The organism is Ruegeria sp. AL2, from assembly GCF_056540845.1.
Genome location: NZ_JBQFXM010000006.1, coordinates 1 through 190,678, shown reverse-complemented (window position 1 = coordinate 190,678; position 190,678 = coordinate 1). Strand labels below are relative to the sequence as shown.

The 190,678-nt window shown below is 58.6% G+C and carries 180 protein-coding genes, 2 tRNA genes, 6 pseudogenes and 1 riboswitch; of the genes and pseudogenes, 95 read left to right on the top strand and 93 right to left on the bottom strand.

The genetic code is table 11. From position 1 onward, the window contains the following. Nucleotides 1-547 precede the first annotated feature (547 nt). Nucleotides 548-739: riboswitch (cobalamin riboswitch) on the top strand. A gap of 153 nt (nt 740-892) precedes the next feature. The 3 genes and pseudogenes from ACR0ID_RS10950 to ACR0ID_RS10940 all read left to right on the top strand — a co-directional run. Further along, the gene (locus ACR0ID_RS10950) at nt 893-1,897 is read left to right on the top strand and encodes an ABC transporter substrate-binding protein (protein ID WP_480475675.1); all 1,005 of its coding nucleotides are present in this window, start codon (nt 893-895) and stop codon (nt 1,895-1,897) included. Next, entirely contained in the window at nt 1,894-2,943 is a 1,050-nt protein-coding gene (locus ACR0ID_RS10945) for a FecCD family ABC transporter permease (RefSeq protein WP_480519006.1), read from the top strand. The genes ACR0ID_RS10950 and ACR0ID_RS10945 overlap by 4 nt, the downstream gene beginning before the upstream one ends. Beyond that, a pseudogene (locus ACR0ID_RS10940) lies at nt 2,940-3,450 on the top strand (ABC transporter ATP-binding protein); the annotation flags it as partial. The gene ACR0ID_RS10945 and the pseudogene ACR0ID_RS10940, both read left to right, overlap by 4 nt. An 891-nt stretch (nt 3,451-4,341) precedes the next feature. Here the strand turns inward: ACR0ID_RS10940 and ACR0ID_RS10935 are convergent. Beyond that, nucleotides 4,342-5,292 (bottom strand): GlxA family transcriptional regulator, encoded by a 951-nt coding sequence (locus tag ACR0ID_RS10935; protein WP_480605338.1) that lies wholly within the window; start codon nt 5,290-5,292, stop codon nt 4,342-4,344. Nucleotides 5,293-5,458: 166 nt separating this feature from the next. Between ACR0ID_RS10935 and ACR0ID_RS10930 the strand changes: the two genes are divergently transcribed. Genes ACR0ID_RS10930 through ACR0ID_RS10915 form a run of 4 tightly spaced genes read left to right on the top strand, consistent with a single transcriptional unit; the run spans nt 5,459 to nt 9,933 of the window. After that, complete coding sequence (locus ACR0ID_RS10930) at nt 5,459-6,169, top strand: GntR family transcriptional regulator (RefSeq protein ID WP_480605337.1); 711 nt, start codon at nt 5,459-5,461, stop codon at nt 6,167-6,169. Between the two features lie 7 nt (nt 6,170-6,176). Beyond that, the gene (locus tag ACR0ID_RS10925; RefSeq protein WP_480605335.1) at nt 6,177-7,094 is read left to right on the top strand and encodes a dihydrodipicolinate synthase family protein; all 918 of its coding nucleotides are present in this window, start codon (nt 6,177-6,179) and stop codon (nt 7,092-7,094) included. A 5-nt stretch (nt 7,095-7,099) separates the two neighbouring features. Beyond that, nucleotides 7,100-8,596, top strand: a complete 1,497-nt coding sequence (locus tag ACR0ID_RS10920) for an aldehyde dehydrogenase (RefSeq protein WP_480605334.1) — start codon at nt 7,100-7,102, stop codon at nt 8,594-8,596. Beyond that, nucleotides 8,593-9,933, top strand: a complete 1,341-nt coding sequence (locus ACR0ID_RS10915; protein WP_480605333.1) for an NAD(P)/FAD-dependent oxidoreductase — start codon at nt 8,593-8,595, stop codon at nt 9,931-9,933. The genes ACR0ID_RS10920 and ACR0ID_RS10915 overlap by 4 nt, the downstream gene beginning before the upstream one ends. Before the next feature lie 9 nt (nt 9,934-9,942). Here ACR0ID_RS10915 and ACR0ID_RS10910 read toward each other — a convergent pair whose 3' ends face one another. Further along, on the bottom strand, nt 9,943-11,490 hold the full coding sequence (locus tag ACR0ID_RS10910) for a trimethylamine methyltransferase family protein (protein ID WP_480519012.1): 1,548 nt from the start codon (nt 11,488-11,490) through the stop codon (nt 9,943-9,945). A gap of 228 nt (nt 11,491-11,718) precedes the next feature. Between ACR0ID_RS10910 and ACR0ID_RS10905 the strand changes: the two genes are divergently transcribed. From ACR0ID_RS10905 to ACR0ID_RS10895, 3 genes are all read left to right on the top strand, one after another. Further along, entirely contained in the window at nt 11,719-13,185 is a 1,467-nt protein-coding gene (locus ACR0ID_RS10905; protein WP_480605332.1) for a flavin-containing monooxygenase, read from the top strand. After that, the gene (locus ACR0ID_RS10900) at nt 13,186-14,187 is read left to right on the top strand and encodes an alpha/beta fold hydrolase (RefSeq protein WP_480605330.1); all 1,002 of its coding nucleotides are present in this window, start codon (nt 13,186-13,188) and stop codon (nt 14,185-14,187) included. Nucleotides 14,188-14,242: 55 nt separating this feature from the next. Further along, nucleotides 14,243-14,319 (top strand) — tRNA-Met (locus tag ACR0ID_RS10895). Between the two features lie 58 nt (nt 14,320-14,377). Here ACR0ID_RS10895 and ACR0ID_RS10890 read toward each other — a convergent pair. Next, nucleotides 14,378-14,935, bottom strand: a complete 558-nt coding sequence (locus ACR0ID_RS10890; protein ID WP_480605329.1) for a ZrgA family zinc uptake protein — start codon at nt 14,933-14,935, stop codon at nt 14,378-14,380. A gap of 248 nt (nt 14,936-15,183) precedes the next feature. On the opposite strand from ACR0ID_RS10890, the gene ACR0ID_RS10885 reads away from it, so the two are divergent. The 10 genes from ACR0ID_RS10885 (at nt 15,184) to speB (ending at nt 26,215) form a co-directional block, all read left to right on the top strand. Then, nucleotides 15,184-16,455 (top strand): imelysin family protein, encoded by a 1,272-nt coding sequence (locus ACR0ID_RS10885; protein ID WP_480605328.1) that lies wholly within the window; start codon nt 15,184-15,186, stop codon nt 16,453-16,455. Nucleotides 16,456-16,548: 93 nt separating this feature from the next. After that, nucleotides 16,549-16,842 (top strand): (2Fe-2S)-binding protein, encoded by a 294-nt coding sequence (locus ACR0ID_RS10880; RefSeq protein WP_480476910.1) that lies wholly within the window; start codon nt 16,549-16,551, stop codon nt 16,840-16,842. Next, nucleotides 16,790-17,275 carry a bacterioferritin gene (gene bfr / locus ACR0ID_RS10875; protein WP_480475650.1) on the top strand — a complete coding sequence of 162 codons (486 nt, stop codon included), beginning with the start codon at nt 16,790-16,792 and terminating at the stop codon, nt 17,273-17,275. Before ACR0ID_RS10880 ends, bfr begins: the two co-directional genes overlap by 53 nt. Continuing rightward, a complete protein-coding gene (locus ACR0ID_RS10870; RefSeq protein ID WP_480605326.1) occupies nt 17,235-18,782 on the top strand; it encodes a di-heme oxidoreductase family protein in 1,548 nt (515 codons plus the stop codon). Before bfr ends, ACR0ID_RS10870 begins: the two co-directional genes overlap by 41 nt. A 3-nt stretch (nt 18,783-18,785) precedes the next feature. After that, entirely contained in the window at nt 18,786-19,796 is a 1,011-nt protein-coding gene (locus tag ACR0ID_RS10865; RefSeq protein WP_480605325.1) for an imelysin family protein, read from the top strand. Nucleotides 19,797-19,799: 3 nt separating this feature from the next. Continuing rightward, the gene (locus tag ACR0ID_RS10860; protein WP_480605323.1) at nt 19,800-20,885 is read left to right on the top strand and encodes a DUF1513 domain-containing protein; all 1,086 of its coding nucleotides are present in this window, start codon (nt 19,800-19,802) and stop codon (nt 20,883-20,885) included. 100 nt (nt 20,886-20,985) lie between these two features. Then, a complete protein-coding gene (gene speA / locus ACR0ID_RS10855) occupies nt 20,986-22,875 on the top strand; it encodes a biosynthetic arginine decarboxylase (RefSeq protein ID WP_480605322.1) in 1,890 nt (629 codons plus the stop codon). A gap of 22 nt (nt 22,876-22,897) precedes the next feature. Beyond that, complete coding sequence (locus ACR0ID_RS10850) at nt 22,898-24,121, top strand: saccharopine dehydrogenase family protein (protein WP_480605321.1); 1,224 nt, start codon at nt 22,898-22,900, stop codon at nt 24,119-24,121. An 85-nt stretch (nt 24,122-24,206) separates the two neighbouring features. Then, nucleotides 24,207-25,376 carry a carboxynorspermidine decarboxylase gene (gene nspC, locus ACR0ID_RS10845; protein ID WP_480605319.1) on the top strand — a complete coding sequence of 390 codons (1,170 nt, stop codon included), beginning with the start codon at nt 24,207-24,209 and terminating at the stop codon, nt 25,374-25,376. After that, nucleotides 25,373-26,215, top strand: coding sequence for an agmatinase (speB, locus tag ACR0ID_RS10840; protein WP_480605318.1), 843 nt, complete (start codon nt 25,373-25,375; stop codon nt 26,213-26,215). Before nspC ends, speB begins: the two co-directional genes overlap by 4 nt. On the opposite strand, the gene ACR0ID_RS10835 is transcribed toward speB, so the two are convergent. Beyond that, nucleotides 26,212-26,802, bottom strand: coding sequence for an HD domain-containing protein (locus ACR0ID_RS10835; protein ID WP_480605317.1), 591 nt, complete (start codon nt 26,800-26,802; stop codon nt 26,212-26,214). The genes speB and ACR0ID_RS10835 overlap by 4 nt on opposite strands. Nucleotides 26,803-26,903: 101 nt before the next feature. On the opposite strand from ACR0ID_RS10835, the gene ACR0ID_RS10830 reads away from it, so the two are divergent. Further along, a complete protein-coding gene (locus tag ACR0ID_RS10830) occupies nt 26,904-27,737 on the top strand; it encodes a LysR family transcriptional regulator (protein ID WP_480605316.1) in 834 nt (277 codons plus the stop codon). Between the two features lie 2 nt (nt 27,738-27,739). Here ACR0ID_RS10830 and lptF read toward each other — a convergent pair whose 3' ends face one another. Further along, nucleotides 27,740-28,879: an LPS export ABC transporter permease LptF gene (gene lptF / locus ACR0ID_RS10825; RefSeq protein ID WP_480519043.1), complete on the bottom strand. Its 1,140-nt coding sequence runs from the start codon at nt 28,877-28,879 to the stop codon at nt 27,740-27,742. 442 nt (nt 28,880-29,321) lie between these two features. On the opposite strand from lptF, the gene ACR0ID_RS10820 reads away from it, so the two are divergent. Next, nucleotides 29,322-29,534, top strand: coding sequence for a hypothetical protein (locus ACR0ID_RS10820; protein WP_480493678.1), 213 nt, complete (start codon nt 29,322-29,324; stop codon nt 29,532-29,534). A gap of 164 nt (nt 29,535-29,698) precedes the next feature. Here ACR0ID_RS10820 and ACR0ID_RS10815 read toward each other — a convergent pair. After that, nucleotides 29,699-29,774, bottom strand: a tRNA-Trp gene (locus tag ACR0ID_RS10815). Nucleotides 29,775-29,915: 141 nt separating this feature from the next. On the opposite strand from ACR0ID_RS10815, the gene ACR0ID_RS10810 reads away from it, so the two are divergent. Continuing rightward, on the top strand, nt 29,916-30,620 hold the full coding sequence (locus ACR0ID_RS10810; protein WP_480475628.1) for a lysophospholipid acyltransferase family protein: 705 nt from the start codon (nt 29,916-29,918) through the stop codon (nt 30,618-30,620). On the opposite strand, the gene ACR0ID_RS10805 is transcribed toward ACR0ID_RS10810, so the two are convergent. From ACR0ID_RS10805 to ACR0ID_RS10785, 5 genes are all read right to left on the bottom strand, one after another. Beyond that, nucleotides 30,617-30,862 (bottom strand): MoaD/ThiS family protein, encoded by a 246-nt coding sequence (locus ACR0ID_RS10805; RefSeq protein ID WP_480519045.1) that lies wholly within the window; start codon nt 30,860-30,862, stop codon nt 30,617-30,619. The genes ACR0ID_RS10810 and ACR0ID_RS10805 overlap by 4 nt on opposite strands. Further along, nucleotides 30,855-33,110 carry a xanthine dehydrogenase family protein molybdopterin-binding subunit gene (locus ACR0ID_RS10800; protein ID WP_480519047.1) on the bottom strand — a complete coding sequence of 752 codons (2,256 nt, stop codon included), beginning with the start codon at nt 33,108-33,110 and terminating at the stop codon, nt 30,855-30,857. Before ACR0ID_RS10800 ends, ACR0ID_RS10805 begins: the two co-directional genes overlap by 8 nt. Further along, the gene (locus ACR0ID_RS10795) at nt 33,110-33,589 is read right to left on the bottom strand and encodes a (2Fe-2S)-binding protein (RefSeq protein ID WP_209504694.1); all 480 of its coding nucleotides are present in this window, start codon (nt 33,587-33,589) and stop codon (nt 33,110-33,112) included. Before ACR0ID_RS10795 ends, ACR0ID_RS10800 begins: the two co-directional genes overlap by 1 nt. Next, entirely contained in the window at nt 33,586-34,452 is an 867-nt protein-coding gene (locus ACR0ID_RS10790) for an FAD binding domain-containing protein (RefSeq protein ID WP_480605313.1), read from the bottom strand. The genes ACR0ID_RS10795 and ACR0ID_RS10790 overlap by 4 nt, the downstream gene beginning before the upstream one ends. Nucleotides 34,453-34,577: 125 nt before the next feature. Continuing rightward, nucleotides 34,578-37,790 carry a reductive dehalogenase gene (locus ACR0ID_RS10785; protein WP_480605311.1) on the bottom strand — a complete coding sequence of 1,071 codons (3,213 nt, stop codon included), beginning with the start codon at nt 37,788-37,790 and terminating at the stop codon, nt 34,578-34,580. Between the two features lie 75 nt (nt 37,791-37,865). Between ACR0ID_RS10785 and ACR0ID_RS10780 the strand changes: the two genes are divergently transcribed. Next, nucleotides 37,866-38,768, top strand: a complete 903-nt coding sequence (locus tag ACR0ID_RS10780; protein ID WP_480482132.1) for a LysR family transcriptional regulator — start codon at nt 37,866-37,868, stop codon at nt 38,766-38,768. Nucleotides 38,769-38,899: 131 nt separating this feature from the next. Next, on the top strand, nt 38,900-39,601 hold the full coding sequence (locus tag ACR0ID_RS10775) for an SDR family oxidoreductase (RefSeq protein ID WP_480605309.1): 702 nt from the start codon (nt 38,900-38,902) through the stop codon (nt 39,599-39,601). A 2-nt stretch (nt 39,602-39,603) separates the two neighbouring features. On the opposite strand, the gene ACR0ID_RS10770 is transcribed toward ACR0ID_RS10775, so the two are convergent. The 3 genes from ACR0ID_RS10770 to ACR0ID_RS10760 all read right to left on the bottom strand — a co-directional run bounded on the left by ACR0ID_RS10770 (nt 39,604) and on the right by ACR0ID_RS10760 (nt 42,915). Beyond that, nucleotides 39,604-40,875, bottom strand: a complete 1,272-nt coding sequence (locus ACR0ID_RS10770; RefSeq protein ID WP_480605307.1) for an NAD(P)/FAD-dependent oxidoreductase — start codon at nt 40,873-40,875, stop codon at nt 39,604-39,606. 176 nt (nt 40,876-41,051) lie between these two features. After that, entirely contained in the window at nt 41,052-42,209 is a 1,158-nt protein-coding gene (locus ACR0ID_RS10765; protein WP_480605305.1) for an acyl-CoA dehydrogenase family protein, read from the bottom strand. A gap of 142 nt (nt 42,210-42,351) precedes the next feature. After that, nucleotides 42,352-42,915: a TetR/AcrR family transcriptional regulator gene (locus ACR0ID_RS10760; protein WP_480493663.1), complete on the bottom strand. Its 564-nt coding sequence runs from the start codon at nt 42,913-42,915 to the stop codon at nt 42,352-42,354. A 303-nt stretch (nt 42,916-43,218) separates the two neighbouring features. On the opposite strand from ACR0ID_RS10760, the gene ACR0ID_RS10755 reads away from it, so the two are divergent. After that, the gene (locus tag ACR0ID_RS10755; RefSeq protein WP_480605303.1) at nt 43,219-43,683 is read left to right on the top strand and encodes a nuclear transport factor 2 family protein; all 465 of its coding nucleotides are present in this window, start codon (nt 43,219-43,221) and stop codon (nt 43,681-43,683) included. An 11-nt stretch (nt 43,684-43,694) separates the two neighbouring features. Next, nucleotides 43,695-44,315: a pyridoxamine 5'-phosphate oxidase family protein gene (locus tag ACR0ID_RS10750; protein ID WP_480605301.1), complete on the top strand. Its 621-nt coding sequence runs from the start codon at nt 43,695-43,697 to the stop codon at nt 44,313-44,315. 220 nt (nt 44,316-44,535) lie between these two features. On the opposite strand, the gene ACR0ID_RS10745 is transcribed toward ACR0ID_RS10750, so the two are convergent. Beyond that, nucleotides 44,536-45,198, bottom strand: coding sequence for a TetR/AcrR family transcriptional regulator (locus ACR0ID_RS10745; RefSeq protein ID WP_480605299.1), 663 nt, complete (start codon nt 45,196-45,198; stop codon nt 44,536-44,538). Between the two features lie 65 nt (nt 45,199-45,263). Between ACR0ID_RS10745 and ACR0ID_RS10740 the strand changes: the two genes are divergently transcribed. The 8 genes and pseudogenes from ACR0ID_RS10740 to ACR0ID_RS10705 all read left to right on the top strand — a co-directional run bounded on the left by ACR0ID_RS10740 (nt 45,264) and on the right by ACR0ID_RS10705 (nt 56,250). Continuing rightward, complete coding sequence (locus ACR0ID_RS10740; protein WP_480605297.1) at nt 45,264-46,580, top strand: flavin-containing monooxygenase; 1,317 nt, start codon at nt 45,264-45,266, stop codon at nt 46,578-46,580. After that, nucleotides 46,577-47,479 carry a bile acid:sodium symporter family protein gene (locus ACR0ID_RS10735; RefSeq protein ID WP_480605295.1) on the top strand — a complete coding sequence of 301 codons (903 nt, stop codon included), beginning with the start codon at nt 46,577-46,579 and terminating at the stop codon, nt 47,477-47,479. Before ACR0ID_RS10740 ends, ACR0ID_RS10735 begins: the two co-directional genes overlap by 4 nt. Further along, nucleotides 47,416-48,408, top strand: coding sequence for an SDR family oxidoreductase (locus ACR0ID_RS10730; protein WP_480605293.1), 993 nt, complete (start codon nt 47,416-47,418; stop codon nt 48,406-48,408). Before ACR0ID_RS10735 ends, ACR0ID_RS10730 begins: the two co-directional genes overlap by 64 nt. Further along, nucleotides 48,405-49,169 (top strand): SDR family NAD(P)-dependent oxidoreductase, encoded by a 765-nt coding sequence (locus ACR0ID_RS10725; protein ID WP_480605291.1) that lies wholly within the window; start codon nt 48,405-48,407, stop codon nt 49,167-49,169. Before ACR0ID_RS10730 ends, ACR0ID_RS10725 begins: the two co-directional genes overlap by 4 nt. A gap of 79 nt (nt 49,170-49,248) precedes the next feature. Further along, on the top strand, nt 49,249-51,717 hold the full coding sequence (locus ACR0ID_RS10720; RefSeq protein WP_480605289.1) for a heavy metal translocating P-type ATPase: 2,469 nt from the start codon (nt 49,249-49,251) through the stop codon (nt 51,715-51,717). Continuing rightward, nucleotides 51,714-52,103, top strand: a complete 390-nt coding sequence (gene cueR / locus ACR0ID_RS10715; RefSeq protein WP_209504709.1) for a Cu(I)-responsive transcriptional regulator — start codon at nt 51,714-51,716, stop codon at nt 52,101-52,103. Before ACR0ID_RS10720 ends, cueR begins: the two co-directional genes overlap by 4 nt. Before the next feature lie 95 nt (nt 52,104-52,198). Further along, nucleotides 52,199-53,077 (top strand): annotated as a pseudogene (locus ACR0ID_RS10710) (NAD(P)-dependent oxidoreductase); the annotation flags it as partial. A 107-nt stretch (nt 53,078-53,184) separates the two neighbouring features. Beyond that, nucleotides 53,185-56,250, top strand: a complete 3,066-nt coding sequence (locus ACR0ID_RS10705; RefSeq protein WP_480605287.1) for an aminotransferase class III-fold pyridoxal phosphate-dependent enzyme — start codon at nt 53,185-53,187, stop codon at nt 56,248-56,250. Between the two features lie 49 nt (nt 56,251-56,299). On the opposite strand, the gene ACR0ID_RS10700 is transcribed toward ACR0ID_RS10705, so the two are convergent. Further along, on the bottom strand, nt 56,300-56,776 hold the full coding sequence (locus ACR0ID_RS10700) for a hypothetical protein (RefSeq protein ID WP_480605285.1): 477 nt from the start codon (nt 56,774-56,776) through the stop codon (nt 56,300-56,302). Beyond that, a complete protein-coding gene (gene hemP / locus ACR0ID_RS10695; protein ID WP_209504713.1) occupies nt 56,773-56,940 on the bottom strand; it encodes a hemin uptake protein HemP in 168 nt (55 codons plus the stop codon). The genes ACR0ID_RS10700 and hemP overlap by 4 nt, the downstream gene beginning before the upstream one ends. Nucleotides 56,941-57,157: 217 nt before the next feature. Here hemP and gph point away from each other — a divergent pair, with 217 nt between their 5' ends. Together gph and ACR0ID_RS10685 are read left to right on the top strand one after the other, a co-directional pair. Beyond that, nucleotides 57,158-57,817: a phosphoglycolate phosphatase gene (gph, locus tag ACR0ID_RS10690; RefSeq protein ID WP_480553963.1), complete on the top strand. Its 660-nt coding sequence runs from the start codon at nt 57,158-57,160 to the stop codon at nt 57,815-57,817. 329 nt (nt 57,818-58,146) lie between these two features. Next, nucleotides 58,147-59,850, top strand: a complete 1,704-nt coding sequence (locus ACR0ID_RS10685) for a SulP family inorganic anion transporter (protein ID WP_480605283.1) — start codon at nt 58,147-58,149, stop codon at nt 59,848-59,850. A 19-nt stretch (nt 59,851-59,869) separates the two neighbouring features. Here ACR0ID_RS10685 and ACR0ID_RS10680 read toward each other — a convergent pair. Beyond that, a pseudogene (locus ACR0ID_RS10680) lies at nt 59,870-60,046 on the bottom strand (D-lactate dehydrogenase); the annotation flags it as partial. A gap of 34 nt (nt 60,047-60,080) precedes the next feature. Continuing rightward, nucleotides 60,081-60,374, bottom strand: a pseudogene (locus ACR0ID_RS10675) (integrase core domain-containing protein); the annotation flags it as partial. Between the two features lie 138 nt (nt 60,375-60,512). On the opposite strand from ACR0ID_RS10675, the pseudogene ACR0ID_RS10670 reads away from it, so the two are divergent. After that, nucleotides 60,513-61,771, top strand: a pseudogene (locus tag ACR0ID_RS10670) (IS110 family RNA-guided transposase). Between the two features lie 233 nt (nt 61,772-62,004). On the opposite strand, the pseudogene ACR0ID_RS10665 reads toward ACR0ID_RS10670, so the two are convergent. The 3 genes and pseudogenes from ACR0ID_RS10665 to ACR0ID_RS10655 all read right to left on the bottom strand — a co-directional run. After that, nucleotides 62,005-62,160 (bottom strand): annotated as a pseudogene (locus ACR0ID_RS10665) (IS3 family transposase); the annotation flags it as partial. Between the two features lie 116 nt (nt 62,161-62,276). After that, a complete protein-coding gene (locus ACR0ID_RS10660) occupies nt 62,277-62,843 on the bottom strand; it encodes a tetratricopeptide repeat protein (protein ID WP_480519080.1) in 567 nt (188 codons plus the stop codon). A 30-nt stretch (nt 62,844-62,873) separates the two neighbouring features. Further along, entirely contained in the window at nt 62,874-63,356 is a 483-nt protein-coding gene (locus ACR0ID_RS10655) for an Lrp/AsnC family transcriptional regulator (protein WP_480475581.1), read from the bottom strand. Nucleotides 63,357-63,464: 108 nt separating this feature from the next. On the opposite strand from ACR0ID_RS10655, the gene putA reads away from it, so the two are divergent. Together putA and ACR0ID_RS10645 are read left to right on the top strand one after the other, a co-directional pair. Further along, on the top strand, nt 63,465-66,863 hold the full coding sequence (gene putA, locus ACR0ID_RS10650; protein WP_480605280.1) for a bifunctional proline dehydrogenase/L-glutamate gamma-semialdehyde dehydrogenase PutA: 3,399 nt from the start codon (nt 63,465-63,467) through the stop codon (nt 66,861-66,863). A 42-nt stretch (nt 66,864-66,905) separates the two neighbouring features. After that, a complete protein-coding gene (locus tag ACR0ID_RS10645) occupies nt 66,906-67,649 on the top strand; it encodes a rhomboid family intramembrane serine protease (protein ID WP_480605278.1) in 744 nt (247 codons plus the stop codon). 18 nt (nt 67,650-67,667) lie between these two features. On the opposite strand, the gene ACR0ID_RS10640 is transcribed toward ACR0ID_RS10645, so the two are convergent. Next, on the bottom strand, nt 67,668-68,453 hold the full coding sequence (locus ACR0ID_RS10640; RefSeq protein WP_209598002.1) for an inositol monophosphatase family protein: 786 nt from the start codon (nt 68,451-68,453) through the stop codon (nt 67,668-67,670). Nucleotides 68,454-68,550: 97 nt separating this feature from the next. Beyond that, complete coding sequence (locus ACR0ID_RS10635; RefSeq protein ID WP_480605276.1) at nt 68,551-69,456, bottom strand: LysR family transcriptional regulator; 906 nt, start codon at nt 69,454-69,456, stop codon at nt 68,551-68,553. A 94-nt stretch (nt 69,457-69,550) separates the two neighbouring features. On the opposite strand from ACR0ID_RS10635, the gene metF reads away from it, so the two are divergent. Further along, nucleotides 69,551-70,417 (top strand): methylenetetrahydrofolate reductase [NAD(P)H], encoded by an 867-nt coding sequence (gene metF, locus ACR0ID_RS10630; RefSeq protein WP_480605274.1) that lies wholly within the window; start codon nt 69,551-69,553, stop codon nt 70,415-70,417. A gap of 229 nt (nt 70,418-70,646) precedes the next feature. Continuing rightward, complete coding sequence (locus ACR0ID_RS10625; RefSeq protein WP_480487636.1) at nt 70,647-71,312, top strand: DnaJ domain-containing protein; 666 nt, start codon at nt 70,647-70,649, stop codon at nt 71,310-71,312. Between the two features lie 49 nt (nt 71,313-71,361). Here the strand turns inward: ACR0ID_RS10625 and ACR0ID_RS10620 are convergent, their stop codons facing one another. Beyond that, nucleotides 71,362-71,880 (bottom strand): YHS domain-containing (seleno)protein, encoded by a 519-nt coding sequence (locus ACR0ID_RS10620; protein WP_480519093.1) that lies wholly within the window; start codon nt 71,878-71,880, stop codon nt 71,362-71,364. 248 nt (nt 71,881-72,128) lie between these two features. Between ACR0ID_RS10620 and yghU the strand changes: the two genes are divergently transcribed. After that, nucleotides 72,129-73,007: a glutathione-dependent disulfide-bond oxidoreductase gene (yghU, locus tag ACR0ID_RS10615; RefSeq protein WP_480605272.1), complete on the top strand. Its 879-nt coding sequence runs from the start codon at nt 72,129-72,131 to the stop codon at nt 73,005-73,007. Nucleotides 73,008-73,066: 59 nt separating this feature from the next. On the opposite strand, the gene ACR0ID_RS10610 is transcribed toward yghU, so the two are convergent. Then, entirely contained in the window at nt 73,067-73,855 is a 789-nt protein-coding gene (locus ACR0ID_RS10610; RefSeq protein ID WP_480605270.1) for an SseB family protein, read from the bottom strand. Beyond that, nucleotides 73,848-74,435 carry a uracil-DNA glycosylase family protein gene (locus tag ACR0ID_RS10605; RefSeq protein ID WP_480605268.1) on the bottom strand — a complete coding sequence of 196 codons (588 nt, stop codon included), beginning with the start codon at nt 74,433-74,435 and terminating at the stop codon, nt 73,848-73,850. The genes ACR0ID_RS10610 and ACR0ID_RS10605 overlap by 8 nt, the downstream gene beginning before the upstream one ends. A 249-nt stretch (nt 74,436-74,684) precedes the next feature. Here ACR0ID_RS10605 and ACR0ID_RS10600 point away from each other — a divergent pair, with 249 nt between their 5' ends. The 4 genes from ACR0ID_RS10600 to ACR0ID_RS10585 are packed head-to-tail and all read left to right on the top strand — an operon-like array spanning nt 74,685 to nt 79,256. Then, a complete protein-coding gene (locus ACR0ID_RS10600; RefSeq protein WP_209504732.1) occupies nt 74,685-75,344 on the top strand; it encodes an ABC transporter ATP-binding protein in 660 nt (219 codons plus the stop codon). Continuing rightward, nucleotides 75,322-76,905: a capsule biosynthesis protein gene (locus ACR0ID_RS10595; protein WP_480605266.1), complete on the top strand. Its 1,584-nt coding sequence runs from the start codon at nt 75,322-75,324 to the stop codon at nt 76,903-76,905. The genes ACR0ID_RS10600 and ACR0ID_RS10595 overlap by 23 nt, the downstream gene beginning before the upstream one ends. A gap of 5 nt (nt 76,906-76,910) precedes the next feature. Continuing rightward, the gene (gene kdsA, locus ACR0ID_RS10590) at nt 76,911-77,744 is read left to right on the top strand and encodes a 3-deoxy-8-phosphooctulonate synthase (RefSeq protein ID WP_480475557.1); all 834 of its coding nucleotides are present in this window, start codon (nt 76,911-76,913) and stop codon (nt 77,742-77,744) included. 15 nt (nt 77,745-77,759) lie between these two features. Further along, the gene (locus ACR0ID_RS10585; RefSeq protein WP_480605264.1) at nt 77,760-79,256 is read left to right on the top strand and encodes a phosphomannomutase/phosphoglucomutase; all 1,497 of its coding nucleotides are present in this window, start codon (nt 77,760-77,762) and stop codon (nt 79,254-79,256) included. Nucleotides 79,257-79,303: 47 nt separating this feature from the next. On the opposite strand, the gene ACR0ID_RS10580 is transcribed toward ACR0ID_RS10585, so the two are convergent. Next, nucleotides 79,304-81,259 carry an AsmA family protein gene (locus ACR0ID_RS10580; protein WP_480605262.1) on the bottom strand — a complete coding sequence of 652 codons (1,956 nt, stop codon included), beginning with the start codon at nt 81,257-81,259 and terminating at the stop codon, nt 79,304-79,306. A 95-nt stretch (nt 81,260-81,354) separates the two neighbouring features. Here ACR0ID_RS10580 and rimO point away from each other — a divergent pair, with 95 nt between their 5' ends. Then, entirely contained in the window at nt 81,355-82,743 is a 1,389-nt protein-coding gene (rimO, locus tag ACR0ID_RS10575; RefSeq protein WP_480605260.1) for a 30S ribosomal protein S12 methylthiotransferase RimO, read from the top strand. A gap of 137 nt (nt 82,744-82,880) precedes the next feature. Here rimO and ACR0ID_RS10570 read toward each other — a convergent pair whose 3' ends face one another. Further along, complete coding sequence (locus ACR0ID_RS10570) at nt 82,881-83,069, bottom strand: hypothetical protein (RefSeq protein ID WP_209504738.1); 189 nt, start codon at nt 83,067-83,069, stop codon at nt 82,881-82,883. Between the two features lie 226 nt (nt 83,070-83,295). On the opposite strand from ACR0ID_RS10570, the gene ACR0ID_RS10565 reads away from it, so the two are divergent. Then, nucleotides 83,296-83,538 (top strand): CDGSH iron-sulfur domain-containing protein, encoded by a 243-nt coding sequence (locus ACR0ID_RS10565; protein WP_480475549.1) that lies wholly within the window; start codon nt 83,296-83,298, stop codon nt 83,536-83,538. Here the strand turns inward: ACR0ID_RS10565 and ACR0ID_RS10560 are convergent, their stop codons facing one another. The 5 genes from ACR0ID_RS10560 to ACR0ID_RS10540 form a co-directional block, all read right to left on the bottom strand. Beyond that, nucleotides 83,539-83,799, bottom strand: coding sequence for a DUF6455 family protein (locus ACR0ID_RS10560; protein WP_480475547.1), 261 nt, complete (start codon nt 83,797-83,799; stop codon nt 83,539-83,541). Next, the gene (locus ACR0ID_RS10555) at nt 83,799-84,068 is read right to left on the bottom strand and encodes a DUF6455 family protein (protein ID WP_480605258.1); all 270 of its coding nucleotides are present in this window, start codon (nt 84,066-84,068) and stop codon (nt 83,799-83,801) included. Before ACR0ID_RS10555 ends, ACR0ID_RS10560 begins: the two co-directional genes overlap by 1 nt. A gap of 14 nt (nt 84,069-84,082) precedes the next feature. Next, nucleotides 84,083-84,334 carry a DUF6455 family protein gene (locus ACR0ID_RS10550; RefSeq protein ID WP_480605256.1) on the bottom strand — a complete coding sequence of 84 codons (252 nt, stop codon included), beginning with the start codon at nt 84,332-84,334 and terminating at the stop codon, nt 84,083-84,085. A 68-nt stretch (nt 84,335-84,402) separates the two neighbouring features. Beyond that, on the bottom strand, nt 84,403-84,771 hold the full coding sequence (locus ACR0ID_RS10545; RefSeq protein WP_480475541.1) for a YigZ family protein: 369 nt from the start codon (nt 84,769-84,771) through the stop codon (nt 84,403-84,405). Further along, nucleotides 84,768-85,475: a M48 family metalloprotease gene (locus tag ACR0ID_RS10540; protein ID WP_480493647.1), complete on the bottom strand. Its 708-nt coding sequence runs from the start codon at nt 85,473-85,475 to the stop codon at nt 84,768-84,770. The genes ACR0ID_RS10545 and ACR0ID_RS10540 overlap by 4 nt, the downstream gene beginning before the upstream one ends. 121 nt (nt 85,476-85,596) lie before the next feature. Between ACR0ID_RS10540 and ACR0ID_RS10535 the strand changes: the two genes are divergently transcribed. Continuing rightward, nucleotides 85,597-85,836 carry a hypothetical protein gene (locus ACR0ID_RS10535; protein ID WP_480493646.1) on the top strand — a complete coding sequence of 80 codons (240 nt, stop codon included), beginning with the start codon at nt 85,597-85,599 and terminating at the stop codon, nt 85,834-85,836. On the opposite strand, the gene ACR0ID_RS10530 is transcribed toward ACR0ID_RS10535, so the two are convergent. After that, nucleotides 85,833-86,108, bottom strand: a complete 276-nt coding sequence (locus ACR0ID_RS10530) for a DUF167 domain-containing protein (protein WP_480605254.1) — start codon at nt 86,106-86,108, stop codon at nt 85,833-85,835. The genes ACR0ID_RS10535 and ACR0ID_RS10530 overlap by 4 nt on opposite strands. Before the next feature lie 134 nt (nt 86,109-86,242). On the opposite strand from ACR0ID_RS10530, the gene ACR0ID_RS10525 reads away from it, so the two are divergent. Both ACR0ID_RS10525 and ACR0ID_RS10520 read left to right on the top strand, forming a co-directional pair. After that, nucleotides 86,243-86,821, top strand: a complete 579-nt coding sequence (locus ACR0ID_RS10525) for a nitroreductase family protein (protein ID WP_480605252.1) — start codon at nt 86,243-86,245, stop codon at nt 86,819-86,821. After that, complete coding sequence (locus ACR0ID_RS10520; protein ID WP_480605250.1) at nt 86,818-87,516, top strand: EI24 domain-containing protein; 699 nt, start codon at nt 86,818-86,820, stop codon at nt 87,514-87,516. The genes ACR0ID_RS10525 and ACR0ID_RS10520 overlap by 4 nt, the downstream gene beginning before the upstream one ends. Before the next feature lie 6 nt (nt 87,517-87,522). Here the strand turns inward: ACR0ID_RS10520 and ACR0ID_RS10515 are convergent, their stop codons facing one another. Together ACR0ID_RS10515 and mce are read right to left on the bottom strand one after the other, a co-directional pair. Next, nucleotides 87,523-87,795, bottom strand: a complete 273-nt coding sequence (locus tag ACR0ID_RS10515; RefSeq protein WP_480475531.1) for a DUF1467 family protein — start codon at nt 87,793-87,795, stop codon at nt 87,523-87,525. A 24-nt stretch (nt 87,796-87,819) separates the two neighbouring features. Then, nucleotides 87,820-88,224 (bottom strand): methylmalonyl-CoA epimerase, encoded by a 405-nt coding sequence (mce, locus tag ACR0ID_RS10510; RefSeq protein ID WP_480475529.1) that lies wholly within the window; start codon nt 88,222-88,224, stop codon nt 87,820-87,822. 136 nt (nt 88,225-88,360) lie between these two features. Here mce and ACR0ID_RS10505 point away from each other — a divergent pair, with 136 nt between their 5' ends. Then, complete coding sequence (locus tag ACR0ID_RS10505) at nt 88,361-89,080, top strand: response regulator (RefSeq protein ID WP_480605340.1); 720 nt, start codon at nt 88,361-88,363, stop codon at nt 89,078-89,080. Between the two features lie 180 nt (nt 89,081-89,260). On the opposite strand, the gene aspS is transcribed toward ACR0ID_RS10505, so the two are convergent. The 4 genes from aspS to ACR0ID_RS10485 all read right to left on the bottom strand — a co-directional run bounded on the left by aspS (nt 89,261) and on the right by ACR0ID_RS10485 (nt 93,363). Continuing rightward, nucleotides 89,261-91,036: an aspartate--tRNA ligase gene (gene aspS / locus ACR0ID_RS10500; protein ID WP_480493641.1), complete on the bottom strand. Its 1,776-nt coding sequence runs from the start codon at nt 91,034-91,036 to the stop codon at nt 89,261-89,263. Between the two features lie 79 nt (nt 91,037-91,115). Beyond that, nucleotides 91,116-91,637: a CPBP family intramembrane glutamic endopeptidase gene (locus ACR0ID_RS10495; protein WP_480605248.1), complete on the bottom strand. Its 522-nt coding sequence runs from the start codon at nt 91,635-91,637 to the stop codon at nt 91,116-91,118. Further along, on the bottom strand, nt 91,634-92,281 hold the full coding sequence (locus ACR0ID_RS10490) for an aminotransferase class IV family protein (protein ID WP_480605246.1): 648 nt from the start codon (nt 92,279-92,281) through the stop codon (nt 91,634-91,636). Before ACR0ID_RS10490 ends, ACR0ID_RS10495 begins: the two co-directional genes overlap by 4 nt. Beyond that, a complete protein-coding gene (locus ACR0ID_RS10485) occupies nt 92,236-93,363 on the bottom strand; it encodes an aminodeoxychorismate synthase component I (protein WP_480605244.1) in 1,128 nt (375 codons plus the stop codon). The genes ACR0ID_RS10490 and ACR0ID_RS10485 overlap by 46 nt, the downstream gene beginning before the upstream one ends. 178 nt (nt 93,364-93,541) lie before the next feature. On the opposite strand from ACR0ID_RS10485, the gene carB reads away from it, so the two are divergent. Beyond that, entirely contained in the window at nt 93,542-96,895 is a 3,354-nt protein-coding gene (gene carB, locus ACR0ID_RS10480; RefSeq protein WP_480475517.1) for a carbamoyl-phosphate synthase large subunit, read from the top strand. Nucleotides 96,896-96,960: 65 nt separating this feature from the next. Here carB and ACR0ID_RS10475 read toward each other — a convergent pair whose 3' ends face one another. Genes ACR0ID_RS10475 through ACR0ID_RS10465 form a run of 3 tightly spaced genes read right to left on the bottom strand, consistent with a single transcriptional unit; the run spans nt 96,961 to nt 101,521 of the window. Then, nucleotides 96,961-100,008: an efflux RND transporter permease subunit gene (locus ACR0ID_RS10475; RefSeq protein ID WP_480605242.1), complete on the bottom strand. Its 3,048-nt coding sequence runs from the start codon at nt 100,006-100,008 to the stop codon at nt 96,961-96,963. Nucleotides 100,009-100,019: 11 nt separating this feature from the next. Further along, a complete protein-coding gene (locus tag ACR0ID_RS10470) occupies nt 100,020-101,057 on the bottom strand; it encodes an efflux RND transporter periplasmic adaptor subunit (RefSeq protein WP_480605240.1) in 1,038 nt (345 codons plus the stop codon). Continuing rightward, nucleotides 101,054-101,521 (bottom strand): MarR family winged helix-turn-helix transcriptional regulator, encoded by a 468-nt coding sequence (locus ACR0ID_RS10465; RefSeq protein WP_480493635.1) that lies wholly within the window; start codon nt 101,519-101,521, stop codon nt 101,054-101,056. Before ACR0ID_RS10465 ends, ACR0ID_RS10470 begins: the two co-directional genes overlap by 4 nt. A gap of 160 nt (nt 101,522-101,681) precedes the next feature. On the opposite strand from ACR0ID_RS10465, the gene ACR0ID_RS10460 reads away from it, so the two are divergent. Continuing rightward, nucleotides 101,682-102,806 carry a beta-ketoacyl-ACP synthase III gene (locus ACR0ID_RS10460; protein WP_480605238.1) on the top strand — a complete coding sequence of 375 codons (1,125 nt, stop codon included), beginning with the start codon at nt 101,682-101,684 and terminating at the stop codon, nt 102,804-102,806. A 26-nt stretch (nt 102,807-102,832) separates the two neighbouring features. Here the strand turns inward: ACR0ID_RS10460 and ACR0ID_RS10455 are convergent, their stop codons facing one another. Further along, on the bottom strand, nt 102,833-104,635 hold the full coding sequence (locus ACR0ID_RS10455; protein ID WP_480605236.1) for a hypothetical protein: 1,803 nt from the start codon (nt 104,633-104,635) through the stop codon (nt 102,833-102,835). A gap of 159 nt (nt 104,636-104,794) precedes the next feature. Continuing rightward, on the bottom strand, nt 104,795-105,256 hold the full coding sequence (locus ACR0ID_RS10450) for a hypothetical protein (RefSeq protein ID WP_480475505.1): 462 nt from the start codon (nt 105,254-105,256) through the stop codon (nt 104,795-104,797). Between the two features lie 355 nt (nt 105,257-105,611). Between ACR0ID_RS10450 and ACR0ID_RS10445 the strand changes: the two genes are divergently transcribed. Beyond that, nucleotides 105,612-106,190 carry a thymidine kinase gene (locus ACR0ID_RS10445; RefSeq protein ID WP_480605234.1) on the top strand — a complete coding sequence of 193 codons (579 nt, stop codon included), beginning with the start codon at nt 105,612-105,614 and terminating at the stop codon, nt 106,188-106,190. Here ACR0ID_RS10445 and ACR0ID_RS10440 read toward each other — a convergent pair. From ACR0ID_RS10440 to ACR0ID_RS10420, 5 genes are all read right to left on the bottom strand, one after another. After that, a complete protein-coding gene (locus ACR0ID_RS10440) occupies nt 106,187-107,137 on the bottom strand; it encodes a 2-hydroxyacid dehydrogenase (protein WP_480553933.1) in 951 nt (316 codons plus the stop codon). The two genes, ACR0ID_RS10445 and ACR0ID_RS10440, sit on opposite strands and share 4 nt — an antisense overlap. After that, nucleotides 107,137-107,475: a tRNA-binding protein gene (locus ACR0ID_RS10435; protein WP_267362951.1), complete on the bottom strand. Its 339-nt coding sequence runs from the start codon at nt 107,473-107,475 to the stop codon at nt 107,137-107,139. The genes ACR0ID_RS10440 and ACR0ID_RS10435 overlap by 1 nt, the downstream gene beginning before the upstream one ends. After that, on the bottom strand, nt 107,468-108,283 hold the full coding sequence (proC, locus tag ACR0ID_RS10430) for a pyrroline-5-carboxylate reductase (RefSeq protein ID WP_480519138.1): 816 nt from the start codon (nt 108,281-108,283) through the stop codon (nt 107,468-107,470). The genes ACR0ID_RS10435 and proC overlap by 8 nt, the downstream gene beginning before the upstream one ends. A 39-nt stretch (nt 108,284-108,322) precedes the next feature. Beyond that, the gene (locus ACR0ID_RS10425) at nt 108,323-108,823 is read right to left on the bottom strand and encodes a type III secretion system chaperone family protein (protein WP_209598027.1); all 501 of its coding nucleotides are present in this window, start codon (nt 108,821-108,823) and stop codon (nt 108,323-108,325) included. Nucleotides 108,824-109,144: 321 nt separating this feature from the next. After that, nucleotides 109,145-109,393: an accessory factor UbiK family protein gene (locus tag ACR0ID_RS10420; RefSeq protein ID WP_171669487.1), complete on the bottom strand. Its 249-nt coding sequence runs from the start codon at nt 109,391-109,393 to the stop codon at nt 109,145-109,147. A gap of 97 nt (nt 109,394-109,490) precedes the next feature. Here ACR0ID_RS10420 and lgt point away from each other — a divergent pair, with 97 nt between their 5' ends. The 5 genes from lgt (at nt 109,491) to ACR0ID_RS10395 (ending at nt 113,711) form a co-directional block, all read left to right on the top strand. Continuing rightward, entirely contained in the window at nt 109,491-110,381 is an 891-nt protein-coding gene (gene lgt, locus ACR0ID_RS10415) for a prolipoprotein diacylglyceryl transferase (RefSeq protein WP_480605232.1), read from the top strand. Then, the gene (locus ACR0ID_RS10410; RefSeq protein WP_480605230.1) at nt 110,378-111,445 is read left to right on the top strand and encodes a class I SAM-dependent methyltransferase; all 1,068 of its coding nucleotides are present in this window, start codon (nt 110,378-110,380) and stop codon (nt 111,443-111,445) included. The genes lgt and ACR0ID_RS10410 overlap by 4 nt, the downstream gene beginning before the upstream one ends. Then, a complete protein-coding gene (pgeF, locus tag ACR0ID_RS10405) occupies nt 111,442-112,200 on the top strand; it encodes a peptidoglycan editing factor PgeF (RefSeq protein ID WP_480553930.1) in 759 nt (252 codons plus the stop codon). Before ACR0ID_RS10410 ends, pgeF begins: the two co-directional genes overlap by 4 nt. A 270-nt stretch (nt 112,201-112,470) precedes the next feature. Continuing rightward, nucleotides 112,471-112,599, top strand: a complete 129-nt coding sequence (locus tag ACR0ID_RS10400) for a hypothetical protein (protein WP_267362961.1) — start codon at nt 112,471-112,473, stop codon at nt 112,597-112,599. Between the two features lie 329 nt (nt 112,600-112,928). Then, a complete protein-coding gene (locus ACR0ID_RS10395) occupies nt 112,929-113,711 on the top strand; it encodes a Hint domain-containing protein (RefSeq protein ID WP_480605228.1) in 783 nt (260 codons plus the stop codon). Between the two features lie 119 nt (nt 113,712-113,830). Here ACR0ID_RS10395 and ACR0ID_RS10390 read toward each other — a convergent pair whose 3' ends face one another. Beyond that, nucleotides 113,831-114,331, bottom strand: coding sequence for an Lrp/AsnC family transcriptional regulator (locus ACR0ID_RS10390; RefSeq protein WP_480475487.1), 501 nt, complete (start codon nt 114,329-114,331; stop codon nt 113,831-113,833). 227 nt (nt 114,332-114,558) lie between these two features. Between ACR0ID_RS10390 and trxB the strand changes: the two genes are divergently transcribed. The 4 genes from trxB to ACR0ID_RS10370 all read left to right on the top strand — a co-directional run bounded on the left by trxB (nt 114,559) and on the right by ACR0ID_RS10370 (nt 119,640). After that, nucleotides 114,559-115,500 carry a thioredoxin-disulfide reductase gene (gene trxB, locus ACR0ID_RS10385; protein WP_267362965.1) on the top strand — a complete coding sequence of 314 codons (942 nt, stop codon included), beginning with the start codon at nt 114,559-114,561 and terminating at the stop codon, nt 115,498-115,500. Between the two features lie 3 nt (nt 115,501-115,503). Then, nucleotides 115,504-115,953: an RES family NAD+ phosphorylase gene (locus tag ACR0ID_RS10380; protein WP_480493622.1), complete on the top strand. Its 450-nt coding sequence runs from the start codon at nt 115,504-115,506 to the stop codon at nt 115,951-115,953. An 80-nt stretch (nt 115,954-116,033) separates the two neighbouring features. Further along, nucleotides 116,034-117,725, top strand: coding sequence for an adenylate/guanylate cyclase domain-containing protein (locus ACR0ID_RS10375; protein WP_480605225.1), 1,692 nt, complete (start codon nt 116,034-116,036; stop codon nt 117,723-117,725). A gap of 196 nt (nt 117,726-117,921) precedes the next feature. Then, a complete protein-coding gene (locus ACR0ID_RS10370) occupies nt 117,922-119,640 on the top strand; it encodes a bifunctional sulfate adenylyltransferase/adenylylsulfate kinase (RefSeq protein WP_480519148.1) in 1,719 nt (572 codons plus the stop codon). A gap of 101 nt (nt 119,641-119,741) precedes the next feature. On the opposite strand, the gene ACR0ID_RS10365 is transcribed toward ACR0ID_RS10370, so the two are convergent. The 3 genes from ACR0ID_RS10365 to ACR0ID_RS10355 all read right to left on the bottom strand — a co-directional run bounded on the left by ACR0ID_RS10365 (nt 119,742) and on the right by ACR0ID_RS10355 (nt 121,366). Further along, complete coding sequence (locus ACR0ID_RS10365; protein WP_480605223.1) at nt 119,742-120,629, bottom strand: PhzF family phenazine biosynthesis protein; 888 nt, start codon at nt 120,627-120,629, stop codon at nt 119,742-119,744. Nucleotides 120,630-120,722: 93 nt separating this feature from the next. After that, nucleotides 120,723-120,947, bottom strand: a complete 225-nt coding sequence (locus ACR0ID_RS10360) for a DUF1150 family protein (protein ID WP_480475477.1) — start codon at nt 120,945-120,947, stop codon at nt 120,723-120,725. 5 nt (nt 120,948-120,952) lie between these two features. Continuing rightward, the gene (locus ACR0ID_RS10355) at nt 120,953-121,366 is read right to left on the bottom strand and encodes an Hsp20 family protein (protein WP_058275530.1); all 414 of its coding nucleotides are present in this window, start codon (nt 121,364-121,366) and stop codon (nt 120,953-120,955) included. A 163-nt stretch (nt 121,367-121,529) separates the two neighbouring features. Between ACR0ID_RS10355 and ACR0ID_RS10350 the strand changes: the two genes are divergently transcribed. The 4 genes from ACR0ID_RS10350 to ACR0ID_RS10335 all read left to right on the top strand — a co-directional run bounded on the left by ACR0ID_RS10350 (nt 121,530) and on the right by ACR0ID_RS10335 (nt 124,138). Continuing rightward, nucleotides 121,530-121,754, top strand: a complete 225-nt coding sequence (locus tag ACR0ID_RS10350) for a YdcH family protein (protein ID WP_209504778.1) — start codon at nt 121,530-121,532, stop codon at nt 121,752-121,754. 76 nt (nt 121,755-121,830) lie between these two features. Next, nucleotides 121,831-122,316, top strand: a complete 486-nt coding sequence (gene purE, locus ACR0ID_RS10345) for a 5-(carboxyamino)imidazole ribonucleotide mutase (RefSeq protein ID WP_209504779.1) — start codon at nt 121,831-121,833, stop codon at nt 122,314-122,316. Continuing rightward, nucleotides 122,313-123,068, top strand: a complete 756-nt coding sequence (locus ACR0ID_RS10340) for an NAD(P)-binding domain-containing protein (protein WP_480605220.1) — start codon at nt 122,313-122,315, stop codon at nt 123,066-123,068. The genes purE and ACR0ID_RS10340 overlap by 4 nt, the downstream gene beginning before the upstream one ends. Before the next feature lie 2 nt (nt 123,069-123,070). Beyond that, a complete protein-coding gene (locus ACR0ID_RS10335) occupies nt 123,071-124,138 on the top strand; it encodes a 5-(carboxyamino)imidazole ribonucleotide synthase (RefSeq protein WP_480605218.1) in 1,068 nt (355 codons plus the stop codon). A 65-nt stretch (nt 124,139-124,203) separates the two neighbouring features. On the opposite strand, the gene ACR0ID_RS10330 is transcribed toward ACR0ID_RS10335, so the two are convergent. From ACR0ID_RS10330 to ACR0ID_RS10305, 6 genes are all read right to left on the bottom strand, one after another. Then, nucleotides 124,204-125,355, bottom strand: a complete 1,152-nt coding sequence (locus tag ACR0ID_RS10330) for an alpha-D-ribose 1-methylphosphonate 5-triphosphate diphosphatase (protein ID WP_480605216.1) — start codon at nt 125,353-125,355, stop codon at nt 124,204-124,206. Beyond that, a complete protein-coding gene (locus ACR0ID_RS10325; protein ID WP_480605214.1) occupies nt 125,352-126,125 on the bottom strand; it encodes an alpha/beta fold hydrolase in 774 nt (257 codons plus the stop codon). Before ACR0ID_RS10325 ends, ACR0ID_RS10330 begins: the two co-directional genes overlap by 4 nt. A 29-nt stretch (nt 126,126-126,154) precedes the next feature. Next, nucleotides 126,155-127,006, bottom strand: a complete 852-nt coding sequence (locus ACR0ID_RS10320) for a DMT family transporter (protein ID WP_480519158.1) — start codon at nt 127,004-127,006, stop codon at nt 126,155-126,157. A gap of 246 nt (nt 127,007-127,252) precedes the next feature. After that, a complete protein-coding gene (gene groL, locus ACR0ID_RS10315; protein ID WP_480475465.1) occupies nt 127,253-128,890 on the bottom strand; it encodes a chaperonin GroEL in 1,638 nt (545 codons plus the stop codon). Between the two features lie 53 nt (nt 128,891-128,943). Further along, on the bottom strand, nt 128,944-129,231 hold the full coding sequence (gene groES / locus ACR0ID_RS10310; protein WP_209504786.1) for a co-chaperone GroES: 288 nt from the start codon (nt 129,229-129,231) through the stop codon (nt 128,944-128,946). 152 nt (nt 129,232-129,383) lie between these two features. Next, nucleotides 129,384-130,058, bottom strand: coding sequence for a DUF2161 domain-containing phosphodiesterase (locus tag ACR0ID_RS10305; protein WP_480605211.1), 675 nt, complete (start codon nt 130,056-130,058; stop codon nt 129,384-129,386). A 109-nt stretch (nt 130,059-130,167) separates the two neighbouring features. Between ACR0ID_RS10305 and ACR0ID_RS10300 the strand changes: the two genes are divergently transcribed. The 4 genes from ACR0ID_RS10300 (at nt 130,168) to ACR0ID_RS10285 (ending at nt 133,791) form a co-directional block, all read left to right on the top strand. Continuing rightward, nucleotides 130,168-131,148, top strand: coding sequence for a TraB/GumN family protein (locus ACR0ID_RS10300; protein ID WP_480605209.1), 981 nt, complete (start codon nt 130,168-130,170; stop codon nt 131,146-131,148). A 110-nt stretch (nt 131,149-131,258) separates the two neighbouring features. After that, the gene (locus tag ACR0ID_RS10295; RefSeq protein WP_480475459.1) at nt 131,259-132,179 is read left to right on the top strand and encodes a manganese-dependent inorganic pyrophosphatase; all 921 of its coding nucleotides are present in this window, start codon (nt 131,259-131,261) and stop codon (nt 132,177-132,179) included. A gap of 191 nt (nt 132,180-132,370) precedes the next feature. Then, nucleotides 132,371-133,246, top strand: coding sequence for a TIGR01459 family HAD-type hydrolase (locus tag ACR0ID_RS10290; protein ID WP_480605207.1), 876 nt, complete (start codon nt 132,371-132,373; stop codon nt 133,244-133,246). A 101-nt stretch (nt 133,247-133,347) separates the two neighbouring features. Further along, the gene (locus ACR0ID_RS10285; protein WP_267362989.1) at nt 133,348-133,791 is read left to right on the top strand and encodes a MaoC family dehydratase; all 444 of its coding nucleotides are present in this window, start codon (nt 133,348-133,350) and stop codon (nt 133,789-133,791) included. 75 nt (nt 133,792-133,866) lie between these two features. Here the strand turns inward: ACR0ID_RS10285 and ACR0ID_RS10280 are convergent, their stop codons facing one another. Continuing rightward, nucleotides 133,867-134,856 carry a methylenetetrahydrofolate reductase gene (locus ACR0ID_RS10280; protein ID WP_480519163.1) on the bottom strand — a complete coding sequence of 330 codons (990 nt, stop codon included), beginning with the start codon at nt 134,854-134,856 and terminating at the stop codon, nt 133,867-133,869. Further along, a complete protein-coding gene (locus ACR0ID_RS10275; protein WP_480519165.1) occupies nt 134,853-135,434 on the bottom strand; it encodes a methylenetetrahydrofolate reductase C-terminal domain-containing protein in 582 nt (193 codons plus the stop codon). The genes ACR0ID_RS10280 and ACR0ID_RS10275 overlap by 4 nt, the downstream gene beginning before the upstream one ends. A gap of 260 nt (nt 135,435-135,694) precedes the next feature. Here ACR0ID_RS10275 and ACR0ID_RS10270 point away from each other — a divergent pair, with 260 nt between their 5' ends. Genes ACR0ID_RS10270 through ACR0ID_RS10260 form a run of 3 tightly spaced genes read left to right on the top strand, consistent with a single transcriptional unit; the run spans nt 135,695 to nt 138,131 of the window. After that, nucleotides 135,695-136,627 (top strand): bifunctional riboflavin kinase/FAD synthetase, encoded by a 933-nt coding sequence (locus ACR0ID_RS10270; protein ID WP_480519267.1) that lies wholly within the window; start codon nt 135,695-135,697, stop codon nt 136,625-136,627. Continuing rightward, nucleotides 136,624-137,097: a YcgN family cysteine cluster protein gene (locus ACR0ID_RS10265; protein ID WP_480519167.1), complete on the top strand. Its 474-nt coding sequence runs from the start codon at nt 136,624-136,626 to the stop codon at nt 137,095-137,097. Before ACR0ID_RS10270 ends, ACR0ID_RS10265 begins: the two co-directional genes overlap by 4 nt. Beyond that, the gene (locus tag ACR0ID_RS10260) at nt 137,097-138,131 is read left to right on the top strand and encodes a threonine aldolase family protein (RefSeq protein WP_480605204.1); all 1,035 of its coding nucleotides are present in this window, start codon (nt 137,097-137,099) and stop codon (nt 138,129-138,131) included. The genes ACR0ID_RS10265 and ACR0ID_RS10260 overlap by 1 nt, the downstream gene beginning before the upstream one ends. On the opposite strand, the gene ACR0ID_RS10255 is transcribed toward ACR0ID_RS10260, so the two are convergent. Together ACR0ID_RS10255 and ACR0ID_RS10250 are read right to left on the bottom strand one after the other, a co-directional pair. Then, entirely contained in the window at nt 138,118-138,933 is an 816-nt protein-coding gene (locus tag ACR0ID_RS10255) for an alpha/beta fold hydrolase (protein ID WP_480519171.1), read from the bottom strand. The genes ACR0ID_RS10260 and ACR0ID_RS10255 overlap by 14 nt on opposite strands. A gap of 14 nt (nt 138,934-138,947) precedes the next feature. Next, nucleotides 138,948-139,550 carry a DsbA family protein gene (locus tag ACR0ID_RS10250; RefSeq protein ID WP_480519173.1) on the bottom strand — a complete coding sequence of 201 codons (603 nt, stop codon included), beginning with the start codon at nt 139,548-139,550 and terminating at the stop codon, nt 138,948-138,950. Between the two features lie 107 nt (nt 139,551-139,657). On the opposite strand from ACR0ID_RS10250, the gene ACR0ID_RS10245 reads away from it, so the two are divergent. Together ACR0ID_RS10245 and rpiB are read left to right on the top strand one after the other, a co-directional pair. Beyond that, nucleotides 139,658-140,677, top strand: a complete 1,020-nt coding sequence (locus ACR0ID_RS10245; RefSeq protein WP_480475441.1) for a ribose-phosphate pyrophosphokinase — start codon at nt 139,658-139,660, stop codon at nt 140,675-140,677. A gap of 105 nt (nt 140,678-140,782) precedes the next feature. Continuing rightward, nucleotides 140,783-141,232 carry a ribose 5-phosphate isomerase B gene (rpiB, locus tag ACR0ID_RS10240; RefSeq protein WP_480476904.1) on the top strand — a complete coding sequence of 150 codons (450 nt, stop codon included), beginning with the start codon at nt 140,783-140,785 and terminating at the stop codon, nt 141,230-141,232. A gap of 28 nt (nt 141,233-141,260) precedes the next feature. On the opposite strand, the gene ACR0ID_RS10235 is transcribed toward rpiB, so the two are convergent. From ACR0ID_RS10235 to ACR0ID_RS10205, 7 genes are all read right to left on the bottom strand, one after another. Further along, nucleotides 141,261-141,611, bottom strand: coding sequence for an H-type lectin domain-containing protein (locus ACR0ID_RS10235; RefSeq protein WP_480493596.1), 351 nt, complete (start codon nt 141,609-141,611; stop codon nt 141,261-141,263). 114 nt (nt 141,612-141,725) lie between these two features. After that, nucleotides 141,726-142,136 carry a F0F1 ATP synthase subunit epsilon gene (locus tag ACR0ID_RS10230; RefSeq protein ID WP_209504801.1) on the bottom strand — a complete coding sequence of 137 codons (411 nt, stop codon included), beginning with the start codon at nt 142,134-142,136 and terminating at the stop codon, nt 141,726-141,728. A 12-nt stretch (nt 142,137-142,148) separates the two neighbouring features. Next, entirely contained in the window at nt 142,149-143,573 is a 1,425-nt protein-coding gene (gene atpD / locus ACR0ID_RS10225; RefSeq protein ID WP_480475437.1) for a F0F1 ATP synthase subunit beta, read from the bottom strand. Nucleotides 143,574-143,593: 20 nt separating this feature from the next. Beyond that, on the bottom strand, nt 143,594-144,469 hold the full coding sequence (locus ACR0ID_RS10220; protein ID WP_480475434.1) for a F0F1 ATP synthase subunit gamma: 876 nt from the start codon (nt 144,467-144,469) through the stop codon (nt 143,594-143,596). Between the two features lie 12 nt (nt 144,470-144,481). Further along, entirely contained in the window at nt 144,482-146,020 is a 1,539-nt protein-coding gene (gene atpA, locus ACR0ID_RS10215; protein WP_480475432.1) for a F0F1 ATP synthase subunit alpha, read from the bottom strand. Beyond that, entirely contained in the window at nt 146,021-146,581 is a 561-nt protein-coding gene (locus ACR0ID_RS10210) for a F0F1 ATP synthase subunit delta (RefSeq protein ID WP_480493594.1), read from the bottom strand. 302 nt (nt 146,582-146,883) lie between these two features. Further along, nucleotides 146,884-147,618 carry a class I SAM-dependent methyltransferase gene (locus ACR0ID_RS10205; RefSeq protein ID WP_480493592.1) on the bottom strand — a complete coding sequence of 245 codons (735 nt, stop codon included), beginning with the start codon at nt 147,616-147,618 and terminating at the stop codon, nt 146,884-146,886. 61 nt (nt 147,619-147,679) lie between these two features. Between ACR0ID_RS10205 and gloB the strand changes: the two genes are divergently transcribed. Together gloB and clpA are read left to right on the top strand one after the other, a co-directional pair. Beyond that, a complete protein-coding gene (gene gloB / locus ACR0ID_RS10200) occupies nt 147,680-148,447 on the top strand; it encodes a hydroxyacylglutathione hydrolase (protein WP_480605199.1) in 768 nt (255 codons plus the stop codon). Between the two features lie 174 nt (nt 148,448-148,621). Next, a complete protein-coding gene (gene clpA / locus ACR0ID_RS10195; RefSeq protein ID WP_480605197.1) occupies nt 148,622-150,946 on the top strand; it encodes an ATP-dependent Clp protease ATP-binding subunit ClpA in 2,325 nt (774 codons plus the stop codon). A gap of 244 nt (nt 150,947-151,190) precedes the next feature. Here the strand turns inward: clpA and ACR0ID_RS10190 are convergent, their stop codons facing one another. From ACR0ID_RS10190 to ACR0ID_RS10180, 3 genes are all read right to left on the bottom strand, one after another. Continuing rightward, complete coding sequence (locus tag ACR0ID_RS10190; protein WP_480605195.1) at nt 151,191-152,933, bottom strand: peptidoglycan -binding protein; 1,743 nt, start codon at nt 152,931-152,933, stop codon at nt 151,191-151,193. A 3-nt stretch (nt 152,934-152,936) separates the two neighbouring features. Beyond that, nucleotides 152,937-154,115, bottom strand: a complete 1,179-nt coding sequence (locus tag ACR0ID_RS10185) for a biopolymer transporter ExbB (protein ID WP_480482292.1) — start codon at nt 154,113-154,115, stop codon at nt 152,937-152,939. A gap of 69 nt (nt 154,116-154,184) precedes the next feature. Beyond that, nucleotides 154,185-154,715 (bottom strand): gamma-glutamylcyclotransferase, encoded by a 531-nt coding sequence (locus tag ACR0ID_RS10180; RefSeq protein WP_267365629.1) that lies wholly within the window; start codon nt 154,713-154,715, stop codon nt 154,185-154,187. A gap of 67 nt (nt 154,716-154,782) precedes the next feature. On the opposite strand from ACR0ID_RS10180, the gene ACR0ID_RS10175 reads away from it, so the two are divergent. After that, nucleotides 154,783-155,784: a DUF2125 domain-containing protein gene (locus ACR0ID_RS10175; protein ID WP_480605193.1), complete on the top strand. Its 1,002-nt coding sequence runs from the start codon at nt 154,783-154,785 to the stop codon at nt 155,782-155,784. On the opposite strand, the gene ACR0ID_RS10170 is transcribed toward ACR0ID_RS10175, so the two are convergent. The 4 genes from ACR0ID_RS10170 to ACR0ID_RS10155 form a co-directional block, all read right to left on the bottom strand. Further along, complete coding sequence (locus ACR0ID_RS10170; RefSeq protein ID WP_480605191.1) at nt 155,781-156,632, bottom strand: extensin-like domain-containing protein; 852 nt, start codon at nt 156,630-156,632, stop codon at nt 155,781-155,783. The genes ACR0ID_RS10175 and ACR0ID_RS10170 overlap by 4 nt on opposite strands. Beyond that, nucleotides 156,629-157,549 carry a prephenate/arogenate dehydrogenase family protein gene (locus ACR0ID_RS10165; protein ID WP_480605189.1) on the bottom strand — a complete coding sequence of 307 codons (921 nt, stop codon included), beginning with the start codon at nt 157,547-157,549 and terminating at the stop codon, nt 156,629-156,631. The genes ACR0ID_RS10170 and ACR0ID_RS10165 overlap by 4 nt, the downstream gene beginning before the upstream one ends. After that, entirely contained in the window at nt 157,546-158,631 is a 1,086-nt protein-coding gene (hisC, locus tag ACR0ID_RS10160; RefSeq protein WP_480605187.1) for a histidinol-phosphate transaminase, read from the bottom strand. Before hisC ends, ACR0ID_RS10165 begins: the two co-directional genes overlap by 4 nt. Before the next feature lie 64 nt (nt 158,632-158,695). Continuing rightward, nucleotides 158,696-160,111, bottom strand: a complete 1,416-nt coding sequence (locus tag ACR0ID_RS10155) for an aminotransferase class V-fold PLP-dependent enzyme (protein ID WP_480605185.1) — start codon at nt 160,109-160,111, stop codon at nt 158,696-158,698. Between the two features lie 102 nt (nt 160,112-160,213). Here ACR0ID_RS10155 and ACR0ID_RS10150 point away from each other — a divergent pair, with 102 nt between their 5' ends. After that, nucleotides 160,214-160,675 carry an Lrp/AsnC family transcriptional regulator gene (locus tag ACR0ID_RS10150; RefSeq protein ID WP_480475410.1) on the top strand — a complete coding sequence of 154 codons (462 nt, stop codon included), beginning with the start codon at nt 160,214-160,216 and terminating at the stop codon, nt 160,673-160,675. On the opposite strand, the gene ACR0ID_RS10145 is transcribed toward ACR0ID_RS10150, so the two are convergent. Further along, nucleotides 160,676-161,548, bottom strand: coding sequence for a LysR family transcriptional regulator (locus ACR0ID_RS10145; protein WP_480605182.1), 873 nt, complete (start codon nt 161,546-161,548; stop codon nt 160,676-160,678). A 93-nt stretch (nt 161,549-161,641) separates the two neighbouring features. Here ACR0ID_RS10145 and ACR0ID_RS10140 point away from each other — a divergent pair, with 93 nt between their 5' ends. Continuing rightward, a complete protein-coding gene (locus tag ACR0ID_RS10140) occupies nt 161,642-161,923 on the top strand; it encodes a DUF1330 domain-containing protein (protein WP_480519196.1) in 282 nt (93 codons plus the stop codon). 58 nt (nt 161,924-161,981) lie between these two features. On the opposite strand, the gene rpsD is transcribed toward ACR0ID_RS10140, so the two are convergent. The 3 genes from rpsD to ACR0ID_RS10125 form a co-directional block, all read right to left on the bottom strand. Then, a complete protein-coding gene (rpsD, locus tag ACR0ID_RS10135; RefSeq protein WP_480519198.1) occupies nt 161,982-162,602 on the bottom strand; it encodes a 30S ribosomal protein S4 in 621 nt (206 codons plus the stop codon). Between the two features lie 271 nt (nt 162,603-162,873). Beyond that, nucleotides 162,874-163,317 carry a hypothetical protein gene (locus ACR0ID_RS10130; RefSeq protein WP_480605179.1) on the bottom strand — a complete coding sequence of 148 codons (444 nt, stop codon included), beginning with the start codon at nt 163,315-163,317 and terminating at the stop codon, nt 162,874-162,876. A 325-nt stretch (nt 163,318-163,642) separates the two neighbouring features. Further along, complete coding sequence (locus tag ACR0ID_RS10125) at nt 163,643-165,925, bottom strand: adenosylcobalamin-dependent ribonucleoside-diphosphate reductase (protein WP_480605177.1); 2,283 nt, start codon at nt 165,923-165,925, stop codon at nt 163,643-163,645. A gap of 114 nt (nt 165,926-166,039) precedes the next feature. Here ACR0ID_RS10125 and ACR0ID_RS10120 point away from each other — a divergent pair, with 114 nt between their 5' ends. Next, nucleotides 166,040-166,471 (top strand): DUF1489 family protein, encoded by a 432-nt coding sequence (locus ACR0ID_RS10120; protein ID WP_480605175.1) that lies wholly within the window; start codon nt 166,040-166,042, stop codon nt 166,469-166,471. On the opposite strand, the gene hisG is transcribed toward ACR0ID_RS10120, so the two are convergent. Genes hisG through hisS form a run of 3 tightly spaced genes read right to left on the bottom strand, consistent with a single transcriptional unit; the run spans nt 166,472 to nt 169,737 of the window. After that, complete coding sequence (gene hisG, locus ACR0ID_RS10115; RefSeq protein WP_480605173.1) at nt 166,472-167,161, bottom strand: ATP phosphoribosyltransferase; 690 nt, start codon at nt 167,159-167,161, stop codon at nt 166,472-166,474. It abuts the gene before it with no gap. Further along, nucleotides 167,158-168,246, bottom strand: a complete 1,089-nt coding sequence (locus ACR0ID_RS10110; RefSeq protein ID WP_480605171.1) for an ATP phosphoribosyltransferase regulatory subunit — start codon at nt 168,244-168,246, stop codon at nt 167,158-167,160. The genes hisG and ACR0ID_RS10110 overlap by 4 nt, the downstream gene beginning before the upstream one ends. A 3-nt stretch (nt 168,247-168,249) precedes the next feature. Then, complete coding sequence (gene hisS / locus ACR0ID_RS10105; RefSeq protein WP_480605169.1) at nt 168,250-169,737, bottom strand: histidine--tRNA ligase; 1,488 nt, start codon at nt 169,735-169,737, stop codon at nt 168,250-168,252. Between the two features lie 131 nt (nt 169,738-169,868). Here hisS and ACR0ID_RS10100 point away from each other — a divergent pair, with 131 nt between their 5' ends. Next, a complete protein-coding gene (locus ACR0ID_RS10100) occupies nt 169,869-170,063 on the top strand; it encodes a SlyX family protein (protein ID WP_480484821.1) in 195 nt (64 codons plus the stop codon). A gap of 4 nt (nt 170,064-170,067) precedes the next feature. On the opposite strand, the gene ACR0ID_RS10095 is transcribed toward ACR0ID_RS10100, so the two are convergent. The 3 genes from ACR0ID_RS10095 to dnaE all read right to left on the bottom strand — a co-directional run bounded on the left by ACR0ID_RS10095 (nt 170,068) and on the right by dnaE (nt 174,255). Further along, a complete protein-coding gene (locus ACR0ID_RS10095; RefSeq protein WP_480605167.1) occupies nt 170,068-170,439 on the bottom strand; it encodes a hypothetical protein in 372 nt (123 codons plus the stop codon). An 11-nt stretch (nt 170,440-170,450) separates the two neighbouring features. Further along, nucleotides 170,451-170,669: a YMGG-like glycine zipper-containing protein gene (locus tag ACR0ID_RS10090; RefSeq protein ID WP_480475390.1), complete on the bottom strand. Its 219-nt coding sequence runs from the start codon at nt 170,667-170,669 to the stop codon at nt 170,451-170,453. A gap of 85 nt (nt 170,670-170,754) precedes the next feature. Continuing rightward, nucleotides 170,755-174,255 (bottom strand): DNA polymerase III subunit alpha, encoded by a 3,501-nt coding sequence (gene dnaE / locus ACR0ID_RS10085; protein WP_480605165.1) that lies wholly within the window; start codon nt 174,253-174,255, stop codon nt 170,755-170,757. A gap of 345 nt (nt 174,256-174,600) precedes the next feature. On the opposite strand from dnaE, the gene xdhA reads away from it, so the two are divergent. The 7 genes from xdhA to ACR0ID_RS10050 all read left to right on the top strand — a co-directional run bounded on the left by xdhA (nt 174,601) and on the right by ACR0ID_RS10050 (nt 183,985). Further along, nucleotides 174,601-175,962, top strand: coding sequence for a xanthine dehydrogenase small subunit (xdhA, locus tag ACR0ID_RS10080; protein WP_480519208.1), 1,362 nt, complete (start codon nt 174,601-174,603; stop codon nt 175,960-175,962). Then, nucleotides 175,959-178,361, top strand: coding sequence for a xanthine dehydrogenase molybdopterin binding subunit (gene xdhB / locus ACR0ID_RS10075; RefSeq protein WP_480605163.1), 2,403 nt, complete (start codon nt 175,959-175,961; stop codon nt 178,359-178,361). Before xdhA ends, xdhB begins: the two co-directional genes overlap by 4 nt. Beyond that, entirely contained in the window at nt 178,361-179,296 is a 936-nt protein-coding gene (gene xdhC, locus ACR0ID_RS10070; protein WP_480605161.1) for a xanthine dehydrogenase accessory protein XdhC, read from the top strand. The genes xdhB and xdhC overlap by 1 nt, the downstream gene beginning before the upstream one ends. Beyond that, the gene (locus ACR0ID_RS10065) at nt 179,293-180,810 is read left to right on the top strand and encodes an ABC transporter ATP-binding protein (protein ID WP_480496423.1); all 1,518 of its coding nucleotides are present in this window, start codon (nt 179,293-179,295) and stop codon (nt 180,808-180,810) included. The genes xdhC and ACR0ID_RS10065 overlap by 4 nt, the downstream gene beginning before the upstream one ends. 63 nt (nt 180,811-180,873) lie before the next feature. Beyond that, entirely contained in the window at nt 180,874-181,956 is a 1,083-nt protein-coding gene (locus ACR0ID_RS10060; protein WP_480605159.1) for an ABC transporter permease, read from the top strand. 2 nt (nt 181,957-181,958) lie between these two features. After that, nucleotides 181,959-182,879 (top strand): ABC transporter permease, encoded by a 921-nt coding sequence (locus tag ACR0ID_RS10055; RefSeq protein WP_209598075.1) that lies wholly within the window; start codon nt 181,959-181,961, stop codon nt 182,877-182,879. A 32-nt stretch (nt 182,880-182,911) separates the two neighbouring features. Next, entirely contained in the window at nt 182,912-183,985 is a 1,074-nt protein-coding gene (locus ACR0ID_RS10050) for a BMP family ABC transporter substrate-binding protein (RefSeq protein WP_480475376.1), read from the top strand. A gap of 119 nt (nt 183,986-184,104) precedes the next feature. Here the strand turns inward: ACR0ID_RS10050 and ACR0ID_RS10045 are convergent, their stop codons facing one another. Genes ACR0ID_RS10045 through ACR0ID_RS10035 form a run of 3 tightly spaced genes read right to left on the bottom strand, consistent with a single transcriptional unit; the run spans nt 184,105 to nt 186,163 of the window. Further along, nucleotides 184,105-184,902: a metal ABC transporter permease gene (locus ACR0ID_RS10045; protein ID WP_480605157.1), complete on the bottom strand. Its 798-nt coding sequence runs from the start codon at nt 184,900-184,902 to the stop codon at nt 184,105-184,107. Further along, nucleotides 184,902-185,648, bottom strand: coding sequence for a metal ABC transporter ATP-binding protein (locus ACR0ID_RS10040; protein ID WP_480605155.1), 747 nt, complete (start codon nt 185,646-185,648; stop codon nt 184,902-184,904). The genes ACR0ID_RS10045 and ACR0ID_RS10040 overlap by 1 nt, the downstream gene beginning before the upstream one ends. A 2-nt stretch (nt 185,649-185,650) precedes the next feature. Further along, nucleotides 185,651-186,163, bottom strand: a complete 513-nt coding sequence (locus ACR0ID_RS10035; protein WP_480605153.1) for a Fur family transcriptional regulator — start codon at nt 186,161-186,163, stop codon at nt 185,651-185,653. A gap of 57 nt (nt 186,164-186,220) precedes the next feature. Between ACR0ID_RS10035 and ACR0ID_RS10030 the strand changes: the two genes are divergently transcribed. From ACR0ID_RS10030 to ACR0ID_RS10020, 3 genes are all read left to right on the top strand, one after another. After that, nucleotides 186,221-187,192 (top strand): zinc ABC transporter substrate-binding protein, encoded by a 972-nt coding sequence (locus ACR0ID_RS10030; RefSeq protein ID WP_480605151.1) that lies wholly within the window; start codon nt 186,221-186,223, stop codon nt 187,190-187,192. 151 nt (nt 187,193-187,343) lie between these two features. Further along, a complete protein-coding gene (locus ACR0ID_RS10025; protein ID WP_480605149.1) occupies nt 187,344-188,747 on the top strand; it encodes a sensor histidine kinase in 1,404 nt (467 codons plus the stop codon). Beyond that, complete coding sequence (locus ACR0ID_RS10020; protein ID WP_480475364.1) at nt 188,744-189,391, top strand: response regulator; 648 nt, start codon at nt 188,744-188,746, stop codon at nt 189,389-189,391. The genes ACR0ID_RS10025 and ACR0ID_RS10020 overlap by 4 nt, the downstream gene beginning before the upstream one ends. Nucleotides 189,392-189,464: 73 nt before the next feature. Here ACR0ID_RS10020 and ACR0ID_RS10015 read toward each other — a convergent pair whose 3' ends face one another. Next, nucleotides 189,465-190,217, bottom strand: a complete 753-nt coding sequence (locus ACR0ID_RS10015; RefSeq protein WP_480605147.1) for a hypothetical protein — start codon at nt 190,215-190,217, stop codon at nt 189,465-189,467. Between the last annotated feature and the right edge of the window lie 461 nt (nt 190,218-190,678).

Below are 190,678 nucleotides of genomic sequence, written 5' to 3'. Positions count from 1 at the left end.
AACATTGACCACAACATAAACGCTGAGACATAAACAAAGGTGGGTCAAATCTCGGTGAAAATACCGGGTCACTTCTCAGCGGAAATCAACACAATAGGGAGTCATCGAAAAAGTCTTCGAGATGCAATGCTCGCGAAAGCCCGTCAAGTCTCGGATGTCCTAGTGTAGTTTCAATACTTACGGCATGCGCTTGCACTTCCAGTGGTGTTGTTCTTTGTTCTACATTTGCACGCTTATGCTTCCTGATTTTATGCTTGCATGCTTATGCTTCATGCGGTGCACGGTTATGGTGTCTCACTAAATTCGATTCCAATTATAATATTGTTTTAAAACGATATTTTTGCACAACCTATGCAAGAAAACTCTGATTCGTGCACGCTTATGCTCAATTTGCATATATATCACACACCGACGTCCTCGGGGCGGATTGTAGCGCCTTCTCAGCGGCTTGTCTGACGTCAGCACCATGTTGAGACGCGCAGGTTCATGCCCTTGGGAGAAAATGGGAAAGACCCCCGAGTTTTTTCTTGCCGCAGAGTAAGTGTTAAGGTACCCGCGTTTTACCGGTCCCGATGTGGCTAAGAGGGAATCCGAGGTGCCTTTTGGTGCCAACCGGAACTGCCCCCGCAACTGTAGGCGGCGAGCGCTGTCCATTCCGTCACTGGGCCATTTCGGTCTGGGAAGACAGGACAGACAAAGACCCGTCAGTCAGGAGACCTGCCGGTATGAAACCGAAACACACCGGGCGGGGTTGTCCGGGGAGGTTGCCGAAGAAACGCGCCGGGCGGGCTATGTACCACTCTGCGCTCACAGCAGGCAGAAAAGCGTCTGTTGCTTCGGTAAATGCCCATTCACCCGTTCTCTGGTCATTGACACATGGAGATCGATTGTCATGTTTCTACGCACTGGCCTGATTGGCCTTTCCTTGCTGGCTACCAGCGCTGCCGCCGAAGGAAACTTTCCCTTAACCATCGAAAACTGCGGTCACTCGGTCACGTTTGACGCGCCAGTGACGTCGTCAGTCACGGTCGGCCAAGCCGCGACCGAGGTGCTTTATGCGCTGGGTCTGAGTGAGCAGGTTCTTGGAACTTCGGTCTGGTTCAACGAGGTGCTGCCTGAATATGCCGAGGTGAATGCCAAGGTAGAGCGTCTGGCAGACAATGATCCCAGCTTTGAAAGCGTTGTTGCCAAGCGGCCGGGACTGGTCGCAGCGCAATATGAATGGCATGTCGGACCCGAGGGCATCGTCGCCACGCGTGAGCAATTTCACGAACTGGGTATTCCAACTTACGTGATGCCTGCGGATTGCGTCGGCAAAGACAATACGGTCGGCGGCGATGGCACCCGCCTGCAAGCGTTCTCGACCGATACGCTGTATCAGGGTATCGAAGAACTGGCGGCAGCCTTTGATGTGTCCGAACGCGGCACGGACCTGGTTGCCGAGTACAAGGCCCGTGAAGCCGCAGCCGTCGCCAAGGCGCAAGCCGTGAAGCTGGACGATGTGTCCGCCGTATTCTGGTTTTCCTCTCCTGAAATGGAAAGCGATCCGTTTGTGGCCGGGCAGAAGGGCGCACCGGGATACATGATGAGCACATTGGGCATCCGCAACGTCGTCGAGACGGATGAAGAATGGCCAACAGTGGGCTGGGAAACCATTGCCAAGGCCAATCCGACGGTGATCGTGATTGCCAAGATGGACCGCCGTCGCTTTGCTGCGGACGACTACCTGAAAAAGCTGGAGTTCCTGCGCGCTGATCCGGTGACCAGCCAGATGGATGCGGTCAAGAATGACCGGATTGTCGTTATGGATGCGCAGGCCATGGACGCCACCATCCGCGCAATCCCGGCACTGGAGGATCTGGCCGAGAAGCTGGATACCATCGGAAACAACTTGTGAACGAGGTCGCCGCAATCTTTCGGCAGGGTTTCAAGGCCGCGTGCCTAACTGTGCCACTGTTGATTGCGGCGGTCCTTGCGGGCGCGATGATCGGGGAAACCTCGTTGTCGCCCGATTTGGTTCTCTCCGTTCTGGTCAACAAGCTGGCCGGAGCGGACCTGCCCGTCGACCCAATTGATCAGGGTATTATCTGGAGCTACCGGATTCCTCGCGCTCTGGTCGCTGCGTCCTGCGGTGCCGGTCTGGCTGTCGCAGGGGTCGTGTTGCAGGCATTGCTGCGAAACCCGTTGGCTGACCCTTATATTTTGGGCATTTCTGCCGGGGCCTCGACGGGTGCCGTTGCTGTTACCATCGCTGGTTTGGGCGGGGGAGCTTTGTCGCTGTCTTTTGGCGCGTTCAATGGCGCGCTTTTGGCTTTCGGTTTTGTCGCGTTGCTGGCCCGAGCCTCCGGCGCAGGCGGCGGGCGGGCTGCGACGGCGCAAATCGTTTTGGCGGGAATTGCCGGGTCTCAGTTGTTCAATGCGCTAACGGCCTTCATCATCGCCAAATCCGCCAATGCCGATCAGGCGCGCGGGATCATGTTCTGGCTGATGGGAAACCTCAGTGGCGTGCGCTGGCCGGATGTATATCTGGCCATTCCGGTGGCCCTTGCCGGCTGGCTTATTTGCCGCTTTCACGCCAGAGCTTTGGACGCATTTATTTTCGGCACTGATTCAGCGGCCTCGCTGGGCATACCGGTGCGGCGGGTGCAGGCAACCCTGATCTTCGCCACCGCGCTGACAACAGCGGTCATGGTTTCGATCGTCGGGTCCATCGGCTTTGTCGGGCTGGTCATCCCTCATGCTGCCCGGTTCCTTGTAGGACCGGGGCATCGCAGGCTTATCCCAACGGCCGCCTTGATCGGAGCGGTCTTCCTGATCGGCGCCGATATAGTGTCGCGCATCATCATCCCGGGTCAGGTTCTGCCGATTGGGGTGGTTACCGCCCTGATCGGTGCGCCTGCCTTTGCCGTAATTCTGGTGCGCGGCCAGAGGAACGCCCAATGAAGATCGAGGCGCAAAACCTGACATTTTCGGTTCGCGGCAAGACTTTGCTGTCAGACGTATCGTTTGTCGTGGAGCCCGGCGAAACACTGGCTTTGGTCGGACCCAACGGTTCGGGCAAATCAACTCTGATGCGCCTGTTGGCGGGTTTGGCACGTCCGGTTTCGGGAAAAGTCGTCATAGCGGGCCATCCCGTTTCGCATTTGTCGCGCAGACAGATTGCCCAACGGATTGCCATTGTTGAACAACAGGCTGATACAGCCGAACGCGTAACTGCACGGTCCGTGGTCGAGCTGGGCCGCACGCCCTGGCTGTCGGCCTTACGGCCCTGGCGCGCCGAAGATACCAGACAAGTCGACAAAGCTCTGCAAACTGTGGAAATGGCCGATATGGCACACAGAGAATGGGCAACATTGTCTGGAGGAGAGCGCCAGCGGTTGCACATCGCGCGTGCATTGGCGCAGCAACCGGGCCTTTTGCTTTTGGACGAACCGACCAACCATCTGGACATACATCACCAACTGTCGATCCTGGACTGTGTTCGAATTCTAAAAGTGACAACGGTGATGGCACTGCACGATCTGAATCAGGCAATGGCCTGTGATCGCGTGGCTGTTTTATCAGAAGGACAGCTGGTTTCTCTTGGCCCGCCTGAACAAGCCTTGTCTTTGCAAACCGTTTCAGAAGTTTTCGGTGTCAAAGCACAGTGGGGGTATAGTGCCGGCGGGACGGAACGGTTTCTGTCCTATCATCTGGACTGACGGATCCCGATCGCTTCTGGTCGCACAGGATATCAGCGTCGTCAGCGCGCCATACCAGATAAGTACAATCTGCGGCCTCGAAGGCGTATTCCGACGGCGAGCAAGCTTGATCTGGGTTTCCTCACAAACTGCAAAATTGCTCGTCGAATGCTGTCTTGATTCTAACAGAAATAGGATTCGTTCGTTTTCTTGCCTTCCAAGATGATCGGCAGGCGCGTCGTCCGAGCGTCGGTCGACCAAACCCTTGTGGTGTGTTCACTACTTGTTTTGAACCGTGAATCAGATTCCTTTCGGAAACCACTGGGACCTGACCCAAATCTCGAAACGCCATCAGCTTGAACAGATCGCGGCGACCGCACGTCGATATTGCAGATTACCCCCAATCAAAGCCTCAACTTGAGCCTTAAATTAACGGTAGATTAACGAAACAGGGCACAACAAATCTCTGGATGACAAGTTCTTGATATACTTATGCCTATATCGAGATTTATTGGTGGGTAATCCTGCCGGTCTGTTGACTAGTCCAGTTTTTAACGAGGGGGTATCCCGGCAGGATCAGGGGGTGCCAGATCGGGCCAGTTCGAGGCCAACAGATCGCGGCACCCCCGCCGGTAAGCGCGAAACAGCAACTCATCTTTCTTCAGTTGATCTTGTTGCGCTGCGCGTGGGGTGTGATGCCAAAACTGGATCGGTATACCCGAGAGAAATGCCCCGGATTTTCGAAGCCGCAGGCCACGGCGACTTCGGTAACCGACGCCTCGGTTTGCAAAAGCAGTTTCCGGGCCCGTTCCAGCCGCATCTCCATAAAGTACCTTTTGGGGGAAGTATTAAGGTATTTGCCGAACAACCGTTCCAGTTGACGGGTGGAAATACCCAAAACATCGGCAATGAAGGATGGTGAGACAGGGGTTTCGAGACTGTCCTGCATAATGTCTATCGCCTTTGCCAGATGGGCATTGCGCATTCCATTGCGCGATTGCAGCGAAACGCGCTGCTTGGCGGTCGCATTACGCACAGTGTTATAGACCATCTGATCCGCAACATCAGTGGCCAGTTCTTCGCCATGGTCGCGTTCGATCAGATGCAGCATCAGGTCTGCGGTCGCGGTTCCACCTGATGCGGTAATGTGTTTTTCGTCGGCGACAAAGACGCTGCGCACCAGATTGACATCCGGAAACGCCTCCATGAATGCGTCGTGGTACTCCCAATGGATCGCCGCCTGCATACCATTGAGGAACCCGGCCTCGGCCAGCAACCACGCCCCGGAACACAATGCCCCGATCCGCGTTCCGCGCGCGCGTTCGCGCCGCAGTGCAGCCAGAAGGGAACGAGTCACGTGGTCACGCATGTGAATGCCCGACAAAACAAAGAGTTGATCGCACTTGGGCAGTTCCTCAAGTCCGGAATGCACAAGAGTGACGGATCCATTGGAAGACACGGCCTGCTCGCCCTGTTCGGATACAAAAGACCAGCGATACAGCTCATCGCCACTCACTAGGTTGGCGATCCTCAGCGGTTCGACCGCACAGGAAAAGGCGAGGTGCGAAAACTCCTCGACCAGGATGAAGGCGAAGTGCTGCGTCTGAAGCATGAGCAGGACCATTTCCAAACTGGGCCGACGCCCAAGCGTGAGTCTATTTTGCAGACACCCATGCTGCACGAGATTTTTTTGTATACAAGTTGTATTTTTTAGAAATACAAAAATACGACCACCGCGATTCGGACACGGCAGCCAGAGGACATAGTGAGGCCAAAGGATGAAAGACGAAGCCAAGTCGCGCAAAAATGCGCTCAGAGAACACCTGAAGATGTCCATCCTGACGCTGCGCCTTCGTCCAGGTGACGATCTGGATGAGGCGCATTTGTCCGATGAATTCGGCCTGTCGCGCACGCCTCTGCGCGAGGTGTTTCGTCAACTGGCAGGCGAAGGCTATCTGGATCTGCGAAAAAACCGCAGCGCCCGTGTTTCGGAAATGTCCTACACCACACTGCGCGATTTCTTCCTTGCCGCGCCGATGGTCTACGGGGCCATCCTGCGTCTGGCGGCAGTGAACGCGACTAACGTGCAAATCGAAGAATTGAAAGCGGCTCAGCACGCGTTCAAAGCTGCCCTTCGTTCAGGGTCGGTCGAGGATCGCGCACTTGCCAACAACCGTTTTCATGACGTGACCGGCGAGATGTCCGGCAATGTCTACCTGCTTCCGTCATTCAACCGGCTGCTGATCGATCATGCACGGATTGGCATGACGTTTTATCGGCCGCAGACAGTTGAAATGTCGGAAAACCTATCGCTGGCCAGCCAACAGCATGACGCGATCATCGCAGCCATCGAGGCACGCGATGAAGCTGCAGCGGCGAAACTGGCCGAGGATCACTGGAACCTGTCCCGGGATCAGATCGGGATGTTCGTGATGCCTGACGCACTGGATGTCGCAATGGGTATCCCGCCACTTTCGAAGCCCGCATGAGGACGAAATGAACCCGATTTTCAAGTTCGAAGGAATTTATACTCCTGTGGTCACCCCCTATCACGACGATGGCAGCGTGAACTGGGACACCCTGTCCGACGTGATCGAATACCTGATCGAAAATGGTGTGCACGGCCTGATTTCCGGCGGATCCACGGGTGAGAATTATGCCCAGACCGTGCCGGAGCGGCTGGAACTGGCCAAATTCACGCATAAGCAACTGAAAGGGCGGTTGCCCTTGGTCGTTGGCACGGGCGCGATGCTGACTTCGGACTCGATTGCGCTGGCCGCTGGCGCGCGCGATATCGGCGCGGACGCCATCCTGTTGGCCAGCCCGCCCTATTCGGTGCCGACGGATCGCGAAAACGCGCTGAATGCACTGGCCATCGACAAGGCCGCCGACCTGCCGGTGATGCTGTACAACTATCCGCACCGTACCGGCACAATGATGGGGGAAGAGTTCCTTGACCGCGTTGGCCGTAGCCGCAATTTCTGCGGCATCAAGGAAAGCTCGGGCGATATCAACCGGGTCCATTTGCTGGCGCGGGATTATCCGCATGTCCAGCTGGGCTGCGGCATGGACGATCAGGCACTTGAGTTTTTCGCCTGGGGCGCACCATTCTGGGTGTGTGGCGGTTCGAACTTCCTGCCAGCGGAACATGTGGCGCTGTATCAGGCCTGCGTGATCGAAGGCAACTTTGCCAAGGGGCGTCGGATCATGTCAGCGATGATGCCGCTGATGCGGGTGCTGGAACAGGGCGGCAAGTTTATCCAGACCATCAAGCATGGCGTCACCATGAACGGTATCGACGCGGGTATCATGCGGCCTCCGCTGAAGGGCCTGAACAAAGATGACAAGCGCGCGCTAGAACAGGTGACGCGCGTGCTGAGAAAGACAATCGCCGACATCGTGGCTGAGGGGTGACAAACATGGATCTGCTGACACAGGACGAGTACAAATCCATCGCCGCAGGTCTGAGCCTGCCGACAGGCGCCTTTATCGACGGCGCGTTTCGTCCGGCGGTTTCGGGCCAGACCTTTGCGACAGAGAACCCTGCAACCGGTGAAAAGCTGGCCGATATCGCATCCTGTGGCGCGGAGGATGTGGACTTTGCCGTCAAGAAAGCTCGTGAGGCGTTCGACTATGGCCGCTGGTCCAAACTGCACCCCGCCGAGCGCAAGGATGTGCTGATCCGGCTGGCCAAACTGATGGCTCGCAGCGCCCGTGAACTGGCGGTAATGGAGAGTATCGACAGCGGCAAGACCATCTACGACTGCGAAACTGTTGATGTGCCCGAGACAATCCACTGCCTGAAGTGGCACGCCGAGGCGATTGACAAGATTTACGATCAGGTTTCACCCGCCAGCGACGATCACATCGCCATGGTGGTGCGCGAGCCAATCGGCGTTGTAGGGTTGGTTCTGCCGTGGAACTTTCCGCTGCTGATGTTGGCATGGAAGATCGGGCCAGCGCTGGCGGCAGGCTGTTCTGTTGTTGTAAAACCGGCGATGGAAACCACTTTGACGGCCCTGCGCCTTGCCGAATTGGCGATGGAGGCCGGCTTGCCGCGCGGTGTCTTGAACATCGTTCCCGGTGGCGGGGCCGAGGTGGGCGAACCCATTGGGCGGCACATGGATATCGACATGGTGTCCTTCACAGGCTCAACCGTGACCGGCAAACGTTTTCTGACCTATTCGGCAGAAAGCAACGCCAAAGAGGTGGTGTTGGAGATGGGGGGCAAGAACCCTGCTATCGTCATGGAGGATGCCGAAAACCTCGACCGTGTGGCGGCGCATATCGTCAATGGCGCATTCTGGAACATGGGTGAGAACTGCTCGGCCTCGTCACGCCTGATCGTGCATAAGAAAGTGAAGGCTGAGCTGCTGGAGCGCATCGCGCATCACGCCAAACAATGGAACATCGGCGACCCGCTCGACCCCGAAACCCGCATGGGCGCACTGGTGAGCGAAGACCACTACACCAAGGTTTGTGGCTATCTGGATCAGGCCGAGAACGTGGTGATCGGTGGCAAAGCGGACAACGGGTTTGTCGAGGCCACCGTGGTCGAAGTGCCCGGCAATGACGCTACTTTGGCGCGCGAGGAAATCTTTGGCCCTGTCTTGTCGGTAATTGAAGTCTCGGGCTTTGATGAAGCGATCCAGATCGCGAACGACACCGACTATGGCTTGTGCGCCTCAATCTTTACGGCCAATGTCAAACGTGCCATTCGTGGTGCGCGGATGATCCGCGCAGGCACCGTGACAGTGAACAGCTTCGGCGAAGGTGACATCACGACACCTTTCGGTGGCTACAAGCAATCGGGATTTGGTGGCCGTGATAACTCGATCCATGCTCATGACCAGTACACACAGTTGAAAACCATCTGGATCGATCTGGCCGATGACGCGGATGAGGCCGTCGGTTGAGCCGACACGACGCCAAAAGGCTACCCCGGCAGACAGGCCCGTCGGGATGGAATACGATTCTGCCGCCCCAAACACCTCTGGCGGTGCTGGAACGGGACCTGACCGCGGATATCACAATAGTTGGTGGCGGGTTTGCCGGGCTCAGCGCGGCGCGGCGGCTGCATCAATTGGATCCTTCTCTGAAAATCGTTCTGCTGGAAGCCGGTCGTTTCGCGGAGAGCTCGGCAGGCCGGAATTCTGGGTTCATGATCGACCTGCCCCATGACTTGGCCTCGGACAACTACGCAGGCAAGGGGTCGGACGCGGATCGCGCCATCATTGCGCTGAACCGCAAGGCCATTGCCTTTGCGACAGAAGTGGCCTCCGATTGCGGGCTGCCACAGGAAATGTTCGACCCCTGCGGCAAATACAATGCAGCCGCCACCAAAGCGGGCGACGCGTATAACCGCGCCTTTGCCGCGCATCTGACCAAACTGGACGAGCCGCATAAGCTTTTAGATCAGCAGCAGATGCAAGAGGTCACGGGCAGCCCGCACTATACCTCGGGGCTTTATGCGCCGGGGACAGTGATGATTCAGCCGGCGGCATATGTGCGAGCGCTGTCCGCCCGTCTGGCCGGGCAGATCGAAGTGTTCGAGCATTCACCCGTTACCGGTTTGGAACAACAAGGCGCAGGCTGGGTGGTCAGCACCAACAAGGCCAAGGTGAGCACCGGGCAGATAATTCTGGCCAATAACGGCCACCTGGAGAGCTTTGGGTTCTACCAGCGGCAATTGATGCACATTTGCCTTTACGCCTCGCTCACAGCCCCGCTGAACGAGGCGCAGATCAAGACACTGGGCGGGAAGTCGCGCTGGTCGGTGACGCCAGCGAACCCGATGGGGACGTCAGTACGGCGCATTTCCGGCAGCTATGGGGATCGCATCCTGATCCGCACCTGCTCCAGCTTTCATCCAACAATCGAGACCAGTCCAATGCGACTGCGCAATGCAGGCTGGGTGCATGACCGAAAGTTCAGGGAACGCTTCCCGAATCTGCCGGATGTGCAGATGGAACATCGCTGGGCCGGGATGCTTTGCCTCAGCCGCAATGGATCGGCCGCGTTCGGTGAGCTTGAGGACGGTGTCTACTCTGCCTGTTGCCAGAACGGTCTGGGCATCGCACGGGGAACACTGCAAGGCATGGGCATCGCTGAACTGGTGCTGGACCGGCGGTCTGACATCGCCGATCATTTTCTGGCGCAGCCGGACTTGCCGCGTTTGCCGCCCGAGCCATTCGCCTCGCTTGCCGCCAACAGCTATCTGATCTGGAAAGAGTGGCGATCCGGCAAAGAATGAACTTGACCGTCAGTAATTCTGGTTCAACTCATCCGCGGCCGGGATTTCTCTCTCGCGGCGGGCGATATAGTCCAGAAGGGCGTCGTTCTTGGCCTCATCCAGCTTGGGTTCCTGATACTCGGCCAAAAGCTTCCTCGCGTAGTTCAGGGCGCGCTCGGTGATTTCAACTTCGCCTTCCGCCACCCATTGTTCGATCGAGTTGTTGTCAAACAGTTCGGGCATGAAAAAAGCCGTCTGAAAATTCTCCTGGGTGTGCGGATGCCCCAAATAGTGCCCGCCGGGACCTACATCCGGAATTGCGGCCAAGCCTTCGTCAAAATCATGCCATTTAGGCCCCTCCGCCATCCGATAGGCCATCGCGCACTGTTCCGCGTCCACAACAAACTTGGCGACCGAACAATGCATCCCCGCCTCGTTCCAGCCTGCCGAATGCCAGATGTAGTGGGCCCCTGCATGCAGAACAGCGCCCAGAGTTGTCGCGGATTCGTACCCGGCCTGCGCGTCAAACGTCTTGGCCCCGCCCAGCGTGTTCGAGGTGCGCCATGGCACATCGTAAAAGCGCGCCATCTGGCCAATCATGAAATTCATCAGACTGATTTCAGGCGTCCCTGCCATCGGCGCACCGGATTTCATCGAAACGGTTGACAGATAGTGCCCCCAAATCGCCGGACAGCCCTTGCGGATCACCTGCGTATAAGCCAGCGCCGAAAGCGCCTCAGCGGTCAGCTGTGCCACGGTTGCGGGTACCGATGCGGGCGTATTGGCACCGCCCAGAACGAAGGGCGAGCACAAAACCGGCTGATTCCGGCGGCAGAAGGCGCGCATTGCACCCAGCATGGTTTCATCCCAGACCAGCGGGCTGTTGCCATTGCAGTTGCCCGTTGTAACCGGGTGGTCATCAATGAACCCTTCGCCGAAAAGGATATCGCACATGTCCATCACGTCTTCGGCATTCCTGGGCGAGGTGGTCATTCCCATGAAGGTTTTGTCCGAGTATTTCATCGACGAATAAGTGATGCGCAGGTGCCGCTGGCTGATCGGGTGATCGTAAGGTTCGACGATATGATGGGCCGAACTGTGCAGTGCGGGCATCATGTGCGACAGTTTATGAAACATCGCCAGATCGTCCAGCGTCGGGTTCCGGCGCACGTCGTCAAGATCACGCAGAAACGGCGCGCCGGTCATCGGCACGAAGATCGAGTGCTTGCCGCCGAGAGCGAGGTTCTTTTGCGGATCGCGTGCGTGATAGGTGAATTGCGCCGGAATGGTCGCGATCAGCTCGCGCACCATGTTGCGGTCCAGAAAGACCAGCTCTCCGTCAACCTTCGCGCCCGCTTTTTTCCAGTCTTCCACTGCGGTCGGGTCGCGAAACTGGACACCAACGTTCTCCAGAATATTCATGGCGGCCTTGTCGATAAGCTCAATCTGGCTTCCGTTCATAACTTCGCAATGCGGGATGCCGCGGGTCAAACCCGGCAGCATGTCGAAGTTCGGCGCGGTGCGAAGAGCGCGGCGCGCCGAACGCCCACCGGCGCGTGCAAGAGTACGGGTCGACAAGGGGCAATCCTCCTGTTTTGAATCAGACTGACGGAAATACGCCGCGTTCACCTCTCTGATTGCGATATGTGTTTGCAGGAAGCGACACCGCCCTGATGACGGTTTTTCGCCGCGCCTGTTCACGTAAGGTCGTTCGGTCATTTTATCTTGTGTGACCTACTTCACTGCCAATCACGTGCAGACATCTGCAACAGAAATCCATAAAGTTGTTTCAGGAGGGGCACTTCAATGCACCACGCGACAGAGATGCTGATCATCGGTGCCGGGTTCTCAGGGCTGACGATGGCGCTTGAGGCACGCAAACACGGCATCAAAGATATCGCCATTCTGGAAAAGGCTGAAGATATCGGTGGCACGTGGCGCGAGAACACCTATCCTGGCGTCGCCTGCGATGTGCCTTCACATCTGTATTCCATGGCGACCCACCCTAATCCGTACTGGAGTCGCGCCTATGCCGGTGGCGCAGAGATACAGGAATATCTGCAAAATGTCGCGCATCAGGAAGGATTGTATGATCTTTGCCATTTTGGGCAGGAGTTGAAATCGGCGAGATGGGATGGCACGCATTGGCAGGTTGAAACCACGGATGGCCAGATCTGGTCAGCCAAGTTTCTGGTCTCGGCCATCGGCGCGCTGCATCATCCCAGCATTCCGGACATTCCCGGCACCGACAGCTTTCCCGGCCCCTGTTTTCATTCGGCCAAATGGGATCACACCGTCGATCTGACAGGAAAGCATGTGGCCGTTGTCGGCACCGGGGCGTCAGCCGTTCAGTTCGTGCCAGAGATTGCCAAGATTGCGCGCCACGTCACCGTTTTTCAGCGCAGCGCGCCTTACGTTATGCCGCGCCCTGACGGCCCGATCGCGCCATGGGTGCGCAAACTTTATGCCTACCTTCCCCTGCTTCCCCGCATCCGGCGCAAACTGATTTTCATGTTCTTCGAGTTCCGTCACCGCGTGTTCAGGGGCGAGGAACGCGCGATGAACTTTGCCCTAAAAATGTGGCGCAAGTCACTGGAAGGCGCGATTGCGGACCCCAAAGATTGGCGCATTCTGACCCCGGACTATCGAATTGGGTGCAAACGCATTCTCAGTTCAAATGACTGGTATCCGGCCCTGGCCCGCGACAATGTCAGCGTCATTCCGCACGGCGTGGCCAGTATCGATGGAAACAGCATCCTGGCGACAGATGGCACCAGGGCAGAGGCAGACGCGCTGATCTGGGGTACCGGGTTTCAGGTCACAAATGTCGTAGAAAGGTTGGATATCACCGGCACAGATGGGCTAACGCTGCGGTCGGCCTGGGCGAATGGGATGTGTGCACATCTGGGTACAGCGATAGCCGGTTTTCCCAACTTTTTCATCCTTCTGGGGCCTCATACCGGGCTGGGGCATAATTCGGTCGTGTTGATGATTGAAGCTCAGGTCGGGCATATCGGCCGGGTTCTAAGCGAGATGCAACGCAAGGAACTGTCGGTGATCACTCCCGATGCGGTGAAACAGGCGGCCTTTACGCAGGAAATGCTTGACCGCCACGCGGACAGTGTCTGGCAGATCGGAGGCTGTACATCCTGGTACATTGATGCGGAAGGGCAAAACACGACGCTTTGGCCCGGAACAGTTGCCGAGTTTCAGAAACGCATGGCACAATCAGGATTGGAGCAATACAACTCCGTTAGGACCGGAGACAGCTAGATGACACTTATTCTTAGCGTGGTTACGGCCTTTGCCGTCTTTCTTCTGGCCATGGCCCTGTGGACCCGGCGTATAACCCGTCAGGGGCTAAAAACCGTGCCGCAGATGGGCCAGATCGTGCCCGTGCAGGGCGGCAGCATCCACTATGTGGAAATGGGCAATCCGGACGCGCAGACGGTTGTTCTGATTCATGGCCTGGCTGGGCAGTTACAGCATTTTACCTACGCGTTGGCGGATCAACTGGCCGAGGATTACCGCGTCATCGCGTTGGATCGCCCCGGTTGTGGATATTCAACCCGGGATACGGCAGAACTCGCACAATTGCCGCAGCAGGCCGCGATGATTGCTGAATTTCTTGAAACCAAGGGCGTGGATCAGGTCGTGGTGGTGGGGCATTCACTGGGCGGTGCGGTGTCGCTGGCGCTGGCTTTGGACCACCCCGAGCGGGTATCCGGCCTCGCTCTGCTGGCGCCACTGACGCACAGGCTGCCTGAAACACCGGTGATCTTCAAACCGCTCGAGATCCGGACCAAATGGCTGCGCAGCCTGATTGCCAACACGATTGCGGTTCCCATGGCCTCAAAAACAGCACCGCACAGTCTGGGTGTGGCATTTGACCCTGAAACCCCTCCAAATGACTTTCTGGACCGTGCGGGTGGTGCGCTAGGGCTGCGCCCGTCGGCCTTTGTCACGGCCTCGCAGGACGTTATCGGGTTGGATGCCAGCTGCGATGTGCTGGTGGCCAGATACCCCGAGCTGTCGGTCCCCGGCGGGATATTGTATGGAAGTCAGGACGCGCTTCTGTCCCCTGCCCGTCACGGACCGCCGATGGCCAAATATGGTCTGAGCTATGAAGAGCTTGACGGTCTGGGCCATATGATCCTGATCACAGAACCGGAGATATGCGCCGCGTTTATCCGCAGGATGGTGGACGCCACGATATTCCGTCAGACGCCCTTGCAGGACCCGGTGACAGAGCCCGTGAAAGAATTCCCCGGTTAGGGCGATTTCCCTCTTGACCCTCCCCGGCCCCTCGCTTACATCGCCTCTCACTCACGGCGGAGTAGCTCAGTTGGTTAGAGCAGCGGAATCATAATCCGCGTGTCGGGGGTTCAAGTCCCTCCTCCGCTACCAAAATCCCCCGACCTTCGAACTAAAACATCACTTCTGGTTTCTCCTTGAATTTCAGCGTTCATCGATCCAGCCGAAGATCGAGATATGGTGCCGCGCGTGTAATTTCGACAGCGTCCTGAACCCCGCTCGTATTCAAGTGGATGTTCAGCTGGTCAGTCCCACTGAACCGCGCGAAATAGGCGAACTCGATCATGTTCAGCCCACCCATATCTTGACACTGAATGACATAGTCTGCCTGAAACTCCGAGTGACTCTCTGCCGTTGTGGAGCCTGTGACTGCGTTCGCCTCACCTTTCTGCTGTGTGATGCCGTATGTCAGAACCACATGGGCGGCCACCGTAGAGCACCCAGCTTCGGGCGGGGTTACGAACAGGTCTAGCGGGTCGGAAAGTTCTGACATTGCTATGGCCACACGCGTGCGGTTGTCATCGTTTTCAACCGGGGATTCAAACCCGACGATGTCCATGCTTGGCACCCTCAGCGCCAAGGCGAACCCTGTGTCCGAAAACACGATATCGATCTGGCCCGAACCATGGTGATGAGGCGTGGAAATCTGCGTTGCTTGCGCTGCAAGTGCCGCAGGAAACAGGAACAAGGCCAGAACCACGCGCTTCATGAACCACAAACCACCTACAAAGAATCACTTGGCTGATTTTAGCCCGAAACATGTACCGCACAATGTCATCCGCCGGATCAAGATCTCGTCAGATATGGGGATGGTGACCACCAGGCCAGCAACTCCATTTCCCGATAAAAAAACTCAGATTGACAATGTTGACTTTTTAACTCAGTTATTTCAGCGAAAGCCGCCGCGGGAACAAACCCGCCTGATCTGACAGTTCTGACAAGAAAGTAACGACCTCAATGACCAAGTTGTTTGCAACAGCCAGCGCTTTGACATTTACGACAGCCTCTTTTGCTTTTGCCGGGGATGTGCCTGCAAAAGCGGATATTCTGGAAACCTATGCCGATATTGCCGAAGCTAAGTATGACGACAGCCTGATTGCGGCAAATGCTTTGCGGGATGCAGTCGGTGCGCTGATTGCCGAACCCTCGGACGCGACCCTGACTGCGGCACGAGCAGCATGGGTTGCAGCGCGTGTGCCCTATCAACAGACCGAAGTTTATCGCTTTGGCAATGCAATCGTTGATGACTGGGAAGGCAAAGTAAACGGTTGGCCGCTGGATGAAGGTCTGATTGATTATGTCGACGCGGCCTATGGTGGCGCGACGGATGAGAACGAATTTGCGGTTCTGAATGTCATCGCCAACCCCAGCTTCGTACTATCGGGCGAAACCATTGACGCCAACACGATTACTCCGGAACTGCTGAGCGAAACCCTGCACGAAGCTGATGGTATCGAAGCCAATGTCGCAACTGGCTACCACGCTATCGAGTTCCTGCTGTGGGGTCAGGACATGAATGGCCACGGGGCAGGTGCAGGCAACCGTCCAGCCACTGATTATGCAAACGGCGATGCCTGCACCGGTGGCAATTGCGACCGTCGTGCCCAGTATCTGAGCGCCGCAACCGACCTGTTGGTCAGCGATCTGACCTGGATGACCGATCAGTGGAAACAAGGCGGCGCGGCGCGCACGGCGCTGATGGAAAATGAAACGGCGGGTGTCAGTGCGATCCTGACCGGTATGGGTTCACTGTCCTACGGTGAACAGGCGGGTGAGCGGATGCGTCTGGGCCTGATGCTGAACGACCCGGAAGAAGAGCATGATTGCTTTTCGGACAACACCCACAACAGCCATTACTACGATGGGCTGGGCGTTCAGAACGTCTATCTGGGCAGCTATACCCGCATCGATGGAACACCTGTATCGGGCGCATCACTGGCCGAATTGGTAAACGCAACAGACCCGGAACTGGACGCCGAGATGAAAGCGAAACTGGCCGTCACGATGCAAGCCCTTGGCAGGATCAAATCGACCGCGGAAGCAGGGTTTGCCTATGACCAAATGCTGGAACGCGGCAACGAAGGCGGTGAAACCCTGATCATGACCGGCGTCAACGGCCTGATCGATCAGACCAAGACAATCGAGCGCATCGTGACCGCACTGGAACTGGACCAGATTGAATTTGAAGGATCAGACAGTCTGGATTACCCCGATGCGGTATTCCACTAAACAAGAACGCGCGCCGGGGGCTTGCCTGCCCCCGATACACTCAACACGCTGACCCGCCAGCCCACTGAGCCACACAAACTCAAGCCAACATCCATGATTGTCTGCCACTGCACCAACATCTCGGACCACGACATCCGCGCCGCCATCGACTGGATGCGGACAGCCGACCCCCGAACCATCATCACCCCGGGCAAGGTTTACCGTGCTCTTGGAAAATCGGCGGATTGCGGCGGATGCATGCCTCTGTTTCTGGACACGATGCGGTCAAGCGATAATCTCGAAGTACCCATGCAACTCCGCGCCCTGCGCGCGGCAGTATCACAGGAGAGTGCAGATGAAGGGCGATCCAAAAGTCATCGAATATCTCAACAAATCTCTGCGGCATGAACTGACTGCTGTCAGCCAATACTGGCTGCACTACCGGTTGCAGGAAGACTGGGGACTTGGCCACATGGCTAAGAAAAGCCGCGAGGAAAGCATCGAAGAGATGGGCCACGCGGACATGCTAATCGAACGGATCATCTTTCTGGAAGGCCACCCCAACCTTCAGAAGCTAGACCCGCTTCGGATAGGTCAAACACCAAAGGAAACGCTGGAATGTGACCTTGCGGCCGAGATCGATGCACGGGCCTTGTACAAGGAAGCGCGCGAATACTGTCGGGATGCCGGCGACTATGTCTCGATGTCGCTGTTCGAGAAGTTGATGTCCGATGAAGAGGGTCATATCGACTTTCTCGAAACGCAGCTCGACCTCTATGAAAGGATCGGCGAAGCCAATTATGCGCAACTCAACGCATCGAAAATGGACGAAGGCGAATAGATTTGTCGCCCTGTCGGTGGTCGCCTTTGCGGCCACCCCTTCCCTGTCAGCCGAACTGGTGGATCTGCATCTGAACGTCACCCCCCGCACTGACGATGAACGCGCCCGGATTGCCGTTGTCACGGCGCCGCCCCAGGATTTCAACGCACCGCAGCAATTTGAAGAACTGCCCGCCGGGGCCGCGACAGTTCGGGTTCATACGGACGCGGATGCATTCTCGCAACCCTCAGACAACTTGAGCTTTGAACAGGAGCTGAATTTCAAGGTCGGAAACGGGCTGTTCAAGAAGGTTTGGGTTTCGTCGCCCTCATCGACGCTCGCCTCTGACGGGTTGGGGCCGCTCTATAACGCGCGGTCATGCCAGCGCTGCCATATCAAGGATGGGCGCGGGCACACGCCAAACGGGCCCGATGACAACGCGGTTTCGATGTTCCTGCGGGTCTCGATCCCCGGCACGTCGGAAGATGGCTATGCAGCGATCGAAGAATACATCGCCACTGTGCCCGAGCCTACCTATGGTGGGCAGATGCAGGATTTCGCACTGGCAGGTCATCCAGCGGAATACCGGCTGGACATCTCGTACGAAGAAATCCCGGTAGCGCTTTCTGACGGTGAAACCGCCTCACTGCGCCGCCCGACTTATCAGGCAGCCGGTCTGGGTTATGGTCCGCTGCACCCGGACGCGATGCTAAGCCCACGGATCGCGCCGCAGATGATCGGGCTTGGCCTGTTGGAAGCGATCCCGGTCGAAGACCTGCTTGCCAGGGCCGACCCCGACGATTTGGATGGGGACGGCATATCGGGTCGCCCGAATATCGTCTGGTCGGTCGAGTTTGACACCCCAATGATGGGCCGGTTCGGTCACAAGGCGGGGATGCCGACAGTTATGGAACAATCGGCTGCTGCTTTTGCCGGGGATATCGGCATATCGAACCCGCTCTACCCTGCTCCGCACGGGGACTGCACCAATGTGCAGGTGAACTGCATCAAAGCCCCGCACGGCGACGATGATGAGCGCGGCTTTGAGATCGATCATCAGGGTATGGATCTGGTCGCTTTCTACAGCCGCAATCTGGGCGTGCCGGGTCGCCGCGACTTGGACAACCCCAAGGTTTTGCGCGGCAAAGAGGTATTCCATACGACCGGCTGCGCGTCATGCCACACACCGTCACATGTAACTCATCGGATGGAAGACCGGCCCGAGCACAGTTTTCAGTTGATCTGGCCCTACACCGACCTGTTGCTGCATGACCTGGGCGAAGGTCTGGCCGACAATCGCCCCGAGGCCCGAGCGACAGGCCGGGAATGGCGCACGCCGCCTTTGTGGGGCGTTGGCCTGACCGAACGCGTCTCGGGCCACACGGAGTTTCTGCATGACGGGCGGGCGCGCACCTTGCTAGAGGCGATCCTGTGGCATGGCGGTGAAGCGCAGGCTGCCCGTGATGCCGTAGTCTCGATGCCCAAGGCAGACCGTGACGCCCTGATCAAATTTCTGGAAAGCCTGTGACCCATGCGTTTTCTTACCCTTGTTGCAGTGTTGTTGATGCCACTTGCCGCGCAGGCACAGGATCGCGCACCGATCCTGATGGACGTTGCCGAGACACATATCCTGCCCCGGTTCGAGACCCTTCCGGAAACGACCGGCGCGCTTGTCAGCGCATCATTGGTTGAGTGCGATCCGACCTCACCGGCGCTGCGCGCGGCCTACGATGCGGCTTTCGACAGCTGGATTTCAGCCAGCCACCTGCGGTTTGGTCCGACCGAGGTCGATGACCGCGTTTTCGCCCTGGCTTTCTGGCCCGACACGAAAGGGTTCACATCCAAAACTCTGTCCCAGCATATCGAGGCTCAGGATGATGCCGTGCAAAGCCCGGACGCCTATGCCGAAACGTCAATCGCAGGGCGCGGGTTCTTTGCCTTCGAACGGATGTTGTTCGATCCCACCTTCGCGGAACAGGGCAATGCCGAATATCGCTGCGCGCTGATCAGGGCGATCACGGCGGATATCGATGCCAATGCCCGCGCGATGGCGCAGGACTGGCACATCTATGCCCCTAGCCTTACCCAACCCGGAGAAAATAGCCGCTACCGGACGCAGGACGAAGCGATGCAAGAGTTGTTCAAGGCCCTGTCCACAGGTCTTGAGTTCACGGCTGACACTCGGCTGGGTCGCCCCATGGGGACATTTGACCGCCCCCGTCCGAACCGGGCAGAAGCGTGGCGGTCCGGGCGGTCTTTACGCCATGTAGAACTGTCGCTGATATCCTTGCGAGATTTAGCCGCACGGCTGTCTTTTGATCACCCCGAAATCGCGTCGGAACTGGACGCTGCGTTTGCACGTGCCATCCAGAACGCTCAATCCATTGACGATCCCTCGCTGGCCGGGGTTTCAGATCCCCAGGCCCGGTTCCGGATCGAGGCGCTTCAACAGTCGATCCACGATATCAGCACCATCGCCGTGACCGAGCTGGGTCCGACATTGGGGATCAGCGCAGGATTCAACTCGCTGGACGGAGACTAACCCATGACGTCACGCCGCCATTTTCTTGCCGGTCTTGCCGCGACCACGATTTCCCCGATCCGCGGGTGGGCCTCGGCCGGTTCGCCTGATTTTCTGGCTGCAGGGCTGTTTCCCGACGGGTCCTTTCGACTTGCCGGGTTGAGCACATTGGGCGCGATCGTGTTCTCCGTGCCTCTACCCGGACGCGGACATGCGGCCGCTGCCCACCCGCACAAAGCTCTGGCGGTCGCGTTTGCCAGGCGTCCGGGCACCTTTTCCATCGTCATCGATTGCGCAACCGGCGCGCAGATTGCGCAGCTAAAGGCCCCTGAAAGCCGACACTTCTATGGCCACGGCACATTCTCGGCGGATGGCGCGTATTTTTATGCCACCGAGAACGACTACGAAGCCGGGACAGGTATTATCAGTGTCTGGGACGCAGAAAGTTTTTCGCGTCTGGGTGAGTTTTCATCGGGCGGAATAGGCCCGCATGACATGCGCCTGATGCCCGACGGGGAAACGCTGGTGATTGCCAATGGCGGGATCGAAACGCACCCCGAAACCGGGCGCACAAAGCTGAACCTGCCGACGATGGCACCCAACCTGAGCTATCTCACCCTGTCGGGCAGGATCCAAGAGCAGGTGTCGTTACCTGACGAGCTTCACAAGAACTCGATCCGCCATCTGGCGGTGCGGAGCGACGGTCTGGTTGGCTTTGCCATGCAATGGCAGGGCAGCAAGTCCGAACACCCGCCCCTGTTGGGCCTGCATCGTCAGGGCGAAGCCCCGCGCCTGCTTGCCGCGCCGGATCACGAACAAAGCATGTTGCAGGGATACGCTGGCAGCATCGCATTTTCAGCCGACGCCGAGACGATCGCAATCACCTGTCCGCGCGGCAATGCGCTGCACCAGTTTGACACAACCAGTGGCACATTCATCGGCGCCTTCGCGCTTGAGGATGTCTGTGGGCTTGGGGCCGGTGCGAACGGGTTGGTCTTTACCACGGGAACAGGCGCCTTCGGGACACTGACGGGCGCGCGCCCAGCTGTTCGAACCCGCGCCGAATGCCTATGGGACAATCATCTGATCCCAATCCACCCGTCCGCGTAAAATTCGGAATCCCCAATCAGATAGTTTACACTTGGAAGAATCAAACTGCTGCCGTATTGGCGGGCGCGAAACTGGCACCCTACGTTAAGGACCGACTTGATTGAAACAGACGCCCGACGCACCGCATTCCATCTACGGAGTTGAGAAATGGGGCAAAGGCCTCATCGAGGTGACCGAACAGGGCGAGATCGGTCTGCGCAATCCCATGGCCCCCGAGGCAGCGGCGATTAGCCTGCCCGGTATCCTCAGCGATCTGGACGACCGCGGAATCAAGGCACCGATGGTCCTGCGCGTCGCGTCTTATCTGGAACACGAAATCGCCCATCTGAACGAAAGTTTCCAAGATGCGATTACGCGCGTGGGCTATAATGGCAGCTATCGCGGCGTATTCCCGATCAAGGTAAACCAACAGGCCCAGGTTGTTGACCGGATCGTCGAGTTTGGGAAGAAATACAACTATGGGCTCGAGGCAGGCTCCAAACCCGAACTGGTGATTGCGCTGGCGCATCGTCTGGCCCCTGACGCGCTGATCGTGTGCAACGGCGTCAAAGATGCCGAGTTCATCCAACTGGCGATTCTAAGCCGCAAGATTGGGTTCAACACGGTCATCGTTCTGGAAAGCCCGAAAGAGGCCGACACGGTAATAGAAGTTTACAACGAACTGGGCATCGAGCCCCTGATCGGTGTTCGGGTGAAGCTGACCAACCAGATCAGCGGCAAATGGGAAGAAAGTTCGGGCGACCGCTCGGCCTTTGGGATGAACACTGATCAGCTTATCGCCACGGTAGACAAGCTGAAAGACGCAGGCTTGCTGCATTGCCTCAAGCTGCAGCATTCACATCTGGGCAGCCAGGTTCAGGATGTCAACGATGTGCGCCGCGCTGTGGGCGAAGCCTGTCGCTATTACACCGAGCTCACTCGCGAAGGCGTTCCATTGACTCACCTGGATCTGGGTGGCGGCATGGGGGTCGATTACACCGGCGAAAAGAAAGCTGCCGAAAACTCGATCAACTACACGGTCGAAGAATACTGCGCCAATGTCGTCGAAACCGTGGCCTACGCCATGGACGAGGCAGAGGTGGGCCATCCGACACTGGTCACGGAAAGTGGGCGCGCGGTGGTGGCGACGTCCTCGATGCTGGTCTTCAACGTGCTCGAAAGCACGCTTTACGATGCGCCCAATGGCCCCGAGGTTGATCCGGATGACCACCACTTGGTCTCGGACCTCGCCGCGGTGCACGGATACCTCTCCCGCGACCGTCTGCAGGAATGCTGGAACGACGCCACCTTCTATCGTAACGAGCTGCGCGCCCTGTTTCGTCGCGGCTATGTCGACCTGCGTCAGATGGCGCGGGCCGAACGGATATACCTGTCGCTGATGGCCCGGCTCAAGGCATTGGCCGCGTCAGAGGATCTGGAAACGGACCTGAATGACCAGCTTGAAAAGGTTGCTGATATCTATCACTGCAACTTCTCGCTGTTCCAGTCGTTGCCAGATGTCTGGGCCATCGACCAGCTGCACCCGATCGTGCCGTTGCAATATCTGAACCAGATCCCCGACCGTCGCGCCGTGCTGTCCGATATCACCTGCGACAGCGACGGCAAGATCGACCGGTTCATTCTGGCCGACGGTGTTTCCCCCAGCCTGCCGGTGCATTCCCTGCCCGAAGAGGACGAATACTTCATGGGTGTCTTCTTCGTCGGCGCCTATCAAGAGACCTTGGGCGATCTGCACAATCTCTTTGGTGACACCAACGTCGTCACCATCGACCTGCGTCGGGACGGTGGCTTTGACCTGCTGCACGAACAAGAGGGCGACACGATCAGCCAGGTTCTGTCATATGTCGAATTCGACCCGCAGGATTGCGTCGCCGCCTTCCGCAAAATGGTGGATGAGGCGATTTCGACCGGCACCCTGAAAGCCAAGGACCGCAAAACCCTGATGAGCGCTTACCGCGACTCGATCAATGGTTACACCTATTACGAATAACCCCTGAGAGGAGATCACCCCCATGGGAACTTTGAGTGGCAAAACACTGGTTGTCGGCGCAGGTGGCGTATCCCACGCTGCCGTGCACAAGATGGCAATGAATTCAGATATCTTCACCGAAATCACGCTGGCCAGCCGCACGAAATCGAAATGCGACACTATCGCCAAGTCGGTGAAAGACCGTGTGGGCGTTGATATCGCGACCGCCGAGTTGGACGCCTACAAGGTCGAAGACACTGTAAAGCTGATCAAGGAAACTGGTGCTGAAATCCTCGTAAACCTCGCCCTGCCCTATCAGGATCTGGTGCTGATGGACGCATGCCTTGAGGCGGGCATTCATTACGTTGACACCGCGAACTATGAGCCCGAGGACGAGGCCAAGTTCGAATACCACTGGCAATGGGCCTATCAGGAACGGTTTAAGGCGGCCGGTTTGACAGCCATCCTTGGTTCGGGCTTCGATCCCGGGGTCACATCGGTCTTTGCCAAATGGTTGAAAAAGCACAAGCTGGACACCATCCGCCAGATCGACGTGCTTGATGCCAATGGCGGTTCGAACGATCAGGAATTTGCCACCAACTTCAACCCCGAAATCAACCTGCGCGAAGTACTGGCCGAAGTGCGCCACTGGGAAAACGGCGAATGGAAACATTCTCCCGCCATGACTCACAAGGTCGAGTTCGATTTCCCCGCCATCGGCCCCAAGAACATGTACCTGATGTATCACGAGGAACTGGAATCGCTCTCGACCCACTTCCCCGAGATCGAGCGTGCCCGTTTCTGGATGACATTCGGCGACGCCTATATCATGCATGCCAAGGTCTTGGAAAACGTAGGCATGACCCGCATCGACCCTGTGATGCATAACGGTAAGGAAATCATTCCGATCCAATTCCTGAAAACCCTTTTGCCTGATCCCGGTGATCTGGGCGCGGAAACCAAGGGCAAGGCCTGCATCGGCGATATCGCCACAGGTCAGGCCAAGGATGGCTCAGGCGAGAAGACCTATTACATCTACAATATCTGCGATCATCAGGAATGCTATGCGGAAGTCGGCAGCCAGGCCGTCAGCTACACCACCGGTGTCCCCGCCATGATCGGCGCGGCGCAGGTGCTGAAAGGCAACTGGACCGAGCCCGGCGTATGGAACATGGAACAGCTCGACCCGGACGACTTCATGGCCATGCTGAACGAACATGGCCTGCCATGGCAGGTCCATGAACTCGACGGCCCGGTCACCTTCTGATCCGCTTCAGCTTCATCTGGCCCTAAATATCCCGGGGGTCCGGGGGCAGCGCCCCCGGCCTCTCCACCAAACGGAGACGCCGGTTATGTCCGACATGATGACCACACAGGCCGGAGACGCCGGTGCCTTCCGCAATTTCAACCTCTCCCGTGTACCCAGCCCTTGCTTTGTGGTCGACGAAAAAGCGGTTGAACGGAACCTGAAAATCCTCGCTGATGTCGGAACCCGTTCCGGCGCGCATGTTCTCAGCGCGCTCAAGGCGTTTTCAATGTTCTCACTGGCCCCGTTGGTGCGCCGACACCTTGTGGGCACCTGCGCCTCGGGTATCTATGAGGCCCGGCTGGGCCGCGAGGAATATGGCGGAAAGGTCGCCACCTTCTGCGCCGGGTACAAAGACGCGGATTTCGACGAAATCCTGTCGTTGTCCGATCACGTCATATTCAACTCCCCTGCCCAAAAGGATCGGTTTCTCGCCAAAACCCAAGCCGCCAAAGTGCACGTTGGCCTGCGCATTAATCCGGAACATTCCGAAGGCGAGGTTCCGAAATACGATCCCTGCGCCCCGTGCTCGCGCCTTGGCACACCGGTCATCCAACTGACCGCCGACACCCTGCGCGGTGTTGACGGGCTGCACATGCATACGCTTTGTGAACAAGGGTTTGCGCCTTTGCAGCGCACCTGGGACGCTGTCGAACCGAAGCTCAAACCGTACCTTGATCAACTCAAGTGGGTGAACTTTGGCGGTGGCCACCACATCACCCGCGACGATTATGACCGCGACGGGCTGGTGGCCTTCCTCAAGGACATTCGTGAAACCTATGGCATTGATGTTTATCTCGAACCCGGCGAGGCTGTGGCGCTGGACGCAGGTATTCTGATCGGTGAAATCCTCGACCTGCCGACCAACGGCATGAACCTCGCGATCACCGATATTTCGGCCACATGCCACATGCCCGACGTGATCGAGGCCCCCTATCGCCCTGCCCTGATGGATGAGGCCGAAACAGGCCATGCCTATCGCCTTGGCGGCCCGTCTTGTCTGGCGGGTGACGTTATTGGCGACTACACCTGGGACAAGCCGCTGGAGATCGGACAGCGTTTTGCCTTCCTCGATCAGGCACATTACTCGATGGTCAAGACAAACACCTTCAATGGCGTCCCCTTGCCCACAATCGCCCTGTGGAACAGCGAAACGGACGAGCTGAAGATCATCCGGCAGTTCGGATATGACGACTTCAAGGACAGACTCTCATGAGCATTTTTCTCGACAGCGAATTGACCACATCCGAACGCACCGAAGATGCCCGCTTTCGCGTGATCCCGGTGCCTTTGGAGCGCACGGTCTCTTACGGTTCCGGCACGGCCAACGGCCCCGAAGCGATTATCGAGGCCAGCAATGAACTGGAACGCATCACCGGTCACGCGGAGCCCTGTGTCGAAGGGATTTTCACCGAAGAACCGCTGAATTGTGACGGCCCGTTGCCCGAGGTGATGGAACGCCTTGCGCACCGCACCGAGGCTGCAATTCGGGCCGGAAAGGTGCCGGTCACTTTGGGCGGCGAGCATTCCCTCAGCTATGGCGCAGTAATAGGTGTAGCCCGTGCGCTAAACCAACCCATCGGCATCGTCCAGATCGACGCCCATGCCGACCTGCGCAACGCTTATCAGGGCGAAAAACACTCCCACGCCTCAGTGATGCACCTGCTTGCCGAAGAAGGCGTGCGGCTGGCCCAGTTCGGTGTACGCGCTTTTTCAACTGAAGAGGCCCAAAGCCGACTGAAAAACCACGTTTTTCACGTAGATGCCGAGGAACTGGTGACAGGTAACATCCATTCGGTTGACCTGCCTGCAGACTTCCCCGAGCTGGTCTATGTCAGCTTCGACGTTGATGGGTTGGATCCATCGCTGATGCCCGCCACCGGAACACCGGTGCCCGGTGGGTTGGGCTATTATCAGGCACTGCGGCTGGTCGAACACGCGCTCAAGGGACGCAGATGCGTGGGCTTCGACGTGGTTGAGCTGGCCCCGGACGGCAATGCCGCCTGGGACTTCACCACAGCTCAGATTGTCTATCGCCTGATGGCCGCCTGTTAATCTTCGGCAGTTTCGTTCAGCTCCATATGGCCTTCGCCCTTGCTCAGGATGCGGCGCAGCATGGGTTCAAAAAACTCCAGCGGTTTCGTCGGATAGTCTGGGTCAAACGCCTTCTGATCATATTCATGGCAGAAATAGCGACAGTCTTCCCAATGGGGGCTGTCGCGATACTTGTCGCGCGCGTTGCGGTCGCCGCCAAGGTGGTGGTTGTAGTAGTAACCCTGAAACACGCAATGGTGTTTGAGTATCCAATAGGTTTTCTCGCTGACATACGGCTTCATCATCGCCGCTGACAGCTCTCCATGGTTGTAGGGTGACAGAATATCGCCGGTATCGTGGATCAGAGCGGCGACCACCAACTCCTCATCCGCGCCATCCTCATAAGCCCGGGTCGCGGCCTGAAGGCTGTGCTGATACCGGTTGACCGGATAGGGTGTCCATTCCTCGTCCAACGACCGAATAGCGTCGAGGATGCGATCCGGCAGAGCCGCATTATACGCCTCTTCATAATCCATAACGGCGTCCCAGTCGGCCTTGGTGGCATTCTCAAAACTGGTCCAGGTCGGTTTGTGGCTTTTGTCCAGCATGGCTGATCCCTTGGCGTGTTTCCTGAAGTCGACAATATTACGAGTCGCAACTTCAAAAAAATAAATTGATTTTATCACAATGATCAAAAAATACTCTCGATATGCGAACCAAAGCTTTGGAAACCTTTCTATGTGTGGCAGAAACGGGTGGTTTTCATGCCGCTGCCCGTAAGCTGAATGTGACTCAAACGGCCGTCAGCGCGCGCATTCATCTGATCGAAGAAGAAACCGGCAAACCACTGTTTACCCGCGGCGCCGGTGGTACGGCGTTGACCGAGTTTGGCAGACAATTCAAACCGTATGCAGAACAAATATTGTCCCTTTGGGCCTTCGCGTCGCGCGATTTACCGTTGCAGACACAGAACCGTCCGGCGCTGCGGTTAGGTGGTCAGCTCAGCATCTGGGACCCTTTGCTCGTGGATCTGGCTGTTCGGTTCGAACAGCGCTTTGACAAACTGCTGCTGACACTGAATTACGATCACGATCTGAACATGGTTGAAGCTGTGGCGACCCATGTGCTGGACGTGGCGATCACGCATGAAACGCCATCAGACCGACGCGTCACCTATCACGAACTGGAACCGGAGCTTCTAACCCTCGTCAGAACCCCGCAAGCAGCAACGGCAGAAAACGATTTGGTTTTCGTCAATCTTGAACTTGGAGAGATCTACCAAGATCACGTTAGATCGGCTGCGCGACGTGCCTCAGGGCAGACCTTGTTTCTTGGCAATTGCATGATGGCGCTACGATATGTCCTGCAAAGAGGCGGATGCGGCTACTTCCCCGACTACGTCATTTCGCAACATCTGGCTTCGGGTGCGCTCGAACGGGTCGAAGACAGTGTAAGCCTGCCGTTGCCGATGTATTTGGTCGCCCGTGGCGATCGCGAAGAATTCGACGACATTCGTTGTTGTCTGAAAGAACTTCGAACCTGAAATCAAGCGGGTGTTGGGATGACCTCGGACCCGCGCGCACGTTTCCGCAAAAGCGGACGACCTGCGACAAGCAGAAAACAGCACGAGATCAACACACCCATAACGGCAGGAAGGTAAAGCAGTGCCCAAAGCTTCGGGTCATCGATCACAACCGGGGACACAAACCCGCGTACGCCTTCAAGCAGCACAAGAATGGTAAAGGCACCCAAAATCTGAGGCCACAATCCAAACCGTGAAAAGCTGCCCAGCATCAGGGTTGAATACCCCGCCAGCGACACGGCGATGCAAATGGCTATCCAGGAAAATCGCTGATGCAGTTCTTCGATCAACTTACCCTGGCTGAACCCCTCGGTTTCTGAAATCGTATCCCGGTTGAGGATCAGATCAGAGGTCGGAATGGCTTCGAGGCTGCGGTTCGTCAACGGGCTTGCGTTCGTCAGTTGCGAAATGTCGTATGATGCGTCCTGAAACAGGGTCGAGGAGAGAACCCTGCCCGCCTTGTTCAGGCGCAGCGCCACCCCGTCGACCATCACCAGATGAATTCCCGCGTCGTTATTGACCAGATAGGCCGTCACACTGGAATAGCTGACTGCGTTTTCCGGGTCGCGCCGATCGGATACGAACACCTCGTGCAACGTACCGTCCAAATCGATGCCACCGATGTAAACCGTAACATCTTCGGCGGGGTGCAGAAATTCGCCTTCATTCAACAACTGCGCTGTCACATCTCCTGCTACTTCGGCTTGCCGGTATTCCAATTGTTGGACCGATGCAGGGCGCAGGAACACACTGATGGCAGCCATCATCAGACCGGTGATCACACCGAACAAAACAACGGCCCGCGCTAGTCGCCACGGGCTTGACCCGGTTGCCAGCATCACTGTCATCTCGCTTTCGCGACTCAATCTGTTGGTCGCATAGACGGCAGCCGCAAATACCGCCATCGGCATAACCGTACGAACAAGCGTTGGCAGGGTAAGCGCGGTGAATTCAAGAAACACCATAGCGGACTGGCCACCGCTGATGACTTTGTCAAACAGGCTGACAGAACGGGTGATCCAGAAGACACCCACCAGGACGAGGGTGAAGAAGCCGAATAAAACCAGCAATTGCCGCAGAAAATATCCATCAAAACGCGACATATATCCTCATCCGGCTGATTGCGTCGTGGCCGGACAATAAGTCAATCGCCCACCCAAGGAAACCTCGATTACCGCCTCAGAACCGGCATCGACGGCAACCTAGTTATTCGGACATAGGAAGGGCGCGCTCAACCACAAGCGCGCCCCGGCCACAGGAGGGAAAAACAAAACAGCGTCATGTACCGAACGTGAGCGCCAACTCGTAACAGTTGTAAGTAAAGCGGGATTCTAGTGATTGGTCTGTGATTTAGTTCACCTTTGAACCGGTCACATGAACACTCTTATGGACAAGAACCCCAGCAAAAAGTTAACGACACGTTAACGCCTTGTTTCCAGCCCATTCACTGTACTACCCACATAGTGATACCTGTCGGTTTTGGGAATGTCCGTGACAGGACGATTGCAAATAACAGTATCAGTTGGCACAAGGGGTCCGATGGCAATGCATAAACCTTCGACATCAGAAGCCGCTGCACTGAATGCGCAATTACTGAAAAAGACCGACTCGGATTACGATGTCGCTATGTGGGCCGCGTGTGCATTGATGGCGCTCCACTCAGACAAACCAGCGGTGTTTCAAGAATATCAGAATATGTGGGCTGAAAAACTGGATGCGGTACGCCCGCACGAAAAAACAGGTGCCAACAAAAGATAACAACAGGTCACGATGGCCTCGCGCCATTGTAGCAGTGTTGTCGAAGCCAATGCTGCGACTAGTATTGATCCAAGCGCGAAATAGCTGAAGACAGGTATAGCGAACTCAAAGGCTGAAACCCGTTCATCCTTGGAAATCACAACTTAGTATTCGGACAATTTCAATGGCAGGGGCAGCAGGGTTCGAACCCGCGACCTACGGTTTTGGAGACCGTCGCTCTACCAACTGAGCTATACCCCTGTAGTGAGCCCCAGATATGCCAGCCGCGCGGCGGACTCAAGAGGCTTTTTCAGATTCCGATCCACGAAATGTCCGGACAAACAAGTTGCGCAAAATGCGTGGTGCGCTAAGACAAGGACCGGTTAGCAGAAGGAACCCGGCGTGAACCTCCGTAAGAAGATTGCAGACAGCGAAGCTGTGCTAAACTGGGTGGCGCGTCGGATTGCAAATTATATTCGGCTGGTACACCGCAACACACGTTGGCAGCGCATCGGCTATGAAGAACTGGACCAGTTGGCTGAACAGGGTGAGCCGGTCATCGTTGTTCTCTGGCATCAACGGCTGGCGCAGTCGCCTTATTTTTTCCCGCTGGACAAGGGGCGCATCTGTTCGATTACATCTTCTGCGCGGGCTGGCAGCATGGTGGGTCGCGTGCAAAAGTTGTTTGGAATGGACACCATTGCCATGGCCAGCAAGGCACGCCATGTCGCCCTGTCGCGACAGGTATTAGGCAAAATGAAACAGGGGATATCCATTGGCATAGCGGCGGACGGCCCCCGTGGGCCAGAGCGGGTTTTGTCGACGGTTCCGCTGGTTTGGGCGCGAACATCGGGTAAACGTGTTTTTGGTATTACCTTTTCGGCGAAACATGGGCGAGAAGCAGGAACATGGGATCATCTTTTGATGCCCCGCCCATGGGGTAACGAGGGGGTTTTTCTGTGCCGAGAATGGACAGAAACAGTTCCGCGGAAAGCCAGCGAAGACGAAATAGAAACGCTGCGTTTGAGTCTCGAACAACACATGAACGATATCACGGCCGAAGCAGACCGAATGGTCGGGCGCGAGCCTTGGTCGCCTGACGCTTAACCGCCCCTCAGCCTTTGCATCAAATAGACTTCACTGCCTTCGGGAATCGGTTCGGTCAGCCCGGTCGCGATCACGCGCCCGTCGACAGCGATAGATACGCCAGCGTCGATGGGTGCTTGAAGCTGCGGATACGCACGCACGAGCGCACGCAGCAACTCTCCGGTGGTTTTGGCCTCGACCTCAACCACCTGCTGGCCCCCGGTCAGTGACCGGAGGCCGGACCAGAGGTGAACCTCAACCATTGCCCTTGAGAGCGGCCAGAATGCGTGGCGGCGACATCGGCAGCCGCTTCATTCGCACGCCAGCCGCGTTGGACACAGCGTTGGCGATGGCGGCCAGTGGCGGCACGATACCCGTTTCGCCCACACCGCGAACTCCAAACGGGTGGCCCGGATTCGGAACCTCGACGATCACGGTGTCGATCATCGGCAGGTCGCTGGCCACCGGGATGCGGTAGTCGAGAAAGATCGAGTTCTGCAATCGACCGTCTTCGCCGTAGATATATTCCTCGTTCAGGGCCCAGCCGATACCTTGCGCGGCACCGCCCTGATACTGGCCTTCGACATAGGTCGGGTGGATCGCTTTGCCCGCGTCCTGAATGACCGTGTAGCGGGTCACACTGGTCTTACCGGTTTCCGGGTCAACCTCGGCATCGACGATGTGGGTGCCAAAGGACACGCCAGCACCTTCGGGGGTTGCCTCGAAATGGCCCGAGATCGGACCACCGGTTCGGCCCATATCAGCGGTGATATCGGCCAGCGGCATCGGATCGAAATCGCCTGCATTCGGGCCTGAGGGCACCGCACAGCCGTTTTCCCATTTCACCGCATCAACCGGGATGCCCCATTTGGCCGCAGCCCGTTCGCACAGTTTCTCGACCGCGTGCCTCGCAGCCTTGATAGTTGCCAGCCCTGACGCATAGGTCACGCGAGAGCCATGGCTTACGTCATTGTAGCCCAGTGTGGCCGTATCGGCGATGGTCACCCGGATATTCTCATACGGGATGCCCAGAACCTCGGCCGCCATCAGGGCCATCGATGCGCGCGAACCACCGATATCAGGCGTTCCGACCATCACCTGAGCCGAGCCATCCTCTGACAAGGCAAGCGACACGCTGGTCTCGCCACCATGGTTGAACCAGAAGCCACAGGAAATACCGCGCCCCTGCCCCGGCTTCAGCGGAGCCGAATAATGAGGATGCGCCTTGGCTGCTTCTAGCGTTTCGACAAGACCGATGCGCTCGTAGGTCGGTCCATAGCTGGCCTTCGTGCCCTCATGCGCGGCGTTTTTCAGGCGTACCTCAACGGGGTCGAGACCCAGCTTGTTGCACAACTCGTCAATCACCGACTCGACCGCAAAGGCACCCATCGGTGCACCCGGCGCGCGGTACGCTGCCTGCTTTGGGCGGTTGGCCATAACGTCATAGCCGATCTGCTTGACGTTGGTCAGGTTGTACGGCGCAAAGGCACACATGGCAGTCATGTCGCCCGGCGCGCCGGGAAAGGCTCCGCCCTGAAGGCGGAAGATGCCCTGAGCCGCCGAGATCGTGCCGTCTTTCTTCATGCCGATTTTGACGTCCATCGAGGCAGACGAAGTCGGACCAGTAGCCCGGAACACCTCGGACCGGGTCATCACAAGCTTGACCGGGCGATTGGCCTTACGGCTGAGCGCTAATGCGACGGGTTCGATGAAAACGGTTGTCTTACCGCCAAACCCTCCGCCGATCTCAGACGCAGTGACACGCAACTGCGAGGTTTCGATCCCCAGAAGCGCGGCACAGGTTTTCTGCGCAATCCAATGCCCCTGCGTCGTGCACCACAACTCACCCTTACCGTCATTACCCAATATGGCCAAACAAGCGTGCGGTTCGATATAACCCTGATGCGTCGCTTCGGTGACGAAACTGTCTTCGATGACCAGATCAGCTTCGGCAAATCCGGCCTCGACATCGCCGTGACCGCTTTCATGGTAGCGGACAACGTTCGGGTGCATTCCTTCCGGCACGGAATAATCCGCAGCTCCTTCGCGGATGACAGGCGCATCCGGTGCCATCGCCTTATCCACATCGGTGACGTGGGGCAGCACTTCGTACTCGACCTCGATCAGCTTGAGCGCGTCACGAGCCGCCAATGCCGAAGTCGCAGCAACCGCTGCAACCGCGTGCCCGTCATATAGCGCTTTCTCACCGGCCATAACGTTTTCCAGAACGTTATAGAATTCGCCTTCCAGACCGGGTTTGAACGGCACGTCAGCAAAGTCGGCACGCGTTACAACAGCTTTGACATCCTTATGCGCCTCGGCTTTCGACGCGTCGATCTTCACAATCCGCGCATGAGCATGAGGTGAGCGCAGGATCGCGCCATGCAGCATTCCCGGGGCGTAGGCATCCGCACCGAATTTGGCGCGACCTGTCACCTTGTCCAGACCGTCCGGGCGGTTGGGGCGGGTGCCGACAAAAGTGAAATCTGATTTACGATCGTCCAGAGCCATTACGACGCCTCCCGCATCTCAGCCGCCGTATCCATCACGGCGCGAATGATCTTGTCATATCCAGTACAACGGCAGAGGTTGCCTGCCAGCCAATACCGCGTTTCTTCCTCGGTCGGGTTCGGGTTTTTCTCCAGCAGAGACTTGGCCGCCACCAGAATGCCTGGCGTGCAGATGCCGCATTGCAGGGCGGCGTATTCGATCATCTTCTTTTGCAGCGGATGCAGAATATCACCGTCGGCAATGCCTTCGACGGTTTCGATCTGCTTACCCTCGGCCTCGACACCCAGCATCAGACATGAACAGACCAGACGGCCATCAACGGTGACCGAGCATGCGCCGCAATCGCCGGTGCCACACCCCTCTTTCGCGCCTGTCAGGTTCAACTTGTCACGCAGACAATCCAGCAGGGTTTCACGCGGATCACACAGGTATTCGACCGCATCGCCATTCACGGTGGTGGTTACGTGGAACTTTTTCATGCGTCTTCTCCCTTCGCGCGGGCATAAGCAATTTTTGCGGCGCGCTTGGCCAGAACGCCTGCGACCTCGGTACGGAACGCGATCGTGCCGCGCTTGTCGTCAATCGGGTTACAGGCGGCAGAGGCGGCGGCGGCCAGCGCTTCCAGGGCTGCATCTTCCAGCGTGCTGCCGATAATGGCCTTGGCACAGTCTTCGACCAGCAGAACGGTCGGGGCCACAGCGCCCAGTGATACACGGGCCTCGGTGATGGTGTCGCCGTCAAGACGCAGGTTCACGCCAACGCCAACCACAGCGATGTCCATTTCGGTGCGGGGGATGAACCGCAGATAGGCATCGCCGCCGTTTTCTCCACGTGCCGGGATATTGACCGCCGAGATCAGCTCGCCTTTGGCCAGCGAGGTTTTGCCGGGGCCGGTCGGAATATGCTCGACCGCGACTTCGCGAGTACCGTCCGGACCGGTCACGGTGACGGTCACACTAGCTGCGACCATGGCGGGCACGGAATCAGCCGCAGGTGAGCCGTTACACAGGTTACCGGTCGGTGTTGCGCGCCCCTGCACCTGGGTTGATCCGATCAGGTCCATCGCCTCGACCACACCGGGCCAGTCACGACCCAACTCAGGATGCTCGCTCATTTCGGCACCGGTTGCGGCAATTCCCAACGTCCAGCTTCCATCAGCGTTGCGGGTGATGTCGTGTACACCGTTGATTTTCTTGATGTCGATCAGCGTATCAGGCGTCACCAACTCCGAGCGCAGCTGCACCAATACGTCAGTGCCGCCCGCCAGAAAGCGCGTGATGCCCGTCGCATTTGCGGCCAGAGCCGAAGCCTCGGCAAAGCTGGCGGGGCTGTGATAATCCATAATGCTACCTCGCACCTGTTGGTCAGGGATATCTGGGTTCCGGGCGACGTTAATTCACCACCCACCTGACGTCCATGGGCCGAGCGACCAAATTTCACCGTCCAAAGGTCGCTTTCTGACCATGCTTACAGATCGAGCTCGATCACACCATCCGGCGCCACAGCGCGGCTTTGGCACAGAATCATGGCCCCTTGGCGCTGCTTTTTGGACAGCACGAAATCCCGATGCTCGACCTCGCCCGAAAGGACACCACATTTGCACACACCACAGATACCATCGGCACATTTCACATCCACGTGGAAACCCGCCTCGTTCAGAACCTGCGCGGCATCCTTGTCTGCGGGCACCGGCAGCGTTCTACCAGAACGCGCGAGTTTCAGGGTAAATGGGTGATTCTCGTATTCCGGGGTTTCCGGGACAGAGAAATATTCAAGATGTCGGGCCTCTTCGGGGAAACCCTGATGTTCGGCCGCCTGCATGACGCCATCCATGAACCGATCAGGCCCGCACGTATAGACGTGCCATCCCTGCTGATACCCCGAAAGGATCGCATCCAGATCAGCGCGCGTGCCTTCATCCGAGAAATGGTAGTGGACGCGGTTCGCCCAGGGCATCCCCGCCAGATCATCCAGATACCCCGCACCGCCCCGCGTCCTGGCCGAGTAGTGCAACTCGAAATCCATGCCCAATGCATGCAGGCGATGAGCAAATGCGATCATCGGAGTGATTCCGATACCTCCCCCCATCAAAAAGGTTTTGGACGCCCCTTCGTTCAGTTCGAAATGGTTGATCGGTTTCGAGATGAAAACCTTGCGCCCTTCGTTGAAAATTCGGTGCAGCAAGGCCGAGCCACCCCGCCCTTCATCCTCGCGCAGAACACCGATCTGATAAGACCCCCGTTCCGACGGGTCGCCAGACATGGAGTATTGGCGCAGGAACTCTGGCGCGACAAGCACATCCAGATGCGCACCTGCGGACCATTCAGGAAGCGGCGCACCGTCAAGGGAGGAAAACTCATACTTGGTGACATCCGAGGTCATCTTGTCGACCTTGGTCACAGCGACACGCATCACCGGCGCGTCACCTGCGACCTGATAACGATGAATGATCGACATATCCCCCGCAGCTTTACGCGCCTTGTACTCTTCGGCTGTCACCAAGGCCTCATAGGCGGCAATTCCTGCCTCGCGATCCATTGCAAACGGATAGGGCCAGGGGTGCGGGGCCAGATAGGCCGGGTAGACCGCCAATGTCTGATCTTCGTATCTAAGGTACAGATCCTTTTGCAGATCGCGCCGGTTCAAAGGGTGTGTTGTTGGCCGATACGCCCCGTCGGGCTGCAACTCGATATCCCACCACCATTTCTTGGTGTCGTTCAAACCGCCATTGCCAACCGCATCATCCAGCTTGGCCAATGCAGGCGCCGCCGAGGGGATGTTCATCGCGGCCCAACGGAACGGGCGCTCCTTGAAGATACCCTCAAGGTTCCAGGGGCAGGTCTTCATGCACCGCCCGCACATTGCGCCTCCCGGAGTGGTCACGCGGTAGGTCGCGCATTTCTGGCTGTCGGATTTCCAGATTTCATAGCCGTTGAACATCAGCTTTGGCCCAGCCGTGATCGCGCCCGATGGGCATTCGCGCGCGCATTTGTTGCAAGACTCGCAAAAGCTTTGCAGACCGAAATCGATGGGCCTGTCATGCACGATCGGCATATCCGTGGTCACCACGCCTGATTTCAGTCGCGGCCCAAGATAGGGGTTCAGGATCACTTCGCCGATCCGGCTGACTTCGCCCAGACCGGACAGCAACAAAAGCGGAGGTTGCAGAACTTCGCCATCCATCACCGTATGCGCCTTGGCCTTGTAGCCAAGATTGCGGATCTGCTGTGCAATCACGCCACCCAGCAGCGAAAATCGCAGATAGGCGCGCATCGATTGGGCGACGCTGATCCAGTCGTCGCCGCTGGCACCCTCCATCGTTTCATAACCCTGATCGATGATCATGCTGACGGCCTGATCATGGGGCGGCACGATTTCTTCGCCCGTCGCGTCATGGGAATACCAGGCCCATTCCGGGCAGCGGCTGAGACCCACCGCATCGACCCCCAGAAAATAGGTCGCAGCCTTGATGTTTGCTGCGTTGCGTTGTGCGTCAGATGGCTTGGGCGCGTCAGCGCTTTCACCGTCCTGCAACAGTACAAACGCACCCAAAGCACGGCGTTGGGCAAAACTCGGCGCTGCCTTGCGGACGTAATACCCGCCTTTGGCCGCATCCTGTAGCGACTTGCCCATATCTCCGAACTGCGCCCGGGCAAACATATCTGCACGCTTGGGCACACGAGCGACATTCTCTTCGTCAATAAAGGTCGTTGGTGTCTCGACCCGTTTGAGTTTCTCAAACGGATGCGCCCCGTCCACATAGCGCCGTTTGGCATATTGGTCACGGTTGAGGGCGTTCTTGGCAAAGCCCGTGCCCAACCACCATGCCGGCCCCTGCGTCCGGAACCAGGGCTGATCGGCCATAGGCTTCAGCGGTTTGTCATGGGCGATCGGCATGTCAGTCGTCACGGCGGCCAAACCAAAGCGCTTGCCCAGCCAGGGCACGACAACCTCTCCATCCTCGACCGAAGCCAACCCGGCGGTGACCGCCAGCTTGCCCAAATCAACGTCGGTTGACATCATGCTGTGCGCCCGTGCGTCAAAGCCCAAAAGGCGGATGTAATTGGCGATGACCACCGCATTCTCGGTCGCCAGCAGACAGGCGCGATGGTCCTGCGCGTCGACTATCCAATCAGCGCCGGGTTCGGACGGGTCGGGATCGCGGTTGTGTTCATAAAGAAAGACAATGCTGTGCCGATGGCTGTCGATCGGCTTGGGCGCAGCCTCCATACTGTCTTTCAGATCAGCCATGATGACGTCGATCCCGGATGCCAGCGTTTTGGTCTGACGGGTGCGCAACGCGTGGGCAAGCCGGTCAATATCGGGATTGCGGCGGGCCTCAAGCAACAGGGCGTCAGATGGCAATGGACCGCACCCCATCATCGACGCATCGTTGAAGTAGCCGAACGCTTTTATGTGGTTGGCCCGTTCCTGCGGGTCCGATGGAATCTCGGACGCAACCGGGTTCACCATTCCGTCGCGGATGGCGTCCATCATCGCCTGAAACTCACCCATCGCATTGACGATGCTGTCAGGGTGTTCCGGTCGGTGGAAACTCAGCTCGGCCAAAGCGGGCACAAGCGACAGATCCGGCATGTCATCTTGCCGGGCCAAACGCTCCAGCGGGTAGCCGCCCATATGAACGGGCCGGTTTCTGTCCGAGAATAAACGGATCCCCATCGAATATCTCCTGTTGATGCCCGTCCCGTACCCCGCCATGGACAGCAAAACCATTCATGATTAATCATAAATGGTATGAGCAAATTCGATTTCATTGACCTCGACGGCAAGGTTCTACGCACTTTTTTGACGATACTCGAGGAAAACTCGGTCTCGAAAGCCGCAGATCGGCTGGGGGTTACGCAATCTGCGATCAGTCATACTCTGGCCAAACTGCGGCAGGTCCTGGGCGACCCGCTGTTTGTTCGCTCAGGTCAGGGTCTGACGCCAACCGAACGCGCCCTGTCCCTGAAAGAGCCTGCGCAAAAGGTACTGGACGGGATGCGCGCGCTGACCGACGGCCGGCCGTTCGATCCTTTGTCGGAACAGATCAACATCCGCATCGCCACCAATGACATGCCACGAGAGCTGATCTTTCCATGGTTGCTGCGTGACACACGCGCCGAAGGCGCGCGCCTGCGGTTGGAATTCATCCCATCGGGTGTGCCCGACCCCGAATTGTTGCGCAGCGACCGGTGCCAGTTGATGCTAACCCCGCTGCCGCCCGACGGACCGGATATTTTCCAGAAAAGACTGATCGAAAGCCCGCTGATGGTGTTCTACGACGCCACGCAACGCACGCCCCCGGACAGCTGGCAGGACTATTGCCACAGCGACCATGTCGAAGTGCGCTTTGCCGATGGCCGAAACGCCCGTGCCGTTATGCGCGGCGTTGATCAAAGCCAGATCAATCCTGCGGTTGTAACCCTGCCGCATTTCAACGCGATCCCGGCCTTTGTGCAGGGCAGCGACCTGATCTCGACAGATACGGCACTGATGAAACAGGGCCCACTTGCCGCGCTGGATTGCGCACCTTTACCCTTCGCCTGTCCCCCTGTGTCCATCTACATGGTCTGGCATCAAAGATCGGCCAATGACCCCGCCCACCGCTGGTTACGCGACCGGATAGAAGCCATCGCAGCGTCCCTTCAGACCTGAGACAGCCGTCAGCTGCGCATAACAAAGGCCAGGTTCGGCTGCGGGACACGGTCACGAGTACTCAACAAAACTGATTGGTCAAACCGCAATTCATTCGCCATCCTGAAACCAAATCAAAACGGAGATCTCAGATGGAGAAAGTAGCACTAATAACAGCAGGCGGCAGCGGCATGGGCGCGGATTCCGCTCGGCGGCTGGCCGCCGACGGTTTCAAGGTCGGGATACTGTCATCCTCGGGCAAGGGCGAAGCGTTGGCGCATGAGTTGGGAGGCGTCGGTGTAACCGGCTCGAACCAGTCTACGGTGGATCTGCAAAAGCTTGTTGATGCGGCCATGGCCCATTGGGGGCGCATTGACGTCTTGCTCAATTCCGCCGGCCACGGCCCCCGTGCTCCGATCCTTGAGTTGACGGACGAGGATTGGCACACCGGTATGGACGTCTACTTTATGAATGCGGTCCGCCCCACGCGGCTTGTGACACCGATCATGCAGGCGCAGGGCGGTGGATCGATCATCAATATCTCGACCTTCGCTGCATTCGAACCTGACCCGGTTTTCCCGACCTCAGGTGTGTTTCGCGCCGGGCTGGCCGCGTTCACCAAACTGTTCTCGGACAAATACGCTGCCGAAAACATCCGCATGAACAACATCCTGCCCGGTTTCATTGACAGCCTGCCCGAAAAAGAAGAATTCCGCGCGCGCATTCCCATGGGGCGCTATGGGCGCAGTTATGACGAGGTCGCCTCGGTCGTGGCCCTGCTGGCATCCGAAGGCGGTGGCTACATCACCGGGCAGAATATCCGGGTTGATGGTGGCATCACCCGCTCGGTCTGAATTCAGATCCGCGCCTTTATCAGATGCGTCAGCGCCGCGCCGGATTCAAAAAAGGCGCGGCGCACGCGCGTCCAGCTTTCGCGATGCTCATGCACCGCAGGAACGGGCAAAAGCGAAGGCTCACCTGCAAGAAGACTTTCGGCCATCATTCGCCCGAACACCGTGCCAGGGCCGATACCACGGCCGGAATATCCGTGCGCGGCCAGGGCGTTGGGGCCAATCTGCGTGATTTTCGGGATATGGTCCGAGGTCATGGCAATCCGCCCGTGCCAACCCTGTTCAAACGGCTGATCGGCAACCTGAGGATAAAGCTCAGCCAGTTTGCGTCGGACCCATCCGGTATGCGCGCTGCGTCCTGCATTCCCCAGATCGCCCATGCCGCCAATGATCATCCGCCCCGCCTGATCCAGCCGGAAGGACGTCATGATCAGCCCGGTATCCCAGCATCCTTCTGCCTGCGGCAGAATGCTGGCGCGCAGATTATGCGACAGCGGGGCCGTAGCGTATTGAAAGTAATAAACGGGAACATAGGCGGGCGCAGTATCTGGCAAGCCAAGGTGATAGGCGTTGGTTGCCTGAATGACGGATTTGGCCCTGACAGTCCCGCCCGGTGTGGTCAACACCCATTGCCCACCTTCGTGCCGAAGGGTCTGCACTGCGCTTTGTTCATGGATCTGCACCCCGGCCTGAGACGCGGCACGCGCCAATCCCATGACATAAGCCAAGGGTTGTATTGTTCCTGCGCGAGGGTCGAACAACGACCCATGAAAAGCATCGCTGCCGGTCCGGTCACGGGCCTGATCCGCCGACAGCAGCGCTACCGGCGCGCCAGACCCGCTTAGCTGCGCATGTCGCGTTTGCAGGTCCTTCAGGCCCGAGGCGGAATGCGCGCAATGCAGGGTTCCGTTGCGAATGGGCTCACATGTGATGCCGTGTTCTTCGATCAGGGAAAAAACGTCTGACGGTGCTTTGCCCAGCAGATCGATCAGGCGATCACCAGCCTCTGCACCGATATGCGCGCGGATCTCATCCGGTGGCAGCCACAGCCCGGCATTGACCAGACCGACATTGCGCCCTGACCCGCCAAACCCGATCTTCTGCGCTTCAAGCAAACAGACCGAAGCGCCGGTACGGGCTGCCGTCAAGGCAGCTGAACACCCGGTATATCCGCCACCTATAATGGCCAGATCGACAGTTTTGTCACTGCTCAGCGGCAGAGCAGTGACTGCTTCGGTACATGTAGTCCGCCACAAGGCTTGTTCGGGATCGTTCACGTCAGACCTCTGAGTCTTTTCGGCGGATCATCATACCGCTGCACGTCCTTTGCAAGTGGGCAACTGTGGTCGGGTCAACAACGAAAAAACCCCGCAAGCACGGGCCTGCGAGGTCCAACAGAAGCGAGCATTCCGTCAGGAATGATGACATCAGGCAAGAGGCCGCCCGGATACCTTCAAACGTCAAGCGACCGTGCGATCACCTCTTTCATGACCTCGTTGGTGCCGCCGTAAATCATCTGCACGCGGGCGTCTGCGTAGAGACGGGCAATTGGGTACTCCATCATAAAACCGTATCCGCCGAACAGTTGCAGGCACTCGTGCATGATTTCGTTCTGCACCTCCGAGCCCCAGTATTTGGCCATCGAGGCGGTGGCCGCGTCCAGTTCGCCTGCCTCCAGCTTGCCGATACAGTCATTGACGAAACTGCGCAGAACCTCGGCCTTGGTCTTGCATTCTGCAAGTTTGAAACGCGTGTTCTGGAAATCCATCACCCGCTGACCGAACGCTTTGCGCTCCTGCACGTACTTTACCGTTTCGGCAATGGCAAAATCGATCGAACCCAGCGCCATGATTGCGATATTCAGCCGTTCCCATGGCAGTTGCTTCATCAGCTGATAAAACCCCTGACCTTCCTCAGCCCCCAGCAGGTTCGTCATCGGTACTTTGACATCTTCAAAAAACAGCTCGGCCGTGTCGTTGCCCTTCATCCCCAGTTTTTTGAGGTTGCGCCCCCTGCGAAACCCCTCGGCCCCTTCGGTTTCGACCACGATCAATGACACACCCCGCGCGCCCTCGGACTTGTCAGTCTTGGCGGCCACGATGATCAGATCCGCCGTCTGGCCATTCGTGATGAAGATTTTCGAGCCATTCAGCCGGTAGGAGTTTCCGTCTTTCTCGGCCGTTGTGCGCACAGCCTGAACATCCGAGCCGGTGCTGGGTTCCGTCATGGCAAGTGCACCGACCATTTCGCCCGAAGCCAGTTTGGGCAGCCATTTCCGTTTTTGATCTTCGCTGCCATAGGCGGTAAGATAATGGGTCACGATCGACTGAATACCATAGCCCCAGCCGGCGTCGCCCCGTGCGCCCTGTTCGTACGCGGTGATGGCGTCAAAGCCCATACCACCGCCGACGCCGCCATATTCTTCGGGGATTGCACCAGCCATCAGGCCGGTTTCACCCGCTTTGCTCCAGAAGTCGCGATCAACGGCCCCGTTTTCAACCCAGGTTTCGATATTCGGCGACAGTTCGTCATCCATGAACCGGCCAGCCATATCCGCGAACATGCGGTGTTCGTCGGTGACCCATGCCGCGGTCGAAGTGAAAAGTGACATCAAAGGCTCTCCAAACAGTCTTTCGCAAAAGCCTAACGGTCGGCCCGATTCCCGCCAATCCACGTGACGTGGCGTTCCGACTTCGAACAACGCAACGTTTCTTTGCTAAGTAACTAAAAGAACCTGCTTGTTTTTAAGGAAATTAACTCAGCGCCAATGCCAGCAATTGCTGTGCTGCATCCCTGGCGTCTTCCGCAGGATCACAATTCTTGAGCAAAACCGCGGACACGATTGCCCCTTCCTGCAACAACACGATCTGGCTGGCGAGTTTCTGAGGATCACGCGCACTAGCCTGTTCAGCGACGGACGTGAAATGCTCCAGCAACAGCTGCTTATGTTCGGCAGCCTGCACATGGATCGGATGATCTGTATCCTGATATTCAGCCCCGGCCTTGATGAACATGCAGCCCCGGAACCCATCCTCCTCGAACCATTCCTTCAAGGCATCAAAACTAGCGATGAGTTGCTCGGCCGGTGTTTCTGCCATCTCTTCGATGCGCCGATAGAACCACTCGCGAAAATTCTCATCCCGCAGGCGCAGAGCGGCTACGATCAGGTCTTCCTTGGTGCGGAAATGTTTGTACATCGACGTTTTCGACACGCCCGTTTCCGCCACCAGCTTATCCATGCCGGTCGCGTGAAACCCGTCGCGGTAAAAAACCTTCAGGGCTTTGCTGACAAGTTCATCCCGTTTGTTTGGACGCATGATTCGGCTCCATGGTGTACCGTTCTGTACATATTACCCCGAAACATGAAGTACAACCGGCCTAACACAAATCATTGTTTTCATTAGAATTCACGGCTCGCCTTGAAACGCGCGGAAAATTTTCTGCTTTTCCCCTTGCAAAAGTTAACAGATCGGTACACCTTATTAGAAAGTTAACCGATCAGTACACCAGAGGATTTGACCGATGAAACGTCGCGCCAGCATATTCCCCCCTCAGTACGTTCCATTTCTTTTGACACTGGCCATCCTTGCCGCCTCTCTGACCTGAAAGCCCCCTGCACCATGTCCCGCCCCCCACTTCCCCCCTTCACGTTCGAAACTGCCACACAAAAAGTACGCATGGCCGAAAACGCCTGGAACAGCCGCGATCCCGACCGCGTCACCCCCGCATACACAGATGACAGTCAGTGGCGTAACCGGGCGGAATTTCTGTCAGGACATGGCGAAATTCACGCCTTCCTAAGCCGTAAATGGCACAAGGAGCTGGACTATCGACTGATCAAGGAACTCTGGGCCTTTACCGGTAATCGCATCGCCGTGCGTTACGCTTACGAGTGGCACGACGATAGTGGCCAGTGGTTCCGGTCATATGGCAACGAGAATTGGGAATTTGTCGAAGACGGGCGCATGTCGCATCGGCATGCCTCGCTGAACGATCACCCCATAGCCGAAAGCGACCGCTTGTTCCATTGGCCATTGGGTGAACGCCCCGATGACCATCTCGGGCTTTCTGAACTGAGTCTTTGAAAGGACATACCGTGCCGCGTGCGTTTTCCGAACTGACCTTCACCCCTACCGTCCGTGCCCATCAGGAGCGGATGGGATCGGCAAAAACCTATGCCAAATTCATTGAAGGTGGCCCGCAACAGGGCCATTTGATCGGCGAGCCGGAAAAACAGTTCATTCAGGCGCGCGACGGGTTTTATCAATCCTCGGTGTCTGAAACAGGCTGGCCGTATGTACAGTATCGCGGCGGTCCGGTCGGGTTTCTGAAAGTACTGGGGCCGCAAACCATCGGATATGCCGATTTTTCGGGTAACAAACAGTATATCTCGCGCGGGAATCTGGACGGCAACGAACGGGTCGCGATGATCCTGATGGATTACGCCAATCAACGTCGCTTGAAGATCCTGGGGCGTGTCGAATTCACGGAGGGTCAAGCCGCCGCTGCCAGCTTGTATCCAGAAGAGAGCGAAGCCCCTGCAGAGCGGGCGGTGATCATACGTGTTGAGGCGCTTGACTGGAACTGCCCGCGCCACATCACGCCGCGTTTCACCGAAACCGAACTGCGCCCGCATCTGAACAGTTTGGGCCAGCAATTGGCGCAGTTGCAGGCTGAAAATGAAAGGCTGAAACAAGAGCTGTCAAAGCTTTCGTGACGCGTAAGACACCACAGATTTTATTGAGTATAAACAGGGAATAAGCCAATGGTTCGTTCGGTCTTTCAGCTTTCTGCGGCGTGCCTTGCCGGAGCGGCCCTGATCCTTATGATCATGATGTTTGGTTTTTTTGCTTCGCCCAGCGCCGTCCGAACATCACCACCTTCTGTGTTCAGCACCATCCTGTTCAACCATTTGCAGCAATAGCAATGCTGTGCGTTCAACCGCGACTGGTCTGAACCATCGCTTCGATACCGGCTGTACAAAAATCGATCAGGCGTTCCACTTCTGACACCCCGCCGCCTTGCGACAGGGCCCCGACCCGCCAGCCACTGTTGAGATGCGCCAGCATTGCCGAAACGGAATAGACCTGGCCGCTGGCCAGCAGCGCAGGGTCAACGTCTGGATAAAGAGCAGCGATTTCGTCGATAAAAAGCCGGGCGGTCGGATCGAAACATTCAGCCGCGATTTCGCGCCAGCGCGGATCGACCGAGACATGCGCCACAAGGCGCCCATAGGCCATCCATCCCGAACCGCCTGTTTCTGCCAGTTCCACATAAGGCCGGATAAAACTGTCCAAGATTCCGCGCAGTGTCAGTGGACCCGCCCCTTTGGCCCTGTTCAGCGCATCGGTTCTGATCTGTGCCAGCTTGCCAGCACGACGTGCTATGGCGCGAAAAAACAGCTCCTCCTTGCCGCCGCCATGGTGATGAACAAGGCCAACCTGAACGCCTGCAAGCGCAGCGATATCGCGGATCGACGCACCTTCGAATCCGCGTTCAGCAAAGACTGTTTCGGCGGCATCCATGATCCGCGCTTTGGTTTCCAAAGACCGCTTGGACGGTGCCCTTTGTCTTGGTTTTTCTACGTTTTTCAGCGTCATGAATTTCATCTTGCCTTATTTTGGTCGTTCGTTCAATTTAAACCTCACGAACTTTGGGAGGGTTCATGACAGAAACGCGCGACGAATTCGCCCTGATCGGGGCGGGACCAATGGGTTTGGCCGCGGCCAAGGTGCTGAAAGAACAGGGGATCGCATTCCAGGGGTTTGAGTTGCATTCGGATGTTGGCGGTCTGTGGGATATCGATGCCCCAAGATCTACCATGTACGAGTCGGCGCACCTGATCTCTTCCAAACGCATGACCGAATTTGCGGATTTCCCCATGGATGACGCAGTCGCCGAGTACCCCTCGCACCGGGCGATGCGCGACTATTTCCGCGCATTTGCGGATCGTTTCGGGTTGCGTGAGAATTACAAATTCCATGCAGAAGTCACTCAGGTCTCTCCGCTGGGCAATCCGGGTGACGGTTGGCGCGTGTGCTGGCGGGATCAGGATGGCGACCATCAGGCCGAATATGCCGGCGTACTCATTGCGAACGGCACCCTGTCGGAACCGAATGTACCCAGCTTTCCGGGTACGTTTGACGGCGAGTTGATCCATGCCTCACAATACCGGTACCCCAGTCAGTTCGACGGCAAGCGTGTGTTGGTCGTGGGCGCAGGTAATTCCGGCTGTGACATCGCAGTGGACGCGATCCATCACGCGAAACGCTGCGATCTGTCGATGCGGCGCGGGTACTATTTCGTCCCGAAATACGTCTTTGGCAAACCCGCTGACACAATGGGCGGAAAGATCCGTCTGCCGATGTGGCTGAAGCGTAAGGTCGACAGCCTGATCCTTGGCTGGTTTGTCGGCGATCCGCAGAAGTACGGCTTTCCCAAACCGGATTACTGGCTGTACGAAAGCCACCCCGTGGTGAATTCGCTGGTTCTGTATCACGCAGGCCATGGCGATCTGAGAATCCGCCCGGATATTAGACGGCTGGAAGGCCACACCGTGCATTTCAAGGACGGCTCCTGCGACGACTATGACATGATCCTCGCCGCGACCGGATACAAACTGCACTACCCGTTTATCGACAAGGACCTGCTGAACTGGCGCGGCGATGCCCCGCATCTGTATCTGAACACGATACATCCCGAACGGGACGATCTGTTCGTGCTGGGCATGGTCGAGGCCACGGGCCTGGGCTGGCAAGGCAGGCACGAGCAAGCCGAGATGGTGGCGCGCTACATCAAGGGGCTTCGAAACGGCTGCCCCGTGGCAGCCGATCTGCACGAAGAAAAGCAAAAAGACTATACGCGCGCCACCGGAGGTATGAACTATATCGACCTGCCCCGCATGGCCTATTACGTTGATAAGAATACCTACAGAAGGGCTGTCACCGGCTGGATCGACCGGCTGCGGAAGGCCGCCGCATGAGTGGTATTGACCAGATCACACTGAATTTCAGTCCGGCGTCTCTGACGCTGTTGAATGCTATTCTGGCAATCGTGATGTTCTCGATTGCCATCGACCTGACGCCTCGGGATTTTGACCGTTTAAGGCGCGCACCCAAACCTGTGATTGTCGGATTGTTTTCACAACTCGTCGTCCTGCCAGCACTGACCTTTGTGATGGTGTGGATTGCAGCACCGCAACCATCAATTGCGCTTGGCCTGATCCTTGTGGCGGCTTGCCCAGGGGGCAATATCTCGAACTTCATTACCCACCGCGCGGGCGGAAATGCAGCGCTTTCGGTGTCGATGACAGCCTTCGCCACCATCTGTGCGATCTTTATGACACCTTTCAATATTGCGCTTTGGGGCGGGCTTTACCAACCAACCCGCGCAATCCTGCAACAGACCCAGATCGACCCAATGCAGATCGCGATCCTGGTCGGTCTGATGCTGATCCTGCCGCTGGTTCTGGGAATTACGCTGAATCAACGCCTCCCCGCCTTGACGGCACGTTTACGCGCACCGCTGCAACTTCTGTCGATGGGTATTTTTGCTGGGTTTATCGTACTTGCTCTGGCTGCCAACTGGGGGTTTTTCCTTGGGTTTGCCGGGGCTGTTGCCGGGCTTGTGATCCTTCACAACGCCCTGGCGCTGGGGGGCGGTTGGGTTGTGGCCACTCTGACCCGGCTGTCCCCCTTTGATCGCCGCGCCATCACCATTGAGACCGGAATTCAGAACTCCGGACTTGGGCTCGTCCTGATCTTTGCATTCTTCAACGGTCTGGGCGGCATGGCCGTGGTCGCTGCATTCTGGGGAGTATGGCACGCTATCTCGGGCCTGGCTTTGGCGTCGGTCATGGCGCGAACCGAGGCTGCGCGATGACCCGCATCCTGATAACCGGCGCTGCCGGGATGGTCGGGCAAGCGCTGTTGCCCGCATTTGTTGGGCACGAGGTCTTTGCAACCGATCTGAAACGCCCGGTTAACCTGCCGGAAGACGCCTCATTTTTGTCCATGGATGTTACAACCGACGCTCCTGCACGTGTGATTGCCAAGGTGAATCCGGATGTGATTGTGCATTTGGCTTCTGTCGTAACGCCGCCGCCGAAGATGGGGCGCGCGACAGCCTATGCTGTCGATGTCGAAGGCACGCGAAATGTGGTGAATGCCGCCATCGCAAACGGGGTGCGCAGACTGGTCGTTACGTCTTCCGGTGCCGCTTATGGCTATCATGCAGACAGTCCTGTGCCGTTGCGCGAAGACGACCCATTGCGCGGCAACCCCGAGTTTCCCTATTCAGATCACAAGCGTCAGGTCGAAGAGATTTTGGCCGAAGCCCGCAGTGCCGCCCCGGATCTTGAGCAGGTTGTTTTGCGCGTTGGAACGGTTCTGGGGGCTGGAACCGAAAACCAGATCACCGCCCTGTTTCGCAAACCCCGTTTGCTGGCGGTGTCCGGCAGCGAAAGCCCGTTTGTCTTTATCTGGACCCAGGATCTGGCACGCATCCTTCAGCGCGCAGCAACCGACGGGCCAGCCGGGATTTACAACGTCGCCGGTGACGGAACGATGGGCGTGACCGACCTGGCCTACGCTATGGGAAAACCGGTTCTGCGTCTGCCCGCATGGGTGCTGAAAGCGGCCCTAGCCGTGGCGCGCCCACTGAGTTTATCTCGCTATGGGCCGGAACAGGTACGGTTCCTTCAATATCGGCCAGTTCTGGATAATTCCGCCCTGAAATCTGAATTCGGCTATGTGCCCGAAAAATCCAGCGCCGAGGTTTTTGCGCTCTGGCAACGGCAGGCCGGGTTATGAAGACCGCAGTCATCTCTGGCGGTGCGGGCGGTTTGGGACAAGCTTTGAGCCGTGCACTGCAAGCCCGTGGGTGGCGGGTGGTGCTGTTGGATCTTGATGTATCCGGTCTGCAAACAGAACCGAACCAACTGCCAATTACTTGTGATCTGACAGACCCCGAACAGCTTGCCAACGCAATTCAAAGGGCGATCACGTCAAGCGACAGCATTGATCTGGTCATCTACAACGCCGGGGTTACGCAAATTCGGGGGTTTGACCAGTCTGACACGGCCAGTCACCGTGCACTGTTCGATATCAACTATTTTGCAGCCGTTGAGATGGCTCGTGCATTCTTGCAGCCTCTCCGCGTGTCAAAGGGAACGCATCTGGCTATCTCGTCGGTGGCTGGATTCGCTCCGCTCTGCCATCGCACGGCTTATGCAGCCTCGAAACACGCGCTTGAGGGTTTTTTCAAATCGCTTCGATCCGAAGAAAAGCCACATGGCGTTCAGGTTCAGATTGCAGCGCCGTCTTTTGTTGCCACCAACCCCGACAACGCAATGGAGCAACCCGACGGAACCGCGCGCCCCGGATCGGCCAAGGACGGAATGGACGAAATGAGCCCCGAGAGCGCCGCCGTGGCGATCCTGCGCGGACTGGACAAATCGCAGCCCATGATCCCGGTCGGACGCGTTGCACACATATCGTGGTGGCTCAACCGTCTGTCACCACGCCTGTATCAGCGCTTAATGGAGCGTAACATGCGCGGGCCGGGATCGTAGAATTTTGCCGCGACCCCCTTGACCTTCCTGTCACTGGAACCCCCATCTGGAGGGCAGAAAACCACGTGGGATGAGTCGCATGGCGCAAAAAGCACTGACAGAACTGAAAGTCACCGGCATGGGATGCGCGTCCTGTGTGGGCCGTGTCGAGGCTGCGCTGCGTAATGTATCTGGTGTTGATGCGGCCTCGGTCAATTTCGCGACCAAGACGGCGCAGGTGGAATTTGACGGGCCGGTTTCGTCCCTGACTGCGGCGCTGGATGCAGCCGGCTATCCGGCTGAAACAAGTCATGCGGATCTGAGCATCGAGGGCATGAACTGCGCATCCTGCGTTGGCAAGATCGAGCGCGTGTTGGCGTCCACCGCTGGCGTGATCGAAGCGCAGGTCAATCTGGCAACTCGGACGGCTTCGGTGACTTACGCCACAGCTGCAACTACGCCCGAGGCGCTGGCTCAGGTTGTTACCGGAATTGGATACCCCGCGCGTATCCAAGGCGTTGCCGAACCAGAAAGCCGGGAAGACAATGAAATTCAGCGGCTGGTTCGTTCCACAATACTGGCAGCGGCACTGGCCCTGCCCGTATTCATTCTTGAGATGGGCGGGCACGTGATCCCCGCCTTCCACCATTGGATACAGGCGACCATAGGAACGCAGACGAGCCATTTGATTCAATTTGCCCTGACCTCGGCTCTGCTGATCGGACCGGGGCGTGTGTTTTACCGCAAAGGTATCCCGTCGCTGGTACAGGGCACGCCGGACATGAACGCGTTGGTAGCACTTGGGACCGGCGCGGCTTATCTGTACTCGGTCACGGCCACTTTCGCGCCCGATCTGTTGCCGCAAGGTACGGCCAATGTCTATTTCGAAGCGGCCGCGGTGATCGTGGTTCTGATCCTTCTCGGCCGGTTGATGGAGGCACGCGCCAAAGGCAAAACAGGGGCTGCGATCCGAAAACTGGTGGGTTTGCAACCAAAAACCGCACGGGTCGAACTAGACGGACAGATACAGGACCGGCCAATCGCCGAAATCGTTGTCGGAGATATCCTGCACATCCGCCCCGGCGAGCGTGTGCCGGTGGATGCCGAAGTGCTTGAAGGCACCTCTTACGTCGATGAGAGCATGATCACGGGCGAGCCTGTGCCTGTTGGCAAGTCGGTGGGAGCGCCTGTTGTCGGCGGCACCGTGAATGGCACCGGCGCTTTGCGGGTAAGCACCACCCGGGTCGGTGGCGACACGGCTCTGGCACAGATCATTCGTATGGTGCAGCAGGCGCAGGGCGCGAAACTGCCTATTCAGGGGTTGGTGGATCGGATTACCTATCGCTTTGTTCCTGCGGTCATCGCTGTTGCGGTGATCACCGTCGCGCTCTGGCTGATCTTCGGCCCCAGCCCGGCCCTTCCTCTGGCGCTTGTCGCTGGCGTTTCAGTTCTGATCATCGCCTGCCCCTGCGCAATGGGGTTGGCGACCCCAACCTCGATCATGGTGGGCACCGGGCGGGCGGCAGAAATGGGCGTTTTGTTCCGCAAGGGGGATGCGTTGCAACAGCTTCAGCAGGCGCGCGTCGTCGCGTTGGACAAGACCGGAACCCTGACGCTGGGACGCCCCGAACTGGACAGCGTGACAACTGCGAAGGGGTTTGACCGGGAGGAGGTTCTGCGGCTGACCGCAGCCCTTGAGGCAAGGTCGGAACACCCGATCGCTTCCGCCATCACCCGAGCGGGGCCCGCGACACTGCCAGAGGCATCGGATGTCCGTTCGCTTACCGGGCTTGGCCTGCAAGGGTTGGTCGAAGGCCGCGACGTGTTAATCGGGTCGCACCGGTTGATGCAGCAGAGTGGGATCACCCTTGGAGCTCTGACGGATGAGGCCGAAACCCGTGCCGCTCAAGGGGCAACTCCTCTGTTCGTGGCTCTGGATGGGCAGGCGGCGGCCACTTTGTTCGTTTCTGACCCGATCAAGCCCGGCACAGTGGAGGCGCTGGACCGGTTGCACCAAATGGGGCTAACCGTGGCCATGATCACCGGTGACAACGCGCGCACGGCGCAGGCTCTGGCCGACCGGCTGGGGATTGATCATGTCACTGCCGAGGTACTGCCTGATGGCAAGGTAGATGCAATAACGGCTTTGCGGGACCGGTTCGGAGTGCTGGCCTTTGTCGGTGACGGGATCAACGATGCCCCCGCTCTTGCGGCGGCTGATATCGGCATCGCCATCGGTACCGGCACGGATGTGGCCATCGAAACAGCCGACGTTGTCCTCATGTCCGGTGATTTGCGGGGCGTCGCGAATGCGACCGAGATCAGCCGCCGGACAATGAAGAATATTCGCCAGAATTTGGGCTGGGCCTTCGGATACAATGTCCTTCTGATACCGGTGGCTGCCGGTGCGCTGTACCCGTTTGGCGGCTATCTGCTATCCCCTGCACTGGCGGCTGGTGCAATGGCACTGTCGAGCGTTTTTGTGGTCTCGAATGCGCTGCGCCTGCGCCGCATTCGCGCCAGCCTGCCGGAAACATCAGGTACGGCCACCAAAGAGGTGCACGCATGAACATCGGAGATGTTTCCGCCCGCACTGGCCTGCCCGCCAAGACGATCCGGTATTATGAGGACATTAACCTGATCAAACCAATGCGCGACGACAATGGCTATCGCCGGTTTCGCGACCAGGACGTGCATAAGCTGAACTTTCTGGGTCGCGCCCGGGCGCTTGGGTTCACCATCGAGGATTGCCGGACCCTGCTGGCACTCTACGAAGATGAGACCCGTGCCAGTGCCGACGTGAAACAGGTTGCACGCGACCATCTTGTTCAGATCGAAACCAAGATCGCAGACCTGAACGCCATGCGCGATACGCTAAGTCACTTGATCGACGCCTGCGCCGGGGACGACCGGCCCGATTGCCCAATCCTACGAGATCTGGGTGGGAAAGGCTGACTTGGGGTTGCCCTTTGGGCGCAGCTTTGCTTTGTCTTCGCCAGAGATTTCGGTCAGGCCTGTTTCGCTGAAGCCGACCGAACAGCGGAGAGGATCACAAAATGGCAAAAGTCGCGTTCCTTGGCCTTGGTGTCATGGGCTATCCCATGGCCGGACATCTGCAAGCCGCAGGCCATGACGTCACCGTTTACAACCGTACGACCACCAAGGCCGAGGCCTGGGTCGCGCAGCATGGCGGCGCGATGGCGACCACTCCGGAAGACGCCGTCACGGGTGCTGAGTTTGTCATGGCCTGCGTGGGGAATGACGACGACCTTCGCGCGGTTTGCACCGGAGAGGGCGGCGCGTTTCAGGGCATGTCCGAAGGGGCCATTTTTGTCGACCACACGACAGTTTCGGCAAAGGTCACGCGCGAACTTTATGCGGCTGGCCAATCTGAGGGTATCGCTTTTGTGGATGCCCCCGTTTCGGGCGGTCAGGCGGGCGCTGAAAACGGCGTTCTCTCAATTATGTGTGGCGGCGATCAGGCAGCTTATGATGCGGCTGAACCGGTGATGAACGTCTATTCCAAAATCTGCCGTCGACTCGGAGCCAGCGGCGCGGGCCAGATGACCAAGATGTGCAACCAGATCGCGATTGCCGGACTGGTTCAGGGTCTCAGTGAAGCATTGCACTTTGCCGAAAAAGCGGGCTTGGACGGAAAGGCCGTTGTTGAGGTGATCAGCCAGGGTGCGGCGGGCAGCTGGCAGATGGCAAACCGGTATGAAACCATGCTGGATGATCAGTTCGAACATGGCTTTGCTGTTGACTGGATGCGCAAGGATCTGGGGATTTGTCTGGATACGGCCAATGAAACCGGTGCGTCTCTGCCGGTGACCGCTCTGGTCGATCAGTTCTACAAGGACGTGCAGAAACTGGGCGGCGGGCGATGGGATACGTCATCGCTGTTCAAACGTTTGCGTGCCTTGGATTGAGGGGCCAGGGGGCTGTCTGCCCCCTCTTGTCCCTTTGGGCCAATTCACCCCCGAGGATATTTCCGGCCAGATGAAGAGGATCCCGGATGAGCGGGACGGAGAAAGAAATGAGCGATTTGGTGAACTTCTGGGCAGACGTGCTGCGCCAACACTGGGGGCTGGACGCACGGTTGACCCGGCTGGATGGCGAGTATGACCTAAACTTTCTGGCGCAGGCCGGAAATGGCCAGGACTATGTGCTGAAAGTCATGCGCGCAGGGTGTGACGCGGGCCTGGTAGATCTTCAAATCGAAGCGCTTGCGCATATCGCCTCGGAAGCACCGGGGTTGCCGTTTCCCAAGGTGTTGCCGGCGTTGAACGGCGCAATGTTGCCGGAAATTTCCGATTCCGAAGGGAAATCGCGGCTGGTGTGGTTGCAGGAACGCCTGCCCGGGCGCTGCTATGCACAAGCGAAGCCGAAATCCGAAGAACTGATCCTTAAATTGGGTCGTGTTCTGGGCGCAACAGATCGCGCTCTGGAGGGGTTTCAGCATGAAGCTTTGCACCGCCCAGATTTCAAATGGGACCTGACACAAGCGGGTTGGATCAGTGACAAACTGGGCGCCATCAGCGATCCCGCGCGTCAGGCGTTGCTTCGGGATATCTGCAACGAATTCACGGCGATCACGGATAGGCTTGAGGGCCTGCCGAAACAGGCCATTCACAACGACGCCAATGACTATAACGTTCTGGTTGAAGGCGAATTGGGCGAGCGGAGGCAGGTTTCCGGCCTGATTGATCTGGGTGACATGTGTGCAGCACCGCGCGTCTGTGATCTTGCGATCGCCGGGGCCTATGTGGTGCTAGATCATGCCAGACCCGAGCGGGCATTAACTGCCCTTGTGCGGGGGTACCATGCCGCAAACCGGCTGCAAGCCGAGGAGATCGACCTGATCTGGCCTCTGCTGCGGATGCGACTGGCAGTATCTGTCCTCAACTCGACCCTGATGGCGGTCGAAAACCCGGACGACCCATATGTGACAATCTCGCAGGCACCTGCGTGGCGGTTTCTTGAGAATGCATCCGTCAACGGCGGACTGATGTCTGCGCGTCTTCGGGCAGCGTGCGGGCTGCCGGTCGTGGACGGCGCAGAACGCATCCATGCGTATCTGCAAGAACATCGCGGCCGGTTTTCCCAACTGTTCGGTCAGGACCTAAGCGATGTTCCTATGGGGTCGTTGTCGGTTGAAAATTGTGTGTGGCCCCAGAACCCTTTCCACATGCCATTGGCCGAGGCCGCACATGTTGGTGAAGAATACGGCGAAGGGCTGTGGCTGGGCTATTACAACGAACCCCGCCTGATCTATGCCGAGCCGGGATTTCGCAAAGGGCCTTGGAAAGCCTCGGATCGGCGAACAGTGCATCTGGCGGTAGATGTGTTTGCACCTGCCGGGACAGTGCTGCATGCGCCAATGAGCGGGCGGGTCGAAGTGGTCGAGAACCGAGATCAGCACCTCGATTACGGTGCGGTGATAATCCTGCACCATGGAACGCCGGATGGCGATCCGTTCTACACGCTCTATGGTCATCTGGACCCGGAATGCTGTGACCGGTTGAAACCCGGCGATCCGGTGGCACAGGGGGCGGCGTTCGCCCGGTTGGGCGACGCCAGCCAGAATGGCGGATGGGCACCGCATGTGCATTTCCAGCTGGCGCTGACAACCAATGGCATGGAGGCGGATTGGCCCGGTGTCGGCGATCCGGATGAGATGGAGTTGTGGCACGCAGTCTGCCCGAACCCGGCGGCCTTACTGAACCTGCCGGATGACAAGGTTTTCTACCAACCCACCGACAAACAGGCGATCCTGCAGGGTCGCCGCGATCACTTTGGCGGCAACCTGTCGCTGACTTATGATGACCCTGTCATGCTCGTACGCGGGTGGAAACATCACCTGTTTGACGAATGGGGCCGCCCCTATCTGGACGCCTATAACAACGTCCCTCATGTGGGTCATGCGCATCCCCGCATTCAAGCTGTAGCGGCGGATCAGTTGAAGCGGATGAACTCGAATACCCGCTACCTGCATCCGGCACAGACAACTTTTGCTGACAAGATCCTGTCCAAACTGCCCGATCACTTCGAGGTCTGCTTCTTCGTCAATTCCGGAACTGAAGCGAACGAACTGGCCCTGCGGCTTGCCCGTGCCCATACCGGCGCCAAGGGGATCGTGACGCCAGACCATGGCTATCACGGCAATACGAATGCGGCTGTGGCGATATCGGCCTACAAGTTCAACAAACCCGGTGGCATCGGGAAAGCCGACTGGGTCGAACTGGTCGAGGTTGCGGACGACTATCGCGGTTCGTTCAAGCGTGACGATGCGGATCGGGCACAGAAGTTTGCCGATCTTGTGGACCCGGCCATTGCTGCCTTGCAGGACCGGGGTCAGGGTCTGGCCGGGTTCATCGCTGAAACTTTCCCGTCTGTCGGTGGACAGATCATTCCGCCCAAGGGTTACCTGCCTGCGGTTTATGAAAAAATCCGTGCCGCCGGGGGTGTCTGCATTGCAGATGAGGTGCAAACGGGTCTGGGTCGCCTGGGTGAATATTACTTTGGCTTTGAACATCAGGGCGCGCTTCCTGATATCGTGGTGATGGGTAAGCCAATTGGTAACGGGCACCCTCTGGGTGTGCTGGTCACGACGCGGGCGATTGCCGACAGCTTCAATAACGGGATTGAATTCTTCTCGACCTTTGGCGGATCGACGCTGTCTTGCCGGATCGGCAAGGAAGTATTGGATATCGTCGATGACGAGGGCCTGCAGGACAATGCACGTCAGATGGGTGACCGCCTGATGACCGGGCTGCGCCAGATCGAAAGCGACTTTGGTTGTGTTGGCGATGTACGGGGCATGGGGCTGTTTCTGGGTGTTGAGCTGATCAATCCCGACGGAACCGAAGGAACTGAGATTTGCAGCTATGTCAAAAACCGGATGCGCGATCATCGAATTCTGATCGGCAGCGAGGGACCAAGGGACAACATCCTTAAAATCCGCCCACCGCTGACGATTGAGGCCGAGGATGTGGACATGATCCTGTGGGCCCTAAGGGAGGTCCTGTCCGAGGTGGGTGACTTCTCCCCTGCCCCGGTTTGTGATCACGACCGTCACCATGCGAAATGCGGGTGCTGCTGAAGGATAAACCCCGGCGCTTTGCCGGGGTTTGATCGTCCCGCTAGCACAGTCAGTGCAAAACGGCAGGGGGGGTATCGTGGCCTGTCGTCGGAATCGCATTTCCCGTTGCCATACGCCGGAACGTCAGGCCCAGTTCCTCCGCCAGGGATGCCAGAGCAGGCGCAAAATCCGGGCGCACGATCAGTGACGCCATCATCATCGCGTCTTCGCGTGCCCCTTCGGATGCGGCGGCAATCATCTGGGCAAAACAACTCTCATCCGCGCCCAGACATGCACAACCCAGACCGTGCCTGATTAACGGACGTCGACAGTGCGTAGCGCAAAGCGAACACAGACGATCCAGCGTCAGCATGGCGGCACGCCCATAATCTGATCCCAGCGCTATGCGAAAATCGCTCGCGACATCAGCGCGACCCATTTCGCCCTGACTCCACATCCGCAGATACATCACCGCACCCGCTTCGACTGGATCAAGATCCGCCAGACGGCCGACCGCGGCACCGCCGCGCAATGAATGCGCGCTCATTTCGTAAGGATCAGTTTACCTGCACGGGTGATGCGCAGGGTATACAATTGGTCGCCCAACTCGATATGGGCCAGGTGGCCACCCTTGGTCAAATCCTCGGCCTTGTGCGCAGGCAACATCGAGACAGCATAACCTTGGGTTGGGGTCGGGTTCTGTACATTCATCGGGGCATCTCCAGAGCGAGTCGGCATGGTGCCATACCTGTTGCGTTTCGTTTGATCTGGCTGACCCGAGAGGGTTGGCTTTCCGTTTTTGACATTAAATCTGATTGTTTTAGTAAGGTATGTCAAGCGCTGTTTCAAATCAGGTGTCATTGAGCCGATTGCGCCCTTGAAAACGACGGGTTAAGACTTGGGACAAGTATTGAAAGGCAAGCAAAACGTGACCGCAGCAGTTGTTTTTGATCTGGATGGAACGTTGGTCGACAGCGTCGGGGACCTGGCAGCAGCGGCCAATAAAACGCTGAATGGCGTCGGTCACGATCCTATACCCGTTGATGTGATCAGAGGGTTTGTTGGCAATGGCCTTCCCAAACTGGTTGAGCGCCTGATGCGACACTGTGATTTGCCCATGGATCGCCACGCGGAACTCACACAACAGACACTGAAGCATTATAATGCGGCCGTCAGTGCAACGACCGTGCCTTATCCCGGAGTTCCCGAAGCCCTGGAAAAACTGAAACAGATGGGGTGCGTTCTTGGTATCTGCACCAACAAACCCGAAGCACCCGCACGTCACGTGCTGGAGGCGCTCAACCTATCCCGGTTCTTCGACGTTGTTTTCGGCGGTGATACATTGCCAATTCGCAAACCGGATCCGGGCCACCTGCTGGAAAGCTTCAAAGCACTTGGGACCTCGGGCACACGCTTGTATGTCGGCGACAGCGAAGTCGACGCAGAAACAGCTGTAAACGCCAGGATACCGTTTCTGTTGTTCACGGAAGGGTACCGCAAAACCCCGGTGGCCAGTATACCGCACACCGTTGCGTACAGTGCGTCCGAAACACTGCCGACACTCGTAACCAAATTGATCCAAAACTAAGTACGTTCACACGATGTCAGTTATCAAACGAATGGCTTGGGCTTTCGCGAACCCCTAAAAGTTAAGAGGGGCCGGTCGAGGGGGTGTGACCAGCCCCTCATCGGGGAAAGTATATACCGTGTTTGTGTGTGGTAAGTACGGTAAGTCATGTGTACCCCCGATCGGCAGCCAGCGAAATTGGGGGATTCCCGTAGTTCGGCGAAAATAACTGTAAAACTGGAAAAAACAGCAATTCAGGCCACCCAATTTACCTGTGAAAATTTGCCTATAAGATGGCTTGACGGTTCGAACATTCAGTTCGCAAGCTGAATGCGGGTGAAAGGTAACCCTTGGAAAAACAGGCCAGAAATCAGAGAGCGGCGCATCTGCAAGTCCTGCAGGGCATTCTGCCTTTTGACTGTGCGCGCCTTCCGGCGGAAATGCTGGCTGGTCTGAGTTTTGCCTGTCTCGCGATCCCCGAAGTCATGGGTTACACCAAAATCGCCGGCACACCGGTCATGTCCGGGCTGTATACAATCCTGATTCCCATGGCTCTGTTTGCGCTGTTCGGCTCGTCCCGACACCTTGTTGTCGGTGCCGATTCGGCGACAGCAGCCATCACCGCCTCGGGGCTGGCGGGCTTGGCGGTGTCCGGAACCTCCGAGTATCTGGCACTTGCGTCCTTGCTGGCACTTATGGCTGCCATGCTTTTGATAGGTGCGCGTGTCATAGGACTAGGGTTTCTGGCCGATTTCCTGTCCAGAACGGTATTGGTCGGCTTTCTGACCGGCGTAGGCATTCAGGTTGCGACAGGTCAAATCCCCGGATTGTTGGGCATCGAATCCGCTGGGCACGGAACACTTGCGAGATTGAAGGACGTTTATTTCAACATATCCAACATCAACTGGCCAACCGTGATTGTCTCATCAGCCGTGCTGGGCATTGTCCTAGGATGCACAAGACTTTCGCGCAAAATCCCGGGGCCATTGGTTGCCATAGTCGGGGTGGTCCTGTGCAGTTGGGCCTTTTCATTCGGCACTTCCGGAATCTCGGTGTTGGGAGAAGTCGCCGGCGGTTTGCCCTCCTTCTCGATCCCGGACGTGCAGTGGAACTGGACCTTGTTTAAACAACTGCTTCCCACGGCCCTGTCCATCTTCGTTGTCATTCTGGCACAAAGCGCCGCCACATCGCGGGCATACGCCTCCAGATATGATGAGACATTCAACGAAAACACGGACCTGATCGGACTGGGTCTTGCAAATTTTGGGGCTGCATTCACGGGAACATTTGTGGTCAATGGCAGCCCCACAAAGACTGAGATGGTCGCCAGCGCCGGAGGGCGCAGCCAGGTAGCGCAACTGACAACAGTGGTAATAGTCCTGTTGGTTATCCTGTTTATGACCAAGCCTTTAGCCTATCTTCCCACAGCAGCACTGTCGGCCATCGTTTTCCTGATCGGTCTCAAGCTGATCGACCTGCACGGAATGGCAACAATTTACAGGCAGGCCCGGTCCGAGTTCTGGGTTGCCACGGCAACTGCCACCGTGGTCGTTCTGGTTGGGGTCGAGCAAGGCGTCATTTTTGCCATGGTCCTGTCTCTGGTCGACCACACGCGCAGGGGATATCACCCAAAGAATTCGGTAGTATTGCGCACCGAGTCCGGTGGCTGGCGTTCAAAGGGATTGGAAGCGCCAAACCAGTTCGAACCCGGTCTGGTAATCTACCGGTTTTCACACGGTATGTACTACGCGAACATGCAGATTTTCACCGAGGAAGTGACAACAATCGTTCAGAACGCAGACGGCAAACTGACATGGTTCTGCATCGACGCCTCGGCAATTGACGTTGTCGATTTCACAGCCGGGTTCACTTTGTGCAGTATCGCCAATTTCCTGCGATCCAAGAGGATACGGCTGGTTTTCACGCTGGTCGAGCCAGATGTGAAAGCCGAGCTGGATCGCTACGGCATCACAGAACTGATTGGTGAAACTGCGTTTTATGAAAACGGCAAAGCCCTGCTGGATGCCTATCACACGCGCCCAAATCCCATGTGACCGTTAATCACCTGCAGCTTCACGCCCTGGACATCTTCCCGTTCCCCGGATTGAAAGAGTTGGCCGGATCGCGGCATTTGTAATGCGCAGCCAAATCGGGTTTGGCTTTGTACATGTGCCCCACACATTTTTCGGCAGAATTTTCCGCACCGCACTCGTCAAACAGGGCCAGCATTGCCGCCTTCAGCGCGCTCGGTCGCGTGCCCCTATCGGGTAGTCCGGTTTGTTTGTTAGTGCATCGTGGGCCTCTGGTCTATCGGGACGATGCTTTCGGGCGCAGGCGGGCAGGAGCCCAACGCACTGTGCGGCCTGACGGTGTTGTAGTGGAAACGAGATTGCTCGATCAGCGTTTGCGCCTCCTTTAGGCTTTAGAAGATTTCGCCGTTGAGCAGCTCATCCCGGAACCGGGCGTTGAAGCTTTCGCAATGACTGTTCTCCTAGGGTGATCCCGGTTCGATGTAAGCCGTCTTCGCCCCGACAGCTGCAATCCACTCCCGCACCTTCTGGGCGATAAATTCCGGCCCATAACACCTTCGGAATGATGTTAATGCAGAGGCTATGATTTCCTGCGCAGCCCTCAAATAGCGCAGCAGGTGATCATAGCCGGTTCTCAGGTCTCTACAGTGGTTTTGCGACAAACCACACCGAAGAGGAGACCGACTATGACCGACACCATTATTACACAGTCAGAAGCCGTTTTAGTGGCGATTGATATTGCCAAATCCCGCCACGAGGTTCTGCTTCAGATCCCTGGGACGAAGCGCCGACGCCGTTTCACCATTCTGAACCAGCTTGACGACTTCAATCGGTTGATCGCCATACTCACGGATTATGGCTGCCCTGTCCGCGTGGCGTTTGAAGCTACGGGCAATTACCACCGCGCTCTGGCTTATCAGCTTGGCATCGCTGGTTTCGAGGTGAAGCTGGTATCTTCCGTGGCCTTGGCGCGCACCCGCGAGGCCCTGAACAACAGCCGGGACAAGAACGACCCAAAAGACGCGCAGGTCATCCTGCACATGATGCAAATCGGGAATGAGCAATTCTATCACGATCCATTGCTGAGCGGCACAAATGACTTGCAGGAACTATCCAAAACACACGACATCGTCTCTCGTTGTAAAACCGAGTTATGGCACCGGGTGATGACCCATTATCTGCCACTGTATTTTCCTGAAGCAGAGCGCTTCCATCGCAGCTCGCGCAGCGACTGGTTCTTCGCCTTCCTGGAGCGCTATCCGTCACCGCATTTCATCTCTGCCATGGATCAAGATGCGTTCATTGCCGACGCATGGGAGGTTGTCGGCCGCAAAGTCTCAAAAGAACGTTTGCTTGCAGACATTTATCAGACCGCCAAGGCCTCGGTTGGCTTGCCAATCGCATCGGATTCTGACGCGGCCAAGATGTTTCGTTTGGTCTTGGGTGAAGGGCGCAGCCTGATTGCCCAGCGTAATGAGATTGAGGATCGCGCCGTCGAGCTACTCAAGAACAACAGCGACTACAAACTCCTGACTTCGATCCCGGGGATTGGGCCCATCAACGCCCTGACCATTCTGGCAGAGGCTGGCGACCTGCGCCGCTTCCGGCATCACCGGCAGTTTCTCAAATTCTGCGGGATGGACCTCGCGACCATCCAGTCCGGCACCTTCCGGGGCCAGACCAAACTCTCCAAATACGGCAATGCCAGATTGCGCCGCACGCTATGGATGGCTGGTCAGGTAGCTATCATGCAGCCAACCAACAGCTTTCGTGACAAGTTCGAACGTTACATCACGAAGGATCGGCATAACGCCCATCTGCGCCGAAAGGCGTATACCGCAATCGCCGCCAAGATGGCCCGCACAGTTCATGGGATCATCAAAAGCGGAGAACCGTATCGCCCCTTCTTTGAGGGGTGATCGACAGCAGAAGGACCCTTCTCTGACAGGGCCGTAGAGGCAGCTTTCTGACCTCGTAGATAATGTTCAGGCCTTCTGCTCAACGACCCGAAGATCTCGTCTTAAGGACGGTGAGAGCCTCAAAAGCGTACTCTGTGTTTGTTATGGGAGAGACACGTTGTTGACCAAAACGCCGAACTGACACACATTCAACCATGCTGGAACACCCAGCATGACAGTGACCTGATGCCAAATCTGACGATCGTTCCGCATATAGGACGTTGTCGGATCTTATGAATGCCGGCGGGCCGCGGAGGATGAACAGGTCAGTCAATGCATTCAGCACATCTGTTGAGTTGAGCTTACGATCGACGCGGATCATCAGCGCCTCGCTGGTGTATTCGACAATGATGTTCAGCGTCCGATACACGCGCCCGACAGCCAGAACCCATACCACTGGATAGCCAGCCAACAACTCCGAAGGGGTCCAACACAACCAGTTTGCCCGCAAAAAGGTTCGGTTTCCCTTGCGGTTCTTTCGAAAACCCGGCGTCAGATATCTTGACCGGGCGGTTCCAAAAGACCGCCGGGTTCTAACAATGCCCGCTCTGACAGCCATGGGTTAAGTTCTAGCGCCTCGGCAAGGGCAGCGCGCGCGTCGTTAAGGCGCTTCAGACCCAACAATGACAAGGCGCGACCGCTCAGCGCACCTATATGGTTCGGCGACAACTCGATCGTGACATTCAGATCCTGCAAAGCAGCAGCGAAGTCTTGTCTGAGGTAGTTCACAAACGCACGCTGATTGTAGCCTTCGGCGTAGTTCGGGCAGTAATCGACAAGCTGGTCAAGCTCTTCCAACGCGCCCAGTAAATCCCAAGCCTCCCGCCGTGCCATTCCCCGGTCCAGCAAGCCTTGCGCACGCGCATCCGGCGCGTCCGTCCAAAGCTCCCACATCTGGTTGGAAATGGCGCGCGCATCAATTTGCGATTCTGCCTTCTGAACCTGATTGATTAGCGCATCCACACCTTCTGAATGATCCGGAGCATCAGGGCAGGACTGGGCGTGCGCCGCACAAGACAAGGCAACAACAGAAAGAGCAGAGAGGAAAGCGTGTGTCATGTACCAAGGATGGCTCGTAATCCTGATCCGTCAAGCCTGATGCTCGAACCCACCCAAACTGCCAGCTTCCTTAACCGCCTCCATCGCCACAAAGGTCGAGGTGCTGGCGACATGCGGCATGGATGAAATCTTTTCGGCCAGAACACGACGATACTCTGACATCGTGGCTGTGCGGACCTTCAACAAATAGTCGAAATTCGAAGCAATCATATGGGCTTGCTCGACCTCGGCAGTTTTTCGGACAGCCGCATTGAACTCGGCCAGTGCCTTTTCGCGAGTATCGGTCAGGCGCACTTCGACAAAGGCAACGTGGTCCAGCCCCAGTCTGATCGGATCCAGCATCGCCCGGTATCCTTTGATCACCCCGCTTGCTTCAAGCCGTTTCAGGCGCGCCTGTGTCGGTGATTTCGACAGACCAATTTCGCGCGCAAGATCGGCGACCGAAATGCGCCCATCCTCGGCCAGAATTCTCAGAATCGACCGGTCAAACCGGTCCAGGTCAGGAAAGTTCATTTGTGCTGCTCTCTGGCGAAATTTCAGGTGTTCCGCCTTCAATTATCGTAAACTCAGGCGATTGTCCTGAGTTTTCGCAGGTATATTGGCACAAAGACCGGAGGACTCATGTCTCATACCCTGCGTACATTAATCGACACCTCAACCTATGCTGACCAGTCGGCGATCCTTGAAACCCTGATCTCTCAGGCAAGCCTGAGCGCCACAGACCGCAGCGCCATCAGCGCCGCCGCCGCGCAGCTTGTGCGCGACATCCGCTCCAGCACGTCTCCGGGGTTGATGGAGGTGTTTCTTGCCGAATACGGCCTGTCCACCGACGAAGGCGTCGCCCTGATGTGCCTGGCCGAAGCGCTGTTACGCGTGCCGGATGCCGACACGATTGACGCGTTGATTGAAGACAAAATCGCCCCTTCGGACTGGGGCAAGCATCTTGGGCACTCGTCTTCATCCTTGGTTAACGCCTCAACCTGGGCCCTGATGCTGACGGGCAAGGTTCTGGACGAAGGCAAGGCCTCGCCTGTTGGCGCCCTGCGCGGGGCCATCAAGCGATTGGGTGAACCCGTGATCCGTACCGCCGTGTCGCGTGCGATGAAGGAAATGGGGCGGCAATTCGTGTTAGGTGAGTCCATCAACGCCGCGATGGAGCGTGCGCGCGGGATGGAAAACAAGGGATATACCTACTCCTACGACATGCTGGGAGAGGCCGCGCGAACCGAGGCGGACGCCGCACGATATCACCTGTCGTATTCACGCGCCATCTCGGTCATCGCCGAAGCCTGCACCCATGAGGATATCCGCGCCAACCCGGGAATTTCAGTCAAGTTGTCAGCCCTGCATCCCCGTTATGAACTGGCGCAGGAAAAGCGCGTGATGGATGAACTGGTTCCCCGACTGCGGGCGCTGGCCCTTTTGGCCAAGGCCGCTGGTATGGGGCTAAACGTCGACGCCGAAGAGGCGGATCGCCTGTCTTTGTCATTGCAGGTGATTGAAGCGGTGATGTCCGATCCGGCTCTGGCCGGCTGGGATGGGTTCGGCATCGTAGTTCAGGCTTATGGGCCACGCGCGTCGCTGGTTCTGGACACGCTCTATGACATGGCGGAACGCCACGATCGCAAGCTGATGGTCCGTCTGGTCAAAGGCGCCTATTGGGATACCGAGATCAAACGCGCGCAGGTCGAAGGTGTGGACGGCTTTCCCGTCTTCACCCACAAGGCGGTCACCGATGTGTCCTATATCGCCAATGCGCGCAAATTGCTGGGCATGACAGACCGGATCTATCCGCAATTCGCCACCCACAACGCCCATACAGTCAGCGCCATCCTGCACATGGCCGAAGGTCAGCCTTTTGAGTTCCAGCGCCTGCACGGCATGGGCGAGACATTGCATCAGCTTGTGATGAACAGGCAGAAGACCCGCTGCCGCATTTATGCACCGGTTGGCGCGCATCGTGACCTGCTGGCCTACCTTGTGCGGCGTCTGCTGGAAAACGGAGCGAACTCATCCTTCGTCAACCAGATTGTCGACGATAACGTCCCGCCGGAAGTGGTTGCCGCAGATCCGTTTGTTACTGTTCAAACGCCTCCGCCCCCGCTGCCCACTGGCCCCGAACTGTTCCAGCCGGATCGCCCCAATTCCAAGGGCTTCGATCTGCACCACACCCCGACGCTGGACAAGGTTGACGCAGCGCGGGACCAGTTCCGCGCGTATCACTGGTATGCACAACCCTTACTGGCTGACGCTGCCAAACCCCAAGCGGATGAGCAGGTAATCAACCCGGCGAATCCTGCCGACAAGCCCGGCGCGGTGGCTCCGGCGAGTGAAGCAGATGTGGAACTGGCGCTGGCTTCGGCAAAGCCATGGCAGGCCCCGGCAGTCGAACGTGCCCGTATCCTGAACTCTGCCGCCGATCTTTATGAAACGCATTACGGCGAGTTGTTCGCCCTGCTGGCGCGTGAGGCTGGTAAATCGCTGCCCGACGCGGTGGCGGAACTGCGTGAGGCGGTGGATTTCCTACGTTACTACGCCGCCAACATTCCTGATGCCGAGCCCGCTGGCATATTTACCTGCATCAGCCCGTGGAACTTCCCGCTGGCGATTTTTTCCGGGCAGATTTCGGCTGCTTTGGCGACCGGAAATGCCGTCCTGGCTAAGCCTGCACCGCAGACACCCCTGATCGCGCACCGCGCCATTCAATTGCTGCATGAGGCTGGTGTGCCGCGCGACGCGCTGCAATTGCTGCCGGGTGGTCCGGCCGTGGGCGCGGCGCTGACATCGGATGCGCGCGTCTCGGGCGTGGCCTTCACCGGTTCAACGGCAACCGCTCTCAGGATACGGTCGGCAATGGCTGGGTCCATGCGCCCCGGCACCCCGCTGATCGCGGAAACCGGCGGCCTGAACGCCATGATCGTTGACAGCACTGCACTTCCGGAACAGGCCGTGCAATCGATCATTGAAAGTGCCTTTCAATCCGCAGGCCAGCGGTGTTCGGCACTGCGATGCCTGTACCTGCAACAGGATATCGCAGATGACGTGCTGACCATGCTCAAAGGGGCAATGGATGCCCTGCGCATCGGGGACCCCTGGCTGATCTCTACCGATTGCGGCCCGGTGATCGACGCGCAGGCCCGGCAGGTCATCGCCGATCACGTCGCTACGGCACGGGCCGAAGGACGCGTTCTGAAAGAGCTGCCGCTGCCGCCCGAAGGCATCTTTGTTGCCCCAACGTTGATCGAAATCTCGGGCATTGCCGCGCTGAAGCGTGAGATTTTTGGCCCCGTGTTGCACGTGGCAAGATTCAAAGCGCAGGAGATCGACAAGGTCATCGCGGATATCAACGCAACCGGATACGGGCTGACCTTTGGCCTGCAAACCCGGATCGACGACCGGGTGCAGCATGTGACCGAAGCTATCCATGCCGGAAACATCTATGTAAACCGCAATCAGATCGGTGCCATCGTTGGCTCCCAACCTTTTGGCGGTGAAGGGCTGTCAGGCACCGGCCCGAAGGCGGGCGGCCCGAATTATATGGCCCGGTTCTGTGCACCGGATCGGCAAATCACAGATGAGATTTGGGACGACTTAGCAGACTTGCCTGGCCCTCAAGGCCAGCCTGCCCCAATCCAATCCCGTTCTCTGCCCGGCCCAACCGGAGAATCGAACCGGCTGAGCGAATATCCCCGCTCGCCTCTTTTGTGCATGGGGCCGGGGGAAACGGCAGCGCGCGCGCAGGCTGAAGCCGTACAGGCGCTGGGTGGAACGGCCATTCAGACAACCGGAATGCTTGACCTTCACCGGTTGGAGAACCTGACCGGTATCTCGGGTGTCCTTTGGTGGGGCGACGTTGAAACCGCGCAGCAGATCGAACAGCACCTGGCCCGCCGGAACGGTCCCATTGTGCCCCTAATTCCGGGTAGACCCGACCGCGCGCGTGTGCTGGGTGAACGCCATGTGTGTGTCGATACGACCGCAGCCGGCGGAAACGCTGCGTTGTTGGGAGGTGCGGCATAAGCTTGCCTTGACGCTGGGCGCGCAAAAGCCCAGCGTCACCTCATGTTTCCGATACGTGACCATAACCCCTCAGGGCGCACGCCTTATGTTGTCTACGTCTTATTGGCGGCCAACATCCTGATCTTCCTCAGCTATGTGGGGATCATGGATGATGCGCCACTGATAAACCGGTTGTTCTTCGACTATGCCATCATCCCGGCGCGGGTCAGCGACGGGGTTGGCCTGGAAACCCTTGTGACATCCATGTTCCTGCATGGGGGCTGGATGCATCTTGCCGGGAACATGCTGTTCTTATGGATATTCGGCGACAATCTGGAAGACGAAATGGGCCATCTGCCCTTTTTGCTGTTCTATCTGGTCGCAGGTATCGGCGCAGGTCTGATCCATGTGATTACAGGGCCGGACTCTCAGGTGCCTACCGTCGGCGCCTCGGGCGCGATTGCGGGTGTCATGGGTGGATACCTGCTGCTGTTTCCCAAGGCGCGTGTGGATATTCTGCTGATCCTGGTTGTCTATTTCAGGGTCTTTACCATCCCCGCCTTCATCATGCTGGGCTTATGGCTGGCGATTCAGTTCTTTGGCAGCGTCACCAGCAACCCGGACGAAGGCGGTATCGCCTACTGGGCCCATACCGGCGGGTTTGCCGTGGGGTTGATCTTATGCGTACCATTGTGGCTGCGGCGCGGCGGCGTGCAATTCTGGAACCGCACGCACGGGCATCCGCCCCACCCAGAGACAAAGTACAAGCTTTCGCAGTCTCGTATACCGCGCGTTCCGCGTCGATAAAGCTGGGCTAAGGGGCGATCAGCCCCGGATGACTTTGGAGAATTGATCAAAGATCGGTTCATTCGAACAGATCACTTCACCATCTTCCAGCGCGTTGCCTTCAGGGTTCAGGGCCTGCACGAAGCCGCCCGCCTCTTTCACGATGATGATACCGGCGGCGATATCCCAGGCGTTCAGGCGGCGTTCCCAGAAACCTTCGTACCTGCCCGCAGCCACATATGCCATGTCAAGCGCCGCAGCACCCCAACGGCGCACACCGGCGCAGGCGGGCATCAGACGCGCCAGATCCTGCAGGGTTGCAGGCAGGTCAGATCGACCGCCAAAAGGCAGGCCGGTTGCAAAGATCGATTCAATCATGCGGTGACGCCCTGACACACGAATTCGGGTGTCGTTCATCCACGCACCTTCGCCTTTTTCAGCAAAGAACATCTCATCCTTGGCAGCATCATAGATCACGCCGGCAACGATCTTGCCCTTATGTTCCAGTGCAATCGAAATTGCCCAATGGGGCAGGCCATGCAGAAAATTGGTGGTGCCGTCCAGCGGATCTACGATCCAGCGGCGGGTCGGGTCTTCTCCGTCGATGGAACCGCCCTCTTCGGCCAGCCAGCCATAGGTTGGGCGTGCGCCCAGCAATTCGTCCTTCAGGATGGCTTCGGCCGCGATATCGGCCTTGGAGACAAAATCGCCCGCGCCCTTCATCGACACCTGCAGATTCTCGACTTCACGAAAGTCCTTGACCAAAGAACGCCCCGCCTTGCGCGCGGCCTTGATCATGATGTTGAGATTTGCACTGCCAACCATTGTAAAAGGGCTCCTGTCCGGTCAAGCCGCGCGTATACTGCCGCAAGGCTTCCTTGCCAAGAGGAATGATCGCATAACAGACCCGCAGAAAACGCCTCTACCGGGATTGCAGCTTGCGCGCCTCTTCGCGGGCCAGTTTCACCAGTTCCTGAACATAGGGCTTGTCCAGATCTTCTGATCGGACCGCTGCATAAAGGCGACGCGTAATCCCCTCTTTGGTCAGGGGCCGGGTCACATAGTCCGAATTGTATTTGACCTCGCGCACGACCCAATCCGGCAAAACCGAGATGCCCCGGTTTGATGCCACCAGAAGCAGGATGACAGCTGTCAATTCCACCTGCCTGATCGAGGCGGGTTCGACGCGTGCAGGGATCAACAATTGGCTGAACACATCCAGACGTGTGCGTTCCACCGGGTAGGTGATCAGGGTCTGGCCTCGGAAATCCTCAGCCTCGACATAGGCTTTTTCCGCCAGTGGATGGGCTGATGCAGCGACAAAGACGGGGTTGTAGTCAAACAGCTCCACAAACTCGACACCCGGCAGGTCTTCGGGATCGGATGAGACCACCAGATCAACCTCTTCCTTCTGCAAGGCTGGCAGGGCGTCGAAGGCCAGACCGGGTCGGATATCGACATCCACGTCGCCCCAGGATTTCCTGAAGGATTCAAGAACCGGAAACAGCCATTCGAAACACGCGTGGCATTCGATGGCGATATGCATCCGCCCGGTACGCCCGTCCCGCAGCGATGAAAACTCATTCTGTGCCGCCTCGACCTGCGGCAGGATCTGCTCGGCCAACCGCAGCAGACGCAAACCGGCGGCTGACAGCTTCATCGGCTTTGAACGTCGCAGAAACAGCTCGACCCCGGCCTGATCCTCCAACCCTTTGACCTGATGACTCAATGCGGATTGGGTGATGTTCAATTGGTCGGCAGCGCGTGCCAACCCACCACATTCATGGATCGCCTTGATGGTTCGCAGGTGCCGGAATTCAATGTGCATCTCAAGTATCGTTCATGTTGTTGTTGAATAATATGAGTTTGTCTCACAATGCCTGTCATGGCACAAGATAGTCAGTTGATCCAGTGAGGCATCCATGTCCAAACCCGAAATTTCATTCGAGTTCTTTCCGCCCAAAACTCTGGAGGCTTCTTTCCGCCTTTGGGATACGGTCCAGACATTGGCACCGCTGGAGCCTCGTTTTGTTTCCGTCACCTACGGTGCAGGCGGTACGACCCGGGAACTGACGCGCGACGCGGTCGCAACCCTGCATAAATCGTCTGGCCTGAACGTCGCCGCGCATCTGACCTGTGTCGACGCTTCGCGGCAGGAAACGCTGGAAATCGCCGACACATTCGCACGTGCGGGCGTGCAGGACATCGTGGCCCTGCGGGGCGACCCGCCGAAAGGGCACGACCGGTTCGTCCCGCACCCAGAAGGCTTTAACAGTTCGATTGAATTGATTGAGGCGCTGGCTGAAACCGAAATGTTCAGCATCCGTGTCGGGGCCTATCCTGACAAGCACCCTGAAGCTGAGGACATGTCAGCAGACGTGGACTGGCTGAAGGCCAAACTTGACGCGGGCGCTGACGAAGCGCTGACGCAATTCTTTTTCGAGGCCGAAACCTTTTTCCGTTTCCGTGACGCCTGCGCCAAGGCGGGCATCGACAAACCGATCGTTCCGGGCATTCTGCCTATTGAAAACTGGGCAGGCGCGCGCAAGTTCGCCAAAAGCTGCGGCACGCATATTCCCGATTGGGTCGAACAGGCCTTTGAAAAGGCCGTGCGCGACGGGCGTGAGGATCTGCTGGCAACTGCGATCTGCACCGAGTTGTGCTCGGACCTGATCGAAGGTGGCGTGGACAAGCTGCATTTCTATACCCTCAACCGTCCCGAACTGACGCGCGATGTGTGCTTTGCCCTTGGAATTACGCCACAGGTCGATCTTCAAAACGTCGCCTGACATCTGAAAAATCCAATGATTCGCCCGGGTTACGAATTTTCCCGGGCGTTTTCCTTTTCTTATGCGTGACCTGTTTCACAGTTACATCCGCGAATTCACGCCTTTGCGGAACAATGGAATCTTCGCATCGCGATTGTTGTCAGCTTCCCTCTCAATCAACCATGAAATTTGACAAAACCATGCCCTCGGCAACACTAGGGCTGTGTAGTTTTTAATGAGTGTTTTGAGTATGGAACCTGTCGATAAGGTCAGGGCACGCACGGATGCCCTGGCAGATCTGGGCCTGAACCCGTCTGCCAATTCCAGTGAAATACGAGAGGCCTGGCGTCACATCGCCTTTCACACGCATCCTGATCACAAGGAAGGCGACAGTTCCGGGTTTTCGCGCGCCAAGGCAGCCTATGATTTTCTACGCAAAGAAGGGCTGGCGACAAAGGGCGGTGCCGCTGCTGGCCCGCCACAACCACGTCGGGCACGGTTGAAGAAACGTATCATCGAGCTTCCGCAGGAAGATATTGCCGCCTGTGAGGCAATGCTGAATCCGGGGCAAGCGCTGTCGCATATGAACAGTCAGCCTGGTATTCAACCCAAATGCGGCAGCGGTGTTGCTGACCATGTTCCCGACGCGGTCGGATGCTTTGGGCGGCACCTGACTTACTTCGTCACGACACCCGTCAATCAAGGCGCAAATCGTGTGGCTTTGCCAACGACCGTTCTGACCAGTGCGCGGCACACCACAGCGGAAATCCTGAGCTTTCAATCCAGCGATACGGGCGCTGGGGAAGTCGTCATTCCCGATACGATCCGAGAACGCAAATTTCCGGGTGCCAAGAGCGTCAGGATCCGGTTTGACGCCGACCAGACGATACGGGATCAGTTCTGGCTTGCTGGCTGAACGAAAAGGCCCGGCTGGGTAAGCCGGGCTTTGTGCAATTTTGGCCGGGTCAGTTTTTCACCGGACCTTCCGAGGTAAATTTCGGGATCACGCTGGTCGAGGCGTCAGACGGCTCGATACCCGGCCAGTTGCCTTCAGCAAGGTTGATGTTGCCCGGAATGTCTTCTTCGAAGAACCCGACGACCACATCCGTGATGTTGAGATACAGCTTGTCGTCAACGATCCGCCACAAGTTCGGGTTTGCCGGAACCTTGCCGCCGCGCGACACACCATAGGCGCAGTGCCCATCATATTGCGGGGCATAATAGGCCGGGTTTTCCAGAAATTTGTCGCGGTTTTCCTCGGACGAGAATGCCCAGGTTGCACCATTGTACTCGGCAGTGATGCTGGCCTTGCCACGCACGCCTTCGTGCTGCGGCTGTCCTACCGGTACCTGATCCAGGTTGCGATAGGCGACCACATCATACCCCGAGACGGCAAACCCCGTGCCGTCAATATATTGCGGCCCGGCAAATGCCGGAACGGCCAGGGCCAGGGCCGCAGCAAAGGTCAAAGCAAAGCGTTTCATGTAGTTTATCCTTTTCGTACCAGCGGTATCGGTGACGCCGTGATGGCGGGTCTGGCAAAACAATATGCGATTCTCATTCTGTTCGTAGCCCTCCTCGCGCCGCTGTGACCCCTCTCGAGCAAACGTGAGAGTTTGGTCGCGGATTATTACAAATTAAGCCGGAAAAGCTGGGTTGGACTCGGCGGATTGCAACACTACCTGTAAAACTGCACCGAACGCGGCCCGGACAAAGGCATGAAAGGCAAGACATGAGCGACCAATCTTCGTATACCCCTCCAGCAGTCTGGACATGGGACAGTGAATGTGGCGGGCAGTTCGCCAACATTAACCGACCTATTGCCGGCGCAACCCATGACAAGGACTTGCCGGTTGGACGCCACCCTTTGCAGTTGTATTCCCTTGCCACGCCCAACGGTGTCAAAGTCACCGTAATGCTGGAAGAGTTGCTGGCATTGGGTCACGACGGCGCTGAATACAACGCCTGGCTGATCAACATCGGCGAGGGCGACCAGTTCGGTTCAGGGTTTGTCGAGGTCAACCCAAACTCGAAAATCCCCGCCCTTTGGGATCGCTCTGGCGACAAGCCGGTTCGGGTGTTTGAAAGCGCCTCGATCCTGTTTCATCTGGCTGAGAAGTTCGGAGAGTTTCTGCCCGCGTCCGGGCCGGAACGGACCGAAGTCATGAACTGGCTATTCTGGCAAATGGGCAGCGCCCCTTATCTGGGCGGCGGGTTTGGCCATTTCTACGCCTACGCGCCTGAAAAGTGGGAATACCCGATCAACCGCTTCGCGATGGAGGCAAAACGCCAGTTGGACGTTCTGGACAGGGAATTGGCGAACAAGACCTATATCGCGGGCGAGGAATATACGATCGCCGACATGGCGATCTGGCCGTGGTACGGTCAGCTGGTTCTGGGCCGACTTTATAGCGCGGCAGAGTTCCTTGACGCGGAATCCTACAAGAACGTGGTGCGTTGGGCCAAGGCGATTGACGCGCGGCCTGCGGTTCAGCGTGGCCGTATGGTCAACCGCGCCTTTGGCGAGCCGCACACGCAGCTTCACGAGCGCCACGACGCCAGCGATTTCGAAACACGCACGCAAGACAAACTGGAAGCTGCTGCGGAATAGCAGCGTCCCATCCTAGTGCCACGCGGCGCAATATGCGCCGCGTGTTTGCGTTTTGGTCGTTACTTCAGAATTGGTGGTTTCGCGGGATTGCTGCCCGGTACCTCGCGCACCAGATCTGCAACCTGCGGTTCGGGCAGGTCAAAGCGAAGCCCCGTCTTCGCCAGCAGCGCGGCAGCGGCGTCATCTGTGGCAAAGAACCCGACATCCATCGCCCCCGCCTCGATCCCTGAAAACGTCAACGCCTCCGAAGCTGCCTTGGCCAGCGCTGGCTCGGCCCCATCAACCGCTCCGACAAACCCCAGCAAATGACCCTGAGCGCCCGCTTCTGATTTCGTGGCGACCAGATAGGCCGCACTGGCAAGGCCGCCAGCAGATGCCAGCTTTGCATCAAGGGCGGTCAACAGGCTGTCTGGCAAACCGGCGGGCGGCATGAACTCAGCAAGCTTTTCCTCGACCTCTTCCGGGCCATGCAACAACGTTTCGGCCAGCCAGCCCAAGGCCTCGGCAGGCACCAGCATGGATGATGGGGCAGTTTCCAGGTTCAGGCCCAGCCCGATCTCCTGCCCTGCCAGCATCGCCGACAACACACGCCCCGACAGCGCAACATAAGGCACAGGCCTCCCCGCAAACTGCGCCAATCGTTCCTCGCGGTCGAAAGCCAACACAAAGCGCCCGTCGGCCACATCGAACACTTCGGGCGAGATGTTTTCGCCCACCGCTTCTTCGGTCAGCATCAAGAACAGCTCACTATCAGCAAGCCGTTCAAAAAACCGCAGACGGGCAGCATCGTTCTGCGGATCTGCCAGCATCGCGGCATGCGCCGTGTCCAACGCTGTGGTTTCAGTCATTCAGCACCTCTTGGACCCGCGCGCGCAGAACCGGCAGCAGTTCTGCCTCGAACCACGGGTTTTTCTTTACCCATGCCGTATTCCGCCAGGACGGATGAGGCAAGGCAAAGACCCGCGGCGCATGGTCCTGCCAGTTCCGAACGGTGTCCGTCACCGACCCCCGCGCCCCCAGATGATATTTATGCACATGACCACCGACCAACACCGTCAACGGCACCTGCCCCAGTTCCTGCATCACCCTGTCATGCCAAGTTTTACCGCATATCGCGGGCGGAGGAAGGTCAGAACCGCGGGCATCATAGCCGGGGAAACAGAATGCCATGGGCACAATCGACACGAGGTCACGATCATAAAAAACAGGTTCATTGACCCCAAGCCATTGGCGAAGCCTGTCGCCTGACGGGTCTGTAAAGGGCCGCCCTGACTCGTGCACGCGCGCACCCGGGGCCTGCCCCGCGATCAGGATGGGTGTTCCGCGCCGAAACCAGACCACCGGGCGGGGTTCATGAGCAGTTTTGGTTTGCGCAAAGGACGCAGCGCACAGGCGGCACGCGCGGATTTCGCCATCTAGATTTACCATCTGGTTGCGTAACCTCCCAAAGCTGTTTTGCAAAGATCAGGTGTGAAACCACATAATAAAGGTGCGGCAGATTACCAGAAGTGCAGCGGAATTGCCGACAACCGATCAGTTGTTTGCGGGTTTGGCAGCAACGCATTGAACATTTGTTTCATAATTCGACATAATGTAGCCAACATGGATTGGTAAAAACCATCCTTTCTGACCGCCTGAAAGCGCGGCGACACAACGGAAACGAGCAGCAGGCCCCGAATGCTAGAGTTCGACAATGTCAGCAAGTCCTTCTGGACCGGGACGCGCCGCAAGGTGATCCTGGACAGGGTCTCGTTCCGTGTCGAACTGGGTACGTCGCTGGGCGTTCTGGCCCCGAATGGTACTGGCAAAACCACACTGATCAACATGATGGCCGGTCTGGAAAAGCCCGACGAAGGTGTGATCCGCCGCGAATGCCGGGTCTCTTTTCCCATGGGTTTTACCGGGGGTGTAACCGGCAAGTTGTCAGCGCTTGAGAACGCGCGATACATCGCCAAGATTTACGGCATGGACCCGGACTATGTTGAGGCGTATTGCAAATGGCTCTGTGGCTTGGGTGAATATTTCGAACAGCCGTTGTCCACCTATTCTTCGGGGATGCGATCACGATTCACGTTTTCTTTGATGCTGGCGCTGGATTTCGACATGTATCTTGTCGATGAAGGGATGCCAGCATCTACCGATGTTGAATTCAATGAAAAGGCAGGGGCGATCCTGAAGGAAAGGTTGCGCACTACGACTTTGGTGATCGTGTCGCACAGCCCGACTGTATTGGAGAAATTCGCTCAGCAAGCCGCCGTTCTGCTGGACGGGCAATTGTACATGTTTGACTCCTTGGAAGAGGCAAAGCAGCTATATGACTACGAAACCCAAGGTTAGAAAGTACAACTGGCGCAACAATCGTCAGGTGGAAGATTCGGCCGAGGCGCGTGCGGATGCAATCTCTCGCATACGGGGCGCGACGCAAGGCCAGGCACCAGCGGCCGAGGCTCAGCCAGGCACGCAAATTGACGACATCAAGCGCGAAGGCCTGACAGGCCGCCAGTTGCGCATCGCGCGAAAACTGGCGCAGAAACACGGACTGGCAGCAACATCGGACTATGATGCGGTGCGCTTGCTGCGCAAGAAAGGCATTGATCCGTTTCAGCGCACGAACCTTCTTGATCTTGCCGCAGCAAAGCCCTCGGCACAGGGCGACAGTTCGAAGGTCAAAGACAAGATCCGCATTCAGTTGCCGCAATCCATTGGCGCAAGCACACCGAACCTTCCGGGACCCGAGCTCAGCCCGGCTGAGCGGCGCAACCTTGAAATCGGTCAGATTCAGAAGGACATCGCGCGTCGACGCAGGCGTAAGCTGTTTGGCCTTTTCGCACGTTTGGCCGCTTTTGTGTTCCTGCCGACCTTTGTTGTGGGGTTCTATTTCTATCGCATCGCCACCCCGATGTATGCCAGCGATTCCGAGTTTCTGATCCTGCAAGCCGATGGCGGGCCAGGCTCTATCGGCGGGCTGCTTGCCGGGACGCAATTCGCCACCACGCAGGATTCCATCTCGGTTCAGTCTTTCCTGGAGTCGAAAGAGGCTTTGTTGCTGCTGGATCGGGACGCAGGGTTTTCCGATGTCTTCAGGCAGGAAAAGATTGATCCGATTCAAAGGCTGTCGCCCGACGCCACGCTGGAAGACGCATACAAGCTGTTCAAACGCATGATCACCATCGGGTATGACCCAACCGAAGGGGTCATTCGGATGGAGGTTGTAGCACCGGACGCACAGACCTCGACCGAGTTCTCGGAGCGTTTGATCTCTTACGCCGAAGATCGGGTGAATGCCCTGTCCGGCAAGAAGCGCGAAGACCAGATGCGCGATGCATTGGAAAGCTTTGAAGCGGCGCAGGAGGCGCGGCGGCAGGCGCAGGAGGAATTGATCGAGCTTCAGCTTCAAGGGGCGGTGCTGGACCCCGAGAATGTCATTGCCAGCCTGCGCGCCCGCATCAACGAGATTGAGATATTGGTGCAGGACAAAGAGCTTGAACTTGCCGCCCTGCAGGACAACCTGCGACCGAACAAAGCCAAGGTTGACGGTGTCAAGGCTGACATTGCCCGGCTTGAAAAGGTGCTGGAACAACTGAATGCCGAGATGCAAGATGCTTCCGATGGCGAAAACTCGCTGGCGCGGTTGAGCGTGCGCATCCAGATCGCTCAGGCGGATCTGGCGGCGCGGGACATGATGCTGCAAACGGCAATGCAGCAAATGGAATCGACCCGATCCGAAGCCAACCGGCAGGTGCGTTATCTGACCGTCTCGGTGAACCCGATCCCCAGTCAGGAACCCAGCTATCCGCGCAAGTTCGAAAATACGATTTTGGCATTCCTGTTGTTTGCTGGTATCTACCTCATGATCTCGCTTACCGCGTCGGTCCTTCGTGAACAGGTATCCTCATAAGACTCATGAAACATGTAAAAATCTCCGACCTGACAGTCGGCAACGACCTTCCGCTGACCATCATTGCAGGCCCCTGCCAGCTTGAAACGGCAGACCACGCGCAGATGATTGCTGGCAAGATGAAAGAGGCCTGCGACGCAGCCGGTGCGCAATATGTCTTCAAAGCATCTTATGACAAGGCAAACCGGACCTCGCTGTCCGGCAAGCGCGGCATGGGCATTGATGCGGGGTTGCAGGTTCTGGATAGCATCCGCAAATCGATGGGCATTCCGGTCCTGACCGATGTTCATACCGAAGCGCAGTGCGCCATCGCCGCCGAGGCGGTAGACGTCCTGCAAATCCCGGCGTTTTTGTGCCGCCAGACGGATATGCTGCTCGCTGCGGGCAATACCGGCGCAGTGGTCAATGTAAAAAAGGGTCAGTTTCTCGCGCCGTGGGAGATGCCCAATATCGTGTCCAAGATCGAAAGCACGGGGAATCATAATATCTTGCTGACCGAACGTGGCACTTCGTTCGGCTATAACACGCTGGTGGCTGATATGCGGTCCCTGCCGCAAATGGCCCAAACCGGTTATCCGGTGGTGATGGATGCGACCCATTCCGTACAGCAACCGGGTGGAAAAGGTGGCTCCTCGGGCGGGCAACGCGAATTTGCTCCGGTCATGGCGCGCGCCGCCGTGTCGCTGGGTATTGGCGCGGTGTTCATTGAAACACACCAAGATCCGGACAATGCCCCTTCGGATGGGCCCAACATGATTCCGTTGGATCAGATGCCCCAACTCATTGACACTTTGATGCGCTTCGATGCGCTGGCCAAAGCTGATCCTATTCAGATTTAACGATTGAGACTTGTTATGACCAAACCGATTCCCGAGGTAACACCAAACACCTGGAGCTTTCTCCGCGACGCAATGATCAAACCCACCGGGTTTCGCGAATACGACGCCCGATGGAAGTATCCGGAAGAGATTAACCTGCCGGGCATGACGGCGCTTGGCCTAGGGCTTGGCACGCAAATGCGCAGGCGCGGGATCGAGCCCGTGATCGCTGTAGGAAACGATTACCGTGACTATTCACTGGCGATCAAAAACGCCCTGATCCTGGGATTGATACAGGCCGGTATCCGCGTGAAAGACATTGGCCCTGCGCTTAGCCCGATGGCCTATTTCGCACAGTTTCATCTGGATGTACCGGCCGTGGCGATGGTTACGGCGAGCCACAATCCAAACGGCTGGACTGGGGTCAAAATGGGCTTTGATCGCCCTTTGACCCACGGCCCCGACGAGATGTCTGAATTGCGCGACATCGTTCTGAATGGCGAAGGTCAGACGCATGCGGGTGGATCTTGGGAATTCGTCGAGGGCGTGAAAGAAGCGTATATCGACGACCTCGTCGGCGATTTCAAAGTGTCCCGCCCGCTAAAGGTTGTCTGCGCAACCGGAAACGGCACCGCTTCGGCCTTTGCGCCCGAAATCTTCGAACGGATGGGGGTTGAGGTCGTCCCCAGCCATAACCGGCTGGATTACACTTTCCCGAATTACAACCCGAACCCCGAAGCGATGGAAATGCTGCATGACATGGCGGCAACGGTAAAATCCAGCGGTGCCGATCTGGCACTTGGGTTTGACGGTGACGGTGATCGTTGCGGCGTCGTCGATGATGAAGGTGAAGAAATCTTTGCCGACAAGGTGGGCGTGATCATGGCCCGCGATCTGGCCAAGCTGCACCCCGGATCGACCTTTGTCGCAGATGTGAAATCTACCGGCCTGTTTGCCAGCGATCCCGAGCTACAGGCCCTTGGCGTCAAGGTAGATTACTGGAAAACCGGCCACAGCCACATGAAACGGCGCGTCAAGGAAATCGGTGCGCTGGCTGGGTTTGAAAAGTCGGGCCATTACTTTCTGGCCGAGCCGGTCGGGCGCGGTTATGACTGCGGAATGCGCGTCGCGGTCGAGATCTGTAAACTGATGGACCGCAACCCGGATCAAAGCATGTCCGACCTGCGCAAAGCTCTGCCCAAGACTTGGTCGACGCCCACCATGTCACCCTATGCGGCAGATACCGAAAAATACGATATCCTGCAGCGACTGGTCGACAAGCTGGTTGCCAAAAGCGAAGCTAATGAGACATTTGCTGGCCGCGCGATCAAGGAGGTCGTTACGGTGAACGGCGCACGTGTGATTCTGGACAATGGCAGCTGGGGGCTGGTGCGGGCTTCATCCAACACACCCAATCTGGTGGTCGTGTGTGAAAGCAGCGAAAGCGAAGCTGAGATGCGTGCGATCTTTGCCGATATCGATGCGGTGATCCGAACCGAACCCAGTGTTGGCGATTACGACCAGACCATCTGAAGAAAACTGCTTGGGACATATCTGATTGCCCCAAGCGCAACACTTGCTCAGTTGCCGCCAAACAGTTTGAGCAGCCCTTTCTTCGCCTCTTCTTCAAGCTTGTTCTTGAGCGCATCTTCGATCTGATCGCTGTCCGTGATGGTGGTGTCCAGCTCGTTTCCAACCTTCTCGAAAACTTTCTGTTTCGCGTCGTTTTCCAGCTCTTTGACCTTCACATCTGCCGCCGCTTCGATGACCTTGGACAGGTCCGGCTTGATTGACGGGTTGCTCCACGGGCCAACGATGCGCACAGGCACCGAGATGCCCTGCCCCGAATTGGCACGCAAAGCTACAGGCGTGAACAGATAATCGATATTGCGCGCACCCAGCCCCACGACCCCCTGACCATCGGCACGGTAATTCTTGAGCGACATAAGCAGATCGTTATTCGTCAACACACCCTGATCAATGGTAAAGCTGGCCGACAGGCTGTTGAACACCGTTGTTCCGCCCGATCCGGTCCCCTGCCCCATAAGTCGATCCAGATCGAAACCGGATATTACCCCCGTCCCGACATCCAGATTTCCCTTACCGCTGAGAGACCGCATGATCTGATCCTCAGACTGACCGACACCCAGAAACTCAATGGTTCCTGCCGCGCTTCCCGACAGGCGTTCGACACCGGCCAACGTTGACAATGCCTGTTTCAGATCAATCTCACTTGCCGTCACCTTGCCGCCCACGGACAGGCCATTGCGATTATTGGCAACCACCTGCCCGTTCAACTGACCCGAAAACAACGTCGCCGGATGCATCGCAAGAACCGCCCGCGCGTGATCCAGTGTCAGCGTCAGGTCACTTTTCCCAAACGTCATGCCGGGAACTGCAATTGAGTTGGCCGTCAGGCGAATATTGCCATTCGCCAAAGCCAACGCGGATGCGTCGATTGGGTCTTTTGACCAGCCCTCCTGAACTGGTGAGGCAGATTGAGACGCGCCACCTAGCCCAGCGCCGGTTTCAGATATCTTCGACAGGTCCAGATCGCCCGCATCCAGGCGTGCGACGATCTGAGGGGGATCGGAAATGGTGATATCCGCCTCTCCGACAAACCGGTTGCCATCCAACTGCGCTGTCATATTTCGCAGGGAAATCCGACCGTCCCGCGTATAGGTCATTTGCGCAGAGATATCGGCAACGTTACCCAATCCAGACGGCACAGTCACCCCCGCCTGACCGAAGGCCGCCAGCATCTTTTCTGTATCTTGGGTGATGATCTTTGTGGTTCCGTCCATCTCTCCGGCCAGATTGACGTGGCCGTCAAAGCCGATCTTGCCGCCCGGTGCAGTCAGGGCCAATTCAAGCGCGGTTACGGACCCTGCGGCAAAGGCTGGCAAGTCCGGAATCTTCAGATCGACCTGAACAGCACCTCCGGGTACAGGCATTGATGCCTCCATTACCATCGGTGCAGTGACCTGAGGCCAACTGGCCGACAAGGTTACATCAGGAAAGTCCATCTGCGTGGCACCGTCTTCCACATAGATCAGTCGCGCATTATTAAGCTGCAACTCTTCCAAAGTTACGGCCGACGATGCGCTGGCCGGAACCGTCCCTGCAGACGGTGTGGCCGTCGCGGTGGTCACAGGCGCGCTCAGCTCCCAGTTTCCGCGCCCTTGCGAACGCTCCAGCCGCAGCACCGGGTTTTCCGCGAAAACGCGTTTGATCCGCAGATCCCCATTCAAAAGCGCAGCAGCATCCACGCCCACGGCAAGGCTATCAGCGCTCAGCATCGGCTCTGGCCCGGCCCAGCTGGCGTTCCCAAAACGCACGGGCCCGGTTTCCATCCCCAGCACCGGCCAGAACGACAGGCGCACGTCGCCGCTCAATCTCAGTTCGCGCCCGGTCTGGGCTTTGACCTGCTCAGCCAGAATCGCGCCAAGCTTGTCTCCGGGCATCAGCAAAAGCGCGCCAATTACCAGCGCAATCACCGCCACAACAATAAACAGGATGCGTATCAGCCATTTCATGATCTGCTCTCCGCCTTTTGGCTTGTCTTTGCCGCGATCATTCAAATCGCACGTCACATTTGCAAGAGGAAGCTTTCCCCACTATATGCCGCGCCATGACGACGAACCCGCCAAACCTCCGCCCCGACCTGGCTCCGGCCGCCCGGATCACCGAGACACCCCGTTCAAACCAGCCGACGATCGGCATGGTGTCGCTGGGCTGTCCAAAAGCTTTGGTCGACAGCGAACGCATTCTGACCCGGCTTCGTGCTGAAGGATACGGCATTTCGCCCGATTATGCCGGGGCCGATGCCGTCATTGTGAACACTTGCGGGTTCCTCGACAGCGCCAAGGCAGAATCGCTGGATGCGATCGGAGAGGCGCTGGTTGAAAACGGCAAGGTCATCGTCACCGGCTGTCTGGGCGCCGAACCGGATTACATCCGCGAACACCACCCCCGCATCATGGCGGTCACCGGTCCGCATCAGTACGAGCAGGTTATGGATGCGGTTCACGCCGCCGTTCCCCCTGACCCTGACCCGTTCGTTGATCTGCTGCCCGCCAGCAGCGTTCGATTGACCCCCCGCCACTACAGTTATCTGAAAATCTCAGAGGGCTGTAACCACAAATGCAAGTTCTGCATCATCCCTGATATGCGGGGAAAACTGGCCAGCCGTCCGGCCCATGCGGTTCTACGCGAGGCGGAAAAGCTGGTCGAAAACGGCGTGCGCGAACTGTTGGTGATCTCGCAGGATACTTCGGCCTATGGGCTGGACCGGAAATACGATGTGAACCCGTGGAAAGACCGCGAGGTCCGCAGCCACATCACCGATCTGGCCCGTGAACTGGGTCAGATGGATGCCTGGGTGCGGCTGCACTATGTCTATCCCTATCCACATGTGCGCGAGTTGATCCCCCTGATGGCGGATGCCGGGTCCAACATATTGCCGTATCTGGATATCCCGTTCCAGCACGCCCACCCGGATGTTCTGAAACGGATGGCCCGCCCCGCCGCAGCGGCCAAAACTCTGGACGAAATCCAAGCCTGGCGCGCAATCTGCCCCGATATCACCCTGCGTTCGACCTTTATCGTTGGCTATCCGGGTGAGTCCGAGGCCGAATTCCAAGCCCTGCTGGACTGGATGGACGAGGCGCAACTGGATCGTGTCGGCTGTTTTCAATACGAAAACGTGGACGGTGCGCGCTCAAACGACCTGCCCGATCACGTCCCGGCCGAAGTCAAGCAAGAGCGGTGGGATCGCTTCATGGAAAAGGCTCAGGCCATTTCAGAAGCCAAGTTGCAGGCTAAAGTCGGACAAACGCTTCAAGTAATCGTCGACGACGTGGATGACGAAGCCGCCACCTGCCGCACCAAATCGGACGCTCCCGAGATCGACGGCAACCTGTTCATTGACGAGGGCTTCGAAGGCTTCAAACCCGGCGATATCGTCACCGTCGAAGTGGACGAGGCGGGGGAATACGATCTGTGGGGGAAACCCGTTTAACGCCAGTAGCCTGCCCCATAGTGTTTTCGGGTCAATAGTTACGAAGTACAGCTCAGGTAGAAAAAACCGCCATGAATGGCGGTGAAAATTCCTGAAAATGGTGCAGGCGGTCCGTAGTCAAACCGCCTGCGAAAAGCTTACTGAGAAACCGGGTTGCAGACGGTTTGACCTGCTTCGGTTGTTGCCAGTTCATAGCCTGCCGAGCAGCTGGCCGAGCCATACTTGTCATAGTCGGGTTGTACGTAAACAGGGGTCGGTTCTTCCTGCTGCGCACAAGCGGTCAGGACCAGGGCAAATGCGCCAACGGCTGCAAGTTTCAGTTTCATGTCCGTCAATCCTCTATTACTTTTCTGATATTGCCCAGCTTTTCGGGCCGCTTCCAGAGTACGGGCTGAACGGCAATCTGGCAACTAAAACGGTCACTTCCTTGTGAGGAAGAGCGATTCCATGCCAGTTCGAAGCCCAAACGATGATCCTTGCGGCATTACAGCTACCTTTTTGTCTGCATCGTCCTAAACTGTGTGACGTTTCAGCCAAATACGGAGAAGCCACATGTCAGACACACCCGTTATTGCCCAGAAAACCCCTTTTCCAGTCGAAGTTGCCGAAGGAAAAACCTATTTCTGGTGCGCGTGTGGAAAGTCGAACCGGCAACCCTTTTGCGATGGCTCACATAAAGACAGCGGGTTCGAACCGGTGAAATATACGGCCGAGGCCAGCAAAAAGGTCTTTTTTTGCGGGTGCAAACACAGTGCAAACGCGCCGTTGTGCGATGGAACGCATAAAGACCTTTGATCAGCCCTTCAATCTGTTCAGCGTCTCTGAATTTGCACAGAAATCCGGGGCCGTTTCCGCTGGATTCTGCCGCTGAGCCAGCCAGTTGGCGCATTGCGCATCACAGCCCGAGGCGCGACAGCGCGTGACCAGCTCAGCGTATCCTTCGGGCGACAACCGCCCTTCGGCCATGGCTTCGCTCAGTGAAATTCCCATGCTGCGGGAAACAGAGCGCGTCAACCAAAAGTGCTTTTCGACCTCACCCAGAATATCCCGAGGCATCACGCGTCCTCCGCTTGCAAAGCTTTGATGGCCTTGAATCGACCGCGGTTCGGGCATGTGCACGGGGCATGATCAATCTGTTCGCGCCGTTCCAGCCACTCCGGACAGGTTCTGGCCCAGGTACAGCCACGACACTGTTGCACGATCTCGGCCCAATCCTCATGTTTCAGGTGACCATCCCGATAGGCTGCGGCCAAGTCGGTTCCTGTGACCTGACCCATCCGCAGTACCAGACGAAGATGGGCCATGATTTCACCGAGTCGTGGCATGGCGAACCTGACAGTTAAGGCATCAATTTGTGCAGTAACTCCTGGTTACGGCAGTATTCCGGTGTCCGCCCAGCGCTCGCCATTTTGTTGAGCAGATCCTGACAATGATCCGGGTTTGGACAATCGGTACATCGCAGAACTGCCTCGGAAATCTGGTCGAAAGACACCTTGCCACCAATGGCTGCTTCCTCAAGATCGATGTCCAGCATTCTGGCCATGTCGTCCACCAATCCGGCATGAAGCCTCAAGGACTCTCGGGTGGGCATGCTGTATCCTTTCCCTTTCGCGCTTTACGAAATCGTAGCGCATCCGGGGCGTCATACTTTGACACAGGTCAAAATTGGGCGCCGATGTGATCCAGATAGGCCCGGGTTGCATCCTGAACGCGGCGAAAGCGGTCCCCGCCCAGCTTTTTGCCTCCGTACCAGCGGGTGACGATGATCACGTGATTGTCCAGCCCTGCACGCTCGATCATCCGCAGGATTACCATACCGGCCCCGCTTTCCCCATCATCGGCCTTCAGTGCACCGGTCGGCAAAGAGGCGGCCCAGGTGTTATGTGTGGCCTTGGCATAGGATTTATCGGACTTCAGTTGATCCAGAACCGCGTCAACTTCCGCGCGCGACGCCACAGGCGCGCCAGATACCGCATATTTCGACCCGCGATCCGTCAAAATTACGCCAAGGCGCACAAGATCGGTCATTGCGTCAGCCCCAGTTGCGTGGCGGTTTCAAGCACGATGTGCACGCGCTGCGCGTTTGGTGGGTGGGTGCCCAGAAACCTGTCGCCAGGATCCGGAATCCGGTCAAAGAACTTCGCCCCAACCAGCGGGTTGTAGCCCGCATTATGTGTAATGATCGTTCCCATCTGGTCAGCTTCAAGTTCAAAAGCCTTCACATAAGCCTGAACACCAACCTGCGCGCCCACTTTCTGAGCCTCTTCTATGTCGGCGGCGTCACCCCCGCGCAGCTTTTCCGCCTTTCCAAACTCAGTGGCGCTTGCGCTGGCATTTTCGCTTTGCCGTGCGATGTGCCCCAGAACGTGATGGGCCGCCTCATGTCCCATGACAAAAGCCAGTTCGTCTGCGTTTTGCGTAGAACGGATCATCGCAACGGTAAAAATGATGGTAGGTTGCCGCTGGTCGTCCAATGTCTGAAAGGCATTGGCGGATGCGCGCGGATTCAGGTCAACGAGAATCTGGAAATCGCATTTCTGAGGCCTTGGTTGCTTCAAACACTGGCTGCGGGCCTCAGCCACGATGTTCTGGCTGACTTCGCGAAAGGTCTGGGCAACATCCTCAGAACCCGGCCCTTCACCCAGCCAGTCCGCGGCAGGCTGCAAGCGCAATGCACCTTCCGCACAGGCCGCAAGCAGCAGGGGAAACACCAAAACAAAGCGTCTGCGCATGTTACATCCTTCGGCTCGGTCTGACTGCGATTTCAACATAGTACCTGCCGCTCAGAGTGACTACACAATGCTTTGAAACGAACGTCTTGCATTGCGCGTCGACGGCTTGCACTCTGTCCTTATGTTTTCGATTGAGCATGAATTCGACTCGACGGTCATAACGCTTGTGGACGAAGGTGAAAAACCCTTGCAGGAAGATGTTGTGATCAACAATTTCGCCGAATGCGTCACGCTGGAACAGTTTGATCCGCGAACCGACCAGGTGCAAAAGATCACCTTGTCGCCCGAACAGGTCCGCGATCTGGCCGCAGCGCTGGACCTGCCCGAGGGTGTTTACCAGATCCGTGAAACGGAACCTTAGGGCACATAGACAAACACCTTGTTGCGCGCGGTTTGCCCCTGCTTGAGTGTCAGTGTCGAATGGGCAACGCCAAGACATTTCGCAAGGATCGCCTGAACTGCATGATTGGCTTTGCCACTGTCAGGCGGAGCCGTGACAAATACCCTGATCTGCCCGCCTTCCACGATCACCCGGTCGCGCGCGGCCTTAGGTGTTACTTTCAAGTGAAACACTGCCCCAGCGTGCGCCTGCGCGCTGAGATCCGGCAGATCTCGTAGTTTCGATTTCGCCATTGTCGCCCCTTCCCTCAATAGTCTTGCATGATGGGCGGTGGGATGAAATTGATCCACGCGATCCGTCGCCGCGCCCTTGAAACCCTCGGCATGCCGACCAAGATACAGAGACGTGATGTAAAGGAAGTTAACATATGTCCATGAAAAACCCCGCTGCTCTGGAGTTTTTGCAGTCGCGCCGGTCCCGACCCGCCAAGACACTGGTGGCCCCGGCCCCGACACGGGACGAGTTGCGCCCCTTGCTGATCGCAGCTGCACGCAGCCCCGATCACGGAAAACTGGAACCCTGGCGATTTATCGTTCTGGAACAGGGGGCCATGGCAAGACTGGCAACCCTGACCGAGACCTGCGGGCAAAGGCTGAAGAAAAGCCCGGAAGATATTGCAAAAGCGCGCAGCCAATTCGACATGGGGCATCTGGCCGTAGCCGTAATCGAAGTACAAAAACCGTCTGAGAAAATACCCGCAATCGAACAAACCTATTCTGCGGGCGCGGTCTGTCTGGCCCTGCTGAATGCCGCGCTGGCCGCGGGCTGGGGTGCAAACTGGCTGACAGGTTGGCAAACCCACGACCACGACTTCTGTGTCGACGCCTTTGGCCTTGCCAAGAACGAGCGTGTCGCCGGGCTGATACATATCGCCACCGAAGGAACAGCCCCACCCGAACGCCCGCGGCCCGATGTGGCAGCCATAACGGAATGGATCACAGAATGATCATCCTGAACGCCTTTTTCAGCGCACTAAGCCAGATCGGAGATCCCAAGTTCCGTGCCGTTCTGCTGCGCGGTGTAGGTTTGACCATCCTGTTGCTGGGTCTTGCATGTGCCGGTGCGATCAAGTTGATCAACTGGTTGTCGGGCAGTGAAATCTCGCTGCCATTTGTCGGAGCTGTCCCGTGGCTGAACGACGTTCTGAACTATTCAGGTATCGTTCTCGTCCTGGTCCTGCCTGTTTTCCTGATGGTACCGGTGGCGTCAGCCATCACATCGATCTTTCTGGACGAAGTGGCGCAGGCGGTCGAGGACAAGCATTTTCCAGCCTTGCCACCTGCACGACGCATCCCGGTGTCGGAGGCCCTGATGGACGGCCTCAGCTTTCTTGGCGTGCTGATTGTAGCAAACCTGCTGGCGCTGATCCTCTATGCGTTCTTCACCCCGTTTGCGCCCTTCATATTCTGGGCCATGAACGGGTTCCTGTTGGGGCGGGAATACTTCACGCTGGCCGCCATACGCCGGATCGGGCGGGATGGCGCGCGCCAATTGCGGGCCCGACATTCGACCACGATCTGGGTCGCCGGAACCCTGATGGCCATTCCGCTGTCTATACCGCTGTTGAATCTGGTGATCCCGATCCTTGGCGCGGCAACATTCACCCATATTTATCATGCTGTGTCAGGCCAAAAGGTCTGACACAGATTACCGCGGCTCCAGTTGGTTCAACCAGTCGAGGTCCCGCACTGAAATCACACCGGAAATGATGATCCCGGCAATGATAGCCCACAAAACCACAGCAATGGCGGTGGTGATCCACATCTTGGCTTTCAGGTGATGGACTTCCGGCGCACCCGCATGTGTGCCCGGAACGATATCGTTCAGGTCACCCTGAGTTTTGATGCGAATGGGCAGCACCACAAGCAACGTCATGAACCAGATGACGGCGAACAGCACCAATGCAGCAGTAATGGTCACTTCAGGCCCCCCGGGTTTTGCGGATCATACCTGTTCCAGCTCGACAAGGCAGCCGTTGAAGTCCTTGGGATGCAGGAACAACACTGGTTTGCCATGTGCGCCGATCTTGGGCTCACCCGACCCCAAAACACGGGCGCCGGTCGCTTTTAGATGATCACGAGCGGCGATGATGTCTTCGACCTCATAGCATATGTGGTGAATGCCGCCGGCCGGATTCTTTTCCAGAAACCCGTTGATCGGGCTGTCGTCGCCCAGCGGGTACAAAAGTTCGATCTTGGTGTTGGGCAGTTCGATGAACACAACCGTGACGCCATGATCCGGCTCGTCCTGCGGCGCGCCGACCTTGGCGCCCAGCGCATTGCGGTACTGCTCGGATGCCGCCTCAAGGTCGGGTACGGCGATGGCAACGTGGTTCAGACGTCCAATCATGTCACACTCCTGATGTCCTGCTTTGCGTGGGTTATGGGGGTTGCTCTGCAAAAGGACAAGTGCGCCAAATCGCGCGTTAACGTCGTGTTAGCCACAAGTTCCTAGCGTGAAGCATCTGCTGGATAGGAGAGCTGCCATAGACGATTCGGGCCTCATTGCCACCACCGCCGCCACGCCCACCGCAACGCGGCCCTTGCTGGGACAGACAATTCTGGTTGTTGAAGACAGCCGATATGCCTGCGACGCGATCCGCCTGATGTGCCTGCACAGCGGCGCACGCATCCGACGCGCTGACTGCCTGAAATCGGCACGGCGACACCTGCAGATCTATCGCCCGTCGGTCATTCTGGTCGATATGGGCCTGCCTGACGGATCCGGAGCTGACCTGATCGCCGAACTGGCCGACGCTTCACCACGGATCAGCGTGATCATGGGCCTGTCGGGCGACGACGCCACCGAAGGTCTGGCGCACGCAGCCGGGGCGGACGGATTTCTTTCCAAGCCAATAAAATCATTGTCTTATTTTCAGAAGTCCATTCTGGAGCGCCTGCCCGAGGATCGACAACCAAGCGGGCTCCACTCGGTTCGAGATGAAGTCATCCGCCCCGACCCGATGGCCTATCAGGACGATATGGCGCATATCGCCGATGTCCTTACCGGGCCCAACGATCATCGCACGTGGGATTACGCTGCCCAGTTCCTGCAAGGGGTCGCACGGGAAGCCGATGACAGGCCCTTGGCAGAAGCCGCCCGAAAGCTGGCGCTGTCACGGGCGAACGGCGCACCGATCACGGCGCAGGCAGCGCAGGTCGCCGGCATGGTGCAGAACCGCCTGGAACAAAGAAAGGCGATTTGACGTGATTGCAGCCTACTTCATCACTGCAACGCTTCTGTGCATCTGGGCCTATCGCCAAACACGGCATGCTGCACGTTCAATTCGTGTCAACCGAGGTGATTTAAACAACCCGTTGGACTGACCCGCAAATACTCGCTGGCATCAAAATGAATCCGCCCGCTAAATGCGGGCGGCTGTTGTTCAGTCTTGCGGAATGAGGCGCAAACCCAGTTCCATCAGTTGATCTGACGTCGGGTCCGACGGCGCATGCATCATCAGGTCTTCGGCCCGCTGGTTCATCGGGAACATCATGACCTCGCGGATATTGGCCTCATCCGCCAACAGCATCACGATCCGGTCGATCCCTGCAGCGCAGCCACCGTGCGGCGGCGCACCGTAGTGGAAGGCGTTGAACAGGGCACCAAATCGGGATTTCACTTCATCCTCGCCATAGCCCGCCAGTTCAAAAGCTTTCAGCATGATTTCCGGCTTGTGGTTCCGGATCGCACCCGACACCAGTTCGTATCCGTTGCACGCCAGATCGTATTGATAGCCACGCACATCCAGCGGATTGCCCTGCAGCGCTTCCATGCCGCCTTGCGGCATCGAGAATGGGTTGTGCTCAAAGTCAATCGCGCCAGTTTCTTCGTCTTGTTCGTAGATCGGGAAATCAACGATCCAGGCAAAGGCAAAGCGGTCTTTCTCGGTCAGGCCAAGCTCGTCGCCGATCACGTCGCGCGCCTTGCCTGCAACCTTTTCAAAGGCTTTCGGCTTACCACCCAGGAAAAATGCAGCATCGCCGACCCCCAGACCCAATTGCTGGCGGATCGCCTCGGTTCGTTCGGGGCCGATGTTCTTGGCCAGCGGACCTGCGGCCTCCATCCCTTCGCCCTGATCACGCCAGAAGATGTAGCCCATTCCCGGCAGACCCTCTTTCTGGGCAAAGGCATTCATACGGTCACAGAACTTGCGGCTGCCACCGGTTGGCGCGGGGATAGCGCGAATTTCGGTACCTTCCTGTTCGAGCAGTTTTGCGAAAATCGCAAAACCAGACCCACGGAAGTGGTCAGAGACCACCTGCATTTTGATGGGATTCCGCAGGTCGGGCTTGTCCGTGCCGTACCACAGCGCCGAATCCTTGTAGGAAATTTGCGGCCAGTCCTGATCAACCTTGCGGCCACCGCCGAACTCTTCGAAGACGCCGGCCAGAACGGGCTGGATCGTGTCGAACACATCCTGCTGCTCGACAAAGGACATCTCGAGGTCGAGCTGGTAGAAATCGGTGGGCGAGCGGTCGGCGCGCGGGTCTTCGTCGCGGAAGCAAGGCGCAATCTGGAAATATTTGTCGAAACCCGACACCATGATCAGCTGCTTGAACTGCTGCGGGGCCTGCGGCAGGGCGTAGAACTTGCCCGGATGCAGGCGCGACGGCACCAGAAAGTCACGCGCGCCTTCGGGCGAGGATGCGGTGATGATCGGCGTCTGATACTCGCGGAACCCCTGATCCCACATACGCTTGCGCATGGAGGCCACAACGTCCGAGCGCAGGGTCATATTCTGCTGCATCGCCTCGCGCCGCAGGTCGAGGTAACGATAACGCAGGCGCGTTTCCTCGGGGTATTCCTGATCGCCGAACACCATCAGCGGCAGTTCCTCGGCAGCCCCCAGAACTTCCAGCTCGCGCACGTAAACCTCGATCTCGCCGGTGGGCAGTTTCGGGTTCACCAGTTCGGCGGCACGCGCCTTGACGGTTCCGTCGATGCGGATGCACCATTCGGAACGCACCTTTTCCAGCGCAGCAAAAGCGGCGCTGTCGCCATCGCACAAAACCTGTGTCACACCAAAATGATCGCGCAGGTCGATGAACAGGACGCCCCCGTGATCTCGGACCCGATGCACCCAACCGGACAGGCGAACGGTTTCACCGACATTGGCGGCGGTCAGTGCGGCGCAGGTGTGGCTGCGATAGGCGTGCATGGATCATATCCCTTCGGGCGCAGAATTCGTCGCGCCGATACACCCTGTCAGGCCCGGAAAGTCAAGGCGGGTCGCCCTGTCAAAACGGCCTTTGCACGTTGCCTGAGTAGAAATAGACACCCAGCCCGACCGCAAAGATGATATTACCCACAATCACGTGCAACAGCACCGCATAGAAGAACGAGCCGCGCTGCCTGTAGGCCCATGTAAACAGCAGCCCGCCCGCAAATGTCATGAGGGCGACAATCCAGCTCCAATACATCAGATGCGCGAACGAGAAGATGGCAGCATTTAGCACATAAGCCGCGCGCCCCTCTGGCAAGATCGCGTGATAACGATGGAAGAACAGTGGGCGGAACAGCACAACTTCGCGAAGCGACCAGTTGGCCCAATCATAGCGCAGCTCGGCCCATTGAAAGCCTGGTGTCCAATGCAGCAGCAATATCCCCATCCCGGTCAGGGCAAACAGTGCCGGAAACATCCTGTTCATAGGAAACAAAACCGCGATGACCAGCGGCGGGACAATATTAAACAGGCCGAACTCAACCCTTAACCGCGGCAATGCAACCGGAGACCCGACCATCGCGCCGTCTTTGATCACGTGTCTGTCAGCTCCACCCGGATCAGCCCGCGCAGTGAATTGCCCATGTAGACAGTTTGCGCATTTTTCAGGTCGCTTAGGGTCAGCACGGCCTCGGACACTGTTTCTTTATCCAGCAACTCTTCGCGCAATATGCCAGGCAACAGACCGCTGGACAGCGCAGGCGTCAGAATACGGCCATCCCGCTTTTCGACGAAAAGGTTGCTGATGGTGCCCTCACACAGTTCATCAAGCTCATTCAGGAATAACACTTCGTCTATGCCATCCGTCAGCGCGGCGCGGGCATCGTCATATAGGGCGCGGCGGCTTGTCTTGTGACGCAGCCAAAGATCATTGGAAGCCAGCCGCTGATCAGACAGGGCTATGCGCCAGACCGGAGGGTTGCTGGCCAGAACCCCGGTCGTCAATTCGAATGCACCCGATGCATCCAACGTCAAACGACACCGCAAGGGGGTGTCGCCCAACGCGCCATCCAGCGCGGCGGTCGCTGCATCCGGGTTGAAGGGAAGGCCAAAGGCCGTAGCGGTTCGGGCCATGCGCGCAAGGTGACGGTCTTTTCGGACAAAGCCCTGATCTGGCCGAAACGCCAGCGTTTCGATCAGGCGGAAATCAGGCTCAGCTGGCGGGCGAAGCGGGCTTTCCATAGCGCCTCCTCATATTCTGCCGGGGCGGTGCTGTCCCAGACAAGGCCCCCGCCCACGTTCAGGGTGGCCTGATCGCCTTCCAGCATCAGCGTACGAATGGCCACGTTGAACTCGGACCGGCCATCAGGCGCGGCCCAGCCGATGGTGCCACAATAGATGTCGCGCGGCCAGGGTTCCAGCCCGGCCAGAATTTCCATGGCGCGAATTTTGGGGGCGCCCGTGATCGAGCCGCAGGGAAACAACGCCATCAATATATCGCTGAGCCCTGCGCATTTGAGCAACTGGGCACGGACAAGTGAAACCATCTGATGCACGGTCGCATAGGTTTCGACCTTAAACAGTTCAGGTACATGAACGGAACCGGGCAGCGCGACACGGCTGATATCGTTGCGCAGCAGATCGACGATCATCAGGTTTTCCGCCCGGTTCTTTTCGTCCGTGGTCAGAAACGACCGGCGCCGCATATCCTCATCCGGGTCTTCGCTGCGCGGCTGGGTACCCTTCATCGGTCGTGTTTCGATCTTTCCATCCGTGTCCGTGCGGAAGAACAACTCCGGCGAGCGGCTGAGCAAATCGGGCAACCCGACCTGCTGCACCAGCGCGCCATGCCCAACGGGCTGCCCCGCTGCCAGTGCCGCATAAAGGGCTTCACTGCTGCCCGAGACGGTCAGATCAATCGGAAAGGTCAGGTTCGCCTGATAGATATCACCAGCACCGATGGCATCATGCACCACTTGAAAGGCTTCGCCATAACGCGCCTCATCCCAGCGCGGCTGAAACACGCGCACCTCGCCCGCAGGCGTCGGTAAAGCAACCCGATCCGGTGCGCCGTAAACCCCAAAGCACAGCAGGGGCAACCGACGCGCATCCGGCAAAAGATCGATCAGCCGGGGTTCAAGCACATATCCCAGTTCATAACTGGCATAGCCAGCCAGCCAGGCCCCGTCCGCGCGCGCCTCATCCAGCGCCGCCAGAGCCTGGGGCACGTCCTCCGCAGTATCTGCGCGGATAATCCGAGACGGGCGCTGAAACCGGGCTCCGCGACCGGCTGGTCCCTGATCAAAACGAATACGCAATTGCATCCTCTTTTGCCGTGAAGGGCGATATAGAGAATACTCTGGCAGGGGAAAGGGGGGAAAGCGGCAATTTCGCTTCTGTTTCCGATACCCCTTGAACCTTTCTGCGTGGTCCCTATAACCCACGACAATTTGGGCGCTTGGGCGGTGCCCGCGACTCGTGCAAAATCGAAGGGGCCAGGCCATGCCGAAGAGAACCGACATCAAGTCGATCATGATCATCGGGGCGGGTCCCATTGTTATCGGTCAGGCTTGCGAGTTCGACTATTCTGGAGCGCAGGCCTGCAAAGCCCTGCGCGAAGAAGGTTACCGGGTTATTCTGGTCAACTCGAACCCGGCGACAATCATGACTGACCCCGGACTTGCCGATGCCACCTATATCGAGCCGATCACGCCCGAGGTCGTCGCCAAGATCATCGAAAAGGAACGCCCTGATGCCCTGCTGCCCACAATGGGCGGGCAAACCGGTCTGAACACCTCGCTCGCGCTGGAAGAGATGGGGGTGTTGGACAAGTTCGGTGTCGAGATGATCGGTGCCAAACGCGACGCCATTGAGATGGCCGAGGACCGCAAATTGTTCCGCGAGGCGATGGATCGGCTGGGGCTGGAAAACCCTAAAGCCACCATCGTGACCGCCCCCAAGAAGGCCGACGGCTCTGCCGATCTGGACGCAGGTGTCCAGATCGCTCTGGACGAGCTGGAGGAAATTGGCCTGCCTGCCATCATCCGCCCGGCCTTTACCTTGGGCGGCACAGGCGGCGGCGTGGCCTATAACCGCGAGGATTATATCCATTTCTGCCGCTCGGGCATGGATGCCTCGCCTGTCAACCAGATCCTCGTCGATGAAAGCCTGCTGGGCTGGAAAGAATACGAGATGGAAGTGGTGCGCGACACCGCCGACAACGCCATTATCGTCTGCTCCATCGAAAACGTCGACCCGATGGGCGTGCACACGGGTGACTCGATTACCGTGGCCCCTGCCCTGACGCTGACCGACAAGGAATACCAGATCATGCGCAACGGCTCGATCGCCGTGCTGCGCGAGATCGGAGTGGAAACCGGTGGCTCGAACGTGCAATGGGCGATCAACCCCGATGATGGCCGCATGGTTGTGATCGAAATGAACCCGCGCGTGTCGCGCTCTTCGGCGCTGGCCTCCAAGGCGACGGGTTTCCCGATTGCCAAGATCGCTGCGAAACTGGCCGTGGGTTACACGCTGGACGAGCTGGACAATGACATCACCAAGGTCACGCCTGCGTCGTTCGAACCTACCATCGACTATGTCGTCACCAAGATCCCGAAATTCGCGTTTGAGAAATTCCCCGGCTCTGAGCCTTATCTGACCACTGCAATGAAGTCGGTGGGTGAGGCGATGTCCATCGGCCGCACCATTCACGAGTCCATGCAAAAGGCGCTGGCCTCGATGGAGTCCGGCCTGACCGGGTTTGATGAGATCGAAATTCCGGGGCTGAGCATCGGCCTGTGGGATGAGGTCGAAAGCAGCGACGACAAGGCACATGTCATCAAAGCGATCAGCAAGCAGACCCCCGACCGCCTGCGCACTATCGCACAAGCCATGCGTCATGGCCTGACCGACGACGAAATCTTCGGCGTTACCAAGTTTGACCCCTGGTTCCTGGCCCGCATCCGCGAGATCACCGAGGCAGAGCGCACTGTGCGCAAGGACGGTTTGCCAGTGACCGAAGAAGGCATACGAAAGCTCAAGATGCTGGGCTTTACCGATGCGCGTCTGGGCAATCTGTCTGGCCGCAGCGAAGATAACGTACGCCGCGCCCGCCACAATTTGGGCGTTACCGCGGTTTTCAAACGCATCGATACCTGCGCCGCCGAGTTCGAAGCGCAGACACCCTATATGTACTCGACTTACGAAGCGCCGATGATGGGCGATGTCGAATGCGAGGCACGCCCAAGCGACCGCAAGAAGGTCGTTATTCTTGGTGGTGGTCCGAACCGGATCGGTCAGGGGATCGAGTTCGATTATTGCTGCTGCCACGCCTGCTATGCGCTGACCGAGGCCGGGTACGAGACCATCATGGTCAACTGCAACCCCGAGACGGTTTCGACCGACTATGACACATCGGACCGTCTGTATTTCGAACCGCTGACCTTTGAACACGTCATGGAAATCCTGACGAAGGAACAGGAAAACGGCACGCTGCACGGCGTGATCGTTCAGTTCGGTGGTCAAACACCGTTGAAGCTGGCCAACGCGCTTGAGGCAGAGGGTATTCCGATTCTGGGTACCACACCGGACGCAATTGACCTGGCCGAAGACCGTGAACGGTTCCAGGCGCTGGTCAATGAACTGGGCCTGAAACAGCCCAGAAACGGCATTGCCTCGACCGACGAAAAGGCGCTGGAGATTGCGGAAGAGATCGGTTTCCCGCTGGTCATCCGCCCCTCTTACGTTCTGGGCGGCCGTGCGATGGAAATCGTGCGCGACATGGATCAGCTGCGACGCTATATCAACGAGGCCGTTGTGGTCTCGGGCGACAGCCCCGTACTGCTGGACAGCTATCTGGCGGGCGCGGTCGAACTGGACGTAGACGCCCTGTGTGACGGCACCGATGTCCACGTCGCGGGCATCATGCAGCATATCGAAGAGGCGGGCGTCCACTCGGGCGATTCCGCCTGTTCGCTGCCGCCCTATTCACTGTCGAAAGAGATCATCGGGCAGATCAAGGATCAGGCGTTCAAGCTGGCCAAGGCTCTGAATGTTGTTGGCCTGATGAATGTGCAATTCGCGATCAAGGATGATGAGATCTATCTGATCGAAGTGAACCCGCGCGCGTCGCGCACCGTACCGTTTGTTGCCAAGGCCACCGACAGTGCGATTGCATCGATTGCTGCACGCATCATGGCGGGCGAGAAGCTGGCCAACTTCCCGATGCGCCCTCCCTATCAGGAAGGCAAGGACACCAAGATCGCGGACCAGATGACGCTGGCCGATCCGGACATGCCGTGGTTCTCGGTAAAAGAAGCTGTCATGCCCTTCGCCCGTTTCCCCGGCGTTGACACCATCCTTGGCCCGGAAATGCGCTCGACCGGCGAGGTGATGGGCTGGGACCGTGACTTCCCACGTGCGTTCCTCAAGGCGCAGATGGGCGCGGGCATGGTGTTGCCGTCCTCTGGCCGTGCGTTCATTTCGATCAAGGATGCCGACAAGGGCAAAGCCATGCTGGAAGCGGCACAGGTTCTGGTTGACCAGGGCTTTACGCTTGTGGCCACGCGCGGCACCCAAAGCTGGCTGGACGAACAGGGTGTTGCCTGTGACGTTGTGAACAAGGTGTACGAAGGCCGCCCGGATGTTGTGGACATGCTGAAAGACGGTCAGGTGCAGCTGGTGATGAACACCACCGAAGGCGCGCAGGCGGTTGAGGACAGCAAGGCCATCCGCTCGATCGCGCTGTATGACAAGATCCCATATTTCACCACCGCAGCAGGTGCCAACGCCGCTGCACTGGCGATCAAGGCGCAGGCTGAAGGCGACGTCGAGGTGAAATCGCTACAGGGGTAAAGACCCCTGACCCAAACGAAAAAGCCCCAGAGGAAACTCTGGGGCTTTTCTTTATTTCCAATGCCTTACGCAAGCGATTCCGTCGTTTTCTTTCGTTCGTCACGGGCGAAAAACAACAGGTAAAACACCGGTGCCGCAACCATTGTCAGAACGGTGGCAAATGCCAGACCGCCCATGATCGTCACTGCCATCGAGACGAAGAACGCATCCGTCAGCAGCGGCGCCATGCCCAGAATGGTCGTGACAGCCGCCAGCATGACGGGCCGCAAACGCGACACGGATGCTTCGATGATTGCATCGCGCAGGGGCTTGCCGGTGGCGCGGACCAGATCGATTTCCTCAACCAGAACAATGCCGTTCTTGATCAGCATACCCGACAGGCTGAGCAGGCCCAGAAGTGCCGTAAAGGTGAAGGGCAGCCCTGTTCCCAGCAGGCCGATCACCACGCCGTTCACGGACATCGGCACCAGCAACCAGATGATGATCGGCTGGCGGATCGCGTTGAACAACAGGACCGAGATTAACACCATGATCAGCAGGCTCAGCGGCAATTGTCTGCCCAGGCTTGCCTGTGCTTTGCGCGAGTTTTCGAACTCTCCACCCCATTCCATCTTGTAGCCGGGTGGCAGATCGATGGCCTCGATGGCGTCGCGCACTTCGGCGTGGACCTGTGCCGCTGTCAGGTCGGGCGGGATGTCGGCGCCGACGGTGATGGTCAGAACCCGATCACGACGGTGAACCAACGTATTGAGCGATTTGTACTCGAATCCATCCACCATTTGTTCAATTGGTACAAACTTTTCCGACTGGTCCGAGTACACGACCTGATCGACAATCGAGTAATCTCCGTCCGCGGGTCGGCGCAGGATAATCGGGATCAGGCGGTCGCGCTCACGGAACACACCACCCGTGATGCCGTCGGTCGAGAATTGCAGAGTGGCGGCGATATTTTCGCGCGTGACACCTGCTGTCTGCGCCCGTTCTGTTGCATAGATCGGTTGCAGCGCCAGTTCCTGTTCGCGCCAGTCGTGATGAACCAGCAGCGCGTTCGGCGATGCGGCTGCCATGCGCTGCACCGCCTCATCGGCAAGCTGGCGCAGCACGACCGGGTCGCTGCCCGAGAAGCGGGCCTGAATCGGATCACCACCGCCGGGGCCAAAGACCAGACGCTTGGTACCGAACTCACCTTCGGGGAATTGGACAGACCCAAACGCTTCAAGATCTGCTTGCAGCGCCGGGATGTCGTCCAGGCTTGCTGTGCGGATGACCATGTGCCCATAGCTGGGGTTCGGCTTTTCGGCTGAATATGTCAGCATGAAACGGGTAGCCCCCTGGCCGACAAAGGTCGTGACCGAGACGACGTCGTCGCGTGCTGCCAGCCACTCTTCGAACACCGCCATGTCTTCGGCTGTTCGTGCAATCGGTGTGCCCTGCGGCAGTTTGTAGTGCACGAAGAATAAAGGCGTGTTGGAGTTGGGGAAGAACTGCTGCTTCATCAGCCCAAACCCGGCATAACACACCACGGTTACGCCGACGAGACCAGCAACAACCAGCCAGCGGAAGCGCAGCGCAAAGCGCAGAATCGCACCATAGATGCGGAACAGGAGGCCGCCATAAGCGTCGATCTCGCCTGCTTTGCCCTGTTTGAAGAAGTAATGCCCCAATAGCGGCGTGACGGTGATCGCTAAAACCCAGCTGAGCAACAGTGAAATGCCGATCACGGCGAACAGAGAGAACAGGAATTCTCCGGTTGCGTCAGGGCTGAGTCCAATGCCCGCAAAGGCCATGATGCCAATCACGGTCGCACCCAGCAACGGGATCTGGGTTTTTGACGCCACATCGTCGGCCGCATCGCGCGAGGACTGGCCGCGCAACATGGATATTTGCATCCCTTCAGCCACCACGATGGCGTTGTCCACCAGCATCCCCATGGCGATGATCAGGGCACCCAGTGAGATTCGCTCCATCTCGATCGAGAAGAGCGACATGAACAGAAGCGTGCCGACCACGGTCAGCAGCAAGGTCGAGCCGACAACAATGGCCGCGCGCCAGCCCATGAAGATGCCCAGCACGGCGACCACGATGGCCACCGACATGGCAAGGTTCACGAGAAAGTCGTTCGAGGCCTGCTCGACCACCACATGTTGCTGATAGATCGGCAGGATTTCGACACCGAAGGGAATGCTTGTATTCAACTCCGCGAATTTGGCGTCAGCGCGTTTGCCAACCTCGACAATGTTTTCAGTGGCCAGACCCGCGATGCCCAAGGTGAAAGCCTCGGTCCCGTTGTAGCGGATGATAATGTCGGGGTCGTTCTGACGGGCGCGATAGACATCGGACATGTCAAAGAGGTTGATCACCTGCCCTTGCGAACCGACAGACAGGCCCGCAATGGCCGACACGCTGTCCGACCCTTCGGCCGTCAGGATGGTGGTCCGGTCGTTGTCAGAGCGCAAGGACCCTGAGGAATTGACCGAATCCGCATTGGCGATGGCCTGGTTGATTGCTTGCAGCGGGACATTCTGGTTCACCGAAATCGCCAGATCGGGTTCGACAAAGATCGCCTCGTCCGGCAGGCCCTGAACCTCGACATCCGCAACGCCGTCAACGGTCAGCAGTTCACGCCGCAGGAAGGTTGCCAGTTCGTGCTTTTCAGCGTCCGAGAACCCTTGGGCGGTCACCGCATAGAACAGGCCGAACACGTCGCCGAACCCGTCATTCACAAACGGTTGGCCGACGCCCGATGGCAGGCCGCGCGCGGCGTCGCGCACCTTGGCCCTGAGCCGGGTCCAGATGGCGGGCAGTTCGGTGCCGTCGTATGTCGACTTGATCTCAACCTCGATCAGGGACCGTCCGGGTTGATTGACCGAGGTGATGACGTCCACCTCGCCCATCTGCTGTATGGCGGATTCCAGCGGTTCCGATACTTCCAGCGCCACCTGTTCGGCGGTGGCGCCGGGGTATTGCGTGATGACAACCGCGTTCTTGATTGTAAAGGCCGGGTCTTCCAGACGGCCAAGCGATGTGAACCCCCAGATGCCTCCAATGAGGGCAATGAGAATGACCAGCCATGTGTAAAGCGGCCGGTCGATTGAGGCGCGGGTGATGTTCATCTGTCAGCCCCTCAGTTCGCGAAACCGGCGAACCGGCGCACCGTCTGACCATCCGTCAGCACAGCGCCCCCGGCCACAACGAACTCATCCCCATCTGACAGGCCCGTCAGCACCCGGACTTCGCCGGTTTGCGTGGGCTCGATGGTCACCGGGACGCGGCGCACGGTGCCCTCATCCGCCCCGACCGGGGAAAACACCATGACGTTCAGCGCGCCGTTTGCGTCAGCGACTACGGCGGTCGCCGGGACGACGATGCCTGTGCGGTTGTCCTGCACCTGAACGTTGACGGTAACGGAAGAACCGGGAAAGATTTGCAGCCCCTTTGGCGGGGTCAGGCCAAACTGGATGCGGAAAGTTTGACCGACGCTGGAGGTTTCCGCGTCGAATTCACGGATTTCCAGCGGGAAGACTTCGTCACTGACCGGGAATTTCGCGGTGATGAAGAAGTCGTCATTCTGGCCAGAGCGTTGAAACAGGATCTCGGGCACATCGACCACGATGCGAAGTTCCGACATGTCGTGAATGCGGACGATGGGGGTGCCCGCCGAGACGGTCGTAAACGCCTCGACCGAGCGGCTGGAGACCAGCGCGTCAAACGGCGCGGTCAACGTGGCGTGTTCCAGTTCATATTCCGCGTCGCGCAGGGCGATTGCGGCCAGCTGCGCCTCGGTCTCGGCGTCGTCCACGGCCACCTGGCTGGCGGTTGTACCGCGCAGGCGCGACAGGCGGGCGACGGTGCGGTCGGCCTGTTCCTTTTGCAGCCGCGCCCGATCAAGGCGCAGCTCGAACGGTTCCTGATCCAGGCGGGCAATCAGACCATCCTTGGGAATCATGAAGCCTTCGTTGATGGGCATCTCGACAATCTGGCCGGCAACCTGAAAGGCAAGATCAACGGTCTGGCGCGCGGCGACGCGGCCAAAGAACTGCCGCGTGAAACCCGGCGCGGTTTCGCGCACCTGCATGAGTTTCACCGGTTTCGGGGTATCTTGAGCGGCAATCGGGGTTGCCAGAATGGCCAGTGCAAGGCCCAGAGAGGTCAGGAGTTTCATTTCTTCAATCCCTCGGGAATTCCCGTTTTCAATACGTTGTCGCGGATTTTGCGCGCCAGTCGCGCGAATTCGGCAGTTTCTTGTTCGTTTAGGCCCGAGGCCCTGTGAAACAGGTCCCCGGCGGCGGCGACCAGCATGTTGCGGGCCTCTTCGCCCTGCTCTGTCAGCACCAGCAACCAGGCCCGGCGGTCTTCGGGGTCACGCCGCCGCGTCAGGTAGCCCGTTTTTTCAAGGGCATCGGCTGTGGCGGTGATCGTTGACGGGACGCTTAACATATCAGCGGCCAGAACGCCCATGCGCTTGGGCTGATCCAGTTTGATCAGCATGTGGCATTCCGGGTGGTTCAGGTCTGTTTCGATACAGTCGAAGGTCTCTTCCAGTTTCCAGTAAAGGGCATAGACGCCCATGATCGCCTGAATCTCGGGGCTGAGGCGGCCCAGTCTGGCGCTGATATCGTCTGGCATTGGGGGGTCTCCGCGCGGGTTACGGGGCGATATACTTCAATTTCTGAACTATTCAAGATATGAAACTGCGCCCCGGAACGAATTCCCTTAGGTCAACATATCTTGATCAAATCACGCCATGACTGCATTTTGGGCGAATCCGAAACATTCAGGACCCGCCATGTATACCCCCGCCATCACCGGTACCGGTGTCTTCACCCCGGAAAACGTCATCACCAACGCGGAGCTTGTTGAAGCGTTCAACGCCTATGCCGACAAGCAGAACGCGAAGAATGCCGAGGCCATCGCAGCCGGGCAGATGGAGGCGATGCAGCATTCCTCGGAAGAGTTCATCGTCAAGGCGTCGGGCATTCAGAACCGCTACGTGATGGACAAGTCCGGGGTGCTGAACCCGGACGTGATGCACCCGACGCTGCGCCAGCGCAGCGATGACGAGCCCGGGATCATGACCGAGATGGCAGTGGATGCCTGCAGAAAGGCGCTGGCGCAGGCGGGGCGCACGGCGGCGGATGTCGATCTGGTGATCTGCGCGGCCTCGAACCACGAGCGCGCCTATCCGGCGATTGCAATCGAGATTCAGCAGGAACTGGGCATCGACGGGTTTGGCTTTGACATGAATGTCGCCTGTTCTTCGGCCACGTTCGGCATTCAGGCGGCGGCGGATATGGTGCGGTCCGGGTCGGTGCGCGCGGCGTTGGTGGTGAACCCTGAAATCTGCTCGGGCCATCTGGAATGGCGCGACCGGGATTGTCACTTTATCTTTGGCGATGTGGCAACGGCAACGCTGATCGAGCGGATCGAAGACGCCAAAGGCCCGCATTTCGAAATCCTGTCGACCCGCTGTGCCACCGCCTTTTCAAACAATATCCGCAACAACAACGGGTTCCTGCGCCGGTCGCGCCCCGATGGCGTGATTGACCGCCGCGACATGCAGTTCATGCAGAACGGCCGGAAGGTGTTCAAGGAAGTGTTGCCGATGGTCAGCAAGCATATCAGCGACCATATGGAAGCCGAAGGGGTCAGCAATACCGACCTCAAACGCCTGTGGCTGCATCAGGCCAACAAGACGATGAACGACTTCATCGGCAAGAAGGTTCTGGGCCGCGAACCCGAGGCGGGCGAGCAACCCAATATCCTTCAGGATTATGCGAACACCTCATCCGCAGGGTCGATCATTGCGTTTTCGAAATACTCTGACGATCTGCAAGAGGGCGATCTGGGGCTGATCTGTTCTTTTGGAGCCGGGTATTCGGTTGGTTCGGTGATCGTCAAGCGTCACGCCTGATCGGCATTCCGCAGAGCGCTGACGGCCTAGAGATCGGCCGCCAGCTGAAAAACCTGGAACGCGGCCCCTTCCCCACGATCAATCCGGCTGAGATAGGCGGGGGTTTCACCTTTTGCCAGTTGGGATTGCAGCCCGCGCCCCTGAGACGCCCAGTCCCAGAATTCGGCACGGGGCGCGGCGGTGCAGAGCAGCACATAGCTTACACCCAGCGCGGCAAGACGCGGACCGGCCTGGGACGCATCCATACGCAAAACCGCGATCTGCGCCTGAATTCCGGCCCGGTTGCGGTGATAATTCCCCGCCAGAACCGAATGATCGGTATAGCGCAGCACTTCTGCCGCATAATCAAAATCGACCAGAACCATTCCGGCTGGCAGGTCTTGCAGGGCCGCGTAGGCCTCGGGCGCTTTGCAGGGGGCGCCGATGTTTTGCGAATCCTGCGCGGCCTCGGCGACGGGTGCCGCAAGGGAGGGGCGCGCAAACCGTTCCAGCTGTTTTTCCACGCTGCTACCGATCTTTGGCGAGACGCAGACGATAAAGCCTATCATAGCCAAGCCGGAGAGCGTGCGGCCATGGCTTCTGTAACTGACGTAAAAGGCCCGCAGCATCTGAGCCTGAACAGCCACAAGAGACACGCCCAGAAACGTCATCATCCGGGACTGGTACAGAAACATGGAAAACCCGGTCACAATCAGCGCCAGAAACAGGAAGTAATCCATTTTGTCTTGCGACTGGCGGGCAAAGAACAAGGCTGCCACCGCCGTGATGACGGACATGGCGATCAGGGCCGCAGCCTCGCCCCGATGTCGTTCCAGCACGACGGTGATATTCTGTGCTTCGGCAACCTGGCTGAGCCAGAAGTCGCGCATGTCCTGAGGCAGGTCCGCAATCGGGTTTTCAAGGCAGTAGGGCGCAAATGCGTAAGCGCAGCCAAGTGTTACAGCGCCTGTCGCAAGACACGCGCCGATGCGCCCCCAATAGGACCAGCCCAACCCGACCCAGGCTGATGTACACAGGCACAGGGCCGCGATCCCGGCCGGCAGGGCCACACTGATCGTCAGGGCATCGCAGCTTGGGAACAGAAAGCCCTGACGCCCCGTTGTTGCAACGCTGGCCAACAACAGGGTCAGCGCCAGCCCGGCTCCAAACACCATGGTGTTGCGGCGGGCGGCTGTGCCGGTCACGATCCAGTCAATCGTGAAGAACACCGCGATAATCGCGACCTGCACGATCGATTCGGTTCCGATGGACACCGAAAGGGCCAGACAGACACCCAGCCATCCCGCAGCAGAGGGTTTGGCCTTGCGCAGGACAAAGAACATGAGGGCCGCTGCAAACAGCAGAATCTGAACATTGTGGTGGTCAAACGAGAAATAGTCGAACTTCCGATAATGTTCGAGCGTCAGCACGCCGACCACCAGTGCCGAAACCGCGCCATTGCGCCCGCCCAAAGCTCCACCGGTGACAGCAAAGGCCCACAGGGTCAGCCCCGCCAGCAGCACCGGCCAGACAAACGCAGTCACTTGCAAAGCGCTGTCGGGTGGCACGACCATCGCGGACAGTGTGTAGAGCCCGGCAATCGGCGCATCGACAAGCCGGGACCAGTGCATCAGCGTGCCGTCACCCGGCCCCAGCCGATGCTGATAGGCGTCAAACCAGCCCTGCCCCGCCAGCAGGTCCTGCACCATGACCCAGCGCATCGCGTCATCGGGGCCTTCCTGATAAGCACCAAACAGCACCGTGGCCAGAAAAAGCGTATAGACAAACAGGAACGACCGCCAAACCATATGGTCTGCGAGAACGCTGTAATTTCCCTGCATTTTCTGCATGGTTTACTGCCCTTGACGATCTTGCCTGCGCCGCAGCTTATCGGAAAGACGTGACTGAATTGAGGCACAGGGTCCGGTTGGTGATCATTCCACAAAGCGCACGACATCTGCTGCAATCCGGGCAGGCGGAATTTGGCCGGTTACGGACCGCGGTCAAGCCTAGCTGACGCTTTCTTCTTCCAGGTGCAGTTTCATTTCAATCAGGACCTGCTGAAGCAAACTGGTTTCTTTCAGCAGCCTTTTTGCTTCGTTCACCGTGATGATGCCATCTTCGATTGCGGACTGATATTCAGTCATCAGCATTGCAAACCGCTGGCTGAGCGCGATGACATCCGAATTCACCCCGCCTGTGCGAGGATCCTCGGTGTTGCGTTCGCTGTAGGACAAGGTGATGTTTTTCAGATCCGCCAGCGCGGATGTCACATGCGGATAAGTTGCTGCGTTTTCAAGCCGAGCCACTGCATCCACGGGCATGAACCTGTCCGCGTGTTCGGCATTGTCCGAATAATACCGGCCCAGGGTCGCCTTGGATTTTCCGGTGATTTCACAAGCAGCTTCTATTCCGACATCTTTGACCAGCGCTTCTGTGTGTTTCTTCAGATAGGCCCCGATATCTGCCATTGATTTACCTTTATTACCTGCAAACGCCCGCCCGGTGTCCAAACCGGGGAAAGCGTCGGGAAATTTCCCATACCTGAGTCATAATTGAAATGTCATACATTGACTATCCCTCAGATAAGCGGGGGATTTTGTGAGTGAGTGGCGGCAGTTCAAGCCGGTAAAGAGTGATTGCAGGGCGGTATTGTTGGGCCTTGCTTTGTTTTGGCCACATGTTGGCCGACGGCGTCGCTGTTGCAGACGCGGGGGTTCCATCCCCTACGAGCCCAGCTCGGCCTCTGCACACGCAACGGCGACGTCGCTTCTTACGACCGATTGCTCTCTTGTTCCTTTTCGTCGGGCGTTTTAGACCCACGCCATGGCAAAGCTGTATTTCAACTATTCCACCATGAACGCGGGCAAGTCGACCGTGTTGCTACAGGCGTCGCACAACTATCGCGAGCGCGGGATGCAGACCTATCTGATGACCGCCGCCCTTGACCGGCGGGCGGGTGCGGGGCGGATTGCATCGCGCATCGGCATATCGGAGCAGGCTGACACGTTCACACCCGAAGATGATGTCTTCGCCATGATCCGGACCCGGCTGGACAAGGGTTTAGTGGCCTGCGTTTTCATCGACGAGGCGCAGTTCCTGTCCGAGGCACAGGTCTGGCAACTGGCCCGTGCAGTGGACGATCTGGATGTGCCGGTGCTGGCTTATGGGCTGCGGGTGGATTTTCAGGGCAAACTGTTCCCCGGTTCCGCCGCCCTGCTGGCCCTTGCCGACGAAATGCGCGAGGTGCGCACGATCTGTGAATGCGGTCGCAAGGCCACGATGGTGATTCGGCGGGATGAAACCGGCAAGGCCATCACCGAAGGGGCGCAGGTGCAGATTGGCGGGAACGAGACCTATGTCTCGCTCTGCCGTAAACACTGGCGTGAGGCGGTGGGCGACTAGACCGGGTTGGGCAGCGCCCTGCCCGCGACAAAGGCCGCCACGTTATCCAGCGCCATGTGACCCATGCTGCTGCGCACCTCTTCGGTGGCTGTACCCAGATGGGGCAGCAGGGTGACGTTTTCCATATCGCACAGGGATTGCGGCACTTTGGGTTCGAATTCGTAGACGTCCAGCCCCGCCCCCGCGATCTGACCGGTTTGCAGCGCCGTAATCAGCGCGGCCTCGTCCACCACCTCGCCACGGGCGATGTTGACCAGAATAGCCGAGGGGTTCATCGCCTCAAGAACCTGCGCATTGATCAGGTGGCGGGTTTCCGCACCGCCAGGAACAGCAAGCACAAGGAAATCGACCGAGGCGGCGAGTGTTTCAAAGTCAGGTTTGAATTCCGCCGGGAAATCCAGATCTTTTGCATTGCGGGACTGATAGGCCACCTGCATTGCAAACCCGAAATGACAGCGGCGCGCGATGGCCTGCCCAATGCGGCCCATGCCGACGATGCCCACGCGCTTGCCGGTCACATGATGGCCCAGCATCTGCGTCGGGTGCCAGCCCTGCCACTGACCCGACCGCACCAGCCTCTCACCCTCACCGGCGCGCCGGGCTGTGGTCAGCAGCAGGGTCATGGCGATATCAGCCGTGGCGTCGGTGACTGCGCCGGGGGTGTTGGTTACGTCAATTCCGGCCGCGCGTGCCGCATCCACGTCGATATGGTTGAAGCCAACACCGAAATTGGCCAGCAGCTTGCAGCGCGGCTGACCTGCATCCGCAAAGACCTGAGCCGAGAACTGATCGCCCAGTGTCGGCACGACCACGTCATAGTCGGCCAGAGCGGCCAGCATCTCCTGCCGTGACATGGGCAGGGTGTTTTCCCGGATGGTCACATCGAAATCGGCGCGGGCGCGCGATTCGACTGCCGGAGTCATCGGGCGCGTGATCAGCAGTTTCATCAGTGCATCCGCCCGCCGGTTGGAACCTTGCCGTCGGGGCCGATCAAAACGATCTCGCCGCTGTCATCGGGCAGACCCAGCACCAGAACCTCGGACATGAACTTGCCGATCTGGCGCGGAGGGAAGTTGACGACAGCCATGACCTGTTTGCCGACCAGAGTGGCCGGATCGTAATGCGCGGTGATCTGGGCCGAAGTCTTGCGCTCGCCAATCTCGTCGCCAAAGTCGATCCACATCTTGATCGCGGGTTTGCGGGCCTCGGGATAGGGTTCGGCGCGGATCACCTCGCCCACGCGAATATCGACCTTGAGGAAGTCATCAAACGAAATTTCACTCACGCGAGAGCTCCTTGGACCGGTCGGTTGCGGCCTTGACGGCACGATGCAGCAGGTCGGGAAAGCCGGTTTCCTGATGCATCAGCACCTCAAGCGCGGCTTGTGTGGTGCCGTTCGGAGAAGTCACGTTGATGCGCAGCTGTGCCGGGTCTTCGTCGGACGCCATGGCCAGCGCCCCGGCACCGGCCACTGTGGACTTGGCCAGTTTCATCGCAAGCTCGGCAGGCAGGCCGTGCGCCTCGCCCGCAGCGGCCAGAGTTTCGATCAGATGGAACACATAGGCCGGGCCGGACCCGCTGAGCCCGGTGACGGCGTCCATCTGTGCCTCATCCTCAAGGCGTACGGTCTGACCCACTGCTGCCAACAGGTTTTCGGCCTGTTCCATATCGGCCTCGGAGGCGTGTGCGTTGCCGATCAGTGCCGTGATGCCCTGACGGATGGCGGCGGGCGTGTTGGGCATGGCGCGAATGATCGGGGTGTCACCGCCCAGAACAGATTCGAAGGTGGCAATCGAGGTGCCAGCCGCAACCGAAATGAACAGGCTGGACCCACCGCCCAGTGCCTGAAGGGCAGGCAGGGCTTCGCCCATCATCTGCGGTTTGACCGCAACCAGCACCACGGCGGGGGATTCGGGCAACGGTGCGTTGATATTGACGCCCTGCGCCTTCAGCCAATCTGACGGGTAGGGATCGATGACCCAAACGGAAGCTGGCGGAAGGCCGTGTTCCAGCCATCCCGCCAGCATTGCGGACCCCATCTTTCCGCACCCCAGAAGCACAAGCCCCTGTTCGGCCACTCGCGTCATGTCCATTTGCCCCTCCCGCATTACATATCGGTTCGGAGCAAAGGTTTACGCGCGGCCGTAGGCCTCTGCAATGGCCACTTGCATGGCTTCTTCTGGCCCTCTGTTGCCCCAGGTCACCAATTGGATCGCGGGGTAGTACCGCTCGGCGCTCATGACGGCGGCATTGATCATCGTGTCGATCTGGTCAGCGCTGGCCGTTTGCCCGCCTGCAAGGACCAGACCATAGCGATAGACCATCAGCTTCTGGTTTGCCCAATAGGTAAACGCGCCTGCCCAGCACTGGTCGTTCATCTTGTTGAGCAGCTCATAGAGCTGCATTTCACGCTCGGCCGGTGGTTCCATTTCGAAGCTGCACACCATGCGCAGCGTTTCGTCATAGTTGGACCAGGCCAGTGTGATCGAGTAGGTGCGCCACTGCCCTTCAACGGCCATGGCAATCTGATCGTCCCCAATGCGATCAAAATCCCAGTCGTGATGTTCGGCCAGATGCTCAACAATGTCGATCGGATGAATGTCTTCTTCGAGATACTGCTCGGAAAGGGCCATAATGCCACCTCACTAATCTCTAGCATTTCGGGGCTGGCAGCGCCCCAGCGCTAGTTGCCTGCTCTACAAACCGGGCTTCCCCCATAGGCCTGTACTAAATATGGTGCGATGTGGCGTAAGTTCTGGCAACCCTAATTATTGGGGATAACAGCAATAAGTTGTGGACAGAAAGCAACGGCGATCAAAATATTGGTGCCAGAGTCAGCTTTATCTTGAATAAATTATGCGACGCGTCAGAATACACAGCACCGCACAATCCGGGCTGGATTGCGCGACTGAATGCTTTGTCCAAAAATTGTGAAAACAGGGAACGCCGGGGCGTTATTTTTCCAGTTTTGCCTCGAGCGCGGCGATGCGGGCTTCGAGTGCAGCGTTTTCTTCGCGTGCCTTCTGGGCCATGGCGCGCACGGCGTCAAATTCTTCACGGGTAACGAAATCGCGGTCGGCCAGCCAGCGGTCGATCATCGACTTCATCGCGTTTTCAGCCTCTTCCCGCGCGCCCTGCGCCACGCCCATGGCGTTGGTCATCAGTTGGGACACGTCATCCAGGATCTTGTTGCGGGTCTGCATATCTGTTCTCCGATCTCGCGGTTTACATGTATATGGGCAAAGAATGGCGCGGGCTCAAGGTTGACTTGACCTGCAAACCCCGGGCAATGAGACGCACATGCAGGCTGTTCTGAATTTCCCCGATCTGTCGCCCGAACTGTTCTCGATCCCGCTGTTCGGGATGGAGTTCGCGTTAAGGTGGTATGCGCTGGCCTATATCGCGGGCATCCTGATCGCGTGGCGGCTGGCCGTTGTGGCGTTGCGCCGCCCAACGCTCTGGCCTGCGGATGGCCCGCCGATGAAGCCCGAGCAGCTGGAGGATCTGGTCACCTGGATCATTCTGGGCGTGATTCTGGGCGGACGGCTGGGCTTTGTGCTGTTCTATCAGCCGGCTTATTACCTGTCGCACCCGCTGGAGATCGTGAAGGTCTGGCAAGGCGGCATGGCCTTTCATGGCGGATTGCTGGGCGTGATCCTTGCGTCGTACCTGTTTGCACGACGGCACCGGATCCCTGCCCTGTCGCTGGGGGATCTGGTCGCCTACACCGTTCCGCCCGGATTGCTGCTGGGGCGGCTGGCCAATTTCGTCAATGCCGAGCTGTGGGGCCGCCCGAGTGAGCTGCCCTGGGCCGTCATTTTTCCAGGATTTGCTGCGCAGGATTGCCCCGACGTGGTCGCAGGCATGTGCGCCCGGCACCCGTCGCAGCTGTATGAGGCCGCGCTGGAGGGTGTTTTGCTGGGGGCGGTATTGCTGTGGCTGGTCTATCGGCGCGGCGGTTTTCGCACACCGGGCCTTGTCATGGGGACGTTCCTGGCGGGCTACGGCGCGTCGCGCTTTATCGTCGAGTTCTTTCGCCAGCCGGATGCGCAGTTCGTATCGCCCGGCAATACACTGGGGCTGGCCTGGCATGTGGGCGGGTACGGGCTGACCATGGGGCAGTTCCTGTCGCTGCCGATGATCGCGCTTGGTCTGTGGTTTGCCCTGCGGGCGCGGCGGCGGGCGGCATGAGCCTGACCGATCACCTGATCGCCCGCATCCGGCAGGATGGACCGCTGAGCGTGGCGGATTTTATGGGCGAATGCCTGCTGCATCCGACGCTGGGCTATTACACGACCCGTGATCCGCTGGGGGCTGCGGGGGATTTCACCACAGCGCCGGAAATCAGCCAGATGTTCGGGGAGCTGGTCGGGCTGTCTCTGGCGCAGAGCTGGATGGATCAGGGACAGCCCGCACCGTTTACCCTGTGCGAGCTGGGGCCGGGGCGCGGTACTCTGATGGCCGATATTCTGCGCGCCACACAGTCAGTACCCGGATTTCACGAGGCGGCGCAGGTTGTTCTGGTTGAAGCATCGCCTGTATTGAAACAGGTGCAGGCGGCAACGCTGAAGGATTACGAGGCGGTCTGGATTGAAACGATCGTCGACCTGCCCGACCAGTCACTGTTGCTGGTTGCCAACGAGTTCTTTGATGCCCTGCCCATCCGCCAGTTCCAGCGTGACGGTACGGGTTGGCGCGAGCGTCTGGTGGGCGAACGCGACGGCGCGTTGATGTTCGGACTCGGCCCGAACGGGCCGCAGGTGGCGTTGAATGACAGGCTGTCGGACACCAAGGACGATGATCTGGTCGAACTATGTGCTGCTGCAATTCCCATTCTGACCGTGATCGCGGGGCGGATCGCCAGCCATGGCGGCGCAGCGCTAATTACCGACTATGGTGACTGGCATTCGCTGGGCGATACTTTGCAGGCTCTGCAAAACCACGAACATACCGATCCTCTGGCATCGCCCGGTCAGGCCGATTTGACCGCGCATGTGGATTTTGAGCCTTTGGCTATTGCGACCCGTGCCTGTGGTTGCAGGCATTCCCGCCTGACACCGCAGGGCGTCTTCCTTGAACGGCTGGGGATCACCGCCCGCGCGCAAGCCCTGTCCAAGGCGCTGAGCGGTTCCGAGCTGGATGCGCTGATTGCCGCGCATCGGCGGTTGACGCATCCTGATGAAATGGGAAATCTGTTCAAGGTGATGGGCCTTTTCCCGGCCTATGCAGCCCCACCACCAGGATTGGAACCATGACGCTGGAAATTCTGACCTCGGACCTTCTGTCGCCATTTCGCCATGGGTTCTTTACCCGTCGCGGCGGCGCGTCTTCTGGAATTTTCAGCGGCTTGAATTGTGGTCAGGGGTCCTCGGATCAAACCGAGATTGTCGCGCTGAACCGGCGACGGGTGGCCGACGCGATGGAGGTTGAACCCGAGGCAATGGTCGCGGTGCATCAGGTTCATTCGCCAACGGTTCTGACAGTCAAAGCCCCGGTTGAAGGTGAAAAGCCCAAAGCGGATGCCATTGTCACAGCAACACCCGGTCTGGCCCTGACGATCCTGACGGCCGATTGCCAGCCGGTTCTGTTCGCCGATCCCGACGCGCATGTGATCGGTGCCGCCCATGCCGGGTGGCGCGGCGCGCTGGACGGTGTTCTGGAGGCAACGCTGGACGCGATGGAGGCGCTGGGAGCCGACCGCAGCAATATCTGCGCCGTGATCGGACCCAGTATTTCCCAGCGCGCTTACGAGGTGGGGCCAGAGTTTCTGGACGCGTTCCTTGCGGATTCGCCGGACAACAGCCGCTTTTTTGCCAATGGTGAAAGTGACCGCCTGCAATTTGATCTGCCCGCCTTCGGGCTGCACCGGCTGCGGCAGGCGGGAATCGGACAGGCCGAGTGGACCCGGCACTGCACATATTCCGACCCCGACAGGTTCTATTCCTATCGCCGATCAACGCACGCGAACGAGGTCGATTACGGGCGGCTGATCTCCGTCATAAGATTGTGATCTTCGTCCAGATTTAGGTGTCCTGCCACTTTTCCGCCACATTTGTTGTGTTGATTGGGCATCAGAATCGTAACGAGTTTTTGCCAGTAATCAGATCGGTATCTGACGTTCGAAAATCGGGCGCTGGCGTGTTGAGTGGGAGGTCCGTCTGACTTCATTTTTCTGTCCGCAAATCATCCCGGATAAGCCTTATCCCTGCCGCAAACGCGCGTCACAAAAGGTTTACAGAGGATGTGGGGAAATACGCCCCGCTCAGAGCAGGACCAAAAAATGAAAACCAAATCACGCTTTCTGAAAGCCATGGTCGAGGCCACTCGGGACCAGAACCTGGAAATGCCGTGGAAGCGGGTAACAAGCAATTCTGTCAGGGTCGCCAGTCGCATCGCGGCACGACGCTGAGACAGAAAAACCCAGAGACCAAGCTGCCGGTCTTATCTGGGTCAACGCGTATCAGGTTTGCTCCGGCCTGATGTATCGCGCGTCACGAACGAGGGGTTCGTGACTTTTACGGAGTTGTGTGTGCGGGCAATTTCGCCCGTGAAGTACGAGTTTGTCTGGGGGGTCAATGTGTTGACCATTGGAAAGCGAGCTTTAGTCGCGTTGCGGGACCGTTCCGGTCGTCGCCCGGGGGTCACCCATTTGTTTCAAGACAAAGAACCAGTTCGCCGGGCGCGTCTGTACGGGGGTACGCCGCGCCTGACCGAACATTTTGAGGGGACGGAATATTAATGACTATTCCAAATTCACTGGCCCGCGCGGCCAGAAATGCAATCGAAACTTCGGCCATGCTGCGAGAAATACCGCGGCCAGTTTCAAAGCCAAAGGCCCAGCTGCGCCGCTATGAAGTCAGCAGCCTGCTAAAGAATGGAGATGTGGTTCAGACCCGCCATATCGCGCCCGCCTTGCCGATGTTTGAAGACGCGTTTTGTGCCTTCACACGTGGATCTTTGGTGGAAACAGAACATGGACCGATGGCAATCGAGGATTTGATGCCTGGGGATACGGTCCTGACGCAGAATGGCGCATCGGAAACCGTGTTGTGGAAGGGATCTGTCACGTTGATCCCCGGACGCGCGGATTCACGTGGCCGGACGCGACCGCTGACGCGGATCATGGCGGATACGTTCGGGATGCAAAAGCCAATGTCGGGTGTCATTGCCGGCCCGGCGGCGCGAATCGTGGGAACACCTGCGCAATTGCGGCACCTGCATGGGGGACAGCCGATTCTTACACCCGTGTCCGAATTTCAGGACGGGATGGGTGTCATTGAAACAATGCCGCCTACCCCCGTTGAACTGTTTCACATTTGTTTAAAACGCCATTCCGTTATTCGCGTAGATGGATTACAGTTCGAAACATATCATCCAGGTGTGAACGCGGTTCGCATGATCAGCCACTCGCTTCGGTCGATCTATCTGAACCTGTTCGCGCATATCGAGTCGCTGAACGATTTTGGCCCGCTGCTGATGCCGCGCGCCGGAGATGGTGAGATCGACGCGATGACGGCCTGAGCATGATTGTGATTACTGCATTATGGGGGGCATCATGCAGCTGGTAATAAGTTGGGTTCTATCCCTTGCGGTGGCAGCACTGTTGCCACCAATCACCGCGCAACCAAAACGTGTTGGGGTCACGCCATCCGGTTCATACGTTCTTCCAGAACGTCGAACGGTACGCCTGGCTCGTCTTTTGCGCCGCGAATAACGAGCGATGTCTTGACGCTGGCCACGTTTGGCGTGGTCAGCAACTCGCCCGTCAGAAACTGCTGAAAGCTGCTCAGGTCAGGTGCAACGCATTTCAGAATGAAATCCACTTCGCCGTTCAGCATGTGGCATTCGCGGACCAATGGCCAATCGCGGCAGCGGCCTTCGAACGCGCGCAGTTCGACTTCGGCCTGGCTGTCCAGACCTACCATGGCAAATACCTGAACCTCGAACCCCAACTCGCGTGAGTTGACCTCGGCGTGGTAGCCGGTGATGAAGCCGGATTCTTCGAGTGTGCGCACCCGGCGCAGACAGGGCGGGGCCGAGATTCCGACCCGTTTTGCCAGCTCGACATTGGTCATACGACCGTCCGCCTGCAGTTCCGCCAGAATCTTGCGATCAATATCATCCAGCCGAGTCGTGACCATCAAATGCTCCTGATTTTTTCGGTTCTTATATCAGCACCCCACACGCGCGCAATAATGTTTCGCAGATGCGCAATTTTCTTTGTTTCCTTTTCGCCTTCTTCCCGTAAACACAAGGCACCCCGGCCCGAGGGGGCCTGAACAGTAAGGGGCTTTAAGCCGGGCCAGTCGGTCGCTATATCGGGGCGACGGGCCGCGGGCCCAATTCAGGCAATTCGAGCGGGGGCACCATGGCCGACACAAGACACACTAAGGTTCTGATCATCGGGTCAGGGCCCGCAGGGTACACCGCAGGCGTTTATGCAAGCCGCGCCATGCTGGAACCCATTCTGGTACAGGGCATCGAACCCGGTGGTCAGCTGACAACGACGACCGAGGTCGAAAACTGGCCCGGCGACACCGAGGTGCAGGGCCCGGACCTGATGGTGCGGATGCAGGACCATGCGAAGGCCATGGGATGTGAGGTGATTGGCGATATCATCAGCGATCTGGACCTCAGCAAGCGCCCCTTCACCGCCAAGGGCGACAGCGGCACCACCTATACCGCTGATGCGGTCATTCTGGCCACAGGCGCGCGTGCAAAATGGCTGGGTCTGCCCTCGGAAGAGAAGTTCAAGGGCTTTGGCGTCTCGGCCTGCGCCACCTGTGACGGGTTCTTCTATCGCGGGCAGGAAATCGTGGTGATCGGTGGCGGTAACACAGCCGTGGAAGAAGCCCTGTTCCTGACCAATTTCGCCAGCAAGGTGACCCTGATCCACCGCCGCGATGAGTTGCGGGCGGAAAAGATCCTTCAGGATCGCCTGTTGAAGAATGAAAAGATCGAACCGCTGTGGTTCCACCAGCTGGAAGAAGTGATCGGCACCGATGCGCCTTTGGGCGTCGAAGGTGTTCGGGTCAAACATGTTAAAACCGGCGAGATCACCGAGATCCCGTGCAAAGGTGTCTTTGTCGCCATCGGCCACGCCCCTGCGAACGAGTTGGTCAAGGACACGCTGGAAACCCATATGGGTGGTTATGTCGTCACCAAACCGGGCAGCACCGAAACCTCGATCCCCGGCGTGTTCGCGGCAGGCGATCTGACCGACCATGTCTATCGTCAGGCGGTAACAAGCGCCGGGATGGGCTGTATGGCGGCACTGGATGCCGAACGGTTCCTGGCCGAACAGGACTGATACATGCTTGAATTCTCTGGCCCTGTCTGGAGAATTCTGTTTGCGTCGCAGGCAGCGACCCCATTGCTGCCTGCCCGCGCGCCTGAGGGGCGCTTTCATCATTCCGGACAGTTCGCGCTTTATGCCTCGCTCAGCGCCGAGGGCGCTTCGGTCGCCATCCGGCGCTACGTCTCGGGGGATGATCCCGACCGCGTGATACAAAGGTTTCTGGTGGAAAACGCGCGGTTGGTGGACTACCGCGGGCAGACGGCTGTCTCGGTGATCTGGCAGGATAATCGTGCTATGGGGGTCCCTTCGCCGACATGGGCTTTTTCGGATAAAGCGCGGGCACTGGGGGCGGACGGCTTGATCTACAGCTCGCGCACGCGCCCCGACCTCAGCCATCTGGTGCTGTTTTGTGCGGACAAGATATCAATTCACTCCCAACACCCTGCCACCCACTGGCAGGCTTAGATTTGCACCCGAAGCCTTGACCTGACCGCGAACGTCCCCGCAAAGTCCAACCACAGCGAACAGCGATACAGGTGGTATTCTTGAAGAGCGCTTTGTGGCGTGGCGGTTGGGCAACCCGGCTTCGGATCGGCAGCGGGTTGGTTCTGTTTGCTTTCGCTTTCTTCCATTTTATCAACATCGGGATGGGCCTGTTTCACACCGATTATCTGCACGGGATGCAGGACGGTCGAACAGCGGTGACGCGGCATATCCTTTTGAGCGTGCTGCTTTATGCGGCGCTGTTCACGCATGCCGGTCTGGCGCTGACCTCGATCGCGCAGCGCCGGACCCTGCGCATGCCGTTCAGCACGGCGTTGCAGGTGGTTCTGGGTCTGCTGATACCTTTGCAGCTGATCTCGCATGTCATCCAGACTCGGGTCGCGCACGAGATCTATGACGTCAATGACGAGATGGGGTATATCATCATCCTGATGTGGCCCAGCACCGTGATATGGATGCAAAGCGCGTTGTTGCTGATCGTCTGGGTGCATGGCTGTATCGGACTGCATATGTGGCTACGGCTGACGAAATGGTGGTCCAGCGCCGTACCCTATCTGATCGGTGTTGCCGTCTTCATCCCCATGTTCGCTTTGGCCGGTCTGCTGACCGAGGGCCGTCGCATTTGGTTGGATTTCGCAGATGAGTTTCTGCGGGAACAATATATCGAGCATTACAACTGGCCCTCGCCCGAGGCGTTTCAGACCATGTTCACCGTCAAGGACAATGCCCTTCTGGCGTTCTGGCTGGCCTTGGCGGCCACGGGTCTTGTGTATATCGGGCGCAAGCTGTGGCGGCGCAGGCATTCGGTGCGGGTGAATTACAGCAGCGGGCCCGAGGTAGATGCCGAAAAGGGGATGACCCTGCTTGAGATTTCGCAGGCACATGGTGTGCCCCACGCGGCCTTGTGCGGCGGGAAGGGGCGCTGCACCACGTGCCGTGTCATCGTCGAAGAGGGCGCCAGTGCCCTGCCCCCGCCCGGCGATGTCGAGGCCCGCAGTCTGGCCGCTGTCGGCGCCTCACCGCAGACAAGGCTGGCCTGTCAGATCCGCCCGACGGAACCGACCACCGTTTTCCGCGTTTTTCAACCGGATGGCGGGCGCATCCGCGGGCATGCCAGTCAGGGGCAGGAACGGAAACTGGCCGTGCTGTTTCTGGACATGCGTGGATTTACCGCTCGCACGACCGGTCAGTTGCCCTATGACATCGTGTTCCTGCTGAACCGGTTCTTCGACGCCGTTGTTCCTGCCATCACCAAGGACGGGGGTGTCGTGGACAAGTATATGGGTGACGGGTTGCTGGCGGTTTTCGAAAAACCCGATGCAGCAGCATCCGCCAGCGCTGGGTTGAAAGCTGCGATAGATATCAGCCATGCCCTCGACCGGTTCAACGAACGGCTTGAGGCCGAGGGCAGCCCTGGCATTCGGATCGGAATGGGCCTGCACCTTGGGGATCTGGTGCTGGGTGAGATTGGCGCGCAGGGACATGCCGCTAGAACGATCATCGGCGACGCTGTCAATGTGGCCAGCCGACTGGAAAGCGAGACCAAGGCGTTGGGGGTCGAACTGCTGGTCTCACAAGAAGTGTTGACGGCTGCGGGCATGGACCTGCCGCCGGAGGGTATCCGGATGTTCCAGCTGCGCGGCGTTGCCGATCCGATTCCCGCCCTGCCAGTCACTCGCGCGTCCGGGCTTGCGCCACACACGCAAAAACAGGAACAGTCATACTTTGCATGATCGGATTATCTACGCCCAGGGGAACCAGATCATCATTTTGATTTCAGAGTTGGAAATTCCTTCCAATCCGCGAGAAATCAGCGCATATCGTCCTTTGTTTCATTGACGCCAGTGGACTTCGCGCGACAGTCGGTGCAAATGCCCCGAAAACGCCCTCGAATCACTGGCAACACAACACTGCGATAAGAGTATTCAGATGACGATGTTAAGCAATCTGGCCCCCATTCCCGAACTTTATGTGTCGTACGACTCGGCCCAGAAACTGAAGGTTGAAGCCGCCGACCTGACCAGTTGGGATCTGAGCCCGCGCCAGATCTGTGATCTGGAACTGCTGATGAATGGCGGTTTCAATCCGCTCAAAGGTTTCCTGAGCGAAGCCGATTACGACAATGTCGTTGAAAACATGCGTCTGGCTGATGGCACCCTGTGGCCGATGCCCATCACGCTGGACGTCAGCGAAGATTTTGCGGACAAGATCGAACTGGGTCAGGATATCGCGCTGCGTGATCAGGAAGGCGTGATCCTGGGCACCATGACGGTGACCGACCGCTGGACCCCGAACAAGGCGCGCGAAGCTGAGAAGGTTTTTGGCGCCGATGACGATGCCCACCCGGCTGTGAACTATCTGCACAATGTGGCGGGCAAGGTCTATCTGGGTGGCCCTATTGTTGGCATCCAGCAGCCCGTTCACTATGACTTCCGCGGTCGCCGCGATACACCAAACGAGCTGCGCGCCTATTTCCGCAAACTGGGCTGGCGGCGGATCGTGGCCTTCCAAACCCGCAACCCGCTGCACCGTGCGCATCAGGAGCTGACTTTCCGCGCTGCCAAGGAAGCGCAGGCCAACCTGCTGATCCACCCGGTCGTCGGCATGACCAAGCCCGGCGACGTGGACCACTTTACCCGCGTGCGCTGCTATGAGGCGGTACTGGACAAGTATCCCGCATCCACCACCTCGATGAGCCTGCTGAATCTGGCGATGCGCATGGCAGGCCCGCGCGAGGCGGTCTGGCACGGGCTGATCCGTGCCAACCATGGCTGCACCCATTTCATCGTGGGCCGAGATCACGCGGGCCCGGGCAAGAACTCGGCCGGTGAAGATTTCTATGGCCCCTATGACGCGCAGGATCTGTTCCGCCAGTTCCAGGATGAGATCGGCGTTGAGATGGTCGATTTCAAACACATGGTCTATGTGCAGGAACGCGCGCAATACGAGCCGAATGACGAGATTCTGGATAAGGACAATGTCACGATCCTGAACATCTCGGGCACCGAACTGCGCCGCCGTCTGGCCGAGGGCCTGGAAATCCCCGAATGGTTCAGCTTTCCCGAAGTTGTGGCCGAGCTGCGCAAGACCAAGCCGCCACGCAGCCAGCAGGGCTTTACCGTGTTCTTCACCGGCTTCTCGGGCTCGGGCAAATCCACCATCGCCAACGCGCTTATGGTCAAGCTGATGGAGATGGGGGGTCGTCCGGTCACGTTGCTGGATGGCGATATCGTGCGAAAAAACCTGTCATCCGAACTGGGTTTCTCGAAAGAGCATCGCGACCTGAACATCCGCCGGATCGGCTATGTGGCATCCGAGATCACCAAGAACGGTGGCATCGCCATCTGCGCCCCGATCGCACCTTATGCCACCACACGCCGCGCGGTGCGCGAAGAGATCGAGCAGTTCGGTGCCTTCTGCGAAGTGCATGTTGCGACCACCATCGAAGAGTGTGAGCGGCGCGACCGCAAGGGTCTGTATAAGCTGGCCCGCGAGGGCAAGATCAAGGAATTCACCGGCATCTCGGACCCGTATGACGTGCCTCAGAACCCCGAGCTGCGTGTCGAGACCGAGAATGTCGAGGTCGACAACTGCGCCCATCAGGTATTGCTGAAGCTGGAAAGCATGGGCCTGATCGCAGCCGGCTGAATCTGATGAATGAAACGAAGCGGCCTCCGGTTTACGGGGGCCGTTTTTGTTTTGACGAAGCTGAGGTGTTTGGGGACGTCGACGGGTGTGAGCCGGTTCGTCTATTGCGCGGTCTCTGGCAGGTCAACCTGCCCGCGCATCAGGATATGCCCCTGACCGGCAACCTTGATCCCCGTCATCGCGTCGGCGGGTCCAACGCGCGTGACAACGGCCTGACCGGGGCGGCCCATATCGTGACCCTGTTCCGCAACGAAACTGTCTTTGGTCATTAGCCCGTATCTCCACAGATAGGCCGCCATGGCCCCGGTGGCGGACCCGGTAAACGGATCCTCGGGCGGGCTGGGCGGGGCCATAAGCAGGCGCGAGAACGTATCGCCCGCATCGGTGGCCCCTTGGAGCGTCACGAGGAAAGGCTCGGCCATATCCGAGCCGGAATACCCTGCCGTCGCAGCCACTTTCCGCAGCGCGCCCTCGGACAGGCGGGCCGCGCGCAACGCGTCATGATCGCGCAGAACGGTGATACAGAAGGGCAAGCCGGTTGAAACCATCCGGGGTGGCGAGATGATGGCTTCTTGCGGCAGGCTGATCGCCTTTGCCACCAGATCGGCAGGCACATGCGCACCAAATTGCGGTGCGATCTGCGTCATTTCGATCTGGTCGCCCTGCAATCCGATCGAAACCAGACCCGCGCCGGTTTCCAGCGTCAGATTATCGCCGGAGATCATACCGCGCGACCGCATCGCCGCTACGGTGGCAATCGTCGGGTGCCCGGCAAAGGGAATTTCACGGCTGGCCAGAAAATACCGGACGCGGATGTCGGCCACGTCGGACGGGCCGGTGAATGTGCATTCGACCAGAGAGGTTTCGCGCACATATGCCATGCAGACCTCGGCCGAGAGACCCGCGCCGCCATGGACCACGGCACAACCGTTGCCGCCAAATGCACGATTGGTGAAGGCGTCTACCCAGTCGAATTCAAACCAGCTCATGCAGTCGGCTCCGTTACAGGTTAAAAGCGGCAGTTTCGCCGATGCGCATGTGTTGCGGGCAACGTTTCAGCCCCGCCCGGGCTAAGGGGCCGTTCAGTGAACGGCCACAGGTGACAGGTCGTGCTGACGGGCCAGAACGAAAGCCAGCTTGCGGTCGGCCACAAGCGCTAGTTGCTGCCCATCGGAATCGTGCACGGCATAAAGGTGATCCAGATCACCTGCCTGATCGCGCAGATCACGCGGCAGATCGGCAACGTCGACTGTTTTCACATAGACGATACGATTGCCTTCGGTGTTGATTTCAATCGGTGTATTCATAGCTCTTACCCCTTCCGTATATTGATTGTCTGAACCACGGTTTCCGGCACGGCGCGGGTCAGATCCACATGCAGCAGACCGTTTTCCATAATCGCCTCGCCCACCTCGACCCCGTCGGCCAGCACGAACATGCGCTGAAACTGACGCGCCGCGATGCCACGGTGCAGGAAGATGCGCCCCTCGCTGTCGTCGCGCTGACGGCCCCGGATCACCAGTTGGCGATCCTCAATGGTGATCGACAGATCCTCTTCGGCGAACCCGGCCACGGCAAGGGTGATGCGATAGGAAAAGTCCGAGGTCTGTTCGATATTATAGGGCGGGTATCCTTCATTACCGGCCTTTGCAGACCGTTCCAGAAGGCGTTCCAGCTGCTCGAACCCCAAAAGATGCGGGTATGAGCCAAGAGTAAGTTTCGACACGTATTTTCGTCCTTTATTGTCAAAGCGACGTGGTGCGCGGTCCCGTTCCGGCAACCGCTTGTTATAGAATATGGGAAGAAACCAGGATGTCCACAAGGTCTGGCGCGATAACGTCTGACACACTATCTTGTTGGGCAAGCACCACAACAAGCCCGAGTCGCCAATGAACGCGCCCACCGACCTTTCGATGAAAACCGATGAAGTTCTGCGGGTTGAATTGGAGGTTTTCCGCCGCCAGCACCGCGACCTTGATGAAGCGATCGAGGCGCTGCATGAAAAAGGAACGGCTGATCAGTTGACCCTTCGGCGTCTGAAAAAGGAAAAACTGCGCCTGAAAGACTTCATCCGCCTGATCGAAGACCGCCTGACCCCCGATATCATTGCCTGAACACCCTGTACCGCATTGCCACAAAAGCGGATTTGGCTATAGTGCGCGCTCTTTCTGAGCGCGGGGACGTAAGCGGATGAGCGATGTGACAGTGGGGATCATCATGGGCAGCCAGTCGGACTGGCCCACGATGAAGGAAGCCGCAGATATTCTGGATGAACTGGGCATCGCTTATGAGGCGCGTATCGTTTCGGCCCATCGCACCCCGGACCGGTTGTGGGACTATGGCAAGACCGCCGTGTCGCGCGGGTTGCAGGTGATCATCGCGGGCGCAGGTGGCGCGGCACATCTGCCGGGCATGATGGCCTCGAAAACACGGGTACCGGTGATCGGCGTGCCTGTGCAGACGCGGGCCCTGTCGGGGGTGGATTCGCTGTATTCCATTGTGCAGATGCCCAAGGGATTTCCCGTGGCGACCATGGCAATTGGGTCCGCTGGCGGGGCCAATGCGGGCCTGATGGCGGCGGGCATTCTGGCCTTGCAGGATGAGGCCCTGGCCGCGCGGCTGGATGCCTGGCGCGAGGCCTTGTCAGCCTCGATCCCCGAGGAACCGCAGGGATGAGCAGAATCGGGTTTATCGGCACCGGGCATATCGCCGCGCCGATTGCGCGGCTGATGGCCGCCAAAGGGCATGAGATCAGCGTGACCGAACGCAACGCCGAGGTCTCGGCCGCCCTGAAGGCCGAACTGGGTGTGGCTATCGCGCCGCCGCAGGCGGTGATTGACACCTCGGACATCGTGTTTCTGTGCCTGCGCCCGCATATCGCGGCCGAGGTTCTGACTCCCCTGACCTTTCGCGCCGATCAGCAGGTCGTGTCGGTGATGGCGGCCGTTTCCGCCAAGGATTTGGCCAAGCTTTGCGCACCGGCGTCGGATTTCGTGCAGACCATCCCGCTGGGGTTCTTGCAGTCCGGTGGCTGCCCGATGGCGGCATTTGGAAATGACCGCTTGCTGGCCGAGCTGTTCGAGCCGGAAAACACCGTGGTCAAGGTTGCGGATGAGGCGGCGCTGAACGCGCATTTTGCAATTTGTGCCATGGTTCCCGGCATTCTGGATCTGATGGCCACCGGGGCCAAATGGCTGGGTGATGTGACCGGCGATGCGGACGAGGCCGAGTTCTATACCACACAGTTGTTGGCGGGTTTTCTCGCCGCGATGGAGAAAGGCACAGCCGGGCGGTTGGCACAGGAGCGCGACGCTTTGGCGACCGAAGGTACTTTGAGCCTGCAGATGACGGGCACCCTGATCGAACAGGGCGCGCATGAGGCGCTGAGAGCGGCGCTTGGCGCAATTGGAAAACGTTTGGAGAATTAACGATGGCGGACATGCTCGCCCAAGGTGCGGTGATCGGGATTCTGGGTGGCGGCCAGCTGGGCCGGATGCTGTCGGTGGCGGCCTCTCGGCTGGGATTTGTCAGCCACATCTACGAGCCGGGCGCAAACCCGCCTGCCGGGCAGGTGGCGGATCGCGTAACGACAGCGGCCTATGACGATGTCGACGCTTTGACGGCTTTTGCCGATGCGGTGGACGTCATCACCTATGAGTTTGAGAACATCCCGACCGAGGCGCTGGATATTCTGGAAGCCCATCGCCCCATTCGCCCCGGGCGTGAGGCATTGAGGGTCAGTCAGGACCGCCTGACCGAGAAGACGTTCCTGCAGGGGCTTGGCCTGAAAACGGCCCCGTTTGCGGATATCACCAATCTGGATAGCCTGAATGCGGCTATCGAAGTAATCGGCACGCCTGCGATACTGAAGACCCGCCGCTTTGGCTATGACGGCAAAGGGCAGGCCAGATTGCGCAGCCCCGGGGATGCCGAGGCCGCGCTGGCCGACATGGCTGGCGCGCCTGCCGTTTTGGAGGGGTTCGTTGATTTTTCGCACGAAGTTTCGATCATTGCAGCGCGCGGGCTGGACGGTCAGGTGGCCTGTTTCGACCCGGGTGAGAATGTGCACCGGGATGGCATCCTGCACACCACCACCATCCCTGCGCGCCTGTCCCCCGCCCAGCGCACCGATGCCATCCTGCTTGCGGCCAATATTCTGAACGCGTTGGAATATGTCGGTGTCATGGGGGTCGAACTGTTCGTTACACCCGGCGGGCTGATCGTGAACGAGATCGCGCCGCGCGTGCATAACTCGGGCCACTGGACGCAGAATGGCTGCGCCGTAGACCAGTTCGAACAGCACATCCGCGCGGTGGCGGGCTGGCCGTTGGGCGACGGGCAGCGCCACTCGGATGTGGTCATGGAGAACCTGATTGGCGACGATATGGACCGCGTGCCCGAGCTGGCTCGCGAACGGGACGTCGCACTGCATCTTTACGGCAAGGCCGAGATCAAGGCCGGTCGCAAGATGGGACATTTCAACCGGATCAAGCGGTAGAATATCGCGCTACGGCGCGATGCCTTCGGCGAGAGTATTTGGAAAAAGGTGAAGCCGGTCTGGTTTCACCCCACAAAGCGCGACGCGATATCCCCTGACATATAGCTGACGCGCCCGCCCGCCAGTGTCGCGGCGACCCGGTGAGTGGTTGCATTAAGGATTACCAGATCGGCGCGTTTGCCCGCGGCAAGCGTGCCCCGGTCCTGCAAGTCCAGCACCCGCGCGGGGCCGGATGAGATCAGCGCCCAGGCCCCTGCGAAATCCAGCAGCCCGGTTTTGGCCAGCATCAGCGCCGCGCGGCGTGGACTGGGATAATGGTAATCCGAGGCCAGCGCATCACAGAGCCCCATGGCGATCAGCTCTACCGCGCTGGCGTTGCCCTTATGCGAGCCGCCGCGGACCACATTTGGCGAGCCGAGAATGACGTGATCCCCGGCAGCGCGTGCGGCCTCGGCGGCCTCAAGCGATTCGGGAAACTCGGCAATGCGCACCCCTTGGCCGCGCCACCAAGCGCGCACCTCGGCAGTTGCGTCATCGTGGCTACCCAGACGCACGCCCATGTCCGCAAGGTCCGAACAGAGCGCTTCAAGCGCCGCCGGAACCTCAGCCTTGTGGGCGTGCATGTCGAGCAGCATCGCAAAATGTGCCTCCGGATTTCGCCCGGCCTTCAAGGCCTGCCCGGTCAGGCGCGGTGGTTTCTTGCCCTGTGCCAAACGATCATGCGGCAGGTGATCATTGAAGACCACGTATGGCACCTGCCAATCGGCGATGCTACGGGCCAGCCCGTCGTAATCCGCGAGCATATTGGTCTCGAACCGCAGTTGCGGGATCAGATCGGTGACCGTGCTGCCCTTGACCGCTGCGATGGCCGCAAACACCTGCGCGGCAAAGTCCGGGCCGCGCACGCCGCCTTCCCAGCTGTAAAACTGCGCCAGCACGGCTGTGGTGATGCCATTGGCGGCCAGTTCGGCCTCGACCGACAGAATGCCCTCATTCATCTGTTTCATCGCGCCGCGACGTGGGGCTATATGGCGTTCGAATCCATCGCCGTGCAAATCGACAATACCTGGCAGAACTAGATAACCGGTCAGGTCAATCCGCCGCCCGGGCGCGTCATTCTGAACCACCCCATCTGCAATGGCGAAGTCTGTGCGTAACAGCCCTTCACCCGGTAGCAGGACCTCTGCACCGGTCAATGTCAGTTCCAATGCGGTCATTCTGATGGCTCCGCCCCCGGTTCCGAGCAGTTTTGCCCGATACAGATCTCGTCTATTACGTCCATCACACCGTCCAGCCAAGTGATCTGCGGATCAAACCGGCCGAATTCAATGAAGTGCAGCACCTGCGCCATGACCTGCGGGTTGTTCATCATGAAGGTGTGGGTCACCGGCAAGACAAGATGATCGGCCATGCCTTCGACCTTGGTGGATTCAACCGACACCTTGCCATCGTCAGGACCGTCGATCAGAGACGAAAACACGAGGTTCAATGACTGGTCACCTGCGATGACACCCAGTTCGAAATCCACGGGCGGCAGTCGGCTGGGAATACCATCCGGGCCCGTACCCAGTTGAAGACCGGCCGGACCGTTCAGGTATCCGAACACCTCCCACGCGCTGAGTTCATCGACCAGCTGGCTACCCTGATTGGGCGGCCCCAGCATGACGACACGGCCCATGTTTTCAGGGCTGTGGTCCTGCAACCAGTATCGCAACAGGATGCCGCCCATGGAATGCGCAACGACATTGACGGTATCAGTGCCGCAGGCTGCAAACGCTTGCGGGATGGTTTGTTCGGCCAGTTCGGGGATTCCGATTTCGGTCGATGGGTAACCGGGGCGCACGACGGAATAGCCATTCGCTTTGAACAGTTGTTCCATCACGCTGAACGACGCCTCGGTCCGGGCAAGACCGTGCAGCAGGACAACGCATTTCGCATTGGCCACGGCGGGAAGAAGGCAACAAAGCAGGGCGATCAGAATTCTCATACCCGCCAGATAAAGCCTGTGCGCCCACGTTAAAAGACCTTCCCACGTTGACGTCGCAGGACAGCCAGCGCGATACCGCCCAAAACCAGTGCCGCACCAACAAGCAGCCGCACACCCGCGCTTTCCCCCAACAGCACCACGCCGCCCACAATCGCGATCACCGGCACGCTGAGCTGAACAACTGCCGCCGTTGAAGGTGCCAGTTGGGGCAGAACGCGATACCACAAGGCGTATCCCAGACCCGAGGTTACGCCACCTGACAAGGCCGCAAGTAGATAGCCCAATCCGGTCATGTGCCACTCTGCCCCTGTGGCCATCAGGGCCAACGCGGTCACAGGCAGCGCGACGATGAAATTTGCAGCCGTGCCCTGCAACGCATCAGGCTCGGACCGCCCGGCCAGTGAATAGGCCGCCCAGCCGATCCCGGCGGCAATCATCAAAACGGTTCCGGTTGGATCGACCTGCACTGTTCCTGTGGGCCACAGGACACAGGCCAGACCACCCAGTGCAATCGCTGCCCCGGCCAGCTGTCGGCGGGTAGGTTTGGTCCCGGTAAGGGCGGTGGCGGCGAACATGGTGATCTGCACAACGGCAAAAAGGATAAGCGCGCCCAGCCCCGCATCCAACGTTAGATAGGCAATGGAAAACCCGATCATATACAGGGAAAGCGACCCGGCCCCGATGAACCGCCTGCAGGTGCGCAGCGGCAAATGTCCTCTGCGCAGCACAACCAGTGCGGCCAGAACCAGCGCCCCCGCCAGAACCCGGATAATGGCAAACCCCGCGGGATCACTGGATCCGCTGTCGATAGCCAGCCGGTTCAGAATGGAGTTCGCCGCAAAGGCGCACATGGTCAGGGCGGTCAGAAGGAACAGTCGCATTTCAACCACATACCGACTTGGCGGCAGGTTGGACACTCACAATTCGGACACACGCGGAGCTGCCTTCATCTTTTCCAAAATACTCCCGCCAGAGGCGTGGCCGCATTGCGGCTATCAGGAACGAAACGGGGCCGCCAAAAGGCGACCCCGTCCGTTAGCACTTTGGCTTCCCCTCTCGACAGCTTGACCTTGCAGCCAAACGCCTGTCAGGGGTCGTCAGAATTCGCCGAGGCGAAGTCGACGTGCTTACATCATGCCGCCCATGCCGCCCATGTCGGGCATGCCGCCAGCAGGTGCATCTTTTTGCGGTTTGTCTGCAACCATCGCTTCGGTAGTGACCAGCAGGCCGGCAACAGATGCCGCGTCTTCCAGAGCGGTACGAACAACTTTGGCCGGGTCGATCACGCCGAACGAGAACATGTCGCCATATTCTTCGGTCTGAGCGTTGAAACCAAAGGCCGGATCCGAAGACTCGCGCACTTTGCCTGCAACAACCGCGCCGTCAACGCCTGCGTTTTCGGCGATCTGGCGCAGCGGCGCTTCGATGGCCTTGCGCACGATGTTGATGCCTGCGTCCTGATCAGCGTTCGCGCCTTTCAGCGATTCCAGTGCTTTACCGGCCTGAACCAGAGCAACACCACCGCCTACAACGACGCCTTCCTGAACGGCTGCGCGTGTTGCGTTCAGAGCATCGTCCACACGGTCCTTACGCTCTTTCACTTCAACTTCGGTCATGCCGCCGACGCGGATAACGGCAACACCGCCTGCCAGTTTGGCAACGCGTTCCTGCAGCTTCTCACGGTCGTAATCCGACGAGGTTTCTTCGATCTGGGTGCGGATTTGGGCAACACGTGCTTCGATCTCGGCTTTCTCGCCAGCACCGTCGACGATGGTGGTTTCGTCTTTGCTGATCTCGATCTTCTTGGCGGTGCCCAGCATGTCCATGGTGACATTCTCAAGCTTCATGCCCAGATCTTCGCTGATCACCTGACCACCGGTCAGGATTGCGATGTCCTGCAGCATGGCTTTGCGGCGATCGCCGAAGCCCGGTGCCTTGACAGCAGCAATTTTCAGGCCGCCGCGCAGTTTGTTGACAACCAGAGTTGCCAGCGCTTCGCCTTCAACGTCTTCTGCAATGATCAGCAGCGGCTTTTGCGACTGGATCACCTGCTCGAGCAGCGGAACCATCGGCTGCAGCGAGGACAGTTTCTTTTCGTGCAGCAGGATCAGGCAGTCGTCAAGCTCGGCCACCATCTTGTCTGCGTTGGTGACGAAGTAAGGCGACAGGTAGCCGCGGTCGAACTGCATCCCTTCGACAACATCGGTCTCGGTTTCCAGACCTTTGTTTTCTTCGACGGTGATGACGCCTTCGTTGCCAACCTTCTGCATCGCGTCTGCGATTTGCTGGCCAATTTCAGCTTCGCCGTTGGCCGAGATGGTGCCAACCTGAGCAACTTCTGCCGAGTCTTTGACTTCACGCGAAGCAGCACGGATGCCTTCGACGACTTTGGCGGTTGCCAGGTCGATACCGCGCTTCAGGTCCATCGGGTTCAGGCCCGCTGCAACCTGCTTCAGGCCTTCTTTTACGATGGCCTGCGCCAGAACGGTCGCGGTGGTGGTGCCGTCACCGGCTTCGTCATTGGTGCGGCTGGCGACTTCTTTCACCATCTGCGCACCCATGTTTTCGAACTTGTCTTCCAGTTCGATTTCCTTGGCAACCGAAACACCGTCTTTGGTGATGCGCGGTGCGCCGAAGGATTTGTCCAGTACCACGTTGCGGCCTTTGGGGCCCAGGGTCACTTTGACAGCATCAGCCAGGATGTTCACACCCCGGAGCATCTTGTTGCGGGCATCGGTGTCGAACTTGACGTCCTTTGCAGCCATGTCGTTTCTCCTTGAGAAAATGTGTTGAGTGGAAGATCAGAGAAAGCGCGGGCTTACTCGATGATCCCCATGATGTCGCTTTCTTTCATCATCAGCAGCTCTTCGCCGTCGACCTGAACCTCGGTGCCCGACCATTTGCCGAACAGGATCTTGTCGCCAGCCTTGACCGCCATTGCGATCAGCTCGCCGCTGTCCTTGCGCGCGCCTTCGCCGGTTGCGACGACTTGGCCTTCGCTGGGCTTTTCTTTTGCGCTGTCAGGAATGATCAGTCCGCCTGCGGTTTTTTCATCGCTTTCGGTACGGCGAACCAGCACACGGTCATGAAGCGGTTTCAATGCCATCTTTGCAGCTCCTTGGGCTCAAAGTTTTGTTTATCCTCCCCTCGCCTTTCGACGAGGCGTTAGCACTCGGTGTGTATGAGTGATAACGACGCATAGCTAGGGAGTCTAAAACGCCGAGTCAACAAGGTGTTTGGGATTTTTTTAACAACGCCTCAGTCAGCCTGCTCCCAGCTGTAGGCCCAGTGTTTCAAGCCGTCTGTTCCCTCAGAAGTAAGAGCGTAGACACCTTTTTCAACCTTCTCGAACCACCCATAGTGATTTTCCCGCATCAACCGGGTGGCGACCGGAACACCCGCCGATCTGGCAACCTCGGCCCCTTTGGCCGGGCCGTGTTCGGCCAGAAAGGCCGCGCATTTCAGCGCATCCTGACGGTAGGCCGTCACGATCCCGTGACGTGTCGCGCCCCCGGAATTGGGGTCGCCCTCCAGCCGAGCGAATTCACGCAGCAGCCGCGCCGCCTTGGCCTTGTCCTTGCGCGGCACATATGGGCCCGGGTCGCATTGCACCTCGACCGTGCCATCGGCGCGTACGGTGATCAGACCCAGGCCAAGCCTGCGGCACAGAGCCAGATTGTCCCTGAGCGCCCGCCGGGCCGTGCGCCCGGTGGGTTTGCTGACCCCGATATAGACCTGATCCGTGAGTTTCAGGCGGGTAATCGCCTGATGGAAAAGGGACAGCGTGAACCTGAGCTTGAGTTCGACAATCACAGGCGGCTCGTCTTCGCGCATGGCGACGATATCGGCTGCGCCCACTTCTCCTTTGACGGTGTATCCCTGACGCTCCAAAAGCGCCTTGATCGGGGGATAGAGGTCCTGCTCGCGGTTCATGGGCCTATGCTACGCAGATTGTTGAGGAATACCAGACGGGTTGCTTGAACATGGGCCGCAGGCATGGCTATGTCTGGGACACCTTGATGACACAACACCGGATGGGTTCATGCGCCTGCTGACGTTTCTCGCTTTTCTACTGGCCCCGATCACGGCTGCGGCTGCGTGCGATGGGCAGGACCTGCGCCCACTGCTGTCAGATGACGCGCGGGCCGAGTTGCAACGCGCCGTGGCGGACATCCCCTTTCCGGAAGGCAACCACTGGATTGCGCGCAAGGATGATACGGTTCTGCACATCGTTGGCACCCTGCACACTTATGACGAACGTATGGAAAAGGTGGTTGAACGCCTGTCTCCGGACCTGAGCCAGGCTGACGCATTCTATTTCGAAGTCACCCAGACTGACATGGACGCATTCGAAAAAAACCTGGCCAATAATCTCAGCGCTGTAATGATCACATCCGGGCCGACCCTGATCGACTTGATGGGAGATGAAGACTGGGCCGCATTCTCGACTGCGTTGAACCAGCGCGGCATTCCCGGCTGGATGGCAGCCAAAATGCGACCGTGGTTCTTGAGCATGATGCTGAGCATCCCGCCCTGCATGATGGAAGATCCGAACGGGACCTACGGCATGGACGCCCGCCTGAACGATCTGGCCGCAGAAAACGGCATTCCGCAATACTCGCTGGAACGTATCGACGACCTGATCGCCATGTTCGACAGCCACCCTCTGGAACAGCAGGTCGAGTCGCTGGTGCGGCTGTCCGGGGCGATGATGGGAAGCAACGATCAACTGGCCACCATGGCCAATGGATATCTGGAAGAAAAGCACGCCGAGATCATACAACTCGCCCGCCTGCAGGGGTTCGAGGAATCCGGGCTGAGCCGGGACGTCTTCGATGAGGAATGGAACGGGTTCGAGCAGCAAATGCTTGTCCAGCGGAATGCCCTGTGGATGGAGCATATTCTGGCCATCACGGATCAGACGGCAGTGATCGCGGTCGGCGCAGGTCATCTGAGTGACGATCACGGTTTGCTGAACCAGCTGGAGCAGGCCGGATACACGCTGACACGCGCCGCTTTCTAAGCTGGTTCAGCGGTTTTCAGACCAAGCGTCGCAGACGGGCTGCTGTGGCGTGACAAGGACGTTTGTCCGCCCTATAACGCGCGCAAATTTCCATTCCGCAGGACGCTGACATGACAACGCTCGTATTTGGTCACAAATCCCCCGACACCGATTCCACAGGCTCGCCGATCCTGTGGTCGTGGTACCTCAACGAAATCAAAGGTGTGCAGGCCGAGCCCGTGCTGTTGGGCGAGCCCAACACCGAAGCGGCGTTCATGCTGGACAACTGGGATCTGCCCAAACCACGCATCCTGGACGATCTGGCAGCGGACACTCCGGTGGTTATCGTCGACACCAACAACCCTGCCGAACTGCCCGCCAACGTCAATGACGCTGACATCCGCGCCATCATCGACCACCACAAGCTGGTCGGTGGTCTGGAAACCAAAGGCCCGATCGACATCACCGTGCGCCCGCTGGCCTGCACGGCCACCATCATGGTTGACCTGATGGGCGACGATGCAGCCAAGATGCCCGACGCCATCAAGGGCGCGGCACTGACCTGCATCCTTTCGGACACGCTGGAATTCCGCTCGCCCACCACCACGCCCCATGACCGCGAGGTCGCAGAGCGGCTGGCAGCCGAGTTGGAGCTGGATATCTCGGCTTACGCGGCAGATATGTTTGCGGCGAAATCGGATGTCTCGTCCTTCTCGGATGCCGAACTGATCCGCATGGACAGCAAGGAATACGAAGTCGATGGCACCAAATTCCGCGTCTCGGTTCTGGAAACCACTGCGCCGGGTGTCATTCTGGACCGCAAGGCAAGCCTGGCGGGTTCGATGGTGGATGTCGCCAAAGAAGACGGTGTCGATCAGGTGCTGCTGTTCGTCGTCGATATCCTGAACGAGGAAGCCACCCTGCTGGTGCCCAATGATCTGGTCAAAACCGTTGCCGAGAAAAGCTTTGGTGCATCCGTCGATGGCGACGCCGTGGTTCTGCCGGGCATCATGAGCCGTAAAAAGCAGATCATTCCGAACCTGAAGGTCTGAAAAAACACGCGGGGTCCGTCATTCTGAGTAAAACGGGCCTCGCATTATTGGTCTTCAGTCTGCGCCTTCGGCATTGCGCTTAAACAGACCTTTACCCAACCGACGAAATACAGGGCGGCCACCGATCGATTGGTGGCCAATCCCTTGCCAATCGGTCATAAGGCTCGTGCAGTTTCAGCTTGAGGCCACATATGACCCAGATCGTTCACGCGCTGTCCGAAATCTCCGCCCGCTACAAAGCGTTGTTTGTCGATCTTTGGGGGTGCGTTCACAACGGAATCACGGCCTATCCCGAAGCTGTCGCAGCCCTTCAAGCCTATCGCGCGGACGGGGGGCTTGTTGTGCTGGTCACGAACTCGCCCAAACCCCGTGCGGGTGTGGCCGAGCAACTGGTGCAGTTCAATGTTCCCGCAGATGCCTATGACACTATTGCCACCAGCGGCGATTCCGCACGGTCGGCGATGTTCCGTGGTGCTGTCGGGCACAAGGTTTACTTCATGGGGGAATGGCAGCGCGATGCGGGCTTTTTCGAGCCCCTGAAACTGCTGCACCACCCGATCCAGATTGAACGTGTCCCGCTGAGAGAGGCCGAGGGGATCGTCTGCTGTGGCCCTTTTGATCCGATGGCCGACCCGGACGTGAACCGCCCCGATTTCCTCTATGCCAAACAGATGGGCATGAAGCTGCTGTGCGCAAACCCCGACATTGTTGTCGATCGCGGCGAGGTGCGCGAATGGTGTGCAGGCGCTTTGGCAAAGCTCTATACCGAGATGGGCGGCGAGAGCCTGTATTTTGGCAAGCCGCACCCACCGATCTACGATCTGGCGCGCCGCAGGTTGCAGGAACTGGGCCATGATATCCCGGACAGCGACATTCTGGTGATCGGCGACGGGCCCCATACGGACATTCTGGGGGGCATGGGTGAAGGCATTGATTCCCTGTTCATTTCGGGTGGGCTGGCGGCTGCTGAGACAAAAACGTCGCACCATCCGGATCACGAATTCCTAACGGCTTATATCGAAAGGGAAAAGATCAACCCGACCTACACAATCGGTCGATTGAGATAGCAAGAAAAGACTTGATTTTCTGCAGTTGCGAAGTAATAAAGTTGCCAACCTAGGCCGGATAGTGGTTTTTTCTTTCTCGGTCGATTTCGAGTGAGGGCAACATGTTGGACAATCTTCCACGCGGAACGATCTGTATCGAAGACATCGAAATGGGCATGTCCCGCCACCTGCGTAAAGTGGTGACGGACGAAGATATCGAGATGTTCGCGCAGATCTCGACAGACCGGAACCCGGTGCATCTTGATGATGATTACGCCCGCGATACAATCTTCGAAGGGCGTATCGCGCACGGAATGCTGACAGCTGGGCTGATCTCGGCCGTTATTGGCGAACAACTGCCGGGTCATGGCACGGTCTATATGGGGCAGTCACTAAAGTTCCTGGCCCCCGTGCGCCCCGGTGACATGGTTTATGCCGAGGTCAAAGTCATCGACATCGACTTTTCCAAGCGTCGCGTCAAACTGGATTGCCATTGCTCGGTCGAGGGCAAGAAGGTGCTGATCGGTGAAGCCATGGTACTGGCCCCGTCGCGCAAGTTCGACTGACCGACAAACACATCCATGCAAAAGGCGCCTGACCGGCGCCTTTTTTGTTGGGACACTGAGTTTTGCCTGTGCCTTTCAGGACGGGCGGGCGCGTTTTCGCCCTTTCAACGCACCGGATTCCAGAATGATCTCTGACACCACGTGCTCGCGCCTGTAAGCCATCACATGAACACCGGACACCCCCGCGATATCGCGGATCTGCTGGATCAGTTCGATACAGATCTTCTTGCCCTCGTCAGCTGGTTTTTCGGCTTTCTCCATCCGCTCGATTACCTGATCGGGGATGTGAATGCCGGGAACATTGCTGCGCATCCAGCGAGCTGCACGCGCTGACGCGATCGGGCCGACGCCCGCGATGATGAACACTTTCTTGTCCAGTCCCGCATCCCGTACCCGCGCCATGAATTTCTCGAACAGCGGAATGTCGTAGATGTAATTGGTCTGAATATACTCGGCCCCGGCCTCAACCTTCTTTGCCAGACGATCAGGTCGCCAGTCATAAGGCGGTATGCAGGGGTTTTCGGCAGCACCAAGGAACAGTTGCGGCGGGCGCGTGATCTTACGACCAGAAAGGAACATTCCCTGATCGCGCATCGTGCGGATCGTCCGCAACAGGGTCAGGGAATCGAAATCGAATACCGGTTTTGCCCCCGGCTGATCCCCGACGCCGACGCCGTCGCCAGTCAGGCACAGCACGTTACTGACGCCCAACGCCGCAGCCCCCAGAACATCGCCCTGAATGGCAATCCGGTTCCGGTCGCGGCAGGAAATCTGATAGACCGGAGAATAACCCGCGCGCGTCAGCAAGGCACAAATCCCAATCGAGGACATATGGCAGTTCGCGCCCGAAGCATCGGTTGCATTGATCGCGTCAGCCACTTCGCCAAGCGGTTGGGCCGCCTGAAAAACATCCTCGGGGTCGGCACTGTCGGGTGGGTTCAACTCGGCGGTGACTGCGAAACGGCCTGAACGGAGCACCTTCTCCAACCGGCTGTGCGACACATGTCCTTGGGGAACCGGAACATAGCCAATCGGCTCCACCTCGTTGCGATGGGTATCACTCATTTCTTCAGTTCCCGGTTTATCGCGTTGGGTGGTTCGGCGGCCAGTGGTGCCGCAGAAGGTTCATTCTCGCGCGCTTCGGGGAATGCCTCGGCCAGCGCCAACCGGGCTGCATCCCGGGTCTCGCGCTCGTGCGCTGCAATCTCGCGGCTGACCCGCAGCCAGGATGACGAGCCTTTCAACGTGTGCTCCACCGGCGGAAGAACTTCTTTTATCTTGTCGGCTCCGTGCCGCATGCGGCTGGCTCCGTTCCAGGCCAGGGCCCAGACGCATTTCATATCCGGCTTCACCTCGCAAAACTCGCCGGGACGTACGCCGCCACATGGGCCATTGCGCAATTGCTTTGGGCAGTTCATCGGGCAGGACATTCCGGTGGATGACAACACGCATTGCCCGCACATCTTGCAATCAAACAACAGGGTTTTGACGCCCTTCTCGACCAATGCAATGGGGCGTTCGACGCGGTTATATCCGATCTTTGCAAATATCGGGTCCATCGCGACCATGCCGCGTTCGACACATTTATAGATCCACTCGAAAGTGCGGGCATGACGAATCGCGAACAGTCGCATTCGGTACATGGGTCTGCCTCCTGTGCTGGGTTCATTCGAACCTCGCCGGGCTTTGATCCGGTGCGCCTTAATCCAGGGAACCGGATTTTCAGTCTAAACCCGGAGTTTTTTTTGAATCAAGCGGTTGGAGGCGCTAGGCCTGAAATACTTGGATTGGCCTCGTGCGGTTTCCCGGCCAAGCGAAATGTTCAAGGCTATTCGCAGGATCGCTTTCTTCGAAATCAAACTGCCGCTTGAACAAATTGACTCGCGCCGCTACGCAATCGTCTATGCACATCATCCGGGATATCCAGTTCGTCCAGCCAGAAGATCGCGGCGCCAGCGTGGCAATCGGGAATTTCGACGGCGTTCATTTGGGGCATCAGTCGGTCATTGAACTGGCCCGTAATGCAGCGCCGGACGCGCCGCTGGGTGTGTTGACCTTCGAGCCGCATCCGCGGGAGTATTTTGCGCCTGACGCGCCTCCGTTCCGCCTGATGCGGGGCAATGCGCGAGCGCACCGGCTGGAGAAGCTGGGCGTAGAGAAGCTGTATGAACTGCCGTTCAACGCCGCGCTGGCCGGGCTTTCGCCAATGGAGTTTGCGCGCAACGTGATCTGCGACGGGCTGGGCCTGTCGCATGTCGTGGTGGGTGCCGATTTCTGCTTTGGCAAGGGCCGCAGTGGCACGGCGCAGGATCTGGTGAAGTTCGGGCAGGACATGGGGTTCGGTGTGACGATTGCGCCTTTGATGGAACGGTCGGAAAATGTTGTATCCTCAACCGCCATTCGCACCGCGCTGAGCGACGGCCGCCCACGGGACGCAGCCGCGATGCTGGGACACTGGCACCGGATCGAAGGCGAAGTGATCGGGGGCGAACAGCGCGGGCGCGAGCTGGGCTTTCCCACCGCGAACATGTCCATCGAAGGGCTGCATCCGCCAAAATTCGGTGTCTACGCCGTACTGGTGGATGTGTTGGATGGGCCGCATAAGGGCAGCTATCACGGTGCGGCCTCGATCGGGGTGCGCCCGATGTTTAACGGCCAGGTGCCCAATATCGAAACCTTCCTGTTCGACTTTTCGGGCGATCTGTACGGGGCGACCCTGTCGGTGGGTCTGATCGACTTTCTGCGCCCCGAGATGACATTCGACGGGCTGGAGAGTCTGATCACGCAGATGGATGCCGACTGCGAACAGGCCCGCGGTATATTGACCGCCCTATGAGTGTTGATCCGATTGAACGCGCGGGCCTGCCTGCCCGGTTTTGGGAGCGCAAACCCCTGCGCCAAATGAACCAGCGCGAGTGGGAGGCGTTGTGTGATGGCTGCGGCAAATGCTGCCTGAACAAGCTGGAAGATGAAGACACGGGCGAGGTTGCCCTGACCTGCGTCGCATGCCGCTTGCTGGATGATGAAAGCTGCCGCTGCGTACAATACGACATCCGGCATCAATTCGTGCCCGAATGCATCGTCATGACCCCCGACAATATCGACGAACATGCCTATTGGTTGCCGCAAACCTGCGCGTATCGGTTGCTGTGGGAAGGCAAACCGCTTTACGACTGGCACCCGTTGATATCTGGTACAGCGGACAGTGTGCACGCTGCCGGGATCTCGGTTCAGGGGCGCACGGTGTCTGAGTTTGAGACACCCATGGAAGAGTGGGAAGATTACATAATCGAGGAGCCAAGCTGATGCATTTCGCGTCTGACAATTCCGGGCCGGTTCATCCACAGGTCATGGCCAGGCTGGCCGAGGTCAATCAGGGCTATCAGATGGCCTATGGCGCGGATACGCTGATGAACGAGGTGCGCGACCGTATCCGCAGTATATTCGAGGCTCCGGGTGCTGCGGTCTATCTGGTGGCGACCGGGACAGCAGCGAATTCGCTCGCCCTTGCAACATTGTCAAAGCCTTGGGAAACGGTCTTCTGTTCCCCAGTCGCGCATATCCACGAGGACGAATGCAACGCACCGGAGTTTTACAGCGGCGCCAAGCTGACCCTGGTACCGGGCGGAGACAAGATGACCCCTGAGGCTTTGCGCGGGTCAATTCTGGGCGAGGAAACACGCGGTGTGCATGGGCCGCAGCGCGGACCCGTGTCGATCACACAAGTGACCGAGCGCGGATCGGTCTATTCGCTGGCAGAGTTGCAGGCCCTGTGCGAGGTCGCCAAGACGTACGGCCTGCCCGTGCATCTGGACGGCGCGCGCTTTACCAACGCGTTGGTTGCGCTGAACTGTTCCCCTGCGGATATGACATGGAAAGCAGGTGTAGATGCTGTCAGTTTTGGTGGCACCAAGAACGGTCTCATGGGTGTCGAGGCGGTTGTGTTCTTTGATGAAAGCAAAGCCTGGGAGTTTGAGCTGCGGCGCAAGCGCGGGGCGCATCTGTTTTCCAAACACCGCTATCTGTCCGCTCAGATGGCGGCCTATCTGGAAGACGACCTGTGGCTGAAGATGGCGCGTCAGGCCAATGACAACTGCGCCCGCTTGGCCGAGGGGTTGCGCGCCAAGGGGGCCGCATTTCTGCACGAACCGCAGGCCAATATGATCTTTGCCTCATTCCCACGCGCGAAGCACAAGCAACTGCACAAGGCAGGCGCGGTTTATCACCTTTGGGGTGCAGAGCTGGAAGGCGAGGATAACAACGAAAACCTCGCGTGCAGGCTGGTTTGCGACTGGTCCATCGGAGCGGCGGAGATCGATCAGTTTCTCAATCTGCTTTGACGCCTAACGGGGCGTTGGTCTGCCAGAACGCCCGCAGCAAAGCGCCGGTTTCATCAGGGTGTGAAATCGGCAGCATGTGCCCTGCGCCGTTTATGCGTTCATGGCGCGCATCAGGCAGGCGCCGTTGCAGCCCTGCGCAAATCGCGTGGATCACTGGCGGCGTCTCTGACCCGCTCAGCAACAGGGTCGGCATCGATGCGCGCCGGAGCCGATCCGGGTCAAGCAACCCTGCCTGATCGTCATAGAGCACAGGGTGCACAGCAGGAACCGCATCGATTCCACGCACCATATTTGCCCGCGTGCGCTCGGGCAAATCAGGCCATTTGGGGCTGATCTTCGTGCTCCACGCCCTGTTGAACAGGCGCGCGGCCAGAGCCTTGTCACCAGATTCGAAGGCCGCACTGACTGGCTCGGAGTCCCGTTCGTGCTGTTCGAACAACAGCGGCGCATCCTGTTTCGCAACTGCAAAGAACACGGGTTCGATCAGGATCAGGCTGCGCACGCGCTCGGGATGCTCAATTGCCAGCCTGAGTGCGATCATCGCCCCAAAGGAATGCCCGATTACATCCATGGGTTCCGTCAATTCAGCCAGGGCCGGTTTGGTCACTGCGTCAAAGAAATCACCCTGCCCGTCCCAATCCGGGCTGCGCCCATGCGACAGCATATCCGGGGCAACAAATGTCGCACAGCCATTCAGCGCACTGGCCAAACCAGACCAGGCACCGGAATGCGCAATCGTGCAATGGAGGGCGAGCAGTTTCCGCTCCCCCTCACCCAAGTGCCTGACGAAAACGGATTGCATCGTGGCCCTGACCGTCACCCGTTCATCTCGGCCAGATGCCGATCCAGATCGTCCAGCCTGTCCTGACCCCAGAACCGCTGGTCGTCGGGCGTGATGTAGAACGGTGCGCCGAAGACACCCCGGTCCACGGCTTCCTCGAGGTTGGCGGCGTAGGTTTCTGCGCCCACCAGCAAGCCGCTGTCTGCCAGACCGGGATCAAACCCGGCTTGCGTCAGACATTCGCGGATGACATCGTCCTGTGCGATATCCTTTTCCTCGGCCCAGCAGGCGCGAAGGAAGCTATGACACAGCTTACCCACATCGCCCGAGCCGTCCTTGATCGCGGCAATAACCGCATAAGATGACGGGGCCATGTTGGTCGGCCAGTGCGCGGGTTTCAGATTGAACTCCATCCCCAGATTCTTCGATTGGCGCAGCAGCTCCTGTGCGCGGTACTCGATACGAGAGATATGCCGGTCTTTCGGAGGGGTCCCCCCGGTGCGCGCGAACAGGGCGATAATGTCCAGCGGCTTATAGTTGATCGTCGCGCCGTGTTTCGCCGCGATTTCTTCCAACCGCATCCCTGCCAGATAGGAATAGGGCGAGAGTGTCGCAAAAAAGTAGTCAATCTGGGTCATGTGCACTTTCTCCGCTGCGTTACCTTTGCGGGACGGTAAGGCCATGCTAAGCGGTGTCAACATCACGATTCTGTCACATTGCCATTGCTGCCCGGGGACCTCAGCCGATGCCGACACTTCACGAACCCAAGCTTATCGCTGGGAACGCCAACCTTCCGCTTGCCCAAGCCATCGCACGCCGCATGAGCCTGTACCGAGGCGTTGATCAGGGTCTGGTCGATGCGCGTGTCGAACGGTTCAACGACGGTGAGATTTTCGTGGAAGTGTTCGAAAATGTGCGCGGCGAGGATATGTTCATTATCCAACCGACCTCGAACCCGGCCAATGACAACCTGATGGAACTGCTGATCATCGCCGATGCGCTGCGCCGGTCGTCCGCGCAGCGGATCACCGCCGTGATCCCGTATTTCGGGTACGCCCGTCAGGACCGTCGCACCAAGGCCCGCACGCCCATCAGCGCCAAGCTGGTGGCCAACATGTTGACAGGGGCCGGGATCGAACGGATCCTGACCATGGACTTGCATGCGGCCCAGATTCAGGGCTTTTTCGATATGCCCGTGGACAACCTTTATGCCTCGCCCATCTTTGCGCTGGATGTGAGGCATCAGTTCAAGGGAAATCTGGATGAAATCATGGTCGTTTCACCTGACGTGGGCGGCGTGGCCCGCGCGCGTGAACTGGCCAAGCGGATCAACGCCCCTTTGTCGATCGTGGACAAGCGCCGCGAGAAAGCGGGCGAAGTGGCCGAGATGACCGTGATCGGGGATGTGAAGGACAAGATCTGTCTGATCGTCGACGACATGTGCGACACCGCCGGAACGCTGTGCAAGGCAGCGCAGGTGCTGCTGGATAACGGTGCGAAAGAGGTTCATTCCTACATCACGCATGGCGTCATGAGCGGCCCTGCGGTGGAACGGGTGACAAATTCGGTGATGAAGTCGCTGGTGCTGACCGACACGATCCAGCCAACCAAAGAGATTTTGGGCGCCAAGAACATCCGCATTGTTCCGACCGCGCCTATCTTTACGCAGGCGATCCTGAACATCTGGAACGGAACCAGCGTGTCATCCCTGTTCGAAGACAAGACGCTGACGCCGATCTACGAATCCATGTACCAGATGGATTGAGTTTGGACGGGTCGACAGAATGTGTCGTCCCTTTCTTTTTGAACCACCGGTTGCGCACAAGTCTGCCTCATGCGCGCGATCAGCGACACAAGCGGACCGATCTCCATGACTGGCAACAAACGCATTGTTCTTTCCAGCGACCACGCGGCTATCGAGCTGCGTCAGGCCGTGGCCAACCACATCGCGCAGCAAGGCTGGGACGTGGTCGATATCGGCCCGACGACCCATGAAAGCACCCATTACCCCAAACACGGCAAGGCCGCGGCACTGGCCGTAGCCTCGGGTGATTGCGGATTGGGGATTATCCTCTGCGGCACGGGTCAGGGCATCATGATGGCCGCAAACAAGGTGCCCGGCATTCGCTGCGGCGTCTGTTCGGACGCGTTTTCCGCCCGGATGATCCGCCAGCATAACAATGCCAATATGCTGTCGATTGGCGCGCGTGTTGTCGGCGAAGGACAGGCGCTGGATATTGTGGATGCGTTTCTGGGTGCCGAATTTGAAGGCGGCCGCCACGCCACACGGGTCGACATGATCGAAGCGCAGGACGACTGAGGCCTGCGCCTGTCCTGCAAGCCCAGGATCAGGAAATGTCCCAGTCGTCCGGGTGCGCCACCTCTCCAAACGCGGTCCAGCTGATCCGGATGCGGGCAATCCGCGTGTCGGACCAAGTCCGAAACACCGCTTCAAACCCTTCTGTGGTGACATTTTCTGCCTGAACCTCGGCGCGCAGGGCTGATGATGTGTCGACATCCCAAAGGGAAATCCCGATCTGAACAATGGGCGGGCTAAGAAACGTGTCCTTGAATTGGATGGGTTTCCGACGTTCGCGGGGGCCTTCGCCAGTCCACATGTCCCCGCCTTCGGCAAATTCCGAAAACAGAACACTTTCACCTTGATCGATGCCAATGGGATGGGTCAGAAATTTTTTCATGTATTCATCATTATACTTGAATTTCCGCAACTTATCCCTGCTTTTTGGCAAAAGCACGACAAAAAAACGGCCCCGCAATCGCGAGGCCGTTCCAATTTTTCACTGTTAAGCCAATTACAGGCTCATATGCGTCCCAAGCGCTTCCATGTCGGCCAGCAGCTTGGCGGCTTCGTCGACGATCGACATATCGTCGCCGCCCTTTGCCGCTTCGTGCGAGGCGCGTGCCTCGGCAATCAGCTCGTCCATATGCGAACGGGTGATTTCCGAAACCGGAACCGCCTTTTCGGCCAGAACCGACAGGCTGTCGCCGTTGATCTGGGCAAACCCGCCGGTGACCAGGTATTCGCTGGACCCTTCGGGTGCCTCAACCTTCAGCAGACCGGGGCGCAGCGTTGTGATGGTGGGGGCGTGATCGGGCATCGCCGTCATGTCCCCGTCTGCGCCGGGAATCTGGACCGCGGTGACCTCGAGCGAAGCTAAGCTCCGCTCGGGGCTGACGAGGTCGAAATGCATCGTGTTTGCCATCAGGGATACTCCTTAGGCGGCTGCTGCTGCCATTTTTTCGGCTTTGGCGATCACTTCGTCGATGCCGCCAACCATCAGGAAGGCTGCTTCGGGCAGGTGATCGTATTCGCCAGCCACAACGGCCTTGAACGACGAGATGGTGACATCCAGAGGAACCTGAACCCCCGGCGAGCCGGTGAAGACCTCGGCCACGTCGAACGGCTGTGACAGGAAGCGTTCGATCTTACGGGCACGGGCCACGGTCAGCTTGTCCTCTTCCGACAGTTCGTCCATGCCGAGGATGGCGATGATGTCCTGCAGCGACTTGTAGCGCTGGAGGATCTGCTGAACGTCGGTCGCAACCTTGTAGTGCTCTTCCCCGACGATGGCCGGGTCGAGCAGGCGCGAGGTCGAGTCGAGAGGGTCAACCGCAGGGTAGATACCCTTTTCCGAGATCGCACGGTTGAGAACGGTGGTCGCGTCGAGGTGCGCAAACGAAGTTGCCGGCGCGGGGTCGGTCAAGTCGTCCGCAGGCACGTAGATCGCCTGCACCGAAGTGATCGATCCGGCCTTTGTCGAGGTGATGCGTTCCTGCAGGGCGCCCATGTCAGTGGCCAGTGTCGGCTGGTAGCCCACAGCGGACGGGATACGACCCAGCAGAGCCGACACTTCGGAACCCGCCTGCGTGAAGCGGAAGATGTTGTCGACGAAGAACAGAACGTCGGTACCAGACTGGTCGCGGAACTGCTCGGCCAGGGTCAGACCGGTCAGAGCAACACGCGCACGCGCACCCGGAGGCTCGTTCATCTGACCGTAAACCAGGGCCACCTGGCTTTCCGACAGGTTGTCCGGCTTGATCACGTTCGATTCGATCATCTCGTGGTACAGGTCGTTGCCTTCACGGGTCCGTTCACCAACACCCGCAAACACCGAGAAGCCCGAGTGCACTTTTGCGATGTTGTTGATCAGTTCCATGATCAGAACAGTTTTACCAACGCCGGCGCCGCCAAACAGGCCAATCTTACCGCCTTTGGCGTAAGGGGCCAGCAGGTCAACCACCTTGATGCCGGTGACCAGAACTTCCGACTCGGTCGACTGTTCGGCAAAGGTCGGTGCGGGCTGGTGGATAGCGCGAACTTCGGTCGCCTCTACCGGACCTTTTTCGTCGATCGGCTCGCCGACGACGTTCAGGATGCGGCCCAGGGTGGCATTGCCAACCGGAACCGAGATCGGTGAACCGGTGTCGGTGACCACTTCGCCACGGACCAGACCTTCGGTCGCGTCCATCGCGATGGTGCGGACAGTGTTTTCACCCAGGTGCTGAGCAACTTCCAACACCAGGCGCTTGCCATTGTTGGTGGTTTCCAGCGCGTTCAGAATTTCAGGCAGCTGATCTTCGAAGTGCACGTCGACGACGGCCCCGATGATCTGTGTGACTTTGCCTTTTGCATTCGCCATGTTTCGTCTCCGGTTTGTCTCTACAGCGCCTCGGCGCCGGAAATAATTTCAATCAGCTCGTTGGTGATCACGGCCTGACGCGAGCGGTTGAACTGGATCGTCAGCTTGTCGATCATCTCACCCGCGTTGCGCGTCGCGTTGTCCATTGCGGACATCCGCGCGCCCTGTTCAGACGCTCCGTTTTCGAGCAGAGCCGAGAAGATCGCGGTCGCAACCCCCTTGGGCAGCAAGTCGGCCAGAATGGCCTCTTCGCTGGGCTCGTAGTCGAAGATGGCACCGCTGTCGTCACCTTCCGATTCCTCGAACGAGGCGGGGATGACCTGCTGTGCCGTCGGGATCTGGGTCACAACGTTGACGAACTTCGAATAGAAGATCATGGCAACGTCGAACTCGCCCCCGTCGAAGCGGGACAGGATGTCCTTTGCGATGTCCTGCGCGTTGGAATAACCCAGACGCTTGACCTCGCTCAGGTCCACATGCCCAACGAACAGATCGCCAAAATCACGCTTGAGCGCGTCACGGCCTTTCTTGCCGACGGTCAGGATCTTGACCGTCTTGCCCTTGCCGCGCAGCTCTTCCGCCTTCTGGCGGGCCAGCTTGGCGATGTTCGAGTTGAAGCCGCCACACAGGCCGCGTTCAGCTGTCAGCACAACCAGCAGATGGACATCATCACTGCCCGTACCACGGAGCAGCTTGGGGGCGCTGTCGCTGCCCCCAACCGACGCCGCCAGCCCCGCCATCACGGCATTGAACCGCTCGGCATAAGGGCGCGAGGCTTCGGCAGATTCCTGGGCGCGGCGCAGTTTTGCGGCCGCGACCATCTGCATGGCCTTGGTGATCTTGCGGGTCGATTTGACCGACTCGATCCTGTTTTTAAGGTCCTTCAGACTAGGCATCGGAACCTCCTATCAAGCGAAGGTCGCGGCGTATTCGTCGATCGCTGCTTTGAGTTTGTCGGACGCTTCACCTTTGATCTTTGGATCTTCGTCGGTGATCCACTTCAGCAGGTCAGCGTGCTTGCCGCGCAGATGCGCCAGCAGACCGGCCTCGTAGCGGCCAACGTCAGATACATCGATCTTGTCGAGATAGCCGTTGGTGCCAGCGAAGATGACGCAGACGATTTCCGCGTTGGTCAGCGGCGAGTACTGCGGCTGCTTCATCAGCTCGGTCAGGCGCGCACCACGGTTCAGAAGCTGCTGGGTTGCGGCGTCGAGGTCGGAACCAAACTGCGCAAAGGCCGCCATTTCGCGATACTGAGCCAGTTCCAGCTTGACCGGACCGGCAACCGATTTCATCGCGTCGGTCTGAGCCGACGAGCCCACACGCGAAACCGACAGACCGGTGTTCACAGCAGGACGGATGCCCTGATAGAACAGTTCGGTTTCCAGGAAGATCTGACCGTCGGTGATCGAGATCACGTTGGTCGGAATAAAGGCCGAAACGTCACCACCCTGTGTCTCGATAACCGGCAGAGCCGTCAGCGAACCAGCACCGAAGTCTTCGTTCAGCTTTGCCGAACGTTCCAGCAGGCGGGAGTGAAGGTAGAAAACGTCACCCGGATAGGCTTCGCGGCCCGGCGGGCGACGCAGCAACAGCGACATCTGACGATAGGACACGGCCTGTTTCGACAGGTCATCATAGATGATCAGCGCGTGACGGCCATTGTCACGGAAATATTCTGCCATCGCGGTTGCGGCATAGGGTGCCAGGAACTGCATCGGTGCCGGGTCGGACGCGGTTGCGGCGACAACGATCGAATATTCAATCGCACCGGATTCTTCCAGTTTCTTCACCAGCTGGGCAACGGTCGAACGCTTCTGACCGATCGCAACGTAAACGCAGTACAGTTTCTTCGACTCGTCGTCGCCCGCTGCTTCGTTATAGACTTTCTGGTTCAGGATGGTGTCCAGAGCCACGGCGGTTTTACCGGTCTGGCGGTCACCAATGATCAGCTCGCGCTGGCCACGGCCAATCGGGATCATCGCGTCAACCGATTTCAGGCCGGTTGCCATCGGTTCGTGCACCGATTTACGCGGAATGATACCGGGTGCTTTGACGTCTGCAACGCCGCGCTTGGTGGCATTGATCGGACCTTTGCCGTCCAGCGGGTTGCCCAGACCGTCAACAACACGGCCCAGCAGCTCGTCACCGATTGGAACGTCCACGATCGAGTTGGTGCGCTTGACGGTGTCACCTTCTTTGATGTCACGGTCAGAACCGAAGATAACGACACCGACGTTGTCGCTTTCCAAGTTCAGCGCCATCCCCATGATGCCGCCGGGGAATTCGACCATCTCACCGGCTTGAACGTTGTCCAGGCCATATACACGGGCAATCCCGTCACCGACGCTCAACACGCGACCGATCTCGGCCACTTCGGCTTCCTGACCAAAATTCTTGATCTGGTCCTTCAGGATTGCAGAAATCTCTGCAGCTTGGATTCCCATTTATCCGACCTCTTTCATTGCATTCTGTAGGGAGTTCAGCTTCGAACGGATCGAACTGTCGATCATTTTCGAGCCCACTTTGACGACAAGACCGCCGATGAGGCTTTCATCAACGGTCGCATTGATAGTTACGGTCTTGCCCACACGCTCGGACAGCGTCTTGGACAGTTTTTCCAGTTGTGTCTTGGTCAGCGCCTTGGCCGAGGCGACATCGGCGGTCACTTCGCCACGCTCATCAGCCAGCATGTCACGCAGCACCTGCACCAGTTGCGGCACAACAAACAGGCGGCGTTTCTGCGCCATCAGACCCAGCGTATTGCGCAGGATGGCGTTCAGGCCCATCTTGTCAGCAATTGCGGTGATCGCAGCTTCCTGCTGAGTACGCGAAACCAGCGGCGATGCGATTAGGTCGCGCAGGTCGGCACTGTCGCCCAGTGCTGCTGCCAGATCATTGATGCCGGATTCCAGACCCGCAAGGTCATTATTCTCTTTTGCGATCTCGAAGATCGCGGTGGCATAGCGCTCGGCGATGCCTGTGGAAATCGAAGCTGGTTCGGACACGTCCACCCTTCCGATATTTGAGGCCCCGATTTTGGGTAGCGGCCGCTACCTTGGGGCGTGAGGAAACCCCGGCCAGACGGTCGGGGATCAAAATCACCGGGGATGTAGCAGAGGTGAACCAACCAAGCAATACGCTATAGCGGTAACAGATTTATCCACAAAATGTTAATTTTCATACACTTACACCAAGTGCGACCGTTTGGACCGGTCGCGGCAGTTGAAAAATGTTACGAATATGCAGGTTTTTGCGATTCCTGTGACTTTTTTCTCGCGAATTTGTCACTTTGGGATGCACACGGTTGTCACGCAGGCTTTAGCAGACCGTCAAGCGCCTTGATCGGCTTCCTGATGGCATGTTTGGTGACATTGCCCCGGGGCGGATGAATGTTCTTTGTGACCTCGACCATCAACACCCCGCCCGCCATGACAGTTGGAATACGCTGGCCAGTTTTTTCGATCAGACTGCCCGACTTCAACCAGAACCGCCGGAAGGACGGCGGCATGTAAAGAGCCGAGCAATGCGCCTCGGGCAGGAAGTAGTGCGACCTGAGCTGATTTTCCAGCTGAGTGGCGGAATAGGGACGGCCAAAGCCAAATGGCGTTTTGTCCGTACGTGACCACAGACCCGCCCGGTTCGGAACAATGAACACGGCCCTGCCACCGGGGCCCAGAACGCGCCAGCATTCCTCGAGCAGCTGGTTTGGCCGCTCGGACGTCTCCAGCCCGTGCATCACCACAAGCTTGTCCACGTGACCGGTTTCAATGGGCCACCGGGTCTCTTCCGTCAGGACCGAGACATTGGGCATCCCCGCGGGCCAGGGCATCACACCTTGCGGGCCGGGCATCAGCCCGATGACCCGGCGCGCATCGGCCAGATAAGGGCGCAACAGCGGCACGGCAAAGCCAAAACCGGCAACTGTCTGACCTTTGGCTTCGGGCCAGAGCTCGGTCAGCCGCCCGCGAATAGCCGCCTGTGCCGCGCGCCCAAGGGTGCTGCGGTAGTAGAAGTTCCTCAGATCCTGCACATCAAGATGCATTGCGGACATCCGGTCAATCGGCTTAGCTGGGCGCAGTCTAGCAATGAAAGGGCAAAAGGCCATGCCTCTTGAAATCGTTACAATCCCGTGCCTCAGCGACAATTACGCCTTTCTGGCCCATGACAGCGGCAATGGCCAGACTGCGCTGATCGATGCCCCAGAAGCCACGCCGATTCTTGCGGCGCTGGAAGATCGGGGATGGGCGTTGTCACATGTGCTGCTGACCCATCATCACTGGGATCACGTTGAAGGGCTAGCCGAAATTCTGGCCAAACACCCTACAATGGTCATCGGTGCGGCCGCCGACGCGCACCGCCTGCCCCCGCTGGACCAGCAGGTTGCCGAAGGCGACAGCTTTGAGGTCGGTGGCGAACCAGTCGAGGTGATGGACGTTTCGGGGCACACGGTTGGTCATATCGCGTTTTATCTTCCGCAAAGCGCGGTCGTCTTTACCGCTGACAGCCTGATGGCTCTCGGATGTGGACGTCTGTTCGAAGGCAGCCCGGCGCAGATGTGGGCGTCGCTGAGCAAGCTGGCCGCTTTGCCGGACGACACTCTGGTCTGTTCGGGGCATGAATATACACAATCCAACGCAAAATTCGCCATTACCGTCGATCCCGAGAACGCTGCGTTGAAACAGCGAATTGCCGATATCGACCGCGCCCGCGCCGCTGGCGAAGCCACTGTTCCGTCGATTTTGGCGCTTGAAAAAGCCACCAACCCGTTCCTGAGGGCCACTGATCCGGCGATTCAGGCCCATCTTGGTATGGCAAACGCCGATCCTGCGGCGGTTTTCGCCGAAATCCGGGGTAGAAAAGACAGGTTCTGATGCTTATTTGCCCCTCTTCACGGCCACGGTCACAACAAATGTGACTGTCAAGTGAAAGAAAACCCTTGAAGCCGGGCCACGATCAACCAAACTCTAATAGTATGAGGACATGGTTGGGATGGGGTTCCGGCCGAAAGCCCGCCCCCTTCTGACCCAAGACAGAGGAGCACCCGCGTGCCTTCATTCTCGAGCACACTGGAACAAGCCATCCACGCGGCCCTTGCGGCTGCGAATGAACGGCGACACGAATTTGCAACGCTGGAGCATTTGCTGCTGGCGCTTCTGGAAGAACCCGATGCGGTGCGCGTCATGAAAGCGTGCAGCGTCGATCTGGACGAGTTGCGCAGCACTCTGGTTGAGTTCATAGACGAAGATCTTTCAAATCTGGTCACGGATATCGACGGGTCCGAAGCCGTACCGACGGCAGCGTTCCAGCGCGTCATTCAGCGCGCCGCGATCCATGTGCAAAGCTCGGGCAGGACCGAAGTGACCGGTGCCAATGTACTGGTCGCCATTTTTGCCGAGCGCGAAAGCAATGCCGCCTATTTCCTTCAGGAACAGGACATGACCCGGTACGACGCGGTCAATTTCATCGCCCATGGCGTGGCCAAAGACCCCGCTTATGGTGAAAGCCGGTCGGTATCCGGTGCGGATCAGGTGGAAGAAGAAGCTCAGACAGGATCCGGCGACACGGAACAAAAAGAAAGTGCGCTTGGGAAATACTGTATTGACCTGAACTCGAAATCGCGCGCGGGTGATGTCGATCCGCTGATCGGGCGCGCGGATGAGGTGGAACGCTGTATCCAGGTGCTGTGCCGCCGCCGCAAGAACAACCCGCTGCTGGTGGGCGATCCGGGCGTGGGCAAAACCGCCATTGCCGAAGGTCTGGCGCACAAGATCGTCGCCGGAGAAGCCCCAGATGTCTTGGCACACACCACCATCTATTCGCTGGATATGGGCGCACTGCTGGCTGGGACCCGTTATCGCGGCGATTTCGAAGAGCGCCTGAAGGCGGTTGTAACCGAGCTGGAAGAGCACCCCGACGCAGTGCTGTTCATCGACGAAATCCATACCGTGATCGGTGCCGGTGCAACCTCGGGCGGGGCGATGGATGCCTCGAACCTGCTGAAGCCTGCGTTGCAGGGCGGCAAGCTGCGCACCATGGGCTCGACCACCTACAAAGAGTTCCGACAGCATTTTGAAAAGGACCGAGCCCTGTCGCGCCGGTTCCAGAAGATCGATGTGAACGAACCTTCGGTTGAAGACAGCGTCAAGATCCTGCGCGGTCTGAAACCCTATTTTGAGAAACATCACGACATCAAATACACCGCTGATGCGATCAGAACCGCAGTCGAGCTGTCGGCACGTTACATCAACGACCGCAAGCTGCCCGACAAGGCCATCGACGTGATTGATGAGGCTGGCGCGGCGCAGCATCTGGTGGCGGAAAGCAAACGGCGCAAGACCATCGGGGTCAAAGAGATTGAGGCCGTGGTTGCCAAGATCGCCCGCATCCCGCCCAAGAACGTCACCAAGGACGATGCCGAGGTGCTGAAAGACCTCGAAGCCTCGCTGAAACGGGTGGTCTTTGGGCAGAATCTGGCGATCGAGGCGCTGGCCAGCGCAATCAAACTGGCGCGCGCCGGCCTGCGGGAGCCTGAAAAGCCCATCGGCAACTATCTGTTTGCCGGTCCGACCGGTGTGGGCAAGACCGAGGTGGCGAAACAGCTGGCGGATACGCTGGGCGTTGAACTGCTGCGTTTCGACATGTCGGAATACATGGAGAAACACGCGGTCAGCCGTCTGATCGGCGCACCTCCGGGCTATGTCGGGTTCGATCAGGGGGGTCTGCTGACCGACGGTGTCGACCAGCATCCGCATTGTGTGTTGCTGCTGGACGAGATTGAAAAGGCGCACCCGGACGTGTTCAACATCCTGTTGCAGGTGATGGACCATGGCGAGCTGACTGACCATAACGGTCGTACAGTGAACTTCCGCAACGTGGTGCTGATCATGACCTCGAACGCGGGGGCGCAAGAGCAGGCCAAGGCCGCGATCGGGTTCGGTCGTGACCGTCGAGAGGGCGAAGACACTGCCGCGATTGAACGCATGTTCACGCCGGAATTCCGCAACCGTCTGGATGCCGTGATCTCGTTCGCGCCGCTGCCGAAAGAGGTCATTTTGCAGGTGGTCGAGAAATTCGTCCTGCAACTGGAAGCCCAACTGCTGGATCGTGGTGTGACCATTGATCTGACACCCAAAGCCGCCGAATGGCTGGCGGACAAAGGGTATGACGACAAGATGGGTGCGCGCCCGCTGGGCCGTGTCATTCAGGAATACATCAAGAAACCGCTGGCCGAAGAGTTGCTGTTTGGCAAGCTGGCAAAAGGCGGTGTGGTCCGTGTCTCGGTCAAGAAGGGTGATCTGGATCTTGATATCCTTGGCCCGGATCAACCGCGCATTTCGGGTGACAAGCCTCCGCTTCTGACGGCAGACTGATCGCCCACCGCATCAAACAGAAAACCCGCCTACCAAGGCGGGTTTTCTTCGTTTCGCCCAACACAGACAAGGACTCATCCACTCGACCGGGGTCGCGTTAGCGTCTCGGTTATACTGCGTGTGAAACGCCTGTCTGACATGCGCCGCCTTGATTCTCCAACGGCTCTGGTCACTGTGGCCGGTATCGCCAATAACCGGTTGCGGGGCGGCGGCTTGTTTTCGTGGTTGCTGAGGGCCAGAGGCTTTACCTTTCGGTCAGCTTCAACTCGATCCGGCGGTTTTGCGCGTGTGCCTCCGGCGTATCAGCGGGGTTGACGGGCTGGAATTCGCCAAACCCGTTGGCTGCAAGGCGGTTGGGCGGAATGCCCAGCGCGTCAACCATATAGCGCACAACCGACAGCGCGCGACCCTGGCTGAGCTCCCAGTTGTCGCGATACCGGCCCGACCCCGCCAGAGGAACGTTGTCGGTGTGGCCGTCGACCCGGATCACCCAGTTCAGACCGGGCGGGATTTCAGCAGCGACACTGCGCAGGATGCTGGCCACCTTGGCGACCTCCTGCTGCCCTTCTTCGGACAGCACGGCGGACCCGGTCGGGAACAGAACCTCGGACGAGAACACGAACCGGTCGCCTTCGATGCGCACCCCTTCCTGACCGCCAAGGACATCCCGCAAACGACCAAAAAATTCCGAGCGATAGCGTTGCAGATCCTCGGCCTGTGCCGCCAATTCCTGGTTCTGCCCGGCCAGTGCCTCGGCCTCGGCCTCAAGACGCAGGCGTTCCGCTTCTTCCAGTAGACGTCGCCTGCGTTCTTCGGATGCGGCACGGGCCAGCGCTGCGTTCAGGTCCTGCCCTAATGTCTGAATCTGCACCTCGGCGGCGGCGTTGCGTTCTTCGAAATCGTCTAGCAGCGACTGCAAGGAGCCCAATTGCCCGCGCAAGGCGGCGATCTGCTGGTTCAGCAGTGCGGCTTCTCGCTGCGCTTCGACAGAGATTTCTTTTTCTTCCGAAAGCGTCGCATTGGCGAGGTCCAACAAGGCCTGCCGCTGCTCGGCCAGAGAGCGTTGCGCATCAGCATCCGCCTGCGCTTGCGTCTGCGCCTGCAAAGCGGCTTCAAGCTGGGCCCTCAGTTCATCCGGGTTCACGTCGCCAAACTGACGCTCCAACGCGGCACGCGCCGCCTGTGCTGCGGCCAGCAGGGTGAGTGTGTCTTCGGCCTCTTTGCGTTGCGCTTCCAGAGCAAGTGTCATGGCCGTCAGCTCGGCATCGGCATCCAGAAGGCGGTTACGCAACGCCTCGGCGGCGGCGGCTTCGGCCAGACGGGCGGCTTCTTCATCGCTGAGCTGCTGTTCAAGGGTGGTGATCTGGGCGTCCCGGTCGGCGCTGCCTTGCTCCAGATCCGCCACCAGCGCTTCCAGTGCTTCACGACGGGCAGCGGCCAAACGGGCGGCTTCGGTCTGTGCGTCGATTTCCTCGCGGCTTTGGGCAAGGGCCAGGTTCAACGCCTCTTGCTCGGTCAGCAGTTTCGCGCGCTGCGATTCAAGCACTGCAATATCACCCAGTGCCCGTTCCTGTTCGGCCAGCAGGGCTGCCACCTGTGCTTCAAAATTGGTGATCCGGGTCTGCGCCTGATCCAGAGCGGCAGCCTGGCGGTCGCGCTCGGTGGTCAGTGACGCGATCAGTGACTGGGCTTGCGCCAGATCGTCTTCAGCCTGAGACAGGGTGGTATTCAACGCCCCAAGGCGCGCCTGCAACCGGCTGTTTTCGCGTTCTTCCAGCCCCAGCGCACCCGCCAGCGCCGCGATTTCGTCAGCCAATGTGGTCAGTTCGTCTTCCTGACCCGAGATGGTTTCGCGCAGCACAAACTGGATCACCATGAAGATGGTCAGCACAAAGGTCAGCACCATCAACAGCCCCGTCATCGCGTCGACGAAACCGGGCCAGACCGAGCCCTGGAACCGTTGACCGGTGCGGCGGGACAGCGCCATGGGCTATTCTCCTTCCGGCGTGGTGCGTACCGCACCGCGCGGCAGGGTCAGCGCCTTGACCAGCAGTTCAATATCCTTGCGGAACTCATTCATGCTTTCCTGCCGGCCCGCCGAAATCTCTTCGAGGATACGCAGCAGCTGCACATCCATCGAGCGCAGGCGCATCCGGCTTTCGGCGTCGATACCTTCACCCGCACCGTGATCGCGCATGTGATCCAGCAGGGCTTCCTGACCCAGCGCCACGCGTTCCAGCGCCGCCGTAACACTTTCGGTATTGGCCTGACGGTTGTTCATCTCACCGATCACATCGACCAGCAAACCCAGCTTGGCGGAAACCTCGGCCCGGTCGCTTTCCTGCGCAGAGAACAGATCCTGCAAGGCATCCATCTGTTCGGACATGGCGTCCAGCACCGGCGTGAGCACGGCAATTTCGGCACCGCCTTCTTCTCCACCTGCGAAACCTAAGCGGGTGATCGAAGACAGCCATTCTTCAAGCTCGCGATAGAAGCGGTTCTGCCCGTGCCCTGCAAAAACTTCGAGCAAGCCGACGATCAGCGACCCGGCCAGACCCAACAGAGACGATCCGAACGCAACACCCATCCCCTGCAATTGCGCCTCGAGCCCGGTCATCAGGCGGTTGAAAACGGCCAGCCCTTCCTCGCCCTCCTGCGGGTTTAGGCTGCGGATGGTATCGACAATGGCCGGCACGGTTGTCGCCAGTCCAAAGAACGTACCCAAAAGACCCAGATAGATCAGCACGTTGGTGATATAGCGGGTGATTTCACGCTCTTCCTCGACCCGTTCGGCCACAGAATCCAGAATAGAGCGGGTCGAGGTCGAACTGATCTGCGACCGCGCACCCCGTTCGCGCAGCAATGAGGCCAGAGGTGCCAACAATTGCGGTGTGCGGGCGTCTTCACGAACAACACCGCCAACGAATGCCTCGATCCAGCGCACGGACCCGATCAGTTGTGTCACCTGATAGAAACAGGCAAACACGCCGATCAGGAACACCATCAGGATGAAGCCGTTCAGGTACGGGTTGGCGAAGAACACCGGCAACACATAGGGCAGCGCCAGAAACACACCCAGCCCGGACAGGCCGATCGCCATCAACATCAACAGAATCTGTCGCGTTGGATGCGAGAAATGGGGTCTCGCGCCCTGATGTGCCTGCGCCATGCGCGTGGTTCCCGGTATTTGCCTGCTCTGCGTCGAAACTAGCGAAATTCCACTGGTGACGCCAAGAGTTTATGCGGTAATACTGCGCACCCGTTGCGCCAACCACTCAAGATCGGGGTCGCGCAGGCCGATCTCGGCCAGATGTTCGGCAGTGTTGTAGAGGTATTCATCATTCGGGCCGCGTCCGCCAACCGCGTGGGCGATGATCCGGGCCTGATCCTCCAAAGGCATGCCGCCGCAGTATTGCACATGGTCGGCATCGATCACATAGGTCACGGCGTTGACGATGTCGCCATTTTCCAGATGCACATCCAGCATACGTTCGACATAGGCCGACGAGATCAGCTCGCGCTCGCGCAGTTCGTGCAGGGTGCGGTCTTCGTGACCGGTTTCAACCGCAAGGGCCAGACCGGTGCAGATCGCGTTTGCCTGTTCGTCCAGCGCCAGCACCAGACCCGGTTCTTCTTCGGTTCCCCGGTGGTGGATCGAGCTCATGCAGAAGGACCGGGCATAGCCATGCAGTGTCGCGCGTTCGCTGCGTGCGACCGGAAAGCCCGGATTCCACAGCAGCGATCCATAACCGAAAACCCACATCGTCATTGCACTGGTCCTTGCCCGTTTGGGCCTATAAACATCAATTCCGAGGCAGGAAAAAGGGCCAAAGCTCATGCGCCGTGTCATACGAGTAGTCATTTTTAGCGGCATCCTGTGGAGCGCCTATTGGTTTGTCGCCGGATATGGCCTGCGCGTGGCAATCACTGGCTGGTTTGATCAACAACAGGCCCGTGGCTGGCTGGCTGATTTCTCGGACGTGACAACGGCAGGGTATCCGACCCACCACTTGACCCGCCTGAACAATCCCGCCCTTGCCGACCCGGTGAATGGCACAGCCTGGAGCGCGGACTGGATCGAATTCGAAAGCCCAGCGATCTGGCCCGGCCGGCAGGTGCTGCGGTTTGCCGAAACGCCCCAACGTCTGTCTTATTACGATCAGACGTCAACGATTGTCGCAGATGAGTTGATTGCCGAACTACAGTTGCAACCCGGCGTTTCGCTTGTGCTTGAGAAACTGGCGCTGACGGCAGGGGCTTGGTCGGTGACCGAAAACTCCACAGCACTGGCCGCTGGGGACACCCTAAGCCTGATCATGGCGCAAACATCCCAACCCGAAGCTTATGCCATTACCGCCCGCGCGGATGGGTTCACACCCGGTGACCGGTTGCGGGTCCTTATGAATTCGGCCGCGTCGCTGCCGCAGTCCTTCGAAACGCTGGAACTGGACATGGTCACCACGTTCAGCAAAGTCTGGGACAGGTCGGCGCTGGAACACAGCAGACCGCAGCCCGTGGCCATAGACCTGCGACTGGCCGAGATCAAATGGGGTGGGTTACGCCTGTTTGCGGCTGGTAAGCTGGATGTAGACTCACAGGGTGTTCCGAGCGGTGAGATCGCCGTCAAGGCCGAGAACTGGCGCGATATGATCGACATGGCAAACGCGGCAGGTGCACTGCCCGATCAGGCGGTTGATCCTGTCACCCGTGCACTGAATTTTCTGGCAGGGTTGGGCGGCAACCCCAACGCGCTGGACCTGCAACTGAACTTCCGGGATGGTTTTGTAGCCCTGGGGCCGGTGCCGCTGGGCCCTGCCCCGCGGCTGATCCTGCGTTAACGGCAATACGCTCCGCTGCGGTAGCGTGCCGTATCCAGATGGAAATGATCGCGATGGTAGCCGTCCGAGTTCGGCCCCAATACCGTGCCGAACGGGCCACACGCACCGCGCCAGATCTTCTGCAATTGCTTCTGTGACGGGTTCTTGCGCCATCCTTCCAGGACGGTCACGACCTCACCATCGGCCAACTTGAAGGCCGAAATATCGATGGCGCGTCCTTTGCCGTGCTCGGAAATCCGCGCGCCCTTGCGGTTGTTGCGAGTTCGGCACGCATAATGGGCTGCCACCTGCAATTCGACCACCGGGCCGCGGCGTTTGAAGGTGGGTTTGACCGTTTTGTCGACCCATTTGTTCAGTGCAACTGCGGTGCCGCAATCCATCGTCGCCGGGCGGCTGAGTGCCACACCGGAAACAGAGGTGATCTGCACCGCATCTTTTACGCCACAGGCCGAGTTGTCGCTGCCGACCCTGCCGACGGGCTTGCCCTGAATGGCGATATCTCCGCAAACTGACCCTTTACGCAGCTTGCGCTTCTTGAAAAGCACCTGCTGTTCAAGCGATTCAGGTCTCAAGTAAGGCATCAGCGACGTGTCGGGCCCCAGCAGTGGCAATTCCGATGGTCGCGCCAGTGCAGCAGTGACCTGCGGTGAAACCGGACGTGAGATGGGGCGCAGATCGGTTATGGCCGCGACGGACACCGGGGCAACAGCGGACACAACCTGAACGTTGTGCTGGTCCAGAATCGGACGTGCGGGAGGAACCAGAGATCGTTCCAGAGGTGTTGCCTGTGTGGCCACGGCGCACAACGCCATGATCCCGATCAGAAATTGCCCCCGGTATAACCTCATGAACCTGCCTTTCCCCGCCCGAAATCCGGTGCGTCGGTGTCCTGCCCCGCGTCGATGATGCCGCGACGAATAGCACGGGTATGGGTGAAGTAGTCAAACAAATGTTCCCCGTCCCCGGTCCGGATGGCACGTTGCAGCGCAAACAGCTCTTCCGTGAACCGGCCCAGGATTTCCAGCGTCGCGTCTTTGTTGGACAGGAACACATCGCGCCACATGGTCGGGTCGGATGCGGCGATGCGAGTGAAGTCCCGGAAACCCGCGGCCGAGTATTTGATCACTTCGCTATCGGTCACCCGGCGCAGATCGTCGGCCACGCCAACCATCGTGTAGGCGATCAGGTGCGGCGCATGGGACGTGACGGCCAGAACCAGATCGTGATGATCGGCGTCCATCTCATCGACATGGGAGCCCATACCTTCCCACAACGCCCGAAGGCGGGCGATTGCATCCGGGTCGGTTCCTTCGACGGGCACCAGCAGGCACCAGCGATTGTCGAACAATCTGGCAAAACCCGATTCCGGACCGGAATGTTCCGTCCCTGCCAAAGGATGCGCGGGAATGAAATGCACACCTTCGGGGATATGCGGCTGAACTGCGTGAATGACATGCCGCTTGACTGACCCCACATCCGACAGGGTCGCGCCGGGCTTGAGCACGGGTGCGATGTCTTCTGCGACGGCCCCCATTGCCCCCACAGGCACGCAAAGAACGACAAGATCAGCACCTTCGACCGCTTCGCGCGCCGTGTCACAGACGCGGTCGCACAGCCCGATTCTGCGCGCGGTGTCACGTGTCGCCTCGGACCGGGCATAGCCGGTCACTTCCCCGGCCAAGCCCCCACGCTTGATCGCCCAGAACATGGAGGAGGCAATCAGGCCCAGCCCGATCAGCGCAACCCGGTCGTAAATCTGGCTCATGCTGCGCCCTCTTTGAATGCTGTAATCACCGCAACGACGTGGCGGCAGGCTTCCTCATCGCCCACGGTGATCCGCAGGGCATTCGGCAGGTTGTAGCCTGCAACCCGGCGGACAATCAAACCCTGCGTTTTCAGATAGTCATCACAGGCCTCGGCCTCGGCCCTATCGGCAAAACGCGCGAGGATGAAATTGGTACAGGACGGGTCCGAGGGTACGCCAATCTTGTCCAGCGCCTCGGCCAGCCACACTCGCAGGCGCGCATTTTCAGATTGGCAGAACGTCAGGAAATCGACGTCGCTGATCGCTGCTTCGGCTGCGGCCAGGGCTGTCAAAGACAGGTTGAAGGGCTGACGCACCCGGTTCAGAACATCGATAATCGATTGGTGCGCATACCCCCAGCCGACCCGCATCCCGCCCAGCCCGTACACTTTCGAGAATGTGCGGGTCATGATTACGTTCTCATACGCATCCACCAAAGACGCGCCGCCATCGAAACCGTCGACGAATTCGGCATAGGCACCGTCCAGAACCATCAGGCAGGTATCAGGCAGACCCTGTGCCAGATGGTCCAGCTCGTCGTTCGAGATCATGGTCGAGGTCGGGTTACCGGGGTTGGTCACAAACACGATCCGCGTCTGGCTGGTTACGGCGGCCAGAATGGCATCCACATCGACTTTGCGGTCGCGCTCGGCCACCATGACCGGTGCGGCACCTGCCATGCGGGCGATGATCGGGTACATGGAGAACCCGTGTTCGGTATAGATCACCTCATCCCCCGGCCCTGCATAGGCCTGAGCGATGAATTGCAGAACCTCGTCGCTGCCGACACCGCAGATGATCTGCGCAGGGTCCAGTCCGTGACGCGCGCCGATGGCCGCGCGCAAACTGGCGTGGTCGGTGTTGGGGTACCGATGCAAAGTGGCCGCGCTGTCGCGCACCGCCTCAATCGCCTTGGGGCTGGGGCCGAACGGGTTCTCGTTCGAGCTCAGCTTGATCACATGCTCAACACCCGCCACATGTGACTGGCCGCCCTGATAAAGCGCGATGTCCATAATGCCGGGTTGCGGGGTGATCTTGGTCATGAGAGGCTCCGTTGATTGGGCCCCTCATACCTGTCTCAACGGATTGAGAAAAGCGGCAATTCCATTATGCGGCCTTGAAGCGCGCAGTCGCCGGGTCGGCGTTGTAATACGGTACGAATTCCTCGGTACGGCGCGACAGGTCATTGACACTGTCGATGATGAATTGAACCGTTTCCTCGCTCATCAGGTACGAGAAATTCAGGCGTACCCAGCCGGGTTTCTTCATCTCTTCGCCCGCAGACAAGGCCGCGTGCAGCGCCTCGGACGCGGCGCGGTCAATCCCCAGCAGGCGGTGGGCATAAGGCCCTGCGCAGGCACAGCCGCCGCGTGCCTGAATGCCGTAGACGTCGCTGAGCATCCGGGTAAACAGCTGCTGATGCACAGGCTGCCCCGCATTGTCGCGCACGAGGAAAGAGAAGATCGGCAGGCGATGCGGGTTATTGACCCCAAGCAATGTCAGGTTCGGATTATCCTTCCACCCGTCCAGCGCCATCTGGTTGTACTGCGCCTCGCGCCTTGCGATTTCTTCCGTGCCGACGACATCCTTGACGATAAAGGCCAGCGCCGCGCGGATGTCGCCGATCACGTTGGGCGTTCCCGCCTCTTCCCGCGCAGACAGGTCCGCGCTGTAGTCATGCCGCCACGGTGACACGAAACTTACGGTGCCACCACCCGGCCAGCTGGGGCAGTTCCGTTTGGCTGCAGCCCGGTTTACGATCAGAACACCCGAGGCCCCCGGACCGCCCGGAAACTTGTGCGGGGAAACGACGATCGCATCCTTGCGCGCGTCCGCCGGCCCCATATCCATCGGCAGGTAAGGCCCGCCTCCGGCGTAATCCCAAATCGCCACGGCACCATGCGCCTTGAGCAACCGCGTCACCGGATCAGGGTCAGTGACAATTCCGGTTACATTGGACGCCGCCGAAAAGGAACCGATCAGAAGATCTGCGCCTGCATGGGTCAACAGCGCGGTTTCCAGCGCCCCCAGGTCAACACCGCCACCTTCGGCTTCGGGGATTTCAACCACAAGTGCCTTGCTTTCCCGCCACGGCAGGATGTTCGAGTGATGCTCGTAAGGACCAATCAAGACAACCGGTTGGTCGGCCTCTGCCACCCCGAGCAGGCTGACCAACCGGTTGAGCCCCGCAGTGGCACCAGACCCGGTGAAGATCACCGCATCCTCTTCCTGGGCACCTACAATGCGGGCTATTTCCGCCCGCGCCTCGCGGCGCAGATGTGTCATGTAAGATCCGCAGTAAGAGGCCTCGGTGTGGCTGTTCGCGTAAAACGGCAACACATGTTGCGCCACAAAGTCTTCGACCTGCCGCAAGGCGCGACCCGAAGCGACGTAATCCGCATAGACAAGCGGCACGTCCCCATGCAGACCCGGGATCAGAACATTCTCTCCGATCAGCCCATCGCGCAGGTTTGAATTGTGAGCGGTGGAACAGAGTTCCGCACGAAACTTGGACAGGGACATTGCATTGGCTCCTAACTGTCCGAGTAATGTGATTTATTATTCGCGCGAAAACTTCACCTTTCTTTGCGTGTATTTTTAATTTATTGTGTCATATGATCAAACATGGCACAAAAATTAGATCAAATTGACACACGACTTCTGAAAGAGCTGCAAAAGGACGCCACTCTGTCGCAACGGGAATTGGCGGATCGTGTGGGGCTTTCTCAGAACGCCTGCTGGCGCCGTCTGAAGGCTTTGAACGAAGATGGTGTCCTGATCGGTTCAACCGCCCGCATCGCACGCGAGAAATTGGGGCTGAGCCTTGTGGTCTTTGTCATGCTGCGCACGCGGCATCATTCGACCGAGTGGCTACAGGCCTTTCGCAGCCACGTTCTGACGATCCCCGAGGTCGTGGATTTTCATCGTATCGGCGGTGATTATGATTATCAGCTGAAAGTCGTCACACAGGATATGGCATCTTACGACAAGGTGTATCAACGGCTAATCGAAAAGGTCGAGCTGGACAGTGTCACGTCGTATTTCGCGATGGAAGCAATCGCCGAAGGACGACCATTGCCGATATGATCACGCCGTAAACAACGGGCTTTTTTGCTTGAAAAAGGGCACCGCGATGTCGCGGAACGCGACCAGTTTTGCCGAAGGCCAAACATCCGGGTGCGCCACGATCCAGATATCTGCGTAGGGTTGCGGTGAAAGGATTGGAACCTGCACCAAGCCCCGAAGTGAGCGGCCCAGAAACACCGGCATACGCACAACGCCCAACCCTGATTGCGCGGCACCCGCCATCGCGACCATGTCATCAAAGCGCATATGTATGCGCGAGTTTGGGTAGATTTTGTCGACGCCGTCTGGCAGGTTCGGCTGCTTTTCGTAAAGCAACCAATCCACGGGCGCGTTCGGATCTTGCCGCATTCGCGCGGCCCATTCAGGCGTAGCAAAACAAGCGCTATGCTGTTGCGTCAGGCGCAGACCTTTCAACGTATCGCCGGGGTTGCGGCTGATCCGGATCGCAATGTCGGCTTCGCGCCGATTAAGATCCAGAATCTTGTTTGCCGCGCGCACCTGCAAAGACACAGCAGGGTGCCTTTGAGCAAACTGGCCCAGCGCCGGGGACAGAACATGGGCAATTAACAGTTGCGGCGCGGTTAAGGTCAGTTGCCCTTCCAATCGGGCATCTCGCCCTGACAAACCACGCAGCATCGCGTGTTCTGCGCTTTCCATCCGGGCAGCATATGCAGCGACAAGGTGCGCTGCTTCTGTCGGCCGATACCCGTCGGTCAGCCTTTCGAACAGCACTTCACCTGTCGCAGCTTCGGCGCGCGCTATACGGCGCGCGACAGTTGTGTAGTTGACGCCAAGCTCTTGTGCCGCGGCGGACAGGGTGCGCCTTCGAACCACGGCAAGTACGGCCCGGTAATCATCCCAATGAATATCCATACATGCAAATTCGCACATCATTGATGCAAATACACGCGTTCTCGCAAAGCAGATCACACCCTAGCTTTTGCCCACACATCAAGGAGAAAAGCCATGATCTATGCCTACGCAAAACTCACTGTAAAGAATCCCAACGCTCTGGCCGCATATCGCGAACAGGCCGGGACTGCATTGGCCCGCCATGGCGGAAAAGTCGAACACGCCACCGCAGAAACAACCGCGCTGGACGGCGCGCCGGACTTGCCTGATGTTGCAGCCCTGCTTTCCTTTCCCAACCGGGACGCGGCGCTGGGATGGATCAACGACCCGGAACTAAAAGACATCCACGAGCTGCGTCGCAGCGCAGGCGCGTCAGATATCGTTCTGCTGGGCTGAAAATGAAAAGAGCCGCACCCAAAGGTGCGGCTCTGAATTCCGGATCGGAATGCGAAGATCAGTTCTTCGCGTAGAATTCGACGACCAGGTTCGGTTCCATAATGACCGGGTACGGCACATCGCTCAGGCCCGGTGCGCGAACGAACGTTGCGGTCATTTTCGAATGGTCGGCGTCGATGTAGTCAGGAACATCACGCTCGGCCAGGGCAACAGCTTCCAGAACAACAGCCAGTTGCTTGGACTTGTCACGCACTTCGATGACGTCGCCTTCTTTGACGCGGTAGCTGGGGATGTTGACACGCTTGCCGTTCACTTTGACGTGACCGTGGTTCACGAACTGACGCGCAGCGAAGACGGTCGGTACGAACTTGGCGCGATAGACGACGGCGTCCAGACGGCGCTCCAGCAGGCCGATCAGGTTTTCACCGGTGTCGCCTTTTACACGCTCGGCTTCGGCATAGATGCGGCGGAACTGCTTTTCGGTCAGGTCGCCGTAGTAGCCTTTCAGCTTCTGCTTGGCACGCAGCTGCAGACCGAAGTCTGACAGTTTGCCTTTGCGGCGCTGGCCGTGCTGGCCGGGGCCGTATTCACGACGGTTGACCGGGGATTTCGGACGACCCCAGATGTTTTCGCCCATCCGGCGGTCGATTTTGTACTTGGCAGACGTGCGTTTGGTCACGGCTGATCTCCTTCGTTAGGTCGATGCCCAAACGGGCAACTATGAAGGGCGTTGTCCTCTTGAGGTTTCCCTCATGACAGGCTTCCCCTTGCGGGGGCCACCAACACCAATGAAGCCGCGCTTATATCCGCAAAGCCAGCAGAGTCAACATGGCATTCAACGCAGTTTCGAATATAAGCAAAGATATGTTCGCCGCAGGCAGCACAGGCTCCTGCACGTACAGCGACGACCGCCGTCACACCGCTTTCGTCAAGAAAAATACAGGTCGCGTTCAGACCGGAAATGCAACGACGTTCCCGCCGCCTTCAACACCCGCCTTGTGCACCATCACAACCTCGGTCACGTCGACGATCCAGAATTCTTCATCCCGTGGCGGGCAAGCGCCATCGAAAACGATGGTTGGTGCTGCATCATTAGTGTCGGCAACAAGGTTGGCTGAAAACCGCTGCGACCCATTGGTAAGTGTCAAAGCACCGGTCACGTGGCCGGAAACTTCCCGGACAATCGGAAAGCGGTTCTGCAAACGGGTTGCAGCGCCCAGCGCATATCCTATCTGTTCTATGCTGTTTTCGGCCTCAGCGCTCAGCACTATCGCCTGTCCGCGCCATGACCAAGCCGCGCCGACGGCCAGACAAGCCAAAGGCGCGTCCTCGAGTCCGTCAATTTCAGTTTGATCCCATGAAATGGCTACCTGACCGTTAACTCCGGCTCTCATCTGCCCACTCGCACTATTTAACATCCCGATATTCAATCATTGCTTATCAGCACAAAATCCGGCGGAAAAGAGACGGGAATGCAGCATTCACAAGAATGTTGCAGAAGTGAATCAAAAATATGTGTTCGACCTGAAATCAATACGCGTCTGCGAACAATCCCGTGTCTTGTTCGTTGCCGGCCGTCCGAACATCAACTGGCTGCGACTGATCAGGGTTCGAAATAGAAACCACCGCCCAGAAAAGCGATGGCCACGCTTGCGTGGCCAGACACTCAGTCTGTCGGGTCAAATTGATGAGCGCTGACTTTCGCGCAGCGCCTCATACCTACCCGCATTTGGAATGACCGCAGCTGCGGCAGGTCATGCAGCCTTCGATCATGACCATGTCATACTGACCACAGGAAGGGCAGGCTTTGCCGCGTGGCGCGTCCAGGTTCACCACTTGCGCCTGAGGGTCGGATTTCAGCCCCATCCCCTCGCCTTCCAGAAAGCCGATGGCGACCATGTGCTGTTCGATCACGCCCCCGATCGCGGCCAGGATCGATGGGATATACTTGCCTTTGACCCACGCCCCGCCGCGCGGGTCGAAAACGGCTTTCAGCTCTTCGACCACAAAGGACACGTCCCCACCCCGGCGGAACACGGCCGAGATCATCCGCGTCAGCGCCAGTGTCCAGGCGTAATGCTCCATGTTCTTGGAGTTGATGAACACTTCGAACGGGCGGCGGCGGCCCGAAATGATGATGTCGTTGATGGTCAGATAAATCGCGTGCTCGCTATCGGGCCATTTCAGCTTGTAGGTCGACCCCTCCAGTGATTGCGGGCGATCCAGCGGTTCGGACATGTAAATGACGTCGCCGCTTTCAATTTCATGAGGCGCATTCGCGCTTTCCCCCGGCACCTTGTCGTCGCTTTCCGAAACGGTCAGAACCGACCCCGTCACATCGTTGGGCCGGTACGTCGTGCACCCTTTGCAGCCCTGATCCCAGGCCTGCATGTAGACATCCTTGAAGGCGTCAAAGCTGATATCCTCGGGGCAGTTGATGGTCTTGGAAATCGAGCTGTCGATCCATTTCTGCGCCGCCGCCTGCATCTTGACATGATCAAGGGGTGTCAGGGTCTGGGCATTGACGAAATAGTCGGGCAGCGCTGCGTCGCCGAACTTGTCGCGCCACATCTGAACGGCGTAATCCACAACCTCTTCCTCGGTTCGCGAGCCGTCTTTTTGCAGAACCTTGCGGGTGTAGGCATAGGCAAAGACCGGTTCAATCCCCGACGACACATTCCCGGCATAAAGCGAAATCGTGCCCGTGGGCGCAATCGAGGTCAGCAGAGCGTTGCGGATACCATGTTCGCGGATCGCATCGCGGACGTCGTCATCCATTTGCTGCATCGTGCCGCTGGCCAAATATTTCTCAGCGTCGAACAGGGGGAACGCGCCTTTCTCCTTAGCCAGATCGACCGAGGCCAGATATGCGGCGCGGGCGATTGCGTGCAACCAGCGTTCCGTCTGGCGCGCCGCCTCGTCGGACCCATAGCGCAGGCCCAGCATCAGCAACGCATCCGCAAGACCCGTCACGCCCAGCCCGATGCGGCGCTTGTCCTGCGCTTCCGCCTCTTGCTCGGCCAGCGGGAATTTCGAGGCGTCCACGACGTTATCCATCATGCGCACGGCTGTCGCGACCAGTTCCTGCAATGCCGGTTCATCCAGATGCGCGGCATCCCCGAACGGTTCGGCAACCAGCCGCGCCAGATTGATCGAGCCAAGCAGGCAAGCCCCGTAAGGCGGCAGAGGCTGCTCGCCACAGGGGTTCGTCGCGGCGATGGTTTCAACATAGCTCAGGTTGTTGGCCTGATTGATGCGGTCGATGAAGATCACGCCCGGTTCGGCATAATCATACGTGGCCTGCATGATCTTGTTCCACAGATCACGCGCCTGAACGGTGTGATAGATCTTGCCGTCGAACTGCAACTCCCACGGGCCGTCGTCCTTGACCGCCTCCATGAAGGGATCGGTCACCAGCACCGACATATTGAACATGCGTAGGCGGGCCGGGTCAGATTTGGCGGTGATGAACTGTTCGATATCGGGATGGTCACAGCGCATGGTGGCCATCATCGCCCCCCGGCGCGAGCCCGCGGACATGATCGTGCGGCACATTGCGTCCCACACATCCATAAAGCTGAGCGGGCCCGAAGCATCTGCCGCCACGCCCTTCACATCCGCGCCGCGCGGGCGGATGGTCGAGAAATCATAGCCGATCCCGCCCCCCTGCTGCATGGTCAGCGCGGCCTCTTTCAGCATGTCAAAGATACCACCCATGCTGTCGGGGATGGTGCCCATGACGAAACAGTTGAACAGCGTCACCTGCCGCGCGGTGCCTGCGCCAGCGGTGATGCGCCCGGCGGGCAAATACCTGAAATCTTCCAGTGCCTCGTAGAACCTGTTTTCCCAATGATCCGGGTTGTCCTCGACCCGCGCGAGGTCGCGGGCGATGCGTCGCCAGCTGTCTTCAACCGTTTGATCGATGGGCGTGCCATCCGCCTGTTTAAAGCGGTATTTCATGTCCCAGATCTGCTCGGCGATGGGGGCGGCAAAGCGGCTCATTGGTGATTCCCTGTGCTGAAAGAGGTATCCAGACTAACACCCACTACACCTTGATGAAAGCCAATCCTGAGCTACAATGGATAGATAGCCAATGGACGACTCTGTGGGAAAGCTGTGGATAAGTACGTGAACCTCATCAAACTTTCGGTTGGTTCGGATAGCGTGGACTCTCTGATCGCGTGGCAGGACAGCCGAATGCCGCTTTATGAGGACGGATATCCGCGCCACGTAACCCGCATGTGGCCCAAACGTGATGCCGAGATTCTGAATGGCGGATCAATCTATTGGGTGATCAAGGGTGTCGTACAGTGCCGTCAGCGCATTCTGCGCCTGGATGAAGTGATTGGTGAAGACGGTATCCGCCGCTGCGCCATCGTCCTCGACCCAAAGGTACATCGTACACAGAACGCCTTGAAACGCCCGTTTCAGGGCTGGCGATACCTGAAACCGGAAGATTCACCAGCTGACCTGCCGAAAGGGCGCGCGCAGGACGACGCCCTGCCCGATGATCTGAACCGCGCCCTAGCGGATATCGGTGTGCTGTAATTACCGCAGCCGATCCAGCAATTCCGTCAGAACCTCCTTGTCCGCCGCGTCGACCTTTGCAACCCGGCTGCGCCACAATGTGGCCTGCGATTGCAGGATCAAGCCGTCCGACAGGATCTTGAGGTGGTTCGCCCGCAAGGTTTCACCGGACGAAGTGATATCGGCAATTGCCTCGGCGGTTTCGTTCATGACCGTGCCTTCGGTCGCCCCCTGGCTGTCGACCAGAGTGTAGTCAGCCACGCCCGCGTCTGTCAGGAACTCACGCACCAGTCGGTGATATTTGGTGGCAATCCGCAGCCGGTGGCCATGGGTGTTGCGAAATGCTGCTGCCGCCGCGTCGAGATCGTCCAGCGTGTCCACATCGACCCAGCAGGCAGGTGTGGCGATGATCAGATCAGCCTTGCCAAAGCCCAGCTGCGCGATCTCTTCGACCTGCTGTTCCCAGCGCGGAAGTTTTTCTTGCACCAGATCGATCCCGGTGACGCCCAGATGGATACGGCCCGACGCAAGTTCGCGCGGAATTTCGCCCGCCGACAAAAGGATCAGTGAGACGCCGTCAATCCCGTCGACCCGACCCGCATATTCCCGGTCCGAGCCGTTGCGGGACAGCACGATGCCGTGCTTTTCGAACCATGAGACGGTCTTTTCCATCAACCGGCCCTTCGAGGGCACGCCCAGTTTCACACTCATTGCGCGGCCTCCTCGATTTCAAGCATCAGGTCCGGGCGGATCACGCCGCCGATCGCGGGGATTTCGGCCCCATCGCCCAAGCGGCGCGTCAGCGCATCATAGCGCCCGCCCGTGGCGACGGGCGGCAGGTCGGGGCGGCCTTCGGCGTAGAACCCAAAGACAAACCCGTCGTAATATTCCATCGATGTCCGGCCATATGACGCTTCGAAATCCAGCCGTGCAACATCGACACCACGCGCCTGCAGGGCTGCGATCCGCGCCTCCAATCGGTCCAGCGCTGGGGTGATCTGCGGCAGATCCACTGCCACATCCCTCAGCTGTTCCAACGCGAAGGGCATGGTTTCACGCACATTCAGCAGCGTTTCCAACCCGGCCAGTTCATTGTCGGAGATCGGCGGCGCAGCGCGATCTTCGCGCAGGGCTTTGATCCGGTCGGCTATCTCGGGCGCGCGACGCTTGCCGATCATCGGAACATCAACCGCCATCGGGTCGGCCGCGTCCAAAAGCGCGTCACGGCCTTCGGGCCCCGGTTTACGCCCTGCAAAACGGTCCAGCAGCGCACGGAACCGGCGCGGCCGCCACAGGTGCCGCATCAGCGCGGCCTTGCGGCGGTCTGTGGTCCGAAGCCCTTCGACAGCCGCGGTCAGGATGCCGATATCCCCGGTTGCTGCACGCAGGGGCAGCCCGCGCAGTTGCAACGCCATCAGCGAAAACACTTCGGCATCGGCACCAGCGGGATCATCGCGGTCAAACACCTCGTACCCCACCTGAATATACTCGTTCGACCGGTCCGGGTCGTGTTCCTGACGGCGGAACACCTCACCTGAATAGGTATAGCGCGCAGGCTCGGCCCCGTCCCGCATGTGCATCTGAACAACGGGCAGGGTGAAATCCGGGCGCAGCATCTGCTCACCCCGCAGCGCGTCCGAGGTGACGTAGGCGCGGGCGCGGATATCCTCGCCATAAAGGTCCAGCAACATTTCAGCGGGTTGCAACAGGGGCGTATCCACCACCTGCGCGCCCGCAGCCTCGAACCGGACACGCATCATCGCGGCGCGGGCCTGTATCTGGGAACGGTTGGGCATGGGTCAGTCCTGACTGTCCAGAATTTCACGCACTTTCGCGACCAGATCAGAGCGCGATACTTCGAACTGACTGGGGCGTTCCTTCCATTCCTCCAGCGTGGCGCTTTCAGCGATCTTTGCCCCAAGGATCAGGTCCTTGACCTGCACGATGCCTTTTGCCTTTTCGTCCCCGCCTTCGATCACCGCAACCGGAGAGTTGCGCTTGTCCGCGTATTTCAACTGGTTGCCAAAGTTCTTGGGATTGCCCAGATACACTTCGGCCCGGACGCCCGCATTGCGCAGCTCGGCCACCATCGCCTGATAATCAGCCATCCGGTCGCGGTCCATCACGGTGACGACGACGGGGCCTTTGGCGTGGGCGCTGATCCTGCCTTTTTCGCGCAGCGCGGCCAGCAACCGATCCACGCCGATAGACACGCCGGTCGCGGGCACTTCCTGCCCGGTAAACCGCTTGACCAAATCGTCATATCGCCCGCCACCCGCAACCGAGCCGAACTGCCGCTTGCGGCCTTTCTCGTCGAAGATTTCGAAGGTCAGCTCGGCCTCGTAGACCGGACCGGTGTAATAGCCGAGGCCGCGGACGACCGATGGGTCAATCACGATGCGGTCGGGGCCGTAGCCGCCAACAGAGAGAAGTTCAGCGATCTGTTCCAGTTCAGCAATCCCATCCGCCCCGATCTTGCTGTCACCCACTGCAATGCGAAGGTTGGCCAATGTACCAGCGGTATCGACGGCCTTGGAAGTCAGGAAGGCGATAACCGGGTCTGCCTGATCATCGCTGAGACCAACGCCGTCGATAAACGCGCCCGACGCGTCCAGACGACCCTTGGTCAGCAACTCGCGCACACCCTGCTCACCCACCTTATCGAACTTGTCGATTGTGCGAAGGACATTGTCTCGTGCGGCTTGATCATCGCCAAGCCCCATCGCCTCCAACACACCGTTCAAAACCTTCCGGTTGTTCACCCGGATCAGGTAGTCGCCGCGCGGAATTCCGACCTCTTCCAGCGTGTCGGCCAGCATTGCACAGATCTCGGCGTCAGCAGCCATCGAGGCGGTTCCGACCGTATCCGCATCGCACTGATAGAACTGCCGAAAGCGCCCCGGCCCCGGCTTTTCGTTGCGCCAGACCGGACCCATTGCATAACGGCGATAAGGCGTCGGCAGGTCGTTGCGGTGCTGGGCGTAGACACGGGCCAGTGGCGCGGTCAGGTCATAACGCAGGGCCATCCAGTCGCCATTTCCGCCCTCGTCAAACTCCTGCCATGCAAAGACGCCTTCGTTCGGGCGGTCCACGTCGGGCAGGAACTTGCCCAGCGCCTCGACGGTTTCGACCGCACTGCTTTCCAGCGCGTCAAACCCGTACCGATGATAGACACCCGCAATCGTCCGCAGCATCTCGGTGCGCTGCGTGACTTCCTCGCCGAAATAGTCACGGAACCCTTTCGGCGTTTCGGCCTTGGGGCGGGGCTGTTTCTTGGGCTTGGCCATGTGGGGCGTCCTTGGGAGTGTACCTGTTCCGCGCGCGGTCTATCCCATGGCCCGCATCTGGGCAAGGCGCGCTTTCTCTGGCCAAGGCGTCACAGGGTCGCTATGTGCAGCCTGAAAGACAGGAGCATTCCATGCAGCATCTGGAAGAACAGATTGCCCATCTGACCCGCACGGTTGACGAATTGAACGCGGTTGTCACCAGGCAACAGGCCGAGATTGATAGGCTGACCCGCCGTGTCGAGATGCTGCTGCACCGCGAGGCTGAACGCGCACAGGAAGGGTCAGGCGGCGTTGTCCTTGGTGACGAACGCCCGCCACATTACTGAAGGCTTACAGCCCCAGCGTTGATTTCACCGCGTTGTCGACGACGCCACCCAGCAGGGCGTTTTCATCCCCGGCGCAACCCTCTTTCAGAGCCGCCACAAATGTTTCGCGCAGCGCGGCCTTTTCCTCGTCCGAACTGGCATGAGCTTCGAGGTCGACCTGACGGTTATAAAGTGACAACGCCGTCATCTTGCCGACCACGTCCACAATGTATTCTTCATTCCCGTCGGCCTCTTCGATGACCGACGCGCAGGTGTGGTACATAAGCGGCAGCGCCGCTTGCACCATCTTTTCGGCTTCCTCGTCCGCAAGGGCAAAACCGGGCCCTGTAAGCAGCGTTGTGGTGGTGATCACTTTCATCGCGTTCAAACGCATCATCCCGCCCCCGCTTATTTCGAGTTCGCGCCGATCAGCGCACCAACAATTGCCCCAGCGGCGGCGCCTTTGCCGTCGCCGATCAAGGCCCCAACCCCGGCCCCAATCACAGCACCTTTGATCGTGTTCTCTTTCTTTTTGTCGTCCGCAAGCGTGGCTGTCGCCGAAACCAAAGCCAGCGATGCCGCCGCCCCCAATACAATCGTTCTGAGATTGAGACCTGCAATCGTCATATCAACGCCCTCCCGTGGCATGAGTAGAAGACATATTTGCAAGGTCAGCCTAGCGATGCGCTAACTGTCTGGCAACAAAGCGGTGTCAGATCTCTTCGACGGTCATCACGCCTTCCAGCGATTTGATCGCGCCCTTGATCTGCGGGTTTATCGGAAACACGCGCCCCAAGTCGATTTCGACGTCGCCGGGCAGGCCGGGGTCCAGCAACAGCAGCTGGATCGGTCCTCGGGCCGCACCCTTGGCAGCGGTTGCGGCTTCTTCAAGAACCGTTGCAATCGTCGACACTGCCCGCGCTTCGTCGACAAAGATGCGCAGGCCCGTCGCCCCGGCTTCGGCCACCACAGAATCCGCTGGTCCAACCGAACGCCCCAGCAGCTTGAGCTGATCGGACTCCATCGTCGCCTCAACGGTCAGAACCACCTGAGCGCCGGTTTCCAGAAACTCGCGGCATTTCTCCAGCGTGTCGGAAAACAGCGTGACCTCATAAGCGCCGGTCGGGTCCGAAAGCTGGGCAAAGGCGAACCGGTTGCCCTTGGCCGATTTCCGTTCCTGCCGCCCGGCAACCACTCCGGCCATCTTGGCGATCAACGGGCCAGAGCGGGCTTTCTCTGTCACCTCGTCCAGCGTCAAAACCTGTTTACGCTTCAAGGCCGGCATATAGTCGTCCAGCGGATGACCAGAGAGGTAGAATCCGATGGCCTTGAACTCTTCGCTCAGACGTTCAGCCGGCAACCAGTCGGGGGTCGGCGCCAGGCGCGGTTCGGGCAGGTCATCTCCGGCCTCGCCAAACAGTGACACCTGGTTCGAATTCTTCTGTTCATGGATCGCGGCCGAATACTGCACCAGCGCATCTAGGCTTTCAAACACACGGCGGCGGTTCCGGTCCAGCTCATCAAAGGCCCCGGCGCGGGCCAGCATCTCAAGCGGGCGTTTGCCCACTTTCTTCAGATCAACGCGGCGGGCGAAATCGAACAGGTTAACAAACGGCTTGTCCGCGCGAGCCGCAACGATCAGGTTCATCGCCTCGACACCTACATTCTTGAGCGCGCCCAGCGCATAGACCAGATGTCCGTTATCAACATCGAACGTGGCCTGAGATCGGTTCACACAAGGTGGGACATACGGCAGTTCCAGCCCTTTTCGGACCTCTTCGAAATAGATCGCCAGCTTGTCGGTCAGATGGATATCGCAATTCATGACGCCCGCCATGAATTCAACCGGATGGTTCGCCTTCAACCAGCCGGTTTGATAGCTGACCACCGCATAGGCGGCGGCGTGGGATTTGTTGAAGCCGTAATTGGCGAATTTCTCGAGAAGGTCGAAGACTTCGCTGGCTTTCTTGGCATCCACCCCGTTTTCTGCCGCGCCTTTTTCGAACTTGGGGCGTTCGGCATCCATCGCCTCTTTGATCTTCTTACCCATCGCGCGGCGCAGCAGGTCTGCACCGCCCAGGCTGTACCCCGCCATGACTTGCGCGATCTGCATCACCTGTTCCTGATAGACGATAATACCTTGAGTTTCCTCAAGAATGTGGTCGATCAGCGGGTGAACGGATGTGATTTCGCGCAGCCCGTTCTTGACCTCGCAATAGGTCGGGATGTTCTCCATCGGGCCGGGACGATAGAGCGCGACGAGGGCCACGATATCCTCGATACAGGTGGGTTTCATGCGCTTGAGCGCGTCCATCATGCCTGAGGATTCAACTTGGAACACCGCGACCGTCTTGGCCGCTGAATAGAGCTTATACGTCGCCTCGTCATCCAGTGGGATGGCGTTGATCTGGTTCTCGGCCCCCTCGGCAGGTTCGTAAAGCTCGGTGCCATCGGCGGCGATATGCAGCTTCCGTCCGGACTTGAAGATCAGGTCCATCGCGTTCTGGATCACGGTCAGGGTTTTCAGACCCAGAAAGTCGAACTTTACCAGCCCGGCCTGTTCCACCCATTTCATGTTGAACTGGGTTGCAGGCATGTCGGATCGCGGGTCCTGATAGATCGGCACCAGCGCGTCCAGAGGCCGGTCGCCAATCACAACCCCAGCCGCGTGGGTCGAGGCGTTGCGCAGCAGCCCTTCGACCTGCTGTCCATACGTCAGCAAACGATCCACCACCTCTTCGTTACGAGCTTCCTCCCGCAGACGCGGCTCATCCTTCAGGGCTTTTTCGATGGAAACCGGTTTTACCCCTTCAACCGGGATCATCTTGGACAGACGGTCCACCTGCCCGTACGGCATTTGCAGCACCCGCCCGATGTCGCGCACGGCGGCCTTTGACAGCAAGGCACCAAAAGTGATGATCTGCCCCACCTTGTCGCGCCCGTATTTCTGCTGCACGTAACGGATCACCTCTTCGCGGCGATCCATACAGAAGTCGATATCGAAGTCGGGCATCGAAACCCGTTCGGGATTCAGGAACCGTTCAAACAGCAGGCTGTAACGCAGCGGATCGAGATCGGTAATTGTCAGCGCATAAGCCACCAGCGAGCCCGCACCCGACCCCCGCCCCGGCCCAACCGGAATATCGTGATCCTTGGCCCATTGGATAAAGTCGGCAACGATCAGGAAGTAGCCAGGGAACCCCATTCCTTCGATGATGCCAAGCTCGAAATCCAGCCGTTCCTGATATTCCTCGGGCGTCACCGCATGGGGGATCACGGCCAGACGTTTCTGCAAGCCCTCGTTGGCAATGCGGCGTAGTTCAGCGACCTCGTCATCGGCGAATTTCGGCAGGATCGGATCACGCCGATAGGCCATGAAAGCGCAGCGTTTGGCAATCTCGACAGTGTTCTCGATGGCCTCGGGCAGATCGGCAAACAGCGTCACCATTTCCTGCTGCGACTTGAAATAATGCTGCGCGGTCAGGCGGCGGCGACCTTCCTGCTGGTCGACATAGGCCCCTTCGGCGATACAGATCAGCGCATCATGGGCCTCGTACATATCCGAGGTCGGGAAATAGACGTCATTGGTGGCAACCAGCGGCAGGTTCTTGGCATAGGCCATCTCGATATGGCCGCGCTCGGTCTGGCGTTCGGCCTCTGGTTGGCCGTCCTCGCCCGGATGACGCTGGAGTTCGATATACAGACGATCCGGAAAGATCGCGGCCAGCCGATCCACCAGCGCCTCGGCCGCCAGGCGTTGCCCCTGCTGCAACAGGCGGCCCACCGGCCCATCGGGCCCTCCGGACAGGCAGATCAGCCCGTCGGAGCGGCCCGCAAGCTCGTCCAGCGTGACCTGCGGCAACTGCCCGCTCTTGTCCACGTAAAGGCACGTGCTCAGCTTCATCAGGTTCTCGTACCCCGCCTCGGACTGTGCCAGCAGAACAAGCGGCGCGGGCGTTTTTGGCTTTTCCCCCGGTTGCGATTGAACGTAAGTCAGATCAACCTGACAGCCCATGATCGGCTGGACACCGGCCTGGCTGGCTGTCACCGAAAATTCCAGCGCCGAAAACATGGAATTCGTGTCAGTCACCGCGACGGCAGGCATCTCCATCTTCTCGCACAGGGCGGGCAGTTTTTTCAGCCGCACAGCGCCTTCCAGAAGGGAGTATTCGGTGTGAACACGTAGGTGAATGAATCGGGGGTTACTGCTCATGAACGGCAGGCTACCCTAGCCGCGAGGCATGCAAAAGCCGGAACCTGCGCCATTGTTTGGCAAAATAATCATTTTCGATTATTCGGATTTTCCAGAAGGTGCTTCGGAAAGCGACATCTTCACTGACAAAAAAACGCTTTAGTTTCAAGCAACTGATATTTACACAGGGTGCGCAAATCCACGCCACTTGGCTGTAATGATGCATCATACAGGCAGTTTTTCTTGCCAGATCACGCATGCTGTTTCTAACATCCATTTGCAAGCTATCCGCCCGCCACTCTTTCTACGTCGCATCGAAGGAGGGCACCACCAAGGCGCAACCGGGTAAGGCGACGGGTTTCTCGAATGGACATCACGTTTCTTCTGAATGGAGAGACAGTGGAGCTGACGGATATCAATCCGACAGCCACTCTGCTGGATTGGCTGCGTGAAGATCGTGGCCTGACCGGCACCAAAGAAGGCTGCAACGAAGGCGATTGCGGTGCCTGCACTGTCATGGTGACGGATGCGGGTGGCGCAAAGGCCCTGAACTCGTGCATCCTTTTCTTGCCGCAGCTGCATGGCAAGGCGGTTCGAACCGTCGAAGGCGCCAGCGGCCCCGATGGCGAGGTCCATCCGGTTCAGCAGGCCATGGTTGACTTGCACGGGTCGCAATGCGGCTTTTGCACACCCGGTTTTGTCATGTCGATGGTGGCTGGTCACACCAATGGCGCGACGGATCACGACACACAGCTTGCCGGTAATCTGTGCCGTTGCACAGGTTATGCACCCATTATTCGCGCAGCCGAAGCGGCCGAGAAGCATCCCGTGCCTGTCTGGGTCAAGGACAAGCCTGTCGCAACACCCGCCGCTTCACCCATGCTGCCGGGCTCGTCCGACGCGCTGGCTGCTGTGTATGCCGAGAACCCAAATGCCACTTTGGTCGCGGGCGCAACTGATGTTGGGCTTTGGGTGACCAAGCAACTGCGCGATCTTGATCCGGTGATCTTCCTGAACAGCTGTGACGATCTGAAAGAGATCACGATCACCGACGAAGATATTCGGTTCGGTGCCATGGTCGATATGAACCGCATGGGCGAAGCCTTGGCGGACATTCACCCATCGTATGCTGAAATGATCCGGCGCTATGCCAGTGTTCAGGTCCGTCACGCGGCCACTGTGGGTGGCAACATCGCCAATGGCTCACCAATCGGAGACAACCCGCCCGCGCTGATCGCATTGGGTGCGACGCTGCACCTGCGCAAAGGTGATGAACGCCGGTCAGTCCTGCTGGAAGACTTCTTCATCGATTACGGGAAACAGGACCGCGCGCCGGGTGAGTTTGTCGAAGCCGTCAGCTTCCCGCGTCAGGCGGACCGGCTGAAATGCTACAAGCTGAGCAAACGGTTCGATCAGGATATCTCGGCTGTGTGCGGATGTTTCAACATTACCATTTCGGACGGACGTGTGGCGGCTGCGCGCATCGCGTTTGGCGGTATGGCTGGCATTCCGAAACGGGCAACCCATGTCGAGGCCGCGTTGATCGGCAAGCCATGGACGCGCGAGACGATTGACGCCGCTCTGCCCGCTTTTGCCGACGATTATTCACCGCTTACCGATATGCGCGCCTCGGCCACGTACAGGCTTGAGACCGCCAAAGCGATGCTGGAACGGTACTTCCTTGAGGATCAGGGCCAAGTGACCAACGTGCTGGAGGTATCGGCATGAGCGTAACCAAACCCCTTCCCCACGACGCGGCACCGCTGCACGTATCCGGTTCCGCCCGATATGTGGACGACATCCCGACGCCAAAGGGCACTTTGCATCTGGCCTTTGGCCTGAGCCCGATCGCCAAGGGCACGATTACCGCGATGGACCTGTCTGCCGTGAAAGCAGCAGCCGGGGTCGTCAAGGTCATGACGGCACAGGACCTGCCTTTTGCCAACGATGTTTCGCCCTCGATCCACGATGAACCGTTGCTGTCCGACGGGACGGTTCACTATATCGGCCAGCCTGTTTTCCTTGTGGTTGCCACCAGCCATCTGGCCGCCCGCAAGGCGGTTCGGTTGGGCAAGATCGACTATGCAGAGGACACACCGATCCTGACGGTGGAAGAAGCTCTGGCAGCAGACAGCCGATTTGAAGACGGGCCCCGTATCTATGCCAAGGGCGACGCGGACGCCGCGATTGAAAGCGCCGCCCACGTCATCGACGGAACATTCGAGATCGGCGGTCAGGAGCATTTCTATCTGGAAGGTCAGGCTGCGCTTGCCGTGCCGAATGAAGGCGGCGACATGCTGGTCCACAGCTCGACCCAGCACCCGACCGAGATACAGCACAAGGTGGCGGACGCTCTGGGCCTGCCAATGCATGCGATCCGCGTCGAAACCCGGCGCATGGGTGGCGGATTCGGTGGCAAGGAAAGCCAGGGGAATGCGCTGGCCGTCGCCTGCGCAGTGGCGGCGCGGGCAACCGGCAAAGCCTGCAAGATGCGCTATGACCGCGATGATGACATGATCATCACCGGCAAACGCCACGCCTTCCGGATTTCCTATCGCGCGGGATTTGACGAACAGGGTCACATTCAGGGCGTGTCCTTTCTGCAATACGCGATCTGCGGCTGGGCGCAGGACTTGTCCCTGCCCGTCGCCGACCGTGCGATGCTGCATTCGGACAATGCCTACCTGCTGCCCAATGCCCGGATTGAAAGCCATCGGTTGAAGACCAACACGCAGTCAGCCACCGCCTATCGCGGGTTTGGTGGCCCGCAGGGGATGGTTGCCATCGAACGGGTGATGGACCACGCCGCGCATGAACTTGGGCTGGACCCGGTGGAATTGCGCCGCCGCAACTATTACGAGCCCGCGCATAAAGTTGCCGAAGTCCAACCCCACGAAAAACCGCTGGGTCATCCCGACCCGCACGAAGACCTGACCAGCCGTGGCGCGGTGGAAACAGGGACGGCCCCGGTCCGCCCCCTGCCCGCTGGCGGCAACACGACGCCCTACGGAATGGAGGTCAGCGATTTCGAACTGCATGGCATGACCGAAGCGCTGATGAAGTCCAGCAACTATGCCGCGCGCAAAGCGGCCATCGAGAAATGGAACGCCGAAAACAGCGTGATCAAGAAGGGCATCGCCTTTTCTCCGGTCAAGTTCGGAATTTCCTTCACGCTGACCCATCTGAACCAGGCCGGTGCGCTGGTGCATGTGTATCAGGATGGTTCGGTCCACCTGAATCATGGCGGCACCGAGATGGGTCAGGGCCTGTTCCAGAAGGTCGCGCAAGTGGCCGCGTCACGTTTCGGCATCCCGCTTGAGATGGTCAAGATCACCGCCACGGATACAGCCAAAGTGCCGAATACGTCAGCCACGGCAGCGTCTTCAGGCAGCGATCTGAACGGCATGGCGGTGAAAGCGGCTTGCGATACGATCCGCGACCGGATGGCCGATTATCTGGCTGAACGGCATCAGGCCGACCCCTCCGCGGTCACTTTCACGGATGGCCACGTTTCGGTTGGTGAAGAACGGTACACGTTCGCCGAAGCTGCCGCACTGGCCTATCAGGGTCGCATAAGCCTGTCGGCCACTGGCTTTTATAAAACGCCCAAGATTGAATGGGACCGGATCGCGGGGCGCGGTCGCCCGTTTTACTACTTCGCCTATGGCGCTTCGGTCACCGAGGTCGCTGTGGACACGTTGACGGGCGAGAACCGCATTCTGCGCACAGATATCCTGCATGACGCGGGCGCTTCGCTGAACCCGGCGCTGGATGTCGGACAGGTCGAAGGCGGTTACGTGCAGGGCGCGGGCTGGCTGACGACCGAGGAACTGGTCTGGGACGGCAAGGGCAACCTGCGCACACATGCGCCCTCGACCTACAAGATCCCGGCCTGTTCCGACCGGCCCGACATTTTCAACGTCGCACTTTGGGATGGCGAGAACCGAGAGGACACCATCTATCGCTCGAAAGCCGTGGGGGAACCCCCGTTCATGCTGGGAATATCGGCCTGGCTGGCGCTTTCGAATGCGGTGGCAGCCTGCGGGGACACCTATCCGGCACTCAACGCGCCCGCCACCGCCGAAGAGGTCTGGCGCGGCGTCCAGAGGATGAAGGGAGATATCTGATGGGATTTGACCTAGAGGCTTTGAGGGAGGCGGTCAAAACCCACGGCAAAGTGGTTCGGGTGGTCATCGCCGGGATCAAAGGGTCGTCTCCACGCGAAGTTGGTGCCGCCATGCTGGTCTGGGGCGGCGGGCAAAGCGGCACAATTGGTGGCGGAACACTGGAATACCAGGCGGCAAATGCCGCACGGTTGCAAACCACGCCAACCCGCCTGACGCATCATGCACTTGGACCCGAGTTGGGGCAATGCTGCGGCGGTGCCGTGTCGTTGCTGAGCGAGGTCTACGACGCAAACACTGTCAATGATCTGGACGATACGGTCATCGCGCGCCCGGCCACGGGTGACGAGATGCCCCTGTCGGTCAAGCGAATGCTGGCGACGGCGCGCGGACAGGGGATTGCGCCAGAACCGCAGCTGATCGATGGCTGGATGGTTGAACCTGTTCACAAGCCGACACGCAATCTGTGGATCTGGGGCGCGGGCCATGTCGGCCGTGCGCTAGTGGATGTGCTGTCCCCGCTTCCCAATCTTGCGATCACCTGGGTGGACACCAGCCGTCAGCGCTTTCCGGCCACTGTGCCAGCGGGCGTGACAATTGTTCCGGCCATAAAACCGGCCGAGCTGATCCGCCATGCCCCATCCGACGCCGAACATCTTGTGCTGACATACTCGCATAGCCTTGACTTTGAACTGTGCAACAGACTGCTTTTGCACGATTTTGGCTTTGCGGGGCTGATCGGCTCGGCTACGAAATGGGCGCGATTCCGGTCGCGGTTGGCCGCTCTTGGGCATCCGCCTGAACGGATAAGCCGGATCACCTGCCCGATCGGTGACCCGTCGATGGGGAAGCATCCACATATGATCGCCGTGGGCGTCGCTGCACAATTGCTGCGCCCGGCCCTGCAAAACGAGTTGAAGAAGGACCTGAGCGCGTGACCATTCCACTTTTGAGCTTGCAAGGGCTGACCAAAGCCTACCCCGGTGTTGTGGCCAATGATCAGGTGTCCTTTGACATCGGTGAAGGCGAAGTGCACGCGCTGCTGGGGGAAAACGGCGCGGGGAAATCCACGCTGGTGAAAATGATCTATGGGCTTGTAAAGCCGGACAGCGGCACCATGAAGCTGCGCGGCAATCCGTTTGCGCCGCCCGAACCGCGCGCGGCCCGTGCCGATGGGATCGCGATGGTGTTCCAGCATTTTTCGCTGTTTGACGCGCTGAACGTGGCCGAGAATATCGCGCTGGGGATGGAGAATCCGCCCCCGATGGGGGATCTGGCATCGCGCATTCGCGAAGTCTCGGAAACCTATGGTCTGCCGCTGGACCCGTTTCGCACGGTTGGCGATCTGTCCGCAGGCGAACGCCAGCGGGTCGAGATCATTCGCTGCCTGTTGCAGGACCCCAAACTGCTGATCATGGACGAACCGACCTCGGTTCTGACCCCGCAAGAGGTCAATATCCTGTTTGAGACGCTGAACAAGCTACGCTCCGAGGGAACCTCGATCCTTTATATCTCGCATAAACTGGAGGAGATCCGAACGCTGTGCGACCATGCCACGATCCTGCGTCTGGGCAAGAACGTGGGCGAATGTGTTCCCGCTGAAACCTCGGCGCGCGACATGGCCGAGATGATGGTCGGGTCGACGTTGCAGACGCCTGAACGCTCGGGCCGGGAACTAGGTGAGGTCGCGCTGGATGTCAGCGGGCTGTCAGTCCCCTCGCCTTCGGAATTCGGCACCGCATTGCGCAATGTGCACATGACGGTCCGCAAGGGCGAGGTTCTGGGCGTCGGCGGTGTTGCCGGAAACGGGCAGGATGAATTGCTGGGCGTGCTGTCCGGGGAAATCCTGACATCGGCGGATGCGATCAAGTTCAACGGTCAGGCAATCGGCAAGCTCGGCCCGACAGCGCGCCGCAAGCTGGGCGTTCTGACCGCGCCCGAGGAACGGCTCGGCCACGCGGCGGCGCCCGACATGAGCCTGACCGAAAACGCTTTGCTGACCGGATCTGTGCGGGAAGGGCTTGAGAAAAACGGCTTCTTGAAATGGTCCGAAACCCGGAGTTTTGCCGAAAAGATCATCGAAGCCTTCGACGTACGTACGCCCGGGCCCGAAAACGCAGCGCGGTCTTTGTCCGGCGGCAATCTGCAGAAATTCGTGATTGGACGCGAAGTGCTGCAAAACCCTGATGTGTTGGTGGTAAACCAGCCAACCTGGGGGGTGGATGCCGCGGCGGCCGCGTCGATTCGGCAAGCCATACTCGATCTTGCGGCGAAAGGCACAGCGGTGGTCTGCATCTCGCAGGATCTGGATGAGCTGATGGAAATCTCGGACAGTTTTGCGGCCTTAAACGAAGGTCGGCTGAGCGCACCGCGCCCGACCACCGGCCTGACCGTGGATGAGATTGGCCTGATGATGGGCGGTGCCCATGGCATGGAGGTGGCACATGTGTGATCTGCTGAGCCGCCTTCGGCGAGAGTATTTGCAAAAAGATGAAACATCTGGGGGGATGAGCAGATGATTGTATTGGAGAAACGGCCACAGCCGTCCAGGGCCTGGTCTTATGCGACCCCCCTTGTGGCGGTGCTGGCGACAATGGTGTTTGGCGGGTTGCTGTTTGCCATATTGGGGAAAAACCCGGTCGAAGCCATCGGTACCATCTTCTGGGAGCCGCTTTTTGGCGAGTTCGCATTCTATTACCGCCCTCAATTGCTGGTCAAGGGCGCCCCGCTTGTGTTGATCGCTATCGGATTGTCGCTGGGATTTCGGGCCGGTATCTGGAATATCGGGGCCGAAGGGCAATACATCATGGGCGCCATATTCGGCGCGGGCGCAGGTCTGGCCTTCTATCCGCTTAATGCCTGGTACATCTTCCCGATTATGGTGGTCGCAGGCGCATTTGGCGGGTGGCTGTGGGCAACGATCCCGGCTTTGCTGAAAGTGCGTTTCGGCACCAACGAAATCCTCGTGTCGCTGATGCTGGTCTACGTGGCCGAACAGATGCTGGCCTCGGTCTCGCTGGGTTTGCTCAAGAACCCCGAAGGGTTCGGCTTTCCCGGCTCGCGCAACCTGCAATCCTATGAAAGCGCGCACAATGCCGAGCTGATTGCCGGTTCCGGGATGCATTGGGGTGTTGTCGCGGCCTTCATCGCGGTGATCTTTGCCTATGTTTTGCTGAACCGTCACATGCTGGGGTTCCATATCCGTCTGACGGGTGAGGCCCCCCGCGCCGCAAAGTTTGCAGGTGTGAATCCAGCGCGGCTGATCCTGTTCTGCCTTGGAATTTCGGGCGCTTTGGCCGGGTTGGCCGGGATGTTCGAGGTGTCCGGCCCGTCCGGTCAGATCAGCATCGATTTCAATGTGGGTTATGGCTTTACAGCGATCATCGTCGCCTTTCTGGGCCGACTGCATCCGGTGGGTATTCTTTTGGCCGGGGGCCTGATGGCGCTGACCTATATTGGCGGTGAAATCGCACAATCGCAGCTGGGCCTGCCTGCCGCAGCCATTCAGGTGTTTCAGGGAATGCTGCTGTTTTTCCTGCTGGCCTTCGATCTTCTGACAAACTTCCGCATCCGTGCGGCTCGTAGCGAGGTGGCGTGATCATGGATCTTGGTCAAATCAATCCCGTTCTTCTGGTTGCTTCGCTTATGGTGGCCGCAACCCCCCTTCTGCTGGCCGCGATCGGAGAGCTTGTCGTGGAAAAGGCAGGCGTTCTGAACCTTGGTGTCGAGGGCATGATGATCGTTGGCGCGATCAGCGGTTTTGCGATCTCGGTCGAAACCGGATCGCCCTGGCTGGGCTTTGTTGCTGCCGCCATTGGCGGGGCCGTGCTGTCGCTGCTGTTCGTCTTGCTGACACAGTTTGCGTTGGCCAACCAGGTTGCCAGCGGCCTTGCGCTGACCCTGTTTGGCCTGGGGTTCAGCGCCCTGATGGGGCAAAGCTATGTGGGCGTCAAACCACCCAGCATGGGCGATATCCACATCCCCTTGATCAGCGATATTCCGGTCATCGGCCCGATCCTGTTTCGGCACGATCCCATCCTGTATCTGGGCATTGCGCTGACCGCTGTGGTCTGGGCCGTCCTGAAGTACACCCGCGTCGGGTTGATCCTGCGGGCGGTTGGTGAAAACCACGATGCCGCCCATGCGCTTGGCTACAAGGTCATCAAAATCCGTATCATGGCGATCCTGTTTGGCGGGGCCTGCGCGGGCCTGGGTGGAGCTTACATCAGTCTGATACGTGTGCCGCAATGGACCGAGGGCATGACCGCAGGTGTCGGCTGGATCGCACTGGCGCTGGTGGTGTTTGCCAGCTGGAAACCCTGGCGGGTCCTGCTGGGTGCATATTTGTTCGGCGGCATCACCGTCTTGCAGCTTAATTTGCAGGCAGCGGGCGTTGCCATTCCCGTGGAGTATCTGGCAATGTCACCCTATCTTATCACGATCCTTGTGCTTGTGATCCTTTCGGCCGACAAGAGCAGCGCACCTGCCTCACTGGGCCGGACCTTCCATGCCTCACACTAGGGGCCAACTGAACCAACTTGGGGAGTAACTACATGAAATTAAAATCGCTTCTGACAACTGCCGCGATAGCGCTTGGTCTTGCGACCGGTGCAGTGGCACAAGACAAAACCAAGGTCGGTTTTGTTTATGTCGGCCCTGTCGGCGACGGCGGCTGGACCTATGAACACAACAAAGGCCGTTTGGCGATCGAAGAAGAGTTCGGCGACAAGGTCGAGACTGTATTCGTTGAATCGGTGCCCGAAGGCCCCGACGCCGAGCGCGTGATGACCCAGATGGCGCTGGAAGGCGCGGATCTGATCTTTACCACCTCGTTCGGCTATATGGATCCAACCATCAATGTGGCCAAGAAATTCCCGAACGTGAAGTTCGAGCACGCGACCGGCTACAAGACCGCCGACAACGTCTCGGTCTATTCAGCGCGTTTCTACGAAGGCCGCGCGGTTCAGGGGCATATCGCGGGTAGAATGACCGAATCGAACATCATCGGCTATATCGGGTCCTACCCGATCCCCGAGGTGATCCGCGGTATCAACTCGGCCTATATCCACGCCAAGAAAGCGAACCCGGATGTCCAGTTCAAGATCGTCTGGGCCTATACATGGTTCGACCCGGCGAAAGAGGCTGACGCCGCATCGGTTCTGATCGAACAGGGCGCCGACGTGATCCTGCAGCACACCGACTCGACCGCACCGCAGGCCGCCGCACAAGAGGCGGGCAACGTGATCACCTTCGGTCAGGCTTCGGATATGAGCGAATACGCCCCCAAACCGCGTGTTTCCTCAATCATCGACAACTGGGGACCCTACTACATCGCGCGCACAAAGGCCGTGATGGACGGCACCTGGACCTCGTCCAACACCTGGGACGGTATCGGGCCGGGCATGGTAGAAATCGGTGAGATTTCGGATGCAGTTCCCGCGGACATCAAGGAAGAGGCACTGGCCCTGAAAGCCGCGCTGGCCGATGGCAGCTATCATGCCTTTACCGGACCGCTGAAAAAGCAGGACGGCAGCGACTGGCTGGCCGAGGGCGAAGTGGCCGACGACGGTACTCTGGCCGGTATGAACTTCTATGTCGAAGGGCTGGAAGGCGATATCCCGCAATAAACGGAGCGGATAGAAATGCATAAAGGCCCGCAGGATTGCGGGCCTTTTTTTTGGCGTTTTCGTTTCGGTCACATTACCGGATGCCCGGGATTCTACGGCCGCAAAGACCTACGGAACCTTTAGGCCATGTCCTGCGTTCGCCACCCGATCAGGCTGAGACACGCAAAAACGATCGCGGCAACGCAGACAATCGAGGGCCCTGCCGGAGTGTCGAATACATACGCAGCCCTTAGCCCTGTGATGGCCGAAAGCGCACCTATTCCCGCAGCAATCAGGGCCATGGATTCTGGTGACCGTGCCAGGTTTCGCGCAGCAGCCGCCGGAATGATCAGCATTGCGGCGATCAGCAACACGCCCACAACCTTGATCGCCACCGCTACGGTCACAGCAAGTGACAGGGTCAGGATCAGTTGTTCTCGCCTTGGATCGAAGCCGCTGGCATAGGCCAGTTCTTCGTTCAGTGTCGCGGTCAGAAGTTGCGACCAACGCCAGACAATCAGAGCCACGACAAGCGCCGCACCGCCCCAGATCACGACCAGATCCGAACGGGAGACCGCCAGAATATCCCCAAACAGATATGCCATCAGGTCAATCCGGACCCCGGACAGGAATGAAACTGCTACCAGCCCGAAGGCCAGCGCAGAATGCGCCAGAACCCCCAGCAGCGTGTCCATCGCATAACCGCGACCGGCCAAAAGCGAAACGGTCAGCGCCATGACCAAAGCGACAGCCAGCGCACCCGTGAAGATCGACATCTGAAACGTCAGGGATAGGGCCACGCCCAGAATTGCGGCATGTGCGGTTGCATCGCCGAAATACGCCATGCGACGCCATACGACAAAACACCCAAGGGGGGCCGCGGCAAACGCCACGCCAATACCGGCGAGCGTTGCCCGCATCATGAAATCATCCAGCATTATTCCGCCGCTTCCTGTGGGTTTGCATCATGGTCATGATCATGATGGTGATCATGTTCATGACGATAAAGGGCAAGCGCGCCACCTGTTCCGGTTCCGAACAAGGCCCGATATTCGGGCGCCGAGGCGACCACGGCCGGCGATCCTTCGCAACAGACATGCCCATTGAGGCATATCACCCGGTCCGACGCACTCATGACCACGTGCAGTTCGTGGCTGATCATCAGAATGGCGCATCCGGTCTCGCGCCGGACAGCCTCGATTTGCTGGTAAAAGCTGGCCGATCCCCGTTGGTCCAAACCCTGTGTCGCTTCGTCCAGCAACAATATGTCCGGGCGGTTGATCAAAGCTCTGGCCAGCAGCACCCGCTGGAACTGTCCGCCGGACAGCTGCGACATCTGGCGTTTCAACAGATCCGGCACACCCGCCGATTCAAGCGCCTCGACACATTGCCTGCGCGACACAGGATCGGTCAGACGCATGAACCTTTCGACGGAAATTGGCAAAGTCGGATCGACATGCAGCTTCTGCGGCACATAGCCGATTTTCAAACCGGACTTCAGTGACACCTGACCGGCAAAAGGCCGTGTCGCACCGATAATGGCACGCAGCAGGCTGGTCTTTCCTGATCCGTTCGGGCCAACGATGGTCACGATTTCACCCGGTTCAACGACCATATCCACATGATGCAGCACGGTATGCGCGCCATAGCGGACGCTGAGTTTCTCGACGGTGATCAGGGCCATCTTTATGCCTTTTCGGTGCAGTCAGGGCAGAGACCTTCAGCCTCTACAACCGTTCGCTCGATCTCGAAACCTGCCGCGCGCGCGGCAGCGCCAAGAACACCTTTGGAGGGGGCGGACTGCGCCTCGGCTACGGCATCACATTTTCGGCAGATCATGAAAGCAGGTGAATGCGCCGCGCCGGGATGAGAGCAGGCGACAAACGCGTTCAGCCGCTCGATCTTGTGGACAAAGCCGTTCTGTACAAGAAACTCCAGCGCCCGATAAGCGACCGGAGGCTGGGACCCGAATCCTTCTTCGCGCAACCGATCAAGGATTGCGTAGGCGCCAAGGGCGCGATGTTCCTGCAACAACATCTCAAGAACCTTGCGGCGAACCGGCGTCAGACGCAGCCCATCCTCTTTGCACCGGGCTTCGGCAGATGCCAGGGCCGTTGCGACACAGCTCTGGTGGTCATGTTCCTGAAACCCGACCGGGGCGTTGTCTTTGCCAGGTACTGGGTGCACATCACTTGTCATGTTATTTCATATCATGTATTGCCACTTGAAATGTTATAAAATCACACAGAGAGCTCTATGTCCAGAACGCTTCTTCTTCCATTGTCGATCACAGTTGCATTACTGGGTGGACCGGCCCGCGCAGATGCGCCAAACGTTGCCGCGGACATTGCCCCGGTTCATTCGCTGGTGGCCCGTGTAATGGAGGGTGTGGGAACACCTGCCCTGATCGTCGCACCAGGTGCCTCGCCCCATGAATACAATCTGCGCCCGTCCGAGGCAGCCGCGTTGCAAAACGCCGATCTGGTGTTCTGGGTAGGAGAAGACCTGACGCCATGGTTGGAAAGCGCGATAGAAACCCTTGCCCAAGGCGCGACTGCCACTGCCCTATTGGACGCAAAGGGCACAGAGCTTCTTGAGTTCCGGGAAGACACATTGTTTGAGGCGCATGATCACACGGACGATGCGGGTCACGAAGACCATGACGACCATGACGATCACGAAGGCCATGATGATCATAACGATCATGATTCTCATGACCCACATGCGTGGTTGTCGCCAACGAATGCCAAAGCCTGGCTGAACCTGATCGCAGATCAAATGTCGTCAGCGGATCCCGACAATGCCGCTGCGTATTTGGCAAACGCCGAAGCGGCGCGCGAAGAAATGACCGCGCTTTCCGCAGAAGTGGCAGGGTTGCTTGAGCCGGTTCGCGGCGGCAGCTTCATCGTGTTTCATGATGCTTATCAGTATTTCGAGGTCGCGTTTGGTTTCCCGGCATCAGGCGCAATTTCCCTGAGCGATGCGTCCGACCCAAGCCCCGCGCGTATTGCCGCCATTCAAGGTCGCATTCGCGCTGAAGGCATCAACTGCGTATTATCTGAACCACAGTTCAATCCGGGCATCGTCGAAACCGTATTGGACGGAACCTCGGCGCGATCCGGTGTGATCGATCCACTGGGCTCGGCTCTGGAACCGGGGCCGTCTCTGTACCCGCAAGTCATTCGTAACATGGCGCAAACCCTGTCGGAGTGTTTGAAAACCCGTTGAGCCGGGACTGGGATCGGGACGCGGGAACCTGCCGGGGTGCACCCAAAAGGGCCAAGTCCCGGCCCGCGCATCAGGTTTCGAACATAGGAGAAGCGCATCAGACCATGGTCTGTAGCGCGTCAAGCAATTGTCGTTCATAGTCGATTGCGAAATGAGACCCAAAATTACTGACCTGACAATTGGCAACTGGTCTTTGTCGCGCGTTTTTCTCGCGGCCAGCATAGTCGTCATGGGGACTGCTACGGTGTTTGTTGGTCACTGGGTGTCGAACCGGATCGAAAACGCGGTTGTACAGAACTCCGCCAACTCGGCCGCACTGTACATGGAAAGCATTCTGTCTCCTCTCAGCCAAGAGCTGGCGCATGGAGATCGACTGTCCGAACAGGCCAGCCGGGCGCTGGACGAGATTTTCATGACCCAGCCGATGCGCGAACGCATTGCCTCGTACAAGTTCTGGAAACAGGATGGCGAGATTGCCTACGCATCGGATTCCGCCATCATCGGTCACCGCTTCGAGCCGACAGACGACCTGAAACGCGCATGGTCTGGAGAAATCTCGGGTTCATTTGAAGAGTTGGACGACGAAGAAAGCGCGGCAGAGGCTGCGCTTGGCATTCCATTGCTGGAAGTCTACAGCCCTATTCGCGAAATCTGGTCAGGAAGAGTCATCGCGGTCGCCGAGTTCTATGAAAAGGCCGATCAGCTGGAACTGGACATGGCCAGAGCCAGAAGAACAAGCTGGTTGATCGTTGGCTCGGCCTTTGCGGCCAGCACGGTTGTTCTGTTTTCCATTGTCGCAATCGGCGACAACACCATTCGACGGCAGGGGCGCCTTCTGAACGACCGCCTTGCCGAAAGTGAAAAGATGGCCGCGCAGAATGCCATGCTGCGGTCGCGCGTCATTGATGCATCAGAAAGATATGCTGCGCAAACGGACAGGTTCCTTAGGAAACTCGGCGCGGAACTGCATGACGGTCCTGCCCAATACCTGTCGCTCGCTGCCCTTCGATTGGAGGCCGCATTCGGCGACAGGCCGGAGATGCCCACCGAGGCCGAAGAAATTCAGCAATCTTTGCAGAAGTCTTTGGCAGAAATTCGCGCCCTGTCACGGGGATTGTTCGCGCCAGACATCGAAAACCTGGCGCTCGTTGATGTGGTAAAAAGAGCTGTCGAGGACCACGCGGAACACAGCCCTTTTCGCCCCGGTATTTCCTTTCAGGGCAATCCGTCGCCTGATTTGTCAATCTCGGGCAAGTTGTGCGTTTTCCGGTTCCTGCAGGAAACGCTTTCCAATGCCGCAAGATATGCGCCCACGTCCCGATGCATTGTCACCTGCGACGTACATGATGATCGCATCACCGTTCAGGTCAGCGACGACGGCCCCGGGTTCGATCCGTCAGGCGAGACTGTGCTGCGAGACGACGGAGGCCAGGGCCTTGTCGGTTTGCGTGACCGGGTCGAAAGCATCGGTGGCCGGTTCGTAGTGACATCAACCCTGGGCAAGGGCACCACCGTTGCTATGACATTGTTTCCCAGAAAGATGAGTGCATCATGACAACATCTGTCGTTATCGCAGATGATCACCCGATTTTCCGGGACGGTTTGCACCGCACATTAGAAGAGGCTGACGGTTTCAAGGTTCTCGCCGCTGGATCAAATGCAGATGAGGCCGTTTCCCTTGTCCGAACCCATCAACCAGACATCGCCATCCTCGACCTGTCGATGCCCGGCGGCGGCATTAGCGCGACCCGTCGAATTGCTGAAATGGCGAACCCGCCTTTCATCGCGATATTGACGGTCTCTGAAAACAGCAGTGACGTCGCAGACGCTTTGGAGGCGGGTGCCATTGGCTATATCGTCAAGGGCGTGACAGCGCGCGAATTGACAGATTCGCTGCGCAGTATCGCCTCGGGCGAAGGATTCGTCTCGCCGGGTCTGGCGTCGCGCATGCTACTTCAGATCAATCGCGGAAGTGGGTCGCAGAAAGAAACTGACGCCATCGATGATCTTACCCATCGCGAGGAGGAGATTCTTCGGCGCGTCGCCAAAGGGCTGAGCAATCGGGAAATAGCCGATGAGTTGGGGATTCAAGAGAAAACCGTCAAGCATTACATGACGGCGATCCTGTCCAAGCTCCATGCGCGAAACCGGGTGGAGGCCGCTCTCATCGCGCATGAGGCCTGGAACAAGAAAGACTAGGGTCAGGCGCTCAAAGACCGGGGCGGTCTCTCAAGAAAAGAAACCGCCCCGCACAATGGTCAAAGTTCGTTGTTCAGTTGGCAATCGCCTGAAGTCTGCTGCGATCCGCCGCGGTTGCGGTTCTTTCAACAACGGTTCGGTTGAACGGGTCTTTCAGTTCGTAACGTCCGCCCTCGATCTCTTCTTTCCAGCCGTTTGCGTAACTAACTTCGATATTGTTGCCCTGAATTTCGATTTTTGCCGGGTTACTTCCAGCACCGCCGCTCTGCCCTGGCGAGCGCACACTATCGATTGAGATACCGTTTGCCAGTGACCGAAGGCGCGAAACGTCGGCACCTGTGGCCGGTCGTTCCTCGATGGTTCGGTTCTGCGCGTTTTTTCTTTCGTACCGACCGTTTTCGATCTCTTCTTTGGTGCCGTCATCATAGCGTACTTCGATGCCGCTCGCGCTTGTCTCGACCTTTGTTATTCCAGCCGATCCCGATGACTGCCCCCCAGACTGAGACCGGTCCTTCTTATCCCCGCCCCGGCCCGAGCGTGACGAGCCATCGTCATCGTCATCATCGTCATCATCGTCGTCGTGACCACCTTTACCTGATCCGGAATTGTCGTCGCTATCTCCGCCGCTGCCCGACCCGGAATTGCTGTCATGATCATCATCCCCGCCGTTGCCGTCACTCCCCTTCCCGCTTTTTGCAAACGCGTAAGCAGGTTCCAACCGCAGATGACCGTCTGCGTCATAGGTCGGCACATAGGGTGTCATCACAATCAGCGACGCCAGCGCTGCCGAGCTCAGAAGCTGACCAGTTCTTTTCCGGGTATTCATTATCGTCTCCAATCCTGTTCGAGGCGTTTTCCTGCATTGGAGGCAGGATATCCCAGTCCCGGCTTCGCTACATCGGGCTTAGGTCTGATGATTTTCCGGCCGAATGTCCGGACCGGAGAAACTAAGAATTACAATTCCCAAAACTCAACCTGATCCAACACTCCTATTTTGGCTTTGAGCAACGAGGGACCGCATGTTGGTGCCGACAGCACTGACGGTGGAGGCGGGTTGGTTTTCATGATGGGGTAAGAGTCGGCTTGAGGAAGCGTCAGAATGGGTGCGCTTTGATAGCTGATCTTTGCTCTCTGGCGTAGCATCGCTGTAGCATCTGCCGAGGATGCCCCACGCGCGGAAATCGCCCTGTTGGACGCTAGGGTCAGGATGCATTGATTTCCAACGCGCTGCGTGATTCACGGCTCGGAAAACGGAGCGGTGTCATGAGCGATCTTTACTGGCTGACC

Excerpts from the sequence above, each read along its gene's own strand:
- ACR0ID_RS10950 (WP_480475675.1), top strand. The coding sequence starts at position 893 with ATGTTTCTACGCACTGGCCTGATTGGCCTTTCCTTGCTGGCTACCAGC.
- ACR0ID_RS10935 (WP_480605338.1), bottom strand. The coding sequence starts at position 5,292 with ATGCTTCAGACGCAGCACTTCGCCTTCATCCTGGTCGAGGAGTTTTCG.
- ACR0ID_RS10930 (WP_480605337.1), top strand. The coding sequence starts at position 5,459 with ATGAAAGACGAAGCCAAGTCGCGCAAAAATGCGCTCAGAGAACACCTG.
- ACR0ID_RS10925 (WP_480605335.1), top strand. The coding sequence starts at position 6,177 with ATGAACCCGATTTTCAAGTTCGAAGGAATTTATACTCCTGTGGTCACC.
- ACR0ID_RS10920 (WP_480605334.1), top strand. The coding sequence starts at position 7,100 with ATGGATCTGCTGACACAGGACGAGTACAAATCCATCGCCGCAGGTCTG.
- ACR0ID_RS10905 (WP_480605332.1), top strand. The coding sequence starts at position 11,719 with ATGCACCACGCGACAGAGATGCTGATCATCGGTGCCGGGTTCTCAGGG.
- ACR0ID_RS10900 (WP_480605330.1), top strand. The coding sequence starts at position 13,186 with ATGACACTTATTCTTAGCGTGGTTACGGCCTTTGCCGTCTTTCTTCTG.
- ACR0ID_RS10890 (WP_480605329.1), bottom strand. The coding sequence starts at position 14,935 with ATGAAGCGCGTGGTTCTGGCCTTGTTCCTGTTTCCTGCGGCACTTGCA.
- ACR0ID_RS10885 (WP_480605328.1), top strand. The coding sequence starts at position 15,184 with ATGACCAAGTTGTTTGCAACAGCCAGCGCTTTGACATTTACGACAGCC.
- ACR0ID_RS10880 (WP_480476910.1), top strand. The coding sequence starts at position 16,549 with ATGATTGTCTGCCACTGCACCAACATCTCGGACCACGACATCCGCGCC.
- bfr (WP_480475650.1), top strand. The coding sequence starts at position 16,790 with ATGAAGGGCGATCCAAAAGTCATCGAATATCTCAACAAATCTCTGCGG.
- ACR0ID_RS10870 (WP_480605326.1), top strand. The coding sequence starts at position 17,235 with ATGCGCAACTCAACGCATCGAAAATGGACGAAGGCGAATAGATTTGTC.
- ACR0ID_RS10865 (WP_480605325.1), top strand. The coding sequence starts at position 18,786 with ATGCGTTTTCTTACCCTTGTTGCAGTGTTGTTGATGCCACTTGCCGCG.
- ACR0ID_RS10860 (WP_480605323.1), top strand. The coding sequence starts at position 19,800 with ATGACGTCACGCCGCCATTTTCTTGCCGGTCTTGCCGCGACCACGATT.
- ACR0ID_RS10850 (WP_480605321.1), top strand. The coding sequence starts at position 22,898 with ATGGGAACTTTGAGTGGCAAAACACTGGTTGTCGGCGCAGGTGGCGTA.
- nspC (WP_480605319.1), top strand. The coding sequence starts at position 24,207 with ATGTCCGACATGATGACCACACAGGCCGGAGACGCCGGTGCCTTCCGC.
- speB (WP_480605318.1), top strand. The coding sequence starts at position 25,373 with ATGAGCATTTTTCTCGACAGCGAATTGACCACATCCGAACGCACCGAA.
- ACR0ID_RS10835 (WP_480605317.1), bottom strand. The coding sequence starts at position 26,802 with ATGCTGGACAAAAGCCACAAACCGACCTGGACCAGTTTTGAGAATGCC.
- ACR0ID_RS10830 (WP_480605316.1), top strand. The coding sequence starts at position 26,904 with ATGCGAACCAAAGCTTTGGAAACCTTTCTATGTGTGGCAGAAACGGGT.
- lptF (WP_480519043.1), bottom strand. The coding sequence starts at position 28,879 with ATGTCGCGTTTTGATGGATATTTTCTGCGGCAATTGCTGGTTTTATTC.
- ACR0ID_RS10820 (WP_480493678.1), top strand. The coding sequence starts at position 29,322 with ATGCATAAACCTTCGACATCAGAAGCCGCTGCACTGAATGCGCAATTA.
- ACR0ID_RS10805 (WP_480519045.1), bottom strand. The coding sequence starts at position 30,862 with ATGGTTGAGGTTCACCTCTGGTCCGGCCTCCGGTCACTGACCGGGGGC.
- ACR0ID_RS10800 (WP_480519047.1), bottom strand. The coding sequence starts at position 33,110 with ATGGCTCTGGACGATCGTAAATCAGATTTCACTTTTGTCGGCACCCGC.
- ACR0ID_RS10795 (WP_209504694.1), bottom strand. The coding sequence starts at position 33,589 with ATGAAAAAGTTCCACGTAACCACCACCGTGAATGGCGATGCGGTCGAA.
- ACR0ID_RS10790 (WP_480605313.1), bottom strand. The coding sequence starts at position 34,452 with ATGGATTATCACAGCCCCGCCAGCTTTGCCGAGGCTTCGGCTCTGGCC.
- ACR0ID_RS10785 (WP_480605311.1), bottom strand. The coding sequence starts at position 37,790 with ATGGGGATCCGTTTATTCTCGGACAGAAACCGGCCCGTTCATATGGGC.
- ACR0ID_RS10780 (WP_480482132.1), top strand. The coding sequence starts at position 37,866 with ATGAGCAAATTCGATTTCATTGACCTCGACGGCAAGGTTCTACGCACT.
- ACR0ID_RS10775 (WP_480605309.1), top strand. The coding sequence starts at position 38,900 with ATGGAGAAAGTAGCACTAATAACAGCAGGCGGCAGCGGCATGGGCGCG.
- ACR0ID_RS10765 (WP_480605305.1), bottom strand. The coding sequence starts at position 42,209 with ATGTCACTTTTCACTTCGACCGCGGCATGGGTCACCGACGAACACCGC.
- ACR0ID_RS10760 (WP_480493663.1), bottom strand. The coding sequence starts at position 42,915 with ATGCGTCCAAACAAACGGGATGAACTTGTCAGCAAAGCCCTGAAGGTT.
- ACR0ID_RS10755 (WP_480605303.1), top strand. The coding sequence starts at position 43,219 with ATGTCCCGCCCCCCACTTCCCCCCTTCACGTTCGAAACTGCCACACAA.
- ACR0ID_RS10745 (WP_480605299.1), bottom strand. The coding sequence starts at position 45,198 with ATGACGCTGAAAAACGTAGAAAAACCAAGACAAAGGGCACCGTCCAAG.
- ACR0ID_RS10740 (WP_480605297.1), top strand. The coding sequence starts at position 45,264 with ATGACAGAAACGCGCGACGAATTCGCCCTGATCGGGGCGGGACCAATG.
- ACR0ID_RS10735 (WP_480605295.1), top strand. The coding sequence starts at position 46,577 with ATGAGTGGTATTGACCAGATCACACTGAATTTCAGTCCGGCGTCTCTG.
- ACR0ID_RS10730 (WP_480605293.1), top strand. The coding sequence starts at position 47,416 with ATGGCACGCTATCTCGGGCCTGGCTTTGGCGTCGGTCATGGCGCGAAC.
- ACR0ID_RS10725 (WP_480605291.1), top strand. The coding sequence starts at position 48,405 with ATGAAGACCGCAGTCATCTCTGGCGGTGCGGGCGGTTTGGGACAAGCT.
- ACR0ID_RS10720 (WP_480605289.1), top strand. The coding sequence starts at position 49,249 with ATGGCGCAAAAAGCACTGACAGAACTGAAAGTCACCGGCATGGGATGC.
- cueR (WP_209504709.1), top strand. The coding sequence starts at position 51,714 with ATGAACATCGGAGATGTTTCCGCCCGCACTGGCCTGCCCGCCAAGACG.
- ACR0ID_RS10705 (WP_480605287.1), top strand. The coding sequence starts at position 53,185 with ATGAGCGATTTGGTGAACTTCTGGGCAGACGTGCTGCGCCAACACTGG.
- ACR0ID_RS10700 (WP_480605285.1), bottom strand. The coding sequence starts at position 56,776 with ATGAGCGCGCATTCATTGCGCGGCGGTGCCGCGGTCGGCCGTCTGGCG.
- hemP (WP_209504713.1), bottom strand. The coding sequence starts at position 56,940 with ATGAATGTACAGAACCCGACCCCAACCCAAGGTTATGCTGTCTCGATG.
- ACR0ID_RS10660 (WP_480519080.1), bottom strand. The coding sequence starts at position 62,843 with ATGACACACGCTTTCCTCTCTGCTCTTTCTGTTGTTGCCTTGTCTTGT.
- ACR0ID_RS10655 (WP_480475581.1), bottom strand. The coding sequence starts at position 63,356 with ATGAACTTTCCTGACCTGGACCGGTTTGACCGGTCGATTCTGAGAATT.
- putA (WP_480605280.1), top strand. The coding sequence starts at position 63,465 with ATGTCTCATACCCTGCGTACATTAATCGACACCTCAACCTATGCTGAC.
- ACR0ID_RS10645 (WP_480605278.1), top strand. The coding sequence starts at position 66,906 with ATGTTTCCGATACGTGACCATAACCCCTCAGGGCGCACGCCTTATGTT.
- ACR0ID_RS10640 (WP_209598002.1), bottom strand. The coding sequence starts at position 68,453 with ATGGTTGGCAGTGCAAATCTCAACATCATGATCAAGGCCGCGCGCAAG.
- ACR0ID_RS10635 (WP_480605276.1), bottom strand. The coding sequence starts at position 69,456 with ATGCACATTGAATTCCGGCACCTGCGAACCATCAAGGCGATCCATGAA.
- metF (WP_480605274.1), top strand. The coding sequence starts at position 69,551 with ATGTCCAAACCCGAAATTTCATTCGAGTTCTTTCCGCCCAAAACTCTG.
- ACR0ID_RS10625 (WP_480487636.1), top strand. The coding sequence starts at position 70,647 with ATGGAACCTGTCGATAAGGTCAGGGCACGCACGGATGCCCTGGCAGAT.
- ACR0ID_RS10620 (WP_480519093.1), bottom strand. The coding sequence starts at position 71,880 with ATGAAACGCTTTGCTTTGACCTTTGCTGCGGCCCTGGCCCTGGCCGTT.
- yghU (WP_480605272.1), top strand. The coding sequence starts at position 72,129 with ATGAGCGACCAATCTTCGTATACCCCTCCAGCAGTCTGGACATGGGAC.
- ACR0ID_RS10610 (WP_480605270.1), bottom strand. The coding sequence starts at position 73,855 with ATGACTGAAACCACAGCGTTGGACACGGCGCATGCCGCGATGCTGGCA.
- ACR0ID_RS10605 (WP_480605268.1), bottom strand. The coding sequence starts at position 74,435 with ATGGTAAATCTAGATGGCGAAATCCGCGCGTGCCGCCTGTGCGCTGCG.
- ACR0ID_RS10600 (WP_209504732.1), top strand. The coding sequence starts at position 74,685 with ATGCTAGAGTTCGACAATGTCAGCAAGTCCTTCTGGACCGGGACGCGC.
- ACR0ID_RS10595 (WP_480605266.1), top strand. The coding sequence starts at position 75,322 with ATGACTACGAAACCCAAGGTTAGAAAGTACAACTGGCGCAACAATCGT.
- kdsA (WP_480475557.1), top strand. The coding sequence starts at position 76,911 with ATGAAACATGTAAAAATCTCCGACCTGACAGTCGGCAACGACCTTCCG.
- ACR0ID_RS10585 (WP_480605264.1), top strand. The coding sequence starts at position 77,760 with ATGACCAAACCGATTCCCGAGGTAACACCAAACACCTGGAGCTTTCTC.
- ACR0ID_RS10580 (WP_480605262.1), bottom strand. The coding sequence starts at position 81,259 with ATGAAATGGCTGATACGCATCCTGTTTATTGTTGTGGCGGTGATTGCG.
- rimO (WP_480605260.1), top strand. The coding sequence starts at position 81,355 with ATGACGACGAACCCGCCAAACCTCCGCCCCGACCTGGCTCCGGCCGCC.
- ACR0ID_RS10570 (WP_209504738.1), bottom strand. The coding sequence starts at position 83,069 with ATGAAACTGAAACTTGCAGCCGTTGGCGCATTTGCCCTGGTCCTGACC.
- ACR0ID_RS10565 (WP_480475549.1), top strand. The coding sequence starts at position 83,296 with ATGTCAGACACACCCGTTATTGCCCAGAAAACCCCTTTTCCAGTCGAA.
- ACR0ID_RS10560 (WP_480475547.1), bottom strand. The coding sequence starts at position 83,799 with ATGCCTCGGGATATTCTGGGTGAGGTCGAAAAGCACTTTTGGTTGACG.
- ACR0ID_RS10555 (WP_480605258.1), bottom strand. The coding sequence starts at position 84,068 with ATGCCACGACTCGGTGAAATCATGGCCCATCTTCGTCTGGTACTGCGG.
- ACR0ID_RS10550 (WP_480605256.1), bottom strand. The coding sequence starts at position 84,334 with ATGCCCACCCGAGAGTCCTTGAGGCTTCATGCCGGATTGGTGGACGAC.
- ACR0ID_RS10545 (WP_480475541.1), bottom strand. The coding sequence starts at position 84,771 with ATGACCGATCTTGTGCGCCTTGGCGTAATTTTGACGGATCGCGGGTCG.
- ACR0ID_RS10540 (WP_480493647.1), bottom strand. The coding sequence starts at position 85,475 with ATGCGCAGACGCTTTGTTTTGGTGTTTCCCCTGCTGCTTGCGGCCTGT.
- ACR0ID_RS10535 (WP_480493646.1), top strand. The coding sequence starts at position 85,597 with ATGTTTTCGATTGAGCATGAATTCGACTCGACGGTCATAACGCTTGTG.
- ACR0ID_RS10530 (WP_480605254.1), bottom strand. The coding sequence starts at position 86,108 with ATGGCGAAATCGAAACTACGAGATCTGCCGGATCTCAGCGCGCAGGCG.
- ACR0ID_RS10525 (WP_480605252.1), top strand. The coding sequence starts at position 86,243 with ATGTCCATGAAAAACCCCGCTGCTCTGGAGTTTTTGCAGTCGCGCCGG.
- ACR0ID_RS10520 (WP_480605250.1), top strand. The coding sequence starts at position 86,818 with ATGATCATCCTGAACGCCTTTTTCAGCGCACTAAGCCAGATCGGAGAT.
- mce (WP_480475529.1), bottom strand. The coding sequence starts at position 88,224 with ATGATTGGACGTCTGAACCACGTTGCCATCGCCGTACCCGACCTTGAG.
- aspS (WP_480493641.1), bottom strand. The coding sequence starts at position 91,036 with ATGCACGCCTATCGCAGCCACACCTGCGCCGCACTGACCGCCGCCAAT.
- ACR0ID_RS10490 (WP_480605246.1), bottom strand. The coding sequence starts at position 92,281 with ATGGAAAGCCCGCTTCGCCCGCCAGCTGAGCCTGATTTCCGCCTGATC.
- ACR0ID_RS10485 (WP_480605244.1), bottom strand. The coding sequence starts at position 93,363 with ATGCAATTGCGTATTCGTTTTGATCAGGGACCAGCCGGTCGCGGAGCC.
- carB (WP_480475517.1), top strand. The coding sequence starts at position 93,542 with ATGCCGAAGAGAACCGACATCAAGTCGATCATGATCATCGGGGCGGGT.
- ACR0ID_RS10475 (WP_480605242.1), bottom strand. The coding sequence starts at position 100,008 with ATGAACATCACCCGCGCCTCAATCGACCGGCCGCTTTACACATGGCTG.
- ACR0ID_RS10470 (WP_480605240.1), bottom strand. The coding sequence starts at position 101,057 with ATGAAACTCCTGACCTCTCTGGGCCTTGCACTGGCCATTCTGGCAACC.
- ACR0ID_RS10465 (WP_480493635.1), bottom strand. The coding sequence starts at position 101,521 with ATGCCAGACGATATCAGCGCCAGACTGGGCCGCCTCAGCCCCGAGATT.
- ACR0ID_RS10460 (WP_480605238.1), top strand. The coding sequence starts at position 101,682 with ATGTATACCCCCGCCATCACCGGTACCGGTGTCTTCACCCCGGAAAAC.
- ACR0ID_RS10455 (WP_480605236.1), bottom strand. The coding sequence starts at position 104,635 with ATGCAGAAAATGCAGGGAAATTACAGCGTTCTCGCAGACCATATGGTT.
- ACR0ID_RS10450 (WP_480475505.1), bottom strand. The coding sequence starts at position 105,256 with ATGGCAGATATCGGGGCCTATCTGAAGAAACACACAGAAGCGCTGGTC.
- ACR0ID_RS10445 (WP_480605234.1), top strand. The coding sequence starts at position 105,612 with ATGGCAAAGCTGTATTTCAACTATTCCACCATGAACGCGGGCAAGTCG.
- ACR0ID_RS10440 (WP_480553933.1), bottom strand. The coding sequence starts at position 107,137 with ATGAAACTGCTGATCACGCGCCCGATGACTCCGGCAGTCGAATCGCGC.
- proC (WP_480519138.1), bottom strand. The coding sequence starts at position 108,283 with ATGGACATGACGCGAGTGGCCGAACAGGGGCTTGTGCTTCTGGGGTGC.
- ACR0ID_RS10425 (WP_209598027.1), bottom strand. The coding sequence starts at position 108,823 with ATGGCCCTTTCCGAGCAGTATCTCGAAGAAGACATTCATCCGATCGAC.
- ACR0ID_RS10420 (WP_171669487.1), bottom strand. The coding sequence starts at position 109,393 with ATGCAGACCCGCAACAAGATCCTGGATGACGTGTCCCAACTGATGACC.
- lgt (WP_480605232.1), top strand. The coding sequence starts at position 109,491 with ATGCAGGCTGTTCTGAATTTCCCCGATCTGTCGCCCGAACTGTTCTCG.
- ACR0ID_RS10410 (WP_480605230.1), top strand. The coding sequence starts at position 110,378 with ATGAGCCTGACCGATCACCTGATCGCCCGCATCCGGCAGGATGGACCG.
- pgeF (WP_480553930.1), top strand. The coding sequence starts at position 111,442 with ATGACGCTGGAAATTCTGACCTCGGACCTTCTGTCGCCATTTCGCCAT.
- ACR0ID_RS10400 (WP_267362961.1), top strand. The coding sequence starts at position 112,471 with ATGAAAACCAAATCACGCTTTCTGAAAGCCATGGTCGAGGCCACTCGG.
- ACR0ID_RS10395 (WP_480605228.1), top strand. The coding sequence starts at position 112,929 with ATGACTATTCCAAATTCACTGGCCCGCGCGGCCAGAAATGCAATCGAA.
- ACR0ID_RS10390 (WP_480475487.1), bottom strand. The coding sequence starts at position 114,331 with ATGGTCACGACTCGGCTGGATGATATTGATCGCAAGATTCTGGCGGAA.
- trxB (WP_267362965.1), top strand. The coding sequence starts at position 114,559 with ATGGCCGACACAAGACACACTAAGGTTCTGATCATCGGGTCAGGGCCC.
- ACR0ID_RS10380 (WP_480493622.1), top strand. The coding sequence starts at position 115,504 with ATGCTTGAATTCTCTGGCCCTGTCTGGAGAATTCTGTTTGCGTCGCAG.
- ACR0ID_RS10370 (WP_480519148.1), top strand. The coding sequence starts at position 117,922 with ATGACGATGTTAAGCAATCTGGCCCCCATTCCCGAACTTTATGTGTCG.
- ACR0ID_RS10365 (WP_480605223.1), bottom strand. The coding sequence starts at position 120,629 with ATGAGCTGGTTTGAATTCGACTGGGTAGACGCCTTCACCAATCGTGCA.
- ACR0ID_RS10360 (WP_480475477.1), bottom strand. The coding sequence starts at position 120,947 with ATGAATACACCGATTGAAATCAACACCGAAGGCAATCGTATCGTCTAT.
- ACR0ID_RS10350 (WP_209504778.1), top strand. The coding sequence starts at position 121,530 with ATGAACGCGCCCACCGACCTTTCGATGAAAACCGATGAAGTTCTGCGG.
- purE (WP_209504779.1), top strand. The coding sequence starts at position 121,831 with ATGAGCGATGTGACAGTGGGGATCATCATGGGCAGCCAGTCGGACTGG.
- ACR0ID_RS10340 (WP_480605220.1), top strand. The coding sequence starts at position 122,313 with ATGAGCAGAATCGGGTTTATCGGCACCGGGCATATCGCCGCGCCGATT.
- ACR0ID_RS10335 (WP_480605218.1), top strand. The coding sequence starts at position 123,071 with ATGGCGGACATGCTCGCCCAAGGTGCGGTGATCGGGATTCTGGGTGGC.
- ACR0ID_RS10330 (WP_480605216.1), bottom strand. The coding sequence starts at position 125,355 with ATGACCGCATTGGAACTGACATTGACCGGTGCAGAGGTCCTGCTACCG.
- ACR0ID_RS10325 (WP_480605214.1), bottom strand. The coding sequence starts at position 126,125 with ATGAGAATTCTGATCGCCCTGCTTTGTTGCCTTCTTCCCGCCGTGGCC.
- ACR0ID_RS10320 (WP_480519158.1), bottom strand. The coding sequence starts at position 127,006 with ATGCGACTGTTCCTTCTGACCGCCCTGACCATGTGCGCCTTTGCGGCG.
- groL (WP_480475465.1), bottom strand. The coding sequence starts at position 128,890 with ATGGCTGCAAAGGACGTCAAGTTCGACACCGATGCCCGCAACAAGATG.
- groES (WP_209504786.1), bottom strand. The coding sequence starts at position 129,231 with ATGGCATTGAAACCGCTTCATGACCGTGTGCTGGTTCGCCGTACCGAA.
- ACR0ID_RS10305 (WP_480605211.1), bottom strand. The coding sequence starts at position 130,058 with ATGAACCGCGAGCAGGACCTCTATCCCCCGATCAAGGCGCTTTTGGAG.
- ACR0ID_RS10300 (WP_480605209.1), top strand. The coding sequence starts at position 130,168 with ATGCGCCTGCTGACGTTTCTCGCTTTTCTACTGGCCCCGATCACGGCT.
- ACR0ID_RS10295 (WP_480475459.1), top strand. The coding sequence starts at position 131,259 with ATGACAACGCTCGTATTTGGTCACAAATCCCCCGACACCGATTCCACA.
- ACR0ID_RS10290 (WP_480605207.1), top strand. The coding sequence starts at position 132,371 with ATGACCCAGATCGTTCACGCGCTGTCCGAAATCTCCGCCCGCTACAAA.
- ACR0ID_RS10285 (WP_267362989.1), top strand. The coding sequence starts at position 133,348 with ATGTTGGACAATCTTCCACGCGGAACGATCTGTATCGAAGACATCGAA.
- ACR0ID_RS10280 (WP_480519163.1), bottom strand. The coding sequence starts at position 134,856 with ATGAGTGATACCCATCGCAACGAGGTGGAGCCGATTGGCTATGTTCCG.
- ACR0ID_RS10275 (WP_480519165.1), bottom strand. The coding sequence starts at position 135,434 with ATGTACCGAATGCGACTGTTCGCGATTCGTCATGCCCGCACTTTCGAG.
- ACR0ID_RS10270 (WP_480519267.1), top strand. The coding sequence starts at position 135,695 with ATGCACATCATCCGGGATATCCAGTTCGTCCAGCCAGAAGATCGCGGC.
- ACR0ID_RS10265 (WP_480519167.1), top strand. The coding sequence starts at position 136,624 with ATGAGTGTTGATCCGATTGAACGCGCGGGCCTGCCTGCCCGGTTTTGG.
- ACR0ID_RS10260 (WP_480605204.1), top strand. The coding sequence starts at position 137,097 with ATGCATTTCGCGTCTGACAATTCCGGGCCGGTTCATCCACAGGTCATG.
- ACR0ID_RS10255 (WP_480519171.1), bottom strand. The coding sequence starts at position 138,933 with ATGCAATCCGTTTTCGTCAGGCACTTGGGTGAGGGGGAGCGGAAACTG.
- ACR0ID_RS10250 (WP_480519173.1), bottom strand. The coding sequence starts at position 139,550 with ATGACCCAGATTGACTACTTTTTTGCGACACTCTCGCCCTATTCCTAT.
- ACR0ID_RS10245 (WP_480475441.1), top strand. The coding sequence starts at position 139,658 with ATGCCGACACTTCACGAACCCAAGCTTATCGCTGGGAACGCCAACCTT.
- rpiB (WP_480476904.1), top strand. The coding sequence starts at position 140,783 with ATGACTGGCAACAAACGCATTGTTCTTTCCAGCGACCACGCGGCTATC.
- ACR0ID_RS10235 (WP_480493596.1), bottom strand. The coding sequence starts at position 141,611 with ATGAAAAAATTTCTGACCCATCCCATTGGCATCGATCAAGGTGAAAGT.
- ACR0ID_RS10230 (WP_209504801.1), bottom strand. The coding sequence starts at position 142,136 with ATGGCAAACACGATGCATTTCGACCTCGTCAGCCCCGAGCGGAGCTTA.
- atpD (WP_480475437.1), bottom strand. The coding sequence starts at position 143,573 with ATGGCGAATGCAAAAGGCAAAGTCACACAGATCATCGGGGCCGTCGTC.
- ACR0ID_RS10220 (WP_480475434.1), bottom strand. The coding sequence starts at position 144,469 with ATGCCTAGTCTGAAGGACCTTAAAAACAGGATCGAGTCGGTCAAATCG.
- atpA (WP_480475432.1), bottom strand. The coding sequence starts at position 146,020 with ATGGGAATCCAAGCTGCAGAGATTTCTGCAATCCTGAAGGACCAGATC.
- ACR0ID_RS10205 (WP_480493592.1), bottom strand. The coding sequence starts at position 147,618 with ATGCATCTTGATGTGCAGGATCTGAGGAACTTCTACTACCGCAGCACC.
- gloB (WP_480605199.1), top strand. The coding sequence starts at position 147,680 with ATGCCTCTTGAAATCGTTACAATCCCGTGCCTCAGCGACAATTACGCC.
- ACR0ID_RS10190 (WP_480605195.1), bottom strand. The coding sequence starts at position 152,933 with ATGGCGCTGTCCCGCCGCACCGGTCAACGGTTCCAGGGCTCGGTCTGG.
- ACR0ID_RS10185 (WP_480482292.1), bottom strand. The coding sequence starts at position 154,115 with ATGGCGCAGGCACATCAGGGCGCGAGACCCCATTTCTCGCATCCAACG.
- ACR0ID_RS10180 (WP_267365629.1), bottom strand. The coding sequence starts at position 154,715 with ATGACGATGTGGGTTTTCGGTTATGGATCGCTGCTGTGGAATCCGGGC.
- ACR0ID_RS10175 (WP_480605193.1), top strand. The coding sequence starts at position 154,783 with ATGCGCCGTGTCATACGAGTAGTCATTTTTAGCGGCATCCTGTGGAGC.
- ACR0ID_RS10170 (WP_480605191.1), bottom strand. The coding sequence starts at position 156,632 with ATGAGGTTATACCGGGGGCAATTTCTGATCGGGATCATGGCGTTGTGC.
- ACR0ID_RS10165 (WP_480605189.1), bottom strand. The coding sequence starts at position 157,549 with ATGAGCCAGATTTACGACCGGGTTGCGCTGATCGGGCTGGGCCTGATT.
- hisC (WP_480605187.1), bottom strand. The coding sequence starts at position 158,631 with ATGACCAAGATCACCCCGCAACCCGGCATTATGGACATCGCGCTTTAT.
- ACR0ID_RS10155 (WP_480605185.1), bottom strand. The coding sequence starts at position 160,111 with ATGTCCCTGTCCAAGTTTCGTGCGGAACTCTGTTCCACCGCTCACAAT.
- ACR0ID_RS10150 (WP_480475410.1), top strand. The coding sequence starts at position 160,214 with ATGGCACAAAAATTAGATCAAATTGACACACGACTTCTGAAAGAGCTG.
- ACR0ID_RS10145 (WP_480605182.1), bottom strand. The coding sequence starts at position 161,548 with ATGGATATTCATTGGGATGATTACCGGGCCGTACTTGCCGTGGTTCGA.
- ACR0ID_RS10140 (WP_480519196.1), top strand. The coding sequence starts at position 161,642 with ATGATCTATGCCTACGCAAAACTCACTGTAAAGAATCCCAACGCTCTG.
- ACR0ID_RS10130 (WP_480605179.1), bottom strand. The coding sequence starts at position 163,317 with ATGAGAGCCGGAGTTAACGGTCAGGTAGCCATTTCATGGGATCAAACT.
- ACR0ID_RS10125 (WP_480605177.1), bottom strand. The coding sequence starts at position 165,925 with ATGAGCCGCTTTGCCGCCCCCATCGCCGAGCAGATCTGGGACATGAAA.
- hisG (WP_480605173.1), bottom strand. The coding sequence starts at position 167,161 with ATGAGTGTGAAACTGGGCGTGCCCTCGAAGGGCCGGTTGATGGAAAAG.
- ACR0ID_RS10110 (WP_480605171.1), bottom strand. The coding sequence starts at position 168,246 with ATGCCCAACCGTTCCCAGATACAGGCCCGCGCCGCGATGATGCGTGTC.
- hisS (WP_480605169.1), bottom strand. The coding sequence starts at position 169,737 with ATGGCCAAGCCCAAGAAACAGCCCCGCCCCAAGGCCGAAACGCCGAAA.
- ACR0ID_RS10100 (WP_480484821.1), top strand. The coding sequence starts at position 169,869 with ATGCAGCATCTGGAAGAACAGATTGCCCATCTGACCCGCACGGTTGAC.
- ACR0ID_RS10095 (WP_480605167.1), bottom strand. The coding sequence starts at position 170,439 with ATGATGCGTTTGAACGCGATGAAAGTGATCACCACCACAACGCTGCTT.
- ACR0ID_RS10090 (WP_480475390.1), bottom strand. The coding sequence starts at position 170,669 with ATGACGATTGCAGGTCTCAATCTCAGAACGATTGTATTGGGGGCGGCG.
- dnaE (WP_480605165.1), bottom strand. The coding sequence starts at position 174,255 with ATGAGCAGTAACCCCCGATTCATTCACCTACGTGTTCACACCGAATAC.
- xdhA (WP_480519208.1), top strand. The coding sequence starts at position 174,601 with ATGGACATCACGTTTCTTCTGAATGGAGAGACAGTGGAGCTGACGGAT.
- xdhB (WP_480605163.1), top strand. The coding sequence starts at position 175,959 with ATGAGCGTAACCAAACCCCTTCCCCACGACGCGGCACCGCTGCACGTA.
- xdhC (WP_480605161.1), top strand. The coding sequence starts at position 178,361 with ATGGGATTTGACCTAGAGGCTTTGAGGGAGGCGGTCAAAACCCACGGC.
- ACR0ID_RS10060 (WP_480605159.1), top strand. The coding sequence starts at position 180,874 with ATGATTGTATTGGAGAAACGGCCACAGCCGTCCAGGGCCTGGTCTTAT.
- ACR0ID_RS10055 (WP_209598075.1), top strand. The coding sequence starts at position 181,959 with ATGGATCTTGGTCAAATCAATCCCGTTCTTCTGGTTGCTTCGCTTATG.
- ACR0ID_RS10050 (WP_480475376.1), top strand. The coding sequence starts at position 182,912 with ATGAAATTAAAATCGCTTCTGACAACTGCCGCGATAGCGCTTGGTCTT.
- ACR0ID_RS10045 (WP_480605157.1), bottom strand. The coding sequence starts at position 184,902 with ATGCTGGATGATTTCATGATGCGGGCAACGCTCGCCGGTATTGGCGTG.
- ACR0ID_RS10040 (WP_480605155.1), bottom strand. The coding sequence starts at position 185,648 with ATGGCCCTGATCACCGTCGAGAAACTCAGCGTCCGCTATGGCGCGCAT.
- ACR0ID_RS10035 (WP_480605153.1), bottom strand. The coding sequence starts at position 186,163 with ATGACAAGTGATGTGCACCCAGTACCTGGCAAAGACAACGCCCCGGTC.
- ACR0ID_RS10030 (WP_480605151.1), top strand. The coding sequence starts at position 186,221 with ATGTCCAGAACGCTTCTTCTTCCATTGTCGATCACAGTTGCATTACTG.
- ACR0ID_RS10025 (WP_480605149.1), top strand. The coding sequence starts at position 187,344 with ATGAGACCCAAAATTACTGACCTGACAATTGGCAACTGGTCTTTGTCG.
- ACR0ID_RS10020 (WP_480475364.1), top strand. The coding sequence starts at position 188,744 with ATGACAACATCTGTCGTTATCGCAGATGATCACCCGATTTTCCGGGAC.
- ACR0ID_RS10015 (WP_480605147.1), bottom strand. The coding sequence starts at position 190,217 with ATGAATACCCGGAAAAGAACTGGTCAGCTTCTGAGCTCGGCAGCGCTG.